At 34.0% G+C, this 230,686-nt stretch carries 162 protein-coding genes, 3 tRNA genes, 3 rRNA genes and 2 pseudogenes (2 of these 170 running past the window's edge); 99 read left to right on the forward strand and 71 right to left on the reverse strand.

All coding sequences use genetic code 11. The features are described 5' to 3' along the window. The 16 genes from BXU10_RS12500 to BXU10_RS12575 all read right to left on the reverse strand — a co-directional run. Positions 1–653, reverse strand: the 5' portion of a protein-coding gene (locus BXU10_RS12500) for a DUF6625 family protein (protein ID WP_078227596.1). Its footprint begins 262 nt before the window's first position; only the first 653 of its 915 coding nucleotides appear in the window; the start codon lies at positions 651–653; its stop codon lies off the left edge, out of view. Positions 654–777: 124 nt separating this feature from the next. Next, positions 778–2,208: a glycosyltransferase gene (locus BXU10_RS12505; protein ID WP_078227597.1), complete on the reverse strand. Its 1,431-nt coding sequence runs from the start codon at positions 2,206–2,208 to the stop codon at positions 778–780. After that, the gene (locus BXU10_RS12510) at positions 2,205–3,041 is read right to left on the reverse strand and encodes a HEAT repeat domain-containing protein (protein ID WP_078227598.1); all 837 of its coding nucleotides are present in this window, start codon (positions 3,039–3,041) and stop codon (positions 2,205–2,207) included. The genes BXU10_RS12505 and BXU10_RS12510 overlap by 4 nt, the downstream gene beginning before the upstream one ends. A gap of 10 nt (positions 3,042–3,051) precedes the next feature. Next, positions 3,052–3,417, reverse strand: a complete 366-nt coding sequence (locus BXU10_RS12515; protein WP_078227599.1) for a response regulator transcription factor — start codon at positions 3,415–3,417, stop codon at positions 3,052–3,054. 75 nt (positions 3,418–3,492) lie between these two features. Next, complete coding sequence (locus tag BXU10_RS12520; RefSeq protein ID WP_078227600.1) at positions 3,493–5,481, reverse strand: GAF domain-containing hybrid sensor histidine kinase/response regulator; 1,989 nt, start codon at positions 5,479–5,481, stop codon at positions 3,493–3,495. Between the two features lie 549 nt (positions 5,482–6,030). Continuing rightward, entirely contained in the window at positions 6,031–7,038 is a 1,008-nt protein-coding gene (locus tag BXU10_RS12525) for a zinc-dependent alcohol dehydrogenase family protein (RefSeq protein WP_078227601.1), read from the reverse strand. A 138-nt stretch (positions 7,039–7,176) separates the two neighbouring features. Beyond that, entirely contained in the window at positions 7,177–7,758 is a 582-nt protein-coding gene (locus tag BXU10_RS12530; protein ID WP_078227602.1) for a Crp/Fnr family transcriptional regulator, read from the reverse strand. Between the two features lie 169 nt (positions 7,759–7,927). Continuing rightward, on the reverse strand, positions 7,928–8,824 hold the full coding sequence (locus BXU10_RS12535) for an AraC family transcriptional regulator (RefSeq protein WP_031456858.1): 897 nt from the start codon (positions 8,822–8,824) through the stop codon (positions 7,928–7,930). Positions 8,825–8,884: 60 nt separating this feature from the next. Continuing rightward, positions 8,885–9,703: an SDR family NAD(P)-dependent oxidoreductase gene (locus BXU10_RS12540; protein WP_078227603.1), complete on the reverse strand. Its 819-nt coding sequence runs from the start codon at positions 9,701–9,703 to the stop codon at positions 8,885–8,887. 211 nt (positions 9,704–9,914) lie between these two features. Beyond that, positions 9,915–10,358 carry a PaaI family thioesterase gene (locus tag BXU10_RS12545; protein ID WP_078227604.1) on the reverse strand — a complete coding sequence of 148 codons (444 nt, stop codon included), beginning with the start codon at positions 10,356–10,358 and terminating at the stop codon, positions 9,915–9,917. A gap of 6 nt (positions 10,359–10,364) precedes the next feature. Further along, entirely contained in the window at positions 10,365–11,198 is an 834-nt protein-coding gene (locus BXU10_RS12550; protein ID WP_078227605.1) for an alpha/beta fold hydrolase, read from the reverse strand. 107 nt (positions 11,199–11,305) lie between these two features. Continuing rightward, entirely contained in the window at positions 11,306–12,109 is an 804-nt protein-coding gene (locus tag BXU10_RS12555) for an SDR family oxidoreductase (protein ID WP_078227606.1), read from the reverse strand. Positions 12,110–12,130: 21 nt separating this feature from the next. Then, entirely contained in the window at positions 12,131–15,181 is a 3,051-nt protein-coding gene (locus BXU10_RS12560) for an efflux RND transporter permease subunit (protein ID WP_078227607.1), read from the reverse strand. Between the two features lie 8 nt (positions 15,182–15,189). Next, the gene (locus BXU10_RS12565) at positions 15,190–16,311 is read right to left on the reverse strand and encodes an efflux RND transporter periplasmic adaptor subunit (protein ID WP_078227608.1); all 1,122 of its coding nucleotides are present in this window, start codon (positions 16,309–16,311) and stop codon (positions 15,190–15,192) included. Positions 16,312–16,323: 12 nt separating this feature from the next. Then, positions 16,324–17,658, reverse strand: coding sequence for a TolC family protein (locus tag BXU10_RS12570; RefSeq protein ID WP_223255428.1), 1,335 nt, complete (start codon positions 17,656–17,658; stop codon positions 16,324–16,326). A gap of 53 nt (positions 17,659–17,711) precedes the next feature. Beyond that, positions 17,712–18,329, reverse strand: coding sequence for a TetR/AcrR family transcriptional regulator (locus tag BXU10_RS12575; protein WP_078227990.1), 618 nt, complete (start codon positions 18,327–18,329; stop codon positions 17,712–17,714). Positions 18,330–18,942: 613 nt separating this feature from the next. Here BXU10_RS12575 and BXU10_RS12580 point away from each other — a divergent pair. The 10 genes from BXU10_RS12580 to BXU10_RS12630 all read left to right on the forward strand — a co-directional run bounded on the left by BXU10_RS12580 (position 18,943) and on the right by BXU10_RS12630 (position 36,250). Beyond that, a complete protein-coding gene (locus BXU10_RS12580; RefSeq protein ID WP_223255462.1) occupies positions 18,943–19,434 on the forward strand; it encodes an RNA polymerase sigma-70 factor in 492 nt (163 codons plus the stop codon). A gap of 101 nt (positions 19,435–19,535) precedes the next feature. Next, a complete protein-coding gene (locus BXU10_RS12585; RefSeq protein WP_078227610.1) occupies positions 19,536–20,723 on the forward strand; it encodes a FecR family protein in 1,188 nt (395 codons plus the stop codon). Between the two features lie 96 nt (positions 20,724–20,819). Continuing rightward, positions 20,820–24,401 carry a SusC/RagA family TonB-linked outer membrane protein gene (locus BXU10_RS12590; RefSeq protein WP_078227611.1) on the forward strand — a complete coding sequence of 1,194 codons (3,582 nt, stop codon included), beginning with the start codon at positions 20,820–20,822 and terminating at the stop codon, positions 24,399–24,401. Between the two features lie 10 nt (positions 24,402–24,411). Then, on the forward strand, positions 24,412–25,809 hold the full coding sequence (locus BXU10_RS12595; protein ID WP_078227991.1) for a RagB/SusD family nutrient uptake outer membrane protein: 1,398 nt from the start codon (positions 24,412–24,414) through the stop codon (positions 25,807–25,809). A 58-nt stretch (positions 25,810–25,867) separates the two neighbouring features. Then, a complete protein-coding gene (locus tag BXU10_RS12600; protein WP_078227612.1) occupies positions 25,868–27,874 on the forward strand; it encodes a TlpA disulfide reductase family protein in 2,007 nt (668 codons plus the stop codon). Continuing rightward, positions 27,874–29,298 carry a S9 family peptidase gene (locus BXU10_RS12605; RefSeq protein ID WP_078227613.1) on the forward strand — a complete coding sequence of 475 codons (1,425 nt, stop codon included), beginning with the start codon at positions 27,874–27,876 and terminating at the stop codon, positions 29,296–29,298. The genes BXU10_RS12600 and BXU10_RS12605 overlap by 1 nt, the downstream gene beginning before the upstream one ends. A 186-nt stretch (positions 29,299–29,484) precedes the next feature. Beyond that, on the forward strand, positions 29,485–31,557 hold the full coding sequence (locus BXU10_RS12610) for a thioredoxin family protein (RefSeq protein WP_078227614.1): 2,073 nt from the start codon (positions 29,485–29,487) through the stop codon (positions 31,555–31,557). A gap of 18 nt (positions 31,558–31,575) precedes the next feature. Continuing rightward, positions 31,576–34,392, forward strand: coding sequence for a pitrilysin family protein (locus BXU10_RS12615; protein ID WP_078227615.1), 2,817 nt, complete (start codon positions 31,576–31,578; stop codon positions 34,390–34,392). A gap of 238 nt (positions 34,393–34,630) precedes the next feature. After that, entirely contained in the window at positions 34,631–35,035 is a 405-nt protein-coding gene (locus BXU10_RS12620; protein ID WP_078227616.1) for a hypothetical protein, read from the forward strand. 40 nt (positions 35,036–35,075) lie between these two features. Then, a protein-coding gene (locus tag BXU10_RS12630; RefSeq protein ID WP_223255388.1) for an IS3 family transposase occupies positions 35,076–36,250 on the forward strand; the annotation gives its coding sequence in 2 pieces (ribosomal slippage) (positions 35,076–35,331 and positions 35,331–36,250; 1,176 coding nt in all). Between the two features lie 254 nt (positions 36,251–36,504). Here the strand turns inward: BXU10_RS12630 and BXU10_RS12635 are convergent. Continuing rightward, positions 36,505–36,592: transfer RNA gene (locus BXU10_RS12635), tRNA-Ser, on the reverse strand. Positions 36,593–36,875: 283 nt separating this feature from the next. Here BXU10_RS12635 and BXU10_RS12640 point away from each other — a divergent pair. Together BXU10_RS12640 and BXU10_RS12645 are read left to right on the forward strand one after the other, a co-directional pair. Then, the gene (locus BXU10_RS12640; protein ID WP_223255429.1) at positions 36,876–37,436 is read left to right on the forward strand and encodes a MauE/DoxX family redox-associated membrane protein; all 561 of its coding nucleotides are present in this window, start codon (positions 36,876–36,878) and stop codon (positions 37,434–37,436) included. A gap of 279 nt (positions 37,437–37,715) precedes the next feature. Continuing rightward, entirely contained in the window at positions 37,716–37,982 is a 267-nt protein-coding gene (locus tag BXU10_RS12645) for a DUF6520 family protein (protein ID WP_078227617.1), read from the forward strand. A 78-nt stretch (positions 37,983–38,060) separates the two neighbouring features. Here BXU10_RS12645 and BXU10_RS12650 read toward each other — a convergent pair whose 3' ends face one another. After that, complete coding sequence (locus BXU10_RS12650; RefSeq protein WP_078227618.1) at positions 38,061–38,567, reverse strand: prolyl oligopeptidase family serine peptidase; 507 nt, start codon at positions 38,565–38,567, stop codon at positions 38,061–38,063. A 446-nt stretch (positions 38,568–39,013) separates the two neighbouring features. On the opposite strand from BXU10_RS12650, the gene BXU10_RS12655 reads away from it, so the two are divergent. From BXU10_RS12655 to BXU10_RS12780, 27 genes are all read left to right on the forward strand, one after another. Further along, entirely contained in the window at positions 39,014–39,991 is a 978-nt protein-coding gene (locus tag BXU10_RS12655) for a sensor histidine kinase (protein WP_123921989.1), read from the forward strand. A gap of 3 nt (positions 39,992–39,994) precedes the next feature. Further along, positions 39,995–40,756: a LytTR family DNA-binding domain-containing protein gene (locus BXU10_RS12660; RefSeq protein WP_078227620.1), complete on the forward strand. Its 762-nt coding sequence runs from the start codon at positions 39,995–39,997 to the stop codon at positions 40,754–40,756. A gap of 391 nt (positions 40,757–41,147) precedes the next feature. Then, positions 41,148–43,445, forward strand: coding sequence for a TonB-dependent receptor (locus tag BXU10_RS12665; RefSeq protein ID WP_223255430.1), 2,298 nt, complete (start codon positions 41,148–41,150; stop codon positions 43,443–43,445). 2 nt (positions 43,446–43,447) lie between these two features. Next, entirely contained in the window at positions 43,448–44,230 is a 783-nt protein-coding gene (locus BXU10_RS12670) for a DUF4249 domain-containing protein (RefSeq protein ID WP_078227622.1), read from the forward strand. A gap of 73 nt (positions 44,231–44,303) precedes the next feature. After that, on the forward strand, positions 44,304–45,464 hold the full coding sequence (locus BXU10_RS12675; protein WP_123921990.1) for an outer membrane protein: 1,161 nt from the start codon (positions 44,304–44,306) through the stop codon (positions 45,462–45,464). Positions 45,465–46,467: 1,003 nt separating this feature from the next. Further along, positions 46,468–47,499 carry a LacI family DNA-binding transcriptional regulator gene (locus BXU10_RS12680; protein WP_078227624.1) on the forward strand — a complete coding sequence of 344 codons (1,032 nt, stop codon included), beginning with the start codon at positions 46,468–46,470 and terminating at the stop codon, positions 47,497–47,499. Positions 47,500–47,767: 268 nt separating this feature from the next. Continuing rightward, positions 47,768–49,924 (forward strand): alpha-glucuronidase family glycosyl hydrolase, encoded by a 2,157-nt coding sequence (locus BXU10_RS12685; RefSeq protein ID WP_078227625.1) that lies wholly within the window; start codon positions 47,768–47,770, stop codon positions 49,922–49,924. A 113-nt stretch (positions 49,925–50,037) separates the two neighbouring features. Then, complete coding sequence (locus tag BXU10_RS25610; protein WP_255406112.1) at positions 50,038–50,286, forward strand: SDR family oxidoreductase; 249 nt, start codon at positions 50,038–50,040, stop codon at positions 50,284–50,286. A 19-nt stretch (positions 50,287–50,305) separates the two neighbouring features. Further along, the gene (locus tag BXU10_RS25615; protein ID WP_255406086.1) at positions 50,306–50,680 is read left to right on the forward strand and encodes an SDR family NAD(P)-dependent oxidoreductase; all 375 of its coding nucleotides are present in this window, start codon (positions 50,306–50,308) and stop codon (positions 50,678–50,680) included. A gap of 17 nt (positions 50,681–50,697) precedes the next feature. Beyond that, the gene (gene uxuA, locus BXU10_RS12695; protein ID WP_078227626.1) at positions 50,698–51,879 is read left to right on the forward strand and encodes a mannonate dehydratase; all 1,182 of its coding nucleotides are present in this window, start codon (positions 50,698–50,700) and stop codon (positions 51,877–51,879) included. A 151-nt stretch (positions 51,880–52,030) separates the two neighbouring features. After that, positions 52,031–53,131 carry an endo-1,4-beta-xylanase gene (locus BXU10_RS12700; protein ID WP_078227627.1) on the forward strand — a complete coding sequence of 367 codons (1,101 nt, stop codon included), beginning with the start codon at positions 52,031–52,033 and terminating at the stop codon, positions 53,129–53,131. Positions 53,132–53,335: 204 nt separating this feature from the next. After that, a complete protein-coding gene (locus BXU10_RS12705) occupies positions 53,336–54,769 on the forward strand; it encodes an MFS transporter (RefSeq protein ID WP_078227628.1) in 1,434 nt (477 codons plus the stop codon). Positions 54,770–54,801: 32 nt separating this feature from the next. Then, the gene (locus tag BXU10_RS12710) at positions 54,802–55,830 is read left to right on the forward strand and encodes a glycoside hydrolase family 43 protein (RefSeq protein WP_078227629.1); all 1,029 of its coding nucleotides are present in this window, start codon (positions 54,802–54,804) and stop codon (positions 55,828–55,830) included. A gap of 173 nt (positions 55,831–56,003) precedes the next feature. After that, on the forward strand, positions 56,004–57,014 hold the full coding sequence (locus BXU10_RS12715) for a GntR family transcriptional regulator (RefSeq protein WP_078227630.1): 1,011 nt from the start codon (positions 56,004–56,006) through the stop codon (positions 57,012–57,014). A 3-nt stretch (positions 57,015–57,017) separates the two neighbouring features. Further along, a complete protein-coding gene (locus tag BXU10_RS12720; protein WP_078227631.1) occupies positions 57,018–58,502 on the forward strand; it encodes a xylulokinase in 1,485 nt (494 codons plus the stop codon). Between the two features lie 9 nt (positions 58,503–58,511). After that, positions 58,512–59,837, forward strand: coding sequence for a xylose isomerase (gene xylA / locus BXU10_RS12725; protein WP_078227632.1), 1,326 nt, complete (start codon positions 58,512–58,514; stop codon positions 59,835–59,837). Positions 59,838–60,189: 352 nt separating this feature from the next. After that, on the forward strand, positions 60,190–60,846 hold the full coding sequence (gene fsa / locus BXU10_RS12730) for a fructose-6-phosphate aldolase (RefSeq protein ID WP_078227633.1): 657 nt from the start codon (positions 60,190–60,192) through the stop codon (positions 60,844–60,846). Positions 60,847–61,340: 494 nt separating this feature from the next. Further along, a complete protein-coding gene (locus BXU10_RS12735) occupies positions 61,341–64,433 on the forward strand; it encodes a TonB-dependent receptor (protein ID WP_078227634.1) in 3,093 nt (1,030 codons plus the stop codon). A 12-nt stretch (positions 64,434–64,445) separates the two neighbouring features. Then, entirely contained in the window at positions 64,446–66,392 is a 1,947-nt protein-coding gene (locus BXU10_RS12740; RefSeq protein WP_078227635.1) for a RagB/SusD family nutrient uptake outer membrane protein, read from the forward strand. Positions 66,393–66,707: 315 nt separating this feature from the next. Next, positions 66,708–68,441 carry a glycoside hydrolase family 43 protein gene (locus BXU10_RS12745; protein ID WP_078227636.1) on the forward strand — a complete coding sequence of 578 codons (1,734 nt, stop codon included), beginning with the start codon at positions 66,708–66,710 and terminating at the stop codon, positions 68,439–68,441. Between the two features lie 83 nt (positions 68,442–68,524). After that, complete coding sequence (locus BXU10_RS12750; RefSeq protein WP_078227637.1) at positions 68,525–69,763, forward strand: SGNH/GDSL hydrolase family protein; 1,239 nt, start codon at positions 68,525–68,527, stop codon at positions 69,761–69,763. A gap of 71 nt (positions 69,764–69,834) precedes the next feature. Further along, positions 69,835–72,552 (forward strand): alpha/beta hydrolase-fold protein, encoded by a 2,718-nt coding sequence (locus BXU10_RS12755; RefSeq protein WP_078227638.1) that lies wholly within the window; start codon positions 69,835–69,837, stop codon positions 72,550–72,552. Positions 72,553–72,606: 54 nt separating this feature from the next. Further along, positions 72,607–75,135 (forward strand): glycosyl hydrolase 115 family protein, encoded by a 2,529-nt coding sequence (locus BXU10_RS12760; protein ID WP_078227639.1) that lies wholly within the window; start codon positions 72,607–72,609, stop codon positions 75,133–75,135. A gap of 49 nt (positions 75,136–75,184) precedes the next feature. After that, entirely contained in the window at positions 75,185–77,896 is a 2,712-nt protein-coding gene (locus BXU10_RS12765; protein ID WP_078227640.1) for a T9SS type A sorting domain-containing protein, read from the forward strand. Between the two features lie 216 nt (positions 77,897–78,112). After that, a complete protein-coding gene (locus tag BXU10_RS12770; protein ID WP_223255431.1) occupies positions 78,113–79,699 on the forward strand; it encodes a glycoside hydrolase 43 family protein in 1,587 nt (528 codons plus the stop codon). A 42-nt stretch (positions 79,700–79,741) separates the two neighbouring features. Continuing rightward, complete coding sequence (xyl3A, locus tag BXU10_RS12775; protein WP_078227642.1) at positions 79,742–82,336, forward strand: xylan 1,4-beta-xylosidase; 2,595 nt, start codon at positions 79,742–79,744, stop codon at positions 82,334–82,336. A gap of 114 nt (positions 82,337–82,450) precedes the next feature. Then, entirely contained in the window at positions 82,451–84,394 is a 1,944-nt protein-coding gene (locus BXU10_RS12780) for a glycoside hydrolase family 97 protein (protein WP_078227643.1), read from the forward strand. A gap of 115 nt (positions 84,395–84,509) precedes the next feature. On the opposite strand, the gene BXU10_RS12785 is transcribed toward BXU10_RS12780, so the two are convergent. From BXU10_RS12785 to BXU10_RS12850, 14 genes are all read right to left on the reverse strand, one after another. After that, on the reverse strand, positions 84,510–86,675 hold the full coding sequence (locus BXU10_RS12785) for a beta-glucosidase (RefSeq protein ID WP_078227644.1): 2,166 nt from the start codon (positions 86,673–86,675) through the stop codon (positions 84,510–84,512). A gap of 673 nt (positions 86,676–87,348) precedes the next feature. Continuing rightward, on the reverse strand, positions 87,349–88,797 hold the full coding sequence (locus BXU10_RS12790; RefSeq protein WP_078227645.1) for a RagB/SusD family nutrient uptake outer membrane protein: 1,449 nt from the start codon (positions 88,795–88,797) through the stop codon (positions 87,349–87,351). 14 nt (positions 88,798–88,811) lie between these two features. Then, positions 88,812–91,961 (reverse strand): SusC/RagA family TonB-linked outer membrane protein, encoded by a 3,150-nt coding sequence (locus tag BXU10_RS12795; protein WP_078227646.1) that lies wholly within the window; start codon positions 91,959–91,961, stop codon positions 88,812–88,814. A 100-nt stretch (positions 91,962–92,061) separates the two neighbouring features. Then, positions 92,062–92,577, reverse strand: coding sequence for a hypothetical protein (locus tag BXU10_RS12800; RefSeq protein WP_180907726.1), 516 nt, complete (start codon positions 92,575–92,577; stop codon positions 92,062–92,064). Between the two features lie 12 nt (positions 92,578–92,589). Continuing rightward, positions 92,590–93,792 (reverse strand): hypothetical protein, encoded by a 1,203-nt coding sequence (locus BXU10_RS12805; protein ID WP_078227647.1) that lies wholly within the window; start codon positions 93,790–93,792, stop codon positions 92,590–92,592. A gap of 445 nt (positions 93,793–94,237) precedes the next feature. Next, a complete protein-coding gene (locus tag BXU10_RS25265) occupies positions 94,238–94,891 on the reverse strand; it encodes a hypothetical protein (RefSeq protein WP_223255432.1) in 654 nt (217 codons plus the stop codon). After that, positions 94,861–97,536, reverse strand: coding sequence for a VCBS repeat-containing protein (locus BXU10_RS12815; protein ID WP_223255433.1), 2,676 nt, complete (start codon positions 97,534–97,536; stop codon positions 94,861–94,863). The genes BXU10_RS25265 and BXU10_RS12815 overlap by 31 nt, the downstream gene beginning before the upstream one ends. Before the next feature lie 53 nt (positions 97,537–97,589). Continuing rightward, a complete protein-coding gene (locus tag BXU10_RS12820; protein ID WP_078227649.1) occupies positions 97,590–99,800 on the reverse strand; it encodes an FG-GAP-like repeat-containing protein in 2,211 nt (736 codons plus the stop codon). A gap of 34 nt (positions 99,801–99,834) precedes the next feature. Continuing rightward, the gene (locus tag BXU10_RS12825) at positions 99,835–101,319 is read right to left on the reverse strand and encodes a vanadium-dependent haloperoxidase (RefSeq protein WP_078227650.1); all 1,485 of its coding nucleotides are present in this window, start codon (positions 101,317–101,319) and stop codon (positions 99,835–99,837) included. 168 nt (positions 101,320–101,487) lie between these two features. Next, complete coding sequence (locus BXU10_RS12830; RefSeq protein WP_078227651.1) at positions 101,488–102,030, reverse strand: hypothetical protein; 543 nt, start codon at positions 102,028–102,030, stop codon at positions 101,488–101,490. 132 nt (positions 102,031–102,162) lie between these two features. Next, the gene (locus BXU10_RS12835) at positions 102,163–103,647 is read right to left on the reverse strand and encodes a RagB/SusD family nutrient uptake outer membrane protein (RefSeq protein WP_078227652.1); all 1,485 of its coding nucleotides are present in this window, start codon (positions 103,645–103,647) and stop codon (positions 102,163–102,165) included. A gap of 13 nt (positions 103,648–103,660) precedes the next feature. Beyond that, complete coding sequence (locus BXU10_RS12840) at positions 103,661–106,666, reverse strand: TonB-dependent receptor (protein WP_078227653.1); 3,006 nt, start codon at positions 106,664–106,666, stop codon at positions 103,661–103,663. Between the two features lie 653 nt (positions 106,667–107,319). Further along, entirely contained in the window at positions 107,320–111,450 is a 4,131-nt protein-coding gene (locus tag BXU10_RS12845) for a hybrid sensor histidine kinase/response regulator transcription factor (protein ID WP_078227654.1), read from the reverse strand. A 187-nt stretch (positions 111,451–111,637) separates the two neighbouring features. Beyond that, complete coding sequence (locus tag BXU10_RS12850) at positions 111,638–113,104, reverse strand: MFS transporter (RefSeq protein ID WP_078227655.1); 1,467 nt, start codon at positions 113,102–113,104, stop codon at positions 111,638–111,640. 285 nt (positions 113,105–113,389) lie between these two features. Here BXU10_RS12850 and BXU10_RS12855 point away from each other — a divergent pair, with 285 nt between their 5' ends. Then, positions 113,390–115,504, forward strand: a complete 2,115-nt coding sequence (locus BXU10_RS12855) for a thioredoxin domain-containing protein (RefSeq protein ID WP_078227656.1) — start codon at positions 113,390–113,392, stop codon at positions 115,502–115,504. Then, the gene (locus BXU10_RS25270; RefSeq protein WP_223255434.1) at positions 115,501–115,878 is read left to right on the forward strand and encodes a hypothetical protein; all 378 of its coding nucleotides are present in this window, start codon (positions 115,501–115,503) and stop codon (positions 115,876–115,878) included. Before BXU10_RS12855 ends, BXU10_RS25270 begins: the two co-directional genes overlap by 4 nt. On the opposite strand, the gene BXU10_RS12865 is transcribed toward BXU10_RS25270, so the two are convergent. Beyond that, a protein-coding gene (locus BXU10_RS12865; RefSeq protein ID WP_223255388.1) for an IS3 family transposase occupies positions 115,852–117,026 on the reverse strand; the annotation gives its coding sequence in 2 pieces (ribosomal slippage) (positions 115,852–116,771 and positions 116,771–117,026; 1,176 coding nt in all). The two genes, BXU10_RS25270 and BXU10_RS12865, sit on opposite strands and share 27 nt — an antisense overlap. A gap of 83 nt (positions 117,027–117,109) precedes the next feature. On the opposite strand from BXU10_RS12865, the pseudogene BXU10_RS12875 reads away from it, so the two are divergent. The 18 genes and pseudogenes from BXU10_RS12875 to BXU10_RS25750 form a co-directional block, all read left to right on the forward strand. After that, positions 117,110–117,325 (forward strand): annotated as a pseudogene (locus BXU10_RS12875) (DDE-type integrase/transposase/recombinase); the annotation flags it as partial. A gap of 402 nt (positions 117,326–117,727) precedes the next feature. Next, positions 117,728–118,069, forward strand: a complete 342-nt coding sequence (locus tag BXU10_RS12880; RefSeq protein ID WP_078227658.1) for a hypothetical protein — start codon at positions 117,728–117,730, stop codon at positions 118,067–118,069. Between the two features lie 33 nt (positions 118,070–118,102). Next, positions 118,103–118,771 (forward strand): hypothetical protein, encoded by a 669-nt coding sequence (locus BXU10_RS24800; RefSeq protein ID WP_123921991.1) that lies wholly within the window; start codon positions 118,103–118,105, stop codon positions 118,769–118,771. A 12-nt stretch (positions 118,772–118,783) separates the two neighbouring features. Continuing rightward, positions 118,784–119,806 (forward strand): hypothetical protein, encoded by a 1,023-nt coding sequence (locus tag BXU10_RS12890; protein ID WP_078227659.1) that lies wholly within the window; start codon positions 118,784–118,786, stop codon positions 119,804–119,806. A 123-nt stretch (positions 119,807–119,929) separates the two neighbouring features. Further along, positions 119,930–120,235, forward strand: coding sequence for a hypothetical protein (locus BXU10_RS12895; RefSeq protein WP_078227660.1), 306 nt, complete (start codon positions 119,930–119,932; stop codon positions 120,233–120,235). Between the two features lie 29 nt (positions 120,236–120,264). Then, complete coding sequence (locus tag BXU10_RS12900) at positions 120,265–121,119, forward strand: phytanoyl-CoA dioxygenase family protein (RefSeq protein WP_078227661.1); 855 nt, start codon at positions 120,265–120,267, stop codon at positions 121,117–121,119. 2 nt (positions 121,120–121,121) lie between these two features. Then, positions 121,122–121,997, forward strand: a complete 876-nt coding sequence (locus BXU10_RS12905; protein WP_078227662.1) for a phytanoyl-CoA dioxygenase family protein — start codon at positions 121,122–121,124, stop codon at positions 121,995–121,997. Then, positions 121,984–123,102: a prenyltransferase/squalene oxidase repeat-containing protein gene (locus tag BXU10_RS12910; RefSeq protein ID WP_078227663.1), complete on the forward strand. Its 1,119-nt coding sequence runs from the start codon at positions 121,984–121,986 to the stop codon at positions 123,100–123,102. Before BXU10_RS12905 ends, BXU10_RS12910 begins: the two co-directional genes overlap by 14 nt. A gap of 34 nt (positions 123,103–123,136) precedes the next feature. Further along, positions 123,137–131,386 (forward strand): RHS repeat-associated core domain-containing protein, encoded by an 8,250-nt coding sequence (locus BXU10_RS12915; protein WP_078227664.1) that lies wholly within the window; start codon positions 123,137–123,139, stop codon positions 131,384–131,386. A gap of 168 nt (positions 131,387–131,554) precedes the next feature. After that, positions 131,555–131,914, forward strand: a pseudogene (locus BXU10_RS12920) (IS982 family transposase); the annotation flags it as partial. A 377-nt stretch (positions 131,915–132,291) separates the two neighbouring features. Continuing rightward, positions 132,292–133,805, forward strand: a 16S ribosomal RNA gene (locus BXU10_RS12930). Between the two features lie 126 nt (positions 133,806–133,931). Then, positions 133,932–134,005, forward strand: a tRNA-Ile gene (locus BXU10_RS12935). Positions 134,006–134,147: 142 nt separating this feature from the next. Next, positions 134,148–134,221: transfer RNA gene (locus BXU10_RS12940), tRNA-Ala, on the forward strand. Positions 134,222–134,380: 159 nt separating this feature from the next. After that, positions 134,381–137,261, forward strand: a 23S ribosomal RNA gene (locus BXU10_RS12945). Positions 137,262–137,442: 181 nt separating this feature from the next. Beyond that, positions 137,443–137,552: ribosomal RNA gene (rrf, locus tag BXU10_RS12950) — 5S ribosomal RNA — on the forward strand. The 16S, 23S and 5S rRNA genes sit together here with 2 tRNA genes alongside, the layout of an rRNA operon. Before the next feature lie 204 nt (positions 137,553–137,756). Beyond that, positions 137,757–138,011 (forward strand): IS6 family transposase, encoded by a 255-nt coding sequence (locus BXU10_RS24805; RefSeq protein ID WP_189328088.1) that lies wholly within the window; start codon positions 137,757–137,759, stop codon positions 138,009–138,011. A gap of 23 nt (positions 138,012–138,034) precedes the next feature. Further along, positions 138,035–139,209, forward strand: a protein-coding gene (locus BXU10_RS12965) for an IS3 family transposase (RefSeq protein WP_223255388.1) whose coding sequence is annotated in 2 segments (ribosomal slippage) — positions 138,035–138,290 and positions 138,290–139,209 — 1,176 coding nt in all. Because the reading frame shifts where the segments join, the coding sequence is not laid out codon by codon here. Positions 139,210–139,232: 23 nt separating this feature from the next. Next, on the forward strand, positions 139,233–139,649 hold the full coding sequence (locus BXU10_RS25750; protein ID WP_078227667.1) for a DDE-type integrase/transposase/recombinase: 417 nt from the start codon (positions 139,233–139,235) through the stop codon (positions 139,647–139,649). A gap of 12 nt (positions 139,650–139,661) precedes the next feature. Here BXU10_RS25750 and BXU10_RS12975 read toward each other — a convergent pair whose 3' ends face one another. From BXU10_RS12975 to BXU10_RS12990, 4 genes are all read right to left on the reverse strand, one after another. Beyond that, entirely contained in the window at positions 139,662–140,321 is a 660-nt protein-coding gene (locus BXU10_RS12975) for a phage integrase SAM-like domain and Arm DNA-binding domain-containing protein (RefSeq protein WP_078227668.1), read from the reverse strand. Positions 140,322–140,837: 516 nt separating this feature from the next. Further along, complete coding sequence (locus BXU10_RS12980) at positions 140,838–141,362, reverse strand: polyketide cyclase (protein ID WP_078227669.1); 525 nt, start codon at positions 141,360–141,362, stop codon at positions 140,838–140,840. 11 nt (positions 141,363–141,373) lie between these two features. Next, positions 141,374–142,222, reverse strand: a complete 849-nt coding sequence (locus BXU10_RS12985) for an NAD(P)-dependent oxidoreductase (RefSeq protein WP_223255435.1) — start codon at positions 142,220–142,222, stop codon at positions 141,374–141,376. A 417-nt stretch (positions 142,223–142,639) separates the two neighbouring features. Then, a complete protein-coding gene (locus BXU10_RS12990; RefSeq protein WP_078227671.1) occupies positions 142,640–143,236 on the reverse strand; it encodes an NAD(P)H-dependent oxidoreductase in 597 nt (198 codons plus the stop codon). A 168-nt stretch (positions 143,237–143,404) separates the two neighbouring features. On the opposite strand from BXU10_RS12990, the gene BXU10_RS12995 reads away from it, so the two are divergent. Beyond that, positions 143,405–143,770 (forward strand): helix-turn-helix domain-containing protein, encoded by a 366-nt coding sequence (locus tag BXU10_RS12995; protein WP_078227672.1) that lies wholly within the window; start codon positions 143,405–143,407, stop codon positions 143,768–143,770. Positions 143,771–143,811: 41 nt separating this feature from the next. Here BXU10_RS12995 and BXU10_RS13000 read toward each other — a convergent pair whose 3' ends face one another. The 9 genes from BXU10_RS13000 to BXU10_RS13040 form a co-directional block, all read right to left on the reverse strand. Continuing rightward, positions 143,812–145,371 carry a subtype B tannase gene (locus BXU10_RS13000; RefSeq protein WP_078227673.1) on the reverse strand — a complete coding sequence of 520 codons (1,560 nt, stop codon included), beginning with the start codon at positions 145,369–145,371 and terminating at the stop codon, positions 143,812–143,814. A gap of 10 nt (positions 145,372–145,381) precedes the next feature. Further along, on the reverse strand, positions 145,382–146,419 hold the full coding sequence (locus tag BXU10_RS13005) for an L-dopachrome tautomerase-related protein (protein WP_078227674.1): 1,038 nt from the start codon (positions 146,417–146,419) through the stop codon (positions 145,382–145,384). A 5-nt stretch (positions 146,420–146,424) separates the two neighbouring features. Then, positions 146,425–147,345: an esterase family protein gene (locus BXU10_RS13010; protein ID WP_189328089.1), complete on the reverse strand. Its 921-nt coding sequence runs from the start codon at positions 147,343–147,345 to the stop codon at positions 146,425–146,427. A gap of 68 nt (positions 147,346–147,413) precedes the next feature. After that, entirely contained in the window at positions 147,414–147,707 is a 294-nt protein-coding gene (locus BXU10_RS13015; RefSeq protein ID WP_078227676.1) for a DUF3861 domain-containing protein, read from the reverse strand. Between the two features lie 157 nt (positions 147,708–147,864). Next, positions 147,865–149,115 carry a dipeptidase gene (locus BXU10_RS13020; protein ID WP_078227677.1) on the reverse strand — a complete coding sequence of 417 codons (1,251 nt, stop codon included), beginning with the start codon at positions 149,113–149,115 and terminating at the stop codon, positions 147,865–147,867. Positions 149,116–149,301: 186 nt separating this feature from the next. Then, a complete protein-coding gene (locus BXU10_RS13025) occupies positions 149,302–149,880 on the reverse strand; it encodes a Crp/Fnr family transcriptional regulator (protein ID WP_078227678.1) in 579 nt (192 codons plus the stop codon). 18 nt (positions 149,881–149,898) lie between these two features. Beyond that, entirely contained in the window at positions 149,899–150,663 is a 765-nt protein-coding gene (locus BXU10_RS13030) for a LytTR family DNA-binding domain-containing protein (RefSeq protein WP_078227992.1), read from the reverse strand. Continuing rightward, positions 150,663–151,754, reverse strand: a complete 1,092-nt coding sequence (locus BXU10_RS13035; protein ID WP_078227993.1) for a sensor histidine kinase — start codon at positions 151,752–151,754, stop codon at positions 150,663–150,665. The genes BXU10_RS13030 and BXU10_RS13035 overlap by 1 nt, the downstream gene beginning before the upstream one ends. A gap of 210 nt (positions 151,755–151,964) precedes the next feature. Beyond that, positions 151,965–152,732 (reverse strand): type 1 glutamine amidotransferase domain-containing protein, encoded by a 768-nt coding sequence (locus tag BXU10_RS13040; protein ID WP_078227679.1) that lies wholly within the window; start codon positions 152,730–152,732, stop codon positions 151,965–151,967. 96 nt (positions 152,733–152,828) lie between these two features. Here BXU10_RS13040 and BXU10_RS25275 point away from each other — a divergent pair, with 96 nt between their 5' ends. The 3 genes from BXU10_RS25275 to BXU10_RS13050 all read left to right on the forward strand — a co-directional run bounded on the left by BXU10_RS25275 (position 152,829) and on the right by BXU10_RS13050 (position 154,612). After that, complete coding sequence (locus BXU10_RS25275; protein WP_223255436.1) at positions 152,829–153,233, forward strand: LysR family transcriptional regulator; 405 nt, start codon at positions 152,829–152,831, stop codon at positions 153,231–153,233. Beyond that, a complete protein-coding gene (locus BXU10_RS25280; RefSeq protein ID WP_223255437.1) occupies positions 153,206–153,508 on the forward strand; it encodes a hypothetical protein in 303 nt (100 codons plus the stop codon). Before BXU10_RS25275 ends, BXU10_RS25280 begins: the two co-directional genes overlap by 28 nt. A gap of 426 nt (positions 153,509–153,934) precedes the next feature. Beyond that, positions 153,935–154,612 (forward strand): hypothetical protein, encoded by a 678-nt coding sequence (locus BXU10_RS13050; RefSeq protein ID WP_078227680.1) that lies wholly within the window; start codon positions 153,935–153,937, stop codon positions 154,610–154,612. Between the two features lie 548 nt (positions 154,613–155,160). Here the strand turns inward: BXU10_RS13050 and BXU10_RS13055 are convergent. Continuing rightward, the gene (locus BXU10_RS13055) at positions 155,161–156,180 is read right to left on the reverse strand and encodes a helix-turn-helix transcriptional regulator (RefSeq protein ID WP_078227681.1); all 1,020 of its coding nucleotides are present in this window, start codon (positions 156,178–156,180) and stop codon (positions 155,161–155,163) included. A gap of 137 nt (positions 156,181–156,317) precedes the next feature. Between BXU10_RS13055 and BXU10_RS13060 the strand changes: the two genes are divergently transcribed. The 5 genes from BXU10_RS13060 (at position 156,318) to BXU10_RS13085 (ending at position 163,439) form a co-directional block, all read left to right on the forward strand. After that, positions 156,318–158,708 carry a TonB-dependent receptor plug domain-containing protein gene (locus tag BXU10_RS13060; protein WP_078227682.1) on the forward strand — a complete coding sequence of 797 codons (2,391 nt, stop codon included), beginning with the start codon at positions 156,318–156,320 and terminating at the stop codon, positions 158,706–158,708. A gap of 45 nt (positions 158,709–158,753) precedes the next feature. After that, positions 158,754–160,028 carry a DUF4374 domain-containing protein gene (locus tag BXU10_RS13065; protein WP_189328090.1) on the forward strand — a complete coding sequence of 425 codons (1,275 nt, stop codon included), beginning with the start codon at positions 158,754–158,756 and terminating at the stop codon, positions 160,026–160,028. 87 nt (positions 160,029–160,115) lie between these two features. Beyond that, on the forward strand, positions 160,116–161,630 hold the full coding sequence (locus BXU10_RS13070; RefSeq protein ID WP_078227684.1) for an ankyrin repeat domain-containing protein: 1,515 nt from the start codon (positions 160,116–160,118) through the stop codon (positions 161,628–161,630). Positions 161,631–161,634: 4 nt separating this feature from the next. Further along, entirely contained in the window at positions 161,635–162,117 is a 483-nt protein-coding gene (locus BXU10_RS13075) for a DUF2271 domain-containing protein (protein WP_078227685.1), read from the forward strand. Between the two features lie 147 nt (positions 162,118–162,264). After that, positions 162,265–163,439, forward strand: a protein-coding gene (locus BXU10_RS13085; RefSeq protein ID WP_223255388.1) for an IS3 family transposase whose coding sequence is annotated in 2 segments (ribosomal slippage) — positions 162,265–162,520 and positions 162,520–163,439 — 1,176 coding nt in all. Because the reading frame shifts where the segments join, the coding sequence is not laid out codon by codon here. Here BXU10_RS13085 and BXU10_RS13090 read toward each other — a convergent pair. Continuing rightward, positions 163,413–164,702 (reverse strand): O-antigen ligase, encoded by a 1,290-nt coding sequence (locus tag BXU10_RS13090; RefSeq protein WP_078227686.1) that lies wholly within the window; start codon positions 164,700–164,702, stop codon positions 163,413–163,415. The genes BXU10_RS13085 and BXU10_RS13090 overlap by 27 nt on opposite strands. A 95-nt stretch (positions 164,703–164,797) precedes the next feature. Here BXU10_RS13090 and BXU10_RS13095 point away from each other — a divergent pair, with 95 nt between their 5' ends. Next, a complete protein-coding gene (locus BXU10_RS13095; RefSeq protein WP_078227687.1) occupies positions 164,798–166,333 on the forward strand; it encodes a transglutaminase-like domain-containing protein in 1,536 nt (511 codons plus the stop codon). 68 nt (positions 166,334–166,401) lie between these two features. Here the strand turns inward: BXU10_RS13095 and BXU10_RS13100 are convergent, their stop codons facing one another. From BXU10_RS13100 to BXU10_RS13115, 4 genes are read right to left on the reverse strand one after another with little or no spacing between them, the layout of a single operon-like run. Next, entirely contained in the window at positions 166,402–167,199 is a 798-nt protein-coding gene (locus BXU10_RS13100; RefSeq protein ID WP_078227688.1) for a hypothetical protein, read from the reverse strand. 57 nt (positions 167,200–167,256) lie between these two features. After that, a complete protein-coding gene (locus tag BXU10_RS13105) occupies positions 167,257–168,837 on the reverse strand; it encodes a hypothetical protein (RefSeq protein ID WP_123921993.1) in 1,581 nt (526 codons plus the stop codon). A 4-nt stretch (positions 168,838–168,841) separates the two neighbouring features. Further along, complete coding sequence (locus tag BXU10_RS13110; protein ID WP_078227690.1) at positions 168,842–170,320, reverse strand: T9SS type A sorting domain-containing protein; 1,479 nt, start codon at positions 170,318–170,320, stop codon at positions 168,842–168,844. Positions 170,321–170,352: 32 nt separating this feature from the next. Next, entirely contained in the window at positions 170,353–171,480 is a 1,128-nt protein-coding gene (locus BXU10_RS13115; protein ID WP_123921994.1) for a hypothetical protein, read from the reverse strand. Positions 171,481–172,102: 622 nt separating this feature from the next. On the opposite strand from BXU10_RS13115, the gene BXU10_RS13120 reads away from it, so the two are divergent. From BXU10_RS13120 to BXU10_RS13130, 3 genes are all read left to right on the forward strand, one after another. After that, positions 172,103–172,582 (forward strand): hypothetical protein, encoded by a 480-nt coding sequence (locus BXU10_RS13120; RefSeq protein WP_078227692.1) that lies wholly within the window; start codon positions 172,103–172,105, stop codon positions 172,580–172,582. Positions 172,583–172,718: 136 nt separating this feature from the next. Further along, positions 172,719–173,063, forward strand: coding sequence for a DUF4134 domain-containing protein (locus BXU10_RS13125; protein WP_078227693.1), 345 nt, complete (start codon positions 172,719–172,721; stop codon positions 173,061–173,063). Positions 173,064–173,074: 11 nt separating this feature from the next. After that, on the forward strand, positions 173,075–173,308 hold the full coding sequence (locus BXU10_RS13130; RefSeq protein ID WP_078227694.1) for a hypothetical protein: 234 nt from the start codon (positions 173,075–173,077) through the stop codon (positions 173,306–173,308). Here BXU10_RS13130 and BXU10_RS13135 read toward each other — a convergent pair. Next, a protein-coding gene (locus tag BXU10_RS13135; protein WP_223255423.1) for an IS3 family transposase occupies positions 173,286–174,460 on the reverse strand; the annotation gives its coding sequence in 2 pieces (ribosomal slippage) (positions 173,286–174,205 and positions 174,205–174,460; 1,176 coding nt in all). The two genes, BXU10_RS13130 and BXU10_RS13135, sit on opposite strands and share 23 nt — an antisense overlap. 188 nt (positions 174,461–174,648) lie before the next feature. Here BXU10_RS13135 and BXU10_RS13145 point away from each other — a divergent pair. The 9 genes from BXU10_RS13145 to BXU10_RS13185 all read left to right on the forward strand — a co-directional run bounded on the left by BXU10_RS13145 (position 174,649) and on the right by BXU10_RS13185 (position 181,871). Further along, positions 174,649–175,266, forward strand: a complete 618-nt coding sequence (locus BXU10_RS13145) for a Crp/Fnr family transcriptional regulator (RefSeq protein ID WP_078227695.1) — start codon at positions 174,649–174,651, stop codon at positions 175,264–175,266. 102 nt (positions 175,267–175,368) lie between these two features. After that, positions 175,369–176,019, forward strand: a complete 651-nt coding sequence (locus tag BXU10_RS13150) for an NADPH-dependent F420 reductase (RefSeq protein ID WP_078227696.1) — start codon at positions 175,369–175,371, stop codon at positions 176,017–176,019. Between the two features lie 92 nt (positions 176,020–176,111). Further along, entirely contained in the window at positions 176,112–176,567 is a 456-nt protein-coding gene (locus BXU10_RS13155) for a DoxX family protein (protein ID WP_078227697.1), read from the forward strand. Positions 176,568–176,587: 20 nt separating this feature from the next. Further along, on the forward strand, positions 176,588–177,127 hold the full coding sequence (locus BXU10_RS13160; RefSeq protein ID WP_078227698.1) for an antibiotic biosynthesis monooxygenase: 540 nt from the start codon (positions 176,588–176,590) through the stop codon (positions 177,125–177,127). Between the two features lie 43 nt (positions 177,128–177,170). Further along, positions 177,171–178,415, forward strand: a complete 1,245-nt coding sequence (locus BXU10_RS13165) for an alpha/beta fold hydrolase (RefSeq protein ID WP_078227994.1) — start codon at positions 177,171–177,173, stop codon at positions 178,413–178,415. Positions 178,416–178,444: 29 nt separating this feature from the next. Continuing rightward, complete coding sequence (locus BXU10_RS13170) at positions 178,445–179,557, forward strand: NAD(P)-dependent alcohol dehydrogenase (protein ID WP_078227699.1); 1,113 nt, start codon at positions 178,445–178,447, stop codon at positions 179,555–179,557. A 17-nt stretch (positions 179,558–179,574) separates the two neighbouring features. Further along, complete coding sequence (locus BXU10_RS13175; RefSeq protein WP_078227700.1) at positions 179,575–180,135, forward strand: ester cyclase; 561 nt, start codon at positions 179,575–179,577, stop codon at positions 180,133–180,135. 120 nt (positions 180,136–180,255) lie between these two features. Next, positions 180,256–181,146 (forward strand): 4,5-DOPA dioxygenase extradiol, encoded by an 891-nt coding sequence (gene ygiD, locus BXU10_RS13180; protein ID WP_078227701.1) that lies wholly within the window; start codon positions 180,256–180,258, stop codon positions 181,144–181,146. After that, positions 181,143–181,871: an alpha/beta hydrolase gene (locus tag BXU10_RS13185; RefSeq protein ID WP_078227702.1), complete on the forward strand. Its 729-nt coding sequence runs from the start codon at positions 181,143–181,145 to the stop codon at positions 181,869–181,871. The genes ygiD and BXU10_RS13185 overlap by 4 nt, the downstream gene beginning before the upstream one ends. Before the next feature lie 128 nt (positions 181,872–181,999). Here BXU10_RS13185 and BXU10_RS13190 read toward each other — a convergent pair. After that, positions 182,000–183,174 (reverse strand): IS3 family transposase gene (locus BXU10_RS13190; protein WP_223255438.1). Its coding sequence is split into 2 segments (ribosomal slippage): positions 182,000–182,919 and positions 182,919–183,174, totalling 1,176 coding nucleotides; the frame shifts between segments, so codons are not numbered across the junction. Between the two features lie 1,120 nt (positions 183,175–184,294). Here BXU10_RS13190 and BXU10_RS13205 point away from each other — a divergent pair. Genes BXU10_RS13205 through BXU10_RS13215 form a run of 3 tightly spaced genes read left to right on the forward strand, consistent with a single transcriptional unit; the run spans position 184,295 to position 185,713 of the window. Then, entirely contained in the window at positions 184,295–185,053 is a 759-nt protein-coding gene (locus tag BXU10_RS13205) for a hypothetical protein (RefSeq protein ID WP_078227705.1), read from the forward strand. A 39-nt stretch (positions 185,054–185,092) separates the two neighbouring features. Further along, complete coding sequence (locus tag BXU10_RS13210) at positions 185,093–185,488, forward strand: DUF5675 family protein (RefSeq protein WP_078227706.1); 396 nt, start codon at positions 185,093–185,095, stop codon at positions 185,486–185,488. Positions 185,489–185,497: 9 nt separating this feature from the next. Then, entirely contained in the window at positions 185,498–185,713 is a 216-nt protein-coding gene (locus tag BXU10_RS13215) for a hypothetical protein (RefSeq protein WP_078227707.1), read from the forward strand. Between the two features lie 306 nt (positions 185,714–186,019). Here BXU10_RS13215 and BXU10_RS13220 read toward each other — a convergent pair whose 3' ends face one another. Continuing rightward, on the reverse strand, positions 186,020–187,285 hold the full coding sequence (locus BXU10_RS13220) for an MBL fold metallo-hydrolase (protein WP_078227708.1): 1,266 nt from the start codon (positions 187,283–187,285) through the stop codon (positions 186,020–186,022). A gap of 654 nt (positions 187,286–187,939) precedes the next feature. Then, the gene (locus tag BXU10_RS13225; RefSeq protein ID WP_078227709.1) at positions 187,940–188,362 is read right to left on the reverse strand and encodes a hypothetical protein; all 423 of its coding nucleotides are present in this window, start codon (positions 188,360–188,362) and stop codon (positions 187,940–187,942) included. Between the two features lie 522 nt (positions 188,363–188,884). Here BXU10_RS13225 and BXU10_RS25015 point away from each other — a divergent pair. Beyond that, positions 188,885–189,067 (forward strand): hypothetical protein, encoded by a 183-nt coding sequence (locus tag BXU10_RS25015; protein WP_123921995.1) that lies wholly within the window; start codon positions 188,885–188,887, stop codon positions 189,065–189,067. A 771-nt stretch (positions 189,068–189,838) separates the two neighbouring features. Here BXU10_RS25015 and BXU10_RS13235 read toward each other — a convergent pair. From BXU10_RS13235 to BXU10_RS13290, 12 genes are all read right to left on the reverse strand, one after another. Continuing rightward, entirely contained in the window at positions 189,839–191,407 is a 1,569-nt protein-coding gene (locus BXU10_RS13235; RefSeq protein ID WP_078227711.1) for a hypothetical protein, read from the reverse strand. Positions 191,408–191,483: 76 nt separating this feature from the next. Then, on the reverse strand, positions 191,484–193,994 hold the full coding sequence (locus tag BXU10_RS13240) for a DEAD/DEAH box helicase (RefSeq protein WP_078227712.1): 2,511 nt from the start codon (positions 193,992–193,994) through the stop codon (positions 191,484–191,486). A 144-nt stretch (positions 193,995–194,138) separates the two neighbouring features. Then, complete coding sequence (locus BXU10_RS13245; protein ID WP_078227713.1) at positions 194,139–194,723, reverse strand: hypothetical protein; 585 nt, start codon at positions 194,721–194,723, stop codon at positions 194,139–194,141. Between the two features lie 9 nt (positions 194,724–194,732). Beyond that, the gene (locus tag BXU10_RS13250; RefSeq protein ID WP_078227714.1) at positions 194,733–198,392 is read right to left on the reverse strand and encodes a hypothetical protein; all 3,660 of its coding nucleotides are present in this window, start codon (positions 198,390–198,392) and stop codon (positions 194,733–194,735) included. A 52-nt stretch (positions 198,393–198,444) separates the two neighbouring features. Beyond that, a complete protein-coding gene (locus BXU10_RS13255; RefSeq protein ID WP_078227715.1) occupies positions 198,445–200,805 on the reverse strand; it encodes a S8 family peptidase in 2,361 nt (786 codons plus the stop codon). 1 nt (position 200,806) lies between these two features. Then, positions 200,807–201,895, reverse strand: coding sequence for an AAA family ATPase (locus BXU10_RS13260; protein WP_078227716.1), 1,089 nt, complete (start codon positions 201,893–201,895; stop codon positions 200,807–200,809). 457 nt (positions 201,896–202,352) lie between these two features. Further along, complete coding sequence (locus BXU10_RS13265) at positions 202,353–202,982, reverse strand: hypothetical protein (RefSeq protein ID WP_078227717.1); 630 nt, start codon at positions 202,980–202,982, stop codon at positions 202,353–202,355. 121 nt (positions 202,983–203,103) lie between these two features. Next, complete coding sequence (locus BXU10_RS13270; protein ID WP_078227718.1) at positions 203,104–203,721, reverse strand: ATPase; 618 nt, start codon at positions 203,719–203,721, stop codon at positions 203,104–203,106. A gap of 209 nt (positions 203,722–203,930) precedes the next feature. Beyond that, positions 203,931–204,791, reverse strand: coding sequence for a transcriptional regulator (locus BXU10_RS13275; protein ID WP_078227719.1), 861 nt, complete (start codon positions 204,789–204,791; stop codon positions 203,931–203,933). A 163-nt stretch (positions 204,792–204,954) separates the two neighbouring features. Beyond that, complete coding sequence (locus BXU10_RS13280; RefSeq protein ID WP_078227720.1) at positions 204,955–205,245, reverse strand: helix-turn-helix domain-containing protein; 291 nt, start codon at positions 205,243–205,245, stop codon at positions 204,955–204,957. Between the two features lie 286 nt (positions 205,246–205,531). After that, positions 205,532–206,368: an RteC domain-containing protein gene (locus BXU10_RS13285; RefSeq protein ID WP_317170920.1), complete on the reverse strand. Its 837-nt coding sequence runs from the start codon at positions 206,366–206,368 to the stop codon at positions 205,532–205,534. 34 nt (positions 206,369–206,402) lie between these two features. Further along, positions 206,403–208,829: an aminotransferase class I/II-fold pyridoxal phosphate-dependent enzyme gene (locus BXU10_RS13290; protein ID WP_078227722.1), complete on the reverse strand. Its 2,427-nt coding sequence runs from the start codon at positions 208,827–208,829 to the stop codon at positions 206,403–206,405. 252 nt (positions 208,830–209,081) lie between these two features. Between BXU10_RS13290 and BXU10_RS13295 the strand changes: the two genes are divergently transcribed. The 4 genes from BXU10_RS13295 (at position 209,082) to BXU10_RS13310 (ending at position 212,413) form a co-directional block, all read left to right on the forward strand. Continuing rightward, positions 209,082–209,465: a hypothetical protein gene (locus BXU10_RS13295; RefSeq protein ID WP_078227723.1), complete on the forward strand. Its 384-nt coding sequence runs from the start codon at positions 209,082–209,084 to the stop codon at positions 209,463–209,465. Positions 209,466–209,548: 83 nt separating this feature from the next. Then, positions 209,549–210,475, forward strand: a complete 927-nt coding sequence (locus BXU10_RS13300; RefSeq protein WP_078227724.1) for a helix-turn-helix domain-containing protein — start codon at positions 209,549–209,551, stop codon at positions 210,473–210,475. Positions 210,476–210,580: 105 nt separating this feature from the next. Continuing rightward, positions 210,581–212,062 carry a MauE/DoxX family redox-associated membrane protein gene (locus BXU10_RS13305; RefSeq protein ID WP_078227725.1) on the forward strand — a complete coding sequence of 494 codons (1,482 nt, stop codon included), beginning with the start codon at positions 210,581–210,583 and terminating at the stop codon, positions 212,060–212,062. A gap of 87 nt (positions 212,063–212,149) precedes the next feature. Beyond that, complete coding sequence (locus BXU10_RS13310; RefSeq protein WP_078227726.1) at positions 212,150–212,413, forward strand: DUF6520 family protein; 264 nt, start codon at positions 212,150–212,152, stop codon at positions 212,411–212,413. A gap of 65 nt (positions 212,414–212,478) precedes the next feature. On the opposite strand, the gene BXU10_RS13315 is transcribed toward BXU10_RS13310, so the two are convergent. Genes BXU10_RS13315 through BXU10_RS13325 form a run of 3 tightly spaced genes read right to left on the reverse strand, consistent with a single transcriptional unit; the run spans position 212,479 to position 219,445 of the window. Then, entirely contained in the window at positions 212,479–215,043 is a 2,565-nt protein-coding gene (locus tag BXU10_RS13315) for a S9 family peptidase (protein WP_078227727.1), read from the reverse strand. Continuing rightward, the gene (locus BXU10_RS13320; RefSeq protein WP_078227728.1) at positions 215,044–216,420 is read right to left on the reverse strand and encodes a RagB/SusD family nutrient uptake outer membrane protein; all 1,377 of its coding nucleotides are present in this window, start codon (positions 216,418–216,420) and stop codon (positions 215,044–215,046) included. A 16-nt stretch (positions 216,421–216,436) separates the two neighbouring features. Continuing rightward, positions 216,437–219,445, reverse strand: a complete 3,009-nt coding sequence (locus tag BXU10_RS13325) for a SusC/RagA family TonB-linked outer membrane protein (protein WP_078227729.1) — start codon at positions 219,443–219,445, stop codon at positions 216,437–216,439. 590 nt (positions 219,446–220,035) lie between these two features. On the opposite strand from BXU10_RS13325, the gene BXU10_RS13330 reads away from it, so the two are divergent. The 10 genes from BXU10_RS13330 to BXU10_RS13375 all read left to right on the forward strand — a co-directional run. Further along, positions 220,036–220,326, forward strand: a complete 291-nt coding sequence (locus tag BXU10_RS13330; RefSeq protein WP_123921997.1) for a helix-turn-helix transcriptional regulator — start codon at positions 220,036–220,038, stop codon at positions 220,324–220,326. Positions 220,327–220,568: 242 nt separating this feature from the next. Continuing rightward, complete coding sequence (locus BXU10_RS13335) at positions 220,569–221,399, forward strand: Hachiman antiphage defense system protein HamA (protein WP_078227731.1); 831 nt, start codon at positions 220,569–220,571, stop codon at positions 221,397–221,399. Beyond that, positions 221,396–224,752 (forward strand): DEAD/DEAH box helicase, encoded by a 3,357-nt coding sequence (locus BXU10_RS13340; protein ID WP_078227732.1) that lies wholly within the window; start codon positions 221,396–221,398, stop codon positions 224,750–224,752. Before BXU10_RS13335 ends, BXU10_RS13340 begins: the two co-directional genes overlap by 4 nt. A gap of 881 nt (positions 224,753–225,633) precedes the next feature. Further along, entirely contained in the window at positions 225,634–225,885 is a 252-nt protein-coding gene (locus BXU10_RS24810; protein ID WP_123921998.1) for a hypothetical protein, read from the forward strand. Positions 225,886–225,955: 70 nt separating this feature from the next. Next, the gene (locus BXU10_RS13350; RefSeq protein WP_078227734.1) at positions 225,956–226,543 is read left to right on the forward strand and encodes a hypothetical protein; all 588 of its coding nucleotides are present in this window, start codon (positions 225,956–225,958) and stop codon (positions 226,541–226,543) included. Positions 226,544–226,765: 222 nt separating this feature from the next. After that, entirely contained in the window at positions 226,766–227,338 is a 573-nt protein-coding gene (locus BXU10_RS13355; protein WP_078227735.1) for a hypothetical protein, read from the forward strand. 327 nt (positions 227,339–227,665) lie between these two features. Then, complete coding sequence (locus BXU10_RS13360) at positions 227,666–228,292, forward strand: hypothetical protein (RefSeq protein WP_078227736.1); 627 nt, start codon at positions 227,666–227,668, stop codon at positions 228,290–228,292. 548 nt (positions 228,293–228,840) lie between these two features. After that, on the forward strand, positions 228,841–229,308 hold the full coding sequence (locus tag BXU10_RS13365; protein ID WP_078227737.1) for a hypothetical protein: 468 nt from the start codon (positions 228,841–228,843) through the stop codon (positions 229,306–229,308). Positions 229,309–229,972: 664 nt separating this feature from the next. Beyond that, positions 229,973–230,362, forward strand: a complete 390-nt coding sequence (locus BXU10_RS13370) for a nuclear transport factor 2 family protein (protein ID WP_078227995.1) — start codon at positions 229,973–229,975, stop codon at positions 230,360–230,362. Between the two features lie 276 nt (positions 230,363–230,638). Continuing rightward, on the forward strand, positions 230,639–230,686 hold the beginning of the coding sequence (locus tag BXU10_RS13375) for a 3-hydroxyacyl-ACP dehydratase FabZ family protein (RefSeq protein WP_223255439.1). 450 nt of this gene lie beyond the right edge of the window; 48 of the gene's 498 nt are visible here — the first part of the coding sequence; the start codon lies at positions 230,639–230,641; the stop codon falls past the right edge of the window.

The raw sequence follows: 230,686 nt of genomic DNA on the forward strand, positions 1-230,686 counted from the left end.
TCAAAAAGGGGTTTTATCCTGCCTTCTGATTCAGCTTTACGTACTACATAAGTCATACTTTGTATATGATTTGGAAAGTCAAAAACAGATACTCCGGGTGTTTGCAATTCATCGTATAAAGAATTACATTCATCAAAACCGACCCATTCGGGTGAAGAAAATACTTTTTGATAATCCCGGCTTTCCATAAACAAAGTTCTCATTAAATCATTATTACGATACAGGCAAAATGTACCGGTTATAAAGTCCTTATGCGCACTTATAAGATCATATTTGTTTAAAATATCGGTAGTGATAAAGCTTCTTATATTGCCATAAACCATGTCAATATCACCATGTCCCCAAAAATCATATTTTTCAAGAAAATCCTGAAATAACAATCCACAAACGGGTTTAAAATCACATAATTTATAAGCGTTATCAAAATTTAAGTCAAAACCCAATTTTTTGCTGGCCTCTGCTTTGAATTCATCTAATGATTTGTTTATTATGATAACGTTAGACGGTTTATTTGGGATTTCTTGCGTATTTTCGGTTACAATTACGAAATCAATCGTTGGATTATGAATACAAGACTTGATGAAATAAGGAAAATACCAAGGGTAATCTCCATACCAACAGGTAAGTAAAGCTATAGAATGTTGTTTGTTCATATTGATTTTAATCTGATTTTTGGGAGTAAAACTCTTTATCTATTTTGTTTTTTTTTGAATTTATTGTTTTAATATTTATCAGTGAGTAGCAATAGCTGTAATGCTTTAATGAATTTTTTAGTGATTATTCCTTCTTATTAAATCCTTTTCTGGTCATTTCGCCCCAGCCTTTAGTTCCCATAATTTTTTCTTTATAACCAACCAGCGCAGCATATACCGTAAGCGGATGAAAGTACAATGGTTCTATGAAAGCAGCTAGCAGAAGCTTAAAAAAATCAGCTTTTTTAGGATACTTATGATAAGTAAACTCTTCACTAAATAAAGCTATAACCGAAAAAAATACGGCAAAAGTGTAAACAAACAGGAGCAATAAAAAAAAGAAATGCCAGTTAATAAAACCAAAAAATATAAATAAGAGTGTTATTATGAGACCTGTAAACTCTATTGCAGGAGCCAGAAATTCAAAAAATGTCCAGTAAGGAATACTAAGCATTCCTAATAATTTGTATTTAGGGTTCAGGAACATTTTTTTGTGAAGAGTAAGTGTTTCGATTGTTCCTCTCATCCAGCGGCTGCGCTGTTTTTTGAATATTTTGAAATCTTCAGGTGCTTCTGTCCAGCAAAGCGGGTCCGGGATATAACTAACCGAGTAAGGCAATTTATTTTCAACCATGTAACGGCGCATTCTTACGACAAGTTCCATGTCTTCACCTACCGTTTTTGTGTTGTAACCTCCTGATAATAAAGCTATTTCTTTGTCAAAAGCACCAAATGCGCCGCTGATCAGCAATAGCCCATCGAGCCTGCCCCAAGCCATTCTTCCTAAAAGAAAAGCTCTGAGATATTCTAAAACCTGTATTCTTGGTAATATAGCATCAGGGATATTTATTTCAACTAAACGACCATTCCTGATAACACACTGGTTTGCTATTCGTACGACACCGCCTGTAGCAATAATGCGTTTGCCATAAGATTCTAAAAAAGGTTTTGCTAATTTTAATAACGAATCTTTATCAAGGATACAATCAACATCAATACATACTACGTAAGGGTTTTGTGCAATATTAAGCCCTACGTTTAGAGCATCAGCTTTGCCTCCATTTTCTTTGTCAACAACTATTAGTTTTCTAAACGCAGCATTTCCGGAAGTATATATTCCTCTAACCTTTTTGGTTTCGATTTTTGAATCGACCGCAAGTTCTGTGAGGACAAGATTGTAGGTGTTAATCAGGATTTCCATCGAATTGTCTTTGCTGCCGTCATTAACCACAATTACCTCATAATTATTGTAGTTTAAAGAAAGTAAGGATTTTACATTTTCTTCAATAGTAAAACCCTCATTATAGGCAGGGGCAATTAAGGAAAGTTTTGGTGCAAATTCGCTGGTAAGCAGGGCTTCATAATCTACAAAACTATTTTTTTTTAGATAACTCCTTAGCGCTTTTGTAGAAAGGTAGGCTAATATAAGATAGGATGACATGATTAGGACAGCATATCCAAGAATAAGGAGTATGTAAACATCGATAAACCATGTTGTTTCACTATTAAAAATCATTTACTTATAAGGTTTACGGTTAGTGCCTGTACTATACTTTGTGCTTCATACTGTATTTGTGTGTTTGGAGCCCTCTCTGCCAATTCTTTTACATGAGAAAGTTTTTGTGTAAACTTAAGTTCTTTAATAAGCTTTAGTCCAAGTGCCACAACTGTAGAATTTTTTGATTCAAGCAAGTATTCGACACCTTGTGTATCGCCAATATCATGTTTTTTGAAAGCATTTATAATATTTAGCTGGGTCCAGTTATCAATAGGATAAGGATGTTCTGTAAGATGAATAATTCCTGTTGTTCCTCCGAGTTTAATACAGGCATTTATGGCTGTGATTTTTAAGGTTTTATTTTTGGATTTAGAAATAGCTACAACAGTATCAAAAGCATCAGTAATATTCATCTCTGCCAATTCTGTAATTCCTTTGCATTTAACTTCCCATTTATGGTTTTTAAGTTTTTTTAAAGAGCCATTGATCAATTCGGATTCTTTATAAAATTCTTCAAGCTTTATTGCATAAATACCATCGTAATTTTTATGAAGATTGATCACCGATTCTGTTAATACTTCTCTGAAGTACTTGTCTTTTAAAAACATCTCATAATTTTGATCTTCTTTTACCGAAGAAAATGGAGTGTCCATAAAAACCACTGAATACATTAATTCTACAATAATTAGGTCGTATTCATTTCTGAGTTTTTCCTGTTTTATTTTTCTGGTGCGGCTTTCAATAATTAATAAGTAAAGGACGGCTGATATTCCTATAAATAAGAAAATTGAACCTATTAGAAAAGGTTCTACCCAGTGACTGTTTTTATAAAGTTCCCAGATTTTTACCATATTTACATCATTACAAACGGATATTAAGTAATTTATTAATTCTTACAAAAAGAACAGCAGGGCTAATAGGTTTAGCAATAAATTCGTTTGCGCCTATGTCAAAAGAATCCAATTCTGTTTGTTCTACACCTGAAGAAGTAAATATAATGATCGGAATATCTGAATTAATATTTTGTCTTACATATTGTGTAATTTCCATTCCGCTTTTCCCTGGCATATTAATATCAGTGAGGATTAGGTCATAATTATTTTTTTCAATAGCCTCGAGTGCCTCCTGACCATCAGAAAACTGGTCAACAGTAAATCCTTTAGCCGTTAAGAAAAAAGATAGTGATTTGCGTAGGATTTCATTATCTTCAGCTATAACTATATTCATTTGGTTTAAATTTTGTATTGAGTAAAACGTATCTTAAAAATCAGATACGTAAAGCTATAGTATATTTCTCTTTTATCATAGGTCCTTTAAGATTTTAACTACTTCAATAACACCACAATGTAAGATATTTTTACTGTCTTCACTTTTAGTGGTAAATTGTCCCGTAATGGCTTCTTGCTCAATAAAAGACAAACAATGAGAAAGGTCTTCTAACATGAAAATATTGAAACTGGATTTCATATTATGTGCTAATTTTTTTGCACCATCATGATCATTCTTGTTAAATGCTTCTTCAAGCTGAGTCACTTCATTTGGAATTTTTTGTATAAATAAAGCTATCATCTCCTGAATAAAGTTGGGATCACCATAAGACATTTCATCTAAAAACGAGAAATCAATCTTTCTTTTTACAGGGAGCTTTATATCTTTATTGATAACTGATTTTATAGCTTCTAAAAGCATTGCCTGTTTAAAAGGCTTAGGCACATAAGCATCCATTCCTACATTGTAGCACAGTTCCTGCTCTCCGACCAGAGAATGTGCAGTCATGGCTATTATAGGAATGGTTAAATTCATTTCACATCTAATATATTCAGTAGTTTGGTAGCCATCTTTTACAGGCATCTGAAGATCCATTAATACCAAATCATATTCATTTTTTAACAACAGATCAATTCCTTCCTGACCATTCTCTGCAATGTCTAATTCAAAACCAAAATTATGAATCACATTTTTTGCAAGTTTCTGGTTTAAAGCATTGTCTTCGCAAAGAAGAATTTTTAGTTTACCCAGATCTTCTTTTAATACTGTTTCATTTTTTGTTTCAATAGGATTCGCCTTTTTATAAGAAAGTACAAAGAAAAATTCTGAACCGTATCCTTGTCTGCTTTTTATATGAATTTCAGAATTTTGAAGTTCTATTAACTGTTTTACAATGTTAAGTCCAAGTCCGGTACCGCCAAATCTTCGTGTCGTACTTTCTTCTGCTTGTGTAAAGCGTTCAAATATAGTTTTGAGTTTGTCCTCCGGTATACCTATTCCGGTATCTTTAACAGAGAATTTAAGTGAGTAATAATCTTCAGTTTCTGCTATTTTTTTTACAGATACTGTAACTTCACCTTCTTCGGTAAACTTAAGAGAGTTGCCGGTAAGGTTAACCAGTATCTGGTTTAATCTTCCCTGATCACCAATTACAGTTTCAGGTAAATCAGCGTCAAGAAAGAGATTGAATTCAACAGTCGAAGGCACTTTAACCTTTAGTAAATTATACACATGTTTAAGTGTCTTTTTTAAATTAAAGGGCTGTGCATCAATAGTCAAATTTCCGGATTCGATTTTAGAAAGGTCCAGAATGTCATTAATAATAATTAGCAGATTCTCTCCTGCAATTTGTACACTGTCAATATAATCCCTTTGCGTAACATCTAATTTTGTTTGGGCCAATAAGTCTGTAAAACCAATAATAGCATTCAACGGGGTCCTGATTTCATGGCTCATGTTTGCTAAAAAACTATCTTTTGCCAATACGGCACGTTCGGCAATTTTTCTCTGAGTATTGAGTTCAATGTTTTTTGTTGATAATTCCAATTGGTTTATCACATGCTTCGCAATAATTGATAAAGCATTTTTTTGGTCTTCATTAAGCTCTTTAGAAAGATGGTCTACGGCGCATAGAGTTCCTATGTTATAACCGTCTGGTGTTGTAAGTGGAATACCGGCATAAAATCGTACATTAAATCCTCCTGTGACATTAGGATCATCTTTAAAGCGTTCATTTAAAAAGGTATCTGGGATTTCAACCATTTTAGATTCCATAATGGTATAGTTACAGAAACTAATTTCCCGTGGAACCTCTGATACCCCAACTCCAATTTCAGATTTAAACCACTGTCTGCTCTCATCTATGAAAGAGATATGAGCGATTGGTACACCACATATATAAGAAACCAATTTTGTTGCATCGTCAAAAGCATGATCAGGAAGTGTATCAAGAATATTATAACGTTTTAATGCAGCTAAACGTTCCGTTTCATTGTGTGGTATTGGGTATTCTTTATTTTTCATTTTATCAAAGGGGAAAGTCTATAAATATAATAATTTGGGTTAGAACTTTACAACAAAAATGATCTAAAATAAAGTATTGATATTTTTCTATACATTTTATTACCCCATAAATTCTTAAAATGGAATAAATTCATTTACTAATTATAAAAACGAGCCGTAAGTCTTGTAAAATATAGGTTTTTGCAAAATAAGGAAAGTATTGAAATGTAAAAAAGCACCTCATTTATGTGCTTTCAGCAGAAAAATAGGGATTCGAACTATAGTCTCAACCTGTTTGTATAATCAATATTCAGGCTTCCGCTGTCTAAAGCTGATTTCTCTCCTCAAATTTTTGCAATAGTGAATTTAGGAAATATTTTAATTTTCTTGATGTGTTTCCAGATAAATGTGGTTTAACTTTTATAGCAAAAAGGGTAGGAACTGCAATTTGTTTGAAGGTCTAAAATTGCAATAGAAGCAGTCCTAAAGCAATGTGATTTAATAAAAACCGTTGATAAATGTCAACGGTTTTTGAGAGTGGCTAAAAGGTGTATGTAAACAATAATCAAATTATATATTCACCACAATTTTACCAAATTGCTGGTTAGACTCTAAATAGTTATGAGAGTCAACAATTTCATTTAAGTTAAAAACTTTATCAATAATTGGTTTTAATTTTCCTTCGGTTACACCTTTGTCAATAAAAGCAATAGCTTCTGTTAAAACATCCCTATTACCTAAAACTTCAATTGCAGAATATCCTCGAATGGTTGGCGTTTTCATAAGAACATCAAAGGCAGGGAAACTTGCTGGTTCGTGGCTCAATGCTCCATAAACAAATACTTTTCCGTTTTCGGCAACTGAGCTTAAAAGATTACTAAATTTAGCTCCTATAACTGGATCTAAAATTAAATGGGCACCTACATTATTAGTAATTTTTAAAACTTCAGTTGCTATGTTTTCCTCAGATGTTACAATCACATGAGAAGCTCCAGCTTTTAATAATGCTTCTTTTTTATTTAATGATGTGGTTAAGGCTATTGAAATTCCGCCAACATAATTTGTTATTTGAATCGCAGCAAGTCCTGCACTACTTGATGCAGCATTGATAACAACAAATTCACCTGCTTTTAATTTTCCGGAATTTACTATCATACCATACATGGTCGAGTAACTTGTCCATAAGGCTGCGGCCTCATCATAAGATAAATTGGTTGGATATTTATGCACCGCATAGGCTGGCATTGTAATATATTCACCATAAGAAGAATAGTTGTGTAATGAAAATCCTGGTATAACATTTACAACATCACCCACTGCTAAATTAGAAACATCCGAACCTATTGCTTCAACAATTCCTGCTGCTTCATATCCTAACTGGGCAGGAAAAACAGGATTCTCTATATACATTCCCTGGCGGTACATAGCATCAGCTCTATTAATTCCAATTGATTTAACCTGAATTCTTACTTCCTGAGATCCGGGATAAGACACTTCTACTTGTTCAACTTTCAATACTTCCGGAGTTCCAGCTTCGTGAAAAACTACTGTTTTAGACATTTTTGATAAATCGCTCATTGTTTTATTTTTATAATTTTTTATTGATTTTGATATGGCAAAGTTGTATCAAAGGAATGCCTTAAAACAATGAGATATGATAAAAAAAACCGTTGACATTTGTCAACGGTTTAAAATATATATTCTTAAAATGATAAACTATTTTGGACCTTGTTTTCTGATTCTGCTTAATGTTTCTTTCGTAATTCCTAAAGAAGAAGCGATAAGATGTTGGGGAAATCGTTGGAGAAATTGCGGATGACTATGAACAAATTCTTCATAACGTTTTTCAGCAGTATTACTCAAAGCAGAGTCTAATCTTCGTTGGCTGACAATGGCATTTCTTTCATCCATTAATCTTACCATTTCTACCAACGCTGGTACTTTTTCCATCAAGCTGAGCATATCGGCTCTTGTAATAAGAAGCAAATCTGTATCTTCCCAGGCATCAATATTATATTTTGAAGGTGTAAGCATTGTAAAACTTTCGCGGTCATTTGCCCAATAATTTTCGATATATAGATGTACAATGTGTTCGATACCTTTATCATCCACACTATATTGTCGCATTGCTCCTTTTACAATAAAACCAGAGTATTTGCAAACATCGCCTGACTGTAAAAAATATTGTTTTTTTCTAATCTTTTTTGGTTGAAAAGCATCTATAATCAAGGCCTGTTCTTCACTTGTAAGGGACAAATTAGTATATTGACTAATGTAATCGAAAAGGTTGTTGTGCATTGGTTTGATAAAGTAATTAAGTCAACACAAAGATATAAAAAAGCATTAATTCATCTGCACAAATACCAGTTACTGAATTAGTAATAGAAAAGTGCATTCCAGTGATGGTAACAACCTCAATTGTCAACGTAGCTTCAGTATGTAATAATATTGGATTTAGACTTTTTTTTTAATTTAAGAAATGATCTTTGAATTTATTTGGAGTAACACCTACTTCTTTTTTAAACAGACGGGAAAAATAAGTAGGATTTTCGAACCCAAGAGAAACAGAAATTTCGGAAATATTCATCTTTCCTTCTTTCAATAAATTTTTAGCTTCTGAAATCAAATAGAGATGAATAAGTTCTAAAGCCGTTTTTCCGGTTTCCTGTTTCAGCATATCGCTCAGATAACGTGGGGAGACATTCAGTTTTTCTGCTAAATGACTAACAGTAGGAAGTCCTAAATCATTATTTTTTCTATTTTCAAAATATAAAGAAAGCATATCATTAAACTTAGTAAATGTCGCTCCGGATAATTCTTCGCGATTGATAAACTGTCGTTTGTAAAAGCGCTGCGCATATTTAAGCATTGTATCAAGGTGACTAAGAATAATGCTTTTACTGTAAGTATCAACGTTATTATGGTATTCTTTTTCCATCCCGTACACCAGGTTCCAAATTGTTTCTTCTTCACTGGGAGAAAGGTACAGTGCTTCATTTACTTCGTATTCAAAATAGGCGTATTTCTTTATTTCGTTATGCAAAGCAGTTCCGGATAAAAAATCTTCGTGAATAAGAATTGTAAAACAGTCTTCTTCTAAACGAATGTTTTTGCATCCGGTAATCTGTCTCGGCTTAATGAAAGACATTTTTCCGTGGTTATGATCGTATTTGGTTCTTCCGTATTGCATGCTTCCCGATTCGACCTTTTTGAAAATGATGATGTAAAAATCAGCTGTAAATTCAGTTTCCCTGGCAACATTACAAGATTCTTTATTGCCCCGGGCAACATAAAACAACGGATGTTCAGGAGCTTTAAGTCCGATAGCCTGATTGTAACTGCTTATTTTATCGAAATGATTCATCTATTTAATTTTAAAAAGAAAAAACAGAACCCGACGAATCGGATTCTGCAAATCTAAACTTTATTTTCCATGTGCTGCTTCAGATACGTCCTGCCATTCTTCCCAGGTTTTCAAACGTTCACCATAAGCGTATTTAGCCCATTGTAAACCGGCTTTTCCTAAAAGCAATCGTAACGGAGGATTCTCTGCATCTGTCAGTTTTAAAACAGCTTCTGAAGTCGCTGCCGGTACACCATAATCTTCTTCTTTGTTTCCTTCCTGAAGTGCAGATCTTACAGCATCATAAAGTGGTAAAGGCTTGCTTTGTACAGCAGAAGAGGCACCAAAATCAGTTTCATAACCATTTGGTTCTACAAGTGTGACTTTGATTCCGAATCCGGCAACTTCTGCGGCCAAAGATTCAGTTAACCCTTCAACAGCAAATTTAGAAGCACTGTAAATCCCTAAAGTAGGCAATGCAATAACGCCCAAAACGCTCGAAAGCTGAATAATATGACCCGATTTTTGTTCGCGCATAACAGGAATAACTGCCTGTGTAAGCCAAATTAATCCAAATACATTGGTCTCAAACTGTGCACGGATTTCCTGTTCTTCTAATTCTTCAACGGCACCAAAATGTCCGTATCCTGCATTATTAATCAATACATCAATTGCTCCAAAATGGCTCTTAGCTTTTGAAACTGCTTCAAAGGATGCTTTTTTATCGGTTACATCTAATTGTAAAACCAATAAATTATCCTGATATTCTGATGCCAGATCGTTTAATGATTCTGTATTTCTTACAGTTGCTACAACATTATCGCCACGTTTAAGAAAAGCTTCAGTCCAGATTTTTCCAAATCCACGGGATGCACCTGTTATAAAAATTGTTTTTTTCATTATATTATACTTTTTGTTTTAATACTGATACAAATCTCACGCTATTCTTGTTCTTAATTATGATACAAAAGTGGGTAATAATGAAACGTTTTTACTAACCATATCAACTTACAAAACAGTATTTAGATATTTAAATAAAAAAAGAGTATTAAGTTAAGTCTTAATTGTAAAGTGTAATCACACATTTTCTATTAAAAATTTGATCGGAATTTTAAAAGGGGATTTTAGTGGAACTAACCGCCAGATTAGAACTTGCTTTAGCAACAAGTTTGCTATTGTTTTGATTTGTAACTACCGCATTGAAATGAATAATTGTTTTTCCTAATTTGATTAATTCTGTTTTAACCAAAACGCTGTCATTTTCAAAAGCAGGATTAAAAAAATCGACATTTAAATTAATGGTAGGATAGAAGTTCTCTAAACCAAGTATCATAAAATTAATCCCAATGCAGTCATCAATCATGCTTGAAATTACTCCTCCGTGAAGCATCCCAACAGGATTGGTCATTTCTTTTCTAACTATAAACTTAAATTCTATTGATTTATCGTTTACAGAAACTACCGTCCCATTTAGCCATTTGGCAAATGGGGACGGACTTCCTGAAAATGGTTTACCAATAAAACTTTGAAGTAATTGAAGTCTTTTATTTTCCATTTTTATTTATTTAGCTAAAAATTCTAATGCTTTTTTTACAAAATCTTCGTGGTTTTGGAATATTGAACCGTGACCTGCATCCTTGTAAATAATTATCTGTGAATTTTTTATGCGATTTTTTAATTCGTATGAATTACTGACAGGAACCATTTTATCGTTGTCACCGTTTACAATTAAGACAGGTTGTGTAATTACTGATAAGTCTTGATGTGCTTGCAATCCCCAAGCTTTTATTGCATCAAGCTGATGTGTCAAGTGTTTCATTTTCAATTTCTCGCCTCTATTTTCTTTTCTTTCTTTTAGCCTTTTAAGATAGCTTTTTGCTGCTTTATGTCCATTGGCATTTCTATTAAAGAACAAATAGAATTTTGGATTTCTGAAGGTAAAACTCCCTTTGATTACATCTTTGATAACTACGGGTGTCATTTTGCTAATACCAGCACCACCAGCAGGTCCAGTACCAGCAAGAATTACTTTGCGTACAAGTTGTGGCTCACGAAGTAAAATTTCCTGTGCGATGAAACCGCCTAATGAAAACCCGAAAAGGTCAACTTTTTGATAACCGAGCGCTTTTATAAAAGCTATTGCATCTGTAGCCATTTCTGCAACGTTTTTTGGAGTTACTCCTCCTGTAGAACCTATGCCTCGATTATCAAAGCAAATGATTGGATGTTCGGAAGCGAAGCCTTCCATAATTTTTGGGTCACAATCATCCATTGTAGCGGTTAAGTGATTTAGAAAAATTATTGGTAAGCCTGGTTTATCTTCGCCAAGTTTGCGATAATAGAAATCTGTTCCTCCAACATTTATGGATTGTGTTTTTACATTTTTGAAGTTCATAATTCTAGTTTTAGTGAATTATTATTTTGATTATTTGTTTGAGCAATAGACGTTGTTATTATGCTAACAAGTAGCGAAAACAGTATTTGATACTTTTTCATATTTTTTTATTTTGCTGTTTTTACACTTTTATGTATTGCTTCCTCAAACTTGGAATAGGCAAAATTATTAAGGAATAAAATCATTCCTGCCATTTTTCCGACAAGGTTTCGGAATTTTGGATTTTTTGCATTTATGATTTTTATAATTGCGTTTACTATTATAGATGGGTCATCTCCTTCTGCCATACTGTTTTTGATATACTTATTTACTTGTTCCTTATATTCCTTGTACTCTGCTATGTTTCCATTAGCCGAAATCATATTAGAGCCAAGATTTGTTTTTGCCCACATAGGTTGAACCATATTTACTTTGATATTGAATTGACTTAACTCAAAACGTAATGATTTGAAGAAACCTTCCAATGCGTGCTTTGAAGCAGAATAAATGGATTTATTAGGTAAACCAATCAAGCCCATAATTGAGCTAACGGTAATAATTTGCCCACTTTTTTGTTTTCTAAAATAAGGGAGCAATGCGTTTGTTACATTAACTGTTCCCCAAAAATTGGTTTCAAACTGTTGCTTGGCTATATCTGTAGATGTTTCTTCTGCAATTCCTGTGAGCATATATCCTGCACAGTTTACTAAAATGTCTAATTGATTGACTGTTTCAAAAACTTGCTTTGTAAACTCTTTTATGGATTTTTCGTCAGCAATATCCAAAGCCAAGACCTTAAAAGGGACTGTGCTTTGTAGTTTTTCTGAATTTCTACTTGTGCCAATTACATTATATCCTTGTTGGTGTAATTTGTTTGCTAGCATCAAACCAAAACCCGATGATGCCCCTGTTATTAAAATTGTTTTTTTCATCTTATCAATATTTAATAGTTCTTAATTATTTTCTATACTTGGTGGAATCAATTTATACATCACAGGTGTCACAATTCTTGAAAGAATGGTAGAGCTTATCAATCCGCCAATCAATACAATTGCCAATGGTGATATTTGGGGATTGGGGTTTAATGCCAGCGGAATCAAACCACAGATTGCGGTAATGGATGTCAATACTACTGGTAGGAAACGTGTTTCGCCGGCAATAGCAATAGCTTCATCAATTGAATGTCCTTCCAGTCGTAATTGATTGGTAAAATCTACCAGAAGAAGGGAATTTTTTACCTGAATGCCGGACAATCCGATGAAACCGATAATTGAAACCAGTGACATTGGATTTCCTGTTGCCAATAAAAACAATACACCTCCAAGAACTCCTAACGGAATGATCGACAGTACGATAATGATTCCTTTAAAGGTTTTAAACTGCAGTAATAAAACAGCAATGAATAAAAACGTACTCAATATAATTACCGAAAGGAAATTGCCCCCCAAAGCATCACCTTCTGATTCTTTTTCTCCGGATAGTTTGTAATAATATCCTTTTGGCATTTTTAGTTTGTCCAGTTTCGGAATAATATCTACTAATAAATCATTGGCATAAAAACCTTTTGCAGACATAGCCGAAACTTTTGAAAAACGTGATTTGTTAAAGTGATTAATAGCTGTTGGCGCCGTTTCAAAAGTTATTGCTGCAATCTGATTAAGGGCAGTTGGAGTTCCCTGGGCATTATTTACATACAGATTTTTTAACGCATCCAGTTTAGAAAACTTATCCCTTGGGAGTGTAATGGTTACATTTCTTGCATCTCCACGGTCATCAATGTAATCCCCAACCGTTAGTCCTGCAACAGCAAGACGGATTACTTTATCGACCTCACTTGTCAGTACGCCCAGGGTTCTTGCTTTTTCTTTATTGATTTTTACTTTGACATCGGTTTTATAGGTGTTTAACTCGTTGTTGATGTAAACTGTCCCTTTTTGGTTTCGCAAAATAGTTTCTACCTGCGAAGATAGTCTGCGCAAAACTTCCTGATCTTCACCAAACAAGCGCACAACAATATTGGCTTCTAATGGTGTTCCCTGTTCAAAATCTTTTACCTCCACTTTAGCATAAGGCATTGTTTTAAAGGTGTCACGTAATTTTTCAATTAAAGCCGTTTTTGCAGTAGGAGAGGCTTCATCTTCTAACTGAACAAAGAGCTGGGCAAAATCAGATTTTCTGTCCTGCGGATGCACGTTGTAATAAATCTGCGGATTTCCTTTCCCCACATTTGAAGTGTAGTACACAATTTCTTTGTGGTTTTTCAATTCTGCTTCAACAATTTTTGTAACCCTGTCACTTTCCGAAATATTGGCCTGAAGCGGCATTTTTATATTGATCAGAAACATTGGTTTTTCTGAATTTGGAAACAATTTAAACCCAGTTGCTTTCAGTAATCCAAAAGCGGTAATGCTCAATACGATAGATATGGCAATAGTTGTTCTGGGAAATTTTAATGCTTTTGGCATAATATCCCTGTAAGTTCTGGTAAGGAACTTTTGCAAATATTGAAGAAAAATATTTCCTCCTGTGTGTTCGTGGGTTTTTAAAAAACGGCTTCCCAAAAACGGAACCAGTGTCAAGGCAACAATCATAGACGCCAATACACTTGTGATAACCGCCATAGGTAAACTTCGGATGAATTCACCAGCCATATCAGGAAGAAAAACCAATGGCAAAAAGGCAATGGCAAGCGTTGCTGTACAGCCTACAACAGCAATTCCTATTTGTTTTGTCCCCATCAGAACGGCTTCCATTTTTGTATGGCCTTCACGCAGCCAGCGCTCAATGTTTTCGACAACTACAATACTATCATCTACCAATAATCCTAAAGCAACCACTAATCCAACAATACTCAATTGGTTTAAGGAATACCCTAAAGCATTCATTGCAATTAATCCTAGAGCCAATGATAAAGGAATGGATATCATAACAATAAGGGATGCCCTTGAACCTAATGGTACCAATGTGATGACAACCAGAAGAATGGCGAGTCCGAAATCAAAACCTAAATGTCCTAAACGTTTTGATACCATATCAGCCTGATCAAAGTTTTTTACCAGTTTAATGTTAGCTGGCAAATCTTTAGAGAATGCCTCTACTATGGGTAAATATTCCTTCTGAACATCGCTAATATTTACATTGTCCTTCATTCCGGCAGTAACCAAAACGCAGCGGTGTCCATTAATTCTTGTAATATGGTTTACTACTTCAGATTTGTAGCTTACTTCGGCCACATCTTTCATATAGATGATTTTTCCATTAGCATTGTAAACAACCGTATTGGCAACATCATCTGCATTTTTGAACTTACCACTTGTTTTTACATTAAATACTTTGGTATCCAAATCAATACTTCCGCCAGGAATATCGGCAGCTTCACTTTGTAAACTTCCCATTACCACATTCAATGGAATTTTTGATTGTGCCAGTTTTTCCAGATTCACGTCTACCCGGATTTCCTGTTCCGGAATTCCGGCGTATTTTACATCTTTAAGATTGGTTATTTTTTCAATTTTTGTTTTTAGTTCATCCGCTTCATCCCGCAGTTTTTTGTCGGATGCATTTTCGGAAACCAATGCTACCTGAAGGATTTTTACATCCGAAGACGAAATTTTCTCTGTTTTTATCTGATAAATATCTTTTGGAAGTTCACTGTTTTTCAGGGCATTCATTTCGGTAGAGATTTCCTGATATTTATTGTCAACATCAACTCCGTATTTGAATTTTACCTGAAAAGCAGCTACACCATCTTCTACAGTCGTGAGTATTTTTTCTATATTTTCTAATCCGTAAATCTTATTTTCAATAGGTTTTACGACTTGTTCCTCCATATCTTTTGGGTTTGTACCGGGATAAATAACCGTAATCAGATATTGTGGCGGATGCGTTGCAGGATCTTCAGCTCTTGGCATCGTGAATAAGGTAAGAACTCCTACTACAGCAACCAAAAGAAAGATAATCAGCGTAAACTGATAATTTTTAACGGCAAAGTTTGTAATTTTCATAATGCTGATTATTTAATGATTTTGATCTTCGATTGTTCGTTTAGATAAGCACTGTTAGAGATCACTATCTGATCTGTTTTTTTAAGACCGTCTTTTATGAATACTCTATTGTTTTCAAATTTGGCAATGGTAACAGGCTGACGTTTTACTTTATTATTGACTACGATAAATAGAAAGGCTTTATTTCCGTCGGCTTCGATAAGGGAATTGTAAGGGATAACGATAAAGTCTTCTGCATTTTCTGTTTTAATTTCTGCTTTTCCAAACATACCTACCGCCGGTTTGCTGTTTTTCATATTCAGTTTCAATTCTACCTGAAAAGAGCCCAGGGCCGCATCTGCAGATTGTGATTTTCTAAAAACAGCAGCATCAAAGTGCGCTTCGGGATAACCATCAAGAGTAACAACTGCTTTTTGTCCTATTTTTACTGATGCCCACTCTTTATCTGTCAGGCCCACTTTTAATAAGTAATTGTTGTTTTGATTTGTTTCATTTATAGCCAGAATTGGAGTTCCGGGACCTATAACTTCTCCTTCGTTGGCTATCTTACTGGCTACAAAACCATTGGCTGTAGCATATATTTTGGCATAACGGGCATTAAAAGCTACGGCATCTTTCTGCTTTCTGGCAATGTCCAGGCTTGTTTTTGTATTTTGAAGCTGTTCTAAGGTGTATACGCTGTCTTTATATAAATTATTGGCACGGTTGTAATCGCGCTCGTATTTTTTCACATTCAGATCTGTTTGGTTTAAACCAGCATTAATTTCGGTTGCATCCAATGCTGCCAAAAGCTGCCCTTTTTTAAAAAACTGTCCTTCCTCTACATAAATGCGGCTAACGATACCGCCAATTTTAAAACCATAATTAGCTTGGTTTTCTGTTGTTACCAATCCTGATGCACTTATATTATTTGTGAGTGCCAGTGATTGGACTGTTGCTGTTTTTATCGGAATGATATCTGCAGTTTCGAACGATGTATGTTCCTTTTTTTCTTCTTTGCAGGCATACAAAAGAGGAAAAGCAAGAAGGCATAGTACTATTGTTTTTTTACTCATTAGTGTAAAATTGTTTTTTAGGTTTTGGTAACCCGTGCCATTTTGGCGAACAGTCGAAATAATCTTTGATTTCATAATTTTTTATATTTAGTTAAAAGTAAAAGTTGCATTGGCTCTTTCCAGTTCTGCATACGCAATCCAGGAATTATAAAGGGCAATATTGGTATTAAGCTGGGCATTTACCCACTGGTTTTGTGCATCCAGAAGTTCAATGTAGATGGCCTGGCCTTCTTTGTATAATTTGGTAATGTCCTCGTTATATTTTTTGGCCGATTCTTTTTGGCTTTTATCAGCGTAATATTCTTCTAATGCTGATTTTAGGTTATTTTGTGAAACCTGAAACTGAAGCAGTAACTGCTGTTTTACATTATCGATCTGAGAACTGATTTTTTTACTGTCTTCTTCTGCCTGTTTCAGTTTGAATTTATTTTTGTTGCCTGAAAAAATATTCCATTCCAAACCTACTCCTGCAAAATAGTAACGAGATTGTTTGTCTGCCTCAAAATCAAAATCCTGAATTCCAAAATCGGCAAAACCGTTTACTTTAGGAAACCAATACGACTGTGTAAGTTTGCTTACATTATCGTTTAATTCTTTTACAGTGGTAAGTTTCTGCAATTCTTCTCTGCTTTGTGTATTTTCTGAAATTGCTTCAGCAGGTAAAGTTTCATTTTGGTCAGTTTCAATAGCAGTATCTAATTTTTGATTGAGTAAAAAGTTGAAATACGATTGTGCATTCTTAGAATTTTGAATTGCCGTTTCTAAGTTGGCTTGTATCCTTTTTACTTCGTTATCGCTTCTTAAAACAGCTGTACGGTTTATTTTGTCATTTTTAAACAAAGACTGATTAACTCGTTGGTTTTCTTTGACCAGTGCCAGGGCATCCTCATAAATTTTAACCCCTTCAACAGACTGCAGGTATTTGTAGTAGGCTATTTTTATTTCCTTTACCAATTCCCTTTGATATATTTCCAGTTCTGTTTTTTGTAATGAAGCCTGTTGGGTTTTAATTCTCTTGTTATAGATAATCTCAAAATTCAGCAGGGGCATTGTAGTATGAATTTTAGCGTCATAGAAATTATCAGGGTTAATTAGAACGGACTGATTTTCTAAAGCCGGAAAAGCATTGGAATTTGTAATTTGATTCAGCGTACTGTATACCGGATTCAGCATATCTCCTATTGGAATATCAATGGTTCTTCCTCCTTCAGCCTTGGTATAAGTTCCATTTAAAGAAACAGTAGGATAGAATAGGGCATGAGCTTCTTTTAAAGCATACATACTTTTATTAATGTCAAAGTTGTGCTGCTTAATTACTTCGTTGTTTTTTAATCCTGCTGCAATATAAGCATCGAGCTTACTTTGTGAATATCCCAGATATCCTAGGAAGATTAGTGTAAATGTTAGTGTTTTTTGTATCATAATATACGTTGTTTATAAATTGAACATTGTTCATTTTTTTAATCAAAAAAAAATTAAAGTTTTTCTATTATTTTTAAATATTCATTATACCCGTCAAAGAGGATAGTGTCCGGATTTGTAAATTTTACTCCTTTGGTTCTCTGGCGAATTTCTAGGCAGCACATGCCATGTACCAGACTCCAGACCATGAATGAAAGTGGTTCAGTGTTATGACCTTTAAAATGTCCTTTGTTGATACACTCCTCAATTGTTTTTTTAACCAGGCCAAACGTTATTGCCCCTTCATCCCAATCATCATTATCAGAGTTTTCTAAAAATTCCATCGGAGCTTTCAGGTTGAACATTAAATCATACATTTCAGAATTTTCTAAAGCAAATTTAATATACATGAATCCCATTTTACGCAATCGCTCCATTGGGTCTTCAATAGTAAACAATTCCTGAAAATACCCACCCAATTCCTGAAAACCTATAGAATGCAAATCGTGTAAAATGGCATTTTTATCTTTAAAATACACATATACCGTCCCTACACTATAATCAATCTCGTCTGCTATGTTTCTAATCGTGGTCTGCTCAATTCCTTTTTCGATAAAAAGCCTTTTTGCCCCTTTTAGAATTAGCGATTTTAAGGCTTCTTTTTCGCGTGCTTTTCTTTCTCCTGTGCTCATATATCGAATTTTATTTGACAAAAATACGTTCTTTTTTTGAACAACGTTCATTTTTTTAATAAAAATTAGCGCAGTAACCCAAAACCCCATGTTTTACTGCGTTAATTTCAGTATTTTTTAATTATTTTTGGATTCAGAGTGAATATGGAGCGATTTAATTCTAGAATTTCCTCATAAGTTGGAGCTGTAGTTTTTTTCATGAATGTATTAATGACTAAATCTCTATAGGTGGCAGCAGTATCTTTAACTCTCCTGTTCAGCATTCAATTCTGTAAAACAAAGGCTGAGAAAAAGTTCAGGATTACACATATTTAAGCCTTAGATTGATACGTTTTTAATGCATTTCTTATTTTCAAAAAGCATATTCTGTTATTTTATTTCAAAACTAATCGAGAAAACTAAAATTATTTTTGCAGATTTTTAGCATAAAAACCGTAAAAGCAAATAAGCATTTTATTCTTACTTTTTGCAATGATTTAAGGAGTTTGATAATAATTATATGGTAAAAATGATGATTTGTGGTTATAAAATTTATATTTGTGTAATTAAATTAAGATAGCAAATTAACTCGGAACAAGAAAATATCAGAATTGATGAAGCGTATTACAAAGAACTGTTTTATTCTTTGTATCCAAGACTTGTGAGCTACAGTTTTACGTTTGTAAAAGACAATTTTCTGGCCGAAGAGGTTGTTGAAAATGTAATGCTGCAGCTTTGGGAAAACCGTGTTAAATTTGAAAGAATAATTGACGTCAAATCCTACTTGTATACCATGGTTCGAAATGGTTCTCTTTTAATTTTAAAAAAAGAGCAAAAGATTGTTGAACTTGATTCTAAACTTTCTAATGAAACGGCAGATTTCGATTTTAATATCCTAGAAGAAGAATTATATTCCACTTTAATTGACGCTTTAAATTCGTTACCTGAAAAATGCAAAGAAGTTTTTGAACTTTCCTGTTTAGAAGGAATGAAGTATAAAGATATTGCCGAACAGCTTAATATTTCTGTTAATACCGTAAAGTCTCAGCGCGCCCGTGCTATAGAATTATTGAAGGAAAAACTCAAGAATCACTCCGAACTTTTATTTATTTTGCTTTTTCTTTAAAAAAAATCAAAAATCTTTCCACCCATTTTTGATATTTCGTACTCTTAGTTATATAACATTTACTTAAACTGTTAATAACCGCTACTTAATATCAAAAAAATATGGCTGCAGGAAAGAAAGAAATCACAATCGCCGCTCTCATTAAAAAGGAATTGCTTGTGGGAGAATTATCGATTGAAGAAAATAACCTTTTGCAGGAATGGCTTTCTGTACCCGAAAATCAGGAATATTATCAAAAAGTTATTGATTTGGAAACTTTAAAATCAAAAGAAAGATTTTATAACATAGTTCCTACTGATTTAGCTTATAAAAGAATTAAAAACAAAATCGACTTTATTGATGCACCTGTAATCTCACTTTTCAATTATAGAAAATTATTCAAATATGCTGCTGTTTTAGTTCTTTTAGCGGGATTATCTTCTGTTTTCTTTTTCTTGAATAATAAGGATGAAATAAAAAAGCAGGAGGTAGTCGTAAAAAGTATTAAACCAAAATACAATAATCCAACTTTAGTTTTGGCAGACGGAACGGTTGTTTCTTTAGAACCTAAAAAAGAAAAAATCGTTTCAAAAAACGGTGTAATCTCGAATGTAAATAATGTTTTAGTTTACGATGTGAAAGCACTGAACGGAAAAGTTTCTACAGGCCAAAATACGTTGATTGTTCCTGTAGGAGGAATTTACTCAGTGAGCCTTTCAGACGGAACAAAAGTGTGGCTTAACTCGAAATCATCTTTAAGATATCCAGTAGAGTTTAGAGGAGATGCCCGCAATGTTACTTTAGAAGGAGAGGCTTATTTTGAAGTCAGTAAAAATACCCACAGCCCGTTTACGGTAAAAACAAAATCCGGAGATGTAACGGTTTTGGGAACGCATTTTAATGTAAACGCTTACACGGAAGATCATAATTTTGAAACCACACTTGCAGAAGGAAAAGTAAAAGTTTCAGCAGAAAATGAATCAGTTGTTATTAATCCCGGACAACAGGCCAGAATTCAAAATAGAGGTTTAAAAGTTATAGAAGTGGATCCGTCCGTTTATACGGCATGGAAAGACGGGAAATTTTATTTTGAGAATGAAAATTTGAAAAACATTCTGACCAAAATGTCCAGATGGTACGACTTTAATGTGAAATTCGAACAAAAATCAATAGAGCAGATTAAATTCACCGGCATTATCTTGAAAGATGAACCTTTGGAAAACCTTCTTAATATAGTGAGTAAAACATCGAATATTAAATATAAAATAACCAAAATAAACCAAACGTATGAAGTAACCGTAAGCAAATAAAAAAACCGGAAAATGTTTGCACCATTTCCCGGCTAGTATTGTTCAGTCGAAAAAAAGAGTTCGAAATCAATTAACCAACCAAAACATTTTAAAAGTATGAAAAAAAACCTATCCGCAAAAGATTGTGGGATAAAATCCGCGCTTTGGGATAAATTTCTTAACGTCATGAAGAAATCCCTACTATTATCCATATTTTTTTTCAATATAGTTGCTTTTGCCTATTCTCAAAAAGTAACTATAAAGGTAAAAAATCAGTCAGTATCTTCTGTTTTAAAAACAATCACCAGAAAAACCAATGTCGAATTTTTCTACAGTGATGATGTTTTTAATGCGCAGCGAAGAGTTGATATAGCATTTGATAACGCTGATATAATGACCGTTATCAAAGAATTAATAGGAGATAATTATAAAGCAGAATTTGTAAATAACAAATTGATTGTTATTGCATTAAATACAAAAGTAAAAACCACAACGGCTTCTGTAATAGAAGAAAAAGTAAAAATTAAGGGAGTTGTTACCAATGCTAAAAAGGAAAATTTATTTGGCGCATCGGTTTGGGTTAAAGGTACCAAAGACGGCGCTGTTACCAATTTTGACGGTTCTTACGAAATTATGGCTCGCAAAGGAGATGTTCTTGTTTTTGAATATTTAGGATACAAAAAAACAGAAGTAACGGTTTCAGAAAGCCTGATTATCAATCCTGTTTTGTTAGAAGATGTCAGCAAACTAGACGAAGTGAAAATCGTATCAACAGGATATCAAAAATTAGACAGAGAGCGTTCTACGGGATCTTTTGTTGCCCTTACGGCTAAAGATTTAGAAAAAGTGCCAGTTAATAATGTTCTTCACAGATTAGAAGGTCAGGTGGCTGGTCTGCAATTAAATATTTTAGATTCTGATAACACTTTTGTCTACGGAACCACATTTGGAGATGGTCAGGGAAGATCGAGCTATAATGTTGCCATTAGAGGAAAATCTACATTAGAAACCAATGCAATGCCATTGGTAGTATTAGACGGAACACCAACAGAATTAGACATCAGAACAATAAACCCAAATGATATTGAAAAAATTACTTTTCTAAAAGATGCTGCTGCAGCTTCTATTTACGGCGCGAGAGCGGCAAATGGAGTAATGGTAATTGATACCAAAAAAGGAAAACAAGGACAGACGAGAATTAATTTTTCTCAAAATTATGGTTTTTCGAACAAGCCTTCTTTATCAAAATTACCATTGATGAATTCGGCTCAGGTTTTAAATTTAGAACAGGAGTTTGTAGATAGAAATTTGGTTACAGATCCGGCAAGTGTAACCTACATGCTAACCAGTCCTGTTAGTCAGGGAATGGACCTGATGTTTCAGTACAAACGGGGTGATATCACTGAAGCCCAAAGAAACGCTGGCTTAGATGTTTTACGTAATCGTAACACTTATGGACAGGCAGAAAAGTATTTGCTGCAGGCTTCAACAACTCAAAATTACAATTTATCGGTTAGCGGTGCAGAAAACGATTATTCGTATTTCATGTCGGGATCGTATTCTAAAGAAGAAACTCAGGCAAAAGGAAACAGCGGACAACGTTTGACTTTATTATCGAATCAGGATTTTAAGCTGTTCAATTATTTAAAAATGAATACAAGCTTAAGAGGTTCAATCTTCAATTACAACAGTAATGGATTAGGACTTTCTCCATTAGGAACTTCATTGAATACTTTATTGCCTTACGACCAAATTGTTGGAGATGATGGGAATTCAGTTGATTATTATCGTCGTTATTATAGCGCACAAACTATTCCGTTGGAGCAATCCGGATATTTACCATGGACTTACAATTATATTGATGAATTAAAGAATAGTGACAGGTCCTCAAATGAATTAAATTTTGGCGCTACAATTTCGGCAACAGCTCCATTATTAAAAGGTTTAGACGCAGTAGGTACCTATTCTGTAGAAAATTCAAGTTCATCAAATGATAATATGTTCAATGAAAATACCTTTTATACACGTGACAGAATCAACTCGGCAACCTCTATAAACGGCAACGGCGATTTAGTGTACGGAATCCCAAAAGGAGGGATTTATCAAAACAATGAATTTGGTACAAGCAGTTACACGATGAGAGGGCAATTAAACTATGATGGCATTATAGGTCAGGATCATTTGATTAATGCAATGGGAGGTATTGAGGCCAGAGAAACTAGAGAAACTCAAGACAGCAGAACATTGTTTGGATATAATTCAAAAACGCAAACCTCTGTAGATATTCCGTCACAAAATTATGTTGATGTAAATGGTTATAACTATACCCTTCAATATGGTAATGAGCATAAAGATGTTCGCAGAAGATTTTTATCTTACTATGCAAATGCCGGTTATACCTATAAAAACAAATATACACTTACAGGAAGTGCCCGGTTAGACGACTATAACAATTTTGGAGTAGATAAAAAATTAAGAAGAACACCATTGTGGTCGACAGGTGCAAAGTGGAATATTAAAGATGAATCTTTTCTTAAAGAAGTAAGCCTGATTAATAGTCTGGCTTTAAGAGCCAGTTATGGTTATAACGGAAATATCAATTTGGAGGTTTTTCCTTTTACAAATATCAGTTTAAGTAATTTAGATACTTTTTCACAACAGCCTTATGCTTTTATTACTGCTCCGGCAAATCCTAATTTACGTTGGGAAAAAACAGCCATCTTAAACTTTGGGGTAGATTTCTCTATCTTGAACAACAGATTAGGCGGTACGATAGAATATTATCAAAAGGATAGTAAAGATTTGATCGTAGATTTCCCAATTTCTCCATTTTACGGTGTTCAAAATAACGCTTTAAAGCAAAATGCAGCAACAATATCGGGAACTGGAGTAGACTTAAGTTTAAACGCAACCATTCTTAAAGCTAAGGATTTTACCTGGGATTCAGGTCTTGTAGTTTCTTACAATACTTCAGAAGTAACCGATTCCCGCTTTCAAAATTACAGTCAGTATCTAAATGGCGCAGGAACAACACCACCAGTTGAAGGTTACCCATTAAACAGCGTATTTGCTTTTAGGTCAGCAGGATTAGACGCAACTGGAAGAACTCAGGTTTATGATAAATCGGGTAACATCGTTAATTCTTTTACTTCTCTTAAAGAAATTGCTGATATGAAGTATATGGGTACAAACATCCCTTCTTACTTTGGAAGTTTTAATCATACTTTCACTTACAAAAAAGTGTCACTTTACATTTTAGCAACATACAAATTTGATTACGTATTATTTAAACCAACGTATGGAGGTTACGTAAACAGACAAGGAAGATTTAATCAATACGATTTAAATAGTGATATTGACCAAAGATGGAGAACTCCGGGAGACGAGGCGACTACTTCTGTACCAGGTATCCAGGGTTCTACCGGGCTAAGTTATGTGAGGTATATGTTTGGAGAAGATCAAATTATAGAAGGAGATCATATTCGTTTTAGAGAGCTTTCACTTAAATATGATTTGAACAGCTTAATTAACAGAGGAACTATAACAGGTGCTTCGGTAACATTTACAGCCAGAAATCTTGGTTTCTTCTGGAGAAAAAACAAAGACGGTTTAGATCCTGACTTTTTACCATATACAGGTACTAACATGAAATTGCCGGCAATGGCAATGTATTCAATTGGTTTAAATGTTAATTTTTAATTTTTTAAAGATGAAAAAGTATTTAAAATACATCACGATAATAGCTTTAGGAACAATTGTTTTAAGCTGTGACAATTATGTCGATATCAAAACCGAAGGAAGATTAATACCGGAAGAAACAGAAAACTACAGGTATCTTTTGAACAATTCATATGCATTTGATATAACCTATGGTGCTGTAGATGTAACCTCAGATGATATTAGTTTTCAAAATGAGGCTCAGACCACTGCATTGGGCGCTTATGATTATTATCGTCCATTTACGAATTTTTATAAATGGTCAGATGTTCTGTATTTTGATGGTGAAAGAGATTACAATATGGAGAACATGTATAGTGCCTTGTATAATGCAAACATCGTGATCAATGAAGTAATGAAAAGTAAAAATGGAACAGAAGCCGAAAAATTAGCTATAAAAGGTGAAGCACAAGTACACCGTGCATTTATATTTCTAACCCTGGTAAATACTTTCGGAAAAGCTTATGATGCTGCAACATCAGCAACAGATCCCGGAATTGTACTCTTTACAACAGCAACCGTTTCAGACGACATAAAAAGAACTTCCGTTCAAAATGCGTATGATATTATTCTTAGTGATTTAAACGATGCTGTAAATTCAGGTTTAAAACCAATTAATACAGGAAACAATGTAGCATTTCCTTCCAGAGCGGCGGCCTACGCACTTTTGGCAAGAACCTATTTATACATGCGAAACTATCCTTTAGCGTTAGAAAATGCAGAAAAGGCATTGGCCATTCAAAGTACATTAAATAATCTGGAAGATTTTGAGTTTAATGCTTTTCCTACCAGAAGATTTGATAAAGAATTAATCTTATCAAAATGGAATGGATATACTTCTTTTTCTTACGCACCACAAATTTTATCATTAAGTAATGAATTGATTAACTCATTTGATACAAATGATTTGCGTTATGTGCTTTTTACACAACCATCAAGCAATTTTAATTCTGAATATACTTTAGGAAGAACGTATGCAAAAGAAGGTTTAACAGGAGAAAGCAGAAATGCAGGACCAACTGTTCCTGAAATGATGCTGATAAAAGCAGAATGTCTGGCAAGAGCTGGTTCCGGTAACTTAGCAATGGCTGAAATCAATAAATTAAGACAAAAAAGATTCAGAGCAGGACAATATGTTGCCATGACTGCGACAGACAATAAAGATGCTTTAATCAAAGTGTTATCAGAAAGAAGAAGAGAGTTGATGGGATCTGGTGGTTTTAGATGGTTTGATTTGAAACGATTAAACAAAGAACCTGAATTTGCCAAAACCATTACGCATGCTTTTACAGGACAAACGTTTACCCTTGCCCCAAACAGTGACCGTTATCAAATGCCTTTTGCCCCAATTTATTTCGAATACGCCCCAAACTTACAACAGAATCCATAATTAGTTAATTAAAAATGTGCACTCAGATTTCTTTTGAGTGCACTAAATTCAAAAAAAAATGAAAAATTTAAAGCTGATCTTATTTTTATTCAGTGTTACAACCAGCATATTTGCTCAGGATGCACCTGCACAAATACTGACTCTTTCTCCCGAGCATCCAAATCCAGGAGACGAAGTGATCATAACTTATAATGCCGCGAACGGGCCACTTGCCAATGCAATGTATGTAAACGGGGTAGTGTATACTTATGATAATTTTAAATGGATTACCAACGACGTTACTTTAAAAGCGGCAGGAGATAAAAAGTGGGAAACCAAAATGAAACTTTCAGCCCATGCATCTTTTATAAATTGTGTGTTTAAATCGGATACCATTGTAGACAAAGGAGAAAAAATGCCTCATGGTTATATGTTTGCACAAGTTCCGGGAGCTTATACGGGCTGGGGAATTTTGAGAAGCAGAGCTTTTGAGAATGAAGTACCCAATGTGGTGCATGACAGTGCGTACATTGCTGATCAGGTTGGTTTAATGTGGATAAATTACGAATTGCAGTATCATCCGGAAAGCCGTAAAAAGATATTTTATTACGGGTTAAAATTAAAAAAACTAGCATCAGGAAAAGAGCAATCTGTAGCTATTAAGAAAGAATTGCGCAGTTTATTAACAGATACCAATCTTGATCATACCACACAATATGATGTTCAAAAAACATTGAATTTATTAGAAAATACAAAAGATAAAGTATTTTCAGATTCTGTGCAAAATGTTTTGGTTGCCAAATATCCTTATGGAGTTTTAGCAAGAGACAAACAGATTCAGGAAATATTCAGGGAAGTTGACTTTGCTAAAAAAGTTAAATCATATACGGAATTCGAGAAGAATTTTCCACAAAATAAATTTGAAGACGTTTATACAGATATAGAAAGTTTGTTTTATGATAAAATGATTAAATCAATTGTTTATGGTTATATCGTAAACAATAAAGATTACACTTATGCTTTAAATAGCGTTAAAAAAGTTTCTTTTGGCAACTTATTAGATTATCACTGGCATTTAGTGTCTATTCCTTTTGACAGGGATCATGACGGAATTGAAAAAGCGTCAATAGAAACATTAAAGAAGTATGCAGATATTATTATGCCGGAAATAGAAAACAGATTAACGTTTGTGCCAAAAATGTATGCCGGAAAATTATCATTAAAAGAATGGCAGGAACAGGCTTTACAAATGATTAGCAGAGAATATTTTACTTATGCTAAATTAGCAGAAGCGACTAAAAATTATGATGTAGAAGAAAAATATTTAGCTAAAATTAAGCCTCTGTTTGGTTATAACGATGCGACTTACAACGAGGTTTATACCAGAATGTTATTGAGAAAAGGGCAAACAGCAGATGCTAAAAACTACATGGCACTTGCGGTAAAACAAAATCAGGTAACACCTGAAATTTTAGCTTCATTAAAAGAAATTTATTTAAAAGAAGGCGGAGCAGCTGCAGGGTTTGATGCCTACTTAGAATCTTTGAAATCTCTTAGTAATATAGAAGAACATAAAAAGAAAGTAATTTCAGAATTAATTAACCTTCCAATCGCTGGATTTGAATTAGAAAGCAGCAAAGGAGGAAAAGTAAAACTAGCCGACCAAAAAGGCAAAATCGTTGTACTTGATTTTTGGGCCATGTGGTGCGGACCGTGCAAAGGTGCGATGCCGGGAATGAATATGGCGGTAAATAAATATAAAGCCGATGATAATGTGAAATTCTATTTCGTAGATACACAGGAATATATCAAAGATTTTAAACAGCAGACTCAGGCTTTTATAAAAGAAAAAGGGTTTGATTTTAATGTACTTTACGACGGAAAAAATCCTAAAACAGGAAAAATGGATGTAGTTTATGAGCAATACTCAAAAGCATTCAAATTTTCCGGAATCCCGGAGAAAATGATTATCGACCAAAACGGAAAATTACGCTGGATGTCAAACGGTTATTTTGGAAGCCCAAGCGAATTGTTAGATGAAATTTCAATCATTGTCGAGCATTTAAAGTCAGAGAATAAAAAATAATGAAAACTCTAATTAAAAAAAACAAGAAAGAAAACTTAAATCTTTTAGTATTTTTAAGCTTCTTAATGATGATGACCAGCCAGTTTAGTTTTTCACAAACTATCTGGCAGGGCCAGCATCATTCGTACAGGGTTATTTTGTCTGGAGATTTGTCGAAATATAAAACCGATTCTTTAAGTGTTAAAATACCTGAATTAGAAATCGATAAAAAAGTAGTCACAACTGTAAAAGGAGATAGTATATCTTTTAAAAATGAAATGTATGGTTTTTCTTTTAAAGGAAAATACAATGAAGATAAAAGCGCAATTTCAGGAATTTTTAATTATTATTCAATTCCAAATACAGCAGTTGTTTTAAAGAAAGAAAAAGAAATACAGCCTCTATATTTTTCTCAGCATCCTAAAAAACCATATCCGTATCAGGTTATTGATATGACCTTTTTAGGCAAAAAAACAAAACTTACTTACGGAGGGACATTGACAATTCCGCAAGGAAAAAAGAAATATCCGCTGGCAATTTTAATCTCAGGAACCGGACAGCACGATCGCAATTATACGTACATGGGAAGAGAATTTTTTACTGTTTTGGCGGATTATCTGGCAAAGAACGGAATCGCTTCTCTTCGCGTAGACGATAGAGGATTCGGCAAAACGACAGGTGATTTTCAAGATGCCACAACCGGCGATTTTGCTGATGATATTGAGGAGCAGATTGCCTATTTAAAAACAGATAAAAATATCGACGCTTCACACATTGGTTTAATCGGTCACAGTGAAGGCGGAATGATTGCCTCAATTGTGAGTTCGGCAAACAAAGACGTAAAATTCATGATCAGTTTATCCGGAGTAGGAGTAAGCGGACTGGAAATGCTGAATCTTCAAAATACGGCAATTTTGAAAAGTTATAATTTTTCGGATAAAGTGGTGGCGAAACAGATGGAAATGTACAACATCATGTTTAAGGTTGTTTACGATACAAAAGACGGAGAATCTGCGCAGCCTGCAATGGAAGTAAAGTTGAAAGAATGGATGCAAAAGCAGGATTCGACAACATTAAAAGAAATACATCTGTGGGACGGACGTGACAAGGATTTCCTGTATCGTTACGGAAAAGACGCTGACAGAAAATGGTACCGTTACAGCATTCATTACAAGCCGGAAAATTACCTGCCAAAAATTACCATTCCGGTAATGGTGGCAAACGGCGATAAAGACATCAGTGTTCCATATGAAGAGAATATCAATTCATTCAAAAAATACCTGAAAACAAAAGATCTTACAGCAAAGATTTATCCAGGCCTGAATCATATGTACCAGCACTGCAAAACTTGTACACAAAGCGAAGTCAAAGAACTAGATGAAGTTTTCGCCCCGGAAGTTCTCGACGATATTTCAAAATGGATTTTGGCTCGGTATAAAAAATAATTCAATTTATTAAATAAACACACATGATATTAAGATGTGTTTGTCATTCCGAGGAACGAGGAATCTTCGTAAGATATTCGACAAAGATTTGCGATTACTGCTTAGAGTTTCTTGCGGAGATCCTTCCTTCGTCAGGATGACAAAAAAGAGAATTCATTGTGGCAATTTAAAATCTAACTTTTTATCATGAAAAAACTAATCTGTTTTATCGTATTTCTTTTTACGATAAGTAACCTTACTGCCCAAATTTACGATCCCGTTTCCTTTACAACATCCGTAAAAGAAATAGGAGAGAACAAATATACTTTGAGTATAATTGCCAAAATTGATAAAAGCTGGCATATTTATTCTCAAAACGTTCCATCAGGCGGACCAGCACCGACAAATTTTACTTTTCCGAAGTCTAAAAACTACAAAACAATCGGTTCTGTAGCCGAGCCTGAGGGACATGAAGTTGACGATCCTGTTTTTAATATGCGAATTAAATATTTTGCAGAAAAAGCAGTTTTCACTCAGACTATAGAACGTAAAACTGCCGACGCTTTTACCATTAATGCGTCTGTTTTTTTTATGGTTTGTAATGACAACAGCTGTCTTCCTCCTGGAGAAAAAGAAGTAAAATTTACGTTCAAAAAATCAGATACACCGGTTAAAAACGAAGATGCAGCAAGTGCCGCAACAGAAGAGAAAAACACTGATTGGCCCGCAAAAGACGAATCCACTACTAAACAAGATACCACAAACAACACAACAAACTCTGTTAACACTGCTGGCAAAGACACTCCTGAAATTTTAAATAATTCAGCCGAAAAAGCATCTTCAGGAAAAACAGCTCCTGAAGAAAGCCTTTGGACCTTATTTTTCTTCAGCTTTTTAGGAGGTCTTGCTGCTTTGTTTACACCATGCGTATTTCCGATGATCCCAATGACGGTTAGTTTTTTTACCAAACAAAGTAAAAGCAAAGCTGCCGGAATTAGAAACGCTATGATGTACGGTATTTTTATTATTGTAATCTATGTTATTTTAGGGAGTTTGGTTACTGCAATCTTTGGTGCTGATGCTTTAAATGCGCTGGCAACAAACGTAGTTTTTAATGTCTTTTTCTTTCTGCTTTTACTGGTTTTTGCATTGTCATTTTTAGGTGCTTTCGAAATAGTATTGCCAAGTTCATGGCTTACAAAAATTGACCAGAAATCAGAAATAGGAGGTGCTTTGGGAATCTTCTTTATGGCATTGGCATTAGCCATAGTTTCATTTTCTTGTACCGGACCAATTGTCGGGACTTTATTGGTTCAGGCAGCAAGTCAGGCAGGAATTGCGCCAATTGTCGGAATGTTTGGGTTTTCATTTGCCATTGCATTGCCGTTTGCTTTATTTGCAGCTTTTCCGGGATGGATGAATTCGCTTCCAAAATCGGGAGGCTGGTTAAATTCGGTTAAAGTGGTTTTAGGCTTTTTAGAATTGGCTTTAGCCTTTAAATTTTTAAGCAATGCCGACCTGGTTTTACAATTGCATCTATTAGAGCGAGAAGTATTTCTTGCCATTTGGATAGCTATATTTTCTGTATTGGCCTTATATTTATTCGGAAAGATCCAATTGTCACATGATTCGCCTGTTACGCATATCTCTGTAGGGAGACTGAGTTTAGGAATTATCGTGCTGGCTTTTGTGGTGTATATGATTCCGGGACTTTGGGGCGCTCCGTTACAATATATCAGTGGTTTTCCTCCGGCGAAACAATACAGCGAATCACCAAATGGTTTTGGAAACGCAGTAGGACAGAACACAGAGAAAGCTGCATTACCGGAAGGAGCAGAAAGTGGTCCAAACGGAATTACGACTTTTCATAATTATGACGAAGGTCTGGCTTACGCGAAAAAAGTAAACAAACCCGTAATGATCGATTTTACCGGATATGCTTGTGTAAACTGCCGTAAAATGGAAGAACGTGTCTGGCCGGATCCTAAAGTTTTAGCCGTTTTAAATAATGATGTGGTTTTGATCTCGCTGTATGTAGATGACAAAAGACCTCTGCCGGAGAATGAACAGCTGGTTTCTAAAATTACCGGAAAAGTTTTAAAATATACTGGACAGAAGTGGAGCGAACTTCAGATTTTAAAATATAAAACAAACGCTCAGCCGTACTACGTTTTAATGGATCATAACGAAAAAGACCTGAACAAACCATCGGCTTACAATCCTGATAGTAATGCATACTATAACTGGCTTCAGGAAGGAGTCCGGAATTTCAAAAAATAAAAAGACAAAAAATATCAAATGAAAATCTTTCAATCAAAATATTGGCTTTTAGTCCTTTTCATCGGATTTAAAAGCGCTGCTCAGTTTTCGACTACAGTTCCGCTCAGCAAAGACGTAGTTTCCGGAACATTAAAGAACGGAATGAAATATTATATTCTTCATAACGAATGGCCAAAAGACCGTGTCTGTTTTTATTTCGCTCAAAATGTCGGAGCGATTTTAGAAAATGACGATCAGAACGGACTGGCGCATTTCCTCGAACACATGGCTTTTAACGGAACACAAAACTTTGAAGGAAAAGGGATTATCGATATGCTGGAGAAAAAAGGAGTTAGTTTTGGAGCAGATATCAATGCGTATACTGCACAGGATCAAACCGTTTACAATTTGAGTAACGTTCCTGCAAACGATTCTAAATTGATTGACTCCTGTCTTTTGGCATTGCACGACTGGTCTGGTTTTCTTTCTTTAAAGGATACTGAAATTGATGCAGAACGTGGTGTTATCAGAGAAGAATGGAGAACGAGAAGAAACTCAGAATTCAGACTTCGCTTAGAAACAGATAAGGTTTTGTACAAAGATTCTAAGTATGCAAAACGAGATGTAATTGGCGATTTAAATCTAATCAATACGTTTGATTATCAGGTTTTAAGAGATTATTATAAAAAATGGTACCGTCCGGATTTACAAGCCGTTATTGTAGTTGGAGATATTGATCCGGCAGTAATTGAAAAGAAGATTATCGAAACTTTTTCTGCTATCCAAATGCCTAAAAACGCAGCAGAACGTTATTATGTTGCTGTCCCAAAAAACAAAGAAATGAACTACGTTTTGGCAAAAGACAAAGAAGCGCAGGAAACAAGCGTTGTTTTGTATTTTAAAAAGGATTTTGATAAAGTTAAAAACAACGAAACGATCAGAAGGGATTTGGTGAACAATCTGTGTACCGATATGATGAACAGACGGTATCAGGAATTCATTCAGAATAATGAAACAGCTGTTTTAAATATTGGCACAGGAACATCAGAAGTTTCAAGATTAACCAATTCGTACTATTTATATGTAACGCCAAAAAACAACAAAACGCTGGAAGGTTTTAAAGAAATGATGATTGAAACGGAAAGAGCGGTTCGTTACGGATTTACTCAAAAAGAATTAGACCGCAACAAAGAAGCTGTTTTGAGTTCATACAAAAACTCACTGCAAAATAAAGACAAATTTGAGAGTGATGGACTTTCAGAAGAATTAGTCAATTATTTCTTAAAAGCAATGCCATTTGAGAGTATCGAAACACAGTATGAAAAGGCAAAGTCAAGACTGGCTTCTATCACCTTAGCTGAAATAAATCAGGCGGTTAAGAAATTGCAGACAACTGATAATAGGGTCATGACAGTTACAGGTCCTGACAAAAATGACGTTGTTTATCCTTCAAAAGAAGATTATGTTTCGATTATGGCATCTGTTAAAAAAATGCCGCTTGAAAAATACAAAGAAACCGATACAGACCAGCCTTTGATTGCATCAGATCTGAAAGGTTCTAAAGCTTCAAAAGAAACTGCAATTGAAGGAATTGCAGGGGCAAAAAGTTACGTTTTGGCAAATGGGGCAAAGATTGTTCTGTATCCAACCACTTTAGCAAAAGACGAAGTGTTGTTCTCTGCTTTTAGTTTTGGAGGAAGTTCGTTAGTAAAGACAGAAGATATTCCGTCATCTCAAATCGCAGTGAGTCTGGTTGAAAATTCTGGTCTGGGCACTTTTAAAAGTACCGATTTAAAAGACAAACTAAACGGAAAAATTGTAGATATTAAACCTTATATCACAGAATTGACTGAAGGTTTTAAAGGTTCAGGCAATCAAAAGGATTTTGAAACTTTATTGCAATTGCTGTATCTGTATTTTGAACAGCCAAGATTTGATAAGGATGCTTATAGCCGAATGGTTACGGGTTTTAGTAATTCGTTAGAAAATTCAGCTAATACGAATCCGAAAGTTTTTCAGGATACAATTTCACAGCTCAATTACAATAGAAACAAAAGAGTTCCGTTAATAAACGAAGAATTTCTGAAACGATTGAGTTTTGAAAAAGCATCAGAAATTTATAAAGAAAGAATTCAAAACGCTGCCGATTTCACGTTTGTCTTTACCGGAAATCTTCCGGATAATGTACTTTCATTAATTGAAAAATATATCGGAAGTATTGCATCAGATGTAAATAAAAAAGAAAATTTTGTTGACAATCATCTTGATCCTGCACCGGGAATAGCCAAACAGTTATTAGTGCGCGAAATGAATGTTCCAAAAGCAAGTGTTTACATTCGTTTTGTAAAACAGTTTCCATACAACTATAAAAATGTATTCATATCGCATATTTTGACAGAATTACTATCTAAAAAATACCTGGATTTAATTCGTGAAGAAGAGGGTGGAAGTTATGGGGTTCATGTAAATTCAGGTTTAAGCAGACTGCCTTGGGATGAGTATTCAATGACCATCAATTTTGACAGTGATCCTGAAAAAGTAGAAAAACTAACAAAAATAGTCTATGAACAGATAAATTTAACGCAAAAAGATGTAACAAAACAGGAGGAAATTGAGTCTATTAAGAGCACAGTTTTAAAGGCAAGAGCAGAGAAAGTGATGACAAACAGTTTTTGGCTTAACAGCCTAAATAATATGATCCTAAACAATGATACATTTAAAGATGATGTTATTTACAAAAAAACGCTGAAAGAAATAACAGCCGAAGATGTAAAAGCTTTCGCAAAGGAATTTTTTGCAAATCCTAAAACTGTTGAAGTAATTATGAAATCAAAGCCTCAGGTTGCTGCACCCTAATAGTAAGAAATTGGTTTTTCATTCATTTTTTAGAAGTATTTTGAATTAGTAAGCGTATACAACTAACTTGAAAAACCCAAAGAGCTGTTTAACGACAGCTCTTTTTTTTCGACTTTACTTTTACAATAAACATATCTTATAGATACTTTGGGCTAAATCAATAAAAAAAGGTAGGGTTTCTCACAGTTGAATTGTTTAAGAATAAACCACTTTTTAGATTAAACTTCGAATATCAACCATGGATAGAAAAAAATTTTTAAGAAACGGTCTTTTCGGATTAGGGGCTATTATTGCACTTCCAACCGCTATTTCATCCTGTTCAAAAGATAATGATAACGAATCATCAGATGATACGGGTAATAATTCAGGAGGTGATTGCAGTGTTTCACCAACTGAAACCAAAGGGCCTTTTCCTATACTGACTCCCGCTCAATATGTTAGGGCAAGTATTATAGGCGACAGGACAGGTGTAGCACTTTTAATGACCCTGACCATAGAAGATAAAAGCAATGGATGTACGCCGCTTACAAACGTATTTGTTGATGTCTGGCAATGTGATAAGGACGGATTATACTCTCAATATAGTACACAAACCAGCGCCAGCTATTTAAGAGGAAGGCAGACTATGGATGTGCTAACTTAGCGTGGAGTTCTAGTTAAGGACAAAATCTTAACTTTAGACCATGAAAGAAAATCGTAAAAATTACGACCGCATTTTCAAAGAGAAAGCAGTCCAATTAAGTTATGAAAGAGATAATATCTCTCTACTTGCCAAGGAACTTGGTATTACAGCTGCTTTGCTTTATAAATGGCGCCAAGATTATCAAGAATTTGGAACGGGAAGTTTTCCTGGAAAAGGCAATTTAAAACTAAGTCCCGAACAAGAAAAAATTCATGAACTTGAAAAAAAATTAAAAGAAGCAGAATTAGAACGTGATATCTTAAAAAAGGCAATAAGCATCTTTTCCAAGGGAGGTCGATGATTTATCTTTTCATAAAAGACCATGAAAAAATATATTCGATTGAAAAGATGTGCAAAGTTTTAGCAGTAAGCAACAGCAGTTACTATAAATGGAAAAAACAGATTGTTTCAGAAAGGCAAAAACGAGTGATTTTAATAAAAGAAGCAATAACTTCAATATATTTTAATACCAAACAGCGATATGGAAGTCCAAGAATTACTTTAGAACTTCAAAATATAGGATATCAAATATCTAGAATAACAGTCGCTAAATACATGAAGCAATTAGGTTTGTACAGTAAATTGAGTAAAAAATTTAAAGTAACAACCAATTCAAAACATAATCATTTTGTTGTTCCAAATATCTTAAAAAGAGAATTTACGGTGAAGGAACCATCTAAAGCTTGGGTTTCAGATATAACATATATTCAAACAAAGGACGGATTTTTGTATCTCACAATTATTTTGGATTTGTTCGACAGAAAAATAATTGGCTGGAGTCTAAGCAATGGTTTGAGTACTAAACAAACTACATTAACAGCTTGGAAAATGGCACTTAAAAATCGAAAAATTACAAATGAATTAATATTCCACTCCGACAGAGGAATTCAATATGCTAATAAAAGCTTTACTAATATGCTTGACTCTTTTAAAACTGTCACTAGAAGTATGAGCCGTAAAGGAGATTGCTGGGATAATGCTGTTGCAGAAAGTTTTTTCAAATCACTAAAAACAGAATTAATTTATGGGAATAAACTAATTACTAAAGAACAAATGGAACTTGAAATTTTTGAATACATCGAAATTTGGTACAATAAAAAAAGAAGGCACTCTGCTTTGAACTATAAAACTATTGAAGAATTTAATAAATTAACTAATTACAAAAATGTAGCTTAACTTTTTCTCTACTTTTTGTTTGCATATCCAGTTCCTGTATTTATTAATAATCGCCAGGGTGGGAGGAAGGATAGGGACATTTGCCCTAATTGCTGTTTTTGATCTATTGGTCATAATCCAAAGATTATCATTTCCTGGTACACTGTACTATGACATTTAATGTGTATTTTGATTGCGTATAAAAACAGAAAAAGCCTTTAAAAACTTAATTTTTAAAGACTTTCAAATTTTAAAGTTTGTTTTAAAACTTCATTTGGCGGAGGAAGAGGGATTCGAACCCCCGGACCTGTTACAGTCAACAGTTTTCAAGACTGCCGCATTCGACCGCTCTGCCATTCCTCCAGTAAGACGCAATCATGCTCTGAATGCGGGTGCAAAGATAAAATGTTTTTTCGATTCTGGAAATTTTTCTGCTACTATTTATCAATAAAATGATTTCTCGTGTGCTTGTCTATTCTTTAAGGGTAAAATTTTAATAAAAGGCCTGAACCTTTTTCAAAACCTGAAAAAGGCACGTTTTTCACAACTTTTGTCCTGTTTTTTACAACACTTTTTAAAAACGACCCATCTAAATTTGTTTAGAGTTTAGAAACAAATAGTGTATAAAAAGCAAACAGATAAGGTTATGGAGTCAAAAGCACGTTTTAAAAGTATTATTGTAGAAATAATCGGTTATCTGTATATCCTTTTATTTGTCTACGCGGCAGTCAGCAAATTATTAGATTTCGAAAACTTTCAGGTACAGTTGGGGCAGTCGCCTTTGCTAAGTGCCTTTGCAGTTGGGGTGGCATGGCTCGTTCCGGGTACCGAACTGCTCATTACACTGTTGCTCATGATACCAAAGTTTAGAAGTTTAGGATTTCTGGGAGCCTTCATACTAATGACCATGTTCAGCGTTTACATTTTCATCATCCTTCATTACAGTTCCTTCGTTCCCTGTTCCTGCGGAGGAATATTAGAAAAAATGACATGGAACGTCCATCTCGTTTTTAATAGCGTATTCGTCCTGTTGGCAGCTTTGGCAATCGTATGGCAGGCTAAAAAGAATAGAAAAAAAGCAAGCATTTCACCTGTTCTCACGATACCACTTTCCGCCGTTTCAGGTACTTTTTCAATCATTGTGTTATTTCTGTTTTCAGAAAATATCATGCAGTATAAGAACCTGTTTATCAGACGTTATCCATAGCATCCCATAACCTTAATAAACAGCATAGATTTAAAATTTAATTCCTACTATATAGCAGGTTATACCCGGAACAAACTCTATCTTGGCAACTACACTGCACCGTGCCCTGATGGACAATGAACTGGTGGTGTATGAGCTGCGTACTGTTTTAAAGAAAGAAATGACAGGCAATGGAAAGTAAAGAATTTTAATGCCTCAAAATATACTGGCCGGTATCAGGAAAAAGACCGAACACCTGTAGAAAAAAGTAGGTCAAAGTGTAACGTAATATGTAGTAGTATGAAAACTGTATTAGTAAAAAAAGCAACGCCTTTTGCTGTGGTAGCATTGGCAGTTGCGGCAGCATTTGCAACAACATCCATGCAAAGTGCTTCAGTGGTTGAGGACGAAATAGGATATACGCTTAATTCTCAGGGCGCATGTAATATTGAAGTAGCCTGTAGCACCATTCAGGCTCAGGTTTGTCGCGTCAACGGAGACAGCGGGGCACAGGCTTTTGGTAAAAACGATCAGGAAAACTGTACCGAACTTTTGTATCGTCCTTAATTCTCCAATCCTTTTTTTTCAAAATTGTAATGCAGTTCCGGTATTCGGAACTGCATTATTTTTTAAGAGGCTCTGTAATTACTCCGTTCCTTTTTCAATCCAGGAGGGCAGGGTTTCATTTTTCAGGTAATAGCCAAACCACTGCCCGGCACGCTGTGTAAAATCCTTTTGATTTTCGGGATGGAGCAGACTGTGCCTTTCTTCAGTATAAAACAAGGTAACATTGTTTTTGCCAAGCCGCCGGAGTGCCATATAGTATTCCACACTCTGATGCCAGTCTATGTGCTGGTCTTTTTTGCCTGTCCATAGCAGCAGAGGGGTTGTGATATGCTCCGCATTAGATATAGGCGAATTACGCGTATAGGCAAGAGGGTCTTCATAAGGACTTTTCCCGATTCTCCACTGCTCCTTGTTCATCCGCCACAAATCAGGCTTTCCGGTGTCCCATCCTACGGTCAGAAAATAACTGTTCAGATCCGTTACGGCTGCTCCGGCAATAGTAGCGGCAAACAGGTTGGTCTGTGTAATGATAAAAGCGGTTTCATAGCCCCCGAACGAATGCCCGATCAGCCCGGGTCTATTGATTTATAATTACTTTTATCGAATATGCATTATTAAAGAGCAATATTTAACTTCCCAACTCGAATTTACTGCTCAAACTGTATTTCCATATCAATAGAATGGTTGATTATAGTCTTTGAATAGACTGCGAGTCCTTTTATTTTAAGAACTCAGAATCTTTGCTCCTTTCAACAAGTCTTACATAATTTAAATTTAGCGTTTCACTTTCCAGATAAAGAGTAATGAGCCTTTCCGAGCGGGACCCATGATTTTTTATATATTTAAAGGGCAATATTATAATGAGTATGCTTTAAATCGGCTAAATTTCTAAGTGAAGTGGACAAATTGGCATTTAAAACGGCTAATTGTTCAAAAAAAAAAGTACATCTTTGGAAATAGTTTTTTTATAAAAAGAGGAGAGGGACTTTGACCTTTTGAAAATTTACTTTCTAACTGTAATCCTACTGACTGTGACCAAAAAATTATGGCTTAACGCCTTTCTCATATCGCCCATTCTGGCATTCTACGCAGCAAGTCCGCCTTATCTGAGCCAAAAATTTGATTTTAGGACTTGCCTGCTTTTCTTCACTGTAATCACGACTATTGGCCTTATCATCTGGTCTATTCATATCTACCTGGTAATCAGGGAGCCTCAGATGAACAATTTTTCGAAATTTTTAACGGCTCAGGCCATTATGATTATTTTAAGGATTTTAGGAAAAATAGCTGCACCTGATTATGAAATACCCGGTCCGGCCCTTGAAAACACAAATATCATTTATGATCTTTTCTTTTTAATGCTTCCCAATATTGTCATCATGATCCTCTGCAATAACATTGTGACCTCCCGCAACAAAGAAATCGCAGAAAGACAGGTACAGGAATTAAAGCTTCAGAACAGCGAAGCCCAGAAACAAGTCCTGGTTCAGCAGCTCCAGCCCCATTTCTTTTTTAATGCCCTGAGCGTACTCAAGTCCCTTATTACCTCCAATCATGACAAAGCCGAAGAGTATGTCGTAAGACTTTCTCATTTCCTTCAGTATTCTCTCAGCGCACCGGAAGCCGATGTGGTGGATCTGGAAAAGGAACTGGATTTTGTAGATGACTATCTTGCCCTGCAGCGCGTGCGCTTCGGTAGCGCCTTTACCTGCGTAATTGATGTTCCAAGGGAAATGTACAGTCATAAACTACCCGTTTTTGCCTTACAGACACTGGTTGAAAATATTTTTAAGCACAATCATTTTACTGAAAAAAAACCGCTGGAATTTCAGATTAAATATATCCCATCAGGACTTATTGTAACCAATAAAAAAAATCCAGCCACACATGTTCAGTGTAACAATACCGGGCTGGCAAATCTGAACAGCAGGTATAAGCTGCTCAGCGAAAAAGAAATCATAATAGAAGAATCAGAGCAAAATTTTACCGTTATAATCCCAATACTTTAAAGTATGAATATTGTTATTATAGAAGATGAAAGACCTCTGGCGGAAGACTTGGCCAAGACCATTGCCGAAGTGATGCCAGATGCCGTGATCTGCGCCCACCTGCATTCTGTTGAAGAAGCAACCGAATTCTTCAAAACAGAACATAAAATTGATCTTATATTCTCCGACATACAGTTAGGAGATGGTCTGAGTTTTGATATTTTTGCGGCGATAAACAATAAGGTGCCTATTATATTCTGCACCGCTTTTAACTATTATATGCTAGAAGCTTTTGAGACAATGGGGATTGACTACATTATCAAGCCCGTCAATAAGGATTCCATAACCAAAGCATTAAAGAAATATACGCTGCTCACTGGAGCAGATAACAAGGCCTTGGATTTTAAAAAACTGCTCTCGGGTCTTTCCGAGAGTATCAAGCCCATTGCTATGCCGTCAGTCATCCTGCATCAGGGAGAGAAAATCACCCCGCTCTCGGGCAACGACATCGCTTTTTTTCTAATTGAAAACCTGATGGTGTATGCCTTTAGCTTTGAAGGCAGAAAATGGCACGTAAACCAGAACCTTGATACATTGGAGAAAAAATTCGCACCGTTTTTTTACCGTGCCAACCGGCAGTATTTAATCAACAGAAAAGCCGTGAAATCAGCTGCACACTACCCGAACAGGAAAATAAGGATTACTTTAAATTCTGACTTTCCTGATGCCATACTGGTAGGAAAAGAGAAAGTCACAGATTTTCTGGAATGGCTCTCCAATGGTTGAGAGACATGCATGCGTATGTTTTTGGGAGAAAAGCAGTTGGGAAAAGAAAACCTAATCAGGACAGTTAAAATTTTATATCTGAATACTATCGTTGCCTGCGCAGAAGGCACTTGATGACTGTCTTAATCATCCTCAAAAAACTTTATGAAGCATGCTCTCCAAAAAAAAAATAACTAGGCATTTCCTACCTAAAATGCCTTTAGTTTATAACCTCTACGGCATTTAAATTACAAATAAAACCCTGTTTCTAAATTCTGTTTTTAAGGTCTTGTCCACTTTATCTGCTTTTTCGTCCACTTCAGTTTCATCTGCGCTTAAAAATCGAAAATGCTTTCACATTTTTACTGTAAAACACAGTAAAATGAAAACATTTTTAATCAGGCATTTTATTTTGGCCGTCCTGCTTCTTTGCTCGGGCAGAAGCTTTGCTCAGCAGAAATATACTATCAGCGGTACAATAAAAGACAAAAATAACGGGGAACTCATAATTGGCGCCGCTGTTCAGATAGTGCAGAACAGTGCCTATTCAGCCGTTACCAATGAATATGGGTTCTACTCTATATCAATGCCCGAGGGCCAGTACAGCATAATATGCAGCTACATTGGATTCGAGCAGCAGCAGCAGAGCATTACTCTTGATAAAAATATCAGGATTGATTGGTCGCTGGACACTGCTCAAGCCAATACCCTTAGTGAAGTGGTAGTCTCAAGCACTAAAAAGGATAGAAACCTTAATGAAGCACAAATGGGAATTGAGACTCTTAATATGAAAAAAATAGAGAAACTGCCTGTACTTTTTGGAGAAAAAGATGTAATGAAAACAATCCAACTACTGCCCGGGGTTAAAAGCACCGGAGACGGAAGTTCGGGATTCAGCGTTCGAGGCGGGGCTGCCGACCAAAACCTTATTCTATTGGATGAAGCACCAGTTTATAACGCATCACACCTCCTGGGTATCTTCAGTACCTTTAACAGTGATGCGCTGAAAGATGCCACCATTATAAAAGGAAACAGTCCCTCACAATACGGAGGGAGGCTTTCCTCTGTTATGGATGTAAAAATGAAAGATGGGAATAATCAGGATTATAATGTAGCGGGGGGAATCGGTCTTATCAGCAGCAGGCTCAGTGTTGAGGGGCCAATTCAGAAGGATAAGTCTTCTTTTATAATATCTGCTAGAAGAACATATGTCGATTTGTACTTAAAAGCCAGTAATGATTTTAAGGACACTAAACTTTACTTCTACGATCTTAATATGAAAGCCAATTATAAGATAAATGACAACAATCGCATTTATCTCTCCGGGTATTTTGGAAGAGATGTCCTGGGGCTTGGTAGCTCATTTTCTACTGACTGGGGCAATACGACAGCTACGCTGCGATGGAACAGCATTATCAACAGCCGTCTGTTTTCAAACACCTCCCTCATCTACAGCAACTACGATTACAAAGTGAGTCTGGAGAGTGCCAGCGACCAGACAACAACCATGAGTTCTAAAATTAAGGATTGGAACCTGAAACAGGATTTTTCGTGGTTTGCCAGCAACCAGCATTCTGTACGATTTGGACTGCAGTCTATCTATCATGCCATAACGCCCAATAGCGCATCAGGCAGTAGTGTAAGCAGTTACCCAAAGAGTACACGATATTCATGGGAGAATGCCCTTTATGCAAATGACGATTTTAAAATCTCCGAACCTTTGACTCTTAACTACGGATTCAGGCTGTCTGCTTTCAGCGTCATGGGAGGAGACACTTATAATATATATGAGAATGGTGTACTCACTGAGAGCAAAGATATCGCTAAAGGATCTGTTGGTAAAACATATTTTAATATTGAACCTCGTTTGACCGCCAACTACCGCATAAATGAAGTGAGCAGTATTAAAGCCGGATACTCGCGAAACACCCAAAACCTCCATTTATTGTCCAACAGCAGCAGCGGGAACTCTTCAGATCAGTGGATTGGAAGCAGTTACACGGTAAAGCCTGAAATAGCAGACCAGATAAGTGCAGGCTACAGCAGAAACTTCAACGATAACAATTACGAAATTAATACCGAGGTGTATTATAAGGACATGAAGAACCAGATTGATTATAAAAACGGTGCCGAGATATCTTTTGATGCCGGAAAGGATGTGGAAAGCGAACTTTTGTTTGGTAAAGGAAGAGCCTACGGTATCGAACTTATTGCTAAAAAGAAAGAAGGAACGCTTACCGGCTGGGTATCCTACACCCTGTCAAAAACCGAACGTAAAATAAATGGTATCAACGATAATGACTGGTATAATACCCGTCTTGATAAAACACATGATCTCTCTGTTGTTGCTATTTATACTTTAAATCCAAAATGGTCTCTTTCTGGAACCTTTCTATACAGCACTGGTAATGCCGTTACTTACCCGACTGGAAAATACGAGCTTAACGGCCAGACCGTTTTCCAGTACAGCAGCCGAAATGCAGACAGAATGCCCTCTTACCGCAGACTGGATATAAATGCAACTTATGATCCTAAAACAAACAAAAGATTTCATGGATCATGGAGTTTTGGATTCTATAATTTATTCGGTTTTGAAAATGCCTATTCGATAACTTTCGAAGATAATCCTGATAAACCTGGCACTACAAGGGCTGTCCAGACATCCCTGTTTAAAATGATTCCTAATGTCACTTATAATTTCAAATTTTAAAGATGAAAAAAGCATTTTTTATATTATTATCTGTAGCGTTAACCGCAGGATGCGAAAAAGAAATTACACTGGATCTGCAAGATAAAAGCGGCTCTATTGTGATTGAAGGAAATATCACAGACCAGCCTGGTCCTTATTATGTACACATCACCAAGTCTGTTGCATTTACCGAAAGCAATAAATATCCCCCAGTCACCAATGCTGTCGTTACCATCAGTGATAATCAGGGTCATTCAGAAATCCTAACCTATGAATCCGACGGACGCTATAAGACTTCCGGTCTCGTTTCTGTTACCGGCAATACATACACACTGAACGTATCAGTTGACGGGGAAAATTACACCGCGCAAAGCACTATGCCTGCTCCTGTAACCCTGGACGGGCTCATTCAGGATTCCATGACAATGGGAGATAAAACTACCTATACTATACTTCCTGTCTACACGGATCCTGAGCAGCTGGGTAACCGCTATTTGTTTATTCTGAGTATTGAATACAAAAACAACAAGACCGTACAGGTATTTTCAGATAATATAAATAATGGAATGGTGAATCAGAGAAGCTTATTCCCATCGCTGGACAAGGACGATGAACTTCTGCCTGGCAATATAATCCACGTTGATATGCAGTGCATAGATCCGGAAGTATATACCTATTTCAGCGCACTGGTTCAAATTTCAGGTGGAAGCGTGACACCGGCAGATCCCCCCAGCAATATAAGCAACGGTGCCCTGGGTTATTTTTCCGCGCACACCGTTTCTTCAAAGAGTTTAGTTATTAAGTAAATCAGCATAGACGTTGCCTTATTTTCATTTTTATTTAATTAAATCTCCCATCTATTTTAATATAGTAATTCATATGCCTAATTTATCCACCTGTTTTCTTTTTGAAAAAAAAACCATAACAATCCTGTGCCTGCTCACCATGCAGATTTTATTCTCACAGAAAATTTATGAATTCAATACTCCTACAGCAAACTGTTACAGCCAGTACCTGTTTCAGGAAAATTCAGCATCGCCTAAAGGAGTGCTGGTAATTGACGCGGGCGTGGAAGATTTAAAAACCCTCAGCGAGAATAACATTTACGTAAAATCAGGGCTTTTCTCTGATTATAACATATTGTACATAAACATATTGGATAAGGAAAATAAAAATTCCTTAAATTGTTATAATGCCATTATTTACACCATATCTTCCGTACGGAAGATAAAAGAATCTGTTTTCTTTCTTATCAATCCATTGGAAGACAAAACCCAGAATGCGATCATTTACAAAGACAGCGCCTACCCTTTTAACTTCATAAACAGCCGCCATGAAAGTCTAGACCTTCTAAAAACTGAACTTGATGCTGAGCTGTCCGGTAAAAGCTATACTACAGATATACTGTACTCCTATGAAGACATACGATCAGATAAAATGCAGAATTACAAAGATAATTTCGATGTCGGCTTTTTTTATTCACCTTTAGCTCTTTTCGGTCCAAAACTAAATGGTAACAGTGATGTAGTGATAACCAAAGGACTGAGTTTCAAAAAAGCGCTCACCTCACAGTCCACTCTGCTTTTAAATATAAGCATGGGGAATAAAAAACCCGAAGGCGGCATGGAGCCAGGTAAAAAAGGAACAGTCCGTATCTTTATGCTTATGGGCACTGAATTGATATATCGCTATTACGACAATCCCAACAAACCACTGAGGTTTTTTGCCTCTTTTGGTTTGGGTGGCTATACGATGACCAATACTAAAATAAAAATAAAAACAGGCGGTGTGTCATCGAGTTCAGATTCAAACCAATATTTCACATTCCTTGCTGATGCAGGTCTCGAATACCGCATATCTCCAATGGTCAAAGTGAGCAGTTCTCTACCCCTAAAATACTTTACCAATAATATTAATAAAAATTCAAATACACTGAGTATGGGAATAAATTTAGGTATTTCGGCCACACTTAACCCTAATTCTAAAGCCAGAGGAGCGGAAAAGAAAAAGAGTACCGTTAACCAAATACATCTTCAGTAAATTAAAATTTCAGATCAGAAGGAAATTAAAATCTTTTTTTAATGTTTATTTTTTTCGTCACTCTACGGGACAAAAGATAAAAATCATTTTTTGTCCCGTTCACTGTAGAGTTTCTTCCAATGTTGTAGGCCGTTTTGCTGCAGCCAAGCTTCTACAACACCTGGAGTATACTTTCGTATTGTTTGCTGATCGTGTCGGTACAGATTTAAAACTATCTGTTTAAAATAACGATTATTCTCACTTAACAACATTAATAAAATCCTTCGTCTATAATATTTAGTCCTAAGTAGATTTATTAATATTCTTTGTGTAAAAAGTAGTTTTTTTTAAAGAAATATTTAAAAAAAAATCATCATTACAAAAGTCTAATTTTTAAAAAAAAGTCACGAATAAGTAATGGTGACATTATTTTAGTTACACTTTGTGTTAAGTTTTATATAATTAATATGTAACAAGGAGAAAAAATATTCATGAATATTTTTGGACATAATATTTTTATGAAAACCGTTTTTGTATAAAAGAAGCGGACAAAGCATTAATTATATTTGTGACTATTTAATTTAACTTTTATGCCAGTAAATGATTTTGGTTGTAAATTTAATGAAAAAATAAAATCGTAAATAGATAACTGATATTTTAAATTATTGTGAGGAGAATAGAAATTCGATATGAGGTCTCATAATTTAGTTTTAGTGACGTCAATTATAACCAAATAACAGTTTTTTTTGGTTATAATTTTTAAGTAAGTATTATAAGATATTTTATAGTGCATTAAAAAAATAATTTATACTAATTTAATTACTTTGTTAGTTTATTACAACCGATTGTGTAAAAAAATGACTTTTTTTGATTTAAAAAATTATCTATGAGGATATTAAAAAAAACAAAATTTTTAAACAAATTTTAGTTTTATTGTATATATTATTATGTCAATTGGAATATTGAAAAAATGAAATTTTGCTACCATTTAAATAAGTATATTTACTGATATTAATATTTAATCATGGAAGAACATAAACATGTTACAATTTACGACATTGCTGATAAGCTAAATCTTGCTACATCAACAATTTCAAGAGCATTAAAAGACCATCGTAGTATTAGTGAAAAGACCACAAAAAAAGTAAAACAAACAGCAAAAGAAATGGGCTTTGTTCCCAATACTTTGGCTGCTGGACTACGTGGTAATAAATCTACAACCATTGGCATTTTAATTCCTACTGTAACGCAACCTTTTTTATCTTCTTTAATAAGTGGTATTGAAGTTACCGCTCAAAAATCTGGTTATTCAGTTATAATTATGCAGTCACATGATTCTTATGAAATGGAAGTTGGGATGGCACAATCTTTATACAGTAATAGGGTATGCGGAGTCATTTGCTCATTAGCAATGCAAACAAAAGATACTACCCATTTTAAACAGTTTTCAAATAATAATATTCCTTTGGTATTTGTTGATAGGGTACCGAAGGATTATGATACCTTTCGTGTGGTAATTAATAACTATTTAGCGGGTTATAAAGCGACGAAACATCTTTTAGAACAAGGGTGTAGAAGGATTGCGCATTTAACTGCTGGATCAGAGTTTGGAACCTTATATAATGAGAGAAAAAGAGGGTACATGGATGCTCTTTTGGAATATGAAATACCAATTGATGAAGATATTATTATTAGTTTAGAACAGATGACATATGAAGAAGGTGTAAAAGCATGTAATAAATTATTTGATTTGAAATTGGTTCCAGATGGTCTTTTTGCACCTGGTGATATACTGGCCGTCAGTGCAGTACAAACTGCTAAAAAAAGAGGCGTTAAGGTACCAAAAGAGTTTGCTGTTATCGGTTTTAATAATGATCCCATATCAGAAATTATTGAACCGAATATCTCTACTGTAACTCACCCGGCAGAAAACATGGGTAAAGCCGCTGCCGATTTAGTTATCAAAAATCTAAAATTTGTTACGGAAGAAGATGCAAAGGAAATTACATTTTTAAACACTCACGTAGTGATACGAGAATCTTCTAAGAGGATATAACTTTTATTTATTGTTATTTTAGAAAACCTGTTATCAATCTTTTTAACAGGTTTTTTTATGTGGTACATATTTCATATCTTCTAATTGTATTTTGAATCAAAAATACAATTTTATTTGTTTATAACTTAAATTTTGTATTTTAGCACAACCGATTGCAAATTATTTAATGTTTTTAATTGCATTTTTTAGCATTTAATTAAAAAATATTCATTTTTTAATTAAATCAATAGCTAATTCTTAATTCATAAATAGCAGAATAATAGAGATTATGTACAATATAAAAAATTTCCTTAGTTCAATTATTTTTTTTGCAGCTTCTTTCTCAGTATTTTCTCAAAAAGATTATAAATTATGGCTTCAATATGATAAGAAGACGAATGCAGAATTGGTTTCAAAATATGTGTCGGATGTTCAGGGAATTGTTTCTTTGGGAAATTCTGAAACTTCAAAAATCGCTTCCAAAGAATTAGAATCCGGATGGACTGAAATGGTAGGAAAAACAATCAGCGTTAAATCAAAAATAGAAGGAGATCGAAATATCATTATTGGTTCTAAAGAATTACTGAGTTCTGAAATTCAAAAGGAAATTGGAAATTTTGATCAGATCAATGATGAAGGGTTTATCATCAAATCGATTTTATTAAAAGGAAAAAATCAAATTATTATTACGGGTAAAAAAGAGGTCGGCGTTTTATACGGAGTTTATAGTTTTCTAAGATTGATTCAAATGAATAAATCCATCAAAAATTTAAACATTGTTGATGCACCAAAAACGAATATTCGGATTTTAAATCACTGGGATAATTTAGACCGAACTGTCGAACGCGGTTACGCTGGTTTCTCTTTATGGAACTGGCAAAAATTACCCGATTTTATCGATCAGCGTTATATAGATTACGCAAGAGCAAATGCGTCAATTGGAATTAATGGAACCGTTTTAACGAATGTAAATGCTAACGCCCTAATCTTAACGCCTCAATATTTAGAAAAAGTAGAAGCCTTAGCAAACGTATTTAGACCCTACGGAATAAAAGTATATTTAACTGCTCGTTTCTCAGCGCCAATTGAAATTGGAGGTTTAAAAACGGCAGATCCAAAAGATGTAGACGTAGCGAATTGGTGGAAAAATAAAGCAAAAGAAATTTATAAAAAAATCCCGGATTTTGGTGGATTTTTGGTAAAAGCAAATTCAGAAGGCCAACCCGGCCCGCAAAATTATGGAAGAGATCATGTTGACGGAGCCAATATGCTGGCTGATGCCGTTGCGCCTTTTGGTGGTGTAATTATGTGGCGCGCTTTTGTATATTCAGAACATGATGCCAATGATCGTGCAAAACAAGCTTATGCCGAATTTGTGCCGTACGATGGAAAATTTAAAGACAATGTAATCGTTCAGGTAAAAAACGGGGCGATCGATTTTCAGCCACGTGAACCTTTTCACCCAATGTTTGGTGCGATGCCGAAAACACCTTTGATGATGGAGTTTCAAATTACACAGGAATATTTAGGATTCAGTACACATTTAGTTTTTCTTCCAAAATTATTTCAGGAAGTTTTAGAATCAGATACCTATCAAAAAGGAAAAGGTACTACCGTTGCCAAAGTGATTGACGGTACTTTAACAAAAACAAAATTGACAGGAATTGCCGGAGTTTCTAACATCGGAAATGATTTAAACTGGACCGGTCATCCTTTTGCGCAGGCGAATTGGTATGGCTTTGGAAGATTGGCATGGAATCCAAATTTAGATGCAGAAGTTATTGCTGATGAATGGTTGAGATGTACTTTCTCTAATGATGAAAATTTCATTAAGCCAGTAAAAGAAATGATGATGGAATCTCGTGAAGCGGTTGTCAATTACATGACGCCCCTTGGTTTGCATCATATTATGGATACCGGTCATCATTACGGTCCGGGACCATGGGTTTCAAATTTGTCGCGACCAGAATGGAATCCGGTATATTATCACAAAGCAGATAAAAAAGGAATTGGTTTCGACCGTTCAAAAACCGGAACAAATGCCACATTGCAATATGCACCGGAAGTAGCCAAAATTTTTGATAATTTAGAAACCTGTCCGGAGAAGGATTTACTATGGTTTCATCATGTTTCCTGGGATTATAAATTGAAAAACGGACAGACGCTGTGGAATGGTTTGGCTATGAAATATCAGGAAGGCGTGAATCAGGTAAAAGACATGCAGACCGTTTGGAATAAAAGCGAAAAATTTGTTGATGCCGAGCGTTTCAAAGAAGTACAAATGTTATTAGAAATTCAGTATAAAGAAGCAAAATGGTGGCGAGATGCGTGCTTGATTTATTTCCAACAATATTCAGATAAAGAATTGCCAGTTGGCGTAGCCAAACCAACACAAACTTTAGGCTATTTTCAATCCTTAAAATTCCCTTTTGCACCGGGAAATTAAATATTGAAATTAAAAAATATGAGAACAAAAACAGCAATTGTAACCGGAGGGAATTCGGGTTTGAGTTTTGCAACAGCAAAGAAACTTGTGATAACGGAATCAAAACCTATATAATAGGAAGATCAAAAGAGAAGACAGAAGATGCGTGTAAAGAAATAGGGCCAAATGCAATTCCTGTGATTTACGATTTAAATAATCTTGCAGGAATTCCGTTCATGATTGAGAATATAAGTAAACAAAATCAAATTGACATTTTAGTAAATAACGCTGGAATCAATCTTAAAAAAGAGTTTCTGGATGTTACAGATGAAGATTTTTTATCGGTAATCCATACTAATCTTTTAAGTGTTTTTTGCAGTTAGCAAAGCGGTTGTAAAAAACATGAAAGAAAATGGAGGAGGAAGCATTATCAATATCAGTCCGATGGCATCACAATATGGTATTCCGAAGGTAATTGCATATTCGGCAAGTAAAGGAGCAATCGAATCGATGACCAGGGCAATGGCGGTTGATTTGGCTCCGTTTGGAGTTCGTGTAAACTGTATCGCCCGGGGATTTATCAAAACAAAAATGTCTTCTACGGCACTTGATAACGATCCCGAAAGAAAAAATAAAGTGCTTGGCAGAACGCCAATGGGATTCTTAGGCGAACCTTCGGATATTGCAGATGCCGTTTATTATTTCGCTTTAAGCGAATCAAAATATACAACCGGAACCGTTTTACCAGTTGATGGCGGAAACAGTATTGGGTTTTAATTGAAAAGAAGAATATCATGATAAAAATGCAACAAACCATGCGTTGGTTTGGCCCTCAGGATAATGTTACTTTAAGAGACATCAAGCAGGCCGGCGCAACCGGAATTGTAACCGCTTTGCATCAAATTCCCGTTGGGGAAATCTGGTCAATTGAAGGTATTAAAGAAAGACAGCAAATTATCAAAGAAGCTGGCTTGGAGTGGTCTGTTGTGGAAAGTCTGCCAGTTCATGAAGAAATAAAACGGGCTACCGGAGATTATTTGCAATACATTGAAAATTATAAAATCAGTTTAAAGAATTTGGCGGACTGCGGTATTAAAATCATCACGTATAATTTTATGCCGATTCTGGACTGTGTTCGAACGAATCATAATTTTATTAATGAAGAAGGAAGCAAAGCGTTGTTATTCAATAAGCTGGCTTTTACTTATTTTGATGTGTTTTTATTGAAAAGACCTAATGCTGAAAATGATTATTCTGATGAAGAAAAAGCAAATGCGTTGGTATACGGAAATGAACTTTCTGAAGACGAAAAAGCATTACTTTTTAAAAATGTTTTATTAGGATTGCCGGGTAGTAAAATCAATTTTACGGCTGAACAGATTCTGTCTTTATTAGATAATTATGCAGAAATTGACAATAATAAACTAAGGGAAAACCTGATTTACTTTTTATCAGAAGTTGCTCCCGTTGCTGAAGAATTAGGCTCTAAATTGGCTATTCATCCTGATGATTCGCCATTTTCGGTTTTAGGTTTGCCCCGAATTGTTTCAACAGAAAAAGATATTAAAGCAATTTTTGAAGCCTTGCCTTTAAACGCAAATGGACTTTGTTATTGCACGGACTCATTAGGAGCGGATCCAAAAAACAATCTGGAGAAAATTATAGATGATTTCGGAGATCGAATTCACTTTTTACACTTACGAAATACCTTCCGCGAAAGCGAAAACATTTTTAGAGAATCTGCCCATTTAGGAGGAGATACCAAAAAGGAAATCATTATTGAAAAAGTGCTTTTGTTGATGAATAAAAGAAAAGTGAGTTTACCAATGCGTCCTGATCATGGCTTTTTGCATGATGTTGATGTAAAAACAGAAACATACCCAGATTATTTTTTAGTAGGAAGATTAAAAAGTCTTGTCGAGTTAAGAGGTTTGGAAATGGGAATTGCTTATAAACCTCAAAATTTTAAATACTGACAATATAATAAATTTAATTGGATTTTAATGTTTTGACGACTAAAAAATTTGTTCGATAATAATGTTTTTTGAATTAGGAAATAAACAGATTATAATTTTCATGAAAAAATTACAAAATAAAAAATAACTATCATCCAAAAACTAAAAAAGTATGAAATTAATTAAACCCTGTTTACTTGCAATAACCACATTGCTGATTGTAAACTGCACAGCGCAGAACACTTCTTTGAAAGACGCTTATAAAAAAGATTTTTATATCGGAACGGCTTTGAATGCCAATCAAATCGAAGAAAAAAATGCTAATGAAGATGCACTAATTCGTAAAGAATTTAATGCAATTACGGCAGAAAACATCATGAAGTCGATGTTTGTACATCCGCAAAAAGACAAATATGACTTTGCGATGTCTGATAAATTTGTAGCCTATGGAGAAAAAAACAAAATGTTTATTCATGGTCATACTTTAATCTGGCACAGCCAACTGGCTCCCTGGATGGCGAAAATCAAAGACAGCGCAGAAATGAGAGCTTTTATGAAAGACCATATCACAATGATCGTTTCAAAATACAAAGGAAGAATTGGTTCGTGGGATGTTGTAAATGAAGCTTTAAACGAAGATGGAACCTTAAGAAAATCAGTTTTTTTGAGTACACTTGGAGAGCAATATTTGGTTGATGCTTTTAAATTAGCGGCAGCAGCCGATCCAAAAGTAGACTTGTATTATAACGATTATAACAATGAAGCTCCAGCAAAAAGACAAGGCACAATTGATTTAATCAAAAAAGTAAAAGCCGGAGGAGGAAAGGTTGATGGTGTGGGTATCCAGGCACATTGGCGTTTGGAAAGCCCTTCGATAAAAGAAATTGAAGAAAGTATTTTGGCTTACTCGGCTCTAGGTTTAAAAGTCGCTTTTACAGAATTAGACATTACAGTTTTACCAAATCCATGGGATCTAAAAGGCGCAGATGTCAATCAGAATTTTGAAGGAAGTGCCAAAATGAATCCGTATACTGAAAAACTTCCCGATGCTGTTCAGACACAGCTGGCGAAGCGTTATGAAGATATTTTTAAATTATTTCTTAAGCATAAAGATAAAATTAGCCGTATTACTTTTTGGGGCGTTTATGATGGGCAATCCTGGCTAAATGACTGGCCTATAAAAGGTCGTACGAATTATCCGTTATTATTTGATAAAAATTTAAAATATAAAAAGTCGTATAGCAGTATAATTAAATTAAAAGAAAAAAAATAAACGTGTAACATCTTTTTTTTAGCTAAGAATGCAACCGAATGGTTTTTATTATAATCAAATTAATTAAAAATAAGTTGCTGATTGTTTTTTTTACATATCTTTACACAACCGATTGTTTTTATTACTGTGATTTTTGATATGATTATAAACTATTAAATCTAAAAAAGAGAAATTAATTTAAATAAAATTAATACCAAACAAATAATGAATCTTAATACTCAAAAACTATCCATAAAAGAAAAAATTGGATATAGCTTAGGCGACCTTGCGGCAAATTTAGTCTTTCAGACCCTGATGACTTACCTGGCTTATTTTTATACAGACATCTACGGATTATCGCCTACAGATTCTTCTATTATTATGTTGGTTGTTGGTTTGATTGCAGCATTTGTTTTTAATCCTATTATTGGTGTTTTGGCTGACAGGACCAGTACCAAATGGGGAAAATTCAGACCGTGGATTTTATGGACTGCAGTACCTTTGGGTGTAATCGCTTTACTGGCTTTTACAACGCCTAATTTTGCTTATCACGGTAAAGTGATTTATGCGGTGGTAACGTATACTTTTTTATTATTGTTTTATGCGAGTAACAATCTGCCTTATTCTGCTTTGAGTGGCGTAATTACGGGTGATATGGGCGAACGCAATAGTTTGTCGTCTTATCGGTTTGTTGCCGTAATGTTTGCGCAGTTTTTCGTGCAGGTATTTATGCTAGGAATTATAAAAAGTGTCGGAAATGGCGATAAAGCTGTTGGTATTGAAAAAGTAATGACCGTTCTGGCTATTATCGGAACTATAATGCTTTTGATTACTTTTTTCACGACCAAAGAACGCATCGTTCCCAAACCGGAGCAAAAGTCAAGTGTTAAAGAAGATTTAGCCGATTTAATGAAAAATAAACCATGGGTAATCATGTTGTCATTGACGACTTTAGTCTTTATTACATTAGCAATGAAAGGTGGTTCGTATGTTTATTATTTCGAAAATTATGTAGACAAGCAACAACTGGCGATTTTTATTCAGCCTATTTTAGATGGTTTAGCAAGTATCGGATTGAATCAGTTTGGTAATGATCCTATTGCAGCCGGGTTTGGCTTGTTTAATGCCGGCGGAATTATTTTCATGATTCTCGGAATCACTTTATCAAAAAGATTAGCAGATAAATATGGTAAACGAAACATATTTGGTTCCTTTTTATTTGTCTCAACCTTATTTATTTTGGCTTTCTATTTCTTCTCTTCAAAATCAATCAGCTTTATTTTTTTCTCTCAAATTCTACATGGATTTTTCTACGGAATTACAATTCCAATTTTATGGGCGATGATTGCCGATGTTGCCGATTATTCAGAATGGTTAAATAACCGTCGTGCAACTGCGATTATATTCTCTGCTATGATGGTCGGTTTAAAAGCAGGATTGAGTATTGGGGGAGCTTTAACAACTTCACTGTTAGGGCACTTTGATTATGTTCCAAATGCAGCCGTACAATCTGATATTGCAATTAATGGGATAAAATTACTAGTAAGTGTTTTCCCATCAATCCCTTTTCTGATTGGAGTTACATTATTATTTTTCTACAAAATCGACAAGAAAATGGAAGTCCAAATTGAATCGGATTTAAAAGAACGAAGAGCCTAGCTTATTTTAAAAATTAAAAAACCTGAAAAAAAATGCCTGAAGATAGTATTGAAAATATTGACTTTTTAGAGTTAGATAAACGAGCAATCTCGAATCCATTGATAAATCATATGTATACCGCTGATCCATCAGCGCATGTTTTTAATGGAAAAATATATATTTATCCGTCTCATGATATTGATGCCGGAATTCCTTTTAATGACAATGGAGATCATTTCGGAATGGAAGATTATCATGTTATTTCGATGGAAAATGTAAATGCCGAGGCTGTAGATAATGGTCTTGCTTTACATGTAGACGATGTGCCGTGGGCAGAAAGACAGATGTGGGCGCCAGACGCCGCATGTAAAAACGGGAAATATTATTTATATTTTCCAGCCAAACGTGCCAACGGAATTTTTCAGATTGGGGTAGCGATCAGCGATTCGCCAACTGGTCCTTTTACACCGGAACCGGAAGCAATCAAAGGAAGTTATACTATTGATCCAGCTGTTTTTGAAGATAATGACGGAAAGCATTATATGTATTTTGGCGGCATTTGGGGCGGTCAGCTTCAGAAGTACCGAAACAATAAATACGATGAGCAAAATGAAGAACCATCTTCAAATGAACCTGCATTAGGACCAATTGTAGCTTTACTTTCTGATGACATGAAAGAGTTTGCAGAAGAACCAAAAGAGATTCAGATTCTGGATGAAAACGGAGCAGTTTTATTAGCGGGTGACAATGATCGTCGTTTTTTCGAAGCTTCGTGGGTACACAAATACAACGATAAATATTATTTTTCATATTCAACAGGAGACACACATTTTATATGTTACGCAATAGGAGATACTCCATATGGGCCTTTTACATATAAAGGAAGAATTCTGAATCCGGTAATTGGATGGACTTCTCATCACTCTGTTTGTGAGATAGAGAACGAATGGTATTTATTTTATCATGATTCAAGTCTTTCAAAAGGAGTAACGCATTTAAGATCTATCAAAGTAACCAAAATTGAATACAATGCTGATGGTTCGATTGTTACGATTGATCCTTATGATAAAAAAGAGAAATAAACATAAAAAAAATTTCAAGCAAACCACAACGGGTTGTTCTGAAATTTTTTAACAAAATCATAATTTAAAACAGAGAAAATCGGATTTATAAAAAATAACAATTTCAATGTTAAAATATTTTTTTAATAAAATCCGATTAGCTACTTTAGCATACCAGAACAGAACGGAACAATATGTTAAACGAAGAGCAGGAAAAATTTGTATTTATAATCAATCACGACAGTGATATTCCGAAATACCAGCAATTGGTAAACGGAATAAATAATGCTATTGCAGAGAATATTCTGCAAAAAGGAGATTTGCTTCCGTCTGTAAATGCGATTTGTAAAGAAAATCAGTTGTCGAGAGATACGGTTTTTAAAGCGTATTCAATTTTGAAAGAGCAGAATGTAATTGATTCTGTTCCGAATAAAGGATATTATGTTTCAGGCGAGACACGAAAAGTGCTTTTGGTATTGGATACATTCAAAGCTTATAAGGAGGTTTTGTATCATTCATTTGTGAATAATTTGGCGGACAATGTGATTACCGATGTGCAGTTTCATCATTATAATATCGATGTTTTTAAAACAATCATTAATAACAGCGTTGGAAAATATTACAAATATGTAGTAATGAATTTTGATGATAAGGAAGTAGGACCAACTTTATCCGCAATCTCGAATGATAAATTGCTTTTGATTGATTGGAATATCCATTCAAAAAAAGAGAATAATTATATTTTTCAGGATTTCGGAAAATCATTTTATGATGTACTGAAAGAGGCTGCTGATTTGTTTAAAAAGTATAAAAGCATTCATTTTATTTATCCTGATTATACGAATCACCCAAAAGAAACAGCAGTATTTTTTAAGAAATTTTGTGCCGATTTTAATTTCAATAGCGAAATTATTACTGATGCTAAAAAATTCAATATCGAAAGAGGAATTGCTTACATCAGTATTAGTGACAGGATTTTAGGACACTTTTTAGAACAGTGCAAAGAGAAGGATTTAGAGCCTGGAGAAGATGTTGGTTTTTTGTCTTACAATGAAACGCCAATGAAGAAATTTATATACAAAGGAATTTCAGTTATATCGACTGATTTTAAAGAATTAGGAACAAAAGCTGCGGCATTTATCACGCATGATGAAGTTGTGCAGTGTTACATACCAACAAAATTAATTTTAAGAGAATCATTATAAGTTATGTATTATATAGGATATGATATTGGAAGCTCGTCTGTAAAAGTTGCTATCGTTGAGGCTGAAACAGGTAAAAAGATAATTGTTTTGAATGAGCCACAAAACGAAATGGAAATTGTGTCGCTACACGCAGATTGGGCAGAACAGGATCCTGAAATTTGGTGGCAGCACATTTGCACTGGCACTAAAAGAGCTATTCGTGAGGCTAATATTGAGGCTTCAAAAATTCAGGGTATTGGTATCTCTTATCAAATGCACGGATTGGTTATTGTGGATGATGCATGCAACCCTTTGCGTAACTCTATTATTTGGTGCGATAGCCGTGCGGTTGAAATTGGAAACAAAGCTTACGCCGAAATTGGTGCAGAAAAATGCTCTGAACATTTGCTGAATTCTCCTGGGAATTTCACTGCCTCAAAGTTAAAATGGGTAAAGGAAAACGAACCGGAAATCTATAATAAGGTTTATAAATACATGTTACCAGGCGATTATATTGCCTACAAACTAACCGGAAAAGTAACGACTACCAAAAATGGTTTGTCTGAAGGAATGCTTTGGGATTATAAAGAAAACAAAGTAGCCAACTGGTTATTGGATTATTACGGAATCGATCAGTCGCTGACGCCGGATATCGTTGAGAATTTTACGAATCAGGGAACTTTAAATGAAAAAGCTTCTAAAGAATCTGGACTTCCTGTTGGAATTCCGGTGGTTTACAGAGCAGGAGATCAGCCGAATAATGCATTGGCATTAAATGTTTTAAATCCGGGTGAAGTGGCGGCTACGGGCGGAACTTCGGGCGTTTTTTATGCGGTAAGCGAAATGGCGACAGGAAATAAAACAAACCGTGTAAACAATTTTGTACACGTTAATTACGAAGTTGAAACTCCGAGAATCGGTAAATTATTGAACATAAATGGCGCCGGAATTCAGTACCGTTGGCTGCGCAATAATATGGGCGATGAAACTTACGAATCAATGAACCGTAAAGCGTCTAAAATCGCCATAGGTTCTGATGGAGTGGTGGTAATTCCGTTTGGAAATGGCGCTGAGCGTATGTTCAATAATAAAAATATCGGAACACACTTTTTAAATCTGAATTTAAATATTCATAATAGTGCGCACTTATTCAGAGCTTCTCTGGAAGGAATTGCTTTTTCATTTGTGTACGGAATGGAATGTTTAAAAGATGATAATGCCACAATTAATGTGATCAGAGCCGGAAATGACAATTTATTCCGTTCTGAGATTTTCTCTAATACGGTTGCGACATTAATTGGATACGAAATTGAAATTTACAATACAACAGGAGCAGTCGGTGCCGCAAGGGCAGTTGGCTTAAAAGATGGTGACTACAATAAATTTGGATCAAGTATTACAACGAACGATCACGTAATGACTTTTTTACCGTTGAAAAACAAAGAACCATATGAAAAGGCATATCAAAAATGGAAACAGGAATTAGAATTAATATTAACAAATAAATAAAAGAACAAAATGATAGTTTTAGGCAATAAAGAATACTACAAAGGTATAGGTCAAATTAAATTTGAAGGAAGGGAATCAGATAATCCTTTAGCTTTTAAATATTACAATCCAGACCAGGTTGTAGCTGGAAAAACAATGCGTGAGCATTTTAAATTTGCAATTGCGTATTGGCATACTTTCTGCGGACAAGGAAGTGATCCATTCGGACCGGGAACGCAACATTTTCCTTGGGATCAGCCTACAGATGCCATCGCTGCCGCAAAAGAAAAAGCAGATGCAGCATTCGAATTCATCACCAAAATGGGATTTGATTATTACTGTTTTCACGATTATGACCTGGTTAACGAAGGAGCTACATTCGCAGAATCAGAAAGCAGATTGGCTACCATTACAGAATATTTGAAAGAAAAACAAGCCGCTTCCGGAGTGAAATTACTTTGGGGAACTGCAAACTGTTTTTCTAATCCAAGATACATGAACGGTGCCGCTACTAATCCAGATTTTAATGTATTGGCAAGAGCTGGAGGTCAAATAAAATTGGCATTGGATGCTACCATTGCTTTAGGAGGAGAAAATTATGTATTCTGGGGAGGTCGTGAAGGTTATATGACTTTGCTGAACACTGATATGGGAAGAGAATTGGATCATATGGGACAATTCCTTGCTCAGGCAAGAGATTATGCAAGAGCACAAGGATTCAAAGGAAATTTTTTCATTGAGCCAAAACCTATGGAGCCAATGAAACACCAATATGATTTTGACTCAGCTACAGCTATTGGATTTTTGCATAAATACGGCTTAGAGAAAGATTTCAAAATGAACATCGAGGTGAATCACGCTACATTAGCACAACACACTTTTCAACATGAAATGGAAGTAGCTGCCAAAGCCGGAATGTTAGGAAGTTTAGATGCCAATAGAGGTGATTACCAAAACGGATGGGATACTGATCAATTCCCAAATAATATCCAGGAAGTTACAGAAGCAATGTTGGTTTTCTTAAAAGCAGGTGGTCTACAAGGTGGAGGAGTTAATTTTGATGCCAAAATTAGAAGAAACTCTACCGATATGGAAGATGTATTCTTAGCTCACATTGGTGGTGCTGATACTTTTGCCAGAGCATTATTGACGGCTGACAAAATTATCACATCTTCTCCTTATGATAAATTGAGAACACAACGTTATAGTTCTTTCGATTCTGGAAACGGAAAAGCTTTTGAAGAAGGAAAATTAAGTTTAACTGATTTGTATAAAATTGCCCAGGAAAATGGTGAATTAAATTTACAAAGCGGTAAACAGGAATTATTCGAAAATATCATCAATCAGTATATTTAATCGATTGAAGAAAGAAAAATAATTTTCGGTTAAAATTAAATCGAAATCAAGATTGTTTTTTGAAGTTTTTTTATCTCTGGCAAGATATTTTGGTTAGTGTATTTGCCAGAGAATATTCAGTGAATTATTTAGTAATTATGGCCGTTGATGTTGAAGAGGTCAACGGCCATTTCACTAATTTCTTATTTTAAAACAGATAGTTTTTCAAGTTGTCTTCGCAGTGATTTCTTTTACTGCTTTTATTCAAATTTCAAATTATATTTCAAATCAAATTACTTGTTTCTAATTCATTTTATTGAATTGGAATACAGGACTATTATTTAATCAAAAATAAACTTAAACAAAAAAAACAATGAAATTTTTTATTGACACAGCAAATTTAGAAGATATTAAAGAAGTTCAGGCGCTTGGCGTTTTAGATGGCGTTACGACAAATCCGTCATTAATGGCTAAAGAAGGAATTACAGGAAAAGATAATATTTTGAAACATTATCTGGAGATCTGTAATATTGTAGATGGCGATGTTTCTGCTGAAGTTATTTCAACGGACTTTGACGGAATGATCAGAGAAGGAGAAGAGCTTGCCGCTTTGCACGAACAAATCGTAGTGAAATTACCGATGATTGCTGACGGAATCAAAGCTTGTAAATATTTTTCAGATAAAGGAATCAGAACGAATGTTACTTTAGTTTTTTCAGCAGGACAAGCTTTATTGGCTGCGAAAGCCGGTGCGATTTATGTTTCTCCATTTTTAGGAAGATTGGATGATATCTCAACTGACGGAATGCATTTGATTTCAGAAATCAGGGAAATTTATGATAATTATGCTTTCAATACAGAAATACTTTCAGCTTCAATCAGGCATACCATGCATGTAGTGAATTGTGCCAAAGTAGGATCTGATGTTATGACCGGACCATTATCTTCTATTAAGGGATTACTAAAACACCCTTTGACAGATATTGGACTAAATCAATTTATTGAAGATGCCAAAAAGATGGAGCTTTAGATAATTTTTTTCTTAATTTAAACTATTCGAGTATCAGAACATTGTAATGGTATAATTATGTCTTAAGTTAACAACCGATTGCCTTTCTTTAATTCTATTTTTTAAACTAATTTCATGACAACTTGAGTAAGGCAACCTGTTGTTTTTATGAGGATTGCTATTTTTAACAATAATTATACTTCAAATGTAATTGTAGCTTTTCCCATAATATTTGATTTTAGTATTTTTTTCTTTTGTGATTTTTATATTAAATTTTACTAAACTATTTAAAAGTGGTAAAAAATATTTGAAAAGATATTATGTAATTACATATAATTCATTTTTTTTAAATTTTAAATATATAGAACGTTTTTTAATTCATGTTTTTTTACTAAATATTTAAAAAAAACACAAACAACCGATTGTGTATTGTGTATTTTTATTTATATTTGTAATAAATACACTTATTAACTAAATAAACCAAAAACTAATTTTAACTATTTAAATCAATTTTTATGAATAACTTTTTTGTTACAAGTAAAGCAAAGCTATTAAAATGCTATTGTTTTTTGATCTTAATGTTTGGCTTATCACTCCATGCAGGTGCGCAAACGAAAGTCAAAGGAACAGTATCGGATATAAATGGTCCTATTCCTGGAGCTAATGTAAATTTAAAGGGAACTAAAACTGGCGTAAGTACCGGTTTTGATGGTACTTATTCTATTGATGTTCCTTCTAACGGAGTACTTGTTTTTAGCTTTATAGGCTTAAAAAGCAAAGAAGTAGCGGTGAATGGACAAAACCAGATTAATGTGAAGCTTGAAGAAGAATCAGGCATTTTAAAAGAAGTTGTTGTTATTGGATATGGTACGCAAAGAAAAGAAGCGGTAACCGGATCTGTAGCTTCTCTTGGAGGAAAAGAATTAAATGAAGTGCAATCTGCCAACGTAACACAAGCATTGCAAGGTAGATTGGCGGGAGTTGAGCTTACGCAGACTTCAACCAAGCCCGGAGCAGCTATGCAAATCCGTATACGAGGAACCAGATCACTTACAGGAGATAATGATCCGCTGGTTGTACTTGATGGTGTTCCATTTGGAGGTCAAATAGGAGATATTAATCCGGTAGATATTAAATCTGTTGATATCTTAAAGGATGCATCTGCAACTGCTATTTATGGCTCAAGAGGAGCAAATGGAGTTATATTGATTACAACGAATAAAGGACGTAAAAATCAAAAAGCTACATTTAATTATAATGGATTTACTGGTATCAAACAAGTTTTTGGTAAATATGATATGATGGATGGAGCAAAGTTTGCCGCACTTCGAGATTATACAAATTTATATACAGATGGGGTTGATGAATCAAGAGATACTAATACAGACTGGCAGGATTTGCTTTATGGAGCTGGTGAAATGATTAGCCATGATATAAGTGTTTCAGGAGGTACTGAGCGTGGTTCATATAATGCAGGGTTAGGGTATTATAAGGAGGAGTCCGTTTTGCCGGGTCAAAAATACGAACGTTTCAGTCTTAGAGCAGGTTTAGATCAACAGGTTGGAAAAATTTTCCGTATGGGATTTACTACAAATAGTAATTATGCTGTTACTAATGGCGATAATATTGGTACCGGGACTATCTTAGGAACTTCTCCTTTAGCTAATCCATATAATGCAGACGGATCCCTTAAAAGAACAGTTAGAATGGGAGCTGACGAAAATTGGGTGTATACAAGAAATACTATTGAAGGTTTAGGAGAATCTTACGTAAACCAAACCAGAGCTTTTAGTTCTTATAATAATATTTTTGCCGAGGTAAAAATACCAGGAGTTGAAGGTTTAAAATATCGAATGAACGGCGGATTGAACTTTCGTACCTCTAACAGTGGGTATTATGAAGGATATGGTGTATTTGATGTAAATCCAACAACGATTTCAAATGCAGCTATTAGCAACACATTGTCAACACAATGGCTTATTGAGAACCTGTTAACCTATGATAAGACTTTCGCTGATAAACACACTATAAATTTTGTTGGTTTGTATTCAAATGAGCAGCGTACAAGTAACACTTCTCGTATAACAAGAAACGGAATTACTTCTGACGCCTTTCAGTTTTACAACTTAGGACAGAGTGAAGAAGAAGCGGTTATTAAGCCAGAAGAGCAGGATTATACACAATGGGGGCTAAGGTCCTATATGGCTAGATTAATGTATTCTTATGATAATAAATATTTTATTTCCGGAACAATTCGTTCAGATGGTTCGTCAAGACTTGCACCAGGCAATAAATGGTTTACTTATCCAGCTGTGTCAGCAGGATGGACAGTTTCAAATGAATCTTTTATGAAAAATTTTTCATGGATTAATTTAATTAAATTACGTGCTGGTTATGGCACAACTTCTAATCAGGCTGTAGATCCATATAGTACTTTAGGAGCTTTGGGTACAAGACCTTACAATTTTGGAAATACAAACTCTACAGGAGTATATGTTACACAAGCACCTAATCCAGAATTATCATGGGAATTTTCTACAACTTGGAATTATGGATTGGATTTTGGATTCTTTAATAATCGTTTATCCGGTACAATTGAATATTACACAACACATACAACCGATGTTCTGCAAAAGGTTAATCTACCAGCAACAGGTGGTGTAAGTAATTACGTTGGGAATGTTGGAGAGACTGAAAATAAAGGTTATGAAATATCATTAAACGGAGTTATTTTGGATAATCCAAAAGGACTGAGCTGGTCTGTTGGATTTAACCTATATGCAAATGATAACAAGTTAGTCAAACTGGCCTCAGGAGCTACAAGGGATGAGGGAAATTCATGGTTTGTAGGTCATAATATCAATTCTATTTATGATTATCAAAAAGTTGGTATCTGGCAGGAAGGTGATCCTTATATGTCAATATTAGAGCCAGGACCAACTGGTATTGACCAGCAAGGAACTGTTGTAGGGTCTATTAAAGTTAAATATACTGGAGATTTTAACGCAGATGGTTCACCAACACGCGCAATCAATTCAAGTGATAGACAAATCATCGATACTGACCCGGATTTTCAAGGAGGTTTTAATACTAATTTAAGCTATAAAGGTTTTGATTTTTCAGCAGTTGGTGCATTTAAAAGCGGTGGTGTATTAGTTAGTACGCTTTATGGAGGTAACAGTTATCTTAATCTTCTTAACGGACGCAGAAGTAATGTTGATGTGGATTACTGGACACCGGAGAACACAGATGCAGAGTTTCCTAATCCAAGAGGTATTAGAAGTGGAGACAACCCTAAGTATATGTCAACGATGGGTTATTTTGATGCATCATATGTAAAAATCAGAGCATTAACACTAGGTTACACATTGGATCAGCAGTTTATGAGAGATTTAGGGATTGAAAAACTGAGACTTTATGTTACGGCTCAAAATCCTTTCGTACTTTTCTCTCCATACCACAAAATGTCTGGTATGGATCCTGAAACAAATTCATTAGGAGATGAAAATCAGGCAGTAACTACGACTTACCAGAAAAGATTTTTGGTTATTGGAACAAACACACCTTCAACCAGAAATTATTTATTCGGACTTAATTTAACATTTTAATCAGGAACAACCATGAAACGATATATTTTAAAAAAATTAATTATAGGATCAGTAGTTTTGTTCTCCTTTGCAGGCTGCTCTGATATTTTAGAGGAAAAACCACATGATTTTTATGAGCCTGGCTATTTTAAAACAGAAGCGGGTGTAAAACAGGGATTAACTTCACATTATGCGCATTTACGCTGGATATATGGGCAGGCCTATTATTACAATTCTGTACAAACTGGTACAGATGAACATACATATGGACAACAGGCCGACGGAAATTTCAAAGATCATGATTTATCCGGGGTTGGAGTTATTAATCCTAATTCGAGCAGAGCAGACGTAGTTTGGAATAATTCATATAATGATATAAACACTGCCAGCGGAATTATTGAAAATGGGGCAGCAGTGGGTGTTGCAAGTAGTTTAATTGCTGAGTCCAGATTTTTTAGGGCTTTTGATTATTTTTTATTAGTGCAGAATTTTGGCGGTGTACCTTTAGATTTAGGGGCAGGTGAACTGAAATTTAACACTAAACCATCGAGATCTTCTAAGCGAAATACAGTATCAGAGGTTTATACTAAAGCTATTTTTCCGGATCTGGTAATAGCTGTAAATGAATTACCTGATGCTCAAAGATTAACTGGTACGGTAACTAAAACGGTAGCACGTTTGTATTTAGCAAAAGCATATTTGACCTATGCCTGGTGGTTAGAAAATCCAAATAATATTCCAACCTATCCTGATACTCCGAGAACTGACCCTGATGGACACAATGCACAATGGTATTTTCAGAAAGCATACGACTTGGCTTTAGAAGGAATTAATAATCCGGGTTCATATGGGCTGTTAGACTATTATTATGATGTTAACTTAGGCTCTAATGACCGTAATAAAGAAGTAATGCTTTATGCAGATCATACTGAAGAAAGTGAATATTACAATGGTGCAAGTCTTACTTACGGAAGCGGAGGCTCTCCTGATAATTTCGCTGGTTGGATGGGGACATTCAATTATACAGCTATTAGAAGTAAAAACTCGGCCGGAGGTTCAGTTTCATCAGTACAACGAGCAGCTGATCAATTTTTAGGACGTCCATGGGTAAGAATGGTACCGCCTATTGAAGTTTTTACCAATACTTTTGCTGATAAGACAAATGATTCAAGATATGATGGAACATTTACTTCTGTTTATCGTGGAAATTGGAATTTGACAGGAACTGGATTAACAGCAGTCCCAACATTGTATAATGCGAATGGATTACCGGTAACACCAAATAGTGCAATTGTAACTTTTCTAAATGATGAACCTGCTACACCAATTACATATCCTTCAGGAGCAGGTGACAGTGGCGTTGGTGCCGGAGTTTTACCAGGCAGAGCTGATTATGTTATTTCACCGTCAGGAATAAGCAGAATTGTTTATCCCGGTTTATGGAAATTAGGACCATACCGTACTGATAATGCCGGAGGATTAGGACAGCCAAATGCAGGTAGCACCAGACCATTCCCTGTAGCTAAATTTTCAGAACTTTATTTTGTTGCCGCAGAAGCTGCAGTAAAAGGAGCAACTGGTTCTATGACAGCCAGAAGCCTTATAAATGTAATACGTGCACGTGCCGGAAAATGGCGTTGGGATAATAATGGTAATGTAACAAAAAATGCAGACAATAGCACTTTATTAACCAGTACAACTCCTGCGGTAATTGACATTAATTATATTCTTGCTGAACGTTCTCGAGAATATTATGGTGAAGGATATCGTTGGTATGATTTGGTAAGAACTCAAAAATGGAATGAACTTGCCGGTAAATATTCAATCAGCGGTTCGAATTACGGTCAGCACACACCACAAGTTGTTAACAGAACTATTGAGCCTTATCACTATTTGCGTCCAATACCTCAGGGACAGATAGATTTAATGGAAATGAGTGCTGCTGAAAAGGTAGAATATCAGAATCCGGGATATAACTAAATCATGGTACTAAGCAAATTTAACCGTAGTTATAAGTGTTAATTTTACAGAATAGCTTGTAAGTTGGTTATTTAAGTTTGCTTAAGTTTGAAGCCGAGGGGTAATTCTCTCGGCTTTTAAATTCTGAATTAGCTTTGCGAAAATTTGAACTCATTTAAGTAGTAGTTTAAGATTTGAAAAAACATTTATGATAAATTGGGTGGGATGCTAATGTATAATTAGCATATTAATTTTAGGAATAGTATTTCAGGATTGAAAATTAATTTTTTAAACAAATAACATTTTTAAATAGATGTTACAAAATGAATAATTATAATGAAGAAGCAACAAATATTTTTCTTGTTATCATTAATTTTTCTTTTTTCTTTTAAAGGCATAGAAGTTAAGGATACCATTACAGGAAGGCCAAATAAAAGACCTCCTGTTTTTTCGAATGTTATTTATCAGGGAAATGATAACATTTATAAAAATAATCCATTAAAACCAGATGAATTTTATTCACCAGTTTTGCAGGGATGTTATCCAGACCCTGCCATAACCAGAAAAGGAGATGACTATTATATGGTTTGTTCTTCATTTGCTATGTTTCCGGGTGTTCCTATTTTTCATTCTAAGGATTTAGTGAATTGGACTGACCTTGGAGGTGTATTAAATAAGGTTTCCGAATTTAACCCTCACGATACAGGTATCAGTCAGGGCGTATATGCTCCGGGAATAACTTATAATCCTCATAATGACACTTTCTATATGATTGTAACGGCATTTTCAGGAGGTTTGGGCAATATTATAGTAAAAACAAAAGACCCAATGAAAGGCTGGGGAAGCCCAATAAAACTGGGTTTTGACGGAATTGATCCGTGTATCTTTTTTGATGATAACGGAAAAGGCTACATCGTGCACAATGACGCTCCCGATAAAGGAAAGCAATTATATGAAGGCCATCGTGTTATAAAAGTTTGGGAATATGATCTTGAAAATGATAAAGTAATTCCGGGTACTGACAAAATTATAGTGGATGGGGGTGTAGACCTTTCTAAAAAACCAATATGGATTGAAGCGCCTCATTTATATAAAAAAGGCGGTCATTATTATTTAATGTGTGCCGAAGGTGGTACAGGAGGAAATCATAGTGAAGTTATTTTTATCAGTGACAATCCAAAAGGACCTTTTAAGCCGGCATCAAACAATCCGATTCTTACCCAAAGATATTTTCCGCAAAACAGAAAAGATAAAGTAGACTGGGCGGGGCATGCCGATTTAGTTCTTGGTCCTGATAATAAATATTACGGTGTATTTTTAGGCGTTCGCCCGAATGATAAGGACAGAGTAAATACAGGACGCGAAACTTTTATGCTTCCCGTAGACTGGTCAGGAACTTTTCCGGTTTTTGAAAATGGATTAGTACCATTGGAGTCAAAAATAAAAATGCCAAAAGGAGTTACCGAAAACAAAACCGGTAAAGACGGATTTTTCCCAAATGGTAATTTTACGTTTACCGAAAATTTTACTTCTGAAAAATTAGATTACAGATGGATTGGACTTCGAGGCCCGCGTGAAAATTTCATTTCGGTAACCAAAAAAGGACTTCAGATTAATCCTTTCGAAGTAAATATTAAAGAACTGAAACCAACTTCGACACTTTTCTACAGACAAATGCATAACACTTTTTCTTTTGCCACAACAATTGATTATAAACCAGAATCTGAAAAAGATCTTGCCGGAATTGTTTGCCTGCAAAACGAACGTTTTAATTATGTTTTTGGAATAACAAAGAAAGGAAAGGATACCTATATCTTGTTAGAAAGAACAGAAAAAGGACAGTCAAAAATTATTGCAAGTACTAAAATTGAAATCAAAAAGCCCATTCGTCTTCAGGTAAAAGCAATGGGAGACAGTTATGAATTTAGTTATGCTCTAAATGGTGCTGATTTTAGAAATTTAGGAGGAAGCGTTTCAGGAGATATTCTTTCAACAAATGTAGCTGGAGGTTTTACAGGAGCATTAGTAGGATTATATGCTACGGCTGCAAATGATGCTAAGGCACAATAAAATATTGAATTAAGCGGATTAATATTTGAATACTATTCAAAAGAGAAGAATACAAAATACCCATTAATCTTTAAAAATTAAATATGCAAAAGCAATATTTCAAATGGTTATTGTTTATACCTCTCTTCCTTTTGGTTTTGGGATGTAAGTCCAATCAGGCATCTATAAAAGAGGCAGGCAGATCAAATTCGGAGAATTGGGTGGGTACCTGGGCTACAGCGCAAATGTTAGTAGAACCTAATAATATGCCTCCGGCTCCAGGTCTGACAGATAATACGCTTCGACAAATTATTAGAGTTTCAATAGGAGGAAAAAGTCTGCGTCTTCGTTTTTCCAATATATTCAGTGATCAGCCAACAGTTTTGAATTCTGTAAGTGTAGCAAATGTAGTTACTGCTCCGGGTATTGATGCAGCAACTCAAAAAACAGTAAGTTTTAATGGGAATCCTGGAATAACAATGAATCCTGAACAGGAAATATTTTCAGATGCTTTTGCTTTTGATTTACAGCCAGGACAGCTTTTAGCCATTACGATTCATTATGGAGCAACATCTCAAAAAACATCTGGGCATCCCGGTTCCAGAACGACTTCTTATATTTTGCAGGGCGATAATCTTACGAATGCTGATTTTTCAGGAGCAATAAAAACAGATCATTGGTATTCAATCATGGGAGTAGATGTTATTGCTGATAAATCTTCTGCGAATATAGTCTGTCTTGGCAACTCCATTACAGACGGTCGTAGCTCCGGCACCAACAAACAAAATAGATGGACGGATATCTTATCGACAAGATTATTAGCCAATAAGAAAACGGAGCATATAGGAGTCCTGAATCTAGGAATAGGAGGGAATTGTGTCACTAAAGGAGGATTAGGCCCAACGGCTTTAAATCGTTTTGACAGGGATGTATTATCTCAAAAGGGCACAAAATGGTTAATACTTTTGGAGGGTGTAAACGATATTGGCGGAATTAAAAATCCTGAAGATGCACAAGCTAAAGCTCAGGAACTTATTGAAGCTTACAAAGTAATGATAAATAAAGCACATGCTAGAGGTATCAAAGTTTATGGCTGTACCATTTTGCCATTTGCCAAATCATTTTATGACGCACCTCACAGACAAGAAGCAAGAGATATAGTAAACACATGGATTCGAAGTAGTAAAGCCTTTGATGCCGTAATTGATTTTGATAAAGCAATGGCTTCAGAAATTGATTCGAAGACTATTTTATCAAATATGCATGACGGCGATTTTTTACATCCAAATGAATCAGGCTATCTCAGAATGGGAGAAGCTGTAGATCTGGACTTATTTAAGTAATTGCTTTTTTTGAATTTGAATGTATTTCAATCCAGATTTTAAAAGATTTTTGACAATAAAAACAGCTAATAATGAAATCAATACTTAGGTTTTTCGCATTTACGTTTCTTTTTTCAGTAGCACAAAAAGGATATTCTCAAGATCCTGATTTTCATGTTTATCTGAGTTTCGGTCAGTCAAATATGGAAGGATATGCCAAAATAGAACCACAAGACAAGGTTGGAGTCGATGATCGGTTTCAGGTTTTACAGGCAGTCAATTGCCCTGAACTGAAGCGTGAAAAAGGAAATTGGTATACCGCCATTTCGCCATTGTGCCGTTGTAATACCGGACTAACGCCAGTTGATTATTTTGGAAGAAACCTCGTGGCCAATCTGCCTAAAAATGTAAAAGTAGGTGTTATCAATGTTGCCGTTGGAGGCTGTAAAATTGAACTTTTTGATAAAGATAAGTCAGCAGAATATATTGCAACAGCACCAGACTGGATGAAAGGAATGCTAAAGGAATACGATGGAAACCCTTATGGAAGACTTGTGGAGCTGGCAAAAATAGCACAGAAAAAAGGCGTAATTAAAGGTATTTTAATACATCAGGGGGAATCGAATACTGGTGATACACTTTGGACAAAAAAGGTAAAAATTGTCTACGATAATTTGATGAAAGACCTGAATCTGGATCCTAAAAAAGTGCCTTTGCTTTCGGGAGAAACGGTAAATGATGACCAGAAAGGCAAATGTGGCAGCATGAATAAAATTATTGCCACACTGCCAAAAACAATAGCTAATTCGTATGTTATCTCCTCAAAAGGATGCACAGCTGAACCTGATTTTTTGCATTTTAATGCCGCAGGTTACAGAGAGTTGGGACGACGTTATGCGGAAAAAATGATTTCCTTATTAGGTTATAAATTTTCAGATGGCAAAGCACCTTTCATTGTACAGGCTCCTATTGGTTTTGACCAGTTAAACACCAATATACCAGCAGGAAAAATAGAAGAAATCACTTATGAATCTAAAACTGTTGGTTCTATCCGAAAAGTAACAGTTTATACACCTCCTGGATTCAATAAAAAGAAAAAATATCCTGTATTGTATCTTTTACACGGAATAGGCGGCGATGAAAAAGAATGGTTAAACGGTGGAAATCCGCAAATTATATTAGACAATCTTTTTGCAGAAGGTAAAATTGAACCTATGATTGTGGTTATGCCAAATGGCAGGGCAATGAAAGACGATAGTGCAACCGGGAACATAATGGCTCCTGATAAAGTACAGGCATTTGCTACTTTTGAAAAAGATTTATTAAATGACCTAATTCCGTTTATCGAAAAAAAATACCCGGTTCTTAAAGACAGAGAACAACGCGCCATAGCCGGATTATCAATGGGCGGCGGACAATCGTTAAATTTCGGGCTAGGAAATTTAGATAAATTTGCATGGGTTGGTGCATTCTCAGCAGCTCCAAATACTAAAGCGCCCCAAGAATTACTCCCGAATCCGGAAACAGCAAAAAAGAAATTAAAACTACTCTGGATTTCCTGTGGAGATAACGACTGGCTTATCGAAAACAGTAAGCGAACTCATGATTATTTATATAAAAATGATGTTCCTCATATCTATTATGTTGAACCTGGAGTGCATGATTTTAAAGTTTGGAAAAACGGTTTATATATGTTTTCACAGTTTTTGTTTAAACCTGTAGATCAGTCAGGTTTCACGAAATATACTATTTTGGGATCTCAGGCAGAAACTAATATTCGTAATGCAAAATATCCTCAAATATTACCGGATAACAAAGTGCTTTTTAAAGTTAACGCTCCCGAAGCTTCAAAAGTGCAAATCGATTTGGGAAAAAAATACGATCTGACAAGAGATTCAGAAGGATTTTGGACAACAACTACAGATGAGGTAAACAAAGGATTTAATTATTATTCTCTTCTTATTGATGGAGTTGCAGTTGCAGACCCGTCAAGTCAGACATTTTACGGTATGGGGCGAATGGCAAGCGGTATCGAAATACCAAATAAAGAAGGAGATTTTTATGCTTTAAAAGACGTGCCGCATGGCGATATTCTAATTAAGAAATACTTTTCAAAAGCAACTAATTCATGGCGTGAAATGTATGTTTATACACCGCCGGGTTATGAAAATTCAACAGAGAAATATCCGGTTTTATATTTATTGCATGGAGGAGGAGAAGATCAGACAGGCTGGGCAACTCAGGGTAAGGCGAATTTAATCTTAGACAATTTGATTGCCGAAAATAAAGCAAAACCAATGGTGATTGCAATGATCGACGGTAACATGGGAAATACAGGCGGAGTTGCAGGTTTCAATGAAAATGCATTAAAAGCTTTTGAAAATGAATTAAAAACAGGCGCAATACCTTTTGTAGAAAGCAATTTTAAAGTTTCGAAAGAGGCTAAAAACAGAGCTTTGGCCGGATTATCAATGGGCGGCTTGCAAACGCTTTATGCAGGTGTTAAAAATTCGGATTTGTTTTCTGCCATAGGCGTATTTAGTTCAGGATGGTGGGCTAATAATTCCACTTTATCAGAACCTCAATATGAGTATATGAAAAATAATGCCGCAACTATTAATTCAAATATTAAAGAGTTTTGGATTTCCATGGGAGGCAAAGAAGATATTGCTTTTGAAAATTGCAAAATAATGATGAGCAAATTTGATCAAATGGGAATTAAATACAAATACAGTGAATATCCGGGCGGACATACATGGCCAGTCTGGAGACACGATTTATTTATGTTTGCGCCATTATTGTTTCAGTAGAAATAAACTGAATTTCAAAGAATATTAATTGAATTGGATAACACATTAAAGTTCATGAATAGATTTTCAAAATATATCCTAACACTTCTTATCGTTTTTAGTTCTATTATTTCAAACGCTTCACAGCCATTTATTACAACTCAAAAAGGTGATAATGTTGTTGTACTGAAAGAGAAATCTTCACAGCTTTCTTTACTAGTTACTAAGGGAACTGATGCAGGTGTTTTGCGTGCAATCGGTAATTTTCAATCTGATTTTGAAAAAGTTACGGGTGATAAACCGACTGTTTTTAATCAGAATCCAAATTCTACATCGTCGCTGATTATCATTGGAACAATCGGAACCAATTCGGTTATTGATGATTTAGTTAAAGCAAATAAAATTGACGGAAAGCTGCTGAAAGGTAAAAATGAAAAATTTATTATTCAAAACATAAAAAATCCATTTAAAGGAGTAGATGAAGCCATCATAATTGCCGGAAGTGACAAACGCGGAACGATTTACGGAATTTACCAATTGTCGAAACAAATTGGAGTTTCGCCTTGGTACTATTGGGCCGATGTTCCCGTCGAGAAAAAAGAGAATCTGTATTTTATAAAAGGAACCTACACTGATGGCGAACCTGCGGTAAAATACAGAGGAATTTTTATCAATGATGAAGCACCTGCATTAAGCGGTTGGTCGAAAGCAAAATTTGGTGGATTTAACAGTCAATTTTATGAAAAAGTTTTTGAATTACTGCTTCGTTTAAAAGCTAATTACATTTGGCCAGCCATGTGGGGAAATGCTTTTTATGATGATGATGCAGCCAGCGGACCTTTGGCAAATGAAATGGGAATTGTCATCGGCACATCGCACCATGAACCAATGGCTTTGGCACAAACAGATTGGCATCGGTATATAAAAAAAAATAATCTTCCAAATATTTGGGATTATGCTAAAAATAAACCCGTTTTAGATGAATTCTGGAAAGGTGGAATTCAGCGTAGTAAAGACTGGGAAAAATTAGTAACCGTAGGAATGCGTGGAGATGGCGATGAAGCAATGAGCGAAGGAACTAATATAAGTCTGCTGGAGAATATCGTAAAAGAACAGCGTAAAATTATTGCTGAGGTAACGCAAAAAAAGCCTGAAAAAACACCTCAGGTTTGGGCATTGTATAAGGAAGTACAGGATTATTATGATCAGGGCATGCGTGTTCCCGATGATGTAATTTTGCTTTTTTGTGATGACAATTGGGGAAATGTACGTAAACTTCCAGATTTGACAAAACCTTTGCACAAAGGCGGTTACGGAATGTACTATCATTTTGATTATGTGGGAGGCCCAAGAAATTCGAAATGGATCAACATAAGTCCGATACAAAGAGTCTGGGAACAGATGAATCTGAGCTACGAACATGGCGTTGATAAAGTCTGGATTGTAAATGTAGGAGATCTTAAACCGATGGAATTTCCGATTAGTTTCTTTTTAGATATGGCGTGGGATCCTAAAAAGTTCAACTCCAAAAATCTTTTTGAGTTTACCGAGAAATGGGCTGCTGATCAGTTCGGAACAAAACATTCTAAAGAGATCGCAAGATTATTAAATACCTATCCAAAATTCAACCGAAGAGTTACTCCGGAGATGCTGGACAGCAAAACCTACAGTTTGGAAAATTACAATGAATTTGAAACGGTTGTAAATGATTATAAAAATCTGGCGCTTGATGCCTATCGGGTTTACAATGATATTCCAGAACAATACAAAGACGCCTATTTTCAATTGGTTTTGTATCCTATAGATGCCTGCAGTAATCTTTATGAAATGTATTTTGCCCAGGCGAATAACAGAAAACTGGCGGCAGAAAAAAACATGTTAGCCAACACTTTTGCTGATCAGGTGAAAAGGAATTTTGAAAGAGATTATGTTCTTCAGAATAAATACAATAATGAAATTTCAGGCGGAAAATGGACGCACATAATGGATCAGATGAGAATTGGATATAAGGCCTGGCACGATACTCCTAAAAATATCCTTCCTGAAGTTACTTATGTTTCAGAAAAAGATCAGATAGTTTCGAATGTATTTGTAGAAAAGGATGGGTATGTTTCTATCGAAGCAGAACATTTTTCTAAAGTAAATAATTCAGGCAATATTCACTGGGAGGTAATTCCTGATTTTGGAAAAACAAAAAGCGGTATTACTACATTTCCACAAAATAAATATCCATCTCAAACAGAGAATATTTTTGTTGAATATGAAATAGATTTTACTTCAACCGGAGAATTTAATGTAGAATTGCTTTTGGCTCCAACACTTAATTTTAACAGCAACAAAGGCCTTCGTTATGAAGTTTCTTTCGATGGTGAAAAACCACAGCTTATAAATTTTAACGGACATTACCGTGGTGAATTAGGAAGATGGCAAGCAGAACATTTAATACATTCTAATACAAAACATACTATTTCGAAAGCAGGAAAGCATGTTTTACGTTTTCGTGTTTTGGATCCTGGTATTGTACTGCAGAAAATTGTTATAAATACCGGAGGATTAAAACCATCTTATCTCGGACCGCCGGAAAGTGAAATGATTGCAGAGTAAATTCTAAATTTTTTAATTGATTAAATTTTAGTAACCAACAAAGTAGAATATGAAAAAATTATACCAATTAAGTTCAATATTATTTGCCGTTTTATTTGTGTCAGCTGCTCAGTTAAGTGCACAAAATGCAAAAGTTCAAATTGATAAAAATAAAACATATCAAAAAGTTACTGGTTTTGGAGGTTTTGTATGCAGTCCCCAGTTTGGTTATAATCACATGTCTACTGATGAAATCAAAAAAATGTGGGGAACAAACAGTGAAGCCGGTTATAACATTATGCGCCTTTATATTCCGGTTGAAAGTAACTGGCCGTCAACGCTTGCAACTGCAAAATTAGCCAAAAATGAATTGGGATTAAAGATTTTTGCAAGCCCCTGGACAATGCCGGCAGAATGGAAAACGAACAACAGTGAAGTCGCAGTTTATACCGATGCAAATGGCGTTCAGCAAATTGGCTACCTGAAAGAAGAACATTATGAGGATTATGCTTTGTATCTTAATCGGTATGTAACCTATCTTCGTGATAATGGAGTAGAACTCGATTATATTTCAATTCAAAATGAGCCAGATGAAATGGCAACCTATCAGGGCTGTATTTGGACACCTGTACAAATAGCTGCTTTTGTTAAAAATTACGGTCATCTTATTAATTGTAAAGTTATTGCACCGGAAAGTGTTGGTTATTCAGATTCTTTTTCAAATGCTTTTCTGGATGCTGATGTCATGAAAAACTTTGAAGTTTACGGCGTTCATCAGTATGGAGGTATACAGTCAAAATACAAACAATTTCAGAATTATAACAAAGAGATATGGATGACAGAATACCTCATTAACTGGAATTCAGGGGGTACAGTTCGTGATTTTAATTGGGGAATTGATGCTTTTAGTTTCGCTAACAGTGTAAATGATGCTATGTTAGGAAATGTCAATGCCTGGATTCACTACGCCACTAAGCGATATTATGCTCTAATGGGCGATGGAACAAACGGAACAGTATCCGGTGAAATTACCAAAAGAGGACATATACTTTCACAATATGCAAAGTTCACTACAGGCACAACACGTATAGAATCAACGTGGAGTGATGCAACTGCACAACTTAAAGGCTCTTCGTACATAAATGATGCTGGTGATAAAATTGTTCTCACTATAATTAATCCATCGCAAAACACCTATAATCTTACTGTAGATTTGCCATTTTATTCTGTAAAAGGGACTAAAACAATTACTAGTCAAAGTGTTGATATGCAGAATACTGTGATAAGTTTTGCTGAAACATTTCGTCCGGTAGTGAGTATTGACCCTTCCAGTTTTATTACTTTGACATTTGAAAAGAATAAGGAAAGAGTACCTTCACAAATGACCAGTAAAGAAGTTCATTATGCTAAAATTGAAAATCAGTCCGTAACAAATGCTGCATTTGGAACAACATACCAGATTAGCGGCAAAACAGTGACATTTGCAAACGCAAATCCTCTGATAAGTACCAATATGGACGGTGCTAATGGATATTTGAAATTAGATAACCGTTACAATAAATTTATAATGCATGTTAAAAGTTTTACCACTGCAAACCAGGCTAATACTGATAATACAACACTGTATTATATCAATGGCAATGGGCAGGTAAAATCTAAAAATTATGGAAAATTTAATTTTCCTACCGGGGTTGAATTTGATTTGACATTTGATATTTCTAAATCCGTTCTTACAGATGGATGTACCGGAATCATTGGCTTGCGAAATTCTAATTACAGTTCAGTACTTACTTTAAATTTGGGTGATGTGTATTTTAATATTGCTGACGAAAAAGCGGCCGAATTTGGAGGAATATATTCAGATGATGACAGCCTTTTGATGGATGCTCTGCAAAGCACCAATTATGTATCATTAGATTTTAGAAACACGACTGGTATCAGTTCCTCTCAGGATTGGCATTCCAAATCAGCAAATAAAAACAGTATTTTTTATGTAACGGCCAATAACACTGCCGACAATGTAATATCAGGAGCAACGTGTAACAATCTAAATCTTATGGATCAGGGAGGAGATTTTAATGTTCCTTTCGGTTTTTCAGCTTTAGCTGCGTCTTTTACCAAAACTATTGCAGGTTATGATGTTTTGGTTCTTCCGTATGAAGCGAGTATACCTCAAGGTGTAACAGCGTATACGATGCTGCCTTCATCAAATAAAATAATTTGTAATAAAATTGAAGGTGTAATTCCGGCCAATACCCCTGTTTTATTGAGTGGCACAGGTACATTTGTTTTTAGCGGTACCGGAAATGTTTCAACACCAAAAGCCTTAACAGTTGATCAAATGAATCCGGTTTACATTGGTATGAAAGCTCCGGCAGGAAGTTATACATTCAAGACAGTAAATAATGTTACGGCATTTTATCCTGTAACTGTAGGAAGTGAACCCTTAATTTCATCATTCCGTTTTTACTTAAGTGAAAAAACCGGATATAATGCCCCAGTGCTTCCGTTGGAGTTTGCCACATTAGGCACGGATCAAAATGAATTGGATGAAGTTAGTTTCAAATTATATCCTAATCCTGCGTTGGAAGAAATTTTTGTAGATAAGATGACTTCTGACTTTGATTATAAAATTTTTAATGTTCAGGGGACTTTAATGAATTCAGGCACTTTGAAAAACGGCAGTACCAGAATAAGAATAGAATCACTGCCAGCCGGAGTTTATTTTATTAATGGAACAAACGATAAATCTAAAATAAGCAGAAAATTTGTAAAAAAATAAGATTAGATTTCAGGCTAAGGAAAGAGTTGCACAGTCTTTTAAATTAATGGTAATTTAAAGCAGGACCGCAGTAATATTTTTATACCGATTATTTCTTAGGCTAATAAAACCATCCGATTAATGTTGAAAATAGACATTGTAAACATTACAATAAAATCTAATGACGGGAGCAATAGTCCAAAGTTTCATCAATTCAGAATTTTAAAAGATTAGAAAATGATACCAAATAAAATGAAAATTAGAAATACTTTTTTTAGTCTTCTTCTGCTTGTGAATTGGTCTATTAATTATGCACAAAAAAAGGCTCAGAATCCAGTGATTTTTGCCGATGTTCCTGATATGTCCATCATTCGTGTAAACGATATCTATTACATGAGCAGCACGACAATGCACATGAATCCCGGTGTTCCTATTATGAAATCTACCGACTTAGTAAATTGGAAAATAGTTAATTATGCGTATCAAACATTAGAAGATGATATCGATAAATTAAATCTGTATAATGGAAAAAATGATTACGGAAGAGGTTCCTGGGCGAGCAGTCTGAATTATCATAATGGGATGTACTATGTCAGCACTTTTTCTGGAACGACTGGTAAAACCTATATTTTTTCTACAAAAAATATCGAAAAAGGCCCTTGGAAACGAAACGTTTTAAATACATCCTATCACGATCATTCTATCTTTTTTGATGATGACGGAAAAGTGTATATGATTTGGGGAGCAGGAAAATTGCAGAGTATAGAATTAAATTCAGAATTATCAGCTGTAAAAGAAGAAACAAAAAAGATTTTAATAGAAAATGCAAGTGCGCCCGCAGGAATAAATATTATGTTGCAATCTGAAGGTTCGCAGCTTTTTAAAATCAAAGGAAAATATTATCTGTTTAATATCGTCTGGCCAAAAGACGGAATTCGCACCGTAATTATACACAGAGCCGATAAGATTTCAGGTCCGTGGGAAGGAAAAGTAGGATTGCAGGATTTAGGCGTGGCGCAGGGCGGACTTATCGATACTCCTGACGGGAAATGGTTCTCCTATCTGTTCAGGGATTTTGGCGGTGTAGGACGAATTCCTTATTTCGTACCGGTTAAGTGGGAAGACGGCTGGCCAATTTTAGGTGAAAATAATACAGTGCCACAAAATCTCGATTTACCGGCAAGCAAAAGTTTGATTCCCGGAATTGTAAACTCAGATGATTTTAATCGAAAAAAGAATGATCCCGATTTACCTTTGGTCTGGCAATGGAATCACAATCCAGATCATGCACTTTGGTCGGTAAAAGAAAGAAAAGGTTTTTTAAGATTAAAAACCGACAGAATCGACAGCAGTTTTGTTCAGGCAAAAAATACGTTGACGCAAAGAACTTTTGGCCCTCAAAGTTCAGGAACTATTCTGGTTGAGGTTTCTAAAATGAAAGAAGGTGATTTTGCAGGACTTTCTTTATTGCAAAAAGAATACGGATTGATTGGCGTAAAAGCCGAAAAAAATGCTAAGAAAATAGTAATGATTGCTACGGTTAAAGATCTTCCAATCGAAATAGAAAGTGTTCCGTTAAAGCAGGATAAAATTTATTTCAGGGCAGAATGTAACTTTAAAGACAAGGCAGATGAAGGCATTTTTTTTTACAGTTTAGATGGCAAAAAATGGATGAGTATTGGAAAAAAAATAAAACTGCCATATACACTTCCGCATTTTATGGGATATCGATTTGGATTGTTCAATTATGCAACAAAAAAAACCGGAGGTTTTGTTGATTTTGATTATTTCCATATTCAAGATCAAATTTTAAAAAATAATTAGTCGATTAACGTCACAAAATATTCATTATATAATTCAGAAATCATGAAAGTTAGTTCTGTGTTCATCATAAGTTTAGTTGCTGTTTTTAGTGTAAACGCACAGCAATATCCTTTTAAGAATCCGTCTCTTAGTTCAACAGAACGGGCAAAAGATTTAATTTCAAGATTAACCCTTGAAGAAAAGGCAGCGTTAATGTGTGATCAGAGTGATCCCATTCCGAGACTTGGAATTAAAAAATTCAATTGGTGGAGTGAGGCTTTACATGGCTATGCAAATAACGATAATGTTACTGTTTTTCCAGAGCCAATTGGTATGGCAGCCTCGTTTGACGATCAGTTAGTCTATAATGTTTTTAATGCTGTTTCTGATGAAGCCCGTGCAAAATATAATCAATGGATTCAGAATGGTAATGAGAATAAACGGTTTTTGAGTCTTTCGGTCTGGACGCCGAATGTGAATATTTTTAGAGATCCACGCTGGGGTCGTGGTCAGGAAACATACGGAGAGGATCCATATCTTACTTCGCGAATGGGAGTTTCAGTAGTTAAGGGACTGCAAGGTCCTGCAGATGCTAAATACCGTAAACTTTTAGCCTGTGCCAAACATTTTGCTGTTCATTCCGGACCTGAATGGAGCAGACACGAATTGAATTTAAATAATGTAAATCCGAGAGAATTATATGAAACCTATCTGCAAGCCTTTAAATCATTAGTACAAGATGCTGATGTACGTCAGGTAATGTGTGCCTATCAGCGTTTAGACGATGAACCTTGTTGCAGCAATACCCGTTTACTGCAGCGTATCCTTCGTGATGAATGGGGATTTAAATATCTGGTGGTTTCAGATTGCGGAGCTGTAACCGATTTTTATACGACTCATAAAGTCTCGTCTGATGCAACTCATGCAGCTTCTAAGGCGGTACTTGCCGGAACAGATGTTGAATGTGTGTGGGAAAAGTATCCATTTAAAAATTTGCCTGAAGCGGTTGAGAAAGATTTAATTAAAGAAGCCGATATTGATAAAAGCCTGCTTCGTGTATTAGTTGGCCGTTTTGACTTAGGTGAAATGGATGATGATGCAATAGTGCCCTGGGCTCAAATTCCCGTATCGGTTCTTAATAATAAAGAACATCAAAAGTTAGCACTTGAAATGGCCCAAAAGTCAATGACACTTTTGCAAAATAAGAACAACATTCTTCCTTTAAATAAAACGACAAGCAAAATCGCAGTTATAGGTCCGAATGCTGATAATGAACCGATGTTATGGGGAAATTATAATGGAACTCCTGTCAAAACAATTACCATTAAGAGCGGAATAGAATCAAAAGTTACGGCAAATAAAATAGTGTATGATAAAGCCTGTGATTTAGTTGAAGACAAGGTGAATCAAACTTATTTTGACCAGATTTCATTTGAAGGAAAAAAAGGAATGAAAGCGACCTATTGGAACAATCCAAACAGAGAAGGAAACAGTGTAATATCCCAGCAGATTTTAAATCCTATAAAAATGACTACTGCGGGCCAGCATGAATTTGCTTCGGGAGTTAAATTAGAAGGATTTTCAGCGAAATATGAAACAGAATTTTCAGCGAAGGCAAATGATACTCTCGTTTTTAAAACCGGAGCTACAGGAGCTTTTGAATTGTTAGTTGATGGTAAATCCATAGCAAAATATACCAACTGGCGCACTGTTCCGGGCAATATTCCATTTCCGGTTGAAGCGGGTAAAAAATATAAAATCGAAATTCTTTACGCCCAGTCAAACAATTGGCAGGCAAATCTTGAATTCGATTTTGGAAAAGAATATGATATTGATTTTGGAGGATTAATTCAAAAATTAAAAGGCATCGATACCGTAATTTTTGTAGGAGGGCTTTCTACTTTGCTTGAAGGAGAAGAAATGCCTGTTTCTTATCCAGGTTTTAAAGGAGGAGACCGAACAAATATCGAGCTGCCTGCTGTTCAGAGAAAATGTCTGCAAGAGCTTAAAGCTGCAGGCAAAAAAGTAGTTTTTGTAAACTGCTCCGGCTCTGCAATAGCTTTTGCACCAGAAACAACAAGCTGCGATGCTATTTTACAGGCATGGTATCCAGGTGAATCCGGAGGTCAGGCTGTTGCTGATGTTCTTTTTGGAGATTACAATCCTGCGGGGAAACTGCCTGTTTCATTTTATAAAAATTCAGACATATTAGGTGACTTTGAAGATTATTCGATGAAAGGTCGTACTTACAGATACACAACTGATGTTTTATTCCCGTTTGGTTTTGGCTTAAGCTACTCTAAATTCAATATTGGTACAGCAAACCTGAGTAAGACTAAGATAAAACCGAATGAAAATACACAATTAAGCTTCCTAATAAAAAATAGTAGTAAACGCGAAGGAACAGAGATTGTTCAGGTTTATGTTCGAAAGGTAAAGGATACAGACGGTCCTTTAAAAACATTGAAAGGTTTTAAACGAATCAATTTAAAAGCAGGCGAAAGTCAAAATGTAACAATCGATTTACCGGCTTCTTCATTTGAATTTTATGATTCTAACAGTAGAGGAATGAAGGTAACTTCAGGTGAATATGAGGTATATTATGGAACAAGTTCAGAAGCTAAAGATTTAAAAATGATGAAAGTATTTGTTCAATAAATTAGAATTGTTTTGTTACAAATAACTGTGGTTTTAAATTATATAAATAATCTAAGATGATTATCTTTCACTTTTGTTACAAGTAAAAAATAAGTTATTAATCTATAGCGCGTTATGAATTTTAAGTGTGTTTTATATTTATGTCTGTCTAGTTTTTTAAAATTAAGTGCACAAACAGTTGTAAAAAGCCCTGATGGAAAGCTTAAGGTTTCTGTTTTTATCTCGAATGGAATGCCATTGTATAGTATTTCATATAATGAAAAAACTTTCTTAGAAAATTCTCCACTGGGATTGAAAACCAATGTTGGTGATTTTACAACAGGATTAATTTTAAAAGCTGATGTTGGACAAAATAAAATTGATGAAACTTATAAGCTACCTAATATAAAGCAGAGTGATGTTCATTATGAGGCTAATGAAGCCATATTGTCTTTCAGTAAAGATAGTAAAGCTGCTATAGATGTGGTATTTAGAGTAAGCAATAATAATGTAGCTTTTAAATATAAGGTATATCCGCAAAAGGAAGCCCGCTCTTGTGTGGTGCAGGAAGAAGCCTCCGGTTTTATACTGCCTGAAGGAACCACTACCTTTCTTTGTCCGCAAAGTAAGCCAATGACAGGGTACGCTAGAACTGCACCAAGTTATGAAACATCATACACATTAGATGCCCAAATGGGAAAAAACGGCATGGGTGAAGGATATACATTTCCATGTCTTTTTAAAGTAAATAATACTGGATGGGTTTTAATATCCGAAACAGGCGTTGACAGCGGTTATTGCGCAAGCAGACTAATTGGACATGATAAAGGATTATATACTGTAGGATTTCCAATGGCAGGAGAAAATAATGGAAACGGAACAACTGCCCCAGGAATACCGCTTATTGGGGAAACTCCCTGGCGCACTATTACGATTGGAGAAACACTGGCACCTATTGTAGAAACCACAATTCCGTTTGATTTGGTTAAACCAAAATACCAGGCTTCTAAAGAATACCAATATACCAAAGGTTCCTGGAGCTGGATAATGAAAATGGATAGTAATACTACCTTTCCGGTACAGAAACAATACATTGATTTTAGTGCCGCAATGGGATATGAAACGATCTTAATTGATGCCCTTTGGGATACTCAGATAGGAAAGGATAAAATCGCGGAACTGGCTAAATATGGTGCTGAAAAAGGTGTTGGTTTGTATTTATGGTATAATTCGAACGGGTATTGGAATGATGCTCCCCAGGGACCGAGAGGGATGATGGACAATTCGACAATCCGTCGTAAAGAAATGGCCTGGATGAAAAGTATTGGCGTAAAAGGAATTAAAGTAGATTTTTTTGGAGGAGACAAACAAGTAACCATGAAATTATATGAAGATATCCTGACAGATGCTAATGATTTTGGTATAATGGTTATTTTTCACGGCTGTACATTACCAAGAGGCTGGGAGCGTATGTATCCAAACTTCGCAGCTAGTGAGGCGGTTTTAGCCAGCGAAAATTTACATTTTGGACAAGGAAGCTGTGACAATGAAGCAATGAATGCCTCAATACATACTTTTATTCGAAATACAGTAGGAAGTATGGATTTTGGGGGAAGTGCCTTAAATAAATTTTACAACAGTGATAATATTCCCAATAAAGGCTCAAAACGAATTACTTCTGATGTGTTTGCTTTAGCAGCAGCAGTACTTTTTCAAAGCGGGGTACAGCATTTTGCATTAGCACCAAATAATTTGACTGATGCTCCGGACTGGGCAATAAATTTTATGAAAGAAGTACCCACAACTTGGGATGAAGTTCGTTTTTTAGATGGATTTCCTGGTAAATACGTTGTACTTGCCCGCCGAAAAGGTACCAAGTGGTATATAGCGGGTGTGAATGCCCAAAAAGAAATTCTAAAACTTAAGATAAAACTGCCAATGTTTGTTTCAGGATCATCGTTAATTTATTATCATGATGATGAACAATTAAATGGAAAAGTAAAAACAATAAAACTTAAAAAGAACCAGGAGGCTGAAATAATAATTCCTCGTAATGGAGGAGTACTGCTTTTGAATTAATTGTATTTTTTTTTGATAGAGGACATCAAAAATTTTTGTCAGGCCATCAATGACAAGGTTTATATACTGAAAAAAGTTGCCATTTCGGCAACTTTTTTCAGTATTAAGAAGTTTTTTATTTCACAGTAACAGGAAAACTACTCACGATATTTTTGGCTGATGTAGCCGTATAAAGTACAAATTCACCCGGTTCAATTTTCCAACCAGAAGTTTTTTCATCGTAAAAAGCCAGGTCTTTTACTTTTATTTTTAAATCAATCGTCTTTTGTTCTCCCGGTGAGAGGAATATTTTATCAAATGCTTTTAATTCTTTTTTAGGCCTTAAAACAGAAGGATTCGTTTGGCCTGCATACAATTGAACTACTTCTGCACCAGTGGTTCTGCCTGTGTTTTTAATATTGAATTTTACTGTTATTTCATCATTGATACCGTAGACTTTCTTGTCTGAAGCAACATTTGAGATTTCAAAAGAAGTATAAGACAAACCATAACCAAAAGGATATTGAGGCTCAATTCCTTTAGTGTCAAACCAACGATAACCTACCAAAATATCTTCCTCATAGTTTACTTTCAAATCATGCCCTGGATAGGCGCCTAAAGCATGCGCCGGAGATTGGCTTAAAGTAACCGGAATAGTAAAAGGCAGTTTTCCCGATGGAAATTCTTTACCACTCAATACATCAACAATCGCGTTGCCGGCTTCCATTCCGCCATACCATCCCCACACTAAGGCAGAAACGCGAGATTCAATACCCGCTAATTCAAGTGGAGAACCGGCAATAATTACGACAATCGTTTTAGGATTTGCTTTCGCTACTTCCTGAATTAAAGTTTCCTGTCCGTAAGGCAAACGCATGTGCAGTCTGTCAAATGATTCTGAATCGAAATCATGGTTTAAACCTGCAAAAACAATCGCGACATCCGATTTTTTGGCTTGAACTACAGCTTCTTCGATTAATTTCCAATCTACTTTATCCGTGTTTAATTGACCGTCGCTGCTTCTTTCCACAACATGGGATTGCTTTTCATATCCTTGTGCAAAATTGATCTGCATTGATTTTCCGTATTTAGTGGTCATCGCCTGAAGCGGCGTTATCTCATACAAAGCTTTGATTTCTGAGCTAAATCCTCCGCCGCAATGTGTACGCGTTGCATTATCACCAATAATTGCTACTGATTTTATCGCGCTCATATTTAAGGGTAAAATTGAACTCTCATTTTTCAATAAAACAGCAGCTTCAACAGCAGAACGATAGGCAGCCTGCTGGTGTTCTTTTGTATTTATAGAGCCTGTTACGCGCGTTTTAGGATCTAAAACTTTCGTTTTAATCATGACTCTTAAAATGTTCGCCACTTTTTCGTTGACGATGCTTTCTTTTATGCGTCCTTCCTGTACTGCTTTAATCAAAGGATCTGCGAAATACCAGTCATTATAATTTTCTTTTTCAGTTCCCATTTCTAAATCTAAACCAGCCAAAGCCGCTTTTTCAGTACTGTGAACAGCATCCCAATCCGACATGTAAACGCCTTTAAATTTAAATTCATCACGTAAAAGTGTTCGCCCCAAATAATCGTTTTCAGTGCAATACGAACCTCTGAATTTATTATAAGCTCCCATAACGCCTAATACTCCGGCATCTACAATTGAAGCTTTAAAACCCGGCAAATAAATTTCGCGTAAAGCGCGTTCGCTCATAGTGACATCAACAACAAAACGGTTTTCTTCCTGATTGTTGGCTACAAAATGTTTCACACAAGCCGCGACATCCTGCGTTTGCAAAGCCTTAATATAATTGATTGAAAGCTGCGAAATAAGAAATGGATCTTCGCTTAAATATTCAAAATTTCTTCCGCAAAGTGGAGAACGAATAATATTGATTCCTGGTCCGAGCAAAACGTCTTTTTTGCGAAAGCGTGCTTCTTCGCCTAAAACGATTCCACGCTGTTTAGACAGTTCCAGATTCCAACTTGCAGCCATTGCTGTTCCAGGAGGAAAACTGGTCGAAGCATCATCCGTTTGTCCGGCATATTGCCAATTATGACGATTCATTTCTGCTCTGACTCCGTGTGGACCATCAGATAAGGCCCATTCCGGAATTCCGAGATGTTTTATTTCTGAAGTGTAAAATTTAGAATTCCCATGCAGCATACCGACTTTTTCTTTCAAAGTCATTTTCTTAATTAACTGTTCGATTCTTTTTTCGGTCACAGCATCTGTTTGTGAAAAAGAGCTTTGAAAAAATACTGAAAACAAAACAATAGCCATAAATCGTAATCTCATTTTATATGTTTTAGAAAACCTTTTGGTTAAATTAAATAATTTGGGTTTTTATGATAAATGGGTAAAATGATCCCAATTAAAAGTTTTCAAAAATAGAGGAATAGAGGACATAAGGAGTGATACAAATCGAGCATTTTATATAATAAATGAAGCAGACTTGAATGAAAAAAAGCTAATTTTTTAAACTGTAATAAAAATGCATCACACTTATTATTTAATCCGTTGGGTGTAATTAGTTTTTGATAATAATTTTTCGTCAGTTCGAGTGATTTCCGATAGAAGATTGTATCGGGAACAGAAAAATTATTATTAAAACGGTTCTCGATATATTTTTTGTTCCGTTTCTCTGCACAAAAAAACACTCGAACTGACGTTTTTAATAACTACACCCAACAGGTTATTATTTAGTATAAAAATTCAGCTTAATTTCAAATGACTATTTATCTGAGTTCGATTAATAATAATTATGGATCATTCATTTTTTATCGTCATTTCGAGTGATTTTATAAGATAGCGAGAGCATTTTTATAAAATAGTATCGAGAACTTTTGCAAAACGAAACTTCTCGATAGATTTTTGGTTATTAAAATATCGTTTTAGCACAAAATATTTTAGCCCAAAACACTCGAAGTGACGACTAGATAATAATCGAACTCAAATTACTTGTCTGTTTTTAAGGATTTGGTTCTATTAGTTTATTTACTGAGATTTCCCCGCTTGGTATTGGCCAGATATAATTACTGCTGGTTGGTAACACTAAAGGAGCTGTACCGATCGATCCCTTTTTTGCAGGTAAGGTTTGTACTTTTCTTTGCAAATCCATCAGACGGAAACCTTCGCCTAAAAGTTCAATATCTCTTTCTTTTTGTATGGTCGCAATCATAGCCTCTTTTGTTGCAATTTCATTTGCCGGGAAAACATAATTCGGGTCTGAACGATTTCGTACTGCTTTCAATAACGACGTTGCTGTAGTTAAATCGTCAGTATAAGCAGCAGCTTCTGCATAATTTAATAATACTTCTGCATAGCGAATTACAGGCACATAATCTCTAAAAGGTGCTGTTGTGATACTAAATTTTTTCAATACTTTTTGATTGGCTGCACTTTTACTAATAAGGCTGGAACGTGCATCAGTAGCCGAATTAAATGCGGGATCGCTAACAATACCTTCAGCTGCTAAAAAAATAATAGGTTGTGCTAAATAATTATACGCCAAAGAATATTGTGCGGAAGGTGTTTCAGTAGTAGAATTAGCAAAAGGGATAGAAAAAATTGCTTCAGTTCCTGTATAACTTCCACCAAAAATACTAGTATAATTAGGTTCTAATTTTTGGGTTAAATTTCCTTCTGTATATTGAAAAGGAAGGGTAGAAGAAACGATTTTTTTAGATTCTGTAATTACTTTCTCAAAATTGTTCTGAACTAATAAAACCCTTGTTTTTAATGCAATTGCCGTACACTTTTTAGCCCTGGAAGTATTGAGCAAAGGTGTTGAATAACTAACAGGTAAATCTATTTCTGCTTCATCTAAATCTTTCAGAATTTGCGTGTACACCATTTCTATAGAACTTCGCGCCAAATCATTATGTCCCGAAGTCGTAATTGGTGTTAATCGCAAAGGAAGGCCTAAAGAATTTTTGTCCTGATTGTAAGGTTTGGCATAGGTTTGAATCAAACTAAAATAACAAAAAGCACGAATAAATTTGGCTTCGGCAATGTAGTTCTTGGCCAGCTCTTTTGAAATAACAGTAGTTTCATTCATTTTGCTGATCAGAATATTTGAAGCATTAATTGCAGCATATCCGACTGCCCATACATTGTTTACAAAATCATTTGTTGAGGCCACATTTTGATTCCATACTGCAGAACCTGTTGCTGCATTTCCGTCGTTCTGACCAAATTGATCTGCTCGCTGTTCATTAAAAACAATGAATCGGCCACCATAAAAACTTTGATTTTGTAACTGCTTGTATAAATTATTGGTCTGAGCCAAAATCTTAGCCGGAGTGCTAAATGCTATTGATTCCGGAATACTGGTTTCAGGCTTTGTGTCTAATAAATCGTCGTTGCAAGCTGTCGTAAACATCAGAATAAAACAGCTTATTAAAATATATTTTTTCATCGTGTTTGTTTTAATTAAAATCCAATATTCAACCCTAGAGTATACACCTGAGCGTTGGGAGGAACATTTTGATCTTTTCCTGAATTAATAGAGTTTCCATTGATAGAAACTTCGGGGTCAGAACCTCTGTATTTGGTAAAAGTGTATAAGTTATTACCTTGTAAATACACATAAATAGAGCTGAATGTATTTTTTAGGAAAGAAAGTTCCAGAGGCACATTATATCCTAGAGACACATTCTTAAGTTTTACAAAAGAACCGTCTTCTACTTTTGAAGTGCTTGAAAATGAAAAACCCGCCGAAACATTATCACCATAATACAACTTTTGAATGTCTGTTTTTTGGCCGGGTGTTGTCCATCTGTTTTTTATAAATTCCCCATTGTTAAAATAACGCTGATCTGAATTGGTGGCGCGTGTTCCATTATAAAGTTTATTTCCCTGAGCAAAAGTTAGATTTACTGCTAAAACAAAATTCTTGTAATTGAAAGTGTTGTTTAATCCTCCAAACAGTTTTGGTAATGAAGGCCCTTGCACGACACCATCTTTATAATTGTCAATTGCCGGAGCGGCACTGCCATCAAGATACGTCCATTTTGGAGAACCAATATGATTGTATTGTACTTCTTTACCTTCGCTGTTTATAAAAACCATCTGACCGTTTTCCGGATTTACACCTTTGTTAGGCACCGCAAAAACAGATCCGATAGAATAGCCTACTCTGGTCATATTTTGTACTCCAAATACACTTGGCACAAATACATCGCTTGCTAATGAAGTCACCTTATTTTTAAGTGTGGAAAGATTCAAATTGACATTCCAATTGAAATTTCTGGCAGTAACAGCGAGTGCATTAATTCCGATTTCAAAACCTGTATTGTACATTCCGCCCACATTTTCGTTGATATAACTATTTGGAATTCCTGCTGAAAGTGCTTGTGGCGTTTTTAGAATCAAATCCCTGATTTTGTTATTGTAATAATCAAACTCAACGGAAATGCGATTGTTTAGCATGGCGAAATTCAGTCCTAAATCGAGTTTTGAACTTGTTTCCCATTTTAGATCAGGATTGGCAGTTTGAGAGTATCCTAAGGTTGGTGCACCACCATAAGTAGATGAATTATAGGTTCCGATAGCAGGATAGTTTCCTATTTCGCTATTTCCAACAATACCATAACTGGCCCTAAGTTTTAAGTTATTCAGAAAGCCGCTTAATTTTGAATCTTTAAAAAAGGATTCTTCCAGAAGATTCCAGCTAACAGATCCACCTCCAAAATTACCGTATTTGTTTCCTTCGGATAAAGCCGATAAACCATCAATTCTATAATTTAAAGTCAGGAAATATTTGTTTTTAAAATTGTAGTTTAAGTTGGTAAAATAAGAGAGTAAAGCATTTTCTGAAAGGTCATTGCCAATAGGCGAAATATTAGCGTAACTTCCCTGGTAATTTTTATAATAAGTGTCGGTAATATTACTTTGTGAAGCTCCCCAACTCTCTATAGCTGTTTTAATTCTTTCATAACCTACAAGGATCATGAAATTGTGATTTTCATTAAAAGAATCTTTGTACGTAATGGTATTCGCCCAATCTGTTCTTGATAAATCGGTTGCTATATTGGTTGCTACACCGTTGTAGGACGCTCCTCCTCCGTGAATTGGATTTAAAAATAATTTGTTTTCCAATCCAATAGTATTCAATCCAAAACTGGTTCTGAAAGTTATTTTTTTAGTGATATCAAACTCTCCATATATATTCCCTAAAAGCGATTTACTAATTGAAGTAGTTAAATCAAGTTCCTGAACCATTGCTAAATTATAAGCATTAATTGTACCGATAATAGACGGAATATTGGCACCATAGCCCACACTTATTCCGTTTTGGATACTATACGAACCATCAGGATTGTAAACCGGTACATTTGGAGGTAAGACATACGTCATTCTTCCTAAAGGTTCATTGGTAATATACTCTGTGTTATAAGTTGATGAAGACAACGTATTACCTGCTACAGCACCCGTATTTGGACCTACGTTTTTTGCCCTGCTGTAAGAAACATTAACACCAACCCTAATAAAATTGTTGACGTCATGACTGAGGTTTAATCGTGTCATGTAATTTTGAAACGTATTGTTTTTTATAAAGCTATTTTGATTGGTATAGTCTGCTGAAAAATAATATTGAGTCGTTTCATTGCCTCCGGAAACATTAATGTTATGATTGCTCGAAAAGCCCGGTTCGTAAGCCACATCATACCAATTTGTATCTACGGTACTTCCATCAGCATTTTTAGAAAGGAAAAAACCGGGAGCTTTGCCTGCATTAACCAAGGCTTCATTTTTAATCATGGTATAATCTTCGGCATTCAATAATTTAGGCAAATTATAAGGAGTACTTCGGCTGAACCAGCTGTTGTAATTGAATTTAGTTTTGCCATTTTTACCTTTTTTGGTCGTAATTACCATAACACCATTTGCAGCTCTGGATCCATATATTGCGGAAGCAGAAGCATCTTTCAATACATCAACAGAGGCAATATCATTAGGATTAATCCCAGAAAGCGGATTATTGCCGACAAATCCACCCAATGAGCCGGTAAAAACAGCCACACCGTCTACGACTATCAAAGGAAAAAGTCCCGATGTAATCGTATTTAAACCCCGAACGCGAATAACAGGCGTATTGTTTAATACACTTGTAGATTGAATTACATCAATTCCTGTTCCCTGACCACCTAACAACTGATCAAAACTGGTAGAAGGACGGTTTTGTAATTGTTTAGCTGAAATTGTGGATACAGAACCTGAAAATTCAGATTTTTTTTGAGACAAATAGCCACTCGAAATCAGGACTTCATCTAATTGATTTGAATCTTTGATTAATTTTACTGTTAATAAATCAAAAGAGCGTACCACAATTTCCTGTGTCGTATATCCGATATAACTCAGTTTTAATGTAAATGGTAATTTTTGATTTTCAATAACAAATTCTCCATCTTCATTAGTAGTAATTTCTTTATTTTCAGATAGAACTGTTGCGCCAATTAATGGCATATTGTCTTTGGCATCTACAATTACCCCTTTCAAATTTTGCTGTTGCGCATAGATCTGTGTACTAAGCAAAAAGAAAAAACTGAGCAGTAATTTTAAATATTTTTCTAATAACATATTATAAATATTGATTTTAATATTAAAATTTAAATTAGGCAGTAGTTAGTCAGTATTTTTATTGTAGCAGCTATGCTCAACACTTTCTGGAAACATCCCATTATTTGTTTAAAATTTGATGATTACCTGATTGCGTAGTTACTCCGAATTTGTCCTGCTCTTTTTCCAAATTCATTGCTGCATAATAATCCTCATTATATTTTCCGGAGATAACAAGTGCACCCGCAACCAAAACAAGATTTTTAATAATGTATTGACCCGCCAGCGTAGGTTCGTAAGGGAAGATCTCAAAACAGCTGGATTGCAGCATAAAAATAGGAGTGAGGGTTGCTATCATGTGCAATAAAAGCAGCAGAATTGTTTCCGGAATCCATTTCCTAACAAGTAACCCTAATCCAATAAAGACTTCACAAACTCCAAGTATTGGGATAAAAAATTCTGGTTTAAACCAAAAAACGGTTTTTTCTACTAAATCGCCCGCCGGGCTGACTCCGAAGATTTTCAGAATTCCAAACCAAATGTAAATTATCGCTAATGCAATGCGCATTAAGCTGACACCATGCGTTCCTATTTTATTACTTAATAAGAAATAGAAAAATTTAAAAGTAGTTTTCATTTCTATATGTTATTATGGCATGGTTACTTTCATCTTTTTACCTAAAGTAAATCGGTAAGAATATCCTAAATTGATAGAATAATCTGCGAAAGCAGCATCCCCTTGGACATGAACTTTTTTGGCTGGATCGGTAATAACAGAATTTTGTAAATCCTGACTGGCGATATCGGCAGCACTCTGGATACGGTTTTTTACGATATTATAGGGAATAAATAAGCTGAAATTATGTTTTCCTACATGATAAGAAAAACCATATTCTATCGCTATAACATATCCAGGGCGACGATAAGCTACCTGTCCTCCAAAAGCATCATAAGCAGGGATGCCTTCAATTCTTCCGGCCAGCGAAACATTAAAATTTTCTTTTTTGTCTATTGCTGCAGATACACCGGCCCTTGCAAAATATTGGTCTGGGCAGGCATAAATTTCATAACCCTCTAAACCTGCTTTTGGAGCCGATTTAAATGTGCCATTTGATTCTTTAGGGTTAAATAAATAATATCCGTTTGCAAATCCGTACAAACGTCCCGTTAACTGCCTGAATATTTGTGCCTCTACTGAAATTCCAACACCGCCATCTCCTGGCTGAATAGCCTGATCCATTATCACACTTTTTGTTGTTCCATCTGTTTGTGGTGCATCATCCATTTTGTCATGGCTGCCAGTGTTTAATTTTACTCCTAATCCTAGCATTAAATTGCCTTTATGAGCCGTTTTTGGGTCAAAAAACCAGTAGTTAACACTTAGTCTTGCATCTGCAAAACCTTGTGCGTAAACACTGTATCGAAGAGTATCTTTTACAGGAGTTGCTTGCCTTAAAACCTGAGAACGTTCATTATGTACATATGGCAAAGTGGCATTGATCTGGATTCTGTTGGTTATTCCGTATGAAAAATTAAAATCTACCGCATGTGAATAAATGTTTACGGCATTGCCTCTCTCCACACCATTTTCGTCATGACCACCGCCTGTAGTCTGGCGTTCTAATTGTTCTTCCTTACCAACAAAGTGTCTCCAGGAATGAAAATAACGGTAATTTGCCCCTACCTGAAATTCTCCTTTGTCTAAATTATAAGAACTGGCAGAATTCATAAAAAGTCCACCCATTTGCCGAACGGCAACACAACCCTGAGCAATGGTTTTTTCTGTTTGAAAAGTGATTAAAATAAATGCTGTAAAAATAAATGAAGTATATAATGATGGTATTTTTTTCATGATTTTAGTTGTTTTAATGAGCATAAAAAATATTGATGTCTTATTTTGTTTATACAAAATCATTACAATAAAATTGCCCAATGTTTATAAAGACTACTATTCATTAAATGAATTAGTCCTGATTGGTCATATTTCCAAAAGAAAAATTATGGCAGATAATATCGCAGGTAAAATTTTAGAAAAAACATGGAATATTATAAACAAGGTTCTTGGTTAAATTGAAATAGTTTTTTGAATTATTTCAAAATTGCCTGTTCAAACAGTCTGGGTCTTCAAATATTGAATTACTAATTTATAGTATCTAAAAACAATTCCTTACAAGATCTTTTTTGATCTTGTAAGTACTGTATTAACTTAACATCTGAAAGTTAAAATTCCTTTTCACATGAAATCAGCAAATCAATTTTGTCCTAGACAATAACTATCACAGCTGTCTGTAGGAAGCCTAATTAATTCTGATACTTTGCAAAAACGAATTGTTATTGGTTACGAGAAAGTAATTTTTGTCTTTTACTTTAATTTTTTCCATGTTTTTAACATCTCCGGGAGTAAAGAATCCGCTTTTAACTGCTGAGACAGGTAGGAACGCACCTTTACCATTTCCTTTTAAAAACAAACCATGACCTGCATCATTTCTTGGTGTTTCCACTTCAGAATTAAACATATTCCCTGTAATTAAAGCATCAAGGTTTCCATCCTTATCGTAGTCATCAACCGCTATTTGATTGATACAGCTAATCTGTGCCTGAATAGGTAGTTTATGGATGACAAATTTTCCATTTCTGTTTTCCAGATAGATACTTGCAAAAGATTTTACTTTATAATGCAAGGCTTCTTTAAGTGATTTTTCTGTGTATACATCGACCAAAGTAGCTTGTGAAAAACTTTCGTAGTCCTTGAATTTCTTTTTGATATTTGGGATTTGTTGAGAGGAACAGCCACGACCACGTACTGGATATTGCTTACCATCATTATAGTAACTTAACACAATATCTTTGTGTTTATCATTATCAAAATCTTTTACAAAAATATCAAAGGTTTCATTTGGAGTAGCTTGATATTTATAATTCAGACCATTGTTTCCAACAATATAATCCATGTCACCATCCTTGTCAAAATCGCCTTGCTGAATGCTCCACCACCAACCGGTTGTATCATCACTAAGCCCATGTTTTTTGTAACTTCTTTGAAACCAGATTTCGTGTTTTGAAAAACACGGATTGGCATCCATTCGCCCACAACAATAATATCGGCTAGTTTATCATTATTAAAATCGGTAATTACAGCACTTGTTGCCATTCCTAAATTGACAAATTCTTTAGGGGATTTTTTAGAAACTTCAAATTTAGGTTGCGTTGCAGTACTAATATTATGCAGCAAATAAGTTTTGGCAGGTGAAGGATATTGTCCCGGAACTTGTCTTCCTAATACCAAAAGATCTTGTTTCCCATCTTTATCATAATCAATTGCATATACTTTTGAACCACTCGTTAACATGATTGGCAACACTCCTTTTGAAGCTTTGGTAAAATCTCCTTTTCCGTTGTTGAGGTATAATCTGTCTTGCAGTTTCGGGTCGTTAACTAAAAACTCATAACCGCCACTCACAACATATAAATCATTATCGCCGTCACTATCAGCATCAAAAATCAATGCTCCTGTATCTTCACTAAATTTATCTTCCTCAAACGCCGGAATATTTTTTTCAGTAAAACCTTTTGAAGTTTGTAAAAATATTTTTCCTGTGTAGCCAGAAGATCCTCCAATGAAATAATCATCAAGACCGTCTTTATTTAAATCTCCTACAGTAATACAAGGTCCGAAAGTAGACATTTTATGAGGCAGCAATACCTGATCTTTAAAATCATCGTATTTATTTTCTTCGTGTTTAAATACGGGGAAAACTCCATTTTCTGTTGCAAAAAGAGCATTTTTTGCAATTGGTTTTGCAGTTGTTTCTTCTTTGGCATCCTGTTCCTTAAAGTTTAGCGTTTGGTTAGCTTTCACATTGTATAACTTTTGCACCTTGCCATTAGTCCAGACTACTTTTACCTCGTCGATTGTTTTGTCTTTTGCTAAACCAAAATGCAATTCGGGAGCTACAGATGACTGAAATCCTCTTGTTAAGGTAAGTTCCTGCATTTGGGTTCCTTTTTTTGTTTTTATATACACACGATTCCCTAATCCAAAAGTATTTTTTGAATTTCCTTTGAATTTTACCTTGATGTAATTATTGATTTTAGAACTTGAGTTTTCAAAAACAGAGGCATAATCATCGATATTGTTTACTATCAAATCTAAATCGCCATCGTTATCTAAATCGCTGTAAGCTACACCATTTGAAAAGCCTTTGTATTCAATTCCCCATTTTTTATTTACTTGTTCAAAATTTAAATTTCCTTTATTTTGATACATGAAATTATCAATTTTCTCAGAAGGAATTTCCTGCGTTTTCTTAAGTAAGTCTTTTGGTTTTAAATTTAAAGCTTCCAGTTTATTAAAGAAATCATTATTATTAATTTCTCTTCGGGTTCCGTTACTTACAAACAAATCTTTGTTACCGTCATTATCAAAATCCGCAAATAAAGGTCCCCAGCTCCAGTCAGTAGATGAGGTTCCTGTAATGCGGGATACATTGCCAAAATGCGGAATTCCGTTTTCATTTACTCCTGTGTTGAGCTGCATGCAATTGTGCATATATTGGTAATTAAAACCGGCATCAACTACGTCCCAAAAAAGCTGTGGATTCATACTGGACATATTCGCTTTTTTACGGCGATTGTCCTTCGCATCCATGTCTACCTGAAAAACATCTAGATTTCCATCGTTGTTAAAATCAGAAATATCGACACCCATTCCGTAGAAAGAGTTATGTGCCATTGCTTGTTTTACCACTTCTTTAAAAGTACCATCCTGATTATTGATGTACATAAAATCGGGTGAGTTGAAATCATTTGAAACATATATATCAGGCCAGCTGTCATTGTTTAAATCACCAATTGTTGCACTTAATGACAGTCCATAAGCTTTTACACCTGCTTCTTCGGTAACATTAGCAAAATGATTGCCGTCATTTCGGTATAAATGTCCTGTTTCATTGTCTTTGACATGAAGCATCATCTGTACATAGTCCCGGGTTGCGGAGCTGAATTTTGTAGGCGGGTAGTTGGCTACAAATAAATCTAAATCACCATCTTTATCATAATCAAAAAAGGTGCCCTGAACACTATTTCCTATATCATCAATTCCGTATTCTTTAGCTTTTTCTGTAAAGGTTCCGTTGCCATTATTGATGTACAATTGATTGTTTTTTGGACCAAACTTTCCGCTTACACTACAATAAATATCTAAAAAACCATCTCCGTTTACATCTGCCATAGTTACTCCATTGTACCAACGCGTATCGCCTCCAACACCTGCTTTTTTGGTAATATCTTCAAATTTTAGATTCCCTTTGTTTAAATACAATTTATTTGATACCTGATTTCCGGTAAAGAAGATATCTACCAGGCCATCATTATTGATATCCCCTGTAGCAACTCCTCCTCCCAAATAAATATAATTGTAGGTGAAGTAATTCAAAGAATCATTTTCTGTCAGATTATTGCTAAAATCAATTCCTGTATCAGCACGGTCCAAAGAAGAAAATATAACTTCATCTGATTCTCTATCAGAACAGCTAACAAGCAATAATAAGCTTAACAGGCTAAAAAAAACTACTTTTATTTTTTTTGTATTTTTCATTTTTATAATAATAAAATTTATCTCTTAAATGTTTAAAACTCCCATTTACTGTATCAAATACAAATAGAGGATTTTGCTCCGGTAGTTGGAAAAACTGTTTTTTTAATATTTACTTTTGAAAAGTTTTTTTCTCCCTCTGTAATTTTAATGTATTGATTTGGCTGTATGTTTTTAAACACTTGCTTCTTCTGGTTTTTTTGCCAGGTAATTTCAATTTGATCAATAATTCTCGCTTGTCCAATTCCAATTTCCATTCTTAAGGCTGATGCCCCAAAACTTCCACCTGAATTTACTATCCTGTATACAGATCTTGAAACACCATTTTCCCTGAAACTGACTTTTATTTTTGTTCCAATAGCAGAACGGTTGCTGTCTGTACCTTCTAATTGCAATTTTATCCAGCGATTAGTGTTTTGACCAGGATTCAGGTATAAGGAATTACTGAAAGCATCTCCTGCATAAGCACCTCCAACTTCTATAAAAATATCTGTATCTCCATCATTATCCAGATCATTCAGGGCTACGCCATGACCTTTTTGCAAATTCCCTACCCGCCCGGAAACAGTAACATCAGCAAATTTTCCGTCACCCATATTTCTAAATAATTTATTAGGAATTAGAGATTTATAATCTGGATTTCCTGTTCCGAGATACATATCCAAAAAACCATCATTATCAATATCACCAAAATTGGACCCCATTGCAAATACCGTCTTACTTAGCCCTGATGCTTTAGAAACATCTGAGAATGTGCCATCATGATTATTGCGATACAAATACATTTTGCTGCTATTATTACGGATATTCAATGCTTCCATTGCAAATTCTCCTCCTATAGAACCATCATATTGGTAGCCACAGACAAAAATATCCTGCCAGCCATCATTATCATAATCCCAAAACCATGTTGGAAAAGTCATTACATTGATTCCTGCTAAACCTGCCTGATCTGTAGCATCTATAAATTGTGGAATACCATTTTTGATTCCTGTATTTTTTAATAATATTTTCCTTTTATCCATTCCGGAAAGAAATAAATCAATATCGCCGTCATTATCATAATCTGCTGATGTTGCTCCTTTTATATAACTGACAACGTCGCATTTAGCAGCATGGGCAACATTGGTAAATGTTCCGTCCTGATTATTCAAATACAATTCAGAAGGGTAGGATTCATCATGTGATGACTCGTTACCAATAAATAAGTCTAAATAGCCGTCATTATTAAAATCATTCCACGTACCAGCCTGAGTAGGAAATTCAGAATACAACCCACTTTTAATAGTTACATCAGTAAAAGATCCATCACCATTGTTACGTAACAGCGAGTTAGGCTGTCTTCCGAATTTACGCATCCAGGCACCTCTCAAAACAAAAATATCGGTATCGCCATCATTGTCATAATCAGCTTGTATCATATTCAATCCTCCTTTGAAACGCCCTATTTCAGATGCTTTGGAATAATCAATATATTTCCCTTTTTGGTCATTTTGATAATAATGCATGACTCCATCCAGACTCCAGTCAGAGGTCACAATATCTAAATAATTATCATTGTTGAAATCATCAACAATAACTCCACCAGACATATTCCTGGTTTTTATGCCAACATTTGCAGCAACATCCATAAAAGGTTTTATTGTATATCCTGAATTATCTTTATTTAGATTAGGTATCAGCCACTGTTTGGGAACATTCAAGGGATATCCGTCTATGGTCATATAAGCAATATTCAGCAGCCATCTCGATTCATAATCATTAGGATTTATATCCAGTAATTTTTTATAAATTTCAATTGCTTTTTGAGAACCCTGACGTATAGTATGAATTCCACTTTTTTGTATTGGAATAATACACGATTCCGGATTATGGTAATTGACGCAATTTTGTTTTTCTGCCAGTCTCATATAAGCAATTGCTAAAAAATTTAATGACTGAGGGTTATCTCTGCCATCAATTGCTTTTTGTCTTTTGATTGCACTTTCAATAATTGAGACTGCTTCTGATTCTTTACCGAGTTTTAATAATGCATTTCCTTTATTTATTTCATTATATAATTTTAAATGTCCTTCATAGGAATTTTTTATTATTGAATCAAAATAAAGGATTTCTGCTTTTGTAGCAAATGGATTTTTTCTAACATCATACATTCTATTCCTGGCCTCCAAAATCTTAACCATCTTGTCATTAGGATTAGAAAAATAATCGCATGACTGTAACAAAATAGATAGTATAAATAGCAATGTTAACTGTTTAATTTTCATAATTAAAACATTTTAGATTGTGTTAATCGTGCTATTATTTATCGAATTTTTTGTTTCCTATATGAAGATTATAGAACTTCCAGACTTCATGGGCCACATTTCTGCCCAGCTTTAGTCCTTCAACATTATCTGCCTGAATATGATAGCCTCCCATTACTCTGGAAATCCCCGCCATATTTGCTGTTTCTGTAAAAGTTGGGAATTTAAGTACAACAGGTTTTCCAATGTTATTTGGTTCTGTCATTGCTCCTGGAGTGCTCCATGTTGCAGATTCTCCAAAAGTATCACTTCCGGTCCATAATTTTAGTGCTTCACCACAACCGCCACTAATTGTACTATGTCCGGAAACATAACCCGGAAAAGCGGGACATAAAAAAATATCTGGTGAGTAAGGTCTCCAGTCTTGGCCTTTCATTTCTATATTTCCAAAACCAGGTCCCCCCCAGGCTTTTATAGTCTGATCTTTATAATAATGATGTACTAAAGCATAAGGACGGGCAAAATCATAAAACATTTTTGTATCCCAACACGCTATAAAACAATCCATTGCAGTTACCTGATTATAGAAAAACATTTTTACATCCTGATCTAAAGTATGCTTATCACGTCTGGAAACATCCTGGGCAAACTTTAACCAATGTCCGGCTTGTTGTACTGATTTTGGACCATCACGCATAAATTCTACCAATGCTTTTTGTTCGTTGGTTAGATTATATTGTAAATCAAGTAGTTCTTTAACTTCATTTTTAAGTTGTTCTGAATCCAATGCAGGTGGAGGTATAGGGCGAAACTGATCACCAGATTTTAATCCTACAGGTTTTACTTTGTTCCAAAATGGAGTGGCACAGCCTGGCGCAAACTTACCGCCTTTTCCATCTGAAAAATATTTTGGCTGCCAATGAATTACATCAATCATTTCATCTGGAGAATTGACTGGATTATAGTTTACATAGTTAAAATAGGGAGTTCCATTCGAACCATTTTCTTCTCCATATTGATTTGATCCATCATGTTTTCTTGCTTCAATTACAGCTTTTGCGGCTAAATTTCCTATTCCTACAGGCGTTTTAGGATCGAGTGATTTATCATTAGGATCCAAGCCTAATTTGACCATAAAAGCGACAAACATATCTTTGTCTGAAAAGTAATATTCACATAATGCATTATAGGCTGCATAACTAATAGCAATCTCTTTATTTTTGAGTGTCTGTTCTTTATTAGGTCTTCTTTCGGTATCTTTTAAGTATACAGGAATTGCCTTTTGATCATAACGACTCCAGGCATCAAAAACTGCAACAAATGTCAATCCAAGAAAACGAGAAGTTACTGTTGGTCTTGGTTTAAATCTATCGGTATCATTACCAGTGGCAAGTACTGCTATTTCTGACCATTTATAGGCCATATTGTTTTCTCCTGTTGTTTCTTTAATTTTAGTTTTACTCTCTTTGGTTTGAGCAAATATGGATGTAGTTAAAGTACCAAATAATAGTACTTTAAATAGTAATTTATGAATTTTCATTTTGGTGGTTTTATATGGTTTTTTGATAGTTTTCTTTCAATTAGAATTAATTGAGTGTTGTATGTCAAAATCTTAAATAAACAATTCAGTCTTAAGTTAAAAACTAAAGATTTAATGCAAGAGCATGATTGATTAAAAAGGCTATTTATATTTTAACACCAGGAAATACTATACCATATTTGGAGGAGGGTAATTGGTAGTAAAATATCCGGAAAGAAGATCTTCTTTTGGACTGTATGAATTTAAAGTAACAGGAAAAACTAATTTAGTTGTAGTACTTACTAAATTAATTGTATCATTAGGAATGTAATCCTGAATAAAGGATTTTATCAATTTTTTACTTGGATTTTCTTTATTTGAGTCGGTATCAAATATTTGACTGTCGACAATTTTTTTTAAATCATTACTCAAAACCTCTCGGTGAGAGTTCTTTAGGCAATATAATTTTAAAACATTGTTTAGGATTCTTTTCTTAAAAACATGGTAGGTCTTATTTTCGATTACTAAGTCTTCATTAACTTCTTCAAAGCCAGAATCTACAACATAAGCATAGGGGTTAATTTTAATTTCAATTATTTCAAAATTTGCGTTGTCAGTTTTTTCCATAGCATTCACCCACACTTGCTGTTGTTGTTCAGCAAACATGATATAAAATCCTAAAACATTGTAAAACAATGTTACGATTAAAAAAAGTGATGCAATTCTTTTCATATAAAACCGTCAGTATACTAATTACTTTATTAAATATGCTTTAAGTTATTTTATAAACTGTAGAAAGTAAATAAACAGCGCACTTAACATGCGCTGTTTTCAAATACTAACTCAACCTAACTAACTTAATTTTTAGTAACCAGGATTATTATCACTTGGTTTTATATTCGGATTAGAAGATGTTTCTCTGTTTGGTATTGGCCATAACTCACTTTTACCAGCTTGAAAACCAGTTCCGGCAAGCGCTGTATTTGCAATACCCCATCTAATAATATCATCAAAACGAACTTGTTCGCCAGCTAATTCTACTTTACGTTCATGAACAAGGGCAGTGAAAACCTGATCTTTTGTAAGTGTAGTTGCTAACAATGGTACATCTGCTCTAAAACGCACTTCATTAATGTAACCAATAGCGGTGGATTGTACACCTCCGGCTCTTAAGCTTTCGCACTCAGCTTTCATAAGTAAAACATCTGAGTAACGCATAACTTTGAAGTTAATACTTGAGTCTAAGTTTTCATCTGTACGTTTGTAGTAGTTTTGATATTTTTTCCATCCTGCTCTTCTAATTCCTGCTGAAGAAGTAAAATTAGCAGCTGTCATTGTATTGGCCCCTTTATTGTATTTTGATCCAGGAACATAAAAAGTTTCTCCAAAACGTTTGTCTCCTGCTTCATATTCATCCAGTAAATTATCTGATGGATATACGTTGAACCATCCCAGATTTCCGTATTCCTGGCCTCTAAGAGTTGATTCTGCAACACCATCTCCAGCTGTATCGCTTCCCCATTTATCACCTACTCCAAGAGTTTCATCGTATTCAATCTCGAAAATAGATTCAGGACCATGTTCCGTTTCATCCATAAAATTGTTGTAAAAATTAGTTTCCAGGGTAAATCCTGTCACTTTATTAAAAGCAGCAAGAGCTTCATCATACTTTTTTTGATACAACAGGGCTTTCCCCAGATAAGCAAAAGCAGCTTCTTTTGTTGCTCTTCCTTTATCTTCTACAGTTTTGCTTAAAAGATTTTTGGAAGCAAAATCAAGATCAGCTTCAATCAGTTTATAAACTTCTTCTTTTGAGCTTCTGGCTTTACCTTCAGTAGTCTGCGTAGTATAAATAGGTAAATCGCCAAAACGAGGTACTAAAAGGAAATAATAATAAGCTCTTAGAAAATGAGCTTCACCTAAAAATTTATTTTTTTGCTCTTGCGTTAAAATGGAATTAGGTAAAGCCTGAATTTTTTCTTCATTATCCAGTACAAAATTAGTTTTTGATATTCCTAAGAAGCACGTTTCCCAAAAGTACTGAATAATGTCGCTGCTTGCATCAAAAGTAAAATTGCTAAAAGGAACTTTATTACCTTCTAATTGTGGATTTCCTTTAGCTTCCTGAGACATAAGGTCTAATGCAAAGAAAATATGGCGCGCATAGAGTCCTCTTGTCTGCAAGTTGGCATAACAGGCATTTACAGCAGACTGTACCTGATTTTTCGTTTTAAAGAAAGTTTCAGGAGACAAGGCATTTGGATTAGTTAATTCTAAATCCTTAGTGTCACATGAATTTATGGCCAAAATTCCGGACAATACTACAAATATATATTTTATTTTTTTCATTATCTTTTATATGTTAAAATGTAACTTCAAGACCAAAAATTACTGATTTTGGTTGTGGATATCTTCCTATATCAATACCTGCCGAGTTTGAATTTGCATCCACACGTGCAATTTCAGGATCAAGACCAGAATAATTTGTAATAGTGATAAGGTTTTGCCCACTTACATAAAATCTTATGTTAGAAAAATATTTAGCAAATGCATCTCCTGAAAATGTATATCCTATGGTGATATTTTTTAATCTTGTATAAGAACCGTCTTCAACATATCGTTGACTGGCTGATGCCCAGTTTTGACTTGCACCAAGTGCTCTTGGCAATGTAGCAGATGGATTAGTAACACTACCATTTACAACAACTGCTCTGTCTAAAACTTGTGTGCCAGAATTAAACAAACGCTGCATTGCTTCTAAGTCAAATTTATTTGAGTTAAAAACATCATTCCCGGATACTCCACTAATAAAGCAGTTAAAATCGAATTTTTTATATGATGCTGTAAGGTTTAAACCGTATGTAAAATCAGGATATGGATTTCCAATGTTTGTTTTATCTTCTGAATTGATTACTTTATCTCCATTACGGTCAACAAATCTAATATCACCTGGCTGGAAGGTAGTTTGACCAGGAGCTAAAACTGCATTTACTTCTGCTTGGTTTTGATAAATTCCATCAGTTTGATAACCCCAGAAATAGAATAATGGCTGACCTACTTCTAATCTTGAGAATTGCTCTAAACCAGCTCTTCCTGATGGGCCGCCTAATACACTAGTTACACCTGGCGCTAAATTTGTAACTTCGTTTTTGCTTGTACCTAAATTCGCTGTTGCAGACCAGGTAAAATCACCTTTTCTATCATTGTATCCCAATGTAACTTCGTATCCGGTTACTTTTACATCAGCAATATTTCGTATTTGTGTTCCTCCTGGAGAACCAGTAGAAGCGGCAAGTGGTACTGCAAAAAGGATATCACTACTTTTATTGTTAAAATATTCGATAGATCCAGTGATTTTTTCATCAAATAAACCAAAATCTAAACCGATGTTTCTGTCCAATTTTGACTCCCATTGCAAATCTGGATTAGCAGCACTTCCTGAAGTTGTACCTATTCCTGCCTGTCCATTAAATGGATATGTATAATTAGTAGCTAAACTAGAGCTATAGCGATAATCTTCAATTTTATCATTTCCTGTTGTTCCGGTAGATGCTCTAAGCTTTAAGGTACTGAAAATAGAATTTTCCATAAAACTTTCTTTTGCGATGTTCCAGCCTAAAGCGATAGAGTAGAAATTACCATAGCGTTTATTAGCTCCAAATCGCGATGAACCATCTCTACGTCCTGAAACTGCGAAAAGATATTTATCATCGTAATCATAATTAATACGGGCGATATAACCTAGATTGTTTGTCTCAAAATTATTTGAACTTAAGTTAGCATTCTGAAGACTTAACTGATCAATTTCATCAGAAATTAAGTTACGGCTTCCTGCTGTTACATTTCGGCTTTTATTCTCAATTTTAGTTATTACCCCTAATACTTCAATATTATGTTTATCTGCAATGGTAGTCTTGTAAGTTAAACCATTATCAAACACAATAGTCTGACCCTGAGAATTTATTTCTGCTGTTGTGGAGTAATCCTGAAAATGTGCTGATCCATCACGGAAACTAGGCACAAATGTATGGTCTCTGGTTGAATAATAATCTAAAGAAACCTGTGATCTGAATTTTAATCCTTTGTAGATTTCTAATTCTGCGAAAATGTTCCCAATTATAGATACTCCGTTAACTTTTTGGTATCCATGATTGGCTACACGTACAGGATTTTCAGCATCTTGTCCATCAGCTGCTGAAGGACCCTGATATCCACCTAAATTATTGGAATTGTAAACCGGTAAATATGGAGCCATTTTAATAGCATGCTCTAATAAAGTTCTTCCTCCGGCACTACGCTCCGGATTCGTAGTACTAAAAGATACTCCTATATTGCTTCCAACGCTTAGCTTACCAATTGTTTGTGTGTTATTAGCACGGAAAGAATAGCGTTCAAAACCTGTACCAATTAAGGTACCTTCTTGTTTTAAATATCCTGCGGAATATCTACTTGAAGAATTTTCAGAACCATTTGAGAAACTTAAATTATAATCCTGCATTAATCCACTCTGAAATATTTGATCCTGCCAATTGGTATTTATATTGCCAAACTCAGCAGCTCTTGCAGTTAAGTTACTTCCTAAATCGTTCGCATACTGAACATATTTCTGTGTGTTTAAAACATCATATCTTTTGGTAACAGTTTGGCTTCCGACATAAGAACTAAAAGTTAATTGACCAGGACCCTTTTTCCCTTTTTTAGTAGTTACCATAATAACTCCATTAAAAGCCTTTGAACCATATAAAGCCGTTGTCGAAGCATCTTTTAAAACAGACATAGATTCAATATCGTTTGGATTTAATCCTGATAAGTTACCTACTAAAACTCCATCAACAACATATAAAGGATCACTATTATTCATTGTAGCTAATCCACGAATTTTAACCGTAGGGCTTGAACCTGGTGCACCATTTACTACGCTAACCCCAGCAGCTCTACCTTGTAAAGCCGATTCAGCATTAGTAATAGGCACTGCTACTATATCTTTTGAACTTACTACTGAAATTGCTCCGGTTACTTTAGTTCTTTTTTGTGTACCGTAAGCTATTACAACTTCATTTAAGGTTTGTGTGGATTCGGCTAGTTTAATATTAATGACACTCTGATTACCAACGGTAATTGTTTGTGAAGTTAGACCTACAAATGAATATGTTATTTTGTCTGTATCATTTACTCCTTGTAAAGAGTATTTACCATCAAAATCTGTTGATGCGCTATTTTTTGAGCCTTGTACATTAATACTGGCGCCAGGCAAGGGAACTCCTGAAGGATCCGTAACCACACCTTGTATGGTCTTTGATTGTGCCATCACATGTTGAGTGCTAACTATTAGCAATGCGATTATTGCAAATTTTATTTTTAACATCATAGTTAATTGGTTTTTTGTTTAGTTAAATAATTGTCTGGATGTAAAGTTGTTATTTATTAATATTGACTATAGTTTATTTATACTCTTAAATTTCGAAAGTCACTAAATAATAAGTTCTTCTTAATTTAGATTTCTCAAATCATATTTTACTGTTTAATTTTTGATTTTAAAAAGAGATACTCAATAAATAAATTGTTTTCATTTCATGCTTATAAATTGTTTTAAAGTTGTTAATAATGTTTTTAGTTAATTTTAATATTGTTAATCCAAAAATAGAGTCTTAACATAAATTTCACATACTACAAATGATGCAAAAACTATCAAATTTGTAGCATTATACGTGTAAAAATAATATATACAGCGTTTTATGCTTATTTTAAAGGAAATGTAAATAGGGTATTATCAATAATGATTCTTTATTTTTTTGGATAGCAAAAAAATAAAAGACTATTTATCCATATTTAATAATTCTTAATAATAAAATGTAAGAAGAAAAAGCAAAAAATACTTTTAATTTTAAGTTGTCGTTTTAAATTAAAATGACAATATTAAATTTTATTCAACTTAAAATTTTAGGAAAAAATCAGACAAAATTTAATTTTGACACAAAAAAAAGACGGTATAAACCGTCTTAATTAATACTTTAAAAAAGCTTATTGTTTGTTGTTATGTGTAGGCAGATATCCGTATTTTTCTTTATAGCATTTTGTAAAATAGGAAGGAGAGCTAAAACCAACCTTAAAACTGATTTCGGTGATATTGTCATTACCAAGCTCTATTAGTTCTTTGGCCTTTTCTAAACGAACATTACGTATAAATTCATTTACTGATACACCAGTCAGCGTTTTAATTTTTCGATACAATTGGCTTCTGCTCAAAAATACCTTCGAAGCCAAAACTTCAACACTTAACTCAGGCTGACTAATGTTTTCATTAATATAATTCAGGGTGTTTTTTATAAATTCATTATCCAGAGTGGTTGTTTTTTCTTTTGCTTTTGGGGTAATTCCGTTATAGAATTTATTAAACATAATTTGCCTGCTGTTAATCAATTGTACTAAGCTGGACCTTAAAATATCCATATCAAAGGGTTTACTCAAATACATATCCGCACCAGAATCAATACCTTCCAGTCTTTCTTTGACTAGTGCCTTTGCAGAGAGCATCATCAGCGGAATATGGCTTGTTTTTAAATCTGCCTTAATGTTTTTACACAACTCTAAACCACTCATAACTGGCATAATTACATCTGTTAGGATCAAATCAGGCAATTTCTGCAGGGCCAATTCCAAACCAGCCTGGCCATTCTCAGCTACCAGAACCTTATACTCTTTTTTGAGTTCGTTTTTTAAATAATTCCGCAGTTCGACATTGTCTTCAACAATGAGAATGGTATGAATCCGATCCGGTTTTTGCTCATCATCTTGTGATTGAATGCCTGCTTCAACTATTGGCGTGAAACTTACTTTTTTTTCTTTTTTAAATTCCTCAAGCAGTATTTCACTTTCATTAAAGAACTCTTTTCCAATAGGGAATAGTAACTTAAAAGTGGTGCCAACTCCCAGTTCGCTTTCTACTTCGATTATTCCTTTATGTAATTCTACAAATCCACGAACCACTTCTAATCCTATCCCTGTACTTCCATAATAAGCTTTATTTAAGTTATTTACTTGGTAGAAACGGTCAAATATTCGCTTAATATCTTTCTTATCAAGTCCTGAACCTGTGTCTTGAATTATAACCTCAAAAGAAGGATAAGTGTTTGTTTGACCTATCAAAGGAAAATGAAACAATTCCTGATTGACTACTATTTTCACCATTATTTTGCCATTATCAGGAGTAACCTTGAAAGCATTTGAAATCACATTAAAAATAATTTTTTCGAACATTTTAGGGTCTATCCAATCTTTTAATGCTGTTTTATTGGATTGGAATTCCAGCTGAATTCCACGGCTGGATGCCTCTTGCTCAAAATAACTGACAATTTCCCTTGTAAAACTTACCACCTCGATTAATTGCAATTGCAGGGTCATTTTATTGAACTGCAGCTGGTTGAAATCCATCAGCTCATTAATCAGTCTTGAAAGTCTGTCGGAACTTTTTTGAATTGTCTGTAGTTTTCTCAATACACTCTCTGGCAGCTCTGAACTGTAATTCCTGATGATATCCCCTAATGGGTTTAAAATCAAAGTAAGGGGAGTTCGAAACTCATGAGAGATATTGGTAAAGAATTGTAATTTTTTATTATTTAATTTTTCAATCTGAATTGCTTTTTTCTGTTCAAATTCTATCAGTTGTTTTTGTTTAAAACGATTTTGATAGTATTGATTGGTAAAATGAACTGCTGCAAAAAGCAATAAAGAATAGAACAGATAAGCAAAAGATGTTTTCCACCAGGGCGGTAAAATTTCAATTTTTAGTTCTAATGGTTTCTGGCTCCATGCTCCATTTTTTTCGGACGCTTTAACCTTGAAAACATAATTGCCTGGGGCTAAGTTAGTATAAGTTGCAGAGCGTTTACTGCCAACATAATTCCAGGAATCCTCAAAACCTTCTAAATAATAAGCAAATTCATTTCTGGCAGGAAAAGAATAATTAACCGCAATAAAATCAATTGTAAATACAGACTGATCATGTTTAAGGATTATTTTTTTTGTTTGGGATATTACTTTTATTAAGGGTGAGTTTTTTTCAAGCGGCCCTACTGATTTATTAAAAAGTTTTAGGTCGGTAAAGTAAATCGGAAGCTGTTTTTTACTTTTAACTAAACTTGTAGGGTCAAAGTAGTTCAAGCCTTCGTAGCTTCCAAAATAAAGCAATCCATCTTCATCTTTCAGGACAGAATTGTTATTAAAATCATTTCCAAGCAGGCCATCATATGTTGAGTAATTAACGGTAGTCTTGTTTTTTAAATTCAGTCTGGTAATTCCTTTCTTTCCACTTACCCAAATACCGCCATCATTAGATTCTACAATCGACGAGATTGACTTTTCATGAAGGCCGGGAAAATTTATATGCCATTTCAGTGAATCTGTTTTTTTATTGTAGCTAAACAATCCGGCACCATCAGTGCCAATCCAGATTTCTTTGTTTTTAGCCTCATACAAAGTATTAATAGTATGCGTGCTTTTATGATTTCTAAACTTTTCAGACATTTTATCTCGTAAGGAAGTGACTGAAAAGGCAACAAAATCATTTGTTTTAACTCTGTACAAACCTGTTGTTGAACCAACCCAAACATTATCATCAGAATCAACCATCACATTTCTGATGTCTAAATTCACTAAGCCATTTTTATAAAATGGTTTGGAATTGCAATGGTGAAATTTCCCATCTGAAGGTGAATAATAATGCAAACCCTTTGCAAAGGTTCCTATCCAAACGACACCTCTTGAATCTTCAGCAATACTCATAATATTATCCGAGGCCAGATTAGTATTTTTTGTATTGTAATTAATAAAGTTCCTGCTTCCTTTCTTTAAAAGAAAAATCCCCTCATTCCAGCTGGATAACCAAATGTTCTGTTTTTTGTCAATAAATACATTTGTAATGTTATCATTGGTTAAGCCGGAATAAAAGCTATTATCAGATTTGGTTATATGCTTAAAATTTTTGGTTTTAGGATTGTAAAGATCAACTCCTCCGCCTTCCATAGAAATCCATAACTGTCCGTCATTATCCTTGGCAATATCGGTAACACAATTGGTTTGTAAGGATTGGGAATTCCCAGGTAGACTTTCTATAATATTTACCTTGCTGTTTATTCTGTCAAAAACACCTAAGCCCTTATTGTAATAACCAAGCCAAATTCTACGCTCTTTATCCAGAAATAAAGACCAAACAGAATTTGAACTTAAACTGCGAATATTGAACTTGCTGTTTACATATTTTTTTTGAACCAAACCCTGATCGTTTACAATAATGAGTCCGTCATTTTCTGTTGCACAAAGAATTGTTTTAGCATCTGTTGCCAGTATCGACATAATTCTTTTTTGTGTGATAGGGTAAGAAACAATGTGTTTAACTTTAGAATTTAAATCTACCTTAACCAGACCTTTGTAGCCATTACCGATCCATAAGTTTTGCCTGCTATCCACAAACATAGATACAATATTTCCTGAGAATGTTTGATTCTCTTTGCCTATGTTTACCTTTTTAACCTCATTTTTTATTGGATCAACGACCTTTAAGCCAAGATTAGTACCTAAATAAATAGTGCCTTTTTTATCTTTTACTAAACTATTGATAAGGTAATTTGACGGATTAGCAGCATCAAGTTTTACCGGAGTTATTTCCTTTGTCGAGCTATTTAATTTCAGTAATCCGCCATTAAAAGTTCCTAAAAAAAGATTGCCTTTATTGTCCTCAATAATACTTTTTACAGAGATTACGTTTTCTTTTCTAATTTTCTTTTGAATATCAATATTTTCAAAAGTATTCAAATTTCGATTATACAGACATAATCCCTCATCTGTCCCTATCCACAATCGGTTGCGTGTGTCTACGTAAGCTACATAAATTAAATTGCTGTTAATAGAATTATTTACGTTGGAGTTTTGCTCATAAGCGACATAGTTAACACCATCAAATTTATATAAACCGGCACCATTTGTTCCAATCCACATGTTACCGGATTTATCCTGTGTTATGGTGTAAATACCACTTTTTGAAGTCTCATTACTTATTAATCTAAACTGATAGTTTTCAAATGTATTTTGAGAAAATAAGTTGTTTATGGTAAAGAGTAAGATGGCAATAAATCTAAAACATTTTTTTAGGTACATTATAAAATGATTTGTAAATTTAAATTAAATATATACTATTTAATTTAAAACCAATTATTGTTTTCAAATTAATACTAAATTAGTTACTTTTTTTAAATATGAAAAGGGTTTTAAATTTTGAATAATTATAGTTAATGTTTTGAAGAATAGCAGGTTTTTATCTATTTAATTTATGAAATAGTATGTTTTAGTTTTCTCTTCTTTCCTTTAAATCTTTTTCAATCTGAATTTCCATTTCTTTATCTATCAGGTAGCAGAACAACAGTACTGCACTTATAATAAATATAAAACCAGGATAGATACTTACAGAAAGTTTAATTCCTTCGACCGCTGCGGGTATCTGATTGACTTCTCCAGCAACATAACCATATTTGGATAAAAATGCAGCGCCTAATGCTCCACCTATACTTATCCCTATTTTTAGACCAAAAATCATTGCCGAAAAAACAGTAGCAGTTGCTCTTCGATTGTTTTTCCATTCGCTGTAATCAGCTACATCGGCAATCATGGCCCACAATAAAGGAATTGTTACTCCATAAATAAATCCATGTGCTAATTGGGTAAGAAAAACCATTGCAATAGCTGTTCTACTATAAAAATTAAAAAGTAATAAGCTTACAGCAGATAAAAAAATGAAAGTGATATAGATATTTCTTTTTCCAAAGGAATCTGCTAGTGATTTTGAAAACATAATTCCAAAAATCATAAAAAGAATTCCTCCTGCATTAAAAAGACTAAACGCTGAAGTAGGAACATCTTTTGGCCACTGAAAATCTACTAATCCCATTGCTGTTAATGAATTATTTAGTCTGCCAATAAATGCAGTAAAACCAATATCATTCAAAAAAGCGGTTTGTGCAGCTGGATCTAAATAATATTTAAAGTAGAATACATACATTCCGCCTTTTAAAGACAATGTTATAAATACCAAAATCGTAACAAGTAACAAAACCAGCCAGGGTCCGTTTTTAGACAAATCAATAAAATCTTGTTTAACTGAAGATTCCTGATTTTTTGCAGGTATTATTCTTTCTTTGGTAGTAAAAAAAGTAATGAGAAGACAAATTACTCCTACAATAGCAAATAGCATCATTGTATTTTTAAAACCAATTGCTTTGTCACCATGCCCTAAAATTAAAACCAATGGTAATAAAAGCGATTGTATTATAAATTGAGCAATCATTACGGCTACAAAGCGATAGGAAGAAAGGCTGTTTCTTTCTTTCATATCACCTGTTAAAACTCCGCTTAAAGCAACGTAAGGCAAGTTATTTGCAGCATAAATTAAAACCAAAAAAAAGTAAGTCAGTAATGTGTAAACTATCTTGCCGTTTTCGCTAAAATTAGGCGTTAGAAAAGAAAGAACAGAGGCAATTCCAAAAGGCAAAGCGGTCCATAATATCCAGGGTCTGAATTTTCCCCATCGGGTTTCAGTACGATCAGCGAGAACACCCATAATAATATTAAAAAAAGCACCGATAAAACCTCCAATAAAAATAATAACGCTGGCCGTTCCGGCAGGAATTTTATAAACATCGGTATAAAAAAAAGCCAAAAAGGTCAGCAAAGTCTGAAAGATTAAATTCGCTGCAAAATCACCCAAACCATAGCCTATTTTTTCCAGAACAGAAAGTTTTTGTGATGTATTACTCATAAAATAGACTGGTTATTTTTTCCTTTCATTAGTAATCGTATTGATTAAGAGCAAATTTTTTATGGAGCAATGAACGCTTTTTGTTAACCCCATTTTAATAAAATGCTAAACGTAAAAATAGCTGGAAAGTTGAAATAAGATTGTCACTTTTGAAGCGTTTAATAACACTTTTGAAGCATAATTTCGTTAGAGTAAATCTGTTAAATATAAATTGCTATTTTAGCTTTTGATTAAAAAAATATACTGAAATTCAACCTCATTATTCACACTTTTCATTTTATTTATATGCGCATTCTACCTCTTTTATTAATCATTTCCTGCTTTTTTATTAGCTGTAACAGAAAACAGAATAATCAAGGGAATCACAAATTTACTAATGATTTAATCAACGAAACAAGTCCGTATCTTTTGCAGCACGCGCATAATCCTGTAGACTGGAAAGCATGGAATCAGGAAACTTTGGACCAGGCAAAAGCAGAAAATAAATTGATTATTATATCCGTAGGATATTCTGCTTGTCATTGGTGCCATGTTATGGAAGAAGAAAGCTTTGAAAACGAAACTGTGGCCAAATTAATGAATGATAATTTTATAAGTATAAAAGTAGATAGGGAAGAGCGTCCGGATATTGACCAAATCTATATGAATGCAGTACAATTAATGACTGGTAAAGGCGGTTGGCCCTTAAATTGTATTGCACTTCCTGATGGGCGTCCAATTTTTGGAGGAACCTATTTCACCAAAGATGAGTGGACAAAAGCCTTAACAGAACTCTCTTATTTATATAAAAATAACCCTAAAAAAGCAAGTGAATATGCAGATAAACTAATCAAAGGAATTCAGAAATCGCAATTAGTTACAGTAAATAATGATGAAGCGAATTTTAAAAATTTAGAGGTCTTTACTGCTGTAAAATCATGGCAAAAAGATTTGGATTATAAAGAAGGAGGTTTAGTTGGCGAGACCAAATTTCCAATGCCGGGTTCTTTACATTTCCTGCTTCGTTACAGTATTCAGAATAATGATAAATCGATTCAAAAGTATGTGCAAACGACACTTACAAAAATGGCTAATGGAGGAATTTACGATGCCATTGGTGGTGGTTTTGCGAGATATTCGGTAGATTCTAAATGGCATATTCCTCACTTTGAGAAAATGCTGTATGATAATGCCCAATTAGTAAGTTTGTATTCTGATGCTTATCTGGCAACCAAAGAGGAGTTATATAAAAAAACGGTATATGAAACGCTGAATTTTGTAGAAAAGGAACTTATGGCAACTGATGGTGCTTTTTATTCTTCCTTAGATGCAGACAGCAAAAATAAGGCAGGAAAACAGGAGGAAGGTTCCTATTATGTGTGGAAAAAGGAGGAATTACAATCTATATTACAATCTGATTATCCTCTTTTTCAAGAATATTTTAATAGCAATGAAAACGGTTTATGGGAAAACCAAAACTATGTTTTATTTAGGAACCAATCGGATAAAGACTTTGCGCTTAAAAACAAATTGACTTTGAAAGAACTGGATTCCAAAGTTAAAAACTGGAAGCAAATACTTTTAACAGCCAGAAACAAAAGGTCACGACCTCATTTAGACAATAAAACCCTGACTTCATGGAATGCTTTAATGATAAAAGGATATGTTAGTGCTTATCGTGCATTCAAAAATCCACATTACAAAGCAATCGCTTTAAAAAACGCTAACTTCATTATAAATAATCAGCTTAAAAAAGACGGAAGTTTAAATCACAGTTATAAAGAAGGTAAAAGCAGTATTGTTGGTTTTTCAGAAGATTATGCTGCTGTTATAGATGCATTTATTGCGGTGTATCAAATTACTCTTGACGAAAAATGGCTAAACAAAGCCAAGCAATTAACAGATAATACGATAACTCATTTTTGGGATAAAAAATCAAGTATGTTTTATTTTACGTCTAATGCCTCAACAAATTTAATTGCCAGAAAAATGGAAATTGCAGACAATGTAATTCCCGGCTCCAATTCTATTCTTGCTCATAATTTATTCCTGTTAGGACATTATTACTTGAATGATACATATTCTAAAACAGCTGAGAAAATGTTAAATAATGTAAAAGAAGACGCATTACAATCACCTGCAGAATATTACAATTGGCTGGATTTAATGTTGAATTATACAGATAATTATTTTGAAGTAGCCCTTTCCGGAAAAGACGCTATTGCTAAAACGATTCAGCTGCAAAGTTACTATTTGCCCAATATCCTAATTGCAGGAGCGACAAAAGAAAGTAAACTTCCAATTTTAGAAAATCGTTTTATAAACAATGAGACCTATATCTATGTTTGCGTTAACAAAGCTTGTAAAATGCCTGAAAGGGATGTAGTCATAGCAGTCAATAAAATAAAAAACAGTTTATGATAAAATTGATTTTAATTAGAATAAAAAAGACAGAGACGGTTATGAATAAAAATTTTTCAGGAGAGTGTTTTGTTAGAATTATTAGAGTTTTGATATTGATTTTTGTGTTGATTGTTCCGGCTTTGGTAATTAGTCAAAATAAAGGGAAAATAGAAAAATCAGAATTCAAAAAGCCTCAATATCGCAATCTTTTTAAGGAAGGGGGTTATAGTCAAATTGAAATAGATAAGAAATTAGCCAAAGCTTATTATGATGTTTTTGAAGGACCAGATAAAGTATATTTTAAAGAAGGCGATTCTTTAGGATATGTTTCAGATTGGATATGCAAACAAAAAGTAGAGAAAAAGTTAAGCTACATTTTTGTAATTAGTTAATTTATTAAATTCTTCAATAGTTTTATAGTTCAAAGCAGAGTGCCTTCTTTTTTTATTGTACCAAATTTCGATGTATTCAAAAATTTCAAGTTCCATTTGTTCTTTAGTAATTAGTTTATTCCCATAAATTAATTCTGTTTTTAGTGATTTGAAAAAACTTTCTGCAACAGCATTATCCCAGCAATCTCCTTTACGGCTCATACTTCTAGTGACAGTTTTAAAAGAGTCAAGCATATTAGTAAAGCTTTTATTAGCATATTGAATTCCTCTGTCGGAGTGGAATATTAATTCATTTGTAATTTTTCGATTTTTAAGTGCCATTTTCCAAGCTGTTAATGTAGTTTGTTTAGTACTCAAACCATTGCTTAGACTCCAGCCAATTATTTTTCTGTCGAACAAATCCAAAATAATTGTGAGATACAAAAATCCGTCCTTTGTTTGAATATATGTTATATCTGAAACCCAAGCTTTAGATGGTTCCTTCACCGTAAATTCTCTTTTTAAGATATTTGGAACAACAAAATGATTATGTTTTGAATTGGTTGTTACTTTAAATTTTTTACTCAATTTACTGTACAAACCTAATTGCTTCATGTATTTAGCGACTGTTATTCTAGATATTTGATATCCTATATTTTGAAGTTCTAAAGTAATTCTTGGACTTCCATATCGCTGTTTGGTATTAAAATATATTGAAGTTATTGCTTCTTTTATTAAAATCACTCGTTTTTGCCTTTCTGAAACAATCTGTTTTTTCCATTTATAGTAACTGCTGTTGCTTACTGCTAAAACTTTGCACATCTTTTCAATCGAATATATTTTTTCATGGTCTTTTATGAAAAGATAAATCATCGACCTCCCTTGGAAAAGATGCTTATTGCCTTTTTTAAGATATCACGTTCTAATTCTGCTTCTTTTAATTTTTTTTCAAGTTCATGAATTTTTTCTTGTTCGGGACTTAGTTTTAAATTGCCTTTTCCAGGAAAACTTCCCGTTCCAAATTCTTGATAATCTTGGCGCCATTTATAAAGCAAAGCAGCTGTAATACCAAGTTCCTTGGCAAGTAGAGAGATATTATCTCTTTCATAACTTAATTGGACTGCTTTCTCTTTGAAAATGCGGTCGTAATTTTTACGATTTTCTTTCATGGTCTAAAGTTAAGATTTTGTCCTTAACTAGAACTCCACGCTAAGTTAGCACATCCAAAGTCTATAACAAGCGTTCGTTCTCAAAGATTAAAATTCGGCAGTGTAAATATCTCAACAATATTGTAGAACAGGACCATCGATTTATAAAATGGAGGATACAAAACGGGTTAGGCTTTAAAAGCTTTGAATCAGCAAGACGAACATTGAGTGGAATTGAAGTTGTGCATATGCTGAGAAAGAATCAGATAATTGGACATGGGACAACTATGTCTAAATCATTCTGTAAATTGGCGGGCTAACTTTTAAATTACTTAAATTCTTATATTTGATTCTGACAGATGCGACAGAACCTTTAACATGCCCATTTTAATTGTCTCTCCACTTTTTTGCACATCTATTCTTTTCAGATTAAATACCGGGAAGCAGTTAGTAAATATATAACGAAATAGTCTTATGCTTTTATTTCGACCTCTCATGTATAAAAATTCCGCACTCGTACCTTTTTTTTAATTTGAACTATAGCTTTGTATTAATTTTATTACAGAAATGAGATAAGATGCATGCGCCAATGTACCTCAGAATCACTTTCCAAAACGAGACGTAACTAACCTGAAAAGGACCAAAATACATAACAAAATGGAAAATTCAAACGGTACAATAGGGCATCATAAAAATTAATCTAATAACAAAAAACAAAAATCATGAGCGCAAAAGAGATTTCAACAGCCGACGGGAAATTATTTTTTTCCAATCCACCTCATCCGGATAGTGCTTTTCAACCGGAATTAAAAAACTTAAATGAAGTAAAAGATTTTAAAATCGATACTACTGCAGCAACGGCTAGTAGATCTGCTGCTCCACTTCCACAAGTAGCGGTCTATACTGTTGCTGTTGATGTGGTAGTAACCCCTACAAATCCTTTAATTATTTCAGGAAGTGGCCCAGTACAGGTGAGTTATAATAAAGTAACCATTCAACCAGGAGGACAAATAAAAGTATTAACCACTGCAGATATTAAAATTGCAGAGTTAGTAAAAATGTAATTCAACTAATTAATAACATTAAAAAAAATAGACATGAGTAATTTAAATGGCGATATAATAATTTATGGTGCAGATGGTACGGATGGAACGGCTGGTCAAGGCTTTTCAACCCCAGCACCTAGTGGAAATAATGGTACAAATGCTAACTGTGACTGGGATTCTGTTTGTAGACCTAGTTCTACTAGCGGAACCGCAGGAGCAAATGGAGCTGATGCAGGTTCAGGAGCATCTGGAGGCAATGGATCAGATTGTCCCTCTGCCACAATTACAATAGGACAATTAACAGGTACTATTGTAGTTGCAGCAGCTGCAGGAGCAGGAGGAGCAGGAGGTAATGGGGGCAACGGTCAAACTGGAGGTAATGGAGGCGATGGTGGAAAAGCATCTGGCTGCCCTGCTGGTTCAGATTGTAAAGCTAGTAATGGTGGTGCTGCTGGAAATGGTGGAAGAGGCGGTAACGGTGGTAACGGTGGTAATGGCGGTAACGGTGCTAATAGTATAGTAGTGCAATTCCATGGTGGTAGTGTTTTAACTTCTTCTCCAGTTCCAAAAGGAGGTTCGGGCGGAGTAGGTGGTAATGGTGGAAGTGCTGGTAAAGCAGGTTCACCTGGAGGAGCACAAGGATCTGGAGGTAGTGCTGGTTCAAGTGCTACATCTGGAAATAATGGAAGTCAATCTAATATTATTTTGCAACCAGTTTAAATAAAGAATGCTATGAATGCGACTAAAGATTCAATTTTGTCAAACGTAGCGCTACTTTCATCTTATGCATCCACACTTAGTTTGGCTTCGGCCAAACAAGTGTTGGATCTAAGAGATGAATTATTGGCTTTACCAGAGAAAGCCAACCTTCAACTAGGCGGTAGATCGGGTTTAAATATAGATGGCAGTCCATTACAGTATTGCATTAGCTCTTCCAGTGAAGGTTTACATGGCCGTTTTATAAGTGATCCATCTTGTATTGTGGGTTCCCCAGAAGAACGATTTAAGTATAGTTATCAAGCGTTGCAAAAATTATATGCTATCACACAAACCGAAGAAATAAAGGAATTGTGTGAAGAAATGTTGGATTTTCATTTGCCTGTTTCAAAAGCAAATATGGATGAGTATCCCGATGGTGTTTTTTGGTTAGGTGCTTCTCCAGACAGTAAAGGCATAGCTATTTATATTGATGGTAGAAGAGGCGGTAAAGAAGCTTCATGGAAACGATTTAGAAATTGGCTAAAACACTTAATGCCTGATACTACAGAAATTGATGAATTTGTGAACAATTTGAGTCCGTACGCTAATATTATGAGTATCGGTTTAGAAGGAAGTTCTTTAAAAAATGTAAGAGCTAAAATTTATTTTAGATTAACCCATAAACTTACAATTGAAGATTTAAAAATACCTGTTTTGCTCGACGAATCGGTTACTGATTTCTTTACTGATGTAATAGGGAATAAAGAGATAAATTTGGCAGGAGTAGTGTTTAATGTAGGTTTTCATATTGCTAGTTCAAAATTGTTTGATGCAAAAATTGATATTTGTGCCTGTCCTTCTTATGCCGAACTAAATCCTAGTGAGTGGGTTGATTTATTAGAAGAAACCACAAAAAAAAATAAGGTTGCCCCATTTCCAATAAAAGAAGAGGTGCTAGAAAACGAATGCGCTGTTTCTTATTATGGATTAGGGATAGATATTATGGGAAATAAGAGATTAAATCTTTATTTAAAGAATAAAACGGTAGTAAATTAAAACGTATTTAGGTTTTACTTTTTGAAATCTTCTTTTTCTCTCTAAGCAAAATACTTAATTATTACAATTTACTATGGTAGCAAACAAATTGTGAACCATACTAAATTCTTATTATCAAAACAAATGAAACAAAGCATCATTATTCCAAGAAACAAAATTGTTATTTATTATCAAGGATATTGCACCAAATGTAAATTTTTATCTAAAATGGTAGTTGTTTTATCCTTGTATATTATAGAAAGAATACCGCTAGAAGTGGATGAAAGTATTCAACTTTTTTTTGAAGATTATCCTAAAGCGAAAGGCTATCCGATACTTTTTTTAGGTAGAACGCCTATTTATGATTATTGGGTTTTTCCAGCAGTTCCTTTTGCTATTGTCTTGTCTTGGTTCTACAAACTACAATCTTTGTTTCTTCAAGAGCATTGATTAATGTCTAATTTTTTTCTTCAAGAAATATGAGAAATGTTTTTAAAAATCCCATTCAACAAAAAGAATTTGAAGAAAAAGGGTATGTGGTGATTGATTTCTTAAATCCTTCTGAAGTGGCGTCACTACAACAAGTATACAACCAATTAAATGCACAACCCAAAGAGAGAGGTTTTTCTACTTCTAATATGAGTATGGATGCCAATTACAGAAAGAATGTGTCCAATGCTATAATAGACACTTTTGCAAAAGCGGTGGCCTTGCATTTAGAAAATTTTAAGCTCTTTTTCGGAATATTTACGTCTAAACAACCGAATCAATCGGAAAGCATTTGTTCGATACATCAGGATCCTACTTATGTGGACGAATCAAAATATCAAGGTATTACCTTATGGGTACCTCTTATAGATACTAATGCCACAAATGGAGCTCTTGAAGTTATAGATGGCAGTAATCAATTAAATGATGGTCCAAGGAGTACGCTTCCTAAATTTCCATACAATGAATTGAGTCCTTATTTGATAGCAAATTACTTTAAACGTCTAGATATTAAGGCAGGGCAAGCTTATATAGGAAGTTCTAAAGTTTTTCATTGGTCACCCTCTAATTTTAGTGATACTGAAAGAGTAGCCGCACTAGCTTGGTTAGCAGAAGGAGAAAGCCAAATGCGATGCTATTATCAAGATTTTAGAAACCCAGGAGAAACAATGGAGGTGTTTGAATTAGAGCCCGATTATTATATAGAAACACCTTTGTTCAGCAGACCTGATGAGGCTAGAGCCAAAAAAATTGGTGAAGTGCCCTTTTATTTTACTCCTCAAAATGAAGAAAGTGTTGCCACCATATTAGGAGAAGCACATAGTAAAATAAAATTATCGGTTTAAAAATGAAAGCAAGTATAGTAAATAGAATTCTTTTTAAAAATCCAGAACATCAAGTTTTTTTTGATGTAAACGGATATGTAGTGGTTGATTTTTTAAATGATAGAGAAATAACATCACTTAAAAAATTTTATGATTCTTTAGAAGGAGATTTAGGAGAACCAGCTTTTGCTTCAACGATCATGAGTAAAAGCGCTATCTATAGAAATGCAGTTTCTAAGGGAATAGGCAATCATTTTGAAAGAGCAATGGCTACTATCTTTGAAGAGGTTACTTTCTTTTGGGGAAATTTTAATATTAAATATCCTCATCAAAATACAGGTATAGTTCCTTTGCATCAAGACCCTTCTTTTTTAGATGAAAGACGTTTTCAACCACTTGGTTTATGGGTTCCTTTAATAGATACTACTATGGAAAATGGGGCATTGGAGGTAATACCTGGAAGTCATCATTTTTTGAATTTTCCCAGATGTGGTGGAGCACCATTTCCTTTTTATAAGTACCAAGAAGCACTTTTAAAAGAATTTGGTATTTCATTACCCATGAAAGCAGGTCAAATTTACATTGGTAATCCTGCTTTATTTCACGCTTCACCAACCAATAAAAGTCTTCATCCTAGAATAGCAGCAGCAGGTTTGGCAGGACCTTCAGAAAGTAGTTTAAGATACCATTACTATAATGAATCTGGGGCAAACAATAGTGTCGATATCTTTGAAGTAGATCAAAAATACTATCTCTCAGCTCCTTTATTTAGTAGACCTAATGTAAAAGAATATGAAATAGTAGAAAGTTTAGTTTTAGAAAAGCAAAAGGTTACAAAAGAAATACTGTTTGATTATTTAAATCAATTTAAAATAAAAAAAGACCATGTTACATGCTAGTAAAGAATTTTTAAATAAGAGTGAGGTAATTGCTACAAAAGAAACCTCTTGGCATTCTCTTTTTAAAAAAGGTATTGAGCACTTAATGGCAGAAAAAAAAGCCGATTTTGTGAATACAAAGCATTGTATGCCTTTCACAAAGGAAGTATTTCAGGTTGAACAGGAATTGCAAGTAGCGGATATTTTTCAAAGAGCTTTACTAGTTGATACTTTAATTGACGCACAAGAGAAATATCCAATTCCTTTACAGGAGATTATAGTATCGGAATTATTCTACTTAATGCGAAGCAAAAGGGAAGGAGGAATAGGAGCATGGAGTTATTTTCCTGATTTAAAAGAGTTGCCTCCAGATGTAGATGATTTAGCACAAATACTACAAGTATTTTGTAAATTTTATCCAAAAGATACTTTTAAAGATTTATTTGAAGTGCCAATTCAGACGGTATTAAATGATCAACCAAATGAAGATTTAGGATGGGAAACATGGATACTTCCAAAGGACAATTTAACCCAAGAACAACAATTGCAGTATGAATGGATTCATAAAGCATGGGGAACAGGTTCTGACGTTGACGTTGTGGCTAATTTTTTATATGCGCTACAGTTGTATGATAAAGAACGTTTTAAAGAAGACATTCAAAAAGGGTTACAATTTTTGAACAACAAACAACAACAAGGGGCTTGGGAAAGCACTTGGTATCACGGTCTTTATTATGGCACATATGTTAGTATAAAAGCCATTTGTTTTGCTAATGGAGATCACCAAGTCATTGCTAGTGCTTTAGATTTTTTAATTTGCTCTAGACAGGAGGATGGAGGATGGTCTTTGCCAGAACAAGCCTCAGATTCTTTACAAACGGCACTTGCTTTACTGGGTATTGCAATAGCTTCAAGTTATTTAGAAAGGACTATAGATTCACAATGGTTAAATAAAAGTTTACTCTTTTTAGCTAATCAATATCAGGAAAAGACAGGTTGGGAATCTTGCCATTTCATTAAAATGCCAATGGGAAGACCTATTGGTTTTGTACATACCATATTAACTTATGAGAGCGCTCCAATAACTACCAACTTCGTTAGTAAGGCTTGCCTACAATTTTTATAAAAAACCTATTTACAATTGATAAACAGCAGAAAAAATGAGTTTTAATAATACACAGAGCAACGCTGAACAAAGTAAACCTCAAGTTGCTACGTTTCAGTTTGATAATAAAGCAATTGGTCAAGTAAAAGATAGTGTTAATCTATTTACAGGAACCGCTAATATTCCTGTTAATATTGCCACTTTTCAAGGAAGAAAAGGGTTGGATGTAGATATTAATATGATGTATAATAGTAATGTTCAAAATTCAGTTAAAAATTGGAATATTTCAAATCCAACTGGAATTTTAGGATTGGGTTGGGATATGTCATTTGATAAAATTGCTGTTAAAAAAAATGGCAGTGGTACTACTTCATCAGATGAGTATTTTCTAGTAAGTAATGGTAGTTCAAACCAATTGATACAAGATGGATTTTTACCTACAAATCCGGTAAATATTTTATTGTATCAACTTAGAAATTATGAGTTTTGGGACATACAATATGATGCTTATAATGAAAAATGGACCATAATTAAGGAAGATGGAACTGTCTTTATTTATGGAGATAAAAACAGTGGCAGAAATACAGTACAATATGGAGTGCAATGGGGTAACTGGATTGGAGCTTCAAATTTAACTATAGGACAAGAACATTTTGCAAGTGCTTGGAATTTGTCTGAAGTGATCAATACATGGGGAGAATCGGTGCTCTATACTTACGATAATGTGGAAGTTGCTGTAGGGAATAGTAATGGTCTAATTTATACACAGGCTTCCTACCTTAAAAAAATAGAAGATAGTTTTAAAAGAACAATTGTGTTTTTTTATGGAGAGAAATATGGTGCTAAAAATCCAAGTACTAAAAACATTGTAGAATATCAGTCTAGTCATACCAATCAGCCTACACCAAATGCTTATCAAGACAGTTATGAAACTCGTTATTTAGATCATATTGAAGTGAAAAATAAATTGAATATACTTCAATTCACTATTTTATTTGAATATGATTTTATTAATTTAGGATCCAATAGCCAAGCTGCCGTTTATCCTTTACTATGGAAAAGGGTTTTAAAAAGTTTTTGGCAAGTGCAACCTAGCGGAAATACATTACCAGGTATTGAATTTGAGTATTATGATAAAATTCAAGACATAAATTCGGGTGCATTAAAAAGTATTCTTTATCCACAAGGAGCAAGAGCAATTTATACCTATAAGGAAGAACCTCTAAATAGTTCTCGTAATATTAAGATTAATGCACCATTTGTTAATGCAACTCCTAGGGTTTGGTTTGGTTCTGATTATACGGTAATTACTTGGTATGATAAGGCAAATAAGAAACTAGTGGCTAAAGTTCATTCTTGGTCGGGCAACTGGTCTGAATATGTATTAAATTCAGATGTGTCCACTAAAAATTATTTTAACAATGTTGATTTTGATATCGATAGTTTAGGAGTAGTAACCAAACAAGATTACATAGCGCTTTATTTTACTGATAAGACAAAGAAACAATTTCAATTATTTCTATACCGAAGAAATCCAGAACAATTTGGAACTTTTAATTTAACTAATGGATCGCAGTATTTTCCCTTGCAAGCTGCTACATCAAAAGTAAGTGTCGAATCGGGTAAAGACTTTGTTATTGTTTCTAGTAAAGACATTACTACAACTCCTATTACTGCATTTCAGTGGAATTGGAAGCAAAAAACTTGGAATAACTCAGCCAATTCCCAACAAGGAGGAATAGCAATTGCACTACCTTCTCCTGCTGACGTTTCTAAAGCTTCTGATATCGCTATCAAAGCAAGAGATAATTTTTATATTGCGACTTTTTATAATTTTACTTCAAAATTATTACAATTTCAGTTGTTTTATCACAATGGGAATAACATTTGGTCCAAAAGTGTAGTATACAACACTCCAAATGTTTCTATCTATAAAAATGCCTCTGAAGGATTAGATTTTCCATTGAATCTTACGTTGAGTACATCCTTTGGAGTGGCTACTTATATTACAAATCAAACCGCAACAAAAATAAGTTACAGTCTTAGAATTCTGCAATGGGATAAGAATTTTAATATGCTTAATGCTGGAACTCCTTTAGTGAAAACCTATGAATCTCCTATTGTAAATGGAAAATCGCAATATCAATTGTTTTCTACTTTAGTAACTGATTCTTTGATTACCAATAATCCTTTCTTAAATAGATATATTGGTGGAATGGGAAATACTAATAACCCGCTAAATTGGAAAGCTACCTCTTTTATTACTAAACCTGAAGATATTGTAAGTTTTGCAACGGGTATAGACGTTGCAACTATGTCTAAAGAACAAGGCCAAAATAATAGTAATCAATACCTACAATTTAATCCAAACACAGGCTTGTGGGGAGTGCCTCAAAATTTGGCTTCAACAGGTAAAAATAGTACTGTAAGTAGTAATTATATGACGGTTGGAAAAGATGTTTTTTATCAGAATACAGATGGTAATTGGATCAAGCAAACACAGCAATTAAATAATTTAAATGCGCCTAAAACAGTTCAAAATAGAGCTCCTAAGTATATTGCTTATCAAGATACTACAGACGCTACTGCACAAACTTATTTTGTAAACCCTATCAATGGTGGTTTAAGCACACCTATAAAGTTACCAATTACTTCTGAAGGTCCTGGACAAAAAATAGTGGTTGACCAAGAAACAGTTAAAGCTGGTACTTTATTATCAGGAGCTGATGTTTTTGTAACCTATCCTTCTAATCAGGAATTTGATACCTGTGCCTCTCTTGCCTTATATAAAGTGGTAGACGGTACAGCTACTGATTCGGTTAAAGTAACACCTGTATCTTATATTGCTATTACTAATGATGTGAATAATGAGGAAGCTTTTTATCAATCTTACGATTATGCTCGTTCTGCACAATCTATTATCACTTACGATTCTCGTTCTGGTTTAGCACAATTTCCAAAAGTAACCACATTTATTGGTACTAAAATACCTGATGTGAATTTAACAACAAGTGGTATTTTAATTAGTTATTTTTCTAATGGTGTGTCTGTGCAAAATGAAATTCCTTACAATACGAATTGGGTTTATAATTACAGTCAGTTATTAAATGGGGCTTTACTACAAAAATTACAATATGATAAGAAAGGTAATTTGGTAAGCAAGGATATTAATTATTGGCAACTATTTACAACTAATTTAAATCAAAAAAATTACTTGTTTGGTGCATTTTTTAGGATAAATAAAACTTTATCAGAACAAGATGGTGTTACACAATTATCTACAGTAGAATACTATCAAGATCTAGGATTACCCATGCGTTCCTTTAGTTCCTATTATGACTCAAATGGTGATCAGAAAACAATTACCAGTGAGAAAAAATATGCTATTCAGATTCCGAGTTATCAAGCAGCCATGCAACAAAAACATTTGTTGAATGCTATAGCACAAGAATCGGTATTTATGAGTGATAAAAATATACAAAAGAAGTGTATAGCTTCAAAAACGGTTACATGGAAAAACTGGTCAACTGATACAGAATGGAAATGGTCACCTTTTCAAAATTTTGAATGGTTAGGGAATGATAAAAATACACCCAATTTTGATTTTTCTAGTACTCAAAATAATACTGATTGGTTAAAAAAACAAGAAGTTGTTTCAAGAGGTGTTTATGATACTGTAAACGAAATGATGGATGTAGAAGGTACAAAATCGTCTTATATCTATAGCACTGATGCACAATTTCAAATAGCCGAATTTTTAACAGCTAGTAAAATAGGTGAGGAAGCTTCATTTGTAAGTTTTGAATCTTATGAGGATAATGAAGGGTGGACAATCTTACCTAACGCAAGCATTATTCCTAATGACTTGGATACAACTATAGATGCTAAAATAGGACAATCATCGCTAAAGATAGAAAAGGGAATAGGAATACAAAATAGTTTTACTCCTCAAAATCAATTACAAGAGTATGTTTTTTCAAGTTATGTGAAACTTCCAGAAGGTTTTGATCCTACAAAAGGGGATGCAAAATGGATGCTATCTTTTAGCCAAAATGGAACAACAATAGGAAATGAAATAGATTTATCTTTTGGTAATGAAGTAGGCAAATGGGTTTATGTTTATCAAATTTTAAATTTAAAAGAAGTACAAACAAGTGCAAATAGTGCTATAACTATTACTATTAAAGCGCAAAATAATAATGCTGCAACTGCAGTTTTAGTGGACTGTATTCGTTTTTCTCCTTTACAAAGTTTATTTTCTGCGGCATCCGTTAACACGCAAATTGATGCTATTCAAGCCAGTTTAGGTTCAAATGGTGAAGTAAAGAGAAAGTTTTTTGATAATTTCCAAAGAGTAATAGCCAATACAAGTTTTGCAGAAAAAACAACTTCCATAGCAACTAGTTATTTTTCACGAACAGGAAATGATAATATTTTTTCTAAAGAAGATCCTAATAGTAAACTAAAAATAATGGCTGTTAATGGAGGTGATGCTCTTTCTTTTAATCAGGGTAATGAATGGAAAAACTATTGGACTCCTTCTAATGAACAAGACTGGCAAACAGAAAACGGTTTATTGAATTATACAAAATCTTCTAGTGAAGGAATTTTGAATTACAAAGGAAACGAACTGAATGATTATGGATTATTGGTTCAGTTGATGCCCAAAGAAATCATCACTAATACAGTAGGCATAAAAATAGGAGATCAATATACGGTGCAATGGAATCCATCCTCTAGTCAATGGGAATTATTAGGAAGTGATCGTCAAATTCTCCAGTCTAAAAAGCAAAGTTTAAAAGTAAGTAAAACCCAATCAGAAGATGAGGTACAATCTTTATTGGTAAGAGCGGGTTTGTATTCTAAAGCTATTAAAAATGCTGTAAAGGCAAAAAAAGGAGCTATTTATGAATCAGAATTTAATAAATTCTATACCATAGAGCAGCGTTCTGATGCAACAGAAATAGTCACATTAGCCGAACAATGGACTCTTATGGTTACTAAAAACACTTTGTTGTTTTTTGCCGATGGTAGGCTTGTTTTTAACTATGCATCTAGTAGTATTATTTCTGGAAAACTTAGCTTGTTTACAAACAATAAAATAAGCATCAATAGTTTATTAACAATTATTAATCCTATGGCAACGCAAACATTTGTTAATGCTGTAGGAAATGATAAGCAGTCGCAACTATTAGATAATACTAGAATGACAGTAATTGAAAATACTTATAACAATCAAGGAAGTATAATTGCCAATACGAAGCCTGCTTTTGTTGAAGCATCAAATACTACACCTGTTTTTAAGTATATAGCTGACTTTGCAATATATAATCCAACCACACAAAAAATGCAAGGGTTAATTGCGGATGCTTACCAAGAGGATGAAGGCTATCCTTATTTTGGATACCGTTATGAAGTTTCTCCACTGGGAAGAATACTAGAGCAATCCATGCCAGGAGTAGCCTTTAAGTTAGGAGCTAATACTCAGCAATATCAATATGGAAGTAATACAGGAACTTATGGTTTGCCAAAAGGAGAATATTATCAAGTAAGTGTTACGGATCAAAATGGAAATAAAACGTATACAATTACCGATAAGCGAAATCAAGAAGTTAGAAAAGTAAGTCAGAAATCGGAAATTGAGGAGATTGTTTCAGCGGTTTATTATAATGATTTAGGCTATCCAATACGAGCCTTGTCACCAAATTATGAAGAAGGTGGGCTAAATAATGAAGATTGGATAAGCTATCAAACGTATAGTTTTATAGGTCAATTAGTCAGTACTTCTAATGCAAATGGAGGAACAACAGAAATGATTTACGACAGGGCCAATCGTTTGCGTTTCCGACAAGATGCAGAAGGGAAATCACAAGGGAATTATCAATATTATAAATATGATCTTTCTGGAAGAATAAGTGAAACCGGATATGTTTCAGGAGTTTGGGATACAAATACTTTACAAGATCAGGCCAATTATCATCCTGAATATCCTGAAAATGTGGCGACTTGGAGAATGAAAACCTATTATGACTATAATGGAACTACAGCACCTTATCAAATAGGACAAGTAGTAAAAACAGAGAATAATCATTCAGACAAAGGCAATGCAGATGTAATAGAAAATTTCTTATATGACATTTATGGCAATGTAATTAGTAGAACTCAAAAAGTAATTGATTTTGATAATGAAAATTATGAAACTCGTTTTTATTACAATAATTTAGGCGGTATTACTCAAATTGATTATCCTGTTGAAAAAGGGAATGCTCCTTATGCTGTCTATTATACTTACAATAGCATTGGACAAATTGAAAGTATAGGAAATACTGCTGCTTCAAGTAATATCGCTTCTTATATTTATAATCCAGCGGGAAAACCTTTAGTAGAAACTTTAAACCCTATTGGAACTAGTTTTATTCGTAATTATGGGTATAATTCTCCTGTATGGCTTGATACTATAAAGGATACTAAAACGAAAGACAGTTCTTTTATTTTTCAAGAAACGTTACAAACTTCATTGCCAGAAGGACCAGCTTATTATAATGGACAATCAGCGGCTATTAGTTTCCAATATCCTACAGATATGAGTGCTGGTTCTACTTTTACAAATACTTATAATGCACTAAATGCATTAGAAAATGTTAAAGAGAGTAGAGGGCAGAATGAGTTAAATACTAAACAATATCAGTTTGATAATAATGGAAATTTTGACACTATAACCATTAATTCTAAAACCTATCAATTTGAGCCAGAGACTGGAAAAGGAGATCGTCTTCAAAAAGTAACAGATATAGAAAATCAAAGTACTTTATTTGACTTTCAATATAATTTAAATGGTTCAATTGCACATTATCAAACCTCTGATGCAGATGGTTATAAAGCACAACAATTACAATTTACATATGATGCTGGTTCCCGTATGACTGCTGTTATAAATGATTTAAATCTTGAAAAACAATACAAATTATTTTATAACAGTTCAGGTGATAGAGTCTTAAAGCAACAGTTTTCTTCCAATTCAGTTCAAGAGCGTACTTTGTATGTAAAAAGTTTATCGGGTAATCCGTTAGTACAAATAAAGAAACGTACTAGTTCTCAAGATACATTGTATATGGTTTACGGACCAATAGGAGTAGTTTCTTTTGTTAAAAATGAAGCTTCTTATTTTACTTTAAAAGATCATTTAGGTTCTGTGAGAGTTATAATGGATGAAAGTGCTAATCCTGTTGCAGCTTATGAATATGATGTGTATGGAAATGTAACGATTGTTGCACAACCAGAAACCGATTTCTTTCCTTATCTATTTACTAGTCAGGAATATGATTATGAATTAGGAATATATAATTATAAAGCTCGTTTTTATTTTAGTAGAATAGGTCGATTTGGTGTAATTGATAACTACAATCAATTCTTTAGTCCTTATATCTACGCAGGAAATAGTCCATTAGTATATATAGATCCATCGGGTAATTTTTCTATAGGCAATTTCTTTTCGGCTATTGGAGGTGCTATTATTGGAGCATTTGAAATTTTAATAGGTGTTGCTATCGATGCTTTGGCAGGAGTTTTAGAAGTCGTTACAGGAGGTCTTTCCACACCTGTTAGTATTGGATTAGCTTCTTTAGCAGGAGCCTTTATAGGAGCAGGAGTAAGTTCTGTAACGTATTCTGCTGTTAGTTTAATTACAAATGATTTTAGTTGGAAAGAATATGGTATCAACACGGCAATTGGATTTGTTGCAGGTGCTATAACAGGTGGTTTTGGTGCGGCAGGTTCTATTGCCGCTGAAGCGGCAACAGGAGTTAAAGCCGCTGCAGAGGCTGGACAAGCTGTAAGTACTTTAGCCAAAGTTGCTAATGCTGGAATAAAAGGTGCTTTTACTGTTACAGGTGCTGAGCTTGCTGTTACATCATCAACACTAATAGATAATTCAGCACATGGAAACAGTTTAGGAACTGGTTTAGATGAAGCTTTGATTAAAGGAGTATTAAGTGCTACGCTGTCATGGGCAATACGCGGAGTTGATTACGAATCTGGATGGGGTAATTTATTTGCTAGGGTAGCTGCTGGTATTGCTAAATCTGAGTTCATAGATGTGTCTATTCAGTTAGGATCTAATGCTATTCATGGAAATAGTTTCGATACAGGAATTATGAATACTGTTGTAGGTGGATTTGTGGGAGGAAGTATTGGATCTTTAGAAACGAATGCCTATGCTTCTGCAAGAGCAAAGAATGAACTTAATTTTATGAATCTTCCTGCAACACAAAATCAACCTCGAGCTAATGGAATCATTAGATTGTAAAAAATAATACTTATAAGTACCCGTTGGGTGAAATTAACTGAAGTAAAATAAAGGAAGTGGGTATTGTTCAAGATTCTGGAATACAGTATCTTGACGTCATAAAACAAAACAATATTCATGACAAATATAGTTAAAAATTATTTTAGAGTTTTAGAAGTTATAAGTTCTTTGAATTGTGAAGCATACTGTAAATCAAGTGTTGTAAGAAAAGGCAAAATGTCTGATAAATAAGTTGTTGCATTAAGTTTGACGGCTGAATTTATGTCTATTGATAGTGAAAATTCATTGTTTAAACAGATCGATTCTAATTCGATACCTAATCTTATTGAATTTGAAGATTATTTCATTGTTGACAGTATGCCTTTAGAAGTCCGTAAATTTTCTCGTCATGATAGAGTTAAAATATGTAAAGATAAATTAGAAACGGCTCCATCAAAAGGATTTTGTGCTTCCCAAAACAACTGGTTTTATGGATATAAACTTCACGGAGTTTGTTCTGTATCAGGAATTTTTCATTTATTAGACATCTGTGTGCTTTTTTTGAAGGTGTTTTTGTTTAAAAATTAATAATACAGGAAAATACTTTCAAAAAAAATACAAAATTTCAATATCTAAATTTACTGTTATCAGAAAGTTAACAAAAAGTAGTGAAAAAGATTGTGAAAAATCGGCAGAAAGTCTTGTAAATACTAATAAGTTTTCTACTTTTGCACCCGCTTTGAGAGATAAACGATAGGCGAAAAGAATAAAAAATATTACGTTCGTAGACATATTGAATTGACAGCCGCTTTAACAGAGATGTTAAGGCAAAAGAATAAGAGTAATAGAATCGGAAGATTCGATAAGAACCGATAGATACTGATTCGAATAACAATACGATTTGATGTAAATTAAATCAACAATATACGATGAAGAGTTTGATCCTGGCTCAGGATGAACGCTAGCGGCAGGCTTAACACATGCAAGTCGAGGGGTATTTATCTTCGGATAGAGAGACCGGCGCACGGGTGCGTAACGCGTATGCAATCTACCTTTTACAGAGGGATAGCCCAGAGAAATTTGGATTAATACCTCATAGTATTACGACCTGGCATCAGGATGTAATTAAAGTCACAACGGTAAAAGATGAGCATGCGTCCCATTAGCTAGTTGGTAAGGTAACGGCTTACCAAGGCTACGATGGGTAGGGGTCCTGAGAGGGAGATCCCCCACACTGGTACTGAGACACGGACCAGACTCCTACGGGAGGCAGCAGTGAGGAATATTGGACAATGGGCGCAAGCCTGATCCAGCCATGCCGCGTGCAGGATGACGGTCCTATGGATTGTAAACTGCTTTTGTACGAGAAGAAACACTCCTATGTATAGGAGCTTGACGGTATCGTAAGAATAAGGATCGGCTAACTCCGTGCCAGCAGCCGCGGTAATACGGAGGATCCAAGCGTTATCCGGAATCATTGGGTTTAAAGGGTCCGTAGGCGGTTTAGTAAGTCAGTGGTGAAAGCCCATCGCTCAACGGTGGAACGGCCATTGATACTGCTGAACTTGAATTATTAGGAAGTAACTAGAATATGTAGTGTAGCGGTGAAATGCTTAGAGATTACATGGAATACCAATTGCGAAGGCAGGTTACTACTAATTGATTGACGCTGATGGACGAAAGCGTGGGTAGCGAACAGGATTAGATACCCTGGTAGTCCACGCCGTAAACGATGGATACTAGCTGTTGGGGGCAACTTCAGTGGCTAAGCGAAAGTGATAAGTATCCCACCTGGGGAGTACGTTCGCAAGAATGAAACTCAAAGGAATTGACGGGGGCCCGCACAAGCGGTGGAGCATGTGGTTTAATTCGATGATACGCGAGGAACCTTACCAAGGCTTAAATGTAGTTTGACCGATTTGGAAACAGATCTTTCGCAAGACAAATTACAAGGTGCTGCATGGTTGTCGTCAGCTCGTGCCGTGAGGTGTCAGGTTAAGTCCTATAACGAGCGCAACCCCTGTTGTTAGTTGCCAGCGAGTCATGTCGGGAACTCTAACAAGACTGCCAGTGCAAACTGTGAGGAAGGTGGGGATGACGTCAAATCATCACGGCCCTTACGCCTTGGGCTACACACGTGCTACAATGGCCGGTACAGAGAGCAGCCACTGGGCGACCAGGAGCGAATCTATAAAACCGGTCACAGTTCGGATCGGAGTCTGCAACTCGACTCCGTGAAGCTGGAATCGCTAGTAATCGGATATCAGCCATGATCCGGTGAATACGTTCCCGGGCCTTGTACACACCGCCCGTCAAGCCATGGAAGCTGGGGGTGCCTGAAGTCGGTGACCGCAAGGAGCTGCCTAGGGTAAAACTGGTAACTAGGGCTAAGTCGTAACAAGGTAGCCGTACCGGAAGGTGCGGCTGGAACACCTCCTTTCTAGAGCCTTAGTGTTAGCATTTGTGCACGCTGAGGAAAAAAGATGAAGATCTTTAAAGTTCTGAATTGAAAGATTGTATTACTCTTGCTGTTAATTTAAAAAAAAATGAAAATTAAGTAAAACAGAGTCTCGTAGCTCAGCTGGTTAGAGTACTACACTGATAATGTAGGGGTCGGCAGTTCGAGTCTGCCCGGGACTACTTTTTAAAATCAAATTGACAATTATTAATTGACAATTGATAATTAAAAAGACTGATTAGCTTAATTAAAAGGAAATTTTAGAGGTTGAGTAACCGTTTTAAGTACTGTTAACTGAAAACTGTTAACTGACAACTAAAAAATGGGGGATTAGCTCAGCTGGCTAGAGCGCCTGCCTTGCACGCAGGAGGTCAACGGTTCGACTCCGTTATTCTCCACGAAATAATTGACAATTATCAATTGATAATTATTAATTGTTAAAGTTCATTGACATATTGAGATAAGAAATAATAAAAAGTAGAAAGCGTTTTTTGTTATAGTAGAGATACAAACAACAAGAAACAAAAAAAAACGGTCATATTAATTTATGATTGGTACAATAAGCAAAATAAGGGCGTATGGGGGATGCCTAGGCTCTCAGAGGCGATGAAGGGCGTGATAAGCTGCGAAAAGCTACGGGGATCGGCACACACGAATTGATCCGTAGATACCCGAATGGGGCAACCCACTATGTTGAAGACATAGTACACCGATAGGTGGGCAAACCCGCTGAACTGAAACATCTAAGTAGGCGGAGGAGAAGAAAACAAAAGTGATTCCGTAAGTAGTGGCGAGCGAACGCGGATTAGCCCAAACCAATGTTGTTACGGCAATGTTGGGGTTGTAGGACCACGATATTTTATGTACACGGAACCGGAACTGACTGGAAAGTCGGGCCATAGAGGGTGATAGCCCCGTATGGGTAACAAGTATAATAGATAGTGGTATCCTGAGTAGGGCGGGGCACGTGAAACCCTGTCTGAATTTGGCGGGACCATCCGCTAAGGCTAAATACTCCTGAGAGACCGATAGTGAACCAGTACCGTGAGGGAAAGGTGAAAAGAACCGTGAATAACGGAGTGAAATAGATCCTGAAACCATACGCTTACAAGCGGTCGGAGCCCTTTCGTGGGGTGACGGCGTGCCTTTTGCATAATGAGCCTACGAGTTAACGTTGCTGGCAAGGTTAAGTGGTTAAGCCACGGATCCGTAGCGAAAGCGAGTCTGAATAGGGCGCTTTAGTCAGTAGTGTTAGACGCGAAACCGTGTGATCTACCCATGGGCAGGATGAAGCGCTGGTAACACAGTGTGGAGGTCCGAACCGGTTGACGTTGAAAAGTCTTCGGATGACCTGTGGGTAGGGGTGAAAGGCCAATCAAACTCGGAAATAGCTCGTACTCCCCGAAATGCATTTAGGTGCAGCGCTGGCGATAGTTATATAGAGGTAGAGCTACTGATTGGATGCGGGGGCTTCACCGCCTACCAATTCCTGACAAACTCCGAATGCTATATAATGTTTCCCAGCAGTGAGGGCTTGGGTGCTAAGGTCCAAGTCCGAGAGGGAAAGAACCCAGACCATCAGCTAAGGTCCCCAAATATATGTTAAGTTGAAAGAACGAGGTTTGTCTGCCCAGACAGCTAGGATGTTGGCTTGGAAGCAGCCATTCATTTAAAGAGTGCGTAACAGCTCACTAGTCGAGCGGACGAGCATGGATAATAATCGGGCATAAACATATTACCGAAGCTATGGATTTAGAGTTTACTCTAAGTGGTAGGGGAGCATTCCAGCAGGGTTGAAGGTGTATCGTAAGGTATGCTGGACTGGCTGGAAAAGAAAATGTAGGCATAAGTAACGATAATGCGGGCGAGAAACCCGCACACCGAAAAACTAAGGTTTCCACAGCTATGCTAATCAGCTGTGGGTTAGTCTGGTCCTAAGGCGAACCCGAAAGGGACAGTCGATGGCTAACGGGTTAATATTCCCGTACTACTGATTACTGTGATGGGGTGACGGAGTGATGAAAGCGCCGCGAACTGACGGAATAGTTCGTTGAAGTACCTACCTATAAGATCTGCAGGCAAATCCACAGATCTTGGGGAAATACGATAGTACTCGGAGTCTTCGGACAAAGAGATAGTGCGCCTAAGGGCTTCCAAGAAAAACCTCTAAACTTCAGGTAATTAGTACCAGTACCGTAAACCGACACAGGTAGTTGAGGAGAGAATCCTAAGGTGCTCGAGAGATTCATGGCTAAGGAATTAGGCAAAATAGACCCGTAACTTCGGGAGAAGGGTCGCCCCGAGCAATCGGGGCCGCAGTGAAGAGGTCCAGGCGACTGTTTATCAAAAACACAGGGCTCTGCAAAATCGTAAGATGAAGTATAGGGCCTGACACCTGCCCGGTGCTGGAAGGTTAAGAGGAGATGTTATCTTCGGAGAAGCATTGAATTGAAGCCCCAGTAAACGGCGGCCGTAACTATAACGGTCCTAAGGTAGCGAAATTCCTTGTCGGGTAAGTTCCGACCTGCACGAATGGTGTAACGATCTGGACACTGTCTCAGCCATGAGCTCGGTGAAATTGTAGTAACGGTGAAGATGCCGTTTACCCGCAGTGGGACGAAAAGACCCTGTGCACCTTTACTATAGCTTAGTATTGACCTTGGATAAATGATGTGTAGGATAGGTTGGAGACTATGAAGCGGCGTCGCCAGGCGTTGTGGAGTCATTGTTGAAATACAACCCTTTGTTTATCTGAGGCCTAACCCCGCTTTGTGGGGGACAGTGCTTGGTGGGTAGTTTGACTGGGGTGGTCGCCTCCAAAAGAGTAACGGAGGCTTCTAAAGGTTCCCTCAGTACGCTTGGTAACCGTGCGTAGAGTGCAATGGCATAAGGGAGCTTGACTGAGAGACATACAGGTCGATCAGGTACGAAAGTAGAGCATAGTGATCCGGTGGTTCCGCATGGAAGGGCCATCGCTCAAAGGATAAAAGGTACGCCGGGGATAACAGGCTGATCTCCCCCAAGAGCTCATATCGACGGGGGGTTTGGCACCTCGATGTCGGCTCGTCACATCCTGGGGCTGGAGAAGGTCCCAAGGGTTGGGCTGTTCGCCCATTAAAGTGGCACGCGAGCTGGGTTCAGAACGTCGTGAGACAGTTCGGTCTCTATCTACTGTGGGCGTTAGAAATTTGAGTGGATCTGATTCTAGTACGAGAGGACCGAATTGGACTAACCTCTAGTGTATCTGTTGTCCCGCCAGGGGCACCGCAGAGTAGCTACGTTGGGAAGGGATAAGCGCTGAAAGCATATAAGCGCGAAACCCACCACAAGATGAGATTTCTTTTAAGGATCGTGGAAGATGACCACGTTGATAGGCTATAGATGTAAAGGCAGTAATGTCATAGTCGAGTAGTACTAATAATCCGTAAGCTTATGTACACCCTTTTCCTCCGGGTCAACCCGGAGGAAGAAACTTTCTAAAAATAGTAAATAAAAATATTTTTCTTTATCTCAGTATGTTAAGATATTTGCCCGTCGCGGGCAGTCTTAAAGACGAAAGTCCAGAGTCGTAAAGTGAAAACTTTTGACTTTATGACCTTAGACTTTAGACTAACAACCTTAAGGTGGTTATTGCGGCGGGGCTCACCTCTTCCCATCCCGAACAGAGTAGTTAAGCCCGCCTGCGCAGATGGTACTGCAGTTATGTGGGAGAGTATGTCGTCGCCTTTCTTTTGAAAACCCTTCATCAAGCGATGAAGGTTTTTTTGTTTTTAAGCGCTATTAGGGTAGTAAGCTCAAGAAATATAAATTTCTCAGGCTTTTGCCATGAACAGGACTTGGGGTTGTGTCGCATCTAGCTACGTTTTAACTTTGCCTTTTTTAACTTGTTAACTCATGAATACGAAAGGTCATTGCTATCCGAAATCTATTATATTGCAGGCCGTATATTTTAAGCTTAGGTTTACATTAAGCTATCGGGATGTTGAAGAGATCATGAAAATGCGAGGAGTTCATGTTGATCATGCTACTATTCAGTGCTGGGTTTTTAAGTTTACACCTTTCATTGAGTCAGAGATGAAGAAGAGAAAAGGTAAAGTAGGTACAAGTTGGAGATTGGATGAAACCTATATCAAAGTAAAAGGTATTTGGTGTTATGGATGTGCTAACTTAGCGTGGAGTTCTAGTTAAGGACAAAATCTTAACTTTAGACCATGAAAGAAAATCGTAAAAATTACGACCGCATTTTCAAAGAGAAAGCAGTCCAATTAAGTTATGAAAGAGATAATATCTCTCTACTTGCCAAGGAACTTGGTATTACAGCTGCTTTGCTTTATAAATGGCGCCAAGATTATCAAGAATTTGGAACGGGAAGTTTTCCTGGAAAAGGCAATTTAAAACTAAGTCCCGAACAAGAAAAAATTCATGAACTTGAAAAAAAATTAAAAGAAGCAGAATTAGAACGTGATATCTTAAAAAAGGCAATAAGCATCTTTTCCAAGGGAGGTCGATGATTTATCTTTTCATAAAAGACCATGAAAAAATATATTCGATTGAAAAGATGTGCAAAGTTTTAGCAGTAAGCAACAGCAGTTACTATAAATGGAAAAAACAGATTGTTTCAGAAAGGCAAAAACGAGTGATTTTAATAAAAGAAGCAATAACTTCAATATATTTTAATACCAAACAGCGATATGGAAGTCCAAGAATTACTTTAGAACTTCAAAATATAGGATATCAAATATCTAGAATAACAGTCGCTAAATACATGAAGCAATTAGGTTTGTACAGTAAATTGAGTAAAAAATTTAAAGTAACAACCAATTCAAAACATAATCATTTTGTTGTTCCAAATATCTTAAAAAGAGAATTTACGGTGAAGGAACCATCTAAAGCTTGGGTTTCAGATATAACATATATTCAAACAAAGGACGGATTTTTGTATCTCACAATTATTTTGGATTTGTTCGACAGAAAAATAATTGGCTGGAGTCTAAGCAATGGTTTGAGTACTAAACAAACTACATTAACAGCTTGGAAAATGGCACTTAAAAATCGAAAAATTACAAATGAATTAATATTCCACTCCGACAGAGGAATTCAATATGCTAATAAAAGCTTTACTAATATGCTTGACTCTTTTAAAACTGTCACTAGAAGTATGAGCCGTAAAGGAGATTGCTGGGATAATGCTGTTGCAGAAAGTTTTTTCAAATCACTAAAAACAGAATTAATTTATGGGAATAAACTAATTACTAAAGAACAAATGGAACTTGAAATTTTTGAATACATCGAAATTTGGTACAATAAAAAAAGAAGGCACTCTGCTTTGAACTATAAAACTATTGAAGAATTTAATAAATTAACTAATTACAAAAATGTAGCTTAACTTTTTCTCTACTTTTTGTTTGCATATCCAGTTATTTATATAGAGCAGTAGATAAACTAGGCAATACAGTAGACTTTCTTTTGACCAGAAGAAGACAAAGAATGAGCGCTCAGTCTTTTCTAATTAAAGCAATTAGTAATAACTGCATACCAAGAGTAATAAACATTGATAAAAGCGGTTCTAATACCGCAGCGATCAAAGTCTATAACAAGCGTTCGTTCTCAAAGATTAAAATTCGGCAGTGTAAATATCTCAACAATATTATAGAACAGGACCATCGATTTATAAAATGGAGGATACAAAACGGGTTAGGCTTTAAAAGCTTTGAATCAGCAAGACGAACATTGAGTGGAATTGAAGTTGTGCATATGCTGAGAAAGAATCAGATAATTGGACATGGGACAACTATGTTTAAATCATTCTGTAAATTGGCGGGCTAACTTTTAAATTACTTAAATTCTTATATTTGATTCTGACAGATGCGACAGAACCTTTTTATCAAGCCAATCATTGGCCAGACATATCTTGATAATCTTATTGAAATTCTTAATGTATTTTACCGCTGTGTTATTAGCACAATTTCTAACACTTCGTAACCAGAATTCATAATCGGTTATAAAAGCATGGTCAATTTTCGTAATATCAATATCTGAAACCTTGTATTTCCATTGCATAAACTCAATGGTATGCTTCAAAGAAGTAGTGTAGCGTTCTAGTGTTCCTGGTGCGTATTCTTTTCCCACCAATTCTTTGATTTTGTTGTTGTGGTCTTGGAAAATAGGAACGAGCATTCTTTTGGTTTCTGATAAACCAAATAATTCATTCTTTAGATTTTCTGAATTAAGACTAATGTCTTTCTTGAAAAGTTTCTTCTCGGCTTCTAAAACTTGATTTTTTAAATAATCAAGATGACTATTGATTGTCCTAGCTTCTTCATTTGAACCCTTAGCTTTAGTACCTTCTGACGACCATTTATCAGGATTTATGTATTTGTTAGTGCTAAACTCAAATCGTTTGGCGTTGACGGTGACTCTAGTGTAAATTGGACAAACTCCTAAATTGTTGGCTTTTGCTCTCTTGATGTAAAAGAGAATGGATACTGTTGTGTTCATTGTTGGTGACCTTAAAGTTATTATTAAATTTATTTGATTTAATAACTACACACAAGATGTACATTTTTTGAATATGCTGTTGAACACCTTGATGCAGCGGTGTTTTTCATTGTGAGGAGTCACTTAATTTTTTATATTTTAGTGACACCTCGAAAGACACCTAAACTTTGAGATTTAATGAATAATTTGCTATAGCCCAAAAATAAAAAACCCACTAAATCGTTGAATTTAGTGGGTTTTGTTACCATTTGCCTTTCGGCTCGCGGAGAAAGAGGTTCCGCTGTTTTTATGTCAATCCCAGTAGATACAAGGGCTAAGTTACATTAATTAAAAAAGGGTCACCTATAGGGTCACTTAACTTCAGCGTATTAAATTATTACATTGTAAAGATAAGGAATATCGGTTTACGCTTGTAGTTTTAGATACTCGTTTTATTTTAATATATAAGTTCTTATATAAAAAAAGCTCGTACATTTAATTTTTTTACAGAATAATCTTAAAAAAAACTTTCTTTAATCAAAAAGTTAATTTCTGTTTTTTTGCATAGTCGACCAATCCTTCCAACCAGTCTTGATGCCCGTTAATCATCGGGTTAGGCTTTGACTTTGCTAATTCTTTTGCAGGATTTCCAATTTGAGTTTCTTGAGTTAAAATCCTCACTCGATCCCCTTCTAAATCTTCAATCAACCAAGCGTGAATTACATCCAATCTTGTTTCAGCATCTCCTTCGGCCCAACCATGCCATGCTAGTCTTGCGGCCTGTCCTTCTGCAGGAGGAACAAACTCAGTTACTTGTGCTTCAATCGGAAAACCAAACGTTTTGAATCGAAAACGTACATCAGCAGATAATACCTTATTTTCTTCTAGGATAAATTCAATATCCGATGAATTCTCATAATATTTTGGCCATTCAAAAGGATTTGCTAGTAAGGGCCAAATATCAGTAGTTTTCAAATCTTTAATAATAACTTCGTTAGAACAAAAGTTATCGGTTGTTCCTGGTAAATAGCCTTCTGGCCATTGAATTGAGTTTTGTTTCATTGGTATTAAATTTAATTGTTTTTAAGAAATTTTGCTATGCTTATTACATCTGTTTTGCCGTAGCCAGCTTTTTGAGCACTTATAAAGCTTTCTATCATCGGGTCAGTAAGTGGGAAGTCTACCCCGTTTTCTTTTGCTAATAAAATATCTTTTATCATCAAATTCAAAGCAAATTGTGTAGGGTATTCATCATTAATTAGTAAAGGAGTTTTTAGCTTGGTTGCACCACTACCTAAAGCACTTTCGTTTATAATTTCAAGAAAATCACTACGATCGATCCCTTTGTTCTCTGCAAAAAGTACAGTTTCAGCTAAACTTTGGTACATAAGTGCAACGTAATAATTGATTGCCAGTTTTGCAGCAATTCCTTTCCCATTTTTACCCAAATACTTCACAGTTTTCCCAAGTTTTTCCAAATAAGGTAAAGCGATTTGCAAAGCATTGTATTCTCCTCCTGCCATTATAATTAATGTTGCATCTGTTGCAGGTTTTGTACTACCAACAACAGGAGCATCAATAAATTTGGCATTTTGAAGATTGAGATTAGCTGCGGTTGTTTGTGATAATGTCTGCGAAATCTTACTCATATCAATAAATATTTTTCCACTGATATTTCCATGTAAAATAATTTCATCATATACAGATTTTACAGCTAAATCATCGCTTATCATTGTAAAAATAATATCAGAGTCACTAACTAGTTCAGTGATGTTTTTCGAAATAGATACATTGCTATTTTGAAATGCTTGTGTTTTCTCTATTGAACGATTGTATACTGATAATGTGTATCCTGCTTTTTCAAGATTTTTTGCCATTGGTGTACCCATTGTTCCTAATCCTATCCAGCCTAATTTTTTCATTGATATTGATATTGATATTGAAATTTGTACTTATTGTTATGATGATACTTTATTAGTCGCACCATTAATTATAGGTGATTACGGTTTTGTCTTGTTATCAATCGTGGATCTTTTGCAATAAACGCTTGTCAAGTTTCTTGTTTTTCGATGGTTCCTATACGTTCTTTTAACTTTCTTCTCGTTAAAAGGGGATTAAACGTATCATCTGATAATAATTTCTTCATTCTCTGTGAAGTACTTTTTACAGGAGACAATCTAGCTTAGGGAATAATTTGTTCTATCCTTAATTTTTTTGTCTTAAGTTGTAATTGCAAGCATTTTTTTCCTACCATTCTAATTATTTTGTTTTGTAAAAGTGTGGTTATACTTATCATGAATAGTACTTTCAATAATATGATTTTTTAACTATAATAACTATTATTGAAACAGTCGAATCAAATGTTGGTGATATTCATCAGATAAAGTTTTCAAACGAATGGAATCCATGTTTTTTTCAACATCGTGAAAATGAAAACTGGTGAGTGGCTCTAGACCGCAAAATGCATTCATTTTGTGAAACGGGAACAGCACACCATCGTCGACACTTCTTCCCTCAAAAAATTCATCTGTAAGGGAAAAGGCTGTTTCAGGTGCATTCCAAGTGGTAGTAACCATGTATTTTCTGCTATGAAGCAAGCCGCCTGTACCATAATTATGTTCATGATTCCCAGCTTTTCGCCCATCGCTGTAATATAGTTTTTTGTGTCCAGCCGTAAGTACACGGTCAAAATACTCTTTTAATGGAAAAGGAATATACATCCACCAGATTGGAAAATGATAAATAATTATATCAGCCCATAAAAAATTTTCCACCTCTTTAGAAACTTCATAGGAATCATAGGCATAAGTGACTCGTAAATCAAAACCGTTTTCAGGTATAAAAAATAGCTTATCCCAGTTAATAATAGTGGTATTAAGAGTTCCTCCTGAATGTGCAAACGGCATACTACCATCAATGATAAATATTTTTTTCATATATATACAATGTCATAATTAAATATTAACTATAAAAATTATAGTTGCAAAAGTAAATATAGTATTGTTACTTTGCAATAGCTATCATAATCGATAGTATGAGATAATGAATTCGCTATAGGCCAAAGCGATAACATTCTGACCAATTAATAATCAAATTTTACAATTATGAAGAAGGAATGCAGTAGCAATACCGTAGTATTGAAAGAAAAGGAATATCCTTGTACAGTAAGCTTAACTATGGATTTGATTGGAGGAAAATGGAAAGCAGTTATTCTTTACCATTTAATTCAAGGAAGCAAGCGTTTTAATGAGTTGCGCAAAGAAATACCTTCGGTTACTGAAATGACTTTAAGTTTACAACTCAAGCAGTTGGAAAATGACGGTTTGTTGAAGCGCACAGTGTATGGTGATAAACCACCAATTCGCGTAACTTATGAATTAACAGACATGGGAAAGTCAGTTATTCCTGTATTGAATGCCATTACAAATTGGGGAAATGAAGTGGTTTCTAGCTATGGAAGATTTGTTTAGAAAAAAACTCCGACACTTTTTCAAGTATCGGAGTTTAAAAATTATTTGCATATACCATCAATCCATTGAAATAATTCAATAAGGTCGTAATCTCCACTATGAGGCTTGCCCCAAGGAAGTTCAAGGTTAGTATTAATTCCATTATTTTGTAAAGCAGTTGCTAGTATAACAGAAATAGCTAAACTAGTGTCTTTGTCTTTGGCACCGTGTCTTATTCTCCAATGTTTGGCGTTTGTAGTGCTTTTGTTGCCAATATAGTTCATAGGATTCATCATTTTGATGATAATTTCATCTGCTTTTTGGATATTGGGGACAGAAGAATTTTGTATGCTATAATCAGTAAAATGTTTATTGTTAGTAGTAGCATCTCCAAAGACCATAGTTTCTGGAGAAGAAAGATCAAGGGCATCAAAAGCAGGTGGTGTTTTTTGTCGTTCCAAGTAGTTTAAATATCCTTCAAAATCAATTTGGGTTACTTTTTTGTCTACAATGTTTAAAAAAGTAAACGGAGACATATCGGTTCCCTCATTTAAAGCCTTTTGTGCGGAGTTGATCACGTAGCGTTTTACTAAATCTTTAAAATTACCGTTCCCATTTTCGTCTAATGAAAGCAAATTTCCACTACTATCTTTCAATTTTAAAGCGTTAAGGTAGGTCGGAAATTGAGATTTCAAATCGGTAGAAACTTTAATTTGTTGATCCGTTAAAGTTTGGGCAGCAGCATTGCCACCGCCAAAAGGGCCTCCTTTTTTATAGGTATTATAACCAAAAAATTGCCATTCGTAAGCCATATCGGCGTGGTCTAAATTGGTAATAGGACAATAGGCCGAAACAGCAAAAACATCATCTGTAGCTTCAGCAGCTCCAAGTGCTTTTAAATACGGCTCATAATCGGGATTGTTACCCGTGGCACCCAGTAAAGACGACATAGCCCCACCTGCACTAGTACCATTTGAAATAATTTTTTTAGCATCTCCAATCATTAGTTTGTCATTGAATTTCAAATAGCGAATGGCTGCTTTTAAATCTACTAATCCAGCAGGTGCTTTTCCATAAAAAATCCCCTTATCATCTTTATTGGTTCTACCTCTAGCTCCAGCGGAAGCCACCACGTACCCTTTTGCTAAAGCTTCTAGCACAGTCGATGGTTTATTGGGATCCATTCCCATTGGGGGCATTCCTTCAGGTTTTTTGTTCCCAGTAGCGGGTGGTACCTGACCATTGAGTGGAGGCATTCCACCCATTGGGGATTGCTTTACTGTTGCTGGTTTGGCTGGCATATATCCGCCGACTTTGTTTGGAAAAAAGAGGGGTGCTGTTGTTGCGGTATAACCGTTAATTTTTTTTCCTTCAAAATAGTCTTCTGGTATGTAAATGTTCATTTTTTGATAAGTGGTATCAACTGGATTTTTCACATAGACAATGTTCTCATACGCTCTAATAGTAAGTGTAGTACCATTAATGGTATAGGATTGTTTACTGAATTTTTTTGTATTGAACGTGAGATCAAATTTTTGTTGGGCTACTGCTGTGTTGGCTAGTCCTGAGAAAAACAGTAGCACTACTGTAAGTGCTTTGGGTGTTTTTGATAATAACATCATATTTTATTTTTTAATTTATTTTAATTTTTTGGATGGTAAATGCTATGTTGGAGATATCTCCTTTGGCTTGATGAATCTTGGAGTTGGTAAAGTATAAATAGTCACCAAAAACACTAAAAGTATCTGCCCAACCAACAGTTTTACCTTCTGCCAAAGTTTGAAGTTGTTTTTTAGAATTGAGGAATACTATTTTGTGTTTCTCTAAATCAGCTAGATACAAATTACCATTTGGAGCAAAGACCATTCCGTCAGGGGCAGGTGTTTTGGTGATTTTGGACACTTTTCTTTCAATTGCAGAGGAAGTTCCATCACACAAAATCGAAGAGGGAATAGCATACAATGTATAACCAGTAAGTGCGTGAAAATATAAAATTCCTTTTTTAGCATCAAAAGCGATACCGTCAGAATGAACAGGTTTTCCTCCCCAAATACTGCCATCAATCGTCAAATGGTTGGTTTCGGCTTTGGTAGAAAAATGATTATCGAGAACGCGACGACTGCTATTGCTGTTAAGATTGTATACAATCAATCCAGCTTCATTCGAGTCTGTAATGTATAGTGCTTGGTTTTTTTTGTCAATGCACAAATCATTGGTGTATGAGTTGGGTTTGTAACTACCATCGGAAAGTTTTAAAATCGTTTCTAATTGGTTGGTTTTTAAGTTGAAAACAAAAATACGCGGGGCATCTACTACGCCTTGCCACAACGGATTTCGTGTATCTAAAACATACAAACGATTTTCAAAAGCCACCACCGACTGCACCGCCACAAAAACCGAATCGGATACGGGTTCGTTAGGTTGCCATTGGTTCCATTTTTTATTGGGATAGGGTAATGCAGATCCATCGTTTTGTACTTCGACTACAGAGTTTACTACTGTTTTTCTCCATCTGGGAAAGTTAGCAAAAATTCTACCTTGCGTACTTACAGTTACCCCCGTTACTTGTTGTCCTTTAAATGAAGTTACGTGTTCAGGAATAGCCAATTTTTGAGCATTTATAGAACAAATTGCAATAAGAAATATAAACAAAAGGTTTCGTATGTTCATAGTGTTTATTTTTGGTTTTTAAAAGCATCAATCCAAAACTGTAACGGATATTCTGCTTTATTTTGATCGAAATCGGATGGAAGCATGTGTCCTAATCCTTCTAAAACGGTGTATTCGTTTTTAATTCCAAGGTTTGTTAAATAATCACTGAAATTTTTCGTAATTAGTTTTCCCTTGCTACTATACAACCAGTCTTCTTTTCCAACCAACAAACGAATTTTTACGTTTTGTTTGATTAATAGTGCATTTTCCTTAGCATATTTTTTAGGATGAACCGAATTAAAATACTCTTCTGATTTTTGAGCTTCTTTGCCAGTAGCTGGACCAAAAGTATTTTCTAGATATTGCGGATTATGCTCGTCTTTAAAATCAATCACAGCACCTGCCAGCGAAGAGGCAAAACCAAAGATATTTGGGTATTTGAATGCTAATCTTGTAGCGCCAAAACCGCCCATTGACCATCCCTCAATGCCACGACCTTGGTAGCTAGCAATGGTGCGATAGGTGGCATCAATATGGGGAATTAAATTTTGAATTAATACGTCTTCAATTGGGCCACTGATTACTCCTTGAGCTCCAACGTTGGCATTGCAATACCAGCCGATTGGCAAGGCTTGTACACTTATGATGATAACTGGTGGCATTTTGCCTGATGCTATGGCAGCATCCATTTTTTTTATAAACCATTCGCCATCACGTTGGCTGCCATTGCCTCCGTGAAAATAATAAATTACCGGATATTTTTTTGTGGTTGACGCATATTCCTTTGGTAAATATAGCATATAGCTTCCTTGCGTATTTGCTCCACGGGCTGGTGTGGGATAGGTTTCAAAACGGGCAATTGACGGAACTGTTTTGTTGGTAGCCACCCATGCCGTATCGGCTTCTACTCCTGGTGATCGTGATTGTGGATCAAATTTTCCCATAGGTGGTTGAGCGTTTATAGTGGAAACTATCATTAAAAGAAGAAGTGTAAATTTAATTTTTTTCATGATTATCTACTTTTTAACTTTTTCATAAAGGCGCCAAAAGCAGGCGCAAATTCCTCAAAAAGATCGTTATCACGGTTTTTGAGCATTACTTCACTAAAGAGTTTGAGTCCAAGGCTAAATTCGATACTGTCATTTGGATTTTTAAATAAGTTTTTGCTTTGTGCCATTTCTATGATTTTGTATAAATCGTCGTGGTTTTGAAAGTGGTGTTCAATAGGAGTTTTGTTTATAGGTTCGCCTTGAGGGTTAGACAGAGCTTCAAGAGTTAATTTGTATTTATATCCTTTTTTTTCCATGAGTTTGTGGTATTAAAATTTGTGTTTAAATAATTATTGGTATTGTTTGCAGTGTTGTGTGAGGGGATGGGATTGGCATCTTTTTGTGGAGCGAAAGCGAAGCAAAAGATACAACGTACAGCCCGACTCGAAGTTTTTCACTGAGGGACACGCCCTATTAATTTATTTTAGTGGCTTCGTCAAAAACACGGGCAAAATTACCACCTCCTATTTTGGCAATATCAGAATCTGAGAAACCTGTTTTGATTAAAGCATCGACCACTTCGAAGTAGAAACCTTGTTTTTGGTCTTTCCAAATCAGATTGGTTCGTTCACCAATGCGTTCACCATTAGGTTCTTTGGGTATATTGGGTGGAGTACTTTGAATGTTTTTTTCTGAATTTTTTCTCTCATTTGGTATATCCTCCTTTTTATCATCTAGTTTACCTTGCGATTGACTATTTGGGTTGAATGGTGGTCGGTAAGGCGAAGTAAGTTTGGTATCGGTACCAATACAAACATGGTCAATGCCTACCACATCCACCAAGGCACGAATGTTTTGAGCATATTCAAGAGATGAATCGGCCAGATGCGTCCAAGCACCTATAACTCCGCCTGCATTGGCTACTATCTTAGCTTGTACTTTGCTTATGAGTCTTGGTTGCATCATTTTTGCCATAGTTGCATTGGAACCCAATTGTGTGTCGAGCCCTGTATGAGAAATCATAATGGGTTTTGAAGACACTTTAAGGGCCGCATTGATAGTGTCATTACTGCAATGGGTTAGGTCGATGAGAATTCCAAGGCGATTGCATTCTTGTATTACTTTAGCACCAAAATCTGTTAATCCTCCCCATTTGGGAGGGTTAGTATAAATATCTCCCAAGGGAACCGACGCATCGTTGTCATGCAATAATCCTAAATGGCGCAAACCACGGTCATAGGCAATTTGAAGACGTTCTATTTTTCCTTCTAAAAAATGACCTCCTTCAACAGATTGAATGACGATAGGTTGCTTTTTTTGATAGGCTTGCTCTAGGGCTGAATAATCCAAAGCTCGCTTTATGTTATTGTTCTCGAGTAGTTTGTCCATTGCTCCAATACCATTTAGAAAACGACTATAGGCTTGACCTTCTTCAGTAAGACGTTGATAATCTACTGCAAAAGTCATAACTATAGCCGAGAGCCCTGAGACTTTCATATACTCTGTAAATGCGTTGTTCATTTCAGGCGATGTAGTACCATCTAAAGGGACATCGATGTGGTTGTGGGTATCGATACCCATAGTTTGACCAGCACGTTTCATTATTCTCGGAGATGTTATGGTATCCCACGAACCAAGTAATGGATTCAACAGAAGAAGCGTACCTGTTCCTGTTAGAATATTGATAAATTTTCTTCTGGACCAATGTTGATTGTTATTCTCCATTTTATACTATGTGCTTTATATTAAATAATTTATCTTTTTTATAGTTCGACACATAGCGTGTTGAAACCTTTGTAAAATTCATAATAATCGATAATATAAAAGTTGACTTAGGTCAATAAGGCAGTTTTTTAGGATGGAATTAACGTTAGATTATAACTTTAATTGAGATATAGTTGATAATTTTTTTTACTGAGGATCCAATTTTGCCTTTAGTCTGCTGAGGGTCTCTTGAGATACGTTAATATACGAAGAGACTATTTTTCTGGGTAATCGACTCACAATTTTAGGATTGATTTTGAGTAATTCATGGTAGCGCTCAACAGCATCCAAAGTTGTAATTGACATCACTCGATTAGCATTACTTACATAAGCCTTCTCCAGATAGTTGATATAAAATTTTCGCCAATTGGGTACAATCTCCAATAAATGATTGAAATCATTATGGGTGATATAAAGTATTTCAGAGTTTTCAAGTGCTTGAATGTATTCAGTTGATGGCGACTTAGTAATGTAAGCAATTAAAGCCGTCGCAAATTGACCCTCAAAGGCAATATATCGTGTAACTTCTTTTCCTTCTAGGTTTTCGAAAAAGATTCGTAAACAACCTTTTATCACGAAATAAGTATGTTGACTTATTTGTCCAGGTGTAATGAGTAGTTCGTTTTTATTCTTTCTTAATGGTTTGAAAAAAGACATAATAATGCTTAAATCTTCATCAGAAACTTCTATTGTTTTTTTAATATAGTTTGAAAGTTGATCGTACATACAAAAATCTTATTTTTTTTAAAAATCCATCCAAGTTTTTAACGATGAGGCTTTTTCTCGGCTCACTACAATTTCTACATTGGGATTGTTTTTTATCTCCAATTTCATCTTTCCGTTAAAGTAATTATGAAGATGCTTTACAGAGTCGATATGTACAATATATTGCCTATTGGCTCTAAAAAAGGTTTTTGGATCTAATTGTTTTTCTAATTCTTCTAGAGTTTGCGGAATAGTTTCGGTAGCTCCATTATTTAAAACGGCATAATTAATACCTAATTCTGTAAAAAAATATAAAATATCTTCTACAAGAATCGTTTTGAAGCCATCACGATGCGGTAGCAAGAAACGAGAGCGATATTCTTTAGGTTGAATATAATTTAGTAACCCACCAATAGCAGTATTGATGTAGGGAATAGACTCAATAAAAGTTTCATATCGATTTAATGATGTCTCTAATTCTTCTTCTTCTATGGGTTTTAACAAATAATCGATGCTATTATATTTAAATGCTTTGACTGCATATTCATCAAAAGCCGTAGTAAAGATTACAGGACATTTAATCTCAATTTGACTAAATATTTCAAAGCTTAATCCGTCAGCTAAACGCACGTCCATCATAATTAAATCTGGAGTATCGTTTTTTGACAACCAACTCACCGTATCTACAATACTTTCTTCAATAGAAACAATTTTAGATTGAGGTCTTAATTTTTTCAACAACCTTTTCAGTCTATCTGCATTAGGCTTTTCGTCTTCTACAATAAGAATGTTATTTAGTTTCATCATAATAAGGGGATTTTTACGGTATAACTTTGGTCTGTAATTTCAATTTTAGGTTCTAATTCGCTCAAGAGTTTATATCGGTTTATGATATTGTTTAATCCTATTCCTGATGATATATTTTTATTTACCAGAGGAATAATATCATTACTTACAACTAGTTCATTTAAACTAGAATTAAAAATTTCAATGTGTAAAGGACGATTTTTAGCAGTTTGATTATGTTTGATAGCATTTTCTACGAGAAATTGTAGCGCTAATGAAGGTACTTTTTTCTCTAAAATCGTCTTATCAACTTGAATAGAAAATTGTACACCGCTTCCAATTCTTTTTTGAATAAGGTAAATATAAGATTGCAAAAATTTCAATTCTTCCTCTAATGTGATGACATCTTTCTTGGAATTGATAAGCATATAGCGATATACTTTAGCAAAATTTTCAGTAAATTCATATCCTTGTTGCTGATCTTCTAAAATTAATTCTGATAAAACACTTAGGTTATTAAAAATAAAATGAGGATCTATTTGCAACTTTAACGCCTGAAGTTCGGCTTCCATAGCGGCTTGTTTGTGTTCCGAAGCCTCTAACTTTAACTGAGTAGCTTCTGTTGTAGCTTCTGACCAGTTTTTTAAAAGATAATTACCCGTATTGATTCCACTAATAATAAGTGAAATGATAATATTGGTCGCTATACAATGTCCTAATTCAATATATTCTTCTACAGAAGTGGTACAACTAATTTTATAGAAAATTATATAAATAATAATAACCAAAATTATGCTAACAATAATCTGAAAAAATGTTTGAAAAAAAAGTCTCTTCTGCGGTTTACTGTGCCAAGGTAATCTTTTGTTTAAACTTCTATCAATAGCTAAACTGATTTCAGAAATGGTAATACTAAATAATAAAACAGAAATAATATCATAAAATACAAATGATAAAGATTTAGTCAAATAATCTTTCCAAATTGGACTATCAGGAGTTGAAATATAGTATACCAGATAGAAAACAATGAAGGCTATAAACCAAATAAAAAACCTTGTTTTTGATGGTGATAATAAATCTTTATTTATTTTTTTTAAATTTTCAATCATATCTTTTTTTTTGCAGCGATGTACAAGCTTGTATGGAAACATCATAATTTACAAAATTAAAACTAAATCTTAACTATCCTTATTATATGTAAACGAAGTGTCAAAATTTGACTTTGAATATGATTTTTAGCTGCTTAAAATGAAAAACGGAACAACAATGCTATTATTCCGTTTTATTTCATTCATTATGAATAATCAATTAATCAAAAATTACTTTTTCAACACTATCAATAATTTTTCTGCAACAAGTTTAGAAGATGCCGGATTTTGGCCTGTTATTAATAGACCATCTTCTACAGCATATGGTGTCCAATTATCTAATTTACTATATATTGCACCTTCTTTTTGCAAAACATCTTCTAATAAGAAAGGAACAACATTGGTTAATTTTACTGCTTCTTCTTCAGTATTTGAAAAACCAGTTAATTTTTTACCCTTCACCAAATATTCACCATTTACTTTAACATCTTTCAATACACCGGGTGCGTGACAAACAAATGCTACTGGCTTATTGTTTTTATAAAAATCTGCAATCAGAGCTTGTGAATTTTTATCTTCAGCTAAATCCCACAATGGTCCGTGACCTCCAGGGTAAAACACAGCATCATAATCGGATTGTTTCACGTTTACTAATTTTAAGGTTTTGCTTAATTTCAATTTAAGAGCAGCATCATTATCAAAACGTTTAGTGTCTTCTGTTGCAAAATTAGGATCTGTACTTCTTGGGTCTAATGGTGGTTGTCCACCTTTTGGAGTTACAATAGTAACTTCAATACCTTGATCTGTTAAAGCATAATACGGTGCTGCAAATTCTTCTGACCAAAATCCTGTTTTCTCACCAGTGTTTCCTAATTTATCATGGCTGGTTACTACAAAAAGTACTTTCTTTTTTGTATTGGTAGATTTTTTTTGTTGCGCATTGGCATTAAAACCAAATGTTGTCATTGCTATGGATAGCACTACTACTAATTTTTTCATATTGTATTGTTTTAAATATTATTGAGGCAAATTTAAAGCGAATATGTTATTTGTAAAAATAATACAAACTATCTTTGTTATAAATTAATTTATATCATGGTAAATATTGAATGGTACAGAACATTAAAAAGTGTTTATAAAAACGGCAATTTTTCTTTAGCTGCTAAAGAACTTTTTATTAGTCAACCAGCCGTAAGCCAAAAGATAGCAATGCTTGAAGCTCACGTTGGATATTCCTTGTTTAACCGAAAATCAAAAGGAGTTGAGCCAACAGAATATGCTAAATTGTTGAATAATTTAATCATAGAAGCTTTAGATCGTTTAGAAAATGTTGAAAACGGATTCAGAGAAAAAGCTTTTCAATCGAACAAGTTAATTTCAGTTGGGATCTCTAAACACTATTTTTCGAGTATCGGTAAGGATCTTATTAAGAAGTTTGATTTTACTTTTGCAGAAATGATGAATTATTTAAGTTGGTTGATGACAAAAAAAATGATTTAGCCATTGTCACAAAAAAATATGAAACTTTTGATACCCTACAAGTTCTTATTGGTAATTGTAAACTTGTTATAGTAAGCAGTTATGATCTTGACTTAGGGGCATTTAAAAAAGCAATAGCAGCTAACGATATGATTAACGCAGAAAAATGGTTAAATAACCAAAAATGCTATAATCACGATGCCCAAATGCCCCACATAAAAATATTTTGGTTATATGCATTTGACAAAAAAAGACCTTCTGTGATATCAAATTATATTATTCCAAATGAAAATTAAAAGCTAAATTCTATTATGGAAAACTTAGGCGTTCCAATCGTTTGGAACATTAGTGCACTACTATACTTGTAAAACAATCAACTACAATTAGTTTTGGATAGTGTCAAAATGCCAATTCAAGAAATGTATTTATTAGCACGAAAAAACAATTCGTTTAATTCCGTTTTAAAAGATATTAAAGAGGAATTAGTTTCCATTTTTGAGTAATCAAATACGTTTCAATGCCGTATTTTGTAGTTTCAAGTTTGTATTTATACGGCTTACAAACATTTATAAACTATTCGTTTAAGTGACAGTGTAATTTTGCAACATTAAAACTTTATACTTGAAAGATTTTTAGAACTTTCAAATATTCTAGAAAAAACTAAAAATAAAACAAGATGGAACTTCAATTTTAAAATTACTCTATCTTAAAATTAATTTATTATGATACCAGAAAAAAAAATAAAAGCATTAGTAATTGGGCACACAGGTGCAACAGGAAGCGCTCTTGTGTCAATTTTAGAAAAAATGCCAGAATGCGAATCGATAATTGCTATTGGTAGACGCGAAAACAAAACTTTTAACAACTCTTCAAAAGTAGTTCAATATGTATTGCCTAATATGCTTGATATTGAAAACTTTGACAGGAGTTTACTTCAAGGCGTAAATGCCAGTTTTTGTTGTATAGGAACCACATTCAATGATGTTTTTAAAAGTAGTAAAGCTGATGAATATCTAGCAGTTGATTTTGGTATAGCAACAGGGTTTGCGAAGTTGGCAAAATCTGGGGATAGTGATTTTTTTGGAATCATCACTGGTGACAAGTCTGACTCTAATAGCAAAATGAGGATGACTAGAGTAAAAGGTCAAACAGAAGACGTTGTAAACGCACTAGGATTTAACAGAGTGGCAATTTTGCGACCTGGTTTATTGAATAGAGGAAACGGACGTAGAGGCTGGATGGAACAAATTGCGACTGTAGGAGGAATTTTTGGAACCCCGGTAGCTGATATTGCAAGAGCAATGATTTGGAATGCCTTGACTCAAAATGAAGAAAAAAAGACTTACAAGTCAATAGACATAAAAAAATCTATTAATGATTTTAAAAATCAATTTAAATAAAAAGATTGGACACTATCCTAAAAAGTGCGTAAGTTTAAAAATAACGGTGTTTGACTTTTTAATTAAAGTTGAACCCTTTTTTCAAATATACTTAAGAACTGATTGAGTATTAATCCCCAACTATGGATATTGGCATTGTCCATTTTTTGGTAGTTTCTCTTAAAGCCAAATATACAGCTGAAGTACATGGAATTAATCTGGCGATGGAAGTTGTTCTAGAGAATATTCTGTCTATATACAAAATGTCAGATGAACAGAAAATATCAACCTGACAGGATATTCTCAACAAAGGTGAAACAGAAATTCATACTCCTAATTTATCGGTTGCAAAAGCTGCCTTATAAAGGAAATGCCAGAACTGTCTGTGATTAATTTAATTGGCGAACTGGTAAGAATGAAATCTGAATTATCGAGAAACCTTTAAACAGTCGATGTAGTTTGATTTATGTTTTATTTTAAAACACTTAGTACTTAATTTTTTACGATAAAAGTTATCAAATCCAGAAAAAATTCAGCTCAAAAATATTAAAAAATGCACTTGTTAGAAATTAAATTACTTTAGTTTTGCTACCATTAAACATATCGGTGAGAGCAATTTGTTTTGGTGTTACTCCAAAATATTTACGAAATGAAGCTATAAAATGTGATACACTTTTATAACCTAATACCGACGATACTTCATTAACAGAAATTTGATCTAGAAGCATTTTACATGCCTTTTCCATTCGTAATTGTGTAATATAACCGTGAATAGTACAATTATAGAGTTCCTTAAAACCAGTTTTAAGCTTGAATTCATTGAGCAAAACAATTCTGGAGAGCTGTTTTATTGTTGGCGTTTCATCGTAATGTTTTTCCAAGTACACTTTTACGGCTTCCAGTTTTTCTACTTCTTCAGATTTTATTGCATTTGGTAAAATGGCTTCTGCTCTAAAAATATGAGCCATTAAAAATAGTTCTTTGAGTTTTGAAATGAGATAGTAATTTCCCATTGAACCTTCATATGCATTTTCGGCAATTTCATTTAATATCTCTACAATTCCATAATTCATGGAAACTTTCACAACATCAAAATCTACATAACGATGGTTATTAACTTCATTGAAAAAAAAGTCGTTTTTGGACCATTTTTCATTTTCTAACAACTCCAGATAAAATTTTTTAGACAAAAATATTCTGGTATAATAGAGCTTTTCATCAACAGCTGACATTTCCATTTCTACATCGTGTTCGTTGAAATGAGCAAATTGCAGCGTGCCTGGATTTATGTTTAAATAATCATTAAAACCTTTTTTTAAAACCCTAAAACTACCACTGGCTAATAAAGAAATATGAATGTAATCGCCCTTTACAACGATAATATCAGTACATTTTTGTGCCACTTCATAATTGCATCTCAAAATACAAAAGCCATCCGTATAATACGCAAAGTATTTACCGTCGAGTAGTTTATAATTAATTATTTCAGATTTTTTTTTAGTTAAAACAGGAACTTCAGAATAACTATCCAACAGATCAATATCGACTACAGTTTGGTTGGCTTCTTTCAATTTTACATTTATAAACATAATCCCATTTCCGTTATTTTTAATACTGATTTCATTATTCTAATCTTACCTGGTTAAGGTACTTTTGCGGCAAATTTATTTATAATTAATCTAATTAAGAATAGTTTTTTGAATAAAAAATTTTCATACAATTTAAAATGAGCAAGAAATACTTATCAATAATCTTTTTTATTTTTTTGATTACCAATGCATTTTCTCAAAAAGGAGCAACTAAAATTTATGGTAAAATTATAACTAAAGAAATGCCAGTTTCTGGAATTATAGTTTATCTGGAAGGAACGTCTTTTACTACAGAAACGACGCTTGATGGCTCTTTTAGTATGAATGTTCCAGCGGGAACTTACACACTGGTTTGCAATGCCAGTGACTATAATCCAAAAACTGTAAAAATTGTAGTAAAGGAAAATTCGCCTGAAAAAATAAATATTAAGCTAATTCCGAAAGATGCCTTGAATCTTGAAGAAGTAAAAATAAAAAGCAAATCAGCGATACAAGAAGTTAAAGAATCTCCTTTTAATGTAGTGGCACTGGATGCAAAATCAAAATACAACTCTACGCTGGATTTAGGTCACTTACTGGCAAAAGCCTCAGGAGTTAAAATTCGGGAAGCAGGCAGTGTAGGAGGTGATATGAATATTACACTTAATGGTTTTACCGGTCGAAATATAAAAATTTTCATGGACGGTGTGCCCATGCAGGGAAACAGTTCTTCGTTTCAGTTGAATAATATTCCGGTTTCATTGGCAGAGCATATCGAAGTATATAAAGGGGTGGTTCCCGTAGAATTTGGTGGTGATGCCATAGGCGGAGCAATTAATATAGTGACCAATCGTACTACTAATAGTTTTTTGGATGCTTCTTATTCATACGGTTCATTTAACACTCATAGGTCAAATATTATTTTAGGACACACCACTCCAAAAGGTCTCTCTTTTCAGCTAAATGCATATCAAACCTACTCTGATAACGATTATAAAATAAAAAGCAGGTTGATTACCAATGGTCAATATTCGAGAGAAACGTATGAGCTTAAACGCTTTCATGGAGCCTACCACAATGAAACAGTAGTGGCTAAAATAGGTGTGGTAAACAAATTATGGGCAGATCGCTTTTTTATAGGTGCAACCTTAAGCCAGGATCATCAGGAAGTGCAAAATGCTCCGGCAAATATTGAATTTGTATATGGTGAAGTCGAAACCAGTAGAAAAGGGATTCAACCTAACCTGGAATATTACAAAAGAAACCTCTTGTTTAAAGGATTAACCGCGAGAATATCTGCTAACTACAATATAAATAGTAATAAAAGTATTGATACGTCAAGTTATAAATACAATTGGCTTGGCGAAAAAACTATGGCGGTGAGTAAAGGGGAACGAGGGACTTCTGCTTTATCGGAGTTCGATAATTCTAATTATTCCGCAATGGCGAATTTGAGTTATGATATTACTCCATCACACTCGATCACTATTAACGATGTTCAAACGGGTTCAAAGCGATTTTCCACTTCTACGGCACCAGAAGAGCTTGTGACCGAGTTTGAGAAATTACGCCGTTTGAGTTATAAAAATGTTTTAGGGATTTCATACCGTTTCCGCCAGAGCCAAAAATGGAATGTCAATGTTTTTGGGAAAAATTATTATCAAAAAGTTATTGGCCCTTATAATAGTGCTGATGAATCTCATCCAGACTGGCAGGAGAGAAGCGAAAATTATAATACGATGGGCTACGGAATAGCTTCAACATATTTTTGGAAATTTTTCCAATTTAAAGCTTCTATGGAACGTGCCTATAGATTACCATCAGATAACGAACTGTTTGGTGATGAAAATGCTGAAGTGGGAAATGCCTCTCTGATAGCCGAAAATTCAATGAATTACAATTTAGGCTTTACCATAAATAAAGAATTCCAAAATTCGGATGCCTTCTATTTTGATGTAAATGGTTATTTGAGAAATACAGATGATTTTATTAAAAGAGAGATTTTAGTACGTACAGGAACACTGACGTCTGTCAATTTTGGAAGCACACGCAATCTGGGTGCGGATGTAGAAGCCCGATACTATTTTAGGAATAAAGCCATGATTGGCGGAACGTTTACAATGATGCATCTTTACGATAATGAAGAATTTAGAGGATCGGAAGGGACAGTATTAAATAGTCATTACAAAGATCGTATGCCCAATATACCGTATCAGTTTGGTAGTCTTGATGCTGCTTATTACATCCATAATATTGGGAAAAAAGAATCTGGAAATGTATTAAATCTGGATTACAATCTCAATTATGTAGGTCAGTTTTATCTGAATTGGGAAAGTTTAGGAAGTTCAACTAACAAATATGATTTACCAACACAATTGTCTCATGATTTTAGTGCTACCTACATTATGAAAGGTGGAAAATATAATTTCTCTTTCGAAGTAAAAAACATAACCAACGAAGAGTTAGCCGACAATTTTGGAATGTTAAAACCGGGTCGTGCATTTTACGGAAAAATCAGGGTTTATTTTATGCAAAGAAGAAAACTTTAAAACAAACAATAATAAATTAAAATTTTAATATTAAAAATGAAAACTATGAATCGATTATTAAAAAGCAAATTTCTGCTTATAAGTTTAGCTATGCTAACTCTTGCTTCTTGTTCAAATGACAATAATTCTGGTGATGGAGAAACGGTAGATCCTTCCAAAGCCGACAAATACTTTTTGGCTGGAACATCATCTGACGGAACGACTACATTTACTTATACTATGGCGGTTAAAGACCTTGCAAAAGACACTTTAATCAGCACCAATTATCCAGGAACTATCGAAAATATTGGTAGTTATACGCAGTGGGGATATAGCGGAACCAAAGCACTTTTTGCAATCAGTTACCAACAGGGTAATCCGGCACCGGGTTCTGTTTTTCAATTGAGTTCTACAGGAGTTTTAAAAAAAATTGATGATTTTGTACTTGATAAAGGTTTTAATTCTATTGGTACTTTTAGCAATTATTTGGTTGCTGTCGCAAATGGCGAAACGCTTACTGGAGCAAATGATGGCAAAAGAGGTTCCATCTTTTACTCCTTTGATTTAAACAATAACAATGCCATTACTCCTTACGCCACTTTAGGAGAAGGATTTGTTGGAGGTGACCAAATTGCAAGTTTTGTGGGTGTAGCCGATGCAGGAAATGACAACTTTTTCACTGCTGTTAATTTAGCCGTAGGACCTAGTGCAAGGCCAGTAAATGTTGATAGTATCTATATTGCAAAAATGGATGCCAAGGCAAAAAAAGTCCTTCTTTACAAAGACGATCGTTTGAGTGCTTCAGGTGGGCAGTATCGTTCTGCCCGATACGGACAACTTGCTAATGATGCGGACGGAAATACTTATGTCTTTTCTACAGGATATGGTGCAACTACTAAAAAAAGTGGCGCTTTGTTAATCAAAAAAAATGCAACGGCTTTTGATGCAGCTTATTATTTTAATATTGAAGAAGCTTCTGGTGGCTATAAACTGCGTAAAGTCTGGAATGTTACTGCAGATTACTTTCTTTTAGAAATGTACAATACTGCCGGAGTAGTTGCCTCTACTGTTGCTGCAACGCAATATGCAATTGTTCGCATGAGTACCAAAGATTTTAAATGGGTAAGAACAGGTTTTCCTTCTACAACTGAAATTACAAGTGTGGGATGGCCATTTACGGCAGACGGAAAAGCTTATATTTCTGCTGTAACACCAAACACAAATCCAACGGTTTACGTAATTGATCCTATTACAGCAACAGCCAAAAAAGGTATCTCTGTATCTGGAGTATCTGCAATTCCTGGAATGGGTAAGTTGAGTCCGCAAAGCGATATTCAATAATTCTAAAGAAAGAAAAAAACAAATAAAATAATAGGCTTCTGGTAAGTTAGTTACCCTTATCAGCAGCCTGTTTTAAAAACAAATCCAATGAAAAAAATAACTTTTTTAGGGATTGCACTAGCTTCAATGACTTTTGTAAATGCACAAACATCCAAAATAAAAATTCTGGATAGAGAATTTTGGCAAACAAAACCAGATGTTACTGCTGTAAAAGCAGCATTGAATGGTTTTAAATTTGCTGATGTAAAAAATGGCGATGACCCTTTAAGTTTAGCGATTAGTAATGATGCTCCAATAGAAGTAATCAAATATCTGGCAGATCAGCCTGCAATTGATTTCAAAAGAAATATACGTGAAGGAAGAACGTATTTACATGTAGCCGCTTCAAAACCAAATGCAGCCGCGGTTGATTATCTATTGCAAAAAGGGGCTGATATGAATTTTTTATGTCATCACGATCAAACCGCATTAACTTTTGCTGGTTTTAGCGGAACGGTAAATCTAGATGTAATAAAAGCTTTTGAAAAACACGGATTAGATTTAAAAAAGACCTATCCTGCTAAAAATGATGCTAATATTCTTTTATTGTCAGTAGGATCAGATACCGATTTTAGCATTACTAATTATTTAATTTCCAAAGGTCTTTCTATCCAATCGCTAGATAATAAAGGCAATAATGCTTTTGATTATGCGGTAAAATACGGAAAAGTAAGTGTTTTAAAAAAGTTAGTTGAAAAAGGTGTTAAATATTCGGATAAGGACTTGATTTTTGCTGCTCAAGGTGCTTTTCGTAAAGCCAATAAAATCGATGTTTTTCAATACCTGGTAGAAGATTTAAAAATTAAACCTACTGTTACCAGTGAGACAAAAGGAAACGTACTACACTATATAGTAACTAAAAACAATCAGGAAGATATTATCACTTATTTTTTTAATAAAGGTGTAGATATCAATCAGACCGATAAAGAAGGTAATACTCCTTTTATTGGTGCAGCAAAAAGCAAAGAGAGCGGCCTTTTGACTTTATTATTGCCTAAAGTTAAAAACATAAATACAGTTAATAAAAAAGGGGAATCGGCACTTTCTATGGCTGTAACTAGTGGATCATCAGAAACCATTAAATTATTGTTAGACAAAGGTGCTGACATCAACGTAAAAGACACAGCAGGAAATACTTTAGCCTATTATCTTATCCAATCTTACAAAGGCAAAGGGGGGCGTGGTGTTTTTTCTAGAGATGGCGAAGATCCAAATGCAGATTTCGATAAAAAATTAGCAACATTAAAAACGGCAGGTTTAAACTTTAAAACACCTCAAGCAGAAGGCAATTCACTTTATCATTTAGCGATAGAAAAAAATGACTCTACTTTATTTAAAAAATTGGATGGTTTAGGTCTTGATATTAATGCAGTAAATAAAGAAGGTAATACTCCTTTGCATAAAGCGGCACTAAGTGCTAAAAATGATGAGCTACTTAAATTTTTGGTTACACAAGGCGCAAAAAAAGACATTAAAACAAGTTTTGATGAAACTGCTTACACACTGGCAAAAGAAAACGAAACGCTGATTAAGAATAATGTATCTGTAGAATTTTTAAAATAACAGCATGAAATCTAAATTTAAAATATATTTAATTATAGCATTTTTATGTTGTACAGCTTTTCAAGCGAATGCCCAAACCAGCAAATACAAATGTATGCTTCAAATGTCCAATTACATGGGAGAAGGGGCTTATATTGTCGTATCGCTTATCAATCCGCAAGGCAAATACGAAAAAACACTTTACGTAATGGGCGATGATAAAAAATGGTACAATACACTCAAAGAATGGCACGCTTTTTATTCCAAGAAACCCACCAACATTAGTGGTAAAACTGGCGCATCTGTTACCGGAGGAGACCGAAGTATGACGACATTTGAAATTGAAGATTCAAAAATCAATAGCGGTTACAAATTACGCTTTGAAACCGCTGTCGAAGATCAGAAATATTATGCCAATGACGCAGAAATAGAACTGAAAACACAAGCTTTAACTGAAAAAACGGATGGTAAAGGGTATATTAGATATGTACGTTTAAATAAAATCTGACATAATACCTCCTTTAGTTTGAGTTATAAATCAAAAGGATAGAAAAACATTTAACTTAAAATGTTCTCTATCCTTTTTTACATTTATGATTGGATGTGCTAACTTAGCGTGGAGTTCTAGTTAAGGACAAAATCTTAACTTTAGACCATGAAAGAAAATCGTAAAAATTACGACCGCATTTTCAAAGAGAAAGCAGTCCAATTAAGTTATGAAAGAGATAATATCTCTCTACTTGCCAAGGAACTTGGTATTACAGCTGCTTTGCTTTATAAATGGCGCCAAGATTATCAAGAATTTGGAACGGGAAGTTTTCCTGGAAAAGGCAATTTAAAACTAAGTCCCGAACAAGAAAAAATTCATGAACTTGAAAAAAAATTAAAAGAAGCAGAATTAGAACGTGATATCTTAAAAAAGGCAATAAGCATCTTTTCCAAGGGAGGTCGATGATTTATCTTTTCATAAAAGACCATGAAAAAATATATTCGATTGAAAAGATGTGCAAAGTTTTAGCAGTAAGCAACAGCAGTTACTATAAATGGAAAAAACAGATTGTTTCAGAAAGGCAAAAACGAGTGATTTTAATAAAAGAAGCAATAACTTCAATATATTTTAATACCAAACAGCGATATGGAAGTCCAAGAATTACTTTAGAACTTCAAAATATAGGATATCAAATATCTAGAATAACAGTCGCTAAATACATGAAGCAATTAGGTTTGTACAGTAAATTGAGTAAAAAATTTAAAGTAACAACCAATTCAAAACATAATCATTTTGTTGTTCCAAATATCTTAAAAAGAGAATTTACGGTGAAGGAACCATCTAAAGCTTGGGTTTCAGATATAACATATATTCAAACAAAGGACGGATTTTTGTATCTCACAATTATTTTGGATTTGTTCGACAGAAAAATAATTGGCTGGAGTCTAAGCAATGGTTTGAGTACTAAACAAACTACATTAACAGCTTGGAAAATGGCACTTAAAAATCGAAAAATTACAAATGAATTAATATTCCACTCCGACAGAGGAATTCAATATGCTAATAAAAGCTTTACTAATATGCTTGACTCTTTTAAAACTGTCACTAGAAGTATGAGCCGTAAAGGAGATTGCTGGGATAATGCTGTTGCAGAAAGTTTTTTCAAATCACTAAAAACAGAATTAATTTATGGGAATAAACTAATTACTAAAGAACAAATGGAACTTGAAATTTTTGAATACATCGAAATTTGGTACAATAAAAAAAGAAGGCACTCTGCTTTGAACTATAAAACTATTGAAGAATTTAATAAATTAACTAATTACAAAAATGTAGCTTAACTTTTTCTCTACTTTTTGTTTGCATATCCATTTACCGAAAACAACTAAAATAGAAAGAGCCCAAATGAGATAAATCATAGCATTTGGATTGTACAAAACCGACGTGAAAATCGCCAGAAAGCCAAAAGATAAAATCAATGCCAATCCTAACCTTGTATTTGGATTCAATAATAAATCTTTCCCTATAAAGAAAAGCACTAATCCAATCAAAATTAAACCGATAATACCTATTTCAAAAATGATTTGCAAATAGTCATTAAAAACATATGCTACATAATCGCCTACTTTTATTTCGCTCCAAGGACGTTTTGACTCTAAAAAGTAATCAGCCTTTGAATTATTGTAAATGCCTGTAAAATTGAAAATTCCATTGCCCAGAATTGGTTTTTCTAAAATAGGAGTAAGTGTTATTTTACGAATAAAGGATCTTCCGTCAACAGAATCAGTATTCATTTTGTATAGGAAATACAGACTTAAAATACCAAAAAATATAATAACCGAAAGTATTCCGAAAGCTTTCATCCGATTGTTTTTTATATACAAAACACATTTCTCTGAGGTGCCTAAAAAAACAGTAATGGCTACAAATATAGCGATCCATGATGCCCTGGACTCTGTCAATAGAAGCACATAGGTCATTAAAATTGCTGAGATAATCAACAAAAATTTTAAGAATTTATTTTTGGAAAATTGAAAAATAAATAAGTTAAGAGTAATAATCAGACCTATTACCATATTAATCCCGAGATAGTTTGGATTTATAAAAGTACCAACAACTTTAAAAAACTCATTGTCTGATTTTAGGAAATCAAACTCCTGCAATAATCCAATAATAGATTGTACAGAACATAAACCCCAAATTAAGTTGGCAGTAAAATTAAAAAGACCTTCTCTGTTTTTTTTATAGTCAAAACTCCATTTGAACAAATAAAATAATAGAATGTAACCCGAAAAAATCCAAAATTCATTGTACAAAAATCCAAAATAAGAATAGAAAAAATAATGTAAAACACAATAGACCAGAAAAACAAAAAAACAAATATCAACAACATGAATTTTCAATAATTTACTTCTGAAAAAAGTTATTGCTCTAAAAAAAAGCCATAAAACAATAACAGATACAATATACAGCTCTTGCCCCACTTTTATTGGATTAATCACAAATGAATAAGAAACAAATGGCAATCCGAAAATTAGAATTACGAATAAAAAAATAATTATTTTATCATTATTAGCAATGGAAATAAATTGTTTTAAATTCATTTATTTTGGTTTTTAAAATTTAATGGGAATGGGTTCAAATTTAATGAAATTAGCACTAAATTGCAGGAATAATTCTCAAATATACTTACATCAATATGTTTTCAATAAGAGCCAAAGTCTTTTTTACAACAGCATTCCTTTTATTTACTTTTATATCCTTTACACAGGCGCAGAGTCCACCAAAAGCATTTACCCCGGAACTGAATAAAGTTTTGGATTATTTCAAAAAAAAAGGTGATACAGAACAATATCAGACAGCTCTTTTTCTAATTACCAATATAGATGGGCATTATTCATCTAAAAACATTTGGCTTGACAAATCTGGTAAGGAAGTCTTTTTTAATACTACAAAATTCGCAGATATTGAAGAAGCAATTAAGGGATTCCAAAAATTAAAAGATAGTATTGTTTTAACACCCAAAGAAATAATTATAAAAGATAGGGATGTTATTGAATCTTCATTTTTGATAAAAAATATTGAGCTGGCTTATCAATCCTGGAAACAAAACCCTTGGTCGAGCAGTTATGATTTCAAAACATTTTGTGAATATATTTTACCATATCGAAGCCTTACGGAGCCTTTAGAGGATTGGCGGTCGGAATATCAATTTGCATATCAAAAAAGTACGACTAATTTATCTGATAAAAATGATCCTGTTGAATTGTGTTCGCAAATAATAAAAGATATAAAACATTTTGATTTTGTAACAAGTCGGTTTGATCCAAAACAACTTCTAGGCCCTTCTGAATTATTGTTTTGGAGACAGGGTAATTGTCCAGATTTAGCTAATGTTGCATTATTTGCTTGTCGCTCATTGGGAGTAGCAGTGACGTTTGACTTTACGCCTCACTATGCAGCTTCTTCCAACAGACATTTTTGGAATACTGTTATTGATAATAAAGGGGTTCATGTTCCGTTTAATGGGAATCAGGATCTGCCATATATTTATAGTCCTAACCATAGGAGAATGGGGAAAGTTTTTAGATCTACATTCTCTAATCAAAAACAAAGTTTGGCGGCAATACTTCCTGCAAACCAAATTCCTGATCCATTTCTTAAAAGCAAAAATATTCTTGATGTAACTTCAGAATATGTTCCTGTGAGTGATGTAAACTATATTTTTGAGAATGTAACTTCATCGCAAATTGGATACATCTGTGTTTTTAATCGAGGCTCTTGGAATACAGTTGATTGGGCAAAAGTTACAGATAAAAGAACAACTTTTACCAATATGGGCAGAAACATTGTATATCTGCCAGGAATTTATGATGGCAGCAAAATGATTTTTGAAAAATATCCTGTTTTGGTCGATACTAAAGGGCTGCAAACAATTTTGAAACCAGATTACGGAGTTCTTTATACAGCTAATTTATCCAGAAGCAATGAAATTAAAAACGAATTTAAAGACAACAATCCTTTACAGATCATAAAGGGAGAAAAGTATACTTTGTTCATATGGAATAATGGAAATTGGCAAGTGATAGAACAACAAATAGCAACTGCTGATGATTTGGTTTCTTTCTCAAAGATTCCGAAAAACGGGCTGTTTTTAATGGCTTCTTCAAAGCCGGATTTTTTTGAACGTATATTTACAATCAACATGCCTACGAACCAAATTACCTGGTATTAAAATTATAAAAAAAACTACAACCCGAAGAGTTGTAGTTTTATAGTCTTTCATTTTATTGTAAAAAATCTTTAAAAAGAACTGGACATCATATTGACCACCCTGTCGTGCCTGTAGCTTTTTATCTGAAGAGTTGTTTTGGTAATTATTTCTTTTCCTTTAATTGTTGGGTGATTTATATGATCATATTTAAAAACAACCTGATAAAATCTATAGTTCTTATAATCTAAATAGCCTAAGGCTATGCTTTTATGAGAATTTATATCTGTATTAGGGGTTCGTATAATTTCTTCATAATTTTTCAATAATTTTTCCTTCAATTCCTTGTCGCTTTCATTTAATTCAACTAAACCGTTTCCATTATAAAAAACGAGCGATTTTAAATACTGAGAATCGTCCTGACTTACCCTGCCACAATTTAATAAAGACATTAGTATTTCATTGGTTAAAGTGTTACAGATTTCACTTGTATTAATGTGTAAAGCATTTAAAGCTTCTATATATTGTCTGGTAAAAGTTGTATTTACCTTTTTTATAATGCCTGGTAAGCTCTTTTCATTTCTAAATTCCCAGTAATCCCTATGGGTGTTTGATAAAAAAGGAATAGCGTAACACTCTTTTTTTGAATTTATAAAGACCATTATCTTTTGGGGATCTCTTACGGTATCAGTCTGTGAATAAAGCTGGATTTCAAAATTATACTTGCCATTTTTGACACTTTTTTCAAATTTGTATTGATTAATTCCCCCTTTTAATATTTGGGGGAATTTTGCTGTAACTTCAGATAGTGCATAATCAATATCAGGTTCTTTATCTTTACATCCAATAAAAATAAACAAAGTGACAATAAGTGTTATTTTAATTTTCATATATGTATTTTTTATTGTGTATTACTTTTACATGTAATAACTGAAATTTTTGTTAGTTTAATTTTTTTGCGGCTTAAAAGGCACAGGGTATGGAGTTGGATCTCCAGGTCTATAAACGTTCAACTGTAGAACTTTTCCCAGATACGCCCCCCCCAATTCCGGTCGTACATAGTCAATTTTATACCCATAATTCGCACCTTTAGTATTAAAGTTATCAATAATACTATCTATTACATTTATGCTATAATTTCCTTGCGGGGTATTTCTGTTCATGTTCATAATATAATTAGCCATAGAGGCAATTACATCTTCTTTAAATTGAGGTGTTGTCATTCCAAAAGTAGAATGTCTTATTTGTTTCAGATAAACACCTACATGAGTTTCCAAAGTTTCTACATAATCTTTATCTTCATGATCTTCTTTATGAAAATTTTCATGAATTATAACGCTGATAAAATTAGATTTAACATCTAAATATTTACTGAATCCCCCGTTAATATTTAAATAGATGGTCAATAAGGCAGTAGATGCTGCACTAATATCAGAATCTTCATCTCCTTTGTTTGTCTTAAAAACAGTTCCTGGATCTACTCCCATTTTTGCTGCATAATAGGCTGCGATTTTTAAAACAGCATATCTGGATCCAATTGAATTGTCTAACTGTGAAGGGGTCAAATATTTTCCGTTTTTAAAAATTTTAACAGAGTTAGTATTGGTGTTAGGATGATTTGCTCCGGTAATTATTTTGCCGCTGGTGTCAAATATCTGGTCAGGACCCGTGCTATGGGTTATTGACTGATTTATAGTAGTAGTTGTGATACTGACTGAAGGATTTACGTTTGGATAGGAAATATCAGGAGCTGGATCATTATAAATTTTAACCATTTGATCTGTTGTAATAGTTGGATCATTTATTTGCATGTAAATAGCAAGAATTGCTTCAGCATTTTCCTTTTGATCTGCAGGAAGTCCAGCGGCAACTTTCGCAATTAAATCTGTAATAAATTTTTCTCGTCCGTTTGTCAGATCAGGTATTACTTTGTCTATGTATTCTCGTATAACCATAAATGCTTGTGGTAACGTTACAGTAGATTGATTGTTATAGCCGATAGCTACAAAAAAAGGAGAGCCTGGGGTTGTATCAATTGGTCCTGGAGTTACTACACGTGGTATTGCATCATAAGTAACTACAGGTGGCGTATTGGTATTAGAACCAGTACCATTACTAGGAACCGTTACTGTGGTGCCACCTCCGTTACCACCGCTGCCTTGATTTTGCTGCGCTTGATATTGTTGCTGCGCTAAAAGGGCTGCCGCTGCTGCTGCGTTAAGTGCTGCAAGATTAGCTGCATTTGCATTATTTGCTGCCTGATTGGCAGCAGCCTGAGCAGCTGCTTCCGCTGCTGAATATGCAGCTGCTTGTGCGGCAGCTTGAGCAGCAGCAGCAGCATTATTTGCATTAACTATCGCTTGTAATTGATAAGCTTGTAATAAATAGGGATTTGTGATTACATTTTCTGCCCCATTACCACCGGGATAGCCACAATTACAAGGATTGCCTTCATTATATTGTGCATATGTTCCCATACTTATAAAAAATAATAAAAGACAAATATATAGATTTAATGTTTTTTTCATGATTTTATTGTTTTATTAAAATTCTTGTATGGACCTGGTTGTCTACAGATACTCTCACTATATACATTCCTGATTTTAAATTGGTGCCATCCAGAGTATAATGGTGAGGTCCCAATTTCTGTAAAGTTTCCTGTTCCAAATTTATTAATGTATTGTTTCCGGATAAATCATATACTGATACGCTTACTTTAGCATCGTTTTCTAATTCGTAAGCTATTAATACATCAGTAACAAAAGGATTAGGATAGAATGCTATAAATTTGTCTTTTTGCGTACTTATAGCAATTAGTTCTTCATCGGATAATTCATCACTTGCTTCATTTACATCTTTTAGAATAAGTCGCATAGGAGGTCCAGGTTCTTGCCATTCTGATGTAAATGTTTCAATATTAGCAGTTAAATATGTTTTTTTATTTATAGCTTTAAAGTCAATTTGTGCCGATAATATTTGCCAGTTTAATGTGCTTGAAAGAGAATTGTCACTAAATGGCAAGTCTAATGTCATATTTAGATTTTCAAAATACAAGCTATTATCTTCCAGTATAGTTGTATTTTCTGTTACATAATTATTTAATTTCCATTTGTACTCAATTTCATTTTCATGAACAACAAATTCTAATGATATCGGTAATATTCTGGTAATTTCTTTACCCGACCAATCTAGTTCTATGAGTTTTCCTTTCCATTTACCATTTAAATATTTTGGTTTAATTACCTTCTTTTCTGTTTTTGATTCATCGGTAAGCCTAGTATCAATTGTTTTTTCAATAGTTTCTTTAGCAATGGCTGCATTATCTGGTGTCTCATTTTCATTGATTTGCATAGAAAGATTAGAATCAACAGATTGTCTTACGTTTTCGAAAATATGTTTGAGCATCATATTGCTGTTTGGTGTTTGGCTTTTGGTGAAATTAATTATGGCCTTTTGCTCATCCTTAACTACGCCATAACCAAAATAATAGCATATTCCCAGCCAGTGTTTTGCCATTGGAAAATTTGAAAGTTCAAACCACGATACTGCGGTTTTATAATTTTGAGCTACACCAAATCCTTTATAATGCATGTAGCCCAAACCGTATGCCGCACGTTCGTTGCCTTGATCGGCGGAAACTGTTAGCCAATATTTAGCTTTGTCAAAGTCAATGTCACAGCCTGTGCCTATCATATAAAAACGTCCCAAATTATAAGCAGCCGTTGAATTGCCGAGACTAGCTGCCTTCTTAATAAGTTCAAAAGCAGTATTTTCATTTTTTTCAACTCCAAGTCCTTCGTTGTACAAAATTCCTAGCCAGTTCATACAGTTCGTATTTCCCTCATTAGTTAAAGCTTCAAGTTGAAATAGACCTGTTGGATGGTTTTGGATATCGCCAACATCATATAAATTGATATTAATTTGTGTTATATAGTCAGTGTTGGCTTGCTGTGCCATACCATTATATAAACCTGTATAAAAAATAAAAAGAAGTAGAATTTTTTTCATCATATTGGTAATTAAAAATTATTGCTGTTTATAGATTATTTGGCGGTGTTGGAAGCTGTCATTTTTTGTACAGTTTCACGAATACCTTTTTCATGGCGATATTCTACGGCGCGAAGTTTTTGCTGGTATAATTCATAACTGTATTTGTAATATTCTTCAGTTACTACCTTTTCAGTATTTTTTTTCAATATGAGTTTTTCAATTTCACTATATTGTTGTTCTGTCAGATTATAAGTGACTCTTAAAGTTTGAAATTCTTTCTTAGAGTCTCGAATAATTCGGTTTTGCATTTGGGACACAAAAACTGTTTCAAACTCTTCTATTTTTAATATTTTACTTAATTGCTCACGAAATTCAAGATAAATTGGATATTCATCGTCATCAGGATCATGAAAATTGATTACGTTCGCTGCATCATTTTCTCTCCATGTTTTAAGCCTTTTGTCATTTCGTTCCTGTAAGATCTGTAATGCAATTAAAATTTTATGTATTCTGTCAGAATCAACATTCGCATCATTAAGTTTTTTAATAAGGTTGTCTGTTTTTGTATTTTTGGAATAGAATAATCCAAAACTCTTCAATAATTCCCTTTCCTTATCTGAGGATTTTATTTTTTCTTCGGTATAATTGTTCCATGATAAATTATCATCATAATTATAATATTCCTTGATAATAATTTCATTAGTAGTGGTTTCAGATAGCAGTTTTTTGAGTTTTGCTTCCTGATCGGGAGTAAGTCTGTATCTTTTTTTTAAAAGATTAAATTTATCATTTGCCATTAAATCTATTCTGGCATCCAGCTGAGGCAAAAACAGCTGTTTGAATTGTGCTATGGTAATAATTTCTGATAATGCGCGGATAAATTTCTGATTACTGTATTTAGTAGTCGTTTCTTCGTCATGTAATACAAAAGGATATTTGGCTTTCAGTTCGTTTTGCTGTTTTATGTCCTCAGCAATAAGCCTGTCTCTTTCTGTGATTAAATCCCTGACTTTGGCAGTCTGGTTTTTTGACAAACCGGCATTGTTCATTGTAGTTACAAAATTATCAATAAGATTATTTGTATCTGCTTGGCTAAAAGTAAGTTCAATTTGAAATAAAAATAGGACAAGAAAAAGAAAGGGTAATTTTTTGGTCAGGAATGATTTGGGGTTTTCTGGCATTTTTTTTGTAAAATTTTTCATCAAAAATAGTTACGCCAAATACGGGTATGTGGCAATATTTCGTCAAAATACGATACTATTTTATCATTTTTGAAAACTGGACTAACAGGTAATTAAAAACCAGATAATTTGTTTGAATTAAAATACTTTACTTGTTTTTACAAAATTCATATCACTATGACCGTAGAGAATTCGAATCACTTATTCGATTATTTAAAGATTTAAATGATGTCTAGTTTGAAGATTCGAAGTTCTTATTGCCTGCATTTTTATTATTGATTTTATTGATCCTTAAAGAATTGAACAAATTGATGTTAGTTTTTTAAAAGCACATGTTATGGGATACACATGTTAAAATTCTTTTGTAATCTTAAATAAATCCGTTAGATATTTGAATATCTACGATTTAGGAAGCTTGAATATTTTTCAACATTTTTTTAATTTTTTATTCTTGATTTTACTGGGGGTTCAACGGGGTACAACTGGGGTACAACAAAAAGTTGTACTTGTGGCAATTTTATCTCTATCGTTACTTTGCTCTGTAATGATGAAGACCCTGGTTTGGAATTATCCATTTACTGGGATTGTGAGAAACTAATGTAGAACGATAAAATGATGAGGTATGTTTACAAACATTTCATGGAGTAATTACATAGTTGTAGTTATTCTGCTATTGGCAAGCTGGTATTTATTTGTTGGATTTCGATTTTATTTTGATGATCTCAAAGAAGTCATATCAGGAAAACGGAAACTTCAATTCCGTGGATTTGAAAATCCAAGGTACGAGGATTCTCAATCCGAATTAAATTATCAGGAATCACCTGAAGCAATCTCAGAACAAACTTCCTTCGGAGAGTTTGACACTACCTTTCAGGACGTTGATACTTTGGTGGCACGATTAAAAAGTTTTATAGCAGATGCAGCAAAGAAAAAATTAGTCCAAAAAGAATTTACCTATTATCTGCAGCTTCTCCTAAGAGAATTCCCTTCAGTGAAAAATTCCCCTTTTAATTCTTCGATAAGTGAATTGATAGTTTCAGAATGTGACAAACTCGAATCAATTACTTTAACCCAGAAGGAAGCAGAAGCCCTTTGGGAATAAACTCTAAAAAATATAACGGAGGAACTGTCCCTGTCTGTCCCGGCGCAGTATGACAGATGTAACAGGAAAGTGGACTGCGACAGCGGCTACACCTCCGTTTTTTATCTAAATTTTTAAACTTTAAAAATAATGAGCGATGAAAAAATGGAACTGGAATTTTAAAAAGTTTATTGAGCAAAGAACAGATAGTATCTGTATGCTTCTGGTACAAATCCTTTTTGTGATCAGTTATGAAACCTATGCCCAGGATGGTCTGGCAGGAATCAATGAAGCCAACCAACAAGTACGAAGTTACTTTGATGCAGGAACGGAACTAATGTATGCGGTAGGAGCATTATTAGGTCTTATTGGCGCTGTGAAAGTATATCAAAAATGGAATGCAGGTGATCCTGATACCGGAAAAGTAGCGGCAGCCTGGTTTGGAAGCTGTGTTTTTCTGGTGGTAGTGGCTACCGTAATCAAATCCTTCTTTGGGATTTAAAACCAATTGCTATGGAAGAGCTACTCAAAGAAAAGTTATGGTTTTATATTATCCATAACAATCCAGATTTGATGTTTACACTACAGGAAGATTATAGTGTATTGGATTATCTCAATGAGAAAATAAATAGTGTAAAATCTATATTGAACGATATGTTATCAGATGGTACACCTAAATACATCATCGAAGAAATGGATATGCAAACAAAAAGTAGAGAAAAAGTTAAGCTACATTTTTGTAATTAGTTAATTTATTAAATTCTTCAATAGTTTTATAGTTCAAAGCAGAGTGCCTTCTTTTTTTATTGTACCAAATTTCGATGTATTCAAAAATTTCAAGTTCCATTTGTTCTTTAGTAATTAGTTTATTCCCATAAATTAATTCTGTTTTTAGTGATTTGAAAAAACTTTCTGCAACAGCATTATCCCAGCAATCTCCTTTACGGCTCATACTTCTAGTGACAGTTTTAAAAGAGTCAAGCATATTAGTAAAGCTTTTATTAGCATATTGAATTCCTCTGTCGGAGTGGAATATTAATTCATTTGTAATTTTTCGATTTTTAAGTGCCATTTTCCAAGCTGTTAATGTAGTTTGTTTAGTACTCAAACCATTGCTTAGACTCCAGCCAATTATTTTTCTGTCGAACAAATCCAAAATAATTGTGAGATACAAAAATCCGTCCTTTGTTTGAATATATGTTATATCTGAAACCCAAGCTTTAGATGGTTCCTTCACCGTAAATTCTCTTTTTAAGATATTTGGAACAACAAAATGATTATGTTTTGAATTGGTTGTTACTTTAAATTTTTTACTCAATTTACTGTACAAACCTAATTGCTTCATGTATTTAGCGACTGTTATTCTAGATATTTGATATCCTATATTTTGAAGTTCTAAAGTAATTCTTGGACTTCCATATCGCTGTTTGGTATTAAAATATATTGAAGTTATTGCTTCTTTTATTAAAATCACTCGTTTTTGCCTTTGTGAAACAATCTGTTTTTTCCATTTATAGTAACTGCTGTTGCTTACTGCTAAAACTTTGCACATCTTTTCAATCGAATATATTTTTTCATGGTCTTTTATGAAAAGATAAATCATCGACCTCCCTTGGAAAAGATGCTTATTGCCTTTTTTAAGATATCACGTTCTAATTCTGCTTCTTTTAATTTTTTTTCAAGTTCATGAATTTTTTCTTGTTCGGGACTTAGTTTTAAATTGCCTTTTCCAGGAAAACTTCCCGTTCCAAATTCTTGATAATCTTGGCGCCATTTATAAAGCAAAGCAGCTGTAATACCAAGTTCCTTGGCAAGTAGAGAGATATTATCTCTTTCATAACTTAATTGGACTGCTTTCTCTTTGAAAATGCGGTCGTAATTTTTACGATTTTCTTTCATGGTCTAAAGTTAAGATTTTGTCCTTAACTAGAACTCCACGCTAAGTTAGCACATCCATCCTTTAATATACAATTAATACAAAATCATTAGAAAAGTATGATGAAAAACTAAAAAAACATTTTAAACTACTAATTTTGTATTTATAAAATAATTTAAAAATTTTGTTTTGAAAAAATTTAACATAATCTATGGAGAAAAAGTTAACTATATCAGCTGTAGAACCTTTACTTGATTACTTTAAAAAAAGAGGTTATATTCTTAATGCTTTAGAGAATGCATTAGTACAAGAGAAGTTTCATTCACGACTTTATAGAAAAAAACAATACGTTCTTCAAGAAGGTGATGTTTGTACAAAATTTAATTTTGTTGTTAGAGGCTGCCTGAGAACCTATAATGTTGATAAAAAAGGAAGTATTCATATTTTACAATTTGCTGTTGAAAACAATTGGATTAATGATCTTGGTAGTTTCCACGGGATGAAACCCTCTAAAATGAATATTGATGCCATAGAAGATACAGTTGTTTTGCAAATTAATTATGAAGATTTAATCTCTTTATATAAACAGTCTCCTATTTTTGATCGTATTTTTAGAGTATTGATTGAAAATGGTTATATCCATTTACAAGAACGATTACTGCAAAATATAAGTTCAACAGCTGAAGAACGCTATGAATCTTTTTTAAGTCGTTTTCCACATTTAATTAATCGTATTTCTCAAGTTCAAATAGCCGCTTATCTTGGAGTTACTCCAGAATTTTTAAGTAGGTTAAGAAATCAACGAACTAAAGTTTCTCAAAAAACTTAATCTACATCAAGACTATTTCTTAAACTATGTCATTGGAAAACCTTTGTCCAATGTCGGAGATTTGTACTCACAAATTATAGTTAACAAAAAATAGAAATAGTTATGGCACAAAAATCAAAAGTTGCAGTAATCGGTTTAGGAAATATCGGTACTGCTTTAGTTACAAATCTTGTAAAAGGAAATCGTTCAGTTATTATTGCTGATAAAACATTTGAAAAAGCAACAAATCTTGCTCAAAATTTAGGAAGTCTTGTTCAACCTGCAACTATTACTGATGCAGTTAAAGAAGCAGATATTGTTGTTTTAGCAATTTATTTCGACCCTATTAAAGATTTTTTCAAAACGTATTCGACTGAATTACAAGGTAAAATTATTGTTGATCCTTCTAATCCAATAGGTTTAGATGAAAATGGTGGTTTCAAAAAAATTATTGGTGAAAACGAATCTGCTGGGCAAATTCTTTCAACGTTGTTGCCGTCTGGAGCTAGATTAGCTAAAGCATTAGGTACATTAGGCGCTGCTTCATTGGCAAGTGCTTCTTTTCAAGCTCCAGAAAAAGCTGTTGAATTTTATGCTACTGATGATAATAGTATTGATACTGAAGTTGAAGATTTAATTCGCGATAACGGTTTTGAACCTTTTAAAGTAGGAAGTTTAGATAAATCGATTAGAATTGAAGTGTTTGGTGACTTACATGAATTTGGAGCCTTAGGTAAAACTGTTACTCTTGCTGAAGTAAAAGAACTTGCATAAGCATATACAGAAACAAATCTCTGTTTGAAACTAAATAGTATTTTCAAACAGAGATTAAAAAAACATTTTTCAACAAACTAATCTAAAAACAAGTGAAAAAAATCTTATCTACAAACACAAATAATATATCAGCTTTATTAGCTAGACTTACTTTGGGAATAGTAGTATTTCCTCATGGTGCTCAAAAATTATTGGGCTGGTATGGTGGTTATGGTTTTGAAGGAACAATGGGCTTTTTAACTGAACAAGCTGGTTTGCCATACTTAATTGCATTACTAGTTATTCTAATTGAATTTTTTGGTGCTTTATTCCTAATTTTTGGTTTTGCAACCAGAGTAGCAGCTTTTGGAATATTAGTAAATTTTATAGGAGTAGTTATTACGACACATTTGCATAGTGGTTTTTTTATGAATTGGTATTCGGAACCTAACAAAGGAGAAGGATTGGAATATTTTGTACTTCTGTTTGGATTGACCTTAATAGCATTAATTTCTGGAGGTGGAAAAGCTAGTATTGATGGTCTAATATCAGAAAATATTAAAGAGTAATAAAATCACTTCTATTTATAATGAACATACATCAAAATGAAAATGATGGCTTACTATTGGTTCGATTTAAGTTAAAACCGGACCATAGTAATGATTTTGAAAAATGGAAATCAGAAGCAGTTGAACTTATTAGTAATTTCAAAGGGTTTATTGATATTACAACTATGAAACAACTAAAGAACGAAGATTATTATCATGTTTTTATTCGTTTTGAAACTGAAGAAAATGTAATTACCTGGCTTCATTCTGATGAAAGAAAAAGAATTTTCAATGATTCAGCGATTTCTTGGCTTACAGACCGAAAAGAAGTTATTCACAATTGGAATATTTTCTGGTTCAGCATATTTGAAGGAACAAAGAAATGGAAACAATGGACAGTTACTTTTATTGCTGTTTATCCATTAACACTAATAATACCAATAACGGTAAAGGCAATTACAAAAGTAGTTCCGCTTTATTTTTTTGCTGGAATTATCAGTGCGCTTATGATTTCAGGATTTATGATTTTTTTAGTGATGCCTTTCATACATAAACTTTTTAAGAAATGGCTTCATGAATAGGCTATTTCAATATTCAAACAATAATTTATTAAAGATAAAACGTATGAAAAATATACTCTACATATTTGTATTACTATTCCTTCAGTCAAGTTACAGTCAGCAAAACGGCTCTGAAACTATGAAATCGTTTATGAATAGTACTTTAAAGCCCTCTATACCTTATGGAAATAATCCGTCAGTAGGACATTATGCTACTTCTGATGATGCAAAAATATACTACGAAGTATATGGAAAAGGAAAACCATTGGTAGTATTACACGGTGGTATTGCAGGTTCTACTTATGAAATGGCACAACTTATTGAAAACTTTTCTAAAAATTATCAAGTAATTGCAGTTTCTACAAGAGGGCATGGTAAATCGGAGTTGGGTTCCAAGCCACATACTTACGAACAAAAAGCTAAAGATGTGGTTGCGGTTTTAAATAAAGTCACTAAAGAAAAAGCAGTCATATTTGGTTTCAGCGATGGTGGTTACACAGGTTATTATTTAGCAAGTCTATTTCCTGAAAAAGTCGAAAAAATGATTATTATTGGAGCTGCCGAAACACATCCTGGCGATTATAAAATCAATTTGAAGGTAAGTGATATGATGAAATTGGATAAGGTATATTGGGAACAACAATTAAAGTTAATGCCTGAACCTAACCGATTACAAGAAATGTTTGATAAAGTTAGCAATGCTACATCTGAAATGCTGATTAGTGATGATTTTTTTGCAACTATTAAATGTCCAGTTTTAGTTATGGCAGGAAATCACGACCAATTTTTGACTACACAAAGAGTGGTTAATGCATCAAAAATGATACCCAATGCCGAACTTGCTATAATTCCAAATACAACTCATGCTTCATTTCTTGAGAACTTTTCAGCAGTATGGTCTTTAACCAGTTCATTCCTTAAAATATCAGAAATTAACGAATTACAAATCAATAAAAAAACAAATATCATGAACACTAAAGTAGAACAAATATTAATGCACCACCTTATCGCATTTGGAGATAATAACTTAGATGAAATTTTAAAAGATTATACAGAACAATCTATTATTATGACACCAAATAGAACTATAAAAGGATTGACAGAAATTCGCAAATTTTTCAAAGATTTTTTTGAAGCAATTCCAAGTGGTTCACATTTTGAAATGAAGCAAAAATCAATTGAAGGAAAAGTCGCTTACATAGCATGGGCAAGTAAATCAAATATAGCAGATATTCCAATGGGGACTGATACGTTTGTTTTTGATGGAGATAAAATCCAATATCACACTGTAGCAGATTTCAGATTTTAAAAAATAATAATCAACTAAAAAATACTATTATGGAAATAACAGCAGCTATCGTTAAAGAAAAAGGCAGCAATTTTGAATTACAAAAAGTATTACTTGAAGCACCTGGTGCAGAAGAGGTTTTGATAAAAATTGTAGCTACAGGAATTTGTCATACCGATATGGTAGCACGAGATTTTGTTATGGGGTCGCCAAATTTCCCTGTAATTTTAGGACACGAAGGTTCTGGAGTTATAGAAAAAGTGGGAGCTGACGTACATCATTTAAAAATAGGTGATCATGTTGTACTTACTTATGGTTTCTGTGGTGAATGTGAAATTTGCAGAACTGGAAATCCAGCATATTGTTATGAGTTTTTTCAACGCAATTTTTCAGGAGGAACTATTGATGGTCATCATCATCATCACGATCATGAAGGTACAGCTGTAAATGATAATTTCTTTTCTCAATCTTCTTTTGCAACTTATGCCATTGCTCATAAGAACAATGTGATTTCTGTTCCAAAAAATGTGCCTTTAGAGATTTTAGGACCATTAGGATGTGGAATTCAAACTGGTGCCGGAGCTATTATTAATACTTTACGAATTAAAGTAGGAAGTTCTGTTGTAATAAGTGGAACAGGAGCTGTTGGATTATCAGCTGTTATGGCTGCAAAAGCATCTTCAGCAACAACAATTATTGCAGTTGATATTAATGAAGAACGCCTTGCTTTTGCAAAAGAATTAGGTGCAACACATACCATCAATTCTCTTAAAGAAAATGTACCACAACGCATAAGAGAAATTTTGCCAAATGGCGTTCAGTATGGTGTTGACACAACAGGACGAAACGAAGTAATTAACAACACACTTGATAGCATGGCGCCAGTTGGAGAACTTGCCATCATTGGTGTAGCTACCAAACCGTTAGAACTAGCAACCAATATTTTTCTTACCAAAGGCTTCAAAATTAAGTTTGTAAATCAAGGCGATAGCGTTTCTGAGGAATTCATTCCAAAACTTATCAAGATGTATCAAAACGGACAGTTTCCGTTTGATAAACTAATTAAGACCTATGCTTTTGAAGATATCAACCAAGCAGTAGAAGATTCTGAAAAAGGAAAAACAATTAAATCCGTTTTATTAATCGGAGAATATAAAAATTAATTTAAAAATAAATAATTATGAAAAATTTATTAAAAAAAATAAGTTTATCAGTACTGATTGCAATTGTATTGACATCTTGTAATCAAAATAAAAAAAGTGAAGCTAGTGATGAAGTAGTAAATCAGGTTAAAGAACTTGTAGCTGCAAATGAGTTAATTGCAAAACATTTACAAACATTTGATACGTTAGATTATACAGTTTTTAGCAATAGAGAATGGAGCAGATTACATGAAAGTCACGCCAAAGACATCAAGGTTCATTTTCCTGACGGACATATTGAAACTGGTTTGGAACAACATATTAAAACATTGCAAGCTATGTTTGTTTACGCACCTGATACTCGTATTAAAGAACATCCCATTAAATTTGGAAGTGGCGATTTTACTGCTGTAATGGGATGGATGGAAGGAACATTTACTAAACCAATGCCTCTTGGAGATGGTAAATTCATTCAACCTACTGGGAAAAAATTCAGAATTCCAATGGCAACTATTGGTCTTTGGAAAGATGGTACTATGAGTGAGGAATATCTTTTTTGGGATAATAAAACCTACATGGATCAAATCATGAATAAATAATTTAAAATACCTGACAGAAAATCTTTTGTCAGGTATTACATTGTTTTCATTCAGATTAAAGTATCATAATTCAGTACTAAAAGATAAAATTAAACTGTTAAAACAGAATATTTTTTTATAATGGAAAGAAAGAGATTTTTACAAACATTGGCATTATTGCCTTTAAGTGCAGCAGCAATGAAATTAAATTCATTATACTCTATTTCACAAAGATTTGAACCAACAGAAAGAATGCCTGTTTTGTTTTTGGGACATGGCACGCCTATGAATGCAATTGCTGATAATATATTTACAAGAGGTTTTCAATCTATTGCCAAAACATTGCCAAAACCTAATGCAATTCTCTGTATTTCTGCTCATTGGGAAACAAAAGGCACTTATGTTACTGCAATGGAAAAACCTAAAACAATTCATGATTTTGGTGGATTTCCTCAAGCGTTATTTGATGTTCAATATCCCGCACCAGGAAGTTCGATAATTGCGAATGAAATTAAAAGCACCATAAAATCTATTGATGTAGGATTAGATACTGATTGGGGACTTGATCATGGAACATGGTCAGTAGTTAAGTTTTTGTACCCAAATGCTGATGTACCAGTTATACAAATGAGTATTGATTATACGCAACCAGCATCTTATCATTATGCTTTGGCCAAACAACTTGCCTCGTTGCGAAGAAAAGGAGTTTTGATAATTGGAAGTGGCAATTCTGTGCACAATTTAGGAACAGCTGCATGGGACAAAATGTCAACACCAGGTTATGCTTATGAATGGGCAACCATTGCAAATGAAAAAATTAAAGATTTTATACTTAAAGGAGACCATAACTCATTGATTAATTTTGATAAACAAGGTAAAGAAATGCTTTTAGGAATTCCAAGTCCAGAGCATTATTTACCAATGATATATGCATTAGCCTTGCAAGAGAAAGATGAGCAACCTGTTTTTTACAATGATTCCATAGTGGCAGGTTCATTAAATATGCTATCTGTAAAAATAGATAAGAGATGAGAAATAAAAAATACTGGTTTTTAGTTCTTTTACTACCATTCACAATTTTAATAACAAGTTTTATGATAACAAATCAAAATACAGCGCCATCATTGCATTATTTAGTTAGGCAACCTAAAATAAAAACTGAAAATCCACCACTACTTTTACTATTACATGGAGTTGGAAGTAATGAACAGAATATGTTTGCTTTTGCCAATTCATTACCCGATAAATTTCTTGTTGTTTCAGTAAGAGGACCTTTAACACTTGGAACAAATAGTTTTGCTTGGTTTCAGGTACAATTTGGTTCAAACGGACCAATTATTAATAAAGAACAAGCTGAAGAAGCTAGAGTTTCTATACTTCAATTTTTAGAAGATTTAAAAGGAAAAGAACAATTTGATGAGAAAAATGTTTTCTTATTGGGATTTAGTCAAGGAGGAATTATGAGTTATAGTACGGCACTTACTCAACCCGAAAAAATTAAAGGAATTGCAGTAATGAGTGGAAGATTATTACCCGAAGTAAAGCCATTGGTAGCTTCAAAAGATCGTCTGAAAAAGCTTAAAATATTTATTTCACACGGAAAACAAGATCCTGTGTTGCACTATGGTTTTGCTGAGGAAGCTATTACTTACTTAAAAAGTTTAGAACTACAACCCGATTTCTATACTTACGATGAAGTTCATACTATAAATAGTCAAATGCTTGCTGACGTTAATTTATGGCTACTAAAAAACTAGACTAATTAGTTGAACTCACTATTATGAAAAAAATTATATACATTTTTATATTATTCACTACCGTTATGAGTGCACAAGAATATAGTGGTAAACTTAAGTGGATATGCAAACAAAAAGTAGAGAAAAAGTTAAGCTACATTTTTGTAATTAGTTAATTTATTAAATTCTTCAATAGTTTTATAGTTCAAAGCAGAGTGCCTTCTTTTTTTATTGTACCAAATTTTGATGTATTCAAAAATTTCAAGTTCCATTTGTTCTTTAGTAATTAGTTTATTCCCATAAATTAATTCTGTTTTTAGTGATTTGAAAAAACTTTCTGCAACAGCATTATCCCAGCAATCTCCTTTACGGCTCATACTTCTAGTGACAGTTTTAAAAGAGTCAAGCATATTAGTAAAGCTTTTATTAGCATATTGAATTCCTCTGTCGGAGTGGAATATTAATTCATTTGTAATTTTTCGATTTTTAAGTGCCATTTTCCAAGCTGTTAATGTAGTTTGTTTAGTACTCAAACCATTGCTTAGACTCCAGCCAATTATTTTTCTGTCGAACAAATCCAAAATAATTGTGAGATACAAAAATCCGTCCTTTGTTTGAATATATGTTATATCTGAAACCCAAGCTTTAGATGGTTCCTTCACCGTAAATTCTCTTTTTAAGATATTTGGAACAACAAAATGATTATGTTTTGAATTGGTTGTTACTTTAAATTTTTTACTCAATTTACTGTACAAACCTAATTGCTTCATGTATTTAGCGACTGTTATTCTAGATATTTGATATCCTATATTTTGAAGTTCTAAAGTAATTCTTGGACTTCCATATCGCTGTTTGGTATTAAAATATATTGAAGTTATTGCTTCTTTTATTAAAATCACTCGTTTTTGCCTTTCTGAAACAATCTGTTTTTTCCATTTATAGTAACTGCTGTTGCTTACTGCTAAAACTTTGCACATCTTTTCAATCGAATATATTTTTTCATGGTCTTTTATGAAAAGATAAATCATCGACCTCCCTTGGAAAAGATGCTTATTGCCTTTTTTAAGATATCACGTTCTAATTCTGCTTCTTTTAATTTTTTTTCAAGTTCATGAATTTTTTCTTGTTCGGGACTTAGTTTTAAATTGCCTTTTCCAGGAAAACTTCCCGTTCCAAATTCTTGATAATCTTGGCGCCATTTATAAAGCAAAGCAGCTGTAATACCAAGTTCCTTGGCAAGTAGAGAGATATTATCTCTTTCATAACTTAATTGGACTGCTTTCTCTTTGAAAATGCGGTCGTAATTTTTACGATTTTCTTTCATGGTCTAAAGTTAAGATTTTGTCCTTAACTAGAACTCCACGCTAAGTTAGCACATCCAAAACCATTTGCAGCTGCTTTCGCTTTCTTTGCATAAAACAGAATTGAAACTTTTGTTTTCATTGTGGTGACCTTTTTAGTTGTTATTAAATTTAACTTCAATATGACTAATCCACAAGATGTACAGTTTTTAAACTAGTTGTTGAACTGGCTGTAAAGTCTTGTGAATACTAGTCTTAAATAAAAATCGGTTACCCAAAATTTGGATTGTTTAGGGTAACCGATTTTATCCCTTTAGGTTCACGAATGAATGAATAATTTGATATGTGATAAAAAGAAAAAACCCTTAAAATCATACGATTTTAAGGGTTTTGATTCAATTTGCTTTCCAGCTGGCGGAGAAAGAGGGATTTGTCTACTACAAAAGCCACCAATAAAATCAATACTTTACAAAGCATAATTATTTAAGTGACTCCTCGACTGACACCTCCTTTATAAGGGTACAATTATTCCAAATTCAAAGTACTCAAATATAACCATAATTATTTGAATATTAAAGTGTCAAGACTAAATATTGAACTAGTTGTTAAAGTATTTAATGATGCTCTTCTTGATTAAAATTTGTCTGAGGTATTTTCCAATTTTAACCAAAAATCAAGTGAGTTACTTGTTCATATTTTATGCCAGCATATGTACAGAACTCTTCAATCGTTAGAAACTCATTTTCGAGCTTGTTGAGGTCTTTTTTTATCTTTTGCATCAATCTAGTACTTTGACGATAACTTTTGCCTGTTATTCGTTGTATGTCCTTGGGATAAATGCATACCCTCTGATTATTCAATTTCATACTTTATCTATACCTTTGATTAGGCTTTGACTTACTTCTGACTTACTTCTGACTTACAGAAATTCTACTGCAATTTAATCCTTTTTTATTAAACGTATTTATTGCGTTTTTATGTTTATTTAAGACACTTATGTCATTTTTGGACATTTGGTACAGACTTGCTTTTTAATTCTGGTAAATGCTTTGTAAACTTTGTATAAATCATTCAAATTATAGTTGCAACTGATTGATAGAATGAAAGAGATGTAAATGATTGTTGAATTAAATTTTTGAAGTTATGGCAAGACAGAAAGGCATAATTAAATTGAAAGGTACTATCGGGGATATTACTTTTTACAAAACTAAAGATGGGCATTTGGCGCGTGAAAAAGGTGGCATTGATGCGAGCAGAATTGCAAGCGATCCTGCGTTTCAAAGAACGCGTGAAAATGGTTCTGAATTTGGTCGAGCGGGAAAAGCTGGAAAGATTTTGAGAACAGCATTTAGAGCCTTGCTTTTGAACTCTGCGGACAGTAGAATGGTTAGTCGATTGACTCAACAAATGGTTAAAGTTATCCAAGCTGACACTACTAGTGTTAGAGGATTGCGAAATGTAATTGATGGCGAAGCCGAACTTTTAGCAGGTTTTGAATTCAACATTGGAGGAAAACTCGGTACTACTTTGTTTGCTCCTTTTGTGGCAACTATTGACCGTGTAGCTGGTAAAATTACTGTGGATTTAGCATCATTTATTCCAGCAAACATGATTGCTGCTCCAAGTGGAACTACTCACTACAAAATCATTTCTGGTGGAGCTGAAATTGATTTTGAAGCTGAAAATTTTGTGTCTTCCAATTCAGAAACGGCTATTTTGCCTTGGGATATCAATGCATCTGTGATAATTAATCATTCCAATTCTGTAACTCCTGCTAGTACCAAACCATTATTTTTAGCTTTGGGAGTGGAATTTTACCAACAGATAAATGGTCAAATGTATGCCTTGAAAAATGGGGCTTACAATCCATTATCGATTGTAAAAGTGGATAGCGGTCTCTAATAATTAGTCGAAGGTTAAAAGTCGAAAGTCTTAAAGCTTATGAAACTATTATTAATTAGAACTTATTTCCCTGATGGGACAAACGGTAAACTCGAATGCGAGGGCAAATTGATCTGTAACACGATTGAATTGCCCTGGAAGATGAACGAAACGAAGGTTTCCTGCGTTCCTGAAGGGAAATATTTTATTAGAAAAAGATACAGTGCAAAGTACAAATGGCATTTGGAATTGGTGGATGTACCGAATAGAAAGTTTATTCTTTTTCATCCTGCGAATAATGCCCAAAAGGAATTGCAAGGCTGTATTGCTCCTGTAACAAAGCTTTCTGGTCCAGGACTTGGCTTGATGTCTCGAATCGCTTTTAATAAGTTGAAAGACATTGTTTATAAAGCTTTGGAAAATAAAGAAAGAGTTGAATTGATTGTACAATCTTAATTTTAAATTATGAAAAAAATTATAAATAGAGCTGTAGCTCCTACACCAAAGTTTTTTAAAGTGCTTCGAACTATTGGATTGGCTTTGGCTGCTGTTGGTGGGACTATTTTAGCAGCACCAGTTGCATTGCCTGCAATAGTGACTACTATTGGAGGATATGTTGCCGTAGCTGGTGGTGTTTTAACCACGGTTAGTCAGTTGACTACAAGTAATGACAGCGAATAACCATACTTTAATGGGTACTGCTGGAGGCACATTTTTGAGTATAGTACCGAATATAAATTCTGAGGATATTGCAAAAACTATTATTTTAGCATCTGTTGGAGCAATTGTTAGTTTTACTATTTCGATGCTACTTAAAAGCCTACAAAAGAAGCACAAAAAATAAGTTTAGCCCTTGTTGTGGTGACCTTTGGGTTAAACAATTTGAAAGCCTGGTCGTGAGATCAGGCTTTTTTTGTACTAATGGTTTGTTAATTGTATTCTGTTAGTTTTTTGAGGACAGAGTTTCAATTTATTATAGTTTGAAAATTATTTAACAATGTAAGAAACCCATATATCACTATTTGTTTTTACCTCATTCATTTGAGCCATATAAATATCTTTTCCATTGCATCTCAAATTTATCATTCCGTATAGAATCTCCTGATTTTTAAGATCGGTAGAACGAGCTAGTTCTGTAGAGTATACTAAAGGCCGTATACTTTTTGAGTACTTTCCTGCACACCCAATTGCATCGGGTCTCGGATGTGAATGCTTTTCATTATCCCCCGATGAAATTACTGTCGCAAAGGGATTAACTAGAGCCATAAATTTTTCTGTAAAATCATTAGAACCATGATGGCAAGATTTTGCAACATCTACTTCGAAAGGATTTTGATTTTTATATTTATCCATTAAATAATTTTCAGAAAAAGTATTCAAATCACCACCTAGTAAAAGTGACCTTGAGCCATACGTAAGTTTTAAAACTAAACTGTGCCCGTTTATTGTTTGACCATCATCTTTCCAATAAACAAAACATTGTTTGTCATCAATATTTTCTGTAAACGGTGCCAATACATCAATTCTAAATTCCTGTGCTTCTATGCTTTCAGTTATAATATTATCACCTGCTTTAACTCTTTTAGCACTAGTGATCCTATTTTGTTCAGTAGCAGTTGCTATTGCCTGCATGAATGCTGATACATCTCTGTTAAAAGGTATTGATTCATTAATGGTTAAAAGGTCATTAAATATAGTGGTAAGGTATTTTTTATTTCCAACTTTTATTGTTTCACCTAGACCTGTAGAATATGAGTTTTCGCCTTTTTTAGTTGAAAATTTTAAAATGCCTGCGTGTACTATAGTGCCGAATGTAAATCTGGTATCGTTAATAATTTCTATGGCTCCTTTATAATGGTCAATATCAAAATGGCTTATGATTAGAAAATCTATATGTACTTTTTTATCTGTATCAAGTTGGTACTTGTATTGCCATTTGGTTAAATAACTATACATGCTATCATTTGGACCGGCATCAATTAATATTTTGTACTTTCCTATTTCTACTAGCATTCCATCGCCCTGACCTACGTCCAAAAAGAAAACCTTTAAACCCATATTGTCGCTTAAATCGTCTTTGTGCATCCAACCATCTGGCCCAGCTGTAACTACTTTGTACCAGTCTCCTTGTTCGTCAGCAATTTTTACATAGGTACCCATAAGGATTCTATTAATAATTTCTTTTCCCTTGTTATCAATAACGTTGTCATAAATTTTTGCTTCGTTTTTTGAAGCATACATAAAGTTCTTCATTGTGTATGATTTTTTTTGTTGATTTTTTTTTTTGCAAAGCTATTTTTGTGAAATCCTCTTTTGGGTGATATACCATTTGTTTTTATGTATGTGTGAAAATTAGAGAAAGCCACCTTAAGTGATTGACTTGATCTAATATCTAATAGTTAAGCTAAAGTATTAATTTTAAATCACTAATAATCATATATTTGTAAATAAAAGTATAGGTTTTATCAGGCTATGCGTTTCAAAATCACTTTGCATAAACATTGCTACAGATTGAAAAACTCAAATGGGCTTTGCTTCAAAATTAGTTCATGGAAAAAGCATATATCAGTTTTTTTTTATCTTTAATGCTCAAAATTTTCATTAAGAATCATAAAAAATATTCTAATTCTTGTTGCGGTGACCTTTGGATTAGACTCTATTGAAGTACAAACCTCAAGGATTGGGCTTTTTTTCGTTCTAAAATTAAACTTCTTTAAATAGGTTAAGCGTTACCTCTAAAACTACCACTTCGGAATTATAGCTTTATAGTTCCTGCCATTTTGCGCAATCAATGGCTTTCACCCAGGTTTCAAAAACTCCAAAACATACTCTTGATGCTTTGGACTTCCAATTGTCGGTTTGGTACAAAATAAATAGTTTCATTTTTGTTCACATTTAAGTTAATAATTATTTTCTGCAATACCTATATAAAATCACTCTACGTAAGTCGTTTATAAGATTTATGTTTTCATTAAACTGCTTCTCTTTTTGCTCTAAAAGTTTAAGAGCAGCAATATTTTTAAGATGTTCTTCATGTTCTGTAATCATCAAATCAGTTTTTGAATTGAATTCCTTTTTAAAGTCAGGAAGACGTAAAAATGGAATTACTGAACCCACTAGAAATGGATGCCAAAACTTGGTTTTCCAGAGGCTATATGCGACAAAGTAAATGCTCTCACAATCTTTTTCGTTTTGAAAAATGACCACGAAACTATTGGTGAATGGCTCATTTGAAGGCTTTCCACTGTTCAATCCTTTGTTTAAAATGTAGATGTGTGGTTTTTTGTAAATCGTTCCTTTTCTGTGGGTTTTAATGATAAATTTCAGCATAGCATCGGCTTTTAAAAATTAGATTAATTTTCAATTTTTTGCGTTGTTTCTTCTGAAATGCAGGTATGCCTCGCTACGCTCCGCACACATAAAATTTTTAAAAAGAAAAAAGGAAAAAAAAGAAAGTCGTCTATCAAGTGGAGGTTTCAAGAAAAGCAAGTTTTTTCAAAAAAATACTACCCGGGTTTTTAAGATGAAGTTGTTCGGAAGTGGGGTTGTTATTTCAGTTAAATGTTGTAGCGAACCGAAAACGTAGGGTGGAGATTTTATTGAAAACCGAAGGCTTGAACTTTCTTTTCTTGAAACTGGAGCTTACCTTTACTTTCTTTTTATTTATTTTTTTATTTTCCTTTCCACCGAGGTGTTGTTATGAAATGGGATTTAAAAAAGTTGATGAGATAGATGAAGTTCTTCAGAAAGGGTATGGATTTTTAAAACAGAAAAAAGAGATATAAAATTCCATTCCAATTATTTTTCTGTTTTGAAAATTCATACTCTTTCTTGGACTTGATTTTGTGGGTATTGAAAATTATTTTACGAATATTTTCAATTGTAATGCAAAAGTTTCAAGTGATTTTCAATACTTACAAAAACAATGAAAAAATAATTCCGAGTGCGATGGGGCAGCAGCGCAGGCAAGTGTGTGGTTTTTTATTTGCTTACTGGGGTGCTTCTGATTGTTTTTATGATGGCTTGATGCCATAAACGTTCTTGGAATTATTAAATTTTCAATTATCAAAGAATGTTCTATGAAATTGCTTTGGCATCTGGCCGTCGTGAAAACAATTACTTCGATAGTTTGTGGCAAATAAAAAAACACACTCTTGCTGGCTTCTCTTGATTTTGTGGGTGTTGTAAATTGCTTATTCCTATATCGTGAATTTCAGAAATGAAGTTGATAAGCAATTTACAACACGCACAAAAGCAATGCAAACACTTACCGCTTTAAAAATCAAGTTGCTAAAAACAGTGACCGTGAACGTTCTTGAAAGAAGGTAATTACGAGAAGTTTCCGCTGAAATGGTGAACGTTGTTAAAGACAGTGGCGAAGGACGGTTTTTTTCTATGCAGGCTGGTGCGAGGAAGCATAGAAAAAAGTTGTCCTGGAGTCACTGGCAAGCGCGTTGGGTGAGCGGCTTTTTTACATAATGTTATTATAGTGCATCCGTTAACTTCTTTTGGAAGGGGATTTTGATTATGCACTATAATGCCACATTATGTAACTAAGCTTTGGGGAAAGTTTTTGTTGCCTTGCACCATTTATCTATCGGAGGGATAAATTTATGGCATACAAAAACTTTTGGAGCGTTGGGAAGAAGTGGCAACTGAAAACCTAAAACGTCAATTTACAACTAAACGAAAAAGTATGTTCTCATTATTTAGAAATGAAATTAGCAAAATGAAGCAAACAAAGAATTGATGCTAGGAATACTTGGACTAGAAGCAATTTTTGTGTAGGTGAATGAGATAATTTTATTAGATTTTAATAAATAACTCTTCACTTAATGATTCTCCAGTTGTCTGTTCATGAAGTTTAGGATAATTGATTATATAGCCTTCAAAGCCAATTAATTTGAGGATTAAAATATAAATCAATTTGTGTATTGTAACAGAGTTAAAATATAATTCTTTGAAATTTTCATCTTCATCATTTGATTTTACAGGAAGACTGCCATGTAAAAATTTATTTCGATTATCAATACATTTAATTTCCTGTTGATTTAAATTATATCCAAGTTTCAAAAAAGGGGCTGTTAATGAATCTCTATTAGTAGGTTGGTTTAAGTTATTAACTTTACTAGAAAGTATTCTATCTTGGTCATTGTTTAATAATCCATTTCCTTTTAGGGAAATTAAAAGTTTTTCAAATTCGGGCTTAATATTTTGTTCCCACACAATCTTATCTATTGAACTAGGAGCATTTATATCAACAAGCTTTTTTATAGTATGACAGATACCTTCGTAAGCAACACAATAGGATGCGGCTTTTAGTTCTAAAGGTTGATTATTTGCTTCTAAAATTATTAAAGCAGATCTTGAAAATGTTTCATGCTTATAGAAATACTCAACTAGTTTTGAAAAATTTTCTTCAGAAAAATTTAATAATTTACTATTCCATTTATCTACTACATTGGTGTCTAGTTTTTCTCCTTTGTCATGATGGTACGAATTATATACTGAATATGGATTGGTTGTGAAAATTCTGTAATGAGTTTCGATATTATCTCGTATTAGAGAATAATGAAAGAATGCAGTATTTAGTGTTTTATCATCCGATGCAAAGTAAAATACTTCCCTTAAATATAAATTTCCCTTTATGAAACCGTATGCATTTAACGCTGAATATGCAATAGATTTAAATTTTTCAAAATCTAAAGTTTGAAGTGAATCAACACCCCAATATTGTTGCTTACCAATTGAGAAATTAAATAAATGAAATTCTAATTCATCAAATTTAATTTTTATTAATGTTCTATTAACGGATTCTAAATCAGAAGTAAAATGCCAACTTTGAAAATCTTTCAGTATCATATCACGACTAATAAAAGGAATTAAAAGTCTGTGAAATTTTCCGTCAAATTCCTTTAAATCTTTTACAGATCCTATTTGATCTATTTCTCCTAAAAATGTAAAATTAAATTCTTCGTCCCACTCATTATTCGTTGGATTAAAACTTCTCATGTGAGTTGCTTTTTTGGGAACATAATATCTGTGACCTTTATCACTTAATTCGTAAGCTTCAATTTTTCTATCTGACACTTCGTTATGATACTGCTTATCAGAATCCATAAACTTCACACTAATTTTTAATCGACTTTCTTCTTTTAAAATCTGAATTTCTTTCGAGTCCCAGAAGTTTGCTCCTCCATTAATTGTAAATGCTTTAGGCGAAGTAAAGTCATTCATAATATTCAGATTAGATTCGAAACACTTTGTTAATGGTTGTGCTGGCATTTTTTCTTTTTTTGAGGGGATTTTCAAATTGTTCACTATATGCTTTATAATGTTATGAATAGCAATCACTATTACTTTAAGTAATTTCATATATAATAATTTCTTTTGAATAGAAAGTTCATCAATTCTTTAATTAATGAACTTTCTAAAGATTTACCTTTCAGTTCTATTTCTTTTTAACAGTTATATCACTTAAATAATTCCCTCTAAATAATGGTGGCGTAAAATTGTGTGCAACCAAAAGTTTGGATATCTCTAATGGAGTAATTGCATTAATTCCAATATTGACAATTCCATTTACAAATTGGGATAGATTTTTTCTAATTTTATTTAAAGCCACATCATCAATCACTTTTGTATTTTCACTTGGATTAACATTATAACCTTTAACTTTTGGAGATTGTAGAGTTACAAGTGTATGTTTAGTTGATTCTCCATATTGCTTTTTAAACCATTCACCAGACTGCAACAACTGTCCAATATTATCACGAGTGATTTCAGTATGAATAGCCATTGATTTCGCTTCTAATATTAAAAAATGATTATCAGTCATACCCCATAAAACATCTGGTCCATTACCATATTCAAATTCTGGTTCTTGAGCATAAAAACCTATAATTCTTCCACAATTTGCTAATGCATTTTCAAATTTAGTGGAATTAATATCTGGACTGTATTTCAAATCATTAAGAACTTCTTCCAAATAAATTTTAAAATCCTGCGATTTATCAAATTGGCTAATAAATTTTTTGATATTTGATGATTGCTCTTCGTGAACACTAATTTTAGTATAATTATTTCCTAATTTAGTTTTGAACATATGAGAAGCTAAAGCGGATGCTCTAATTTGTAAATCATTAGCTAAAACTTTTTGTTCTAAATATAATAATTGAGCAGCATATTGAAAATACCATCCCTTTTGTTTATCAGAAATCGATATACTGTCGATTATTTTTCCCACAATGGTATCTTTTGCACTTGTATAATTTCTTGAACGAAATAACTCAATTGCCTTTTTTTCATATTCAGCAATATTTATGTTTTTTATCTTTTCACTATTTAAAACTTCAACTTCAACTTTAGAAATCCCTTGTGAGTGAAAAGTTCTCCAATCTATATTTTGAGATAAACAAAAATCAATTGTATCTGCAATTGTCTTTAGTGAATTTTCTTTATCCTCTTCATCCAATAGAGAAAGCCCCATTTCAAGCTGTTTTCTAGTGACTGAAGTAAAGTATTGCAAATTATATTTATTTCCTAAAAATTGCAGTAAGTCATTACCCATTAATATAACTGCACAGTAATCACTACCAGATCTCACACCCCTACCTAAACCTTGCTCAATAATTTGTGCCTTTAATGAAGCTTTGACACTTTCTAGTCTCATTTCAGTATATAATTCTTTTGAAGAAGTAAACGCTGGATAACCATCCAAAATCAATATTCTACACATATCACCATTCAAGTCAACACCATCATACCGATTCACTAAAATATGCAAACCACCTTTTTTTAACTTTAGATTGTTGATGTTTTCATTAATGTCTCCTTCATTTAAAATAACTGCTCCATTTTTAACCCAAGGTTCTGCTTTTGCATACGAAGGAACCAAGACAACAACATTGATGCCTTTTGTTGCGTAGTCTTTTGCCAACTTATGAATATCAGTATCAAATAAACTAGGATCAAATCTTTTCGGGGCTAGGATTAATCTCTGGCCTATGTCTTTCCTATCTTTAGGAATTAAGGCATTGATAATACTGTCCGAATTAATCCCGAAATCTTTAATTAAATCTGTTTGATCTTCAAATGTTGCCGATAGAATGTATCTATGTTTAGCTTCATTAAATGACTTCACATTTTGATAAGGAACATGAATTGGAGCTATTTCAATACCTCTTGGTCCTAAATAACAATCATACGACAGTAGATCATCTGAAATTAGTCCCCACTTAAATTTTAATTCATTATCATCAGAAAACTCATTTAAAAGTGTGATTACTTCATCTATTCTGTCCATCCAAGCCCAATATGGCACTTTTAGTATGCTAGCAAATGGATCTCCATCAAATAATCTTCGGTAAGTTCCAGGAGCTTGGTCAATAAGATCAGTTTCAAATAGCTTTATTATTCTTTCACAAGCACTATGACCTCTAGGCAAATTAATAGTTGTAGTATCTCTAGCCTTATCTAGGCAACTATGTGCATCATCAATAACAAGAGAACCAATATTTATCTTATCACGATTAAAAATTGATTTGGAATTAAATAATTTTTGAAAAGTACATAATAGAATACTTTTACAATTGTGAAAATCGGTAGGAAAATCATTATCCCCATTTATTTCGCACACGGGAATGCCATATAATTCAGCCTGTTTTTTTGCCTGCTCCAATAGTTGTTTATCTGGGCACAGGTATAATGAAGTTCCCACACCTTCATTCATTTTGGAATGTAACATTAGTAAACTTACTAATGTCTTGCCTGACCCAGTATTCATTTTGCATAATACATCTCTATGATCTCTTATTGAATGCCATGAATTCAATACTTCTTCTTGAATCCCTCTTAAATATGAGTAACCTTCTTTATGAAAAAGACCTTGAAATATATCAATTGGATGGATTGGTAAATCTTCATCACTAGTTGCAAGTAATTTTTTTGAAAATATATTCATGTTTTTTTATTTAATTTAATTATACTTAATTTTTTAAAGACTTATACTTACTAGTGATAATGCCGTAAAGAGTCTTGAGTAGTTCTTTTTTGTTAATAAAACTGATTTGAGATAAAAGATTATAATTTGCAATAATTGAAAGTTTCATAAAAAGATTAATGTTTTTTTATTCCAAAAATAAAGCTGATTATTGATTTTATAAATAAACCCTTGAAAAGTTGTTATACCATTGTTATACTTAACAACGCTGAAAACATTACAATTGGTTCTATTAATTTCATAAGGATGCAAAAAATCCATTTCATTTATCATTTTGCCAAATTCAAATTTTTTATTTGATTTTAGCATCCTTCCTTTTCTTTCCTTCTTATAAATTTCTTCGCTGAAATTACTATTCTCTAACGGTATTAGCCAACAATTATATTTCTTTAGTTTTCCAATATTAATTTTGTTTTTAATAACAAATTCTTTTGTTAAATACTCTTGGACTATACTGTTCTTTCGCAAAAAACGTAAAAATTTAAAAGATGACATTTCAAAAAATGGTTCATAGGGATATATATTATCAATATCCTTAATCTTATCGTCTTTTTTATGAAAGTCAAATACTTTCTTATGAGCTACATACATTAAAGTATAGTGAATCCCATCATCACCAAAACTAAATGTATATTTCTCTTTATTCTCATTTGGTTGATAATAGAAAAAGAAGTTAGGTAAATTCATCATATAATTGTTTTAATCCCATTCACTAACGAATTCTTCTTTTCTTTCCCTTTCAATACTCATTTTCGCATACATTATGTTTCTTTCCAATAGTTCAATAAATTCAAGGTATTTAATATCTTTCTGATCATTTAGAAACTTTAAAACTTTTTCATATTGAGTTAATTCAAATTGTATGTTTGGCAACCTACTTCCCATTGTTACTCCAGCTGAAGTGTAAAAATCAAGCCTTTTAAATAGTTCTATATCACAACCTTTCTCTAAAATTATTTTTAGAAAATCAAGCATTTTATCTCTATAAATGGTAGTTACAATGTTGAATATTAATTCAATCATTTTATTATCTTGAGTTGTAATTATCTTGTTTTGTAAAAATTCAATTTCTTTATGGTTATTGCCTCTAAATGCTTTTGAAAATTCTGATGCACCGTGAACAAAAACACTTTTAAAATTTACAAGGTAGTTGATCATATTATCGAATATGAGCACATTGTTATCCAAATCCCACAACTTCTTAAAATCATTATCATTAAAATCACGTCGTGACAGATAATCTTTTTCATCGAGGCTATATTTTAATAAATCGGTAATGAAGTTAGCATTGTAGGATAAAATAATCTTGAGCACGTTCAAGTCATAGTCAAAGTGTCTACCTTGATCATCAAAATAGAGATATATTTTTTCTAAAATATTTAGGTTGTCAGCAAATATTTCACTGTAATTTTCATGAATGACCTTAAAAAAATCGCAATGCAGATTTATATAGGCAACCTTGCCAATCTTTGAAATAATTACGCCTAATACTTTTGGAATTTCAATGGCTGCTTCTATATCCATTTCCGGCATTCTCCTTATCATATGATCTAAAATCCATACGTTTTTATTATCTGGTTCAGAGACCACTTTAAGCAGATGATTATAATCATTAACTGTTAAAAAATCCTTTGGGACTCTCGTGAACATTTCCATCAAATAATAACTCTCGTTTTGTGATGTCTTAAAAACTGATTTCAACAAATTGATTTTGTCATTATCGTATGTCAGATTGGAAATTATCCTTCCGAAATATAATCTCCCAGCGAAATCGTACTTCATCAGTTCAAATAGAACTTCAGTGAATAAATTAAAATCACGTTGTCCTAAATCTAGGATTATTTCTGATACTGGGCCGATAATTGAATCTAGGCAGGAGTTGCTACCATCGCTATATTTTGAAATTCTTTCAATTGAAGATAGTAAATCATTGTAGTTTTCAAAAGTAAAACTTCTATATTCTTCGAGATATGGCATCTCTCTATCATATCTTTTATCTAAACTAGACCATAAGACAAAATCTTTATTTTTAAGAAGTTTCTTTACTTCTTTTCTGTACCGTATTTTTGACCAGCCATAGGTTCGCAGATACTTTTTAACAATATTGGCTTCTCTAAATGAATCTGTTGTGAAGTTTGATATAAAAAAGGATGTAATTAGATTTTTGTCAAAAACAAGAACTCTTTTTTCCTTCTCACGCCCATGTGAGTAATGATGACGTTCAAAAAAATTATATACTGCATCTTTGAGACTCTCATCCTGATAACAGCTAAATATAAAATTTAACAATTTAGTTCTAAATTCTTTCTGTTCTTTTGTTAATACTACAATCATCTGACCAAAATAAATTGTACGACCGTCACCTCCTTCATTATAGTGGTAGCTGTCAATTATAAATTTGTCTGCTATATAGAGAATTATCTTCGAGTATAGTATTGGATTAGTTTCTGCTTTTGAATAAAGAAAATTAAATAGTTGTATTTGTGAACTATATTGTTGCTCATAGCTGAATCTTTCATATATGAAGGATTGTTGAAAAGCCTTCAGAACCTTGGTAAAGACTATTGGGTCTGATAGACCATATTTAATTAATAATTCTAATGCCAATTCAAATTTATCGGGAACATTATGAAAATTCACTAATAAGCTAATTATTTTGTCGTCATACGATTTTATGTGATTGTCTTTATATATCTCAAATTTTAGATTATTTTCATTAATCGATTCTAGAGAATTAATTATTTCGTTTACAAATAGCAAGGTCTCGGTCTGCAGGTAGAACCAAAAACTATCAAGGAATCTAATTGCTTTTTCTCTATCGTGCTTTAATGAATTCCATTTTGTGTTTATATCATTGATAATGAGCTGTTTTATTTCGTTGAAGCCATAATTGCTGACAATTGGATTAAGCAACCTCGTTAATGATATCTTATGCTCATCAAAATATAAATCTAATAATAGCATAAATGGGATGTCCTTATTTTTAATAAAAACGAGATAAAAAATATACTCTCCTAATATTTGATCTGCAACCTTATAGGTGGATTGAAATTCATCTGCTAATTCATGTTCGACTAATGCCGATAATTTTTCAATCAAGGTATGTGTTGGGATGTCGAACCTAGAACATATTTCTTCAATCTGATTTGTGTTTGCAACATCTATTGATCTAAATAAACTTAATATCCCAGCTACTCTTAGTAATGTCTTATCATCTTTAATACTTTTATTAGCTGAGGAGAAATATTCTTCAAGGATATATGAGGCCTTATTTAACTTCTGGACATCCTTAATACCTGCTATTGCAGCCATTAATGCAATTCTAGGGTTACCTTTCGAAATTGAAAATATTCTATCCGTATAATAATTTGTAATATTAAACTCGGGAGATTGGAGTATTACGGCAAGTTCTTTTTTGTCGAAGTTCTTCAGTTCAATCTGCTCGTAATTTTTAAGTTCACTTTCAACCTCTCTTTTTACATAATTCCTTACTGTCAATATAATCTTAAGCGAGCCATCTTCGAATTCATTCTTAAAATGAATTATAGAGGACAAGTTGCTTTTTAACTTGTTTGCGTCATCAATAACAATCAAATACTTTTTATCTTTAACCAGCTGAACCTTTAGATCTTCCCAAATCAACTGGTTATTGTTTCTAATATATTTTACAATATGTTCCGGATTAGCATTATTGAATTTTGATGCTAATTCTATTGAGAATTTTGATTTACCAATTCCCGCTGGACCTGTTATTAGAAGATAATCTGAAACCTTTAAAAGTTCCAAACCTTTCTTTAAATCATTTTTACGATTATAAAAAGCATTGGATAATGGAGTAGCAAACTTTGACTTTTCATATTGAATGATGAAATCACTCATTTCTAATATTTGTCCAGAGTCGATAGTTAGTCCTAATTCTCTCGCAATAGAAGGATAATCCCGAAAAATAATTGTGGCAAAAGCATCAATACCAATCAGTTCTATACTGGCTATATTATGAAAAGTTTTTTTGTAATCTGAAATCTCTTTATGGATTGCTGTTGTAATTTCTTGGTTGCAGATTAATATAATTTTAGAGATACTGGCAATGGGTATATCTTTTTGGATAAAGCAATGCTTAACATCTTTTTTGAGCTTTGCTACTAGTGCCTTTTTATCAATTGTAGTAACCTCATTAAAAATAAAATTATCCCCTTCAGCAATAAAATTATCAGGTGTTCCTTTTTTTGACTTTTCTTTTCCAACAACAAAACCTGTAGCATTTACTATTGGGAATCTATATGCAAGATATAGGCGACATAAATTTGCAAATTTATCTGGATTACATCTTTGTAGTGCTTGTTCTATGGCTGTTATCATTGTAAATCATTTATTAAATAAGTAACACAATTTTTGATATTTATAACTTCAATTATTCTCTTTTTTCGTTTTCAATTCTTATATTAACTTCTTCTCTTATTTTAATATTTGAGTGTAAAAAGTTTCTTTCAGCCAAAAGTCGAGACACTTCATTATACACTTGCTTCTGACCTTTTGTATCTCTAATGGTTACGATAAGCGTAAAATCTTGGTTTAATTCTTCACCATCTTGAATAGCTAATGTTTCGGCAAAATCTCTATAAGTTCCTTTAATTTTAGCGTACCATTTTCTGTTTCCTGCTAAACTATCACGTTGTCTAGCATCTTTCATTTCGCTTAGATTAACAGAGTATTTCTTAACTGGTTGGTATTTTTTTCCATAATTAAGCAATACTCTTTCACGTGCATACTCGCTCTCGGTATCTTTTATATGTGCGCTTTTATAATTGGAATCAAGTAAAACATTCTGTGTGTCGTCTGGACCAATTTCATTGAGAATATTAGCTTTAGTTGTGTCACGTTCTTTTATATTTTCATAAGTGCCAAACATTAACTCTAAATTTGATTGACAATATTCTGCGCCTTGTTTTTCTCTCAATACTGGTTGACCAACTAATGTGATTTTAATTTCGCCGTAGAAAAAGCCGTCATCATCAACTAAACTTTCAGGAAAAGGAAATTCTAATATTTCAATGAATTCGCCACGAGTAATGTTTTCCTGCAATATCAATGTTATTTCGTGTGGATCATTATAAATAATCTCATCAGCTGAATCAGGAATACCAAATCCCATTTGATTCACTCTTTCACTAATTGGAAGACTTATTCCTGTTGGATATTTAGCAGAATGAATGGCTAAAGCTTTTAAAAGAGTAGGATTGAAAGTTTCATTAATTTTAAAATTTAACTCTGATAATAATGACGTTACTCTTGGTGTAGCAAAACTAGTCCCAATAATTTTTACTGAATTACCATTGTGAGAAATAGCATTTACTCCATTTTCAATTCTTCTACCGTCTTTCATCCCTGCATTGCCACCAAATGACACTATGTCAGGTTTGATACTATTTGCTGGACCAGGACCAATTCTTGTAAATGGTGATGGATGATTAATATCTGCTATATCATGTGTGTTTTTTGAGTGAGCAACCGAACCAATCACTAAAGAACGAACTGAATCTCCTGACCTTGCCACTCTGCTTTTGGGATGACCTTTTTCAAAATTTCTACAATTCCCAGTAGATTTGCAAATAATGACATCATTTGCTAATTGAATATCGTCCAAAGCCTTTCCAAAATCAGAAAAATCATTGATGTCGGATTCAGCAGCAGTGCCTAATGACAAATTCCAAATTTTAATATGATTATTTTCCTTTATTGCTTCTCTAATATTTTCTACCAATTCATCTTCATCTATTGATTCTTGCTTTTGATCAGGAAATACTGTTGCATCAAAAATTTTACAACCCGTATTTCCTGTCCAATTTTTACCTTGTAATTGATCCCCATAAAGTATTATACTAGACACACATGAACCATGCATTGGGTCAATCAAATCGTCAGGATATGAAGAGAATTTATCATCCAATAACCAAGGTGCTAAATATGGATTTTTAGATACACCTGTATCTAAAACTCCAACGATTGGGTATTCAACACCTTCTGTTGGTATTTTTATATCAATAGTATTCTCAGATTCCATGCTATCTGTTTCCACTTGATATTTGGGCATAAAAGTTATAGACTCTAAAGCTTCAAAATCTGAAATACTATCTAATACTCCTTGTGAAGCATTTTTAATTTTAAATATTATTAATCCTGGAGAATAATTTACTTCTTTTGCTTCAATATTAAATTCTTTGCAATATTTAACAAAAGCTGTTTTGACAGCATTGTTTATTTCATAATTTAGAAAGTCAATTAATGAAATTTTGACTGCTTGGTTTTCTTCAATATCTACTATAAATGGTTTGAATACTTCTATTGATTCAATTGCAGAAATACCACGTTGATTTTTTAGATAATTGGCTATATTGTTTTTTATTTGTAAACCTTCTTCAATGCTGTCAACCTTAACAATTGCGCTATTTGAATCAAGAAAGCCAATAATATTGTTTTTGGTTACTTTACCATTAAAAATTTTTTGAATGTCTTTTCTATGTGATTTAGCAATTGCATTGTCATCAATATCGATTTTCAACGTAGCAGGAATAAAACTTCTTGAAGTATTACGTTTTTGAAATACCTCAATTAATTCATTAATAGGTTCGATGAAACTTTCTGCTCTTTCAGCAAGTAATTGCCCAGACAACTCCCATTTCGGAATATTATCTCCACCGCCACCTTCAACTCTTCTGTCGTCAATTTTTTGCCTTTTTTGAAAAAGCTTAATTGGTAAATTCTTCTTTGCCATCTTATTCTACATTTAAAGCGTTCCTAACTTGTCTTATTGAAATATCTAAATAACTTGCTATTTGTTTCTGTGGTATATGACTTTCGTTTAAAAACTTAATCATTTCCTCTGGAAGAAATCTGTTGTTGTTTTTGTATTTAAAATATTCAGAAAAGATATCTTCATATTCAAAAACTGATTTTTTTATGATTGAATTATAATATGCACTATTAATGATTTTAATAATCTCAGAATGTGATAAATTGCTCATATAGGTTTTAACCATTTCAAACTTTTTGTCATCTGTCGCTAAATCAGAACCAATTTTATCAAAATAGTTCTCTACAAGATTTTTTATTTCATCAGAATTTGGTTTGTTAACATTTACGACTTTTTCAAATCTTCTCCAAATTGCACTATCTAGCAATTGTTCGTGATTAGTTGCTGCAATCAATATCCCTGTTTCTAAGAATTCATCTATATTTTGTAAAAGACTATTAATTACCCTTTTTAATTCTCCGGTTTCTTGATTATCGTCTCTCGCTTTTGCTATAGCGTCAAACTCATCTAAAAACAGAATACAAGGTTTGCTTTTTGCATAATCAAATAATTTCCTAATGTTTTTAGCGGTATTACCTAATAGGGAAGAAATTAAAGAATCAAAACGCGCTACAACAATTGGAATATCTAGCTCTTTAGCAATATGTTTGGCTAATGTTGTCTTTCCGCAACCTGGAGGACCATAAAGTAAAAGAGATAGATTAATATCTAAACCTTTACTTTTTATCTCATTTTTGGAGTTCACTAAAGAAATAAAATTGTTTATTGGCTCAACAATGCCCTCAGAAACCATTATGTCAAACTTTATATCTTGAGGCAATATGATATCTGCAATATTTAGCCTTGTGTCATTATCTACAGGCGCATCAAATAATTGGTCTTTAAAAACCGGCATGCCTTTAGCTCCTTGAATTGTTTTCAAAATTTTGTCTGCTAATTTACTATCTCCATCATCTCTCAATTTTTTTGCTAAATGATTGGAGTAATTAATCACCTTTTTATGATCATTATTCAATCCACCTTCAATTATTTTTATTAGTTCAGTATACATTGACGTAAATTTATTTGGGTTTTGTGATACAAATATAATTAAAAGTGTAATACAAAAACATAAAAACGTAATATTATTTTATTAAATCGTAATTTAATTATTTAAAAACGTTGTAAAATAAGTGTTTAGCGTGATTAAAGTTGTTTGGGATTTCATATCAAGTTTTAATTAATAATTGATGCAAATATTTCATATTGCGATATGTTATATGATTTTAATTGTTTATTACTCTTATTTCATAGTTGTATTTTGATTTTAAAACTCATAACGCAACTATGAAATACAACTATTTGCTTTTAATTTAATAATTCTTATTGTTTTATTTTGTCCCAAATTTGGTAAATAATTGGGACAAAATTTTATGTATTTCATTTGCGATTTACTACAGAATTTGTAGTGTTTTACGAAATAGAATATTAGTTAGCTTTTGGCAGTAAATTGGGTTTATTGCCGAAAGTTATTTTTTGTTTATTTCATCTATGTAAAACTGCAATTCATATAGTTCAATCAATTCTTCAACTTGTTTTGACATTTTTGCCAGCTGCACAAAATTGATGTTTTGGTGTGGTGATTTTTCTCCTAATACATCTTGGAGGATTATGTAAATGGCTTGTTGCCATGTTTTGGTGCAGCAATGTATATTATAGTTTTTTAAGTAAATAATAATATCTAATTTTTTTGATTCTTCGTCATAGTTGAGTGGTTGGAATTTGATTTCGCTAGTTTTGATTGTTATTTCTGGAAATACATAGGGTTCGTCTAATCCTTCTATAATTTTTTCTATGTTTTCTGTGGGTTGGATGAATGCTGTAAATTTCCAATTTCTTAAAACAGGTGCATTGTTTACTAATTGTACTACTTGTTCGAAATATTCCGGATTTCCGTTTGCTGTAATGATGAGTTCTGCTTTTTGTTTTTCTTCTTTTGGTAGGACTATGATAAAGTCTAGTTCTTTGCAGTAAAAGCCTAGATGCCGATTTAGCCAAAAGCAGATGTGTTTTTGGTTTTTTGGATTTTCGCTGCTAAGGTTTTTGATGGTTTGGTTGTTGTCTTGGAACCAGTTCCAGAAGGTGTTTATTTTTCTCATGTGTTTATATGTTGATGCGTTAATTTGTTTGTTCGTTGATTTGGAATTTTCTAGGTGCTATTCGATTAAATATGGATATACTTGCACTGATGAGAGATTGCTTCGTTCCTCGCAATGACAGTTAGCGTTTGTCTTGTGTGGTTTTGTCGAAAGCGATGAGGTTTAGCATGGCTCGGAATCTGGAGCGTACTCGATTGCCGTACATGGTTTCTATTTCTGATGCTGATAGATTGGTTGTTATATGGGTTTTTACTTTTCTGGAGATAAATAGATCATATCTTGACAGGATTATTTCTGCCATGACATTACATTCGTTTCCGAAGTACTTTAGGTTGTTTTCTGTGCCTAAATCGTCGAAGCAATAGGTTCTTGGTTCGGAGTGGTAGAGTTTGCCGATACTGTATTTGTGGATGATTTGGTAGCCGTCTTGGATGAACTCAAAGCTGATGTCTCGACAGGGCTTTACGAAGAACTTATGTTCGATTGCTGTTAGGTATTTCATTAGGTTCATTAATGATGTTTTGCCACAGCCAATTGGACCGGATATTAATATTCCTTTGTCGAGGTTTATTCCATATTGAAAACATGTTGGTTCATCTCTTAGGAAATAGGCGATTAGTTTGTAAACTATTGGGTAATCGGTTTCTACTATTTTGAAGTGATTGCCGTAGAGTTCGATGCCTTTTTTTTCGAGCCAATTGATTACTTCGGGGTAGCTGTAGTGGGATTTTATTTCCATACGAGAACTTTATTAAGATTTCATGTTTTTCAGTTTTAAATTTTCTTTTGGCTTGACCCAAAAGAAACAAAAAGTCAAGACTTGAGTTTTCAGCGGTCAAATTAATTCTTGAATTCTAAATGAAAAGAACTCGCTTCGCTCAAACAGCTTTTCATTTTACGAATTCTGCGAATATTTGACACTCGCTTCCAAACTCTATGTCGCTAAAATCACAAAGGTTCTGCATAATTTTTGTCTGTTGTTGCGTTGAGGTTTTGGCGGTAGTTTGCTGGTGTTGTATCGGTGTTGTGGTTGAAATTTACGCTGTTTATTATCCAATTTTGTGCTGCTGCTTGCCAATTGATCATCGGAGTTTTGCCACCGACTAGCCAACCGACACTGGAGAAATAATTGAAGAATTTTTGTGCTTCGAGTTCCGGGAAGTTGTTGTCTTGGAAATAGATTTTGACACTTTCTATTGTTGGCTTCTCGACTACGCTCGAAGTGACAAAAAAACTTTTCTTTTTTTCGCGGAACTTTTTTTCTTTTTCTTCTTCGGTTTTATTTTTTAAAGTAGAATTATTTATTTCTTCAAATTTTTTTGCTTGCTCGTTCAAGTTTGCAACGTTTTTATCGTTTAAAATGTTTGTATTGTTTATATAGTTTATAGAAGGTACTACTGCTTGTTCAGTACCTGTTTCACAACTGGTACAAGACTTGTTCAGCGCTTGTTCTGAAACCGATTCAATAAGCGGTTCATTTTTTAGTTTTCTCTCACTTTTTTGGGCTGGTTTTAGATCTTCGGAAAAATTGAATAAAATAACATGGCTCCCCTTGAATGGATTGTAGGATGGCTCGTAGTTGATATAACCCAAACTGTGCAAGTTTTTCAGGCATTTGTGATAGGTGGCTTTGGAACTGATTTTACTGATTCGCATTACCTCATCGCGATTGATGCTGATGGGGTTTTTGAAGCGGTTGCAGTTCCAGAATTGGAACAATGCCATATATAGGCTTACATGGGTTGGGTTTAGGGCTTTGTCGAGGACTACTTTTTCGAAGAAGCCGGTTAGGTGTTTTATGTAGTTCATTTTGCTAGTGATTAGTGAATAGTCCTTAGTGAATAGTAACTAGTGAGTAGTGATTAGTCTTGCTTGAACTGCGTTCAAGAGTTGACCTGCTTTGCAGGGAGATACTTCGGCAGGCTCAGTATGATAAACCATCCCGTCCTTCGACCCCTCCAGAGGAGGGGAATTACTTGAAAAGCGTTGGTATTGCGTTTGTTTTGTTGGTGTTTAGGAGTTTATCGATGTCGGCATTGTCGTAGTAGAGGGTGCCGCCGATTTTGGTGTAGGTTAATGTTCCATTGATGCGGAGGTTTTGGAGGGTTCCGGGGGAGATGTTCAATAGCTTGATGACTTCTTTTGATTTGAGCCATTTTTTTGAAGTTGCGTTATCTTCCGCTTTTACCATTTTTTTGATATCTGCCAGAAGTTCGTTTTTGAATTCTTGAAGGTCTTCTTTTGTTAGGATTTCTAGTGTCATAGGATTTGATTTTAATTGGTATTAATTGTTTTACGATTACAAAATACCTTCTATTTTATTGGATTTTATCCCAATACGTTTCGTAGTACCGATAAAATTTAACATCAAAATTTAAGTAAGTCCCGTAGTTGCTGACTCCCTTATTTTGATTTGTTATAATTTGATTTTTATTCTGGAAAAGAAATGATGTTATGCACAATTGTAGTAGTTTATTAGCCATAAAAAAAAAGCAGTAAACCCCTTGTTTTATTAGGGTTTACTGCTTCCTGTTTTCGTAGTACTGCCATTACTCTATATCCTCTCTCGCCATTTTTTGCTGAAGGTTAAGTGTTAACTCTTCCAAGAATTTGGTTTTACTGCTTTTACGTGCCTTTATTTCGGTGTATGTCTTATACACATTATCCAATTTTATATTGAAAAAATCTTCAAATGATGAAGTGATTAAATTTATATCTGCTGCTCCATGATTGATTGCTCCATTAGAGAATAAGGCATAAATCAACTCAGTCAATGCTGTTTTTGGTCCTGTCCAGACGATTACCTTGTGTTTCTTTTCTTCAAAAATGTCGGCATCATCTACTTTCAAGCGTTTTAAGGCTTGACGGATGTAATGTATAAAACGATACATTGCCTTAACTTTTGCCCAAAGCATGTCTTGTGCTGTTGAAAATTCTGGAAACTGATAATAATCTGTCATTGGGGTGAATGGGAAATTATTTCGATGGTTTCTGGTAAAGAACTGATGATCTAAATAACTATATCCCTGTTCCATATAATGTACAAAGTCGGCATTTTTATAAAAGAATTTGTTTATTTTACGTAGTTCTTTTTGTAGAAATTCTACTTTATAGGTTGTTCCAGCTTTAGGCATTCTCAATTCGCAAGACCGAACTTCGGTAAAGAAAATCAATAAACTCATTGGAATTGGCTTATTATTTTTAAAGAAATCAATCTCTTCCGGAACCGTATTAAAATCCCGTTTGTCCACTATCTCTTTAAAACTGGATAATGTTTGATTACACAATATGATTCCTTTACTGGCTTTATTGAGCATTGTATCACTTGATTCTAAAATTTCGTTACAATTTGTATTAAATGATTCAATTGTCTTTTTAAACATCATAAAAAAAATTAGTTACAAATAGGTTAAAAATATTCTACGATATAGACTTATAGTCGTTTTGAATCGTATTCATCACTTCCATGGTATAGTTATCACGAGCCTGGATATAGGCTATTTTAGGAATAATTTCAGCACCTAGTTTTCTTTTTTCGAAAGAAGCTGAAATTCCAAAATCGACTTGTGGAAAGTTGAGGTCGTTTGCTCTTTTGATGGTTTGAAATAATAGTTGTCGGTATAAATTGAATTCTTTTGCCCATTTATACTCCATTCCAATTAGTTCTGGTACGTAGGTGTGGTTTTGGTTTTTGTAGCAAAACATTACACCTACTAAAGGATTATCCTCTTCTGTGTTTAAGTATAATAGAATGAATTCCCAATTTGGACACGTATTCATATCCTCAAAAACGGATTTGGTGTATTGAAATGTATTGATTGCATAATTGTTATTTTTTACATTAACATACAGTTGGTATACGATTTCCGTTTCTAAGTCGCTCAGGCTATCTTTAATTTCTACCTGATAGTATTTTTCAAATGGTATAATTTCCTTATTGAAATGCTTTCGGGAACGAGGCGATAATACTTTTGAAAAATCATCATATTCTAGCCATTTTTCTCCTTTAAATACACAGGATTCTGGCATGTTGATTTTGAAATATCCTTGTTCTTGAATTATTTTGTTCCAATTGTTTTTCTCTTCAAAATCTCTTAAAACCAGCATATCTGCTTTTAAATCATTGTATTTTTCTTCTAATTTATCCAATAGTAATTTGACTGCCTTTTCTGCTGATTCGTCCCCTTGATTGATGTAACAATGTTTTCCTTCCGTGAAAAGACAACCCAAGCTTACTACTTTAGACGTTAGGTGCAATGGATTTGTTTTTCTGATTTCTTCCAGTTGTTTGGAAACTGATTCTGTGGCTAACATATCATCCTTCCATAAACTATGGGTGCCAAATGTCATTAGCAGGATTTTGCCGTTTTTATCTTTAATTGTATAATAGAAGAATTCCCAATTGTTGTTTTGGTCAGGGTTGTTTTTGAATGCTGTTTCTAAATACAGCAAACCGTCCCAATCAAAGATGTTGTTCTTGCCCATCAAACTATCCCAATCTGATTTAAAAATATCTTTTATTGTGCTTTTTTCTTCTATTGTTAATTCATCGCTGCTCAATCTATTTACAGGTAGCGAATCCTCACAACTTAATCCGAAAGCCTTCCTCACTTTTGTATCACTATTGTTTGTTTCCTCTAATGCTTTTGGATAATGGTATTTTATTGCCTCTGCCAGTTCTTTAACGTCTTGTTTGTGATTGTGGCTTGACAGAGTAATCCTAATTCCAGTATTTTTAATTGGAACAGCTGGGTAAATCCCTAAATTGAGAAAGAAACCTTCTTTAAACAAACGATGGACAAAATTGTAAGCTGAAACTGGTGTTCCCATGCCTAAGAAGAAAACAGGGGAATCGTTTGTGGAAATTATAGGAAGATTTTCTACTGCTAGCAATTGATTGAAATACGCAATTTTATCCGCCAATTCTTGTTGACGGATTGTAATTTCAGCAGATAAATGTATTTTTACTGAAGCAATTGCCGCTCCAACGGAGGCTGGTTCTAATTGGGCAGAAAAGGTTAAGGGGCCACCAAAGTTTTTAATCTTGTTACGGAGTTTTTGGTTTTTGCAGAATACTGTAGCTCCACTGGCTCCGAAGGTTTTGCTTAATGTTCCGACTACTACAATATTTTCTGGAAGTTCTTTGATGGTGTCAAAAACGAATCCTGTTCCGTTTTTACCTTTCCAACTCATGCCGTGTACATCATCAAAATAGAGATACAATTGACTGTATTTTTTTGTCAATTCCATTAATTCCGAAATAGGGGCATAGTCCCCAAACATGGAATACACACCGTCTGCCATGTACCAGATTTTATTGCATTTAGAAGATAGTTGTTTTATTTTTTCTTCTAACATGTTGAGGTTGTTGTGTCTTATCATTTCTACTGGAATTCCTCTTAGTTTGAGTAATTGACAAGCATTTTGCACGCTCCAATGCACTTGATGATCCATAATTACTGCATCTTCGTCTCTCAATAATGTTGGAATAATAGCCAAATGACCCAGTGTACTGTTTTTGGTAATTATCGGTGGAATGCCGTACATCTGTTCTATTTTGTCTTCTAATTCACTATAAAGCGGATGCGAAATGTATGATTTTGATAGTGGAAATTGTGTGCCGTAATCCCTTATAGCCTGAATGGCCGCTTCTTTAATTCTATCATCTTGTTCCAAGCCTAGATAGCCAGTCGTTCCAAAATGATACATTTCTTTTCCTTTGATTTGAATGGTTCTGCCTGTTAGTTTTTTATCTTCTGCATAGAGATGTAAAATGCCTTCCTTTTTTGCTCCTGATAAAACTTCATCAACGGTATCGATGAAATTGTTGTGTTTAATTTTCGCCATTTGTTTGTTGGTTAGATAGGATTTTTATAAAGAATCGTTTCAGCTTTTTATAATTGAGATTTAAAATTCACTATAAAAAATGAAAGTTTTTTCATCTCCCAATTCAATACTCCCAATTTGACAAGTCAAATTCCCGAATTGACAACGAAATACTAAAAACACTCAAAACACAACAAATAATCCCGAATTGACAATCGCTGTGTTATGAAATGTTTATATTTTTGTTAAATAAACCTACTAAATTCATAAAAGATGATTGCAGCTCATGACTTTTATGAGAATGACTATTCGCGATTTTGGATTGCAGATGGTATTCTCTACTTTGAATATAAAGCTAACTTGACTATTGACTTGAAGGTTGCTCAATGTGTTGTGAATGACAGGATTCGATTTCAAAATGAGCGTTCTTTTCCTATTTTGTGCGATACCCGTGGTATTGTTGGTACTGAAAAGTGTGGCAGAGATTATTTAGCTCAATCAGGGTCAATTTTGACCAGTGCCGTTGGTTTGCTCGTTCATGAAAAAGTATTGATGACGATTAGTACTTTTTACTTGGAGATTAGTAAACCTGCTGTACCTACTCAGGTTTTTACTAAAGAAGCAGATGCGTTGGTTTATTTGAAGGGGTTTTTATAGCTAGTAGTAATTAGTAATTAGTGATTAGTAATTAGTGATTGGAGAGTACTTAGTGCTTCGTTTTATTGAATTTATTTTAAGTTATGGAGAGGTTGCATAACCAAGAGCGCATTGTTAGCATGCACCAGATGTTGTTTGAAATGGCTCGTGGTAATTTTAATAGCCGTATTCCTTTGAGTTCGTATGATGACGAATTGGAAACGCTTGTTGTTTTGATTAACATGGTTGCTGAAGAAATGAAGGAGTCTATTTTTCATAAGGGCTATGTTAATACGCATCATTCGTATTCTTTTGTTTCGCAAACTACTTTTGTTTTGGATGCTGTTTTGTTTATTCAAAGTTTTACACCTGAAGTCACTTCTTTTTTAGGGTATTCGGAATCTGAATTGCTTTACCAACCTTTAGGCTGTATTCTTAGCCCCTCTTCTTTGGAACGAGTTGAACATGTGCGTGCTGCTTCTATTTCATCGCCTATGCCGGTTGCCCTGGATTTTACTACTAAAGCTGGTTTGTTGGTTTCTGTTTCTTGCAGTATTGGCTGGTTAGTTCATCGTTCGGAAATTATATTGAATTTGGTTACTCCCGTACGCCAAGATTCTTATAGTCCTTTGGCTTATGACTATGATGCTGATCCTTCTCTTAAGACTAGAAAGGCGGATGCGCTATTGATTCAAAAGTTGTATGATTATATTTTAGCTCATCTTAATGAACCACTTCCTTCCTTAAAAGAACTTTCTCGCCAATTTGGTACGAATGAGCATAAATTGAAAGCTGGTTTTCGTTATTTTTTTAAGACTAGCATTTATCAGTTTTATAATGAGGAACGTTTGAAAAGGGCTTATTTTATGATCGAACATACTGCTATTCCTTTGAAAAACATTGCTATTATGAATGGTTTTTCTAATTACCCGAATTTTTCAAAATCGTTTAAAAAACGGTTTGGCATTTCTCCTTATGAATTGAAACGAAATGAAACCAATTTTCCTTTTTTATCCAGCGATTTAGGTTAGTCAGTCTTCACTTTCTCCGTTTTTGCCTCTTTTTGCTCCCGAAAAGACAAGTGTTATTGTTTTGTAATTCAGAACTTTACGGTGTTTAATTAAAGACAATAAGTGATGAAAGTAAATAATCAGTTCAAAAAAGTAGTGCTGGAGCTTATTTGTTTGCTCTATATCATGCTGTTTGTTTATGCAGCCGTTAGCAAATTGTTGGATTTTGAGAATTTTCAGGTGCAGGTGGGGCAGTCGCCTATGTTACGTTCTTATGTACCACTTATTTCTTATGGAGTTCCTATCCTAGAGCTGATTTTAGCTGTATTGTTACTTTTTCACAAAACTAGATTAGTTGGCTTATATGGAGCTTTTGCTTTGATGTCTTTGTTTTCAACTTATCTTTTTATTCTTTTGACGTATAGCGATTACATACCTTGCTCTTGTGGAGGTATATTACAGAAAATGGGCTGGAAAGAGCATCTTCTATTCAATCTTGTTTTTTTGGTTTTCGCTGTGCTTGCTATACGATTATACATTGTACGACAAAACATTAGTATGCCTTTACAACTGAAGCTGCTATCCTTTCTTTTTTTTATTTGTAGTGGACTAGTCCTTTTTCAATATATAACTACTAACAGAGAAGATGTTGCTGTCCAGCAATTTATTAGACATTATCCGCATCATCCTATTTTATTAGAAAAACAAATTGATTTAAAATACAATTCCTATTATATCGCAGGATTTCAAGATGGCAAAATCTATCTTGGAAATGTAACTGCTCCTTTATCGGTTATGGTGGTAGATGTACATACTTACAAAAAAGAAAATTACGTCATCCAGCTCCCTAAAAGTAATTTAAAATTTCGCTCTTTGCGGTTAGTTGTAGCGGCACCTTATTTTTATTTTTATGACGGTATAACAGCAGTAGTTTTTAGGGGGAAAACTTCTGATTGGGAAGCGAGTCAATGGTTGTATAAAGCTGCTTATTTTACTCATATGGTGGCTGTGGATTCTACAAGCATTGCTATAAAAGCATTGAGCAGTACTTCTTTTGAAAATATTTTAGGTCTCATTACTACCAAAGATTCCGTTAGAGTATCCCTATATTCCACTATTTTAGAAAGACAAAAAGATGGGGTTTTTGACACCGATGGTCTATTGCTGTATAATGCATCTGCAGATCAGCTGGTGTACCCTTATTTTTATAGAAATGAGTTTTTAGTTATTGCTTCTAATTTTGAGCGCCATTCTAAATTTAAGACTATTGATCAAACGGCAATTGCGCAAGTTAAACCCGTTACCTTATCAAAACAAAAAAGAACGGTATTAGCAGAACAGCCTCTTACTGTTAATAAAAATAGTGCAACGTTTGGCAGTTTCATTTTTATTCAAAGTGGTATTATAGGGAATTATGAGCCCAAGGATAATTGGGATAGCGCATCGATTATTGATGTTTATTCTATTTCTTCAGGGCACTATTTTTTTAGTTTTTATTTGCCGCATCAAAATCAACATCCTATGAGTAGTTTTTCTATAGAAAATGGCAGACTGGCAGCTGTCAGCGGACCGTATTTAAGCCTTTATACCTTACAATCACCATTCTAATTTCTGAATGTCAACTTATACTGCAGTGTCAGGGAAACGATCGAAAACCTGAAAAAGAGTAGATCAATAATTTTAATTTTTAGTATTATGAAAAAAATCATTTTGAAATCAGTTTTACCGATGGTAACTGTTTTATTGGCCGTTTTTGGAGCGTTTGCTTTTACTGAAGCTCCGAAAGAAGAATTGTTAACTGTAGATATGATTGGCGTACTTCCAAATTCTTGTGAAGAATCGTCTACCGTATGTAGTACTATCTTCAACACCCAACAATGTCAAGAAGGGAGTCAAAACTTGTATCGCTTAAATGCAGCAGGTACTGCGTGTCCAGATCCATTGTACAGAAAACAATAGTTTGCTTTACTGTTACGACCATTCAATGCCGGATGTGTGATGTCCGGCATTGTTTGATTCTTTTATTATTTTAAGTGTTCATCAAACCAATTTTTTATTTCTTTGGTCAGCAGTACTTGGTTTTCCTTAGTATTAATCGTGTGTCCTTCGTTGGGGAAAAGAAGTAATTTATTTTCCTTTTTTAATCTTCTGAGTGCCATGTGGAGGTAGATGCTTTGATTCCAATCCACATTATAATCCTCTTTGCCTGTCCATATTAATACTGGTGTATTGATTTTGGCAGCATTAGCAATAGGCGAATTGTTTTTATAACCTTCAAAATTTTCAAGAGGATTTGATCCCATGCGCATTTGTTGTGATTCAAACCTCCAAGCTTGGGTTCTATTGAAATTCCAGTTCATTTGCAAATACAGATTTGTTAAATCGGTAACTCCTGAACCTACTACTGCTGCTTTAAAAATATCAGTTTGTGTTATGATTGATGCAACTTGATATCCTCCGAAAGAATGACCGTAAATTCCCATTCGATTAGGATCTATTTTTTCCGTTTTTATAGCTTCATTCACTGCGCTTTCTACACAATCTTTTGCTGAAATTCCCGGATTTCCAATTTCATAGATGATGTCAGGCAACAAAACAAAATACGCATCATAATTATAATTTGCCACAGCAAATCCAGCTCTATCATAGAGGGTTGGATTATCATATTGATGAAGCCTTTGTGAAAGTTTTTCATAAATGTACACTATCATAGGGTATTTTTTTTCTTTCTTATATCCAACAGGATAGTATAAAATAGCATTTAATGTATCTCCTTTTGAATTTGTGTACTTCATTAATTCTGCTGTTCTGGATTCGTACTTTGTATATTGTTTGTTAGACTGATAGACTATTTTGGGTTGGGCTTCTTTTGGCGTTGTAAATAATATCCTTGGGGGTCTCGTTACCTCTTCTTCTATCCAAATCATGTCCTGACTATTGCTTGCGATTTTCATTCTGCTTGCTTTCGAATTTTCTAAGTGGATTTTTATCAAGCCTTGTTTTTCCTTCCAAATGTAGTATCCCCAATTTTTATTTTGGTCAATTGCAGTGCAAATTATTCCGGCTTTTTTGTTAACTGTCGTGCTTAGAAATTCGATACTACCGCGATGCCCTCTGTTTACATAAAGTTCTTCTTCTATTCTAAACTGAGTTAGTGTTTCTCTTCCATTGGTGATCCTTTTTTTTGTTTTACCATCTGCTGCTATCATCCAAATATCATATTCATCATAAATGAAAATGTATTGATTATCTGAAGACCAAGCTCCACACCCAAAGCCATATTTGGGTCCGGGTTCGTCTTGTTTGAAATTTTCCACTGGAAAAGGTAAATCTTTGGTTATATTAGTATGCGTTTCTCTTTTAAGGTCATAAATCCACCAGTTTTTATCTCGATAATAATAGAAATAGTTTCCGTTTGCTGAGGCTCCCATTGTTTGCGCTTTTTGGCTTTGCTTTTCGAGTAGCAGTATCGTTTTATTTGTTTTTAGGTTGGTTAAATATAAATCGACAGGAGCTGCTAGTTCAAATTGTGGTTCATAGTCTAAGGGATTAAATGACAAGACGTAGTTGCTAAGGGGGCATATAATTGTATTGGGTCTTTGATTGGTACCTATTATTTTTAATTCGTTTGTAATAGGCCACCAAATGGCCATTTTGGCTGTGTTTTCAAAATTTCCTTTTACTTCTTGAGACGGATATTCTAACGGGGAATTGTATTCCCAAACCTCCATTTTCCTGGGTTCGATTTTAGCTTTTTCTCTGTTGTTTATGTAGAAAATTACTTTGTTGTCATTGGGCTCTATTACTATGCCTTTTTGACCAAAAGGTTTCACAATACTTTTTTGATTTAATTCTGGAAAATCATTGGAATTTAAATGGTAATATTTTTTGTTTATCAAATTGTAATAGCCAATAGCATGATTTTGATTGGTATTTTCTTCTTTTTCTTGATTTTCAAAAAATGCAAATCCGTTGTTATTATTCCAAACTAAATTTTTAAAGCCTTGTTTGCTGTTTGCAATAGGGATTTGAGCAAATGGATTATCGGTAGTGCCTACTACTACCGATGTATCTTTAGCAATCGCAAGATTGCCATTGGAACTAAATTCAAATTCTTTGACTTTTGGTATTACAATGGTCTTCTGTTTTTTTAGATTGATAACGACTAGTGTGTCTCTATTAGAGAGCACTCCAATACTATTTGATCCTTGATCTATTTGATATTTTTTGACCTCATCAAATTCAAGTTGACTATTTTTTTCCAAATTTAAAAGTATGAGCTTTTTTTGATGGGTACTATAGGTAAACCATTTGCTATCGGAACTAAACTGTCCATTTGAAGCATTTGGGAAATTGAAAGCTTTGTTGTTTTTTACTGTTTTTAAAACTAAGGTATCCTTTCCGTTATTGTACTTTAACTTAAAGCTTAGCCATTTCCCATTGGGAGCTATATTTTCATCTTCCAATAGGCACCAACTATCATAGTCTTTTTGCGTTAGTTTTTTCTTTTGGTTTTGTCCAAAGGAAAACTGATACGTCAAGCAGATGATACTAATGATGATACTCCTTTTTACTAGTTGACTGTTCATTTAATATCCTGTATTTTGTGGTAAAAGATTGGTGTTTAGTAGTAGTTCTGCTTCGGGAATAGGCAATAACAACTGTGTGTTTTGCCAATTGGGTTTTAGGGCGCTTAATACATTTTCTGCCCTTGCTGTTCTTTTTAGATCAAACCATCTGTGCCCTTGCTCGGTAAATAGTTCTACTTTTCTTTCTTGCATAACAGCTTCCAGAATTGCTGCTTTAGTTGTAGCAGTGCTCTCTGGTAAAGCTGCTCTAGTTCTCACTTTATTTAAGTCTTCTAAAGCTTGGGTAGGATTGTTTAATTCAGCTCTTGCTTCTGCTCTGATTAGATACTGTTCTGCTAAACGGAAAAGAATCGAATACTCTTCGGAAGTTCCTGTGTTTAACGTTTTTTTGTACTTGTATGCATGATACCAAGACTGACTACCATTGGTTATTGTTCTCGTCCAATATTGCTTTCTTTTATCATTTGGCTCAAAAGCATTCATCATATCCAATGATAGAGCTTGTTTAATGGGTGGGCCAGATGAAAAAATAAAGGTTCTTGCTTCTTTGGTGTTTAAACCTGCTATCCCTGGATGTAAAGCCCAGATAATTCCCGGATTTTCTTTCAAGAATACCTTTTGAATGTTTAGTTCCCAATTGTAGGCTGTATTGCTTATCACTGCTGTTGCATAGGTTTCTGCTTGTTCCCAATTCTCCAGATATAGATGGAGTCTTGCTAACATTGCTTTTACTACAAATTTGTTTGCTCGTACCCGCTCATTTGTAGGGTAGTCTTCTTGCAGTAGTGCTTCGGCATCCGTTAAATCGCTTACCATGTTTTGGTTTATTTCATTTATTGTATTTTTAGTAACGGTGGTATTGTGCACATAATTTGTAGTTGTAATGTATGGGATTTCACCAAAGCAATTCACCAAATAAAAATGGATGTACGCTCTAAGAAATAAAGCTTCACCCTTGAGTTTGTTTTTATCTGCTGTGCTGATATTGCTGGTATTTTCCACCCCTTCAATTATGGCATTTATTGCGTACAATTGCCCATAACTTGTATTCCAAAGCGTAGCTATGTAGGAGTTACCAGGTACAATTGTATGGTTGTAAATACTTTGTAGGGTAGTGTTGTTGCCGTATAAAGTTAGTTCGTCGGCATAGTTCCCCATTATGTTAGCTAATCCAAATGCTGTCCCTGTTACCATACCTTCCTCTCTAAGTCTTGCATATACGTTAGATAAAGCTGCTGTAGCTGTAGCAGCATCTTCAAATACGGCTTGCCCCGTTAATTGCGACTGTGGTACCTCAACTTCAATAAAATTTTCGCAACTGATTAAACTAAAAATTGCAATTCCTGTTGCAATAGCTTTTTTATAATTTGTTATCATATTTTCTTATTTTAGTTTATAAATTGAATTGTAAGCCAATGGTCCATTGTCTCAAAGGAGGTAAATAACCAGAGGTTTGATTTTCAGGATCTGCACCTCTGTATTTGGTAAAAGTCAATAGGTTTTGACCTTGGAGGTATATTCGTCCTGAAAATGATCTTGTCCAGTTAGATGACAAGTTGTATGAAAGGCTAATGCTTTTTAGCCTAACAAAAGAAGCATCACTAAGACTGGCATTACTATCCGTATACCTGGAAAAGGCTTGAACAGCATCAGGATTGGTACCTGATGTATACAGCTGTGAAGCAGCCGTTGCTCCATTTTCTGCCCCATGATGTAAAATTTCAACTGGCTGATTTGAAAAGCTACCGGGAACAGGAAAGAAATAGCTGAAATTTCTACCTTGCTGTTTTACAAATTGAAAAAGAACATCCAATTCCCAATTTTTGTAATTTATTTGGTTTCCCAGACCACCGAACCAATCGGGATTTAAATTACCTATGACCTGACGGTCATTTGGTGCTGCAATTTGCCCATCGTTATCCACATCCTGAAATTCATAAACCCCTGTTTCAGGGTTGATGCCTGTCAGATTATAGAGCTTAATGATGTTTAACGGCTGACCTATAACCAAAGCGTTTGCGTAGGTTGAGGCTTCCAAGTTTTTGAATTCAATCAATTCATTTTTTGGTTGGGTAAAGTTTAAGGTTGTTACCCATTTAAAATTGCTGCCTTTTAGGTTTACCGTGCGTATGTCTATTTCTAAACCTGTATTTTGAACTGTGGCATCAAAATTTTCCTGAATGGAAGGGAAACCAGTGGTTGCCGGAAGTGGCACACCTACCAACTGATTGGAGGAACGATTGGAAAAATAGGCGGTGGTTAGAAAAACATTGTCGTTCCATAAACCCAATTCTATTGCCACTTCTATCTTTTTGTTTGTTTCCCAACCAAAATCTGGATTGAAGAGCCTCGCGGGTTCTAATCCAATAATTCCTTGGTAGTTGTTTGATGTGACATTATAGGTGTCTAAAAACTGATAATCGCCAATCTGATCATTGCCTGATGTTCCAATACTTGCCCTAATTTTTCCAAAACTCACTATATAATCCTGATTTTTAAACATGGCTTCGTTAGAAAAAATCCATGCAGCACCCATAGCCCCAAAATTTGCAAAACGATTTCCGGGACCGAAACGACTTGAGCCATCCCTTCTCCCAGTCAGGTTCAGTATGTACTTATCTTCCCAATTCAAATTCATTCTTCCGAAAAAGGCATTGTATTTATATACAATTTCCTGATGGTTAAGAATGGAACGATCAGCCGCTGCCGCCATATTGTTGATTAGTGCATTACTGGTAAAGCCTGATCCTGATTGTACTAATTGCTGCGATAGATTGTTTTGGAATGTTGTGCCCAACAGTACGTTAACTTTTATCTTATTCCATTCCTTATTCCAGTTTAGCTGAGGTTCCATAATCCATGATTGCCTGTTGCTATTGTTGAGGTATAATGTTGCCATATCATTTGTAATGACATCGAAGGGATTGTACACTGTTGTTGGTATTGTTCTCACTTCGACCATTCTTGTATCTGTATAACCGAAATTTGATTTTAGTTCCAGACCAGGCAATAGTTTGTAGCTTATTTGAAGGTTAGAAATGAGGTTGTTTGTATTGGTTTGATACTTACCATTTAGAAATCCGAGCGGATTGTCGAACGTTCCATTTTCCCAATTTAAAGCACCATCCTCTTGGTAAAGCTCCGGTGCGTTTGGAGCTAGTGTATAGGCATATTTTGTTAAATCAACTCCTGGCAAGGTGTTTTTGTCAGCACTGTAGTTGGATGAAAACTGCAGGTTGAATTTATTGTTTTCTGATGTGTGATTAATTGAAGCATTCACTACACCTCTTTTATACTTATTTTCTCCAGGATAAACTGTAGTTTCCTTTCTAATAGTTCCACTTATTAAATATTGGGTTTGACTGCTGCCTCCTGAAATTGTTCCTTGATAATTAGTAATGATTGCCGTTCCGCCTATGAGTTTTTTTTGCCAATCTGTATATCGGTTTTCGTCCCAAGTTCCGTTGCTATCATAGGCACTTTCCGGGATTGTTTCCATGCCATCATTAGCAAAAGCTTCTTTTCGCATTGCCAAGTATTGGCTTGTATTCAGTAAATCTAATTTGCGCGTAATTGATCCAATGGAAGTAGAGGCCTGAGCTGCAAATTGTGTTTTGCCTTGTTTTCCTTTTTTGGTTGTAATTAGTACTACACCATTAGCCCCTCTGGAGCCATAAATGGCTGTTGCATCGGCATCTTTAAGGACTTCTATGCTTTCTATATCGGCAGGGTTAATATTGTTTAGCGGATTGTTTGCATTGGGTAGAATACCTGAAATAAGGTTGGTGCTTCCTAATGATTGAGAGGCATAAGGCATGCCGTTAACGATGTATAAGGGTTCGTTTCCTTCTGTTCTTATACTATTTGTACCGCGGATTCTGATGTTGAAGCCTCCACCTGCTGATCCTGTTTCTTGTGTAATACTGACACCTGTCATTCTTCCTTGCATGGTGGCGAGTACATTGGCGATGGGTTGGGTTTCGATATCCTTAGCCGTGATTTTTGCAATGCTTCCTGTTCGTTCTTTTTCTTTGACGGAATAGTAGCCTGCATTTAGTATTACTTCTTGTAAGGTGGTGGCGTCTTCCTGGAGGCTGAGGTTTATTGTTGTTTGACTGGCAATGGGTCTCTCGATTGTTTTGTAGCCCATATAGGAAAAAACGAGGGTATCTGTGGGTTTAGCTGTTATTTGATACTGTCCTGTTTCGTTGGTTAGTGTTCCTGTGTTAGTTCCTTTTACTAGTACGGTGACGCCTAGCATGGTTCCGTTAGGATCTGTTACCGTTCCTTTGACGGTAGTGGTTTGGGCATGACCGGCTGTTATGGCTAACAGGGATAGGATGCTGATGATTTTGGGCAAAGGGGATACTGCCCAACTCTTTACAAATGAATAATTATTCATACTTTTGAAATGGTTTTAATGAAACTTTGGTTTTGTTAGTTCTGGCTCTCTAGTATGTTTGGTCGCAGGCTAGAGGGCTTTTTTTTAGTCGAAAGTTGAAAGTCGAAAGTTGAAGATCGAACAGTGATTTTTTTATTGCATAGGCATTTTGTTTTAGTGGTTTTTACTAAACAGGAATTTACACTGTCTTTGCTAGTTGCAGCCTAGGGCGGACAGTGTATTTTCCAACTAATTCCTTTTGTTGGTTGCGATACTTTGTAAGTGGAGCAATGCTAAGAATACTGAGAGAGTTTGGAGCATAAAAAAAGGCATGGAACTCAGCTTATTGCATCAGAGGTACTGGTATACCGGGGAACAATAAGTGAGCCCACGCCATAGGACGTGAGCATCGTACTTATCTTCTCGTTCCTATAAAATTACCAGTTTTCTGATACGAGATTCAAAGCGAATGCTTCAATGTTTTATTTGAAGAATCGCAAAATTACAATTTTCAATGTAATCTTAAAGCAAAGATAATTATTTAATTATCATTACCGAATTCGGTAATGAATATTTTTTGATTTTTATTCAAATTGCACTAAAAGATGGTAATGAAGAATGAAAATAAGACAAAAGAAATTAAAGAATTGATTGCACAAAAGGTAAAATCTTTAAAAGGTGAAACTGCTTATGCAAAGATTGCTGCTAAATGTGAAATTCATAGTGGTAAGATTAGTAATATTGCCAATAATAAGATTGATTGTCAACTTTCAAGTCTTATAGAACTAGCCAAAGGTCTTCGAGTGCATCCCAGAGAACTATTTAATATAGATTTCGATTTTGAAACATATTATCACGAATTGGACTCTACGAATAGTTCAGAAAAAAATAATGATTTATAAAAGATGCTTTGGCATCTTTTTTTATATACTGGCTTCTCAATTCAGGATGATTTGTAAGAAAAAATAAATATATTTGATAAGTAATATAGTTTGACCTCTGGCATAGCTGTCCATCTAAAATTGGAGTGATAGGTATGATAAAAGTAGAGCTATATATTAGTTACAAGCAAGCTTAGCCCAAAATCTGAGAATTCAAGAATATAAAAAATGTGTATTATAGACAATGCTCTGAAAATATCAAAATGACTAAACAAATTAATTTAATTGGAAACCATCCAAACATAGATCACCCATTAGGAGCTTGGTTAAAGGTTAATGATATAGCTGTTACAGCATCTAAGTGTCACAGAGAACTAACTGAGAGGAATGATGAAGGAAATGAAGATTTTATTTTATGGATGGCTAATAAATTAATAAGTCATCACTATTCAAACTTTAGGCTGCAGCAACTTAAGAAAAAATATACAGAATTGGGTTTTGAAAAATACGCTGAACAAAACAGAAAACTTCCAATTGCAGATAAAGTAAAAAAAGGAAATGCAACCGAAATTTTATTAACCGAATACATTCAAAGCACATTAAATCGTGATTTAATTAAAGTGTTTAAACTAAAATACAATCCTAATGTAGACCAAGCCATAAAAGGAGATGACACATTAATGGTTGATCTATTTGAGCAAGTAAACGGGAATGATTTAAAAATTTATCTTGGAGAATCAAAATTCAGAAAAATTCCTTCAAAAAAAGTTGTTGATGACGTTTCCAATTCATTAGAAAAAGAGAAAATGCCACTTTCATATTCTTTCTTGGTTGAAGAAATAGCTAAAAGTGATGTTGAACTAGCTCTAAAGCTCGATGATTTTATTGTACAAGATATAAAAGACAAGGGACAATTAATTTACACAGGTCTGTTATTAAGCAATGAAGATACTTCAAGGTTCGTAGAGAAGAATTTAAATAATGATAACCCTGAACTAATTTTTATTTCAATAGGTATTAAAAACCCTGAAAGCTTCATAAATCTGGTTTTTGAAAAAGCAAACCAATTAATTGCTAATCCCGCTGCTTTATGACGTTAGATCAAATTCAAGAAAAATTAGATAAAATTGAAAAAGATTCAACACTTCAGAATCTAATTGCTCAAGCAAATGCCAGATATATTCTTTACAATACATCTGAAAGTATTGATAACTTTCCAAAATATACAATTAGGGATGATAAGTTAAATCTATTAGCATTTCATTATCTTAATCTAGGATGCAGATTTATTGAAAACAAGCACTCAAAAGACGGCATTTTTCCTTTGGAAAAAGGGGCTTCAATATTAGAAAATGTTCATGGGTCAACAGAAGTAAATACCAAATTAGGTAATTACTATGGACTTATTTCTTCTTTATCTTACTACGTCTGTTTTCAATATTCAAAAGCATTTATTCTTATAAAGAAGATTGAAAATGATACTGTTATTTCAAAGATAGTTTCATTATTTCTAGGTCGAAATTACCATCAGCTCCTAGAAATAATAAATAATATGATGGTAGATGACATTTATTTAGATGAAAATTTATCTAAAAATGATGATGAGTTAGAATCTAGTAAAAACATCTATGAAATAATTATTGCAAGATCCTTAAATAATTTTATCAAATACTTCTATACAGGAGATAAACATCTTTTAGAATTAGCAAAATCTAATCTTCAAAGTTTAAAAGAGATAGCTGAAATCAAAAATGAACCTGATATTTGGTGGGTTATCAGATTGTTAATAATAATAACAGATGGTATTTCACAAGCTTCATTGTGGAATTCACTTGAAAAACATTTTGATATTAGTGTTGGACTTCCACGTAATTATATTCAATCATTAACATATAAAAAGTATGGCGGTATTTATGAATTATTCATAACACAGCGCAATTCATTGCCTCTAGTATTAAATAAAGAAAATACAGGGTGTGTCGTAAGTATTCCCACAAGTAGCGGAAAAACAAGAATTGCAGAAATTGCAATATTAGAATGTATTACGAAAAATGAAGGAAGTAAAGTATTATATATTGCTCCATTTAGGTCATTGGCTTACGAAATTGAAAACTCTTTGGACGAAATATTTCATAGTATTGGAGTTTCAGTATCTCATCTATATGGTGGAAGCTTATTTAGTAAGCTAGATGAGAAAGTAATAGATGAATCTGATGTAATAATAGCAACTCCTGAAAAAGCAAAAGCAATGCTTCGGGGTAATAATGAAATTCTCAATCAAATAAAACTTGTTGTTATTGATGAAGGTCATTTGCTCGGGGCTGATAAACGTCTAATTGTAAATGAAATTTTTTACGAGGAATTAAGATATTTTATTAAGCAAAATAATGGGCGGTTTTTAATTCTATCCGCAGTTTTGCCTAATGCTGAAGATTTAGCAGAATGGCTCACTAACTCAAATGAAAACGTATTTAGAGAAAATTGGAGACCCTCAGATGAAAGGCTGGGCGTTCTTCAATGGAATGGTAACTCAGTTGATCTTAATTGGAGGAGTACGGATACGGAAAGAAATTCGTTTAATCCGAGATTTATAGTAAGTCAAGAGCAACCTTTAAAAGGCAGGCAGAGAAGAATAAGATTTTTTCCTGAAAACAAAAATCAAGCTATAGCGAGCACAGCTTATAAGCTAAGAACCTTTGGACCTGTTCTAATTTTTGTTGGTTTGAAAGTATCTGTTTTTGCAATGGCAAGGGAGTATGACAAATGTCTTATAGAGGAAAACGATTTTGTGTTTAAAAATCAAAATGATTGGAAAGCATTTGAATTAGCCTGTATTGAGTCTTATGGAGAAGACTCTGAATGGTTATATTTTGCTAGAAAAGGAATTTTATGTCATAATGGTGATTTATTATCTGATGTTAGACTGCCACTAGAAAGGCTAATGAATAAAGAAAAACCTAGAGTTATAATTGCGACATCTACTTTGGGTCAAGGTGTTAATTTAGGAATTTCTACAGTAATATTTTCAACACTATATCAAGCTGGTGATCCCATTACGTCGAGAGATTTCTGGAACATTGCTGGAAGGGCAGGTCGAGCATTTGTAGACCACGAAGGCAAGATTTTAGTAACACTAGATACAGTAGGTAAAACAAATAAAAAGATTACATGGGAGCGAAACTTGATATTTAACTATTTCGATAAGGCTAAAATTGATAATGCTCAAAGTGGCTGCTTAGAGTTAATTAAGGTTTTAAAATCTGTTGCAAACTCTAACGATATTTCATTTGAAAAATTGATTGAACTAATAGCAGATAATAATATTTCAGAAATACACGGAAATACAGAAGCCATTAACAACTCTTTAGACTGGATTGATGATGGATTACTATCATTACACAGTATAAATAGTACAGATAATAATTACGATTGGACTGATGACTATTTTAGAAAATCACTAGCTTATATTCAAGCTGAACAATCTGAGGAAATTACAGGAGAAGAAGTAATTCAATTTTTAAAAGCCAGAACAAAGGGAATAATAACCAAAGTAGGTGACAACAGAGAAAAATGGAATTCAATAATCAAATCTGGAATACCACTAAATAGCGACTTACAAATTGAAGACAAATTAGAACTGTTAATAAATATAATTCAAGAACATTTAGCAAATGAGATAAATATTGATACAAAAATCAAGCTATTAAAAAATATTGAAAATGAAATTAATGATATAAATGTTTTATCTGATGAATTTATTGAAAGTGTAAACCAAGATGAAATAAGAGAAAGATGGCTAAAGGCAATTCCTTTGTCAGAAATCGCTCCACTAGATCAAGCAACAAGTATTGTTACAAAATATTATTCTTATAGTCTACCCTGGGTTTTAAATGGTATTTCAAAAAAATTAAAAAACAAAGAGCTTATTGAAGAAGCAGAAACTATAGAGGAATTATCTATTTTAGTTGAACTTGGTTTACCGAATTTAGTAAGTGTGAAAATTTATCAATCAGGTATTAGGTCAAGATCTTCCGCTAATGAAATTAGTGGATTATATGATGATGAATTATGGGATAAAAGCATCAAGTTCTACAAGAATGATTTAATTAGAAATATGGAGCTATATCAAGACTTATTATCTTCAGAAGCTTATCAATGGCTTGTATTATTATCTAAGTTCTCAAAAAGAGAAACTATTGTTCTAAAACCAATATCCAATTTTATATTTGGTGATAAGCATAAAACTACTAACAGATTGGATGCCAAAATAATTAATGGAAAACAATATTTAATAAGCCCTGACTTTAAAGTAATTGAAGATATTAGTGGTTCAGATATTGATTTCTCTTCGGTAAATGATGTGATTGGGGTCTATTTTGATTATGACGAAGATGATGAGGTTTGGAAAATGATTAATCTTAACCCTTATCTAAAATTTGAAGAGTGAATCATGTAGTACTGAATTTGCAGAAAGAAAGCTATCAGATAACAGCTAAAGAACAATTAAGCCATGTTTGAACGGAAGCACTGCCATTCCGCAACTATGGGTTTTTCGATAAATGAGTTATAAGAATTTCAAGAGGCTATTGCGCCTCTTTTTTTATACTTGTCTATTCGGGATTACTACTTGTCAAATCGGGAGTAACTACTTTAGGAACAGTAACACTCCAATAGTTCTGTTCTATTTTTGAGGGATGGAATGGTATGAAATTTTAGGTTTTGTTGTTGCTTGGTTTTTAGGGCTTTATTTGAGAGGGAAGATTTATGAGCGATTGAGGGATAGAGGTTATAATGGGAGCTGGAGGAAAAGGAAATAGGTAGATGCTGTGATGGTGTCTTTTTTTGTTTTATGACAATAGTTATGCAAGAATAGCCAGTGAATAATTGAATCTATTTTGTAAGTTTGATTTTGTATAAAAAAAAACAAAAAAACCTTCGCCAATCTGCTCAACATAAAGATGGATATAGGAAGTTTTGTTTATATACTAGTTAGCAGAAATACTTACACAGAAAATTCATCACATTTTTTACTAAAATACTATACATCAGTAAGTTGTAAATCATTATATTTGAAGTCAACTAACAAATAAATGAAATGATATGTACTTATTCCGATTTTTTCTATTTGGGCTAATCATTAGTGCAAATATAAGTTATTCCCAATCTACATGTGGGGAAGCTGTAGCACGGCTTCAAAATTATGCCAACCAAGTAAATTATACCTATAATAACGAATATTGGACAATTATTCCAAATAATAGATGTCCAGCATATGATGGTTTTGGTAGACTTGTGCATCCAACAATTGTTCAAAATTGTCGTCTTCAAATGTTACAATCACTGAATCAATGGTATTATAATCAATGTGTTTATGTTAATAACACATATGCTCAAATTATGAGCAATTGTGGAAACTCTGATAACACAGCAAATAAACCAGCTCCTATTTCAAAAAAGAAAAGCGATGAAATGGAACAAATTGATACTGATGAAATAGAAGACTTAACCGCTGGAGTCGACGAAAACAAAGCAGTAAGAATAACGATTCCAAGAACCGCCGCTGGCTTTAATCCAAATTAGTATGAAAAACAAATTACATTCATTTATGCGAATATTTTGTTTAGTTTTTATTTGCATATTGCTAACCTCTGTGAAAACCTCTTTGAGACCAATAAAAAGACCTTTTTGTGGATTTAGTTTAGAAAATGGCTATTACTATCAAGAGAAAGAACTTCAATACATTACGCATAAATCATCACGAGGTGATGATACAGGCATAGCTGATGTAGTTTATGAAATACAAAAAGCTGCTGGCTTTGATGCCAAAATTCAAGTTTATGTTGCAAAAGACGAAAATAATTGCATGGCAACTATTGGAAGAGGTGGTGTTAGAATGATAATTGCTGATCATTTATTTTTAAACGATGTTGACAAATCAGCAAAAACCAAATGGGCAGCAATTTCAATCATTGCCCATGAAGTCGGACATCATATTGCCTCTTTTGGTGAAGATTCGCATAAGGCAGAGTTAGATGCAGATTATTGGAGTGGTTATGTTTTACAAAAGCTCGGATCAAATAAATCTGCAGCCACAAAATGCATTATGACTTATGGAACAGAAGAAGATACTGATTCACATCCCAATAAATATAGTAGAGCTGCAATGATTGAAAAAGGATGGCAAGATGCCCATAACGGAGAAGTGGACTATAACCACTGTAAAAACTGCGAAAAATAGTACTTCTGCTAACAGGTACAACGGATTTACTTTGTCCGTTCGGCTTACAGCCTCGGGTGGGGTAATTGGCTTAATGTAAAGTTGGTTTTGTATCTGGGATGATTTGGCAAATCCGAAAATAGGGCTTAATTTAACCCCAAACCCGCTGTAGTTCCATAAAGTTGGGCAACAGTTTATCGTAGCGAATGAACAACATCTGAAAATAAATAACTATTAGTTGAAATGTTATTAAGCTTTAAAGAACAAATTATTAATGATTTTCTAATTCCCTCTTTTATTTTAAACGAAGGTGAAATTATTATTGAAATTCCACCCGGAGTAGAATTTCAAAAAATCTCTTTAAAATTAATTGAAATTTTAACTGAAATGTCTTCAGAGATTAAGTATGTTGAACATTTTAAGCAAAACTCATTTTTTACTGTTTTGTTTCCATTGACAGTTGGTAGATATTTAAAAAGATGTGATGAAAATTCAGTTTATAAAAATAAAATTTATGAAATTGAATGGCTTAAACCTAAAATTAATTCAATTGCGGGAAGTTATAAAAGAATGCTGTCATTATTCAAAACATTGACTTTTACGAAAAATATAATTATAGATTTAGTTGGTGTTGACCCGATTGGCGGAGTTGAAATTTACAAAATATTGAAGCAAAACCAAAAAGAAAATGGAAGCGTTATTTTATTTGATTCTTGCAATGAATTTGAAAAAGATTGTACAAATTTTATTAGAGCAAAGTATATCGGAACTAACGAAATGTACAAAGATTATAACGAAATAATAGCTGATAAATAAAAAACCGTTGCCCAACAGCTAAGGGATTCGTTGCGTGCGAAGCACGAACTATGAAACCCGTGTTGAACGGAACCGCTCTATATTATAGTTATAAAAGCTCAAGATTTTCATAAAAGTAGCTATGATAATGATAGCTGGAGGAATAGGAAGAAATAGAGATGCTGAGGCATCTTTTTTTGTTTATGAACTTGTCAATTCAGGATGGTTTGTAAGAAAAATAAATATATTTGATAATAAATGTTGTGTGCTAGCAATCGCACATATCCACCCATAATTGGGTTGCTTTGTCACACATATAAACTAGTTGTGCGTCATTTTACAAAAACGATGAAAACAAACATATTAAATAGAGATTTTTACCAACCCATCATTTGGGAAGGTGATTTGGATGATGATTGCACCGCAAAATGGGCTGGCCTGATGCTTCGAGCTGAATGGATGGATGAAGATTATTGGTGGTGGTGTGTTTATGATATGTTTACTGAAGATGAAGAGCAAATTGATAGTTCAAATGAATATGAGCAAAGATTTATTGGAGGAAAAGTCTCGAGAGAAAAAGCAGAAGAAATAGCTAAAGTTTATCTGAAAAATAAACTTATAAATACAGAAACTAACCCTGATTTTTATAAAATTTCTGATTTTATAACAGATTTAAAAGTTTTAGGAGCCTCGCCCATTGAATCAATGAAACTGCTAAAAAATAAATTTAACATAAGCCTTTCAGAATGTAGGGATTTAGTTTTCGATTCCAAAGATTGGGAAGGTGCGAGAGAAATATCAGAAAATCTTACTCAAGAGTTTTTAAATGTTGGTGCTGAAATTGCTGATAAAGTTGAGTTTATTGATGGAAGAGTTTCTTCAATAACTTTTGACCTAACCAAAGATGTACAAGAAGATATTCAGAAACAAAATAATAATTCCTTTTGGAGTAGGATAAAACCTAAATTTAAATAAAAACGAATGCACAACAGCAAGAGTTTCGTTGCGTGCGTAGCACGAACAATGAAACTCGTGTTGAACTGAACCGCTCTATATTATAGTTATAAAAGCTCGAGATTTTCATAACAAATAGGTATCCTAATGATTACTGGAGGAAGAGAGCAAATGAGGAATATTATAAATTTAATCTAATACCACTGGGAAAAGATGCTCCGGTATCTTTTTTTATTGCTATGCGGAAAACCTAAAAGAATAGTTGAAATGGTTTTGTATGTTTAATGCAACACAGTAACAAACCTATTTTATGTTACAAAGGTAATATGATTCGGATGGATTTTAGTAATTTTACTATTAAGTTAACTGAAATTGGACAATACGCGTATTGAGAAATAATATGAGAAAAAGAAAATCGCAGATTGATGATTTATAAAAATAAACCTCAACTACAGTTGAGCCTATACAAACAAAAAGACTGACTTTGCTCAGTTTTTGAATATAAAACTGAGCATATAAACAAGTTAGCAGTAACCTTGAAAATTGGAACTTGAAAACATAATTAATAAATGAAGAAATTTATATTAATAACAATACTTTTTTTTACAAGTTTTTCTTTTGCTTGTTCATGTATTGGAAAAAGAAAAATTAAAACGTCGCTTAAATCTGCTGATGCAGTTTTTGTGGGAACTATAATTTCTTCCAAAAAAGTGAAAATAAAAATGGACTCAACAAAAGTTGAAATCGATTCGTTAAATTTTTTGAGTAAAATAGAATATAAAATTTTTGTCACAAATCGCATTAAAGGGAAAATCATAAATGATACGATAAAAGTTTATTCTGATTTTGGAGGTGGAGATTGTGGTTATCGTTTCAATGTTGGACAAAAATACATCATATATTCTCGTTATGATATATATTCTTGGTGGGGAAAAGTTAATTTTCTATCAACAAATATTTGTACGCGAACAAATATTTATGATGATAAAGAATATAAAAAACTTGTTAGATTAGGAAAAAGAAAAGGCTACTGCTAATAGCTAGAGATTCGTTGGGCTTTAAAAGCCAACAATGAAACTCCTGTTGAACGGAATCGCTGATATTCAGTCATTATGGAGTTTTTGTAAAGTTTAGAGTGAGAATTTCAAGAGGCTATCTCGCCTCTTTTTTTATACTTGTCTATTCGGTATTACTACTTGTCAAATCGAGAGTAACTGCTTTTTTGTACTATTATACCTTTCATTACTATTCTATTTTTGAGGGATGGAATGGTATGAAATTTTAGGTTTTGTTGTTGCTTGGTTTTTAGGTCTATATTTGAGAGAGAAGATTTATGAGCATAAGAATGGGTATAAGAGGAATGATAGTTGGAGGAATAGGAAGAAATAGAGATGCTTAGGCATCTTTTTTTGTTTATGAACTTGTCAATTCAGGATGGTTTGTAAGAAAAAATAAATATATTTGATTATAAAATAAAGGAAAACAAAGCTTTGCCAATCTAGATATATTTAGGTGTATGAGGGAAGGTTTGTTTTGGTCATATACAAGTTGGCGGTCAGGATGAAACGACACGGAGAATTTAATAACCTAAACGAAAAATAGATTTTAACAATTTAACACAGAAAACTAATGAAATATTTATTGACACTATTATTTGCAACTTTTGCATTAATTTCTTGCAACAATCAAAATCAAAAAAATATGACAACAAATGAAAATGAAAAATTAGTAAAACAATATTTTGAACATTTCAATAATCACGAATGGACAAAAATGGCAAATATGTACACAGAAACTGCTGAATTTAAAGACCCAACATTAGGACAAGGTATTGTAAAGCAGACAAGACAGCAAATTATTGAAAAATATACAGGATTAAGCGAAATGTTTCCAGACGTGAAAGACAAAGTTATTCAAACATATCCATCAGGTGACAATCACATTATTGTTGAATTTATTTCAAGCGGAACAGCACCAGACAATTCGAAATTCGAGTTGCCAATCTGTACAATTTTCACTATTGAAAATGGACTTATAAAAAAAGACTTTTCATATTTTGACAATTTTGAAGAAGAGCAAAACGTAAATTAAACTGATAAAAAGCCCGAACCGCTGACAGCTAAGGGATTCGTTGCGTGCGTAGCACGAACAATGAAGCCGTGTTGAACGGAATCGCTATATATCATAGTTATTAAGGCGTAAGATCTTAATAAAAAGTGATGTCCTAATGATGTCTGGAGGAAGAGAGCTAAATGAGGAATACTATAGATTTAATCTAATGCCACTGGGAAGAGATGCTGTGAGGCATCTTTTTTTTGTTTATGAACTTGTCAATTCAGGATGGTTTGTAAGAAAAAATAAATATATTTGATAATTAATAAAACTGATGTTTGTCAGATCTATATACTAGTTGTG

It is taken from the genome of Flavobacterium sp. LM4, assembly GCF_002017935.1.
In the GTDB taxonomy this organism is placed as follows: domain Bacteria; phylum Bacteroidota; class Bacteroidia; order Flavobacteriales; family Flavobacteriaceae; genus Flavobacterium; species Flavobacterium chungangense.

What these genes read in the sequence shown, in the direction of transcription:
- BXU10_RS12805 (WP_078227647.1), bottom strand. Translation starts at nt 93,792, where the DNA reads ATGAAAAAAATACCATCATTATATACTTCATTTATTTTTACAGCATTT.
- BXU10_RS13090 (WP_078227686.1), bottom strand. Translation starts at nt 164,702, where the DNA reads ATGAATTTAAAACAATTTATTTCCATTGCTAATAATGATAAAATAATT.
- BXU10_RS13030 (WP_078227992.1), bottom strand. Translation starts at nt 150,663, where the DNA reads ATGAAACTAAATAACATTCTTATTGTAGAAGACGAAAAGCCTAATGCA.
- BXU10_RS12835 (WP_078227652.1), bottom strand. Translation starts at nt 103,647, where the DNA reads ATGAAAAAAATAAAATATATATTTGTAGTATTGTCCGGAATTTTGGCC.
- BXU10_RS13040 (WP_078227679.1), bottom strand. Translation starts at nt 152,732, where the DNA reads ATGAAAAAATTAGTAGTAGTGCTATCCATAGCAATGACAACATTTGGT.
- BXU10_RS12745 (WP_078227636.1), top strand. Translation starts at nt 66,708, where the DNA reads ATGAAGAAGCAACAAATATTTTTCTTGTTATCATTAATTTTTCTTTTT.
- BXU10_RS12845 (WP_078227654.1), bottom strand. Translation starts at nt 111,450, where the DNA reads ATGTACCTAAAAAAATGTTTTAGATTTATTGCCATCTTACTCTTTACC.
- BXU10_RS25265 (WP_223255432.1), bottom strand. Translation starts at nt 94,891, where the DNA reads ATGGATTATATTGTTGGAAACAATGGTCTGAATTATAAATATCAAGCT.
- BXU10_RS12840 (WP_078227653.1), bottom strand. Translation starts at nt 106,666, where the DNA reads ATGATGTTAAAAATAAAATTTGCAATAATCGCATTGCTAATAGTTAGC.
- BXU10_RS12705 (WP_078227628.1), top strand. Translation starts at nt 53,336, where the DNA reads ATGAATCTTAATACTCAAAAACTATCCATAAAAGAAAAAATTGGATAT.
- BXU10_RS12720 (WP_078227631.1), top strand. Translation starts at nt 57,018, where the DNA reads ATGTATTATATAGGATATGATATTGGAAGCTCGTCTGTAAAAGTTGCT.
- BXU10_RS13065 (WP_189328090.1), top strand. Translation starts at nt 158,754, where the DNA reads ATGAATCGATTATTAAAAAGCAAATTTCTGCTTATAAGTTTAGCTATG.
- BXU10_RS25615 (WP_255406086.1), top strand. Translation starts at nt 50,306, where the DNA reads ATGAAAGAAAATGGAGGAGGAAGCATTATCAATATCAGTCCGATGGCA.
- BXU10_RS12640 (WP_223255429.1), top strand. Translation starts at nt 36,876, where the DNA reads ATGGAGTCAAAAGCACGTTTTAAAAGTATTATTGTAGAAATAATCGGT.
- BXU10_RS24800 (WP_123921991.1), top strand. Translation starts at nt 118,103, where the DNA reads ATGAGTAATTTAAATGGCGATATAATAATTTATGGTGCAGATGGTACG.
- BXU10_RS12525 (WP_078227601.1), bottom strand. Translation starts at nt 7,038, where the DNA reads ATGAGCGATTTATCAAAAATGTCTAAAACAGTAGTTTTTCACGAAGCT.
- BXU10_RS12915 (WP_078227664.1), top strand. Translation starts at nt 123,137, where the DNA reads ATGAGTTTTAATAATACACAGAGCAACGCTGAACAAAGTAAACCTCAA.
- BXU10_RS13020 (WP_078227677.1), bottom strand. Translation starts at nt 149,115, where the DNA reads ATGGAGAATAACAATCAACATTGGTCCAGAAGAAAATTTATCAATATT.
- BXU10_RS12700 (WP_078227627.1), top strand. Translation starts at nt 52,031, where the DNA reads ATGAAATTAATTAAACCCTGTTTACTTGCAATAACCACATTGCTGATT.
- BXU10_RS12670 (WP_078227622.1), top strand. Translation starts at nt 43,448, where the DNA reads ATGAAAAAAGCATTTTTTATATTATTATCTGTAGCGTTAACCGCAGGA.
- BXU10_RS12900 (WP_078227661.1), top strand. Translation starts at nt 120,265, where the DNA reads ATGAGAAATGTTTTTAAAAATCCCATTCAACAAAAAGAATTTGAAGAA.
- BXU10_RS12660 (WP_078227620.1), top strand. Translation starts at nt 39,995, where the DNA reads ATGAATATTGTTATTATAGAAGATGAAAGACCTCTGGCGGAAGACTTG.
- BXU10_RS12820 (WP_078227649.1), bottom strand. Translation starts at nt 99,800, where the DNA reads ATGAAAATTAAACAGTTAACATTGCTATTTATACTATCTATTTTGTTA.
- BXU10_RS13035 (WP_078227993.1), bottom strand. Translation starts at nt 151,754, where the DNA reads ATGATTGAAAATTTAAAAAAAATAAATAAAGATTTATTATCACCATCA.
- BXU10_RS12910 (WP_078227663.1), top strand. Translation starts at nt 121,984, where the DNA reads ATGTTACATGCTAGTAAAGAATTTTTAAATAAGAGTGAGGTAATTGCT.
- BXU10_RS12530 (WP_078227602.1), bottom strand. Translation starts at nt 7,758, where the DNA reads ATGCACAACAACCTTTTCGATTACATTAGTCAATATACTAATTTGTCC.
- BXU10_RS13005 (WP_078227674.1), bottom strand. Translation starts at nt 146,419, where the DNA reads ATGAACATACGAAACCTTTTGTTTATATTTCTTATTGCAATTTGTTCT.
- BXU10_RS12980 (WP_078227669.1), bottom strand. Translation starts at nt 141,362, where the DNA reads ATGAAACAAAACTCAATTCAATGGCCAGAAGGCTATTTACCAGGAACA.
- BXU10_RS13325 (WP_078227729.1), bottom strand. Translation starts at nt 219,445, where the DNA reads ATGAATAATTATTCATTTGTAAAGAGTTGGGCAGTATCCCCTTTGCCC.
- BXU10_RS13225 (WP_078227709.1), bottom strand. Translation starts at nt 188,362, where the DNA reads ATGCTGAAATTTATCATTAAAACCCACAGAAAAGGAACGATTTACAAA.
- BXU10_RS13150 (WP_078227696.1), top strand. Translation starts at nt 175,369, where the DNA reads ATGGCACAAAAATCAAAAGTTGCAGTAATCGGTTTAGGAAATATCGGT.
- BXU10_RS12975 (WP_078227668.1), bottom strand. Translation starts at nt 140,321, where the DNA reads ATGAACACAACAGTATCCATTCTCTTTTACATCAAGAGAGCAAAAGCC.
- BXU10_RS12540 (WP_078227603.1), bottom strand. Translation starts at nt 9,703, where the DNA reads ATGAAAAAAACAATTTTTATAACAGGTGCATCCCGTGGATTTGGAAAA.
- BXU10_RS12685 (WP_078227625.1), top strand. Translation starts at nt 47,768, where the DNA reads ATGTACAATATAAAAAATTTCCTTAGTTCAATTATTTTTTTTGCAGCT.
- BXU10_RS12770 (WP_223255431.1), top strand. Translation starts at nt 78,113, where the DNA reads ATGATACCAAATAAAATGAAAATTAGAAATACTTTTTTTAGTCTTCTT.
- BXU10_RS12800 (WP_180907726.1), bottom strand. Translation starts at nt 92,577, where the DNA reads ATGAAAACTACTTTTAAATTTTTCTATTTCTTATTAAGTAATAAAATA.
- BXU10_RS25270 (WP_223255434.1), top strand. Translation starts at nt 115,501, where the DNA reads ATGATAAAATTGATTTTAATTAGAATAAAAAAGACAGAGACGGTTATG.
- BXU10_RS13305 (WP_078227725.1), top strand. Translation starts at nt 210,581, where the DNA reads ATGAAAGTAAATAATCAGTTCAAAAAAGTAGTGCTGGAGCTTATTTGT.
- BXU10_RS13320 (WP_078227728.1), bottom strand. Translation starts at nt 216,420, where the DNA reads ATGATAACAAATTATAAAAAAGCTATTGCAACAGGAATTGCAATTTTT.
- BXU10_RS13130 (WP_078227694.1), top strand. Translation starts at nt 173,075, where the DNA reads ATGGAAGAGCTACTCAAAGAAAAGTTATGGTTTTATATTATCCATAAC.
- BXU10_RS13355 (WP_078227735.1), top strand. Translation starts at nt 226,766, where the DNA reads ATGTTATTAAGCTTTAAAGAACAAATTATTAATGATTTTCTAATTCCC.
- BXU10_RS13120 (WP_078227692.1), top strand. Translation starts at nt 172,103, where the DNA reads ATGTTTACAAACATTTCATGGAGTAATTACATAGTTGTAGTTATTCTG.
- BXU10_RS13275 (WP_078227719.1), bottom strand. Translation starts at nt 204,791, where the DNA reads ATGAACTACATAAAACACCTAACCGGCTTCTTCGAAAAAGTAGTCCTC.
- BXU10_RS13290 (WP_078227722.1), bottom strand. Translation starts at nt 208,829, where the DNA reads ATGGCGAAAATTAAACACAACAATTTCATCGATACCGTTGATGAAGTT.
- BXU10_RS12615 (WP_078227615.1), top strand. Translation starts at nt 31,576, where the DNA reads ATGAAAATCTTTCAATCAAAATATTGGCTTTTAGTCCTTTTCATCGGA.
- BXU10_RS13160 (WP_078227698.1), top strand. Translation starts at nt 176,588, where the DNA reads ATGAACATACATCAAAATGAAAATGATGGCTTACTATTGGTTCGATTT.
- BXU10_RS12710 (WP_078227629.1), top strand. Translation starts at nt 54,802, where the DNA reads ATGCCTGAAGATAGTATTGAAAATATTGACTTTTTAGAGTTAGATAAA.
- BXU10_RS12995 (WP_078227672.1), top strand. Translation starts at nt 143,405, where the DNA reads ATGAAGAAGGAATGCAGTAGCAATACCGTAGTATTGAAAGAAAAGGAA.
- BXU10_RS13245 (WP_078227713.1), bottom strand. Translation starts at nt 194,723, where the DNA reads ATGATGAATTTACCTAACTTCTTTTTCTATTATCAACCAAATGAGAAT.
- BXU10_RS13070 (WP_078227684.1), top strand. Translation starts at nt 160,116, where the DNA reads ATGAAAAAAATAACTTTTTTAGGGATTGCACTAGCTTCAATGACTTTT.
- BXU10_RS24810 (WP_123921998.1), top strand. Translation starts at nt 225,634, where the DNA reads ATGTTACAATCACTGAATCAATGGTATTATAATCAATGTGTTTATGTT.
- BXU10_RS13370 (WP_078227995.1), top strand. Translation starts at nt 229,973, where the DNA reads ATGACAACAAATGAAAATGAAAAATTAGTAAAACAATATTTTGAACAT.
- BXU10_RS13075 (WP_078227685.1), top strand. Translation starts at nt 161,635, where the DNA reads ATGAAATCTAAATTTAAAATATATTTAATTATAGCATTTTTATGTTGT.
- BXU10_RS12880 (WP_078227658.1), top strand. Translation starts at nt 117,728, where the DNA reads ATGAGCGCAAAAGAGATTTCAACAGCCGACGGGAAATTATTTTTTTCC.
- BXU10_RS12555 (WP_078227606.1), bottom strand. Translation starts at nt 12,109, where the DNA reads ATGAAAAAAACAATTTTAATAACAGGGGCATCATCGGGTTTTGGTTTG.
- xylA (WP_078227632.1), top strand. Translation starts at nt 58,512, where the DNA reads ATGATAGTTTTAGGCAATAAAGAATACTACAAAGGTATAGGTCAAATT.
- BXU10_RS13260 (WP_078227716.1), bottom strand. Translation starts at nt 201,895, where the DNA reads ATGTATACTGAACTAATAAAAATAATTGAAGGTGGATTGAATAATGAT.
- BXU10_RS13010 (WP_189328089.1), bottom strand. Translation starts at nt 147,345, where the DNA reads ATGGGAAAATTTGATCCACAATCACGATCACCAGGAGTAGAAGCCGAT.
- BXU10_RS12520 (WP_078227600.1), bottom strand. Translation starts at nt 5,481, where the DNA reads ATGAAAAATAAAGAATACCCAATACCACACAATGAAACGGAACGTTTA.
- BXU10_RS13265 (WP_078227717.1), bottom strand. Translation starts at nt 202,982, where the DNA reads ATGAGAAAAATAAACACCTTCTGGAACTGGTTCCAAGACAACAACCAA.
- BXU10_RS13165 (WP_078227994.1), top strand. Translation starts at nt 177,171, where the DNA reads ATGAAAAATATACTCTACATATTTGTATTACTATTCCTTCAGTCAAGT.
- BXU10_RS12855 (WP_078227656.1), top strand. Translation starts at nt 113,390, where the DNA reads ATGCGCATTCTACCTCTTTTATTAATCATTTCCTGCTTTTTTATTAGC.
- BXU10_RS12605 (WP_078227613.1), top strand. Translation starts at nt 27,874, where the DNA reads ATGAAAACTCTAATTAAAAAAAACAAGAAAGAAAACTTAAATCTTTTA.
- BXU10_RS12790 (WP_078227645.1), bottom strand. Translation starts at nt 88,797, where the DNA reads ATGAAAAAATATATTTTAATAAGCTGTTTTATTCTGATGTTTACGACA.
- BXU10_RS13205 (WP_078227705.1), top strand. Translation starts at nt 184,295, where the DNA reads ATGGCAAGACAGAAAGGCATAATTAAATTGAAAGGTACTATCGGGGAT.
- BXU10_RS12545 (WP_078227604.1), bottom strand. Translation starts at nt 10,358, where the DNA reads ATGGAAAATAAAAGACTTCAATTACTTCAAAGTTTTATTGGTAAACCA.
- BXU10_RS12785 (WP_078227644.1), bottom strand. Translation starts at nt 86,675, where the DNA reads ATGAGATTACGATTTATGGCTATTGTTTTGTTTTCAGTATTTTTTCAA.
- BXU10_RS13185 (WP_078227702.1), top strand. Translation starts at nt 181,143, where the DNA reads ATGAGAAATAAAAAATACTGGTTTTTAGTTCTTTTACTACCATTCACA.
- BXU10_RS12890 (WP_078227659.1), top strand. Translation starts at nt 118,784, where the DNA reads ATGAATGCGACTAAAGATTCAATTTTGTCAAACGTAGCGCTACTTTCA.
- BXU10_RS12610 (WP_078227614.1), top strand. Translation starts at nt 29,485, where the DNA reads ATGAAAAAACTAATCTGTTTTATCGTATTTCTTTTTACGATAAGTAAC.
- BXU10_RS12760 (WP_078227639.1), top strand. Translation starts at nt 72,607, where the DNA reads ATGAATAGATTTTCAAAATATATCCTAACACTTCTTATCGTTTTTAGT.
- BXU10_RS13330 (WP_123921997.1), top strand. Translation starts at nt 220,036, where the DNA reads ATGAAGAATGAAAATAAGACAAAAGAAATTAAAGAATTGATTGCACAA.
- BXU10_RS13255 (WP_078227715.1), bottom strand. Translation starts at nt 200,805, where the DNA reads ATGGCAAAGAAGAATTTACCAATTAAGCTTTTTCAAAAAAGGCAAAAA.
- BXU10_RS12680 (WP_078227624.1), top strand. Translation starts at nt 46,468, where the DNA reads ATGGAAGAACATAAACATGTTACAATTTACGACATTGCTGATAAGCTA.
- BXU10_RS12590 (WP_078227611.1), top strand. Translation starts at nt 20,820, where the DNA reads ATGAAAAAAAACCTATCCGCAAAAGATTGTGGGATAAAATCCGCGCTT.
- BXU10_RS12715 (WP_078227630.1), top strand. Translation starts at nt 56,004, where the DNA reads ATGTTAAACGAAGAGCAGGAAAAATTTGTATTTATAATCAATCACGAC.
- BXU10_RS12560 (WP_078227607.1), bottom strand. Translation starts at nt 15,181, where the DNA reads ATGAAAATTACAAACTTTGCCGTTAAAAATTATCAGTTTACGCTGATT.
- BXU10_RS13000 (WP_078227673.1), bottom strand. Translation starts at nt 145,371, where the DNA reads ATGATGTTATTATCAAAAACACCCAAAGCACTTACAGTAGTGCTACTG.
- BXU10_RS13365 (WP_078227737.1), top strand. Translation starts at nt 228,841, where the DNA reads ATGAAGAAATTTATATTAATAACAATACTTTTTTTTACAAGTTTTTCT.
- BXU10_RS13125 (WP_078227693.1), top strand. Translation starts at nt 172,719, where the DNA reads ATGAAAAAATGGAACTGGAATTTTAAAAAGTTTATTGAGCAAAGAACA.
- BXU10_RS12740 (WP_078227635.1), top strand. Translation starts at nt 64,446, where the DNA reads ATGAAACGATATATTTTAAAAAAATTAATTATAGGATCAGTAGTTTTG.
- BXU10_RS13210 (WP_078227706.1), top strand. Translation starts at nt 185,093, where the DNA reads ATGAAACTATTATTAATTAGAACTTATTTCCCTGATGGGACAAACGGT.
- BXU10_RS12815 (WP_223255433.1), bottom strand. Translation starts at nt 97,536, where the DNA reads ATGAAAAATACAAAAAAAATAAAAGTAGTTTTTTTTAGCCTGTTAAGC.
- BXU10_RS13360 (WP_078227736.1), top strand. Translation starts at nt 227,666, where the DNA reads ATGAAAACAAACATATTAAATAGAGATTTTTACCAACCCATCATTTGG.
- BXU10_RS13310 (WP_078227726.1), top strand. Translation starts at nt 212,150, where the DNA reads ATGAAAAAAATCATTTTGAAATCAGTTTTACCGATGGTAACTGTTTTA.
- BXU10_RS13250 (WP_078227714.1), bottom strand. Translation starts at nt 198,392, where the DNA reads ATGATAACAGCCATAGAACAAGCACTACAAAGATGTAATCCAGATAAA.
- BXU10_RS13100 (WP_078227688.1), bottom strand. Translation starts at nt 167,199, where the DNA reads ATGAAAATTAAAATAACACTTATTGTCACTTTGTTTATTTTTATTGGA.
- BXU10_RS12990 (WP_078227671.1), bottom strand. Translation starts at nt 143,236, where the DNA reads ATGAAAAAAATATTTATCATTGATGGTAGTATGCCGTTTGCACATTCA.
- BXU10_RS13110 (WP_078227690.1), bottom strand. Translation starts at nt 170,320, where the DNA reads ATGATGAAAAAAATTCTACTTCTTTTTATTTTTTATACAGGTTTATAT.
- BXU10_RS12620 (WP_078227616.1), top strand. Translation starts at nt 34,631, where the DNA reads ATGGATAGAAAAAAATTTTTAAGAAACGGTCTTTTCGGATTAGGGGCT.
- BXU10_RS25275 (WP_223255436.1), top strand. Translation starts at nt 152,829, where the DNA reads ATGGTAAATATTGAATGGTACAGAACATTAAAAAGTGTTTATAAAAAC.
- BXU10_RS12755 (WP_078227638.1), top strand. Translation starts at nt 69,835, where the DNA reads ATGAAATCAATACTTAGGTTTTTCGCATTTACGTTTCTTTTTTCAGTA.
- BXU10_RS12850 (WP_078227655.1), bottom strand. Translation starts at nt 113,104, where the DNA reads ATGAGTAATACATCACAAAAACTTTCTGTTCTGGAAAAAATAGGCTAT.
- BXU10_RS12675 (WP_123921990.1), top strand. Translation starts at nt 44,304, where the DNA reads ATGCCTAATTTATCCACCTGTTTTCTTTTTGAAAAAAAAACCATAACA.
- BXU10_RS13050 (WP_078227680.1), top strand. Translation starts at nt 153,935, where the DNA reads ATGATACCAGAAAAAAAAATAAAAGCATTAGTAATTGGGCACACAGGT.
- BXU10_RS13295 (WP_078227723.1), top strand. Translation starts at nt 209,082, where the DNA reads ATGATTGCAGCTCATGACTTTTATGAGAATGACTATTCGCGATTTTGG.
- BXU10_RS13315 (WP_078227727.1), bottom strand. Translation starts at nt 215,043, where the DNA reads ATGAACAGTCAACTAGTAAAAAGGAGTATCATCATTAGTATCATCTGC.
- uxuA (WP_078227626.1), top strand. Translation starts at nt 50,698, where the DNA reads ATGATAAAAATGCAACAAACCATGCGTTGGTTTGGCCCTCAGGATAAT.
- BXU10_RS12510 (WP_078227598.1), bottom strand. Translation starts at nt 3,041, where the DNA reads ATGGTAAAAATCTGGGAACTTTATAAAAACAGTCACTGGGTAGAACCT.
- BXU10_RS13175 (WP_078227700.1), top strand. Translation starts at nt 179,575, where the DNA reads ATGAAAAATTTATTAAAAAAAATAAGTTTATCAGTACTGATTGCAATT.
- BXU10_RS13240 (WP_078227712.1), bottom strand. Translation starts at nt 193,994, where the DNA reads ATGAATATATTTTCAAAAAAATTACTTGCAACTAGTGATGAAGATTTA.
- BXU10_RS13335 (WP_078227731.1), top strand. Translation starts at nt 220,569, where the DNA reads ATGACTAAACAAATTAATTTAATTGGAAACCATCCAAACATAGATCAC.
- BXU10_RS12570 (WP_223255428.1), bottom strand. Translation starts at nt 17,658, where the DNA reads ATGATACAAAAAACACTAACATTTACACTAATCTTCCTAGGATATCTG.
- BXU10_RS13095 (WP_078227687.1), top strand. Translation starts at nt 164,798, where the DNA reads ATGTTTTCAATAAGAGCCAAAGTCTTTTTTACAACAGCATTCCTTTTA.
- BXU10_RS12765 (WP_078227640.1), top strand. Translation starts at nt 75,185, where the DNA reads ATGAAAAAATTATACCAATTAAGTTCAATATTATTTGCCGTTTTATTT.
- BXU10_RS13340 (WP_078227732.1), top strand. Translation starts at nt 221,396, where the DNA reads ATGACGTTAGATCAAATTCAAGAAAAATTAGATAAAATTGAAAAAGAT.
- ygiD (WP_078227701.1), top strand. Translation starts at nt 180,256, where the DNA reads ATGGAAAGAAAGAGATTTTTACAAACATTGGCATTATTGCCTTTAAGT.
- BXU10_RS12895 (WP_078227660.1), top strand. Translation starts at nt 119,930, where the DNA reads ATGAAACAAAGCATCATTATTCCAAGAAACAAAATTGTTATTTATTAT.
- BXU10_RS12600 (WP_078227612.1), top strand. Translation starts at nt 25,868, where the DNA reads ATGAAAAATTTAAAGCTGATCTTATTTTTATTCAGTGTTACAACCAGC.
- BXU10_RS12645 (WP_078227617.1), top strand. Translation starts at nt 37,716, where the DNA reads ATGAAAACTGTATTAGTAAAAAAAGCAACGCCTTTTGCTGTGGTAGCA.
- BXU10_RS12535 (WP_031456858.1), bottom strand. Translation starts at nt 8,824, where the DNA reads ATGAATCATTTCGATAAAATAAGCAGTTACAATCAGGCTATCGGACTT.
- BXU10_RS13220 (WP_078227708.1), bottom strand. Translation starts at nt 187,285, where the DNA reads ATGAAGAACTTTATGTATGCTTCAAAAAACGAAGCAAAAATTTATGAC.
- BXU10_RS12825 (WP_078227650.1), bottom strand. Translation starts at nt 101,319, where the DNA reads ATGAAAATTCATAAATTACTATTTAAAGTACTATTATTTGGTACTTTA.
- BXU10_RS13170 (WP_078227699.1), top strand. Translation starts at nt 178,445, where the DNA reads ATGGAAATAACAGCAGCTATCGTTAAAGAAAAAGGCAGCAATTTTGAA.
- BXU10_RS12830 (WP_078227651.1), bottom strand. Translation starts at nt 102,030, where the DNA reads ATGAAAAGAATTGCATCACTTTTTTTAATCGTAACATTGTTTTACAAT.
- BXU10_RS13015 (WP_078227676.1), bottom strand. Translation starts at nt 147,707, where the DNA reads ATGGAAAAAAAAGGATATAAATACAAATTAACTCTTGAAGCTCTGTCT.
- fsa (WP_078227633.1), top strand. Translation starts at nt 60,190, where the DNA reads ATGAAATTTTTTATTGACACAGCAAATTTAGAAGATATTAAAGAAGTT.
- BXU10_RS12795 (WP_078227646.1), bottom strand. Translation starts at nt 91,961, where the DNA reads ATGTTATTAGAAAAATATTTAAAATTACTGCTCAGTTTTTTCTTTTTG.
- BXU10_RS13055 (WP_078227681.1), bottom strand. Translation starts at nt 156,180, where the DNA reads ATGTTTATAAATGTAAAATTGAAAGAAGCCAACCAAACTGTAGTCGAT.
- BXU10_RS13060 (WP_078227682.1), top strand. Translation starts at nt 156,318, where the DNA reads ATGAGCAAGAAATACTTATCAATAATCTTTTTTATTTTTTTGATTACC.
- BXU10_RS12750 (WP_078227637.1), top strand. Translation starts at nt 68,525, where the DNA reads ATGCAAAAGCAATATTTCAAATGGTTATTGTTTATACCTCTCTTCCTT.
- BXU10_RS12505 (WP_078227597.1), bottom strand. Translation starts at nt 2,208, where the DNA reads ATGATTTTTAATAGTGAAACAACATGGTTTATCGATGTTTACATACTC.
- BXU10_RS12985 (WP_223255435.1), bottom strand. Translation starts at nt 142,222, where the DNA reads ATGAAAAAATTAGGCTGGATAGGATTAGGAACAATGGGTACACCAATG.
- BXU10_RS13300 (WP_078227724.1), top strand. Translation starts at nt 209,549, where the DNA reads ATGGAGAGGTTGCATAACCAAGAGCGCATTGTTAGCATGCACCAGATG.
- BXU10_RS12515 (WP_078227599.1), bottom strand. Translation starts at nt 3,417, where the DNA reads ATGAATATAGTTATAGCTGAAGATAATGAAATCCTACGCAAATCACTA.
- BXU10_RS12595 (WP_078227991.1), top strand. Translation starts at nt 24,412, where the DNA reads ATGAAAAAGTATTTAAAATACATCACGATAATAGCTTTAGGAACAATT.
- BXU10_RS13215 (WP_078227707.1), top strand. Translation starts at nt 185,498, where the DNA reads ATGAAAAAAATTATAAATAGAGCTGTAGCTCCTACACCAAAGTTTTTT.
- BXU10_RS12550 (WP_078227605.1), bottom strand. Translation starts at nt 11,198, where the DNA reads ATGAACTTCAAAAATGTAAAAACACAATCCATAAATGTTGGAGGAACA.
- BXU10_RS12905 (WP_078227662.1), top strand. Translation starts at nt 121,122, where the DNA reads ATGAAAGCAAGTATAGTAAATAGAATTCTTTTTAAAAATCCAGAACAT.
- BXU10_RS13025 (WP_078227678.1), bottom strand. Translation starts at nt 149,880, where the DNA reads ATGTACGATCAACTTTCAAACTATATTAAAAAAACAATAGAAGTTTCT.
- BXU10_RS13145 (WP_078227695.1), top strand. Translation starts at nt 174,649, where the DNA reads ATGGAGAAAAAGTTAACTATATCAGCTGTAGAACCTTTACTTGATTAC.
- BXU10_RS13285 (WP_317170920.1), bottom strand. Translation starts at nt 206,368, where the DNA reads ATGATGTTTAAAAAGACAATTGAATCATTTAATACAAATTGTAACGAA.
- BXU10_RS13280 (WP_078227720.1), bottom strand. Translation starts at nt 205,245, where the DNA reads ATGACACTAGAAATCCTAACAAAAGAAGACCTTCAAGAATTCAAAAAC.
- BXU10_RS13115 (WP_123921994.1), bottom strand. Translation starts at nt 171,480, where the DNA reads ATGCCAGAAAACCCCAAATCATTCCTGACCAAAAAATTACCCTTTCTT.
- BXU10_RS13105 (WP_123921993.1), bottom strand. Translation starts at nt 168,837, where the DNA reads ATGAAAAAAACATTAAATCTATATATTTGTCTTTTATTATTTTTTATA.
- xyl3A (WP_078227642.1), top strand. Translation starts at nt 79,742, where the DNA reads ATGAAAGTTAGTTCTGTGTTCATCATAAGTTTAGTTGCTGTTTTTAGT.
- BXU10_RS13270 (WP_078227718.1), bottom strand. Translation starts at nt 203,721, where the DNA reads ATGGAAATAAAATCCCACTACAGCTACCCCGAAGTAATCAATTGGCTC.
- BXU10_RS12575 (WP_078227990.1), bottom strand. Translation starts at nt 18,329, where the DNA reads ATGAGCACAGGAGAAAGAAAAGCACGCGAAAAAGAAGCCTTAAAATCG.
- BXU10_RS12735 (WP_078227634.1), top strand. Translation starts at nt 61,341, where the DNA reads ATGAATAACTTTTTTGTTACAAGTAAAGCAAAGCTATTAAAATGCTAT.
- BXU10_RS12585 (WP_078227610.1), top strand. Translation starts at nt 19,536, where the DNA reads ATGGCTGCAGGAAAGAAAGAAATCACAATCGCCGCTCTCATTAAAAAG.
- BXU10_RS13235 (WP_078227711.1), bottom strand. Translation starts at nt 191,407, where the DNA reads ATGAAATTACTTAAAGTAATAGTGATTGCTATTCATAACATTATAAAG.
- BXU10_RS12565 (WP_078227608.1), bottom strand. Translation starts at nt 16,311, where the DNA reads ATGAAATCAAAGATTATTTCGACTGTTCGCCAAAATGGCACGGGTTAC.
- BXU10_RS12780 (WP_078227643.1), top strand. Translation starts at nt 82,451, where the DNA reads ATGAATTTTAAGTGTGTTTTATATTTATGTCTGTCTAGTTTTTTAAAA.